A 168,461-nucleotide genomic window follows, 5' to 3' on the forward strand; every position below is an offset into this window, starting at 1 on the left:
TTCCAGAATAGTGCCGGGATGCTCGGAATGAACATGAATAAAGATGGTCTTAAAGCGGCGTTCCACCACCACAAAGTTACCAATCTCCTGAAGCTCCTTCTCAATAAGAGGCACTGACAGCTTGGGATTTGCCACCAAAAAGCTGACACAATAAGGACGGGCCTTGTCATGGATAGGGCTTACTATTCCCCGGGCCTCATACATTTTCTTTCCCACATCAATCGGTGGTAAGTTTAAATCTCCCTGGAGTCCCTTTAAGCAGCCCTCCAAAAATACCTGCAAAATCTGCTCACCACAATCCTTATGGGTAGAGTTATTTTCGCTGCTGGCCTTAATGGCCGCCAAAAGAATATCGCTGATATGCTTCCCGGATTTCACCGCATCATGGGCACCCTTGGCCACCACCTTTGAGGCCACAATTATAGGACGATTCTTTTCCTCGGGCACAGCCTTTTGGGCGTAGAGAATACCATACTGGAACGCCTTGCCAAACTCCTGGGAGGTGGCAGTGTATTTTCCTATAAGCCCCTTGGCAAGCCCCCTCAAAATTTGGGAAACAATAACCCCCGCATTTCCACGGGCACCCAAAACGGACGCGTCTGCAACGCGCCTGGCCAAGCCACCAATACTCTCATTTACCGCCTCGGTCAAAGGAATCACCGCCGCCCCCATAGTACGCAAAACATCGGAGCCCGGCTTACCGGAGTAGAAAAATGCAGAGGATTCTTTTACGACATTTATATTTTCAAACTCGTTGAGAAACTCCCCATAAGCACCCAAAACCATGCGCTTATAGTCACTTCCCGTTATCATTTCTCCTGTATTATCGTTATCAATCGTGTCTGCCATTTTTAGCTAATGCCTCCATAAAAAGCATAGTGACTTTATTCACTCATAAAAATCATATATAATGTAATTATATTTTGCAAATTAAAAAGGAATCTACTGTGTTATTCGCGAAATATTCGGATAAACCTTTTTTATCGAGATTAAATTTTGAATAAATGAGGACAATACAATGGCAAAATCAGTCACTAAAGAGACTACCAAAGACACAAAAGAGCTTGAAGAAACCAAGGTAACCACCAAAACCAGAGCTGGCAGGACTTCCCAAAAAGCTTCAGCAACCCAAGCTGTTGAGGTGCCAGAGCCTGTTGAAGCTATGGAACCAGTTGAGGAAATCGAAATCATTTCCCAGGTGGAAGAAACAGCAGAAGCTGATGATACCGAGGCTGCAGAGGTAACAAAGAAAACCAGAAAAACTACCCGTGGCAAAGCCACCAAAAAACGTAGTGCCAAAAAGAAAACTGCCGAGCCGAGGAAGGAACGGAAGGAGCGTATCTTTGCTCTGGATATTGGTACCAGAAGCGTTATTGGTATCGTAGCCGAAAAGGAAGCCAACGGTCTTAAAATCGTGGCCACCGAGCGTCAGGAGCATAAAACCCGTGCCATGCTGGACGGACAGATTCACGATGTTCCCCAGGTAGCCGAAATCATTGATAATGTAAAAAAGGCTCTGGTTAAGCGGACTGGTCCGCTTAAGAGTGCTGCCGTGGCTGCTGCCGGCCGTGCCCTTTACACCATGACTGCGGATGCTGACATGGAAATCAATGGCATTATTACCCCGGAGCAGGAAAGAGCACTGGATTTTGCTGGTGTGCAGGCTGCCCAGGCTAAACTGGCGGCTTCCAAGACAATTGATGATCCCACCAAGTATTACTGTGTTGGTTACAGCACCATAAAATATGATTTGGATGGTACCCAGTTAAAGACTCTGGTAGGACAGCGCGGACGTATAGCCAATGCTACAGTTATTGCCACCTTCCTGCCTCGTCAAGTTATTGACTCCATGCACTCAGCTCTCCAGGCTACTAAGCTGGATATGCGGGCACTTACCTTGGAGCCAATTGCTGCCATCAACGTACTGATTCCTCCTACCATGCGCCACCTGAATCTGGTGCTGGTGGATGTGGGAGCGGGCACCTCAGACGTGGCCATTACCAAAAACGGCTCTGTTATCGCCTATGGCATGGTACCACAGGCCGGTGATGAGGTCACTGAAGCCATTTCCCAGCGTTTCCTTCTGGACTTTAATGTTGCCGAGCAATTAAAGCGGGATGCTGCCCATGGCAAGGATGTTCATTTTACGGATATTTTGGGAGCAGAATATGATCTTTCCGCCAAGGATGTGCTGGATCCAGTTCTGCCAAACATCAAAAATCTGGCAGATGCTATTGCCAAGCAGATTATGGAGCTGAATGGCAGCGACCAGCCACAGGCCGTTATTATGGTGGGTGGTGGTTCCCTTACTCCACACCTTGCTGATTATGTGGGAGAAATATTAGGGCTGGCTCCTGGCCGTGTGGCAGTGCGCCATCCTGAGAAGATTGACGGAATCAATGAAATTCCAGATGAGCTGAAGCTGCCAGATGCAGTTACTCCATTGGGCATTTTGAAGGTAGCCGCCCTTACTTCCCTGCATTTCCTAAAAATATTCGTAAATAATGACGAGTACAGCCTCTTTAATTTCCGTGAGCTCACCGTTTCCGATGCCCTCTTAAATGCGGGTATTCAGCTGAAAAAAATGAACGGCCGTCCTGGCCTTGGTGTTATGCTCACCGTGAATGGAGAAAATAAATTCATTCCTGGCACCATGGGTACCATGGCCCAGCTTAATCTTGATGGTCGTCCTGCTACTTTGGACACTGTGGTTAAGGAAGACAGCCACATTGAGATTATCCAGGGAAAGGATGGCACTCAGCCAGAGGTAACTATCAACGATGTACTGGAAATTCCGCCTTCCTACACTGTTTATATAAATGGTGAGGAACGCCATATTGACGCCCAGTTCACCATTAACGGCCAGCCTGCAGAACCAGGCCAGCTCCTTAAGGATGGGGATATTATTACCAGCAAGGACACCCGCCTGTTAGGTGAGGTGCTTAATTCCCTGAATATGCCACCTATGGGCCGTAAGATAAAATACACCCTTAACGGCAAGGAGTCCCAGTTCACTGTGTCCCCTACAATTTTGCTGAATGATAATCCTGCTACTCTGTCCACAGAGGTGCATGAAAAGGATTATATTGAATACATTGAGTCCGAGGAGCCAAAGCTGGGCAATGTGCTGAACGTGTCCGAGCTGGATGCAACGCTGGTTATCTACTACGAGGGACAGGAGCATAAGATTCCTTCCGCCACTGTTTCTCTGGAGGTAAATGGACATCCTGCCAGCACTGGGACCATTATTGATGACGGTGCTGAGGTAAGGTACATGAAGTCCCTCAGGGCAACCACTACCATCAGTGATGCATTACTGGCTGTAGGCTTCCAGCCACCTGCTGCTTCCTCCAGAAAGACCTTTACTATTCTGGTAAACAACCAGCCGGTGAACTTTACCGATCCTATTAAGAACGGTGATACTCTGGAGGTTATTATTTCCGATATAGAATCCCATCACAGCTCTGCAGCAGGAAATGCTGAAAAGGATGCTTCCGCTGCAGCTGAGGCCCCTGCAAAGCCACAGCTGGATGCCAATGGTATGCCTGTATCCCCAACGGAGGGCAGCTTTACAGCACCGCCAATGACTGAGGCAGCCAAGCGTGATCAGGAAAGACTGGCGGACAAGATTAACAGCATCCCTGGACTCAGCGCAGCTCTAAACAGCTCCAGAAACAGCACCAAGAGTCCCTTCCTGGATGATTAATATTTAGAATTTTTCCATTTTTGATGGAAAAAAATGAACAAATGCGTTATAATAAGGAATTGAGCGCGGGCGTAGTTCATCGGTAGAATGGAAGCTTCCCAAGCTTTAGAGGGGGGTTCGATTCCCCTCGCCCGCTCCAGAAAAAATTGAGGCCCTATGACAGAAAATGTCATAGGGCCTTTTGTGTGCCAGACATAAGCAAAAATTTCAAAATCTACTCTGAGCAGGAGAATGAGAGCGAAAAAGAAAAATGTAGCTGATATTATCAAAAATAATGTATAATAAGTTGAAGTTAATTTCATTGAAAACATTTTCAACTAAAATCTGATGGGCAGGTGAATACAATGAAAGAATTTATTGGTCGTCAGCGTGAACTTGATGCTCTTGATGGTATTTGCAAAAAGGAAGGCTTCCAAATGATGGTGCTTTATGGTCGGCGCCGGGTTGGTAAGTCTACATTGCTACAGAAATTCATTGAAGGAAAGAAATCTATATTTTATACAGCTGTTAGAAGCAGCAGTCAAAGGAACCTTAAACTTTTGAGTGATTATGTTGTTGCGGCTTTGGCACCAGAAATGCAGGGCATTAGCTTTGATTCATACGAGCAATTATTTCATTGGATAGGTGAAAAGGCCAAAAATGAACGAATCATATTTATAATTGATGAGTTCCCTTATATGGCTGAGCAGGATAAATCGCTGCTTTCAGTGCTGCAGAAGTATATCGACAGAGAATGGATCACAGGAAATATATTCTTTATCCTGAGCGGTTCTTCAATCAGTTTCATGGAAGATGAAGTATTAAGCGAAAAGAGTCCTCTGTTCGGCCGCAGGACATCACAATTAAAATTAAAAGCCTTCAACTATCGGGAAGCAGCAGAATTTGTACCAAAATACAGTTTTGAAGATAAGGCTGTTGTATATGGTGTTACTGGTGGTATAGCCAAGTATCTGGCTATGTTTGACGATGGATTATCATTGGATGATAACCTTAAGAATCTGTTTTTCTCCGACACAGGATATTTGTACGAGGAGCCTAATAATCTTCTGACACAGGAGTTTAAAAATGTGTCTCTTTATAATGCCATCATTGAAGCTGTAGCATCCGGCAGAAACAGAATTGTCACCATTGCTGACCTTACACACATGGAAAAGACCCAGGTTTCTCACGCAGTAGCGAATTTGGTTAGTACAGGAATACTCAGTAAAGACTATGCCATTACTGATGAGAGCAATAAGCGTAAAGTCCAGTATGTATTAGCTGACAATATGTTCAGGTTTTGGTATCAGTTTGTTTCTCCGGGCGTTAGCATGATTGACTATGGACGTGGAGATGTATATTACGAAAATGTGGTAAAAAATAACATTGCCCACTATATGGGGAGTGTTTTTGAGGATATGTGCCGTTACTTTACCATGGATGCAGGTTGTACTGGTGAATTGGCTTGTATGGTAATGAAGGTCGGAAAATGGTGGGGCACTAACCCAGCCAAAAAAGAAGAAACTGATATTGATGTAGTAGGTATTGATACTATTGGAAAACAGGCTGTTATTGGTGAATGTAAATACAAGAATGAATTATTGGATAAGAGCGTCTTTGAACAACTGGAAGAAAGAAAGGATTTGCTTAATAAAAAATATCAAGTAGTCCAATTCCTGCTTTTCTCCAAGAGTGGTTTCTCTGACTGGATTAAAACTAATGCACAAACTAAAAATATATTTATGGTGGATTTGCCACGACTTTACAAATAAATTGCAAAAATCCCTGCTATGGACTGTGACCATACAGCCTTAGCGGAGATTTTCGTCTTTATTCTTTATCTCCGTTATTGTCTTCTTTAGAGGCAGTGTCGCCTGTAGCTTGAAGCTCTTGTTTAGCATTATCACCCTCAGGATTTTTCTTTCTCTTTACAAGATAATAACCTATTCCACATACTGCCAAAACATCCGGCAAATATGGACAGTTCTGGTCCATCCATGTTAGCGGATAAGCTATAACACCTACAATGATCATTGAAAACAACCCTGCACCAATAAGTGTGCCGTACCAGCTTTTCCATACAGCACCATCACCGCCATATATATAGACGAATTTATTTCGCCACCACAATGTAATAGCAATAGTAAGAGCAATCCAAACTATAAATGTCCCACCTAGCAGTAACTTAATAAGCATTTTTACATATCCCCCTTCTGTTTCTTAGGCACTTAATATAAAACATAGACCCTTATAACATACAAAATAGCACATTTCGCATTTTTATAGGTTCCCTCGGGGGACACAAATTATCAAAAATACCTTGTAAATATATACTGTAAAATCAATCAAAATATCTTTATGGCATGAATGTAATTTACTTAAAACATGACCTGCAATTCAAAATTCATTTTAATATTTTTAATAATCTCATATATGACTCTTTATTTTTTATGGATTTTTATTTATAATATAAGTAAAATATAGCATTCCACCTAAACAATATCCCCTACGGTATTTTATACCCTAACAAACTTTTTCATGTTATAATTTATTTGTCGCAAAGGAGATTTCCTCAATGCCTGAAATAACACGTTTTTATGGTATTGTCATAAAAATGTTCTTCAAGCCGAAAGAACACGAACCAAGCCACATACATGCTTTGTATGGTGAATACATGGGAGAATTTAACATTTCTACCTTGGAGATGATTCAAGGAGACCTTCCTCCGAAGGCACAGGAACTGGTAAAAGAATGGCTACAGTTATATAAAGATGATCTACAGGACATGTGGGACAAGCAATTCATATATAAATTGCCACCATTACAATAGGGAGGTGCCAAAAATGATTCCTCGCATAAAACACATCGAGCCTCGTGATAATTTCACCCTATATATTGTCTTTGATGATAATAAAAGCGTTATTTATGATGTAAAGGATGACATTAATACTATCCCATCATATCATAACCTCATGACAGTACATGGATTATTTAAAAATGTCCAGCTAGACGAAAGCCGCACCTGTGTGTTTTGGAACGATGAAATTGACCTTCCTAGTGATATCTTATATGAATACGGTACGCCGTACTAAACACCTATCACCAAACAATAGTAAATGGAGGAACTTGCCATGAGTGGCGCTACTATAAAAAAAGCCGTTAATGACACTGACATCTTCATGATGGATTTTGAAGAACGGCTCAAATATATCAACCGCCAGATGGCCATTATGGACTACCACACCGATATGCGTGTATCCCGCGAAGAAGGACATAAAGCCGGCCTCGAAGAGGGTCATAAGGCTGGCCGCGTCGAGGGCGAAAAAAACGCTGACCGCCGCACTGCCATGAACATGCTAAAGGCTAAGGAGCCTATCGAAAAAATCACCCAGTACACCAGCCTAACCGAGGCGGAAATCCATGAACTATCTAAAGAAATTTAATCGCCATCAAAAAATTACCCCGCTAGGGACTGTAACCATACAGCCTTAGCGGGGATTTTATCACTTATCTTGTCGCTCGATGCCATTTTTCTCAGGACGTGCAGGCTTATGCTCTGATTCTTCCTTAAGTTTTTCCAGGTACTTCGACATATATCTGTTAATCCCAGATGTTTCTGCAGTCAAACCATAGCCATCACAGGCTATATCCCTAATATCAATACCTCTCGTAAACATACATCTCAACTCCTTTTAAGCAGTATTACACTGGTCTTACAGCCGTTCTGGTGGTACCATCAAGCAGTTACATTTTGATAATGTTTTCCTTCACCCCTTCAGACTTGGAATTATCCAAATCCTTAAGTAGTTTTTCCAAAGTGCTTCTGTACTTGGTCACCGGATCAGAGCCACCCAAATCATCATCTTCATCCTCTTTAGTTTTAGCCTTGAGGTCAGTGATAATCTTATCCCCGCTTCTCTCCAAAGCAGTCTGAAGCTTCTGGATAGAGGATTTTACCTCTTCATAAACCTTGCCCCGCTGTTCGTCAGTTGTACACTCATCCATGGCCCACTGGGCTTCATCACGAATCTTATCCATAAGTGCCTCAATGCTCTCCGCAGTGGTTGGCTCCCGTCTTGGCACTCTTGATGCTCCGAAAGGATCATTTTCAGACTCCAACCACGCTGCAATAGCCAATCCTGCAATACCGCCTGCACCCAACAATAAACCGTTTTTCCACCAACTCATAATTAATTCCTCCTTTGATTTTTCTGTAAATGAGTTTCTTTAGGATGATTTAATTATAGAATGGGAAAAAAGCGAAAAGGTTGCCGCCTGGGCAACCTCTAAATTTTTTTATAAACCACATTTGTTGGTGAGAGGATCAAATCCATAATCTATCAATTTCCCATTAAGGTCGTTTACATTATAGGTTTTGGATTCAATATAACACCGTACTATAAGGTCTCTTTTTATACTGCTGGACAAGGCATAACCAGCCCGGCCTATAAGGTCTTGCGTTTCTTCCAAGCTAAGGTGCAGTGCTATTGCAAAAGCAAGCGCCGTTCCCTTGGTTGGGTGATAATTTTTATCACTCTTAATCTTGGAAAAAAGTGCCTTGTCAATTTCTGCCTTTTTGTATATATCAGCTGGCTTCTTGCCTTTTTCCTTAATTAGTTCAATAAGCTTTTCAGAAAAGCTTAACTCTACTTTATTTCTGATTTTGTCCAGCAAATATTGTAATGTATCACCGGTAACATTAGTTCCAGCAAAATTTCTCCTGCCAGGAAGATATTTTCTGGGTCCCTTTAAAATTTCAAAAAAATCTTTATCGTCAGCGCCAGCATCAGGCTCATAATGCAGCCTGATATATTCATCAATTTCCTTTTTGCTTAAAACGTTTTCAGCCATGGCAATACCCTTAGTCTTCGTCCAGCTTTTCCAGAGCCTTCGCACCAAATATATCCTTTATTTTCCCTTTGGCCTGAGCCTTAATATCATCATTGATATACATCTGAGCCAAAAGCAGGGCAATACCAATGGCCGCAGCATCATCAGTATAACCAACTATTGGTGTAATATCTGGAATAAAGTCAAATGGGGAAATCAAATACCCCAAGGCGCCGTAAATTCCAGCCTTGACCTTCATAGGACACGTTGGCGACTGGGCCACATAATAAAGCTGCAAGGCCTTGTAAATCAAGCCGATACCTATGGATGTAACATTTTCCTTTATCTTTTTCCAAAGCCCTTCCTCGGAATATTCATCTGTATACTTTTCCACTTCAATCTCGCTGAAATCTGCATCAATAATTTTATCCTTCATGATTAGTCCTCCCTCGTTAGCTACATTTCTACAACATAATATAACTTTCCTGCTTAATAAACAGTATACAGGAGCCAGAAGCAAAAAGGTTGCCCGCCAGGCAACCTAAAACTATTTACAATGACATATGCCTTTCTCGCGGTTAGGACATCGCCACGTGATATTCAAAGCGCCGGATTCATCCAGATAACCTTTTTGAAATGGATTATCATCTATTCCATAAGCCGAGTAGTCTATTGGCACCTTACATTCATCTAACCGCCATGGAACAGCGAATTGCAAATATTTCTTCGGATATTCAGGGTTGATAAGCCCCTCATAAGGTTCTTTTTTCTCAAACCATTCCCAATAATCACTGTCATAGACAAATTTAATATATACAATATCTTGGGCTGCAATATTTCGCTCAAAAAGTGTAAGGACATACTCTTTCGTTTTTGCATTATAAACATCCGAATGCCCTATACTAAATCTATCCCACTCATCAGCATCAGGAGATATTCTTATGGTTGTGCCTGCCCAGACACTACATTTTAACACATTTTCCTGTTCAGAATTGCTCTGAACGCCTTTTAATTCCTCTTCAATCTTCCATTTTGGATGGTGTAGTTCAATGGATAATATATCTTCTGGATAATAGTTTTGAGTCATATAATTTTCAGTGACAAAAATTATGGCTGACAAATCTTCCATTGGATTCTTTATCTTGGAAATAATTTCTTCTTTATCAACAAAACCGTTGATTGCGCCATCACAATTTGGCCAAACAACTCTATCAATAGCTGTATCAGGATGCCAAATGATGTCCATTCTCCATTCCTCCCGTACACTTTATCAATAGCATTTCAGCTTCTCTTTCAAGGCACAGGTGGCGCACAAATACTCAAAATGTCCATGCCCAGTAATATTGGAAACATAAACCTTCTCCACGTCTTTCTTAGAGCCACATTTGGAACATTTCTTTTCAGTGGACAGTACATTCTTCAATTTTTCCAGCATAAACTCACCACCAGTTTAATCACGATTTTATCAAACCTTTTATAATTCCAATATCATCATCTAAGGCCATCTTTATCCCCAACTCACGGATTACTTCCATTACTGCCAAATTAATTTCACTCTTTAAATTGGTAAATTTATCAAATTCGTGATAATGTATAAAATCTGTATAGCACATTACTTTGATATCCTGGCTAAGCACCGTCACTTTATCCAAATATGTAAATATATCTTTACCAGTTCTTCTAATATCCTCGTTTTCCTTTAACGCAGAATCGATTCTTTTTATCAGCTCTCTAACCTGTTCAGCAGTCGTCTCCGGTGATATATTATATGTCATTTCTATACGGCGAAATGTACAATTACTTTTGTTAATTATCTTGTCATTAGCTAGTTTTGCACTTGGCACCGATACCCGTTCACCTGTTAAAGTTCTAATACAGGTACTTCGCATTGTAATTTTCTCGACTATCCCTTCAACTCCGTCTGCAACAATCCATTCGTTCTCCTTGAATGGCTCATCAAATAAAATCACAAAACTTCCAAAGAAATTTGTAAAAATATCCTTTGCTGCAAAGGCGATAAGTGCTGTTCCGATGCTTAACTGAGTTATACCAGCCCCAATATCAAAACCTGCAAAATGCAGTATAACGAGAATTATCGCCAGAATAATCGCCAATCTAAAGAATGCAGATAATATGTTAGATATAGCATCAGCGTGAGCTACTGGTCTATTGGCCAGCAAATAATGAATAATACTGCCATTATCATAATTTTTATAGGAAAATAATCGAAAAAATCCCCAACCTAAACACATTATGCCTAATACAATTATGATTGTTAATACAAATGGAGGGATCTCCACTGGAGCAATGTTAATTGCTATCCCAAGGCCAAAAAATCTTACAATATATTTTATTGGTGTTTGGAATGCTGTAAAAATATAATCATCTATCAAGGTGTCTGTACTTTTCACGATCTTTTTTAAATAAAGTCCAGAGTATCTGCCCCACATTATATCAAATATTGATGTCATTAACACAACGCATACTGGCGGCATCCAAGCCTGCACCCATGAATAATTCATTTCTTCACCTTAAATATAATTTATTATTCCCAACATTTTCTTTTACACTCTCTTTTTTATAAATCTGTTTTCCATTATATACCTTATTAATCCCTTGGAATCAGCAATAACACTTGCGCAATTTCATCAAGATATGGTACAGGATCTGGAATAAAACAGTTTATAACAAATATCACCAACTTCAAAATTCTAGGGCAACGTATATACACTAACATAACAATGCACAAAACAAAAAAACCTATCAGGAAAGCCACTGTCAAACACCTCAAACCTATCTACAAAAATATCGCCCCATCACCAGAGCAAACAAATAATCAGCTGAGTTATTCGCCATACGCAATAACTCAGCTAATTAGATTAACTTTATTTCACTTATTAATAATAGTACTTTTTAGTTTTTCACATACTACATAGTTTGTATTGTAATATGTATCTCTGTCTATTTTACCTTTTAAATTAGCTTCATAATACATATCCACATTACAGATAATAGGCCGTTCATCATATATTGAACACAACTTTTGCTGCGCGTCATAATATTTACACACCCCATCACCTCTATCCAACGACTTATATATTTCATTGGCCGAAAGGGATTGACAACACAAACCACATTTGTCGCAACGAAAAATAAAAATCCCTCCAGATGGTTATAGCGTCTGCACTAATGGCAAGGATAATACATTCTCCGATTCCTTGGATAAAGAACCATCATCATGCAGTAATGAGGTATCCAAAATCACCTTTAACGTTTTTGCTGTCATAGCAACCCCTGCGATGATTCTCTTATCCTGATCAGAGTATGAGTTCCAATCCGTACCCTCATTTTCAATAATGCTCACCATATTCTTATTGCCATTAACCAACATTTTGTCCAATTTTACTAATACATCTTTAATTTGCTCTGCACGTTCTGTTACAGCCTTACATAAGGAGCAGACATTTTCACATTCTGCCTCAAACTGTTTTGCCTTTGCCCGATACGACTTGGCTTTATTCAAAGCTTCATCAGCCTTGGCATAAGCCACAAAGGAACCAATTAGCAAAGCTGGCCCTAATACTGCACCGCCTAAAACAGCCATGCCGCCAGCCACTCCAAATCCCCCAGCGGCTAAGCTGCCACCACCTAGCCATGCCAATGTTGCATTGGTAGCTACAACACCCGATAATGTTGAAATAGCTGTGCCTGTAGAAGCAGTTGCCAATAAGCCGACTGCGCCATAGGCACCTAAGGCTGCAACACTGCCTCCCGCTAAACCAGTAAACATACTTCCACCGATTTGAGCAGCAGAAAAAGAAGCACGTTGTAGCTCTCCTAAGGAACTACTATCAGGAGTAAAATCTTTCAACTCTTCCAAGCCCACACTATCATGGAAATTCACATTTTTGAGTTTCTTAAAATTATCCACAAAAACATTGATACTATTGCCTAAAATATCTAATTTCTTTTCCCCTAAGGTATTAATCGCTTTGTCCGCTTTTTCCCTGGCGCTGTCCCGCTTTTCTTCCGCATTTTTTACAATATACTTACCATCATTAGCAACCTCTTCGGCTTCATCCATAGTTTCTTTAGCTACAACGGCTCCTACTGCACCTACTCCCCCAGCAAGTAGAGCTGCTCCTGCAATTAAAAATGGAATTGGCATATCTATTTCCCCCTTACATTTCGAATGATACATCATCATCTTGCATCATCGAACCAAATTCTTCCATACTATGATATTGAATATCTTTGTTAAATGCATTGGCAATGGTATCTAATCCCATAAACAATGTATCAGCATCATCTTCCAGCGAAGCATTACAGATTAAATCAAAGCCCTCATTTATTGCTTCTGCACGTTCGTCGAACAATTTGCGGGTTGCTTGTTCAAAAGTAGTTCGCTCTTGTTCCAGTCTTGCTATAGCCTCATCAGTAAGCCGTTTTATTTCTTCATACTCTCTTTCAGAACGTTCCCAAGAGTCAATAGCACCCTTCAAATCTTTCCATAATCCACCAGCCATTGCAGCACCCACCATCGCGCCCACGGCTGCACCGACAAATGGTATTGGGATAACTGCTTGACCAACTGCCATGGCATACCCCGTTGTCACGGTACTTATTCCTGTCTGACCTAGTTCTTTGATACAATCTTTAGTATCTATTTCACCTTTGCAAAACTTCATCAAAGTCCCGCCAGTAGCCATCACTGCAGAAACGACTTGCCCAGGAACATTTGATTTAACCAGTGATTTCACAAAAGGTGAATTGGCTCCTGATAATGTACGAGCTACCACAGCGGTAGTACCTGTTACGCCAAAGGCTGTAACAGCCGATGTTGCCGTATCTTTGGCAACATTTTTCAGAGCTTCTTCTGGTGTCACCTCTCCTTTTATGACTGCCACTATATTGTTCATTGATGACATTGCAGCCGTCATAGTACCAGCACTTTTAGCCCCCTGCCAACCTGAAGATACAAATTCGGTACCAACATTTTTTATTTTCCTACAAAGTATCTTTTTTTCAATAATCTCCTCTGCTTTTTTGCCATCTTCAATAGCCTTTTGGCGTCCCTTTTTAGAAACTTCTACACCTTTTGATTTACGATAATCTTTGCCTTCATCACCATAAAACTCCTCATTGGTCTTGGCACGTTTAGCATTATTTTGTTTACGGCTAACCACTTTTAGATTATCGCTGCTATTGGTTATCTCTTTAATATCATCATTGCTTATCCAGACATCATCTTTATGAGCCTGATGCACTTTCTTAATAGGCACCACATGGTCTGACTCGGCTAAATGTTCCTGCCACTTATCACCATATTTTAACTTTGCTTCCTGTTTACGAAGCAAAAGTTCCTCACCGGTATATGGGTCTTTTACGGCTTTTCCATCAGCAAAAAGCTCTTTTTTAGCATTAGCTTTTGCCTGACCGCTATCATATAGTTTACGATTGCCGGTATAATTTTCTGGTTTAGCATAATCCTCATTCAGCCTGGTAACCTCCTGATTTATCTGCGCCCCAACGACCATACCATTGGCAACTTGGCTATTTTTTTCTTGTTCATTCTTTTCTTTTTCATCCATATTACATCAGCCCAAAACATACCTTGTCATTTCTTTTTGAAGGTCTATATATCGTGTAAGCATATCTCCAACTTCTGTTATATCAAAATAATATTTATTATTTTCCAAACGAGTAAGCGCATCTGCCTTAAATTCAAAAGCTTCACGGGCGTCATTAATCAATTTGTTTTCGCTTTCGGAAAAAGTTTTATCCGCATAAGCCAAGCCCAATAGTTCAAACAGAAATATCTTCCTTTCTTGCATATCACTATTGTCCTTAACTTCCTCTATAATGCTTCTAAAGCGATATGCCAACTGAAAGTCTTTTTCACCTGCCTGACGGTGAGTTTCTTCCTCTGTTTCAATTTTTTCAATAATAGATGCACCGTCTTCTCTCTCAAATTCAGCTGCATAAAGGCGCATCATTTGACGTTCTGGCTCAGAGTATGTTCCATCAGCATGACATAATATGCAGGCAAGCTGCAAAAAATTCTCCTGATTCTCTGGCTTTAATTTTTTTAAAAACATAACAATCCCTCCATTTTATTCTACTTATAAATTATATTATCAAGCATGCGTACATAAATAAACCTTCGTAAACATAGGTAATGAATGAAGTAGCCATTTTTGATGAATTACACTTAAATCTTAAATAAAGTTCGACACATTAAAGATCTATTTTACAATTTTTAGCATATTATAATAACCTACCAAGCAGTTTTCTTGCAATATCATTATTAGGGTTTATTTGAATTGCCTGCTGTAAACATTCAATCCCTTGTTGATGGTTACCTAATTTAACATAGGCATATCCAAGGTGGGTCAAAGCAACATGATCATTTGGATTTATCAGAATTGCTCTCTGGCAACACTCTAACATCTTTTCATAGTTACCTAAGTCACTATAGGCAAGGCCAAGGTTTGTCCAAGCCTTATAATTATTACGATCTAACTGAGTAACTCTTTCATAACACTCCGCCATCTTTTGAGGATCACCTAATTTAGCATACACATCGCCAAATATACTCCAAGCGTAAGGAAATGTGGAATCAATTTGAATAGCTCTTTGGCAACACTCTATAGCCTTTTGATGGCTACCCAATTCAACATAGGCACTACTGAGAATTAGCCAAGCGCGGTTATTGTTAGGATTAATCTGCAGTGCTCTTTGGCTACACTCTATTGCTTTTTCATTGTTGCTTAAGACACTATAGTGAGAACTAAGCATTACCCAAACAAAATCATAATCAGGTTTTATTTGGATTACTTTCTCATAAGATTCTATAGCTTTTTGATGATTATCCAATCTACCATAGACATCGCCAAGTGTACACCAAGCCAAGTCGTTATTATCATTCAGCTGAATAGCTCTTTGACTACACTCTATTGCCTTTTGATGGTTACCTAAGTTTGCATAAACAAGACCGAGGTTCGTCCAAGGTTTATCAAAATTTGGCTCTACCTGAATTGCCCTCTCATAACACTCTATAGCCTTTTTACTGTCACATAATCGTTCATAGGCATCGCCAAGTTCATACCAGGGGGCATCAAAAATAGGATTTATTTGTATTACTCTTTTATAACATTCCACCGCCTCCTTACAATGACCAATTTTAACGAGGACAGCAATAAGATTATACCAAGCATCACTATAATTATGATTCATCTTAATTGCTCTCATATAGAAATCTGAAGCCTTCTTATAATCACCTAATCTTTTATAAGAATTTCCTTTTTCAAAGCATTCTTCCGCCATAAAATTATTCTCGTTTTCATTCATTTCTCTAATCTCCTTTCGCCTAAAATTGTTATAGCTACTGTTCTACACCTTGAATAATATTGATTCTAAATTTGTTATTCTTTAAGCTAGTACATTGGCATAATGATATTTTGACTGACAGCACCATATATACCATCATCATCGTCGCTGTTGTCGTCAGTCGACATAGCTACCACTATGACTCCTCCACCTAGCATACGATGGCATCTCTGGTGTCGTTTATAGTTCAAAAATCGCTATATTAATACACTAATTGGAAAATAAGTATTATGGCGCCTTCTATTTCCTTCCTCGAACAATAAAAAGATTCCTTTCTGGTGAAATCACATATTTACCAAAAAAGCCAGAGGTATTACTCTGGCTCATTTACTATCCACATATCCCGCTCAGGCACACTAAAACGGAGCAGCACGGTAAAATCTATTTCTAACGCGTCTGCTATGTCAATAATATGGCTGAGGCTGATATTTTCGTTATAATTACCACATTCCAGTTTAGAAATGGTCGTTTTTGAAAATCCTGTTGTCTTGGCTAAGTCAGCCTGGGTAAAACCTTTTATTGTTCGCCAATATGCTATTTTTGCACCCACCTGACGCAGTACCATATTCTTATCGACACTCACAGACCTTTCACCACCATTCACTGTTTATATAATAAATTTTATCATAAACAGTATTTATGTATAGTGATTTATAGTGCAATTATCGGCATATATAATATGTTTATATGCAATATATAGCATAATCATCACGATATCACAGTGCACGTATACGTGTACCTCCCTTGAACAATTACCAATAATTGCATCCAGATAAACCAACTTATTTATCCAATTAAAATTGGCGCTATAAATGTTATCCGTTAATCCTTCTATTCTTCCTCCACCTTCTCCCACATAGCTTTTTCATACCCGTTAAACTCCAGCAGCAGGGCCAAATCCATCTCCAACGCGTCGGCTATTTCCGTCAGCATTGCTATGCTCAGGTTATCGTTATAGCTGCCGTTCTCCACTTTGGAAATAGTTGATTGAGTGGTTTTTATCCTGTCGGCCAGATCCTTCTGGCTGATTCCTGCCAGTGTTCTAAAATAAGCAATCTTAGCACCTATCTGCCTGAGGACCATTTTCGTATCTGTACTCATTTCATACCTCAAATTTTAAAAAGTCTTCTCCCTGTAAGTATTCTACATTTACTGCGTTTTGCCTATTAAAACAGTATGCTTTATATGATATATATTGTCATAAATATGAATATCTTCTAAAAGCAGACAAAAAAATAGCTTTCTACTACTATAAAAAGTAGCATGAAAGCTATTTCTTGTGGTTCCCTGTTGGGGCACATTTCTCATTTACGTCATATTTTCCAACTGTCTTTAGCCCTTATCATTCAAAAAGTCCAATTCGATTTGTTGTGCCCAGCCACCAAATTTAGTATTTTCAGGCCAACGTGGCTGTATATGTATCTTGGGGCCGTAATAATTGCGCACATTGTCTATTTTCATTCCGCCCAAATTAATTCTGAGAGTTTCACTGCCACCAGGAGGTATATCAGACAGCTCCCGCACCTCACGGCTTACTATATTATTTCCGTCCCAATCTCTTCGGGTATAGGTAATGTCAAAGGTGGGGTGGTTCCAAGGTCCATTCCATTCACTATTTTTAATTTCCACATCAATATACCAGTCGTCCGGCAAATACACGCTATATGCCCCGGTTAGCTTATCCTGATTTTCTCGTGACCAATACCTATATACATCAGGGGAAACATAATAAACGCCAGCAGTTCCACCGGATAAACCATTTCCATGACCTACTGTTTCCATGCTAATACCATTACCCTGAAATTCCTTGCCAGCCTTTACCGTGTCGTTATCAGTATTATCTGACGGCAGCCCTTCAGATGATCGAGGGGATTCTGTCTGGTTCTGATGATTAAGCATTTGAGGCGATTCCACATTTTCCGGTGAATCGGGCAACGACGGCAGTTCTATCAGCTCCTCCAGCTGCTTTATGGGATTTCCAACAGAATCAGGTGTTTTGGAGCCAGAAATAAGCCAAATTACTGTCAATGCCATCAATAGCAATATGGCCACCGCCACGGGCATTGCTATTTTAAATCCCCGTCTTATCTTTATTGCCCGAATAACCTCTTCCGCACTTTGATACCTCATAGCTGGATCCAAAGCACGGCATTTTCTGATAACTGGCCTCAAATATCCCTTGTATTCCTCCCCCAGCAGCTCCTCTATCGTCACCCCCAGGGAATAAATATCACTCCGCCTGTCCGTCTGGCTATAGCCATACTGCTCCGGTGGTGCATATCCCCTAGTGCCCAGCAATACTGTATCCTTATCCTCCACCTTGGTATTACGTAGCCTTGCCACATCAAAATCAATCAGCTTAAAGCCGCCACTTGATTGGCGTATTATATTGCTTGGTTTAATGTCCCTATGTACTATTTCCAGCTTGTGTAAATGGCTTAATCCATAGCAAAAATCCAGCAAAAATTTCTGTGCCTCAGCTTCCGACAAATGCCCGCCATTTTGGAGGTATTCCTGCATGGATTGACCACCAATATACTCCTCCACTATAATAGTACGCTGCTGAGCTTCATCCTCTGCAAAATAAAGTATACGTGGCCACAGTGTATGTGGATTGTCACGAAGGAGATTGCCAGGAACTCCCAGATGATTAATGATGCGCATAACAGCAGGAGCATCATCTGCCTGAGTAACCAGCCACACCTCACCCTTGCTGGAGCTTCTGAGTAATTTTATTTTTTTATATTGTTCCTGCAAAAAATCCATAGTGAGTTTGTGCAAGGATGGTACACCTACCTTGTTAAATACTCTTACCCCATAATATAATATGATATAATCGTCGAAATATACAAGCTATCAATGGGAAAGGAATCCATTATGAAAGAAATCGATACCAGGGAATTGGAAAATCAAATATCTGCCTCCAATGATATTGAATCCGTTAATAATATTTCAAATATAATCCCGGAGCTTTCAGTAAGTCAATATCTGGAAGAATTGCTCAAAATTCACAAAATGGAAGCCAAGGATGTAATCAAAGCAGCAAATCTGGAGCGTACCTACGGCTATAAAATATTCTCAGGAGACAAAAATCCTGGACGCCCAAAGCTACTGGCCATTGCACTAGCTATGCAGCTTTCCCACGAAGAAGTACAACGCTTATTATATTATGCCAAAGAGGAAAAGCTCTACGTAAAGAATTCCTGGGACAGGGTTATATGGTACGGGCTGGAAAAGCATCTTGGTGTTTCTGATATAAATATAATACTCCATGATTTTGGACTTGTACCATTACTTAAATAAAAGAAATTAATTAAGAATTTATATCTATAATTATTAGTTATTTATATTTTAACGTCAATTGTTATACTAAATATTCTAAACAAGTATAGTTTTTCCTGATTATTTTCTCAAATCCTCTTGAATTACGGGACAATAGTGCTATAATAATCATCGTGATAAATTTATTTATCATACAAGTTTTATTTTTAAGGAGGATGGGTGAATATGAGAAGAAAAAGTTCTGTTGTTCCTCAGGAGCAGCAACTACATATAGACCCCGGCCTGAAGGCCCACATGTATGTAAGTATCGAAAATTCACAGGAGGAGAAACTGTTTTTGGATTATTTCCTTAAGGACAACATTGTGCAGAATTGCTACAGCAATTATAGCTCAGGCTATGATTATATGTTGTCCCTTAATCCCCAAAACACGAATACCCTGGATAGCTTCTTTAAGCAAATGAAGCTGATGTTGCCTAGTCTTAAGGCCACTACCATGATTTACGGGGGAAATCAGTTAAAGTAAAGATTTTATTATTAAATTTATAGGGGATTTATAAAAGAAAACAAACGACAGCAGAAGGGGATCTCTGCTGTCGTTTTTATTTTCGTGTTATTTCGATTATTTACTACTTTTTCCATCATCCCTGGTCTGCTGTACAGTCACAATAGGGAATGGAATTTCGATGCCCTCCTCCCGGAACCGTTTGGTCAGGGCCTTGATAAATTCGTGCTTCATGCGGTACTGATGAGTGAAGTCCTTACAGTTAAGAGTTACACTAAATTCTATGGCACTGTCACCAAAGGTATGAAAGAATATTCCCGGGTCGGCTGTTGTCACTGATTCATCCTCTGCAATCTTACCTTTGGATACCAGAATATCCTTGGTTACATCATCCTGAATTTTCTGGGCCACCTCCAGCACCACCTGCTCCACCTTATCCAGATCACTGTCATAGGCCACGCCGCACTGCAGCTTAACCTTGATGTCCTGAGCTGGAACACTGTAATTTGTGAGTATGGCAGAAGCAATTTGCTTATTTGGAACCACAATAGTATTTCCCTCAAGGTTTTCAATGGTGGTATACCGCCAGGCGATATCCACAATGCGTCCCTCCTGTCCACTACTGAGACGGACAAAATCATTGTTGCGAATCTGGGGAGCAAAAATCATGGTAAAGCCGGCAAAAACACTGGCAAGGGTTTCCTGCATACCAAGGGCCACAGCCATACCGCCAACACCCATGGCAGTAATAAAAGGTGTAATTGAAATGTCACATTCTGCCAAGATGATGATAAACCCCATAAAATAAATACTCCAGCTTACCATATCTGTAAGCAATGAAGTTTCAGAGAGGTTTTCATGTCTGGCAACTATTATATTGTTGAGAATGGCAGTGGCGGTGCGAGATATAACCTGCATCACCGTAATTATTAGAATAACGAAGAAAACATAGGTCAGCAGATGTTCTACCGGTTCTGGCATACTCATCATTTTGGTAACGAAGCTCAGATACAGTGAAACCACTATAAGTATCGGGGCCCCCTTCAACCCACGAACCAAAGCGGTCTTCCAGGTCATCTTCTGCAATATAGGATGGGAGTCTATTTGATTGCTCACATATCTATTACAACACCAGCCCACAAATATGGCAATCACAAGACCTATCACCGGGGGCAAAAATGAAAATAATATTTCCTGGGGATTAAGTGACTCCACATAATCCCAGAATAAATGTATATCAAAGTCTGTAAAATCAAACATATATTACCTCCTACCCAGGTCACATCGTTCATTTTCTTTCAATAACATTTTCTCCAATACTTTATTTGAAGCTGTAGTCTTATCCATAAATTATAACCCAATTATCGGAAATTTTCCTGTAAAAAGAGAAAATTGCAGGTTACGGCGGAAAAATGTAGAATTAAAATAGGATAAAGATTATTTTTCGAATGGGGGTTTTAATATGATATTCAAGCGAATATTTCTCATAGTATTGGACAGCTTTGGCATTGGTGCTGAGCCTGATGCCAACGAATTTGGTGATGCAGACACCGTAAATACCTTAAAGAGCGTTACGACCTCAGATAAATTAAACATTCCCAATATGAAAAGGCTGGGACTTTTCAACATTGATGGGGTGGAAGATGGAGAAAAGGAGCCTAATCCTGATGCGTCCTTCGCAAGGCTGCAGGAGGCATCAAAGGGCAAGGATACCACTATTGGTCACTGGGAAATTGCCGGTATTGTTTCCGATACACCTCTACCTACCTATCCTGAGGGCTTCCCTAAGGATGTCATTGAAAAGCTGGAGGCTACCTTTGGGCGCAAGGTTATCTGCAACAAGCCATATTCCGGTACCCAGGTGATTCAAGATTACGGCAAGGAGCACATGGAAACCGGGGCCCTCATAGTATACACCTCAGCAGACAGCGTATTGCAAATCGCCGCCCACGAAGCTGTAGTGCCTGTGGAGCAGCTTTATGAATATTGCAAGGAAGCGCGGAAAATAATGAGCGGTGAACATTCCGTAGGCCGTATTATTGCCCGCCCGTTTATCGGGGAGTTCCCTAATTTTGAGCGTACCCCTAGACGCCATGACTATTCCATGGAGCCACCGGGAGATACCATTCTGGACCTTTTGAAGGTGGCAGGAAATTCCGTGGTAAGTATTGGTAAAATCAATGATATATTTGCAGGACGGGGTATCAGCCGTCATGTGGCCATTACCAGCAATGAGGATGGCATGGAAAAGGCCATTGCGGAGCTTGACAGAAATTATTATGGTCTTTGCTTCGTAAATCTGGTGGATTTTGACATGAAATACGGTCACCGCAGAGATGTGGACGGCTATGCTGCTGCCCTCACCCGTTTCGATGAACAGCTGGGAGAATTCCTTCCTAAGATGAAGCGGGGAGACGTGCTGATTATTACTGCCGATCATGGCTGTGACCCTAGAGGTGCCGGCACAGATCACACCAGAGAATATGTACCAATGATGATTTACGGTGAGGGAATAAAGAAGGGTGTTGATTTGGGAACAAGACACAGCTTTGCTGATATTGCCGCCACCGTTTCCAAGATTATGCGTATTCCGTATGCTACCAAGGGGCAAAGCTTCTGGAACGAGGTAAAAGAGTAATGCCCATACCTTTTTATACTCTTTCAACATATTAAAGTTTTTCACTTACTAACTTATCCCCAAAATTTCATATACATGTGTTGTATATACAATAAGAAGGCCGACTTTTATTAGCGGTCTTCTTTCATTTTCTGCATATTTATGCAATATACTCAAATATACTAATATACTGTTGTGGATAAGACAAACCACAAGATGTAGTGTTTCAGTTTGACACCAGACACTATATATAGTAAAATCGTTTGTAGATTATAGAGGGGGGACAGGTAAGTTTACATGGCAAGTTATATACAGAATATACGAAAACGCAATGGGGACATTGTCCCATTTATTGCGCAAAAGATTACGGATGCCATCAGAAAGGCTAATTTGGAATCCATTGATGATACCTTTACAGCAAAGGAACTGGAACGCCTTACCAACGAGGTAACAGAGGCCATCTCCGCCCAGGATATTCCTACTGTGGAATTTATTCAGGACACTGTGGAAAAGGTACTGATCCGCAACAATTTTGCCAGCACCGCCAAGGCGTATATTATCTATAGGGCAGAGCACACCAAGATTCGTGAGGCTCAAGGGAACCTTATGGATATATATAACGAGCTGACCTTTAAAAAGTCAGCCGATGCCGATATTAAGCGGGAAAATGCCAATATTGACGCGGACACTGCCATGGGAACCATGCTGAAATATGGTTCCGAGGGATCCAAATATTATATTGATAACTACATCCTGCCAAAGGATATTGCCGCTGCCCATATTGACGGCGACATTCATATCCATGACAAGGATTTTTACATGCTCACCGAGACCTGCTGCCAGATTGACCTGCTTAAATTATTTAAGGATGGTTTTTCCACAGGCCACGGCTATCTGAGGGAGCCAAACGGCATTCGTTCCTACGCGGCTCTTGGCTGTATTGCCATTCAGGCTAATCAAAATGAAATGCACGGTGGACAGTCTATTCCAAACTTTGATTATTCTATGGCACCTGGTGTGGCCAAAACCTTTGCCAAGGAGTATTTCAAGGCTCTGGCTGCTTTCTTTATAGCAGTTCTCAGCATGAATTCCAATGATGCAAAGCTCTTGTCCAAGGAAATCCGGCGTTGTATCCCTATGGATATCCGCCTTGGTAATACCGATGAGTACCTACATCATCTGGTTGACTTTTTGCCATATCATCAGCAGAGTCATAATTATCAGGCCATTTCACCAAATCAGACAGAGCGTGCCCATAATTACGCAGTGGCTACTGCGGTGGATGCCACTGAGGATGCCACTTATCAGGCTATGGAGGCATTTATCCATAACCTCAACACCATGAATTCCCGTGCTGGTGCCCAAGTGCCTTTCAGCTCCATTAACTATGGTACTGACACTTCCCCTGAGGCCCGCATGGTTATCAGAAATCTTTTAAAGGCCACCACTGCAGGGTTGGGCAATGGTGAAACCCCTATATTCCCGGTTCAGATTTTCAAGGTTAAGGAAGGTATTAACTACAACAAGCATGATCCTAACTTCGACTTGTTCCAGCAGGCCATCCGCACCTCTGCCAAGAGGCTGTTTCCTAATTTCTCCTTCCTGGATGCCCCATTTAATCTCCAGTTCTACAAGGAGGGGGATTACAATTCCGAGGTGGCCTACATGGGCTGCCGTACCAGAGTAATGGGAAATGTCCACGACAAGAACCGCCAGGTGACCTGTGGGCGTGGTAACCTCAGCTTTACCAGCATCAATTTGCCTCGTCTGGCTCTTAAGTCCAAGGGCAATAAGAAGATTTTCTTCAATGAGCTGGACAGCATTATTGAACTGGTATTCCGCCAGCTTCTCCACCGCTTCAAGATTCAGTGCAGCAAGACAGTCCGCAATTATCCTTTCCTCATGGGACAGGGTGTGTGGATTGACAGCGAGAAGCTGAAAACGGATGACAGCGTGGCCGAGGTATTAAAACACGGTACCCTGTCCATGGGCTTTATCGGTCTGGCAGAGACACTTATCGCCCTTACCGGAAAGCATCACGGTGAATCCGAGGAGGCTCAGCAGCTGGGTCTTGAAATAGTAGAACACATGCGCAAGCGAATGGATGAAAAATCCCAGCAAACAGGTCTAAACTTCACCCTGCTGGCTACTCCTGCCGAGGGACTCAGCGGCCGCTTTGTGCGTCTTGACCGCAAAGAATATGGTGAAATCCCGGGAGTTACCGACAAGGATTATTACACCAACAGCTTCCATGTTCCGGTTTATCACAAGATTGCCGCTGCCAAGAAGCTGGAGCTGGAGGGGCCATATCACGCTCTCACCAATGCCGGCCATATCTCCTATGTGGAAATGGACGGTGATCCCTCAAAGAATCTCAAGGCCTTTGAGGCCATCATTCGCTGTATGCACGATAATGGCATTGGCTATGGCTCAGTAAACCATCCTGTTGACCGGGATCCGGTTTGCGGCTACAACGGTATAATATATGATGTTTGCCCTCAGTGCGGACGCAGTGAAGCAGCTCACAAGATGCGCCGGATTGTACGCAGACCACAATATGACAGTAATACACGGGTGTAATTATCAGGTGTGATTTTATTATGAAAGGAAAGTGCAAAAAAATGGTAGTAAATGGAATTGATGTAACAGTAAAGGGACTGAATGATGTCAGTGAGCAGGAAATCATGAGCTACATCGACATGCTGGAGGAAGAAAACGATGAGAATCTCAGCAGCCTTACCATTTCTCCTGCAGAGGATGGCTCCGTAGCCCTTGATTATGTGTTACAGCCTGCAAAGTTTGAGCGTATCCGTCGCATCACCGGTTATCTGGTTGGTACTATTGATCGCTGGAACAATGCCAAGCGTTCCGAGGAGCATGATCGCGTAAAGCATGGCCTCAATTAAGATTGCCGGTACTGTCGATGATTCAGTTGTAGACGGTGAAGGGTACCGTTTTACCATCTTCACCCAGGGGTGTCCCCACAACTGCATTGGCTGCCACAATCCCCAGACCCATGATTTTGACGGAGGTCATGTGGAGGATACGGATAATATACTGGGGACTATTTTGGATAATCCGCTGCTGCAGGGCGTAACCTTCAGTGGAGGCGAACCCTTCTGCCAGCCTGTACCATTGGCTGATTTGGCTCGCAAGATTCATCAGCATGGTCTGGATGTCTGGTGTTACACCGGCTATACCATAGAACAGCTCTTAAAGGGAACCCCACAGCAGGTGGAACTGCTGAAGGAGCTTGATGTTCTGGTGGATGGCCCCTATCAGGAATGGAAGCGTGACATTTCCCTCAGCTTCCGGGGAAGCAGCAATCAACGGGTTATTGATGTACAAAAAACATTAAAAGGAAACGACATCGTATTGTATGATGTATAGTAGTGATTTGGCGGGGAGCCTTTTCCCCGCTTTTTTGTTTTCACTTTTTCCCAGTGTCCTTCTTCCCCTTTTTCTTGCAACTTTTTGTTGTCTGCGTTGACACCCTTTTTTCCAGATGCTACACTTTAAGACAAATCACGTAATTATGCAAGGAGAAACATACATGGCAGAAGAAGTAAAAGTAACTACCGTAGAGGAAATACTGGAAAATACCACCATTGCTGACGTTTATAAGGCTGCAAAGCAGCTTGATGGTGTGGCAAAGAAAACAAAGCTCATTGAAAGCCTTTTTTTCTCTGATCTTTGTGGCAACAACGTTTATCTGAAGCCGGAGAACCTGCAGAATACCGGTTCTTTCAAGCTTCGTGGGGCCTACAACAAAATCAGTCAGCTCAGCGATGAGGAAAAAAAGATTGGTGTAATTACTGCTTCTGCCGGTAACCATGCTCAGGGAGTGGCCTTTGCGGCACAGAGGTTAGGAGTAAATGCAGTTATCTGTATGCCTGCCACCACCCCTCTTTTAAAGGTGGAGGCCACCAAGGCCATGGGGGCTGAAGTTGTGCTGCATGGTGACAGCTTCGATGATGCCTATGCAAAATCCCTGGAGCTGCAGAAGAAAAAGGGATATGTGTACATCCACCCATTTAATGACAAGCAGGTTCTATTGGGTCAGGGTACTACTGCCCTGGAGATTATTGACCAGCTGAAGGATGTGGATGCCATTCTGGTACCAATCGGCGGTGGTGGCTTTGCCAGTGGCGTAGCACTGGCCACCAAGGCGGTAAATCCTCACGTGAAGGTAATTGGCGTTGAGCCTGAGGGAGCCGCCTGCATGGAAAATTCCTTTGCCCGCGGACAGGTTTCCAGCCTTTCCTTTGTGGAAACTGTGGCTGACGGCTGTGCTGTAAAAACCCCTGGTGACCTTACCTACGCCTTCTGTAAAAAGTATCTGGACCAGATTATTACTGTTTCCGAAATGGAAATAATGTCTGCCCTCCTTTCCCTTATTGAAAAGCATAAGCTCATTGCGGAGGGTGCCGGTGTACTTAGCCTTGCGGCCCTTAACAAGCTGCCATTCAAAGGCAAGAAGGTGGCAGCCATTATCAGTGGCGGCAACATTGATATCTCCACAATTTCAGCCCTTATCAACAAGGCACTTATTGCCAGAGGCCGTGTATTCTGCTTCTCCGTGCTTCTGCCGGACAAGCCTGGCCAGCTGGTAAATGTGGCCAAGATTATAGCAGACAACAATGCCAATGTTATTAAGCTGGATCACAACCAATCCAAGGTTACTGACAGCTTCAAGAAGGTAGAGCTGGAGATTACCGTGGAAACCAACAACCACGACCACATTCAGAAACTCACCAAGGCCTTAAATGATGCGGGTTACGATGTTGTTAAGGTTTTCTAAAGATTTTCTAATCTGATTTTAATCTGGATGTTCTATATAATTATTGTCAAGTATTTTTTAGTAGTTTATCCACATTTTTTCGCAAAAGTGGATAACAATGTGGATAACTTGTGTTTTTAGTTGAATAAACTGTGACTTATCCACAGAATTCTGTTGTTAAACAAGTTACTTTTAGAAAAGTGGTGATTGCTCCATGATAACAAACTGGTTATCCCTAAAAAGGAAGGCACTGACTGCAGGCGTAGCACTGGCAACGGTATTTACCCTTAATTCCGGCATAGCTATGGCCCAAACCCTTACCATGAATTCCTCCGGACCGGAGGTGGTGGCAGTACAGCAAAAGCTGAAGGACCTGGGCTACAACATCAAGAAGGTTTCCGGTGTTTACGACAACAGCACCAAACGGGCGGTTCTGGCCTTTCAGCGGGACAATAAAATTAAGCTCAGTGGCAATGTGGACGAAAAAACCATGAAGGCCATTAACACTCTCAGACCAGGGGCTGTGAAAGCTGAAAGCCCAAAGCCTGCAGTAAAACCATCCACTGATACAAATAGCAAAACCGATAAACCGGCTGCCGCTACAAAGCCAAAATATGTTCCGGAAAGTCAGCCATTTTTGCCAAAGAGCAAGGTAAATGGAATTATCGCCACGGCAAAGAAATATATTGGCGTAAAATACGTTTCCGGTGGCACCACCCCAAAGGGCTTTGACTGCTCCGGCTATGTCCAGTATGTTTTTAAGCAGAACGGCTTTACTGTACCACGTACTGCAGATGTGCAGTATAAGCTGGGAAAATACGCTCCTGTCAGCAAGCTGGAACCAGGCGACCTGGTATTCTTCCACACCGACAGTTCTGCCGGTGTCAGCCATTGCGGCATCTATTTAGGTAACGGCAAATTCATCCATGCTTCCTCCAGTAAGGGTATCCGCATAGACGAGCTTTCCAATGAATATTGGAAGAAGGCCTTTACCGCAGGAAAACACATCGTAAAATAATAAAACAGCACTTATTGTTTTTATTTTTCCACACTAAAATCCCCATCAACGGATACACATCCATTGATGGGGATAACTTTTTATGCTATGAAAGATTATTATGATTTACTGCTATTTGCCAAAGAAACCAGCTGGGATGCAGTCTCAGAAAGGGAAGTGAGCTCCTGGGCCACATCAGAAATGGCAGCGGACTGCTGACCAACGATATCGGAGGTAGCTTCACCCTTGGCAACGGTTTCCTGAACGGACTCACCAATGCGGTCAGTGAATTCCTGAATCTTGTCTACAGTCTCACGGGAGCTGTCAGCCAGCTTACCGATTTCCTCGGATACAACGGCAAAGCCTGCACCTGCAGTACCTGCACGGGCTGCCTCGATGGAAGCATTAAGACCAAGGAGACGGGTCTGCTTGGCGATATCGCGGATAAGAGAGGTAAACTCGTTAATCTTACCAGAAATATCGGATACGTTCTGAATTTCAACATTCAGACCCTTCTGGTTATCATTTACATCATTGGCAGAAGCTGCAAGCTCCTCCATTGCTGCGGAGCAATGAAGAACGGCGTCATTAATGGAGCTGGCCAAGGTCTTAAGGCGATACTCCATATAGCCAATATTGGAAAGAGTAGTAGCCATAAGGAAAAGGCAATCAGCAGCCTGCTCCAAGCGAGCCTTTGGAACAATCTGAATCTTGCGAACAGCCTCAACGTACTTTTCCGGGTCCACATTAATCTCCCGTGCATAATTGCGGAACTTTTCCTCATCTGGTGGAGCAGTTAAAACCTGACCGCCCAAAATGGAACCAATCTGCTTGCCATTGAGAAGAATAGGAGCACCGAAATCCATGAGGCCAGCATGGCACTCATATACAGATGGACGACCGGTTCTGGCTGCGGTCTCACCACCACGCTTGTCGCATTCCTCACAACGGCGACAGCCTTCTCTGGAATCACGGGTGTACTTCATACAAAAATCGGACCAGTCAGTAGGTCTGGTAATTGGTTTACCATCTGCATCAACAGTTACTGCTGTCATGCCTACTGCACGAGCGAATGTATCCTGGAATTTCTGTAAGAAGTCCATGTCAAAAATATCCTGCACGCGAATATTCTCTAAATCTGCCATAAATAAGCACCTCTCCCTGTGAAGTTTGTTTTTAACACACGATAAATTGATCTCTCAAATTTCGTCAAAAGATGGATAATACCATTATACCTTTAATAATTAGTTTAGACAACTAAATTATATATGGAAAGTTTCAACTCCCTGGCCTGTCCACTTGGGAATGAATTCTTCCCTTGCCGCTCCGGATTCCTGTACAAAGCATCTGGTAAATCCCAAATCCAGTGCAAAATCCACCACAGAATCATATTCAAAGGTGGTCAAAGGCCGTTTTAGCTTTGGATGGGCAAGGGCCTTATAGGCTGGAGTATACTGATTCATTATGCTCACCATAATGCTGTCACCAAACTCTTCCCACAACCATTTCAACAAAACCATACTGTCCTTTCGGGCTCCAGGCAAAACCATATGCCGTACCAGCACCCCCTTTTGGAGTATACCGCCCCTTTCCACAGCAGCTCCTGTCAGCTGAACCATTTTTCTAATGGCCCTGCTGGCCACCCGAAAGTAATCCGGTGCTTTGGAATACTCACCGGCCAAATCTTCCGAATAATACTTTAAATCCGGCAAAAACACGTCCACTATATCTCCAAGTAAATCCAAAGTGGAGATATTTTCATATCCACTTGAATTATACACCACGGGCAGTGAAAAACCCTTCTTTTTTGCGAAAAATAATCCTCTAATTATTTGGGGAACGTAATGGGTAGGCGTAACCAAATCAAGAGTTGATGCGCCCCGCAGCTGCTGCTCATAGAAAATTTCCCCCAAGCGCTCATCAGATACCTCAATGCCCTTATGGCCGTGACTAATCTCATGATTCTGACAAAACATACAGCGAAGGCTACAGCCGGAAAAGAAAACCGTTCCAGCTCCCTTTTCTCCGGCAATTACCGGCTCCTCCCATGGGTGAAGGCTCACCAAAGCCACCTTGGCCTTAAGGCCCCCTCCACAAAATCCTGTTCCCTTTACGCGATCAGCGTGGCAAAGGCGGGGGCATATGGAACAGTCTGCCAATAAATCCCCTACACCATTATCTAAAATGCCGCTCATTTCTTTGCCTCCATCAGACTCTCATCCAATATATTGCCATATTTTGGCAACCACCAGGAAATAGAGCGAACTGTATCACAATATATCTGCATTTCCAACACATCCATTGGCTCTGCTCCCCCGTTGGCATCAATAGGAATTGGCTGGATAGGATAAATATCCGCCTCACCGTAATAATCCCTTGTGAACCACACGGCATAATTAACCCCCATGGTATTCTGGCGGGTAAGGCTGGAGCCTATGGACATATACTTAAAGCCCTTAGGGGCTATCATTTCCAAAATAGTTGGAGCAATATCTATCTGGCTTCCCGCTGCCTTTGGAATCATAAGCTTTTGGGTTACCCCCTTGCCAGTAATGATAAGAGGCACACCATAGCGCTCATAAATGTTAGGTGTCTTATCGATGTTATATCGCTCAGCATGATCACCCACCACCAAAACCAAACTGTCAGGATACTTTTCCTTGATGGCTTTGATAAATTTTGCCATTTCACGATCCGCATACCAAAAATGTCCTAGCTGATTAATCAGCTCAGCATCTCCCTTGGCCTCCTCAGGCAGTCCGTCAATAACCTGCTGGGAATCAAAGCCCTTCGATTTCAGATCCACATTAAATGGTGAATGGTTTGAAACATTAAGAATCACGTTAAAGCTGTCCTTTTCAGGGTCAACACCCTCCAGCACCGCCTGATAAAGGTATTCGTCATCAACCCCCCATACACTGCCGGTGGCCTCCTGAGGCATACTGCCCTTGCCCCGAAAATGGTCAAAGCCCTGGGCCAATACAAATGGCTCTATCCTCTCCCAGGTGGAAGGCCCCGCGTACCACATGGTGGTATCATAGCCCAGCTCCTTCATCTGTGGGGCAATGGAGGTTGGATACGGAGCCGCAAAGGACTCGGGCATGGTGGTAAGATACAGATTGGCATCCGCCAGCCCAGTTACAATGCCAGTTACAGCAGAAACGGTACTGCCCCCATTAGGCAAAAATGCCGGACAATAGGCTGTATCCTGTTCCTTGATAACAGACCTCATACCATCGGCGATATGAAGATTTTTGTATTTATCCAGCAGAGGCCAGTTGGCGTAGCTTTCAGAAACCATTAAAAAGATATGCTTTGGCTTCTCAATCTGGGGACCCTGGGCGCTTCTGGTGATATAATCCTCCAGATTATTGCTGTCCGGGTTCTTGCCCACCATGTGAGCTGCCAGCTCCTGAATCTGCTGAGGAGTAAAATCCAACCCTTCAGAGGACAGCAACCGCCCGTTCATGCGATAGCCACGATAAATGGCCTGATAATCGTCCAAAATAGCCTCATTCAAAAAGGCGTCCTTGGTAATACCCGCATTTTCCCAGCTGACAGAATTTTCCCAGCTAAGGCTGCCACCGAAGAATACAAGGCGGGCCACCAAATAAAAGACGGCAATTACCAATATTTTCTCTGCCCAAACACCGGCCTTTCCCCATGACTCCAGCTTCCCTTTTATCCCCAAATGCTCCGTAAACTGAAGCTCAATAAATTTATTAAGGAGCCACCACACCATAAAAGCCACCAGCAAAGCCCCCGCCAGTCTTAGTGGCAAATTAAATTCCTGCACAAGAGATACGAAAAGGGCATAAACATCATCGTTGGCAGTATTAAACAGCATCTGATGAAATCTTGAATGGAATTGATGGTAATAGGGTATACTGGCAAAGAACAATATCATGGTAACAGCCGCCGTTGCAGCGCTTAATGCCTTAAAGATTATTTTGCCACCTTTTCTGCTGAAAACAGCAGCCACAGCTGATGGCAATCCCACCACCATAGTCATAAGACCAGCCGTCTGTATACTTAAACGGGTCCCTCCGAAAAGGGCCAGCCAAATATCGGCAGAGGCTGCATCAGCACCCATGTAATCCCGAAGGAGGCCGATAAATATCACACGGCAAAGAGAAAGGACTGAGAGATAAAAAAGAAATACCTTCAGCCCCTTGATTATAAGATTATAATAATTATTCCAGTCCTTGAACTGGTTCTTATTACTATTTGTCATATTACTTCCTTGATTAAAATCTTATGGTACAATAATGTCCACGCCGTAGTCAGCAGCCGCCTTGCGGATTTTTTCATCTGGCAGGGCGTCAGTAATTAGACCGGACAGGGTGTCCAGGGTGGCATAATTATAGTTGCCGTCGGTGCTGAGCTTCTTTGCCTCAGCCACAACATAGGCCCGCTTGCTAACCCGGATAATACGGGACTTATTGATACCATCCTCAATATCGTAGGTGGATACGCTGTTTTCCATTACATCCACACCTACAGCCCCTACAAAGGCAATATCCGGCTTCAAATGGGAGATGAAATCCATGGTCATGCCGCCCCAGAAGCCATCTCGGCTCTTATTAATCTTGCCACCGGCAAAGATAACGCGAATTCTGGGATGACGGGCCAAAATAATCAGAATATCAATCATATTGGTAACAATGGTAAGCTCCCGCTGGTCCTTTATCAAGAGCTCCGCAATGGCCAGATTGCTGGTGGAAATATCCAAAAAAACCATATCGTGCTCGTGAATGAGCTTAACTGCCGCCTGAGCAATGCGACGCTTGGCATCCACATCGGAGCCCTTGTGCTTGCTGACCTCGATGGCGTGAATATTCTCTCTGATAGCCACTGCACCGCCATAGGTTCTCTTAAGGCGGCCCTGTTTTTCCAGGGACCCTAGATCTTTACGAATACAGTCGTCTGTAACATTAAACTTGGCACTAAGCTCCTTAACCCGAACCTTACCCTCGGTATTAAGCAAATTCATTATGCTTTCCTGGCGCTCTTCCAAAAACATCTATCCCACGTCCTTACACTCAAAATAATACACTATTGCGTATGAAAATCCTAAATGGGTCTCAATTTTCCAGTTATTACTTTATCATATTTCATATTCTTTTGCACGAAATTTCAAAAAATACTACAACTGAAAAAATTTATTTTTTAACGCTTCGGGGTAGATTCCTTTTCTATCATTTCTTTTAAAATGGAAATATCAGTATCATTAGTTAACAAATACACAAAATCCCCTGCATAAAGTCGGGCATCATCCATTGGGTTTATGCGCTGCAGCCCCCTTTTTATGTCCACAACAACAGTTTGCTCAGGCCATTTTATATCTTTAATAAGGACCTTATCCACCACACTTCCGGAGCTCACCACCAGCTCCAGGGCAATGCGTCGTCCAGAGGAGCTGGCACCTATTCCGTGAGCCTTTTCCTTCAGTCTGATGGCACGATTTAAAAGCTCCTCATATACAGGCTTCCCCCCCCGTAAGGTCCGCCACCAGATAGGCTGTCATGGATACGCATATAAGGGCCAGCAAATGATGGAAGGAGCCTGTCATTTCCATAATAAGGACACTGCCAGTAATCGGAGATTTTACCACCGCCGCAAAATACGCCGCCATACCGAAAACGATAATATCCCCTACATATATATAAGGCAATACTCCGAAGCTGGCCAGTACACTACCAAATACTGCACCTCCAGCAGCCCCCAGCACCAGCATAGGCAGGAATATGCCACCCGGTACTCCGGAACCAAAGCACACCATGGTAAAGAGGAACTTACCCACAAATAGTATTATGAGAAAATAAAGGGGATACCAATTATGGGAAAGGGCATCCACCAACCGATTGCCGCCCCCTAAAATATCCGGCAATATAAAGCCCAGAGCCGCCGCCAGCAAAAGAGGCAGCAGAGGACGCTTAATACCGCTTAGTCCTAAACGGTCATAGGTATTCATAGAAAAGAGCAGGGAGGGGTTAAAAATGCGCCCCAACAGGCCAATGAAAGCACCTAATAAAATGAGGATACCAAACATATTTAAGGGAAAAATAGCCAGATCCCCAATGTGAAATACGGGCCCCGCCCCAAAAATCACCTGAGTTACGGTGGTGGCGGTCACTGCCGCCGTAATGGAAGCCATAAGTAGCACCGGAGAAAAGCTCTTGTGAAGCTCCTCCAAACCGAAAATCACCCCCGCCAAAGGTGCATTAAAGGCAGCCGCCAAGCCGGCTCCGGAACCGGCAGTCATCAGAATACGTTCCTCATAACGGGTTCTGATAAATCTGCGGCTCACGCCCTGTCCCACACAGGCCCCCAACTGAACACTAGGACCCTCACGGCCAAGGGACAAACCGGCGCCAATGGCCAGCACACCACCAATAAGCTTGGACACCAACACGGACAGCCATCGCATATTCATGCGCCCCATTAGAATTCCCTTTATCTGGGGAATACCACTGCCGGTACACATGGGCTCATTTTGAACTATCTTCATAAGCAGCCAGCCAATTATTACAAAGGTGGCGATGTACAGCAGGGGCAATGAATAATCACCGGCCTGAAAGCTCTCCGCCACCATATTATAAATAAGAGGCCGCAGGATTTCCGAAGCCCCCAACAGGTATCTGAACAGAGCGATGACACAGCCTGCAAAAATACCTACAATAATTCCTTCTATAAATAAACGGAAATGAAAGCGCCGTTCCCGTGTTATATCCTTAATTAATCTTTCTGTGGTTGCCATAAAAACCTCTCAAAAAGGGAACATAATAAAAAGAGGCATCACCAAAGTGACACCTCCTTATCATTTTATTACTCAGCAGTAAATGGCAACAAAGCGATGTTACGTGCGCGCTTAATAGCTACGGTAACCTGACGCTGATGCTTTGCGCAGTTGCCAGAAATACGACGAGGTAAAATCTTACCACGCTCGGTGATATAACGACGGAGCTTAGCAACGTCCTTATAGTCGATAACTTCTACTTTATCTACGCAGAAACTGCAAACCTTCTTACGAGGTCTTCTGCTTCTATCACGCTTAATCAAGTATATTCCCTCCTATCAAAATGGAATATCGTCATCCGGTACTGGGCTGCCACCAAAGCCGCCCATAGGAGCTGCTTCAGCTGGTGCTGCAGCAGGAGATGGCGCAAATCCACCACCATTAGCATTAGGGTCACGCTGCTGCTTGGATCCCATAAACTCAATCTCGTTCGCAACTACCTCAGTAACGTATCTCTTGGATCCGTCCTGGGCCTCGTAGGATCTCACCTGCATACGGCCTTCTACCAATACCTGACTTCCTTTTATGAGGTTATTACCACAAATTTCAGCTAATTTTTCCCAAGCGATAATCGGAATAAAATCCGCAGTCTGCTGCTGATCTCCGGCATTACGGCCAAAACGGCGATTTACTGCCAAAGAAAATGATGCAACTGCCTTACCAGAAGTGGTATAACGCATTTCTGGATCACGGGCTAATCTGCCTGCCAGTATAACCTTGTTCATGGTTTACCTCCCGAAACTATTACTCTTCTACACGTACAACCATGTGCTTGAGAAGATCATCAGTAATCTTCATAACACGGTCAACTTCAGCTACGCAAGCAGGCTCTGCAGTTACGTTAAGCAGAACATAGTAGCCTTCGGTACAATCCTTGATCTCATAAGCAAGACGCTTCTTGCCCCAACGATCCTCGGAATCAACAGTACCGCCATTAGCAGCAATCAGCTTAGTGAACTTCTCAACTACAGCGTTAGTTGCCTCTTCTTCCATTGGTTTAACAATGAATATGACTTCGTACTTTCTCACGAAATCACCTCCCTCTTTGGTCTTTGGCTCCTTATTACATAAGGAGCAGAGAAAGTTATCAAACGAAAATTTGAAACTATCTTTGTCCTTGTGACTTGAAAATTATATCACTCTGAAAGATTCGATGCAAGAAATATTTTTTATTACCTCATCCAACGTCTCAAAAGACTGGGACAATTCCCCTTCCCCATAGGGTAAGGCATAAAAAAAAGACTGCAACGCAGTCTCTTAAAGTTAAATGGCAGGGGTAGCAGGACTCGAACCTACGAATGCTGGATTCAGAATCCAGTGCCTTACCAACTTGGCGATACCCCTATGAATCTTTCAGACAACGAGAATTATATCTAAAAGGGGGCAGCTTGTCAACAATTATTTTTTTATATTTAATTTATGGGCAAATGACTAGTGGCTTGAACATTTAGTCACTGTGCGTTAAGAAACTTTTTGTTGCTATACCTTAATCATAGTGGGAAAAATCATCTGTTTGAGCGAAGCGAGTTATGATTTTTGCCGCTATATAAAAGCAAGAAAAAGTTTTAGCACAGGGACGGCGTGAAAGCCATTAGTCATTTGCCCAATAAAATCTAATGTATATTTGGCAGCTGCCAGTTAATAGGCTCCTGGCCTGTTGACTTCAAAAATTCATTGGCTCTGGAAAATGGCCGACTGCCAAAAAAGCCCCGATAAGCCGAAAGAGGACTTGGATGGGGCGACTCAATTATAAGATGAGCCTTATTGGTAATCATGGCCTTTTTCCGTCTTGCCGGTGCCCCCCACAAAATAAACACCATAGGCTTTTCCCGCTCATTAAGAATGGAAATTATCCTGTCAGTAAAAATTTCCCAGCCCTTGCCCTGGTGGGAATTGGCATTATGGGCCTGCACCGTCAAAACAGTATTTAGCAATAATACTCCCTGCCTTGCCCATGGCTCCAGACAGCCATTATCCGGCACGCTGCAGCCCAAATCCGTTTCCAGCTCCTTAAAAATATTCTGCAAGGAGGGGGGGCGGTGGCACATTTGGCAATACAGAAAAACTCAAACCATGGGCCTGCCCCGGCTCATGATATGGGTCCTGGCCAAAGATAACCACCTTGGTATCCGCCAGGCTGGTATAGTGCAGGGCATTGAATATGGAATACATATCCGGAAAGATTTGCCGGGTACGATATTCATTTATAAGAAATTGGCGAAGCTCTTTATAATATGGCTTCTCCATTTCAGGAAGCAGATATTGCTCCCAATCATTTGTAAAAATTCTCACAGCCATCACCTAACAAGAAGTATACCACAGCAAAGGAAAATAGAAAAAGGGACCACAAAAGCAGTCCCATTTTTTTAGATTTTGCTATGGAGATACTCACGAATTTCTGCACCTGTTTCCATGGTCATAACCCTTTCAAGATGGGCCTTGGCCTCATCCATGGATACAGAGCGAATCTGTTCCTTTACCTTTGGAATGGAAGGAGCACTCATGCTAAGCTCCGTAATGCCCATAGCCATAAGAATAACAGCTGCATAAGGGTCACTGGCCATTTCACCGCACATGCCTACCCATTTTCCATTATCCACACCAGATTTTATGGTGCGGTAAATCAGCTGCAGCACAGCAGGATTAAAGTGATCATAAAGCTTGCTGATCTGTGGATTTACACGGTCCACTGCCAAAGTATACTGTACCAGATCGTTGGTACCAATGCTGAAGAAATCCACATATTTTGCCAGTACCGGAGTCATTACTGCTGCCGCCGGTGTTTCCACCATAATACCAAGCTCAACGTCCTTGGAGTATTCTTTACCCTCTGCCTCCAGCTCCGCCATAGCCTTGTTTACAGCCTCACGGACAGCCTTTATCTCATCCACATTGATAACCATCGGACACATAATTGCAGCCTTGCCATATACACCGGCTCGTAAAATGCCCTTCAGCTGTGGCATGAATAGAGCAGGGCGCTCCAGACTTATGCGGATAGCCCGATAACCCAGGAATGGATTATCCTCGTGAGGAATATTTAAATATGCCAGAGGCTTGTCACCGCCAATATCCATGGTACGAATGACACAGGTCTCCCCCTTGCAGGCCACAATGGCCCGTTTATAAGCCTCAAATTGTAAATCCTCATCTGGGATATTCTCACGGCCCATGAAAAGGAACTCACTTCTGAACAGGCCAACACCTTGATTGCCAAACTTGGCTGCAGCCTCTGCATCCTCTGGAAGTCCAATGTTGGCAGCCAGCTGCACCTTCACCCCATCAGTGGTTTCAGCTGGCAGATCCTTCAGAGCATCCAGACGCTTCTGCTCCTCCTGCTGGGCCTTAATTTTTGCCTCGTAGGCTACCAGCTCATCCGCAGACGGATTTACCAGCACAAGACCTTCGTTGCCGTCCAGGAGTACCTTGACTCCCTCCGGAATATCCTCCACCCGATTTTCCAGGCCCACCACTGTGGTAATGGCACGGGATTTGGCAATAATAACTGCATGACAGGTGGTACTGCCCTGGCCCATAATAACGCCGGCAATTTTATCGTCGGGGATATTGGCAATGGCAGATGGCTCCACCTCAAAGCCGCAGAGCACCACCGGTTCCTCACCGATTTCCGGTTCCTTAACACCCAACAAATGGCGGGCAATACGACGGCCAATGTCTTTTACGTCAGCAGAACGCTCCCGCATATATTCGTCATCCATACCCGCCAGCATTTCAGCGCACTCCTGGGCAGCCTCCAAAACAGCCTTTGGAGCATGGCCCATTTCACGGGTCTTATCATTCATACCATCAGTAAGCATTGGATCCATCAGCAAAAAGGAATGGGCCTCCATAATTTCAGCCTGCTCATCCTGTCCTGCTGCCCTCATGGCCTCAACACTTTCATCAATGGCTGCAGATATTGTATCAATAGCCTCCTCCAGCTTGGAGAGTTCCTCCTCTGCACTGCCTGGCGTATAGGCTGCCATATATCCATCAAGGGACTGGCCCACCTTCATGATTTTTCCGATTGCTATTCCCGGGATGGCAATATTACCCTGGATTTTCTCTGACATAAACAAATCCTCCCCCCTCCACGGATTGGTATTTAATTACAGTTCATCAGGGAAGCCAAAACCGTTGGCGAACATTTCAGTTACAGCCTTTGCCACATCAGCCTCATCAGGACCCTCAATGGTAACGGTAACCTCAGCATCCTGCTTGGCACCCAAAGCCATAACAGCCATCATGCTCTTAATATTGGCACTTTTTCCATTGAACTTAATTACCACATCAGACTCAATTCCCTTGTTGAATTTTACCAGCTCCTTGGCTGGACGCGCATGTAATCCTGGCTTGTTTAATACCTTCAAATTTAATTCCTGCATAAAAATACCTCTTTCCTACTATGCTTATTTAAATTGTTATGATAAAATTAAACTTGTAATGCAAAGCTGTATATTCGACACAATGGGAAAATCCCCTGCAAGGAAATGCAGTTTTTTATTGTTCCTATGCTTATTTTAAAGGATTCCCCTGTGGTTTGTCGAATATATTTTTATTGTGGGGAATAATATCTACAAGTTATAACCACAAACTATACTTACAATTCTATAGTGGTGATTTTATTTGATGTTCTTTATTATGACGGCTATCATTATGACAGTGGCCATTTTGGTCGTATATAAGGTAGCCCGTGCCCTGGACTGGGCCTTGAGCCTTCCGGCCCTGGTGGGTTGTGGTGTTTGCGCACTGCTTATAAATTTCCTGTCAATTCCAGTGGCACCATTTCTTACGGAATACCGTTTCACCGTTTTGGGCGCCATGGTTCTCGTTGCGGCTATAGTTATAACCAGTATTAATCATTTCTTTATCCGCAAACGACGAAAGCAGCTGGAAGCTGCTGATGGCGAAAACAGCCAGCTGAAGCAGGAAGCTGTTCCAGCTAAGGATGAACTGGTTCCAGTGGTCAATTCAGCCATCCTTTCCGATGAAGAGGTCGAGGCTTTAATTGCCAAGGACAAGGAGCCGGAACCAGAGCCTATTGTTCAAGCTGAGCCAAAGATGGAGGAAGTAATTCCAGAGCCAGAGCCTGTAATTGAGACTAGGCAAGAGGCGGAGGAAGATATTTCAGAGCCAGAGCCTATGATTGAGGCTGTTGTCGAGGAAGTTGCTCCTGAGGAAACAGAAGCTGAGGCTGTAATTGAGGAGAAAGCTCCTGAAGAAACAGAAACCGAGGCTGTAGCTGAGGATGAAGCTGAAATAGAGCTTGAAGAAGCTTCTGAACCAGAGCCAGAAGAAGAAATTTCGGAGCCAGAGCCTATAATGGAGGCTGTAGCCGAAGAAATTGCTCCTGAGGAAGCAGAAGACGAAGCTGTAATCGAGGAGGAAGCTCCTGAGGCTGAGGCTGAAGCTGAAATGGAACCTGAAGAAGCTTCCGAACCAGAGCCAGAAGAAGAAATTTCTGAGCCAGAGCCTGTGATTGAGGCTGAGCCAGAACCTTCCGTGGAGGAAAAGCTGGCCGGCACTGCTACATTGGACGATGTTCTGGATTATGCCTTTGAATTAAAGGGCTCTTCTGATTGGAGCAGTGCTCTGAAGGCTTACAATTATGCCCTGGAGCAGTATCGTGACGATGCCTACGCCCCATTCCTTGTACTGGAAATTGTCAATATCCACAAGGATCACGGACGTTATGACGAAGCAATTCAGTGCTTCTATGATGCACTTGAAATACCAGCAGTTGCGGACAGTCCTGACATGCTGGCGGAGTTTGAGGACAGTATGATTTATCTTGAGGCCACCAAAGAGGTGCTGATAGCAGAAAATCAGCCTGATACCCCATTCTTCGATATTCCAAAGGACTATATGTCAAAAATCGAGTCTATCTACAATGAGAGAAAGGCTCGCTCTATTTGATAAATCATTAGGGAGGATTTTTCCATGAAAAAGAGTGTAGAAATTATCGGTTTGCCAGTCATCAGTATCACTGAGGGCCGTGAACTGGGCATGAGCAAGGGCCTGCTGGTTGATGCCAAGAATGGTGCCATTGCTGCCATTATTATTGAGGACGAGGATTGGTACAGAGGCGTAAAGCTTCTCCCATATTCTTCTGTAGTAGCTATCGGTGAAGACGCTGTAACCGTTGTTAACAGCGAAACCATTCTCACCCTTGAGAATGCCGGTGACTATGAGACCATGATGGACGAAAACGTAAAGGTTATCGGCACCAAGGCCATCACCAAGTCCGGTACTATCCAGGGTAATGTAGTTGAGATTTATGTCGGCGAAGGCGGCAAAATCGAAAAGTGCGAAATCGAAGCATCAGATGGCAGCCTGTCTGAAATCACCTCTGACCAGATTTCCATTTTTGGTAAGCAGGTAACCATCATCGACTCGGAAAAAAAAACTGATGAATTAAGTGCAGCTCCTGCTGAATCCACTGAAGTTGCTGTGGAAGCTCCTGTAGTTGAAGAACCAGCAGCAGAGGCACCAGTAATTGAGGAACCAGCTGAAGAGGCTCCTGCGGAAGCTCCTGCAGAAGAGACTCAGTCAGAGGAAGAGCCAGCAGCTGAGGAACCAGCTGAAGAGGCTCCCGTGGAAGAAGCTCCTGCAGAGGAGGCTCAGCCAGAGGAAGAGCCAGCAGCTGAAGAGGTTAAGGAAGAAGAACCTGCACCTGAACCAGTTGCAGCCCATGATTCCATGCATCAGGCGGCAAACAACACTACCATTGACAGACAGCGCAAGTTTATCCTTGGTAAAACTGCCCGCCGTACCCTTACTTCCCCAACTGGTGTCGTTATCGTAAATGAGGGCGACCCTATCACCGAGGAAGTTATCCAGAGAGCACAGCTCTCCAACATGTTCGTTCCTCTTACACTGAACGTGCAGTAAAATTTAAACTAAAATTTTAAAGGGCATTGGCTTCGGCCAGTGCCTTTTTTTATACATTTTCTCCATTATTAGAATTTTTTTCTTCTTTTAGAAGAAAAAATTGAGCAATGGCGTTATAATTATTTCATATTGATAAAAAGGGGTTTTGTATATGAACAATGCTTATTCCATTAACACCAGATGTGTTCAGGCCGGCTACACTCCCGGCAACGGAGAACCACGTCAGATACCAATAATCCAGTCCACAACCTTTAAATACGATACCAGCGAGGATATGGGAAAGCTCTTTGACCTGGAGGCCACTGGCTATTTCTATTCCCGCCTGCAGAATCCAACATGCGATACTGTAGCAGCCAAGATTTGCAATTTAGAGGGAGGCAGTGCAGCCATGCTCACCTCCTCCGGTCAGGCAGCCAACTTCTTCGCCCTATTCAATATATGTGAGGCAGGAGACCATATTGTGGCATCATCCTCCATTTACGGCGGAACCTTTAACCTTATTGCAGTAACCATGGCAAAAATGGGCATTGAAGCCACCTTCGTTTCCCCTGATGCCTCCGAGGAGGAGCTGTCCGCTGCCTTTAAAGAAAATACCAGAGCCATGTTTGGCGAAACCATTGCCAACCCTGCTCTTACTGTTCTTGATATTGAAAAATTTGCCAAGGTGGCCCATGCCCACGGAGTACCGCTTATCGTGGACAACACCTTCCCTACCCCTGTAAACTGCCGACCAATAGAGTGGGGTGCAGATATTGTTACCCACTCCACCACTAAATATATGGATGGCCACGGCGCAGCTGTAGGCGGTGCCATTATCGATTCCGGAAAATTCGACTGGATAGCCCACAAGGACAAGTTCCCAGGGCTTACTGCCCCTGATGAGTCCTATCACGGCCTTATTTATGCAGAAAAATTCGGCAAGGAGGGAGCCTTTATTACCAAGGCCGTTGTTCAGCTTATGCGTGATCTGGGCTGCGTTCAGTCCCCTCAGAGTGCCTTTATGCTGAATCTCGGTCTGGAATCCCTCCATGTGCGTATGGCCCGCCATGTGGAAAATGGCCAGGCTGTAGCTGAATTCCTTGAGAGCCAGCCACAGGTTGTTTCCGTAAATTATCCTGGACTTAAGAGCAACAAGTATAACAGCCTCGCCCAGAAGTATCTGCCAAAGGGTGGCTGTGGCGTGGTTTCCTTTGAATTAAAGGGTGGCCGTAAGGCAGCAGAAACCTTTATGAAGAATTTGAAGCTGGCAGCTATTGAAACCCATGTGGCAGATGCCAGAACCTGTTGTCTGAATCCTGCCACCTCCACCCATCGTCAGCTTACAGAGGAACAGCTTACGGAGGCTGGAATTCCAGCAGGACTGGTGCGCATGTCCTGCGGTCTTGAGGACAAAAAGGACCTTATCAATGACCTGAAGCAGGCTTTAGAGGCTATTTAAACTACATATTCCACGATAAAAGGCTGCCCACTGAATTCAGTGGCGCAGCCTTCTTTGATTTTGTTTTAAAAGGAATACCTAAAGGATCATCTACTGCATCTGCATTTCTTTCATCCAGTTTTTATAATGCTGGTTCAGGAACATTATAACCATATCAAGGCCTCTGTAGATTTCATTGCCCAGGGTGGAAAAATCCTCCTGTGGCTGGCCATTGACCGCCCAGCAAAGTTCCATAATCAAGGCACCATCACCGTCAAAATACATCTTGAAGGGCCTAAAATCACGGTTCTGCCCATTAACAAAATACATAGACTTCAGTTCATTATCCATAGTAAGAGCATTTTGTAAAATCATGACCCTTATTGTGATAAAGGGCGACTCGTTCAACAGCACCCATGAGGGAAGCCGCTGATTTTCAACCACTATATTGGTACAAAAAACTGCTGTATTCTGCTCATCATCAGACAGTTCCTTCACCTGAAAATCTTTAATATCATTTTTATTTAAAAAACTGCCAAAAGCATCGGCCTTGAGATTCATAATCAAACTCCATTTATTTAGAAATTAAACTTTAATCCCATACCGCCAAAGATCCCCTGCTTCTTACCAGCAAAACCAACGAGATTAAAGTCCAAAGTAAGTGGTATATCCTCATTTGGTATTACGGTAGCACCCAGTTCTGCCCGGAAGCTGCCACCACTGGTATCTACACCACGGATAGCCATGCCGTCAGCCCAGCCGCCTCCTTTTCCGTCCAGCTCATGCTCATAGGCCAGTCCGCCGTAGTAATTCCATTTATCCCGCTTAACAGTATATCGGGCTCCTACGCGGATAATCTGGCTGGTAATAGCATCCAGCTCATAATGTCCACCAGCATCAAAGGATGTACTGTTACGGTGGTTATAGAAGTATTTGGCAAATAGATCAAGTGTATTGCCGCCTTTCATAGGAATCTTCTTACCCACCCCAAGATGAAAACCATAGTAAGGTGTATCTACATTGTAGCTGTATGGAACACCGTTTACATCCCGCAGCAGATTATGACCGTCATCATTGATAGAACCGCCCCTCAGGCTTCCTTCCACATAGAGGCCACTTGGAGCTGTCCATTTTGCCATCAAGCCACCGCCTACATAACGGCTGGAGCCGTCGCCCCGCTCATCTCCGTTATAGGTGGTGTAATTACCAGTACCATACTCCACAAATGCTCCATATTCAAAGGTATTCCGAGGCTTTTTGTTCTGATGACCTAAAGCCACAATAGCGTTCCATGTACGGGTATTAACATGGCTGCCCGTTTCCTGCCGCAGAGAACCGCCACCGATATGGGCAAAGGAAGCAATGCCGTCCCTACCTACATTGGCACTGAGGAACATATCATCCATGGTTCTGTTAATAAATTCATTACCCTGGGCCAGAGAAGTCATGCTGGCCGAAGCCCCCATAAGTGTGTTATGGGTCTGCTCCTGCACCTGCATCTTTTCCGCCGTAGTATCTGCGGTGAAAATCAAATTATCTCCATCCATGGAAGCCTTGCCCTCACCCTGAAGGGTGGAGCCTACCTTGTATTTTGAACCGGTTATAGTACCAGGAGTACCACCAAAATTGGACACAAGGGTCATCTGTTTGTTGGCTTCCAGCTCCTGGATATTGGTAAAGTTAATGTTGGAAGTATCCACACTGGCCCCATCAAAGTTAACCTTGGTCAGAGTTGTGCTGTGATCAATAAGGGCACCTGTATCCTTCCACTCCACATTGCCAAAGGTCAGCTTTTGAGCGTTGTTGGCCGTAGCACTGTAGGTCATGGCGCTGTTAGTGTTGGAATAGCTGCCCGTTATTTGGCCATTAAGAGTGACACCTGTTACTGGAGTTGTAGAATAAGAAACAGTCTTATCGGTTGGAGAACCAGAAGGTGTCAGGCTGCTGTTTGCCGAGGTAAACAGGGTGACATTATCACCATTGCCAATATTTTCAGGATTCTCAAAGGAAAGTCCGCTGTCATCTACGGTTGTTACCCCAGCAAAGTTGTACTCATTGCCAAATTCCGCTGCCGGATTGGTAATCTTGCCCAAAGTTATTTTGTTTACGCTGTTTTGTATTCCCGTATAGGTCAGCTTAGTAGCACCTTCTTCTGTTTTTACACCGCCGCTGGTGCTGCCCTCCAGTGTCACACCTCCTTTGGATGGACCCTTAAATGGTTCATTTTCCTTATAGCTCCCCGTTCCCGCAACATTACCGAAAGTGGTGCCAGTAGGAGCGGTAAAAATATCTACGGTTGTCCCCGGATTCACCGTTGTTGGTGGTGTAAAAGTACCTGTATCTACAGCTATTACGCCGCCTTCAGGTGCTTCCCAGCTTGTATCTACAGATGTCGTTATTCCGTTCCAGCTTGACAGATCCACTTTGTTCAAGGTCTTTTCTGTTACAGTATAATCCACTTGCCCTGCAGATGTGGAAACAGCTCCTGTCAGAGTTCCGGACAGCTTAATACCCGTGGCATCCGTAGCGCTGATGTTCTGGCTTTTCGGTGTGCCTGTTACCGTTTTGTCTGCTTCAAGACCTGTGGCGCTCTTAAGAAGTGCCATGGTGTCGGTTTTCTTTATGGTGTTGGCATCCGTACCATTAAAGGTAAAATTCAGATTGGATACATTTATTTCCGATACATTGGAGAAGTTATTATTGGACTCTGCTGTGCGCCCGTCATTCCATGTCATATTGCCAAAGACAATTTTCTGGGTGTTTTTCGTCTCGGCAAAGTATGTCAACTTCTTGTTGTCATCAGATTTTTTGATACCGCCGGACTCGGTTCCAGAGAAGGTTACACCCTTTTTAGTATCTCCGCTGAAAGCCGTTCCTTCTTTGTATACTTTGTCGCCGGTTACATCGCCGAATACAAATCCCCCTAGTGTCGGCAGGGTAAAGATATCTACATTTCCCCCTGTGGTAGGTGTAGCGAATGTTCCTGTATCTACATCAATTCCGCCGCCTGTACCCGGTGTCCAGCTTGCATCTATAGCCAGCCCGCCTGTGCCGTTCCAGCCGTTGAGGCTGATATTCTCAAGAGTTTTACTTGTGACTGTATAGTCCACCTCATTTGCTACAGTTGACACATTGCCTGTCAAAGTACCAGAAAGAGTCACACTATTACTGTCTGTATAGCTGATACCCTGGCTGTGGGATGTGCCTGAAGCGTATGTCGCAGGAAGATCTGCTGCCAAGTTCGTCGCAGACTTAAGGATTTCCGTGGTATCAGTGGCCTTTATGGTGTTTGCTTTATCCCCCGTAAAGGAGAATTTCAGCTTCGAGGCGTCTATGCTCTCCACGCCGCTGAAGTCATAGTTGGTTGCTGCTGTACGCCCGTCGTCCCATGTCATATCCCCAAGGGAAATGGTTTTGGCTTGTCTCTGCTCAGCTTCATAAATAAGAGCTGACTTTGCGTCATTCGTCTTGACGCCGCCTGACTTTGTACCCGAAAGAGTTACGCCTTTATCCGTATCTCCCGAGAAAGTACCACTGGCAGAATATGCTTTATCTCCAGTTATATCACCAAAGAATCCATCCGTTGCCGTGATGATAGTTCCGCTGACAGGGGTAGCTGTGAAGCTCCCTGTTTCTACGGAAACGCCGCCATCTTTCGCAGTCCAGCCCGACAAGCTTACATCACCTATGCCATTCCAACCGTTAAGATTAATAGTATTCAAAGTACCGCTGCTTAGGGTGTAATTCACATCGGTTCCAGAAACATCCAGCGTACCGTTTACAGAACCTTCATATGCAATACCGTTATGTGTAAATGACGCACTAGTGCTGGAAGGCTGTGTCGGAGTAATATGATTCCCCGTAATGCCCGAGGCATTGGAGAGCAGGGTCATTGTTTTATTTGTATCACTCAGTGCATTTACCAACCCCGAACCCGTGAAGGACAGATTAGAAGCACTGATAGTGGTATCTCCATCAAAGGTATACCCTGTGCCCGACCGTGCCGCAGCACTTGTATTCCATGTAATATCCCCAAAGGAAACATCCTTTGCATTTGTCACTACACTGTAATCTACCCCCTTTTTATCACTCGTCAGAAGAACCTTGTGCGCACCCTTGTAGGTTAAGGTTACATTATTATCCGTGCTTGTCTGGGCATTCTCATCTTCCGTTATGGTAATACCTGATGTGCCAATAGTCTGTCCAGTTCCACCCCACCAATCAAGCTTCAGATTGCTGAAATCAGTAGCTCCTCCGCCGGAAAGAAGATGCATCGTGCCGGAGGTGGCAGCCAAGAACTTATCCTTGTTCGCTGTGATGTCCAGAGTCTGGAGACCAAATGAACTCGAACTGGTATCAATCAGCCCGGTCGCTGAAAGCACAGTACCACCATTCGCGAAATCTATAAGATGCGTGCCTGTACCTGTTTTAGTATCCTTGTAGCCAATGGTAATTTTCTGAGTGTAACCAACTGTTTCTGTAGTTATGCCTTTTACGCCAAGGTTTAGAGTGTTGCCTGTACTGGTGACTCCAGTGCCACTACCAACCTGACCAACATAAATATTCTTGACTGTTACTGCCGCATTAATATTTATGGCATTGTCTTTATTTGTTTTTCCTCCATAACCGCCATAAAGATCAACTGTACCCAACTTTCCTGTGAAGCTTTTTATGGTTAGAATATTATTTTCAACTGTAGCACTATTATCATTTGAAAGATATGCAGCTCCCATCTTCCACGGTAATAATCCGCCATTGAAAATCAGCTTATTATTTTTCACATCTCCACAAGTTCCTGATAATTGATAGGCACTATAAATACCATATGGGTTGCTTTTAGTGACAGTTGTCGTGTTATTTTGTAAAGTATTCCCCGTAGTATTATTATTTACAAATCCGCAGGAAATAAACCAAGAATTAAAATCCGTACCATCGAAATTGATAGTAAGGGTGTCTGTGCTGGATCCTCCTGCGTTTCCATAGAGAACGCTATTAGTTTCATCCTTTTGCATTCCAGAAGCCGTGGCATCATTGACTTCATAAGCCGTTGCCTCTGCCACAGGAGCAAACAGCAACCCATTCCCCAGCATCAGGGCACAGGCAATATATCTGGCCAGCTTCATATTCTGTTCCTTTTCTTTTTTCGTCATATTATCTTCTCCTTCCATGGTTGACTTTGCTTAAATAAACGCAAAAAGCCTCCCCTCAGGCCGCAGAGTAGCCCCAATGGCTCACCTGCCCCCTGAGAGAAGGCTTATTTACATTATTATTCACTTGTGTATAAGTATCTACTTTTAGCGGACAGTTGCCCCCCCCCGAGGACAGGGCTAGGCACAAAAAAAGCAGGGGTTGCTGACTCACTATTCATCAGCCCAAATAGTCTCAACCCTCTCATGGCCCAGCCCTCCTTTCCGTGGTAGGAAACATTACCAAATTCGCTACATAAAATACTTGACACCTACTATTTGTTACTTCTACATACAGTCCAAATATCCTGCTAAAAAATATTTTTTGGGTATTTTTTCTTACCAAACCCATTTTAAGTTATATCGAAGTAAATGATATGGGGACTTAAATAAAGCAAGATGAAAACATACTGGTTTTCATCAGCCCTTACACGAAATCTAAAGCTCATCTTCATCTTTCAGATTTGATTCGCTAAGATTTCCTAGTAAAAACTGCCACACTAATGTGTAGCAGCTGGAATTTGTCTTGATAGAACATATATTTTGTATTATAATACGAGCTGAGAGACAGTTGATGTGTCGGTTTCCTCCTCCAGGGAGGTGGTGCCTATGAGTCTTTACGAGAAGCTATCTTTACTGATAGCATTTCTAACACTTGTAGTTGCCGTGTTTAATCTTTTGAAGTAATTCTTCAGATAAAGACAAAACCGACCATTCGCCGTGGTCGGTTTCTAAAGAATACTCCGAGGAAGCTGACTAACGCCATCAGCTGTCTCTTTTCTTACGCTGATTATATCATTAATCAATTTTAATATCAACATAGATATATTTCTATTATAACGGGTGGCATGGGATAAGGCTCCCCCTATCCCATGCCAGGCCCCGCCAAATATGCATAAAAAATCCCGCTGACCAGTCAAATGCCCCCAGCAGGATATCTCATACATATATAATATTCATTGCGCCATAACTAGATTAACGCATTCTTTTCCCCTATTTCAACAACCTGCTCAACAGTGAGCTTAGTAACACGGGCTATCATATCAACAGAAAGATTTTCTTTAAGCATACCAATGGCAGTTTCAACTTTTTCCGCAGACCTGCCCGTTTCAATTCCTTTTTTTATTCCACGTCTTTCAACGCCTTCACTCAAATTACACATTTTCTTTACACCCCTTTAAAGTTTGGTGTTGTTTTTATTTTCTTATTTGCTCCGCCAGTTCCTGAATACGCTTAAGGGGCAAACGTGAATATTTGAGAATCTTCTCTATTGGCTCATCATCCTGAAGCATATCCATTGCCATATCTGTAGCCATCTGCTCTCTGCCCTCAGCAAGTCCAAGTGCCATTCCCTTTTTTATACCACGTCTTTCTACGCCTTCACTCAAATTACACATTTTCTTTACACCCCTTTCCAGTCTTGGTGTCATTTTTATGGAAAATTCCTCAGTCAGTTTGTTCTTCTTTTCCTGGGGACTAAGGTCATTATCAACTAACACAAGATTCAACAGCTTCAAAAGGCCTTCCAGCTCGGTATATTGCTTTTCCCCTAGGCAAATCATCACAACCGACAACAGATCATAATGAGCAGTTTTGGCCTTCGCATTACCTATTATATTTTCTTCTATTATACCATATCGGGCAATATTATATTCCCATTCTTTGCTGGAATTGGTGCAGACCCAGATAGAATAAACCTTCTTGATTTTCTCATAATGGGATTTGGTGAATACTATTCCATATTGGCTGGAAATCATACGGCTGCAATAGTAGATGCCCCGCTTTAATATTGGATAGCCCGGATTATAATCATTTTGGGCCTCAATATTTATTATCAGCTCAATAAAGTCTCCCGTCCCCGGTGCCAATGCAGTGAATCGTACATCAAAAAATACCGTGCCTTCTTTTTCTTGTGAATCTTCAGTCTGCTGGCTTTCTATACGATAAATCTCATCCTCTGGCTGAACGGGAATCTTTTCTACCTCCGGTGTGCCCTGAATGTACTTATGTACAATATCATCAACTGAAACATTCTCAAATTCCTTTACGCATGTTTTAAGGATATGCCCTATAATCCCTTTCTCCGACAAAACCTTCTTACATGCATTATCATATAACCGCTTCCGCCGCTTATCAGATTTACCCATACTCCCCGTTCTCCTTGATAAATCACATATATTATTATTAATTATATTAGCATTTTAACATAATTCTACTAATAATTCTATGTATTATTGTTGTTTATATTATTTTTTAGAGGGGACTGGTGGTGTGGGGCAAGGAATTAATACGGGGAAACTTTTTCGTCTGGAAGAACGTAGTCCGTGCGCCGCAGGCTCAGCATGGGCACTTATTTGATATTCGGCACGATGTAAGTGCGACTATGTCGCCTTCGAAGAAGTCGATTTTTATAGTACATGCTGATTCGGACGAAGTGATGAAGCCGAAAAGTTTTCCCGTTGCTCAACAAGATAATCCTTCCGTGCCAGGCCCCGCCAAATATACATAAAAAATCCTGCTGACCAGTCAAATGACCAACCAGCAGGATATCTCATATATAGTTAATTATGATATTAAATTAAGCTCTTCTTTGCATAGTCCGTGGACTCAAGATTAAGATTAACCTTTTCGCCCCTCTTCTCCCGAACTGCTACCCGCTCCTCATAATCGAAGCATTCCCGGGCCACATCCTTGCTGAGCCACAGGAGACAGATAAGATTCGGAATAGCCATCAGACCATTGGCCGTGTCAGAGAAATCCCATACCATATCCAGGGCCTGAGTGGCACCAATATAGGTTACAAAAGCATAAATCGTTCTGTACATTACAGTAATATCGTGGTTATCCCACAGGTATTCCAGCGCCTTTTCGCCGTAATACTCCCAACCAAGAATGGTAGAGAAGGCAAAGAGGGCCAAGGAACAGGAAATAATTACTCTGGCATGCTCACCAAAAACAGTTGAAAAGGCCAAAATAGTCAGATGAGCGCCGGATACAGCCTTACCTGTTTCCGGATCAATGGTACCTAAAGCACCGGAAGAGGCGATTACCAGGCCGGTAAGTACGCAGATAATCATGGTATCAAAGAAGGTACCAGTCATATTTACGTAGCCCTGACGGGATGGGTGGTCTGTACGGGCTGCAGCCGCCGCAATAGGGGCAGAACCAAGGCCCGCCTCATTGGAGAAAACACCACGGGCAACACCCCAACGCATGGCAGACATCATAGTAGCCACAATGGAACCGCCCACACCACCGGCCATAGCCTCAGGGGCAAATGCCATAGTGAAAATTTCAGCAACACCAGCTGGAAGATTTGCGGCATTGGCAATAATAACCACTACGGTTACTAACATATAAAAAGCAGCCATAACAGGCACTACAATACTGGATACAGCACCAATGGAGCGAACCCCCTTAAAAAGTACCACCATGGTGAGAATAACCAGAATAGCACCTACAAAGGCCGGATCCACATGGAAGCTGGAATTAAAGGCAGCGGCAATGGAGTTGGCCTGAGTCATATTGCCAATACCAAAGGAAGCGCATACGGCAAATGCCGCAAACAGGGTTGCCATGGTCTTGCCTACAAAGCCACCAATGCCATTTTTCATGGCATACATTGGGCCACCGGCCATTTCTCCCCTATTATTGTTTTCACGATACTTAACAGCCAAAACAGATTCAGCATATTTGGTGGAAAGACCAAAGGCGGCGGAAATCCACATCCACACCAAAGCACCCGGTCCACCTAAAACCATAGCAGTAGCCACACCCACGATATTACCGGTTCCCACTGTAGCAGAAAGGGCAATCATAAGTGACTGGAAGGGAGTAACATCACCCTCTGACGAATCCTTCTTGGCCAAAATCATTTTGAGAGCGTATGGCAAATTAAGCCAAGGCTTAAACTTCAGCCGCACCGTGAGAAAAATACCGGTACCCACCAGCAATGCCAGCATAACAGGTCCCCACACAAAGTCATTGATCTGTTTTATTATAAGTCCATAATCCATAACCTATCCCCCCATAAAAAAAGATGCAAAACAAAAATGGACTGTATCTGCAGCCCATTTTTCAGTGAGCATCACTAAATTCAATCATCGCTAGTAGCTCGATTTCATCAAGTGTTGCGGGCAAAATACCGCAACTCCAGCAAACACTGGGGCTACGGGCTTCATTGCCCAAACTATACAAAATGTATATTAAAGAGTATATTACGAAACCTTATTTTTGTAAAGTCTAGGTCTAATTATATTCTGAAATACGAATAATATAAGGAATATTTTTAGTTATTCTTTCTTTTTATTAACAGGAGCTAATTTTATGTAGAAAAGAATTGGCTGGTTTACAGCTAATCTGTACAATTCATCTTATCCCTATCAGATTTCATTTTTGAGTCTATATAATTGTTTTGTATTGACTTATGATTTTATTGTTTCGAATTGTCTGACAAATTTTTTGCAAAAAGAAAAAGGCGGTATTTAAATCCGCCTTCGCTTAGGTCTGTGACGTACGCCGTAATCTCCCTATGTAAAACGACGAGGCCACCTCTCCTGACCTTGTGTATACATTATACGGCTCTCCAATACCCATGTCAAGCAATAAAAACAATATTTTTCCAAAAAAATAGGACTTTGTACTACCCTAAAGTTTAAAAATAGTTACTTTTGTTTACTATTAGTCAATACAAAAGAATCCCCCAACTGTCCATCAGGGAGAAAACATTGTACTGTTATGTCCTCATTGCTGGCCTTAATTGTCAGATAATTATCCGTTTCCGGCTGAGGCAACATAATTTTATCAAACCTCTTAGTACGAGGTACACTGTAGCGACAATTTCCCGCCACCCCAGTATCAATGTACACCGGGCCCTCATCAGAGGGCTCAAAATTATATATATGACCGTGACGCCTGTAGGTATGCTGATGGGCTGTAAAAACCAGATGTATTCCCAGCTCATCAAAATATGGCATAAACCGCTTTCCCACTTCATCTATATCTGCCAGAGGCTCACTGCTGCCAAGATTATCATAATTAATAATATCCTTGTGCATCAGCACCACCTTCCACGGTTTATCTGAAGCCGCCACATCCTGACGGAGCCATTGAAACTGCTCTTCCATCATCCCCGGCTTTATAGGGTCCAGCTCCTCAAACTGGGTATTCAGCACAATAAAATGCACCGGGCCACAATCAAAGGAATAATAGTAACGCTGAAAGGCTGCACTGCCATTGTCCGGCACCGCAAAAAAATTCAAAAAAGCATGGGGTATACGGCACTTCCAGTTAAGATTATAAGTCTCGTGGTTTCCCATAAGGGGTACAAATATTTTTGATGGCATATAGGTACTTATAGCGTAAAACCATTGGCGCCACTGATAGGCAGCCTCACCATTATCCACCAAATCTCCCATATTAATAAACATATTTATATCACGATGAGAATCGAAGGCCCCGGCTGCCACCCTTCTCCATGTTTCGTAGCCATCTGAGCATTGGGAATCAGGAAAAATCAATGCCTCCACGGTATCACTGCCACCTGTTTCCAGGGGATACCACGGGGTAGTCGCTCCATCCTGCACAATCTGATATGTATAATGGCTTTTGGGCTGGAGTCGGTTTATCAAAACCTTGTTAATATAAAAGCTCTCCCCATCATCCTGAAATAGACCGCCGCCTCCCATATAGGATGTAACATTACCCCCATTGTCCCTTACATTAACCCGCAAAGAATTATGGGGATTTCGGGAATGCCACATAATGGTTCTGGAATGGGTGCTGTCCTTTGTTATAATCTGACGTGGTAAATAAATATCACTACCTGCCGTTGCTGCAGAGGATTTATTGAATTTCCCCATTACCGCAGAAACTATTCCCGAAAAAATGACCTTTAAAAATGACCGTCTGTTTATTTTTGAAGTCATATCTTTCTCTCCCATTTCATGGAAAAATGAAAATCATTGCAATTCGCTTAAGCTATTTATCATCTGCACTGACGGATATGGGGCAAATTCTTCTCCTTTGGTGTTGCCCGTAAGTACAGCGGCAAAATCCACCCCGGCATTTTTCGCCGCCCCGGCATCATAAAGGCTGTCCCCCACATAAAGCACTTCCTTTGTGTCTGCCCCGGTGCGCTTAAGCGCCATGTTGATGCCCTGAGGATCCGGTTTGCTGGCAGTGGTGTCCTCGCTGCCAATAATAAAATCAATAAGATGAGTTTGGCCATCCTGCTGAAATTTTTCTTCTATGCGATGACGGGTTTTAGTGGAAATAATAGCCACCGTACAGCCTGCTGCCTTCAGCTTTTTCAAGGTGGCAATGGCGTCTGGGAAGAAATGGGTATTGGGAGTCATTAATTCCGCCGCATATTTTTTATATGCCAAAAGGAACTGATATTTCTTCCCCTCATCCGTCAGCCCCGTAACCTTGGTAATGGCATCCATCATGGGCATACCGATGGTCAGCTTAATTTCATCCCAGGGCTTTGCAGGTATATTAAATTCCTCCAAGGTCCGCAAAAAGCATTCCACAATACCCTTTTCAGAATTTACCAGGGTATAATCAAAATCAAAAAAATAATACTTATACTTCATCTACTTTTTCCTTTTCCAGCCAGTTGGCGTATAATTAGTTCATGAGATGTATAATTAATCTATAATATGTAATTATACCATAGATGACATAAGAAAAATTTAGCGAGGTATTAAAATGACAGACAGTATTGTAAACCGACTAACCAAGCATCTGCGACTTTTTTACAAGGAAAATCCTTATGTGGAGCTGTTACACATTTGGGTGGACAATGTGGAGGAGGGCTCCGTTACCCTGGAAATGAAAATTGACCGCAAGCACACCAATTTCTATGAAATGTCCCACGGTGGTGCCTTAATGGGGCTGGCGGATACTGCCATGGGTGCTGCCTGCCTTTCCCACAATAAAAAGGTAGTAACCCTGTCCTTTAACATGAGCTTTATAAAGGGCGTGCCTTTGGGGGAAAAGCTCATTGCCACGGGTCATGTGGTACACAACGGCTCACGCACCATGATGTGCGAGTGCGAGCTGAAAAATGAGGCTGGAAAGCTGTTTTGCAAGGCCAGCGGCAGCTTTTTCGTTATCGGAAAGCTGCTGGCAGAAAGCAAATAATAACACAGTTACTTCTGTAACAATCAATAAACAAAAGGCGAGGGCAGTTGCTAATAGCGAAAAGAAACGAGGGCAATGTCTATTACCGATAACGAAAATAAGCGAGGGTATGTCTATAGCACGAACCCATCACTAAAACTTTTTCTTGTACTTATATAGTGGAAAAAATTACAACTCGCGTCGCTCAAACAAGTAATTTTTCCCACTAATACATAGGTAATACAAGAAAAAGTTTTTTTACGCTCTGGTTTCTATTGCTATAGACATTACCCTCGCTATTTATATACCTGTCAACGACCAACTAATTAATGCTTTCCCTCAACCTCTTTAAAGGCCTCCTCCAATGTATGCCAGGAAAGCACCGCACATTTCACCCTGGCGGGCATATTGGAGATATTCTTCAATGCGAAGGCTTCATCCAGCTCCTCCTCCTCGTCCTCTGTCAGCTCCTCCCGCTTAATCATCCGCAGAAAGAGATTGGCCAAATGTCTGGCCTTAGCCACGGATTCACCCTTTATAAGGTCAATCATAATGGAGGTAGAGGCCTGGGAAATTGCACAACCAATTCCCACAAAGGATGCATCCTTTATATAACCATCCTCCACCTGCAGCTCCAGGGTTATTTCGTCACCGCAGCTGGGGTTTCTGCCCTTTAAAGACATATTAGGACATTCCAAATGATGTTTATGCTCTGTGGAGCGACTATGCTCCGAAATCAGCTCTGTATAAATGCTATCAAGCTCCAAGGCCCAGCACTCCTCTCACCTTTGATAATGCTTCAATAAATTTATCCACATCTTCCTTGCTGTTGTAGAAATAGAAGGAAGCCCTGCAGGTGGCGTTCTGCTTCAAGTAAATCATCAGAGGCTGGGCACAATGATGGCCTGCCCTGATAGCCACTCCATGAGCATCCATAATGGTGGATACATCATGGGGATGTACATCCTTAACATTAAAGGTAACAATACCTGTTTTATTATCCCGGGAACTGTCACAGCCATAAAGCTCAATGTAATCCATTTCCTTCATGCGGCTGATGGCGTATTTCGTAAGCTCCTTTTCCTGCTTTTCGATATACTCAAAGCCCACCCGATTAAGGTAATCAATGGCAGCAGAAAGACCAGCTGCCCCACCAACATTCTGTGTCCCCGCCTCAAATTTAGCAGGCAGGGGAGCGTAATCCGTATGCTGCTCCTCCACGTAATCTATCATGTCCCCTCCCATCAGGAAAGGCGGCATATCATTCAGCAGCGCCTCTTTGCCGTAGAGGACGCCAATTCCCATAGGAGACAGCATTTTGTGGCCGGAAAATACGAAGAAATCCGCGTCCATATCCTGTACATCCACTGCCATATGAGGCACGCTCTGGGAGCCGTCAACAACCACTACAGCTCCTGCCTTATGGGCCCTTTCAACGATTTCCTTCACGGGATTAATGAGCCCCAGCACATTGGAAACCTGGGCCACGGCCACTACCTTAGTTTTTTCGGTAATCTTTTCCTCAATATCCCTTTGGGAAAGATTATGATCCTCCTCAAGATAAATATATTTTAAGGTGGCTCCCTTCATTTGGCACACATACTGCCATGGAACTAGATTACTGTGATGCTCGGAAATGGCAATAAGCACCTCATCTCCTGCACCAACATGGGAAAGGCCGTAGCTGTAGGCCACCAAATTTAAGGATTCTGTGGCATTTTTGGTAAAAATAATCTCATGGGAGTATTTGGCATTAATGAATTGTTGGGTCTTGATACGGGCATTTTCATAGATGTCCGTGGCCTTAATGCTCAGCTCATAGGCCCCCCGGTGAGGATTGGCATTAAAGCTGTCATAATACTCCGTAATAGCCTTGATTACCTCCCCTGGCTTCTGGGTGGTAGCACCATTGTCAAGATATACCAGAGGATTATTTCCCATTGGCTTGCCTAATAAAGGAAAGTCTGCTTTAAATTTTACGGTATTATTCATTTTCAAGACGCTCCTTTATATAAGAATCAATTTCCTGCCGCAGTACTTCATCCTCAATTAATTCCAGCACCGGATTAAAGGCAGCCTCCAGCACCAGCTTACGGGCCTCTGCGGGACTTAATCCACGGCTCATAAGGTAGTGGAGCTTGTCCTCGTTAATCTTGCCGGAGGATACTGCATGGTTGCCCACCACATCATCCTCTCCGGAAAGCATAATTGGCACAGAGCGGTTTCGCACGCCCTTGGAGAGCACCACCACATTTTCCTTTTCATAGCCCTTGGCCTGCTTGGAGCCCTGTTTAAAATCCAAGGTCCCCCTAAAAATCTTTTGGCTCTCACCCATGAGGCCGCCGTAAACCTCCAGATTCCCCACGGTTTTTCTCCCCTGGAAATCCAGTACATAATTCATATCCAGACTGCGATCTCCGTCACCGAAATACAGTACTGACACATCCGCCTGGGATTTATCACCCTTGAGAATAATGTTAACCTTGGAGGCAAAGGACTTAGCACCGGTTTCCACAGCCACCAGCTGGAGCCTGGCCTTCTTTTCCAGAACAATATTTACTTCATTTGCATGATTCCGTTCCTCCGGCATAAGCTGGAGCTGGGTCAGCTTCAAGGAAGCATTTTCACCTATACTTATATTTACGATACCATAGGATTCCTTACGGTATTCCACCACCATTTTTTCGTGATGGTCAGCCTCAATATCTATATCCAGCTTCTGGGATTCCACCAGCAGGTCCTTATCCACCGTAGCTTCATTGACCCCCAGCCAGTTCCAGGTCCGCATAGGAATCTCACTAAAAATTTCTTTATTCATTCCAAACGCCTCCCTTAACCCATGGTGCCTTCCAGCTCAATATTAACCAGATTGTTCATTTCCACCGCATATTCCAGTGGCAGCTCCTTGGCAATAGGCTCCACAAAGCCTCTTACTATCATGGAGCGGGCCTCATCCTCGCTGATACCACGGCTCATAAGATAGAAAATTGCCTCATCACTGATGCGTCCAATGGTGGCCTCATGGCCGATATCCGCCTCGTCCCCCTCAATATCCATGGTTGGCAGGGTATCGGAGCGGGAAATATCATCCAGCATCAATGACTCACAATTTACGGAGCACTTGGCATAAGGAGCATTTTTCGTAACCTTCACTGCACTTCTGTAGGTGGCCTTGCCCCCAGCCTTGGAAATGGTACGGGTACTGATATTGGCCGAGGTATGAGGTGCACAGTGAATAACGCTGGCTCCTGTATCCAGATTCTGACCCTTGGAAGCAAAGGTAACGCCAGTAAATTCACACTTGGCATTTTCACCCTTCAGCACACTGCATGGATACAGCATGGACACATGGGAACCGAAGGAACCGGAAACCCATTCAATAACACCGTCCTTGCCTACCACAGCCCGCTTGGTATTAAGGTTCATCATATTTCTGGACCAGTTTTCAATGGTGGAATAGCGAAGTCTTGCCCCGTCATTTACGAACAGTTCCACACAGCCAGCGTGCAAATTGGTTACATTATATTTAGGTGCACTGCAACCCTCTATAAAGTGAAGGCTGGCATTCTTTTCCACAATAATAAGAGTATGCTCAAACTGGCCTGCTCCCGCCGCATTCAAGCGGAAATATGACTGAAGGGGGATTTCCACATGTACTCCCTCCGGCACATACACAAAGGAACCGCCAGACCATACAGCACCATGAAGGGCCGCAAATTTATGATCCTTTGGAGGTACCAGCTTCATAAAATGGTCCCTTACGATTTCCTCGTGCTCATGAAGGGCAGTTTCCATATCTGTATAGATAACTCCCTGCTTTACCAGATCCTCCTGAATGCTATGGTAAACCACCTCAGAATCATACTGGGCACCCACTCCCGCCAAGGAGGTCTGCTCTGCCTCCGGAATACCAAGGCGGTCAAAGGTGTCCTTTATATCTTCTGGCACCTCGTCCCAGCTGCCGGTCATTTTGGCATCTGGCTGCACATAGGTGACGATTTCATCCATGTTCAGCTCTGAAAGGTCAGGACCCCAATTTGGCAGGGATAACTGATTGTATACCTCCAGAGATTTTAAACGAAACTCCAGCATCCACTCCGGGTCATTTTTTCTGGCGGAAATATCTCTGATAATATCCTCCGTGAGTCCGGACTGGGATTTATATTTTGATTTGTCTACATTCTTTATATCATAGAGGGTACGCTCAATATCCTCTATATAAGTCTTTTCCTGTGCCATATTTATTCAGCTCCCTGCAAAAAACCAAAGCCCTCTTTGTCGATTTTCTCAATAAGCTCAGGGCCACCCTCAGCCACAATTTTTCCCTGCATCAGCACATGAACCTTGTCCACATTCAGCTGCTTCAATATGCGTGTGTTGTGGGTAATGATGAGGCAGGCGTTGTCCTCATTGTGAAACTTCTTCACCCCGTTGGACACAATTTGAATTGCATCCACATCCAGTCCGGAATCAGTTTCATCCAGAAGAGCCAGCTTTGGCTGAAGCATCAGCATTTGCAAAATCTCGTTACGCTTCTTCTCTCCGCCGGAAAATCCCACATTCATATAACGCTGGGCATAGGATTCATCCATCTGCAGCTCCTTCATGGCGGCCTTCAATTCCCTGCGGAACTTGACCACCTTTATGTTTTCACCGGTTACTGCCTGCTTGGCAGTGCGAATCATATTCTCCACTGTAATGCCGGGAATTTCCTCCGGAGTCTGAAAGGACAGGAAAATTCCCTTACGGGCACGTTCAAAGGTCTTAAGCTCAGTAAGATCCTCTCCCTCAAATTCCAGACTTCCCCCGGCAATCTCATACTTTGGATGACCCATAATGGCATTCATAAGGGTTGACTTGCCAGAGCCGTTTGGCCCCAGTACAACGTGAATCTCACCTTTATTTACCTGCAGATCTATGCCCTTAAGGATTTCCTTGCTGGCATCCTCGGCTTCATTATCAGCCACAGTTACCTGCAAATTCTTGATATTAAGCAATTTTTCCATGGTAGTCTCTCCTCATATAACACACATATTTATGAACACATTTTATTCTTAGTAATTCACTCAGAATTAATTCACGCTTTTATAATAGGGTGTTTTTTTCACAATGTCAATAATTCCTACCAATTTTGTCGGAAATAAAAAAGATTTCACGTCATAGAAAAATCCCGCCTTCAAAATAAAGACGGGATCAAGGATGTAAATCCTAGTTATTTACTTTTTTAAATAAGCCCTTAAGTCATCTACAGCCTGCTGAGCAATTTCATTATCAGGATCAAGATTCAGCACCATAGCCAGATCCTCCATAGCCTCATTGTAGTGCCCCTCATCAGCCAGAAGACAACCATGATTATAAAGAGCCACCGTATCCCCTGGATTTCGATTCAGCAGGGCATCATAATCTGCCAAGGCCTTTCGGTTCTCCTGAATGGACGCATACAGATATGCCCTGCCGGACAAGGCAGCATAATTGTATTCATCCAGAGAAAGGACTGTATTATAATCTGCCAGAGCTTTATCATTATAGCCCCACTCCCGATAAATATTGGCCCGCTTAACATAAGCATCAATATTTTTCTTATCCAGTTTAATGATATGGTCTATGCTTAAAATAGCCATCTCATAGTTTCCATCACCGTAGGCCAAACTATAAACCCTTTCCCAGGCTTCCACATTATTCGGCTGGCGATGGGCTACGTCCAGTGCCTTATTTAAATCATTTTCCCCCTCATGAAATTGCCTTGCCTCCCGCCACAGTCTTAATATGTCCTGACCATAGGTGGTTCCCGGCACAGCCCAACGGCCGTTTAAATCCGGCCAATACTTGGCGGCTCCTCTATAATGGGGGTATTTTTCCACCAAAACGCTGAACCGTGGATCCACCAGATCCTTCTTTGGCATTTCGGTGGTGGCATAGGCCAATAAATGCTGGATATGGGCCCGAACTCCCCGCTGGGGAGAATAAAAAGTATAACCCGGTACCTTGTTGCCAAGGGCCCCCAAGCCACAATAATTATTCTGCATAGGCTTTACATCATTTCCATAATTGAAAAAACCGGTTTCCTTCAAGGCCTGACAAAGGGCCACATCAGGGCGGACCCCTTCAGAGCCGGCCTCCTCATAATAATAGGCCACCAATTCTTCCAATGTACAGTTCAGCTTCGGATTGGGATTACGGGAGAGAATATATTGGACCATCTGCTCCTGATTAACGACAGCTGGTCCCAAAATGGTAACCTTATCCTTGTCCGCCACCTTTTCCCAACTGCTTACAGGCCTGTAGTGGGTAATGCAATGATGAATTTCCTGCCCCTCCTGGGCCTTACAGCCATTGGTAAAGCCAGCCAGCCCCAAAAGAAATGCCGCACATAACATAAGCCTGCCCATATACTGCAAATAATTCAGATGTTTCATAACCAGCCTCCATTTATCCTCTTACTTTACTAAAAAGGGACCGCTATTGCAGTCCCTTTCTGTATTATCTTAAGAATCCGCCGATGATCTGCTCCTCTGCCTCTTTCTCAGTAAGGCCCAAGGACATGAGCTTAATGAGCTGCTCTCCGGCGATTTTGCCGATGGCTGCCTCGTGAATAAGGGCAGCATCCACATTTCTGGCATCCAGCTTTGGCACTGCCACCACATGGGCATTGTCCATAATAATTGCATCACATTCCGCATGGCCGTTGCAGACGGTGTTACCAATGATAGCCGCCTCGAAGATCTGCTCAGAATTATCCTTGGCCACGGAACGGGAAATAACATCCGTACTGGAGCCTTCACCGTTAAGCTCCACCTCGTAAACGCTGGTGGCCTTCTGCTCACCATGGGTCATGAGACGCTCATGAACAATCATGGTTGCTCCCTCAGCCAGCTCTGCCTTGGTAACGCGGTGAGTGCTGTCAACACCCTTAATCTGCACCATTTCCATATCCACAAAGCTGTTTTCCTTCTGATAAACCTCAGTTACGGGATTTAAAATGCGCTTGCCGCTGCCATCACCTTCACCATAATGCTTTTCCACATAACGGATTTTGGAATTCTTTCCTACGAAGAAGCGATGAACGCCGTCGTGTTCGGAATCATGAGTACCGCAGTTACTGATACCACAGCCGGCAACAATTACCACATCGCAGTCCTCGCCAATATAGAAATCATTATATACAGTTTCCTTGATACCACTCTCACTGAGAACGACAGGGATATGAACGCTCTCGTTTTTGGTACCGTCCTTGATGATTATATCAATACCAGGCTTGTCATCCTTGGTAACAATATCAATATTTTCCGTAGTATTACGGGCAGCCTTCTCACCGTTGGCACGGATATTGTAAGCCCCCTTCGGCATCTTATAAAGGTCAGCCACTTCCTTCAGCAGCTGCTTCTGAATATTATCTAACATCTAAAATGCCTCCTTAACTCATCTTGCTGCAGGCTCTGTTAACCGCATCAGCAGTGCCCAAAAGCTCTGGCAGAATCTCATCCTTCGGACCGTGCTTCTTCACCTTGCCGTTCTCAATAACAATGATTTCGTCAGCAATATTAAGTATTCTCTCCTGATGGGAAATAATAAGCACAGTTCCCTTGACGGTCTTTCTGATATTTTCAAAAACCTGAATAAGGTTCTGGAAGCTCCAAATATCAATGCCCGCCTCCGGTTCATCGAAGATGGAGAACTTGGTGCCACGGGCCAATACAGTAGCAATTTCAATACGCTTCAGCTCACCGCCGGAAAGGGAGGAATTAACCTCACGGTCAATATACTCCTTGGCACAGAGACCCACCTTGGAAAGGTATTCGCAGGCGGTATTCACGGAAATATTTTTGCCAGTGGCCAGACGAAGCAAGTCCAGTACCTTGATACCCTTAAAATGAACTGGCTGTTGAAAGGCAAAGCTTATTCCCTTACGGGCACGGTCAGTAATGGAGCACTCGGTAATATCCTCCCCGTCAAAAATCATCTGGCCGGAGGTAAGCTCCTTAACACCCATAATCAGCTTGGCAAGGGTAGACTTGCCACCACCATTAGGGCCGGTAATAACAATGAACTTTCCATCATCTATGGTAAGATCGAGATGATCAATAATAGTTAAAGTCTCATTATTTTCTTCAACCTGATAGGTTAAATCCTTTAGCTCAAGCATAGTGCAACTCTCCTTGAAAAAAATGTGCCCACGGCACAAAAAACAACACACTTTTTATTATACCATAAAGCAAGATGAAAGCATAAGGGCTTTCATCAGCCCTTACACGAAATCTAAGTTCATCTTCATCTTTCAGATTCGATTCTCTAAGATTTCATAGCAAAAAAACTGGACTGCATTTCCAGTCCAGCTCCTATGTGTATACATTAGAAAAACGTAGGAAGATGTCCTCATGTGGACCTCTTCCTACTGTATTTTTGTCTTATTTGAACAAATCATCAGCGATGATAATGGTCTGATCACGGTTAGGACCAACAGAAACGATGCCCAGCTTAATACCAGTAACCTCAGCCATACGCTCCAGATAAATGCGGGCCTTTTCTGGAAGATCCTCATACTTTCTGATGCCGCTGATATCAGTCTGCCAGCCCTCGAAGGTCTCGTAAACAGGCTCAACCTCGGCCAGCACCTTAAGGGAGGCCGGAATCTCGTTAAGCAGCTCCCCCTTGTACTTATAGCCTACGCACATCTTGATTTCTGGCATAATATCCAAAATATCCAGACGGGTAATGGCCATATAGTCAATTCCGGAAAGCATACCGGCGTAGCGGACTACGCAGGCATCCAACCAGCCTGTACGGCGTGGACGGCCGGTAACTGTACCATACTCATGGCCTGCATCACGGATTTTATCGCCGATTTCGTTAAGCTGCTCTGTAGGGAAGGGGCCTTCACCAACGCGGGTACAATAGGCCTTTACCACACCCACAACCTTGTCAATATCCCGTGGAGCCACACCAGCACCAACGCAGACACCACCTGAAACAGGGTGGGAGGAGGTTACATAAGGGTAAGTACCATAGTCAATATCCAGCATGGTAGCCTGGGCACCCTCGAAGAGAATCTTTTTTCCAGCCCTGATTTCATCGTGGAGAAGAGCAATAGTATCACATACATAAGGACGCAGACGGTCAGCGTAGCCCTCGTATTCCTTAAGGATAGCCTCGTAGTCAAATGGCTCCTTGCCAAAAACGCCCGCCATCAGCTTATTCTTAATGGCCAGATTTTCCTTTAAGCGTTTGGCAAATTCTTCCTTGTCGATGAAGTCACAAACACGAATACCAATACGGTTATCACGGTCCACATAGCATGGACCGATACCATTCTTGGTGGTACCAACCTTGTTGGCCCCCTTCATTTCCTCAAGGCAGACATCCATTTCACAATGGTATGGCATTACCACATGGGCACGGTTACTGATACGGATACCGCTTACATCAATACCCTTTTCAATCATGCCATCCATTTCCTGAAGCATAACCTTTGGGTTAAAGGCAACGCCGTTACCCACCACATTTAAGGTACCCTTGAACAGAATACCGGATGGCATAAGGCGGAGCTTGTATTCAACACCATCAACAGCTACGGTGTGACCTGCATTACTGCCGCCCTGGGAGCGGACAACCACCTCTGCCTGCTGTGCCAAATAATCAACGATCTTTCCCTTGCCTTCGTCACCCCACTGGGTTCCAAGGATTACTACTGAAGCCATAAAGGTCTCTCCCCTCAAAAATATAGGGCCGCTTAGGCGGCCCCTTTATTAACAAATTCAAAAATCAATTTATTACAGTCCGAAGCGAGCCATAATCATGTCAACGTGACGGAGGAAATAATCTACCTTGAAGCACTCATCAATCTCATCCTGAGACAGGTACTTAACTACATCCTCATCCTTGCTGATATTGGTCTTAAAGTCTTCCTTCTCCAGCCATCTCTTCATGGCATTACGCTGTACCCACTTGTAAGCATCCTCGCGAAGAACGCCCTTGGATACCAGGGCAATAAGAATTCGCTGGGAGAAAATCAGACCGCCGGTCTTATTTAAGTTCTCCATCATAGCATCTGGATATACCAGCAGCTTGTCAATGATGTTGGTAAACTTCTTTATGCAGTAATCTACATTAATAGTAGAATCTGGCAGGATAACACGTTCTACGGAGGAGTGGGAAATATCTCTCTCATGCCAGAGAGCAATATTTTCCATGGATGCCAGAGCATTACCGCGAACCAGACGGGCCATACCAGCAATACGCTCACAGGTAATAGGATTACGCTTATGAGGCATAGCAGAAGAACCCTTCTGACCTGGGCTGAAATATTCCTCAGCCTCACGGATATCGGTGCGCTGGAGGTTACGAATCTCAGTAGCGAACTTTTCAAAGGAGCTTGCTACAATAGCGAGAGTAGTCATGTACTCGGCATGACGGTCACGCTGAATAACCTGAGTAGCCAAAGGTGCAGGGGTGATACCCAGCTTCTGACAAACCAGCTCTTCAATCTTTGGATTAATGTTGGAATAAGTACCAACAGCACCGGAGAGCTTACCAACGGAAACAATCTTCTTGGCATGCTCCACACGCTCAATGTCACGGTCAATCTCATTCATCCAGAGAGCCAGCTTCAAGCCAAAGGTCATTGGCTCTGCGTGGATACCATGGGTACGGCCGATGCAAACTGTGTGCTTGAACTCAGCTGCGCGGCGCTTCAGTACCTCACGGAATTTTTTCAAATCATCAATAATCAGCTCGGCGGATTTCTTCATCATAATGCCAAGGGCAGTATCCTTAACATCACTGGAAGTCAATCCCTTGTGAATATACTTGGAATCATCGCCTACATACTCAGCCACATTGGTCAGGAAAGCAATAATATCATGGTTGGTTTCCTTCTCAATTTCCTTTACTCGATCCAGCTCGAAATGGGCCTTTTCACGAATGTTCCTGGCAGCCTCCTTTGGAATCTCCCCCAACTCTGCCATAGCTTCGCAAGCGGCGATTTCCACATCCAGCATAACCTCAAACTCATGCTGCAGAGTCCAGATATTACCCATTTCAGGGTTGGTATACCGTTCGATCATTGATGCAATTCCTCCTTAAAAAAGAAAACAGCTTATTGCCCGAATTTACGGGCGGGGAGAATAATTATTCACCCCATTGTTATCCGCATACATCATAGCATTAGACAGAAGGCACTGTCAACCGCTACGCCATGTATACAAGGCCTTAATACATCACGCTGTCATCAAGATGAACGAAGCCTGATACCAGCTCCTTGGCAATATTTGTGAGCTTATCACAATCACCGGCGTGCTTGCCCTCGATATTCATTGGCATATTTGGATCATGGAGGGACAGGCGAAGAAGAATCCAACCCTCGTTAGGGAATACAAGACGAACGCCCTCGTAGGATGGGGAAGCCACCTGAATTCCACGGGCCTCAGCCAGCTCCTTGAACTCCTCAAGAACACCTCTGCCGTAGGTCTTATAATCCTCCAGGCCACGGATGTATAAACGATACTCTCTGGCCTCTGCAGGGTAACCCAGCTCCTCAATAAGACTGGCAAGAGTCTTGTCCTCGCGTTTAGCCTTGGCAGCGGCTATAATCAGCTTAACAGCCAAATATGCCCCATCATCCAAATAATAGTTTTCCTGCAGGGCACCATGGCCAGAGGTCTCAATGGCCAATGGGGATACAATACCTTCCTCGTTGAGGCGGATACATTCATTGATGACATTCTTATAGCCTCTCTTGAAGCGATGATGCTTCAAATGAAGGCTTCCCTCCAAAAATTCGGTGAGCTCATCGGAGGTTACAGAATCCGTAACAATGGTACTGCCCGGATAATCAGGAGCCAGAATAGACGCCATCATGGCTATAAGGGCATTACGGCTTATAGTCTTCCCATCTGGCAGCACTGCTCCCATACGGTCCACATCAGTATCAAAAATAAGTCCCAAATCTGCATTGGAATCATTAACAATTTTTTTAATAGAAGCCATGGCCTCCTTGTTCTCAGGGTTAGGAACGTGATTAGGGAACCGTCCGTCAGGATCAAGATACTTACTGCCGGTAGTATCTGCCCCCAATGGCTTTAATACCTTGTCCGCAAAGAAACCCCCGGCTCCATTGCCTGCATCCACCACAATTTTCATGCCGGAGAGAGGCTGCATGTAGTTCTCCTCCAGATTGGCACCCACTCTGATTTTTTCACACAAATATTCGGAGTAAAGATCGATAAGCTCCAAGGTCTCCACGTCACTGATATCATATTCCGCAGGCTCCAGCTTGGCTGCTCCCTTGAGAATGGCCTTAATATCAGCCTTCTCCAAACCGCCTTCAGCCGTAAAGAATTTCAAACCATTACGGTTATATGGCAAATGACTGGCGGTAATCATGATGGCACCGTCCATCTGGGTGTCTTCAAAAACAATAGACATAAACATGGCAGGGGTGGAGGAAAGACCGCAGTCAAAAACCCGTGCCCCCAAATTCATAGCCCCCTGTATTGCAGCTTCCTTCAGGCTCTCAGCACTCAGACGGGAGTCATGGCCAACGGCAATCTTCAGCTTATTGGCGGGCTTACCAATTTTCTCTGCCAAAAAATTAACAAAGGCGGCACCAATAACATTGGCAACGTCATGAGTAAGGGTGACATCCTCGCCTTCAACACCTTCCATGGCAACACCGCGTATATCGCTGCCATTTTGCAGCTTTAACAACATTTTTTCGTCCATATTGAACACCTCCAGGGTATTTTTTTCTATATTTGATATTATAACTCAATTGGACACTTAGTACCACTAACAGTACACAGGTGGCATGTTTTTTTATAAAATGATATAATGATGAATTAATGCGGGGTAGTCTCCATCTCGCGTTACTATTTAAGGAGATTGAAAGCATGGCAGATATAAAAATAAAATCTATGACGGAAAGCAGCCTATTGGTGGCTATCACTGTTATAGTGGCCTTAGTGGGAGTCTATATCCCCCTGTTGGGTGAAGTAGCTATTTTAATTTGGCCTTTGCCCATTCTGATTCTGGAGGTACGGCACGGTCTAAAGTGGGCCCTGCTGAGTGTATTGGCCGCCGGAATTATTATGGCCATACTGATTGAACCCATGTCGGCTATCAGACTGGTATTGGGCTTTGCCCCACCGGCTATTGCCCTTGGATATGGCTTCCGAAGGGCTCTACCCGCTGGTCAGAACCTGCTCATATCCCTGGTAACCGCTGTAATATCCATGCTGTTGGCCTTGGGACTGTTTTTGGCCATTACAGGTATTAATCCCTTCAACATGGAGCTGGAGATGATGGAGGACACCTTCAATTCTTCTATTTCAGCTTATGAGGCCATGGGGGTACCGGCCGACAAGGTTGCCGAGATGAAAGACAACTTTGGCCAGGCCTTTAAGCTAGTGGGGATGCTAATGCCGCTGATAATAATCTGCTCCGGCCTTATTACCACCCTCATTAACTATGTTATGGGACGTAAGGTGCTGACCCATTTGGGCTATAATCTTCCAAAGCTGCCACCCCTTGACCAGTGGCGTTTGCCTGTAGCCCTATTTTACCTCTTTGGTTTTTCTCTGGTGGGAATTTACTGGGGGGAATCACGCAATATCTCATTATTGACTCAGATTTCCTACAATGCATTTTTCCTCACTACCTGTACTGGTTTTGTTCAAGGAGTGGCCATACTGAGCAGCCTGCTTAGAAACAAAATCTCCAGATGGATGTTCTGGATTATCATTGGCTTCATATTTATTAACGGACTGTTGGCTCAGCTGTTAGCCTTTGTGGGCCTGTTTGATATGATTTTTGATTATCGCAAGCGTTTTTCTGCAAGACGCAATTAATTAGAAACAGAGGTTTATTAAAATGCCTAGAAATCTAAATGCCTGGATTGATATTGCCATTATACATTTGGCCGCCCTTTTGTTGGTGGTTGTACTGTTTTTATACAACTGGTATATCGGTGCAGCATCACTGATGGTATGGTGCGCCACCTTGTTCTTCGGCTATGAACGGTGTCGCTATCGAAGTGAGGAATTTGCCCACTATTGCCATACTGTAATCAGCAATGTTAATGATGCTTCCAACTACGCCCTGGATAATCTGCCACAGATGATTGTCATCACAGATAAAAGCGGACGACTCCAGTGGTTTAACAAGGAGCTGGAAAAGCACATCAGGGTTATTCCGGAATATGGTATGTCCATCAGCAAGGGCGATGATGCCTTTTGGCCGGAGCTGGATTTGAATTCTATCTGGGGTAAAAACGGGGAAACTGTATTTATCCATGAAAATGTCCATTACAAGGTAAAATATGTGCCTATCGCCACCAAGGATGACTCCTGTGGACTTATGGCCCTTTATGTTATTGATGACACTCCTTTTCAGCTGCTGAAGCGTATTCACGCCAACAGCCGCTCAGTCCTCATGTACATTCAGATTGATAACTACAATGACGTACTGAAGGGCCTGAATGATGCGGAGAAAAACAGTCTCATATTTGAGGCCAACAAGATGATTGATGAATGGACCACACACCTTGAGGGCTATACCCGTCGTATCAGCAACGATATGTATATTGCGGTTATTGAGCGCCGCAATCTGGATATGGCCATAGGTGAAAAGTTTGATATTTTAGACAAGATTCACAATCTCTTTAACACCACCAGCAAGCTGCCAATTACCCTTAGTATGGGTATTTCCGTGGCTGACCGTCAGACCTACATTGAGCTGGGCCAGCAAGCCCAGGCTATGCTGGATCTGGCACTGAGCCGTGGTGGTGACCAGGCAGCTATTATGATGAACGGCCAGACCAGCTTCTTTGGTGGAAAAACCAAAGCACTGGAAAAGCAGAACCGGGTTAAGGCCAGAGTTATGGCCTCCAACATTAAAGCCCTCATGCAAACTGCCGATGAGATATTTATCATGGGCCATCACAACGAGGACTTCGATGCTCTTGGTGCTGCCATGGGTGTGGCCCGCATGGCCAAAATCCTTGAAAAGCCAGTTCACATTATCCTCAGCGACATGAACGAGGGCATTGATAAGATTATCGATTTGCTGTCCTCCCGTGAGGAATATGCAGGACTCTTTATTCCTAACGACAAGGTGGTAAACATTACTGCCCAGAATCCTGTACTCTTCGTGGTGGATACCTTTATTCCTCATCTCACTGCCGCCCCGGAAATGCTAGAGCGCATTGAGCAGGTGGTAGTAATCGACCACCATAGACGCAGTGAGAACTGCATCAAAAATACAAAAATTGCCTACACTGAAACTGCCACCAGCTCTACCAGTGAGCTGGTTACAGAGCTGCTTATGTACTTTGGTGATGAGCTAAAAATCAGCCGCATAGAGGCCATTGCCTTGTACTGCGGTATTTTGGTGGATACAAAGAACTTTGCTGTTCAGGTGGGTGTGCGCACCTTTGAAGCGGCAGCATATCTTCGCCGTTGGGGTGCTGATCTGGTGGCTGTCCGCCAGCTCTTTAGAACTGACTTTGCCACTGAGGTGGCAGAGGCCAAGGCCAAGGCCACAGCCAATATGCTGCCAAATGGCCTTATTATTACAAAATGTCCTGAAGTCATGCCTAATATTCAGGTGGTAGCAGCTCAGGTGGCGGACTCCATGCTGAGAATCGAAGGGGTCCGGGTCAGCATAGTGGTATTCCAGCTGACTCAGAATACTGTAGGTGTCAGTGCCCGCTCCGCAGGGGATATAAATGTTCAGCTTATCATGGAAAACTTTGGTGGCGGCGGCCATCAGAATGTGGCTGGAACCCAGCTGAAGGATGGCACTGTGGATGATGTTTATAACCAAGTATTGGAATATACAAATAGCTTTATAGAGGAGTTTGATAGCAATGAAAGTAATACTGCAGAAGGACGTTAAGAACGTAGGTAAAAAAGGTGATATCGTAGAGGTTTCCGACGGCTACGGCCGCAATTTTCTGCTGCCAAAGAAGGTGGCTGTGGAAGCAACCTCCAACAATATAAATGTTGCCAAGGCCCAGGCTGGCTCCGCTGCCCGCAAGAAGGCCCAGGACACTGATGAGGCCAAGCTCATGGCTGCCCAGCTTTCCCAGGTCAGCGTTACCATTCCTGTAAAAATCGGTGAAAACGGCCGTCTTTTTGGCTCCGTTGGTGGCAAGGACATTGCCGAGGTATTGAAGAAAAAGCACAACATTGATATTGATAAGCGTAAGATTTCCCTTAAGACTGAAATTTCCGGCGTAGGCACCTATGAGGCAATCATTAAGGTGCACCCAGAAATCACCTCCACTATTAAGGTAGAAGTAGTACAGGGTTAATAGGTTTTATTCATGAAGAATTTCTTTTCTAAATTGTTAAATCTCAAAACCCAGGACCGTGATGCCAATCTGGATTCTGCCAAGGCAGCTCTGGAGGCTGAAATGGGTCCCCGTGATGAGGTGGACAGAAAAATAGATGCCCTGTTTAATCTGCTTGTGGACTATTACGGCTCCGACAAGCTGGTTATCAAGGCAGGCAAAATGGACGCTTTACAGTACGTGCGCTCACCTAAAAGAGGTGAGCGTGTACTTGCTTTACAGAGAATTATTAACGAAAATCCCACCATCAAGGAGGTACCCAAGGATGATGAGCTGCTAAACATATTGGAGCAGCTTACGGAGCAGTTCTCCGATATTCTGGCCCGCCGCTCGGTGGAGGATGATTTGGAGAAGAAGGTGGCAGAGCGCCTTGAGGAAAATCATCAGGATTACGTTAAGGACATAAAAATGCAGATTCTCAAAGAGGAGAAAAAGAATGTGGAATCTCCTCTGGAGCAGAAGAAGCGGGAGCATTTGGAGGATCTGGAGAAGGTTAGTCTGACCCAGTCTGTTATGGAGCTTTTACGACCATCCTCCACAGATGAAATTGTAGGCCAGAAAAGGGCTGTGGACTCCTTGCTGGCCAAGCTCAGTTCCCCATATCCACAGCATCTTATCCTGTACGGGCCACCGGGAGTGGGCAAAACCACTGCCGCCCGCCTTGTGCTGGAAGAGGCTAAAAAGCGGAAGCTATCTCCCTTTACTGATGATGCACCTTTCATTGAAACAGATGGTACAACCTTACGCTGGGATCCCCGGGACATGACCAACCCGTTGCTGGGCTCTGTCCATGACCCTATTTACCAAGGAGCCCGTAGGGATCTGGCTGATACTGGTATTCCGGAGCCAAAGCCCGGACTGGTTACCGATGCCCATGGTGGTATTCTCTTTATTGACGAAATCGGCGAAATGGATGTTATGCTCCAAAACAAGCTCCTTAAGGTTCTTGAGGATAAGCGGGCTTTCTTTGAATCCGCCTATTATGATCCGGCTGACGAGAAGATTCCTCCTTATATCAAAAAATTATTTGAAGAGGGGGCTCCGGCTGACTTCGTACTCATTGGTGCCACTACCAGAGAAGCATCACACATCAATCCGGCTCTCCGTTCCAGATGTGCGGAAATATATTTCGAGCCACTGACTCCTGCCAATATTCAGGAAATCGTACGAAATGCCGCCAAAAAGCTCTCCGCAGATTTAGGGGATGGAGTGGCAGAGCTTATAAGTGAATATACCATCGAAGGCCGTAAAGCCATAAACATTTTGGCAGATGCCTACAGTCTTGCTTTAGAACGTAATGCCCAGCAGGAGTTGGACCAAGAGGCTGACGTCACAGTTTCCATTGAAAAGGCGGACATTTACAGGGTGGCCCAGGTGAGCCGTCTAAGTCCTTATGTGACCCAAAAGGCGTCAGATCGTCTGGAGGTAGGCCATATTTTCGGTTTGGGAGTGGCAGGCTTTTTGGGCTCCGTTATTGAAATCGAGGCCATTGCCTTTGAAGCCCGTGAAAAGGGCAAGGGGACAGTGCGCTTTAATGAAACCGCCGGCAGTATGGCCAAGGACTCCGTATTTAACGCGGCCTCCGTGGTGCGTATGATTACGGGTAAGGATATTCACGATTACGACATTCACATTAACGTTATTGGTGGAGGCAATATTGACGGTCCAAGTGCCGGAACCGCCATTCTTACCGCTATTTTATCCGCCATCACCAAGCGTCCTATCCGTCAGGATGTGGCAGTGACAGGAGAAATTTCTCTTCAGGGGCGCGTCCGTCCCGTGGGTGGCGTCTTCGAAAAGGCTTATGGCGCCAAACAGGCGGGTATAAAGACCCTGATTATTCCAAAGGAAAACAGCAAGGATATTCCAAAGCAGCATCTGGGACTGGATATTCACCCCGTTTCCACTGCCAAGGAAGCATTTGATTTACTTCTGGCTCCGGAGCCAGAAAAATCGGAGGATTAGCAGATGCCAATGATTGATAGAGTTCCACCTCAAAACATAGATGCTGAACAGGCTGTTTTGGGAGCCATGCTAATAAAAAAAGAGGCCATCGCCGAAGTTTCCCAGATTTTACGACCTGAGGATTTCTACCGTGATGCACACAAAATCGTATATGAAGCCATGCTGGCTCTCTTTAACAAAAACGAGCCGGCGGACATCGTCACCGTTTCCGATTATCTCAACAATGAGAATCTTATGGAAAAGGTGGGTGGTGTTACCTTTATTACTGCCTTGGCCAATACTGTTCCAACAGCAGCCAATGTTACCTACCATGCCAAGATAGTGCGTGAAAAGTCTGATTTGAGACACCTGATAAATACCGCCACAGACATTGCGGGCATGGCCTACGAGTCCTCCGACGATGTGGCTGACGTTATTGATAAGTCGGAAAAGATGATTATGGAGGTGGCCAACCGCCAGAATGTCAGTGCCTTTACCCCAATGCGGGACATCGTAATGGAGACCTTTGACAAAATCAATGTGCTCTACGAAAGCAAGGGGGGACTTACTGGTATTCCCTGCGGCTTTACGGATTTGGACAAGCTCACCTCCGGCCTTCAGGCCTCTGACCTTATTTTGGTGGCTGCCCGCCCAAGTATGGGTAAGACCGCCTTCACTCTTAACATAGGTGCCCATGTGGCCCTGAAGGAACACAAGAACGTGGCCTTCTTCTCCCTGGAAATGTCCAAGCAGCAGCTGGTTCAGCGTATGCTGTGCTCCGAGGGTGGTATTGACTCCCAAAAGCTCCGTAAAGGAGAACTAGACAAAACTGACTGGAGTAAGCTGGTAAACGTGGCCAACAAAGTAGCAGAGGCGCCTTTATATATTGATGATACCGCTGGTATCACCGTAATGGAGCTACGGTCCAAGGCCCGCCGTCTGAAAGCAGAAAAGGGACTGGATCTGATTATCATCGACTACCTCCAGCTGATGCAGGGACGCACCGGCAAGGGGGCCACAGATAACCGTCAGCAGGAAATATCCGAGATTTCCCGTTCACTGAAGGCGGTGGCCCGTGAGCTGAATGTTCCCGTCATTGCCCTTTCCCAGCTTTCCCGAAGCGTGGAAAGCCGCCAGATAAAGCGTCCTATGCTCAGTGACCTCCGTGAATCCGGTTCCCTGGAGCAGGATGCGGATATCGTAATGTTCCTCTACCGCGAGGATTACTACGATCCGGAAACGGTAAATAAAAATATTACCGAGGTTATTGTGGCCAAGCATCGTAATGGTCCTGTGGATACGGTGAAGATGTTCTTCAAGAAGGAATTTACCCGTTTCAACGACTTGTCCAAGATGCAGTAATGACATAGTTTATCGTTCAAATTTAAAGCCTGATTTATCCATATCATTTATCTCCATGGATAATCGGGCTTTTTTGTGTCCAAAAATTTTTTAAAAATAATAAAAAGCCTATTGACAACCAAAATGGTAGGTATTAAAATACAAACATACTAAACATATATGTTTTCACCAACGAACTAATACATAATATTTTAGGAGGCGTTTATTATGGCTAGAATCTACAACAGTGTTACTGAACTTATCGGTGGTACCCCTCTTTTAAAGGCAAACAATTTCGCCAAGGCCAATAACCTTGAGGCTAATATTCTTGTGAAGCTGGAGTATTTCAATCCAGCAGGCAGTGTTAAGGACCGCATCGCCAAGGCTATGATTGAGCAGGCCGAGGCAGAGGGCAAGCTCACCCCTGACTCCGTTATCATCGAGCCTACCAGTGGCAACACCGGAATCGGCTTGGCCAGCTTCGCTGCAGCCCGTGGCTACAAGGCCATCCTCACCATGCCGGAGACCATGAGCGTGGAGCGCCGCAATCTCTTAAAGGCCTATGGTGCAGAGATTGTCCTTACCGATGGTGCCAAGGGTATGAAGGGTGCTATTGAAAAGGCCGAGGAACTGGCAAAGAACACCCCACATTCCTTTATCCCATCCCAGTTCACCAACCCTACCAACCCTGAAGCCCATAAAAAAACCACCGGCCCAGAAATCTGGAATGATACCGATGGCAATGTGGATATATTTATTGCCGGCGTAGGCACTGGTGGTACTCTTACCGGTGTTGGGGAATATCTGAAGTCCCAAAAGGCCGATGTGAAGGTAGTAGCTGTGGAGCCTGCCACTTCCCCTGTTCTAAGCAAGGGCACTGCCGGTCCTCACAAGATTCAGGGCATTGGTGCCGGATTTGTTCCAGATACCCTGAATACCAAGATTTACGATGAAATTGCCCCTATTGAAAACGATGATGCCTTTAAGTATGGCCGCCAGTTCTCCCAGAGTGAGGGTATTCTCATCGGCATTTCTTCTGGCGCAGCTCTTGCAGCAGCTGTTCAGCAGGCCAAAAAGCCTGAGAACAAGGGCAAGAACATCGTGGTCCTCCTGCCAGATACCGGTGACCGTTATCTGTCCACCCCTCTCTTTTCTTAAAGCAGACTAATAAGCACTCGACAAATAATCAGTTAAGTGTCAACAAAAACAATATCATGCCAGTGATGGCAAAATAGGGTCCGTAGGGATAATATTCCCTGCGGCCTCTTTTTTTTGTAATTAACAGCAGCAGGGCCACAATTCCTCCAAGAATTGAGCCCACTATCACAGTGGTAAGAAGAAGATCCGAACCAAGCCACAGCCCCATGGCACCTATGAGCTTCACATCACCGCCGCCAAAACCTCCTCGGGTGATAACCGCAAGAAGGAAAAATCCAATGAAGCCAATAGCGGCAGCCATCAATCCATCTGCCAGACCATCACCTGTTACCAGCAATCTGCTGATTCCCAAAATGGCAAACAGGGCCAGCTGTTTATCAAAAATCACCTGCCACAAAAAATCAGTTAAAGAAAATTGCACCATAAAAAGGGAAACAGCAAATACATATAGAATAATAGGGTACTGAATCCCATATAAGTGATAAGCTATGGCAACACATATCAAAGGCACTATGGCTGCTATGAGCATAAGCCATTTATTTTCTGCTACTGGCCTTGTGACGGGAATGAAGGTATCCAATTCGCTCTCGTATTCCCGGCTGAGATATTCGGACCAGGCCAGGAGCCCACGTCCCAAAAAATAGCCTAAGAGCCCCAACAGGGCAATGATTAAAACTTTATTTATAAAGATGTCTCCCAACAATTTAATCACCTGCTTTAAAGATATCTACACAAAACATAAAAATATTATCTTTTGCTAATAATTTATAAAGAAAAATCTAAACAATTGCAGTATAATATATCCATAAACATATTTTAGGATATTAAATGCAATAAAACAATTTTTAAATAAGGACAGGCAAAAAATGAAACCAGAATTTACAAAACAATTTTCTGAAATGGCTGAAAAAATCAGCTACAAATATTGGATAGTTTTCGCCGCCATTGCCAGCCTACTGTTTGGCATCCTGTTGTTTATTTATTTGGAGCAAAAACCGGAAACACCGGTACCCGCCTATAACGGGGAAAAGGCCACAGTTATAGTGGCGGCCACGGATATTGCTCCCCGAACCCTTATTCAATCAAATATGCTCACTACAAAGGAAATTCCCGTGGAATTTGTGCCAGATGATGCCATTACCGATGTAAAGGATATTGTAGGCAAGCCTGCTAAATTCCAGATAATGCGCGATGATATCGTTACCGACAGAAAGGTATTGATGGATATAAAGATGGCTGGCTTCACCGGCACTATTCCACCGGATTGTCGGGCCATATCCATAGGCATCAACGATGTTACCGGTATTTCCGGCTTCGCCAAGCCTGGAGATTATGTGGATGTGTTGGTGGTATCAGGTAGTGGTAATGATAGCCGCATTACCTCCAACATTATTTTGCAAAATATTCTGCTTTTGGCCATAAACAAAACACCGATGTACAGTCAGCGAAATGTTGTGGTAAATACACCAGCCAATGAGGATGGTGACAAAAATAATAATAGTAATAACAATAGCAACGTTCAGGGCAACAGCCAGCCTGCACCTAGCAATACCGCTTCTTCAGGCGTGGCCACCGCCACTTTGGCAGTATCACCAAGGGATGCCATGGAGCTTATCGCAGCAGCCCAGTCCGGCACCGTATATCTTGTACTGAGACCTTATAAGCCTAGAGATACATTTACTACTAACACGGAATATTCCAAGGTAACTAATAAGGGGGCTACACCACAGGGAGGACAGCCTATGCCGGCAGGTGGCGGTCAGCCTGTATCCAACGGGGCAGCAGCACCGGCACCAGCCCAATCCTATGGTTCAGTTGAAGTTATTCGCGGTACCAAAGTTACCAGAGAGGGAGCCTAAAAATGAAAAATACTATACATAATTGGCAACTTCATATAGCCACCATGCTGACCGCATTAATGCTGTTTCTGTCCACCTCTGTGGCAGCAGCCTACGTTCAGCCTCTCTATCTGGAGATAAATCAATCTACCCTTTTTAATGCCTCCAGCTATGCTGACATTATCAGGGTAGCCATTGCAAATCCCGCCATTGCGGATGTAAATGTTATCAACAACAGAACCCTTAATATTATCGGCGTATCTCCCGGTTCCACCAGCCTTACAGTATGGACCGATGATGGTATGCAGCAGGATTTTATAGTAAATGTTTCCAACAAGGACTCCGGCACCTCAAATGCCATCAAGCAGGCCATAAACATTCCCGGAATCACTGTGGAAAAGGTGGGGGACAGAATTCTCCTAAAGGGAAAGGTTAAAAACCAATATGAAAAGCAGCAGGCCCACAGCGTGGCCGTTATGTTCGTAAGTAATCCTGAAAACGTCATCAATATGCTGGAAATGGATAACCCTACCCAGATTAATCTGGCAGCCATGGTAATTGATATTTCCAATGCTGATGCCAAGGATCTGGGCATTATGACAGGCTCCAGCGGTACTGTCAGGACTGAAGCCGGGGATTTCAGTGGAATATCCTTTGGCAGCTTCTATGGTGGTCAGGATTTCAAGCAGTTTGGCCCCCATGTTTACAACAACATTAATTTTAAACTTAACCTTCTTATAAAACAGGGAAAGGCCAGAATTCTTTCCAGACCAAATGTTACCACCATGAGCGGTGAGGAAGCCGAAATTCTCATAGGTGGCGAGATTCCACTGCCTACTTCCAACAAAAACGGTGATGTTTCCATAACCTGGCGTGAATACGGCATTAAGCTCCATATCAAGCCTACTGCCACCCCGGACAACAATATCACTACGGGGGTAAATGCAGAAATCAGTTCCCTGGATAACAGTAATGCTGTAACCACCAGCGCGGGCACAATTCCTGCCCTCCTTTCCCGTAAGGCTTCCACCGTTATTACCATTCCGGATGGTGAAACCATGTCCATTGGCGGTCTTATGAACAACAGTGAAAGCAAGAATGTAAGCAAGATTCCGCTTCTCAGTTCCATTCCTATCATTGGTGAATTCTTCAAATACACTAGCACATCCAGAGATCGTCATGAGCTGGTTATCCTTATCACACCTACCATCGTAAACAGCGATGATCCGTTAAAGGTATCCCAGCCATTTGCCAATGCAGTGGAGCAGGCTAAGCAGGAGTATGGCGACATGAAGGAAGTAAGTCCAAATGATTTGGATATCGTAAAGAACAACTATGAAGAAAAATAATTCTGATGCAGTTTTTTCGGAGATGAGCGTATGGCTGAAGAACAAATTAACGGTGTCATTATAACCTTTTTTAGTACAGCCTCGGCTGTGGGAAAAACCCTTATAAGTATAAATATGGCCTCAGAGCTGGCCAGAGAGGGCTATAGTGTGTGCCTGGCAGATTTTGATCTGCAATTTGGGGACATCAGAAATTATCTGCGCCTTAACCCCGAATATACCATTACTGACCTTTGTGACCGTATAAAGGCGGATTCGGGCAGCTCTCTGATGCCTATGCTCACCACCTATGCCTACGAAGGGGTGGCTTTTCAGGTGATTCCAAATCCAAACAAGCTGGAGGAGGCCTACAATCTAAGTCCTGAAGCCATCATTGATGTGCTGAAGAATCTGCGGATGCAATATGACTATATTATCGTGGACACCACATCCATGTTCAGCGTACTGAATCTGGCCCTTTTGGATATCAGTACCATCGTTACCTTTCTGGGAATTGTGGATTTCATACCAACCATAAAAAATATGAAAATAGGTAATGAAACCCTCCGTACCTTGAACTACGATTCCAACAAGATTCGTCTGGTGCTGAACCGCAGTGATTCCAAGACCCATATTCAGCTGAAGGACGTGGTAAGCATATTGGGTGAGGATTTCTATCACATTCTCCACAATGATTTCATTTCCGCCAGTGAATCCATTGCCAGTGGAATTCCCCTGGTATTAAACGGTCAGGATAGCGAGCTCACCCAGGAGCTCCGTGCTTTGGTGGCAAGATATACCAATAAGGGCTACCAGACCACAGGAACTCAAAAGAAGAACTCGTGGCTGTCCAAGATATTTAGTTAGGAGGTGCCTTCTCAATGATTAACAACAACGTCATGCTGGTGGAGGGCAACCGCCTTTATTTGGAGCAGCTTTCCAACATAATTCGGGAAACTGAAACCGTCACCCTGGTGGCCCGTTTCAGGGATGCCAAGGATGCCCTGGGCCAGGGCATGGTATTTACCCCCAATATTATTCTGCTGGATGCAGATAATCCTAATATTATGAGTCTGTTGGAGGAATTTCATCGGGTGTATCCCCATGCGGATATCATATGCACCGGTGAAAAATGGTCCGCTGAAAGCTCCAGTCTCTATGTAAATGCAGGAGCCAAGTGCTTCTTGGTAAAGCCTTTTTCCTCTGAGGAGCTGCTGGATGCCATCTTTGCCTTTAGCAAACCGGCAGCGGGAGGGAAGGAAGCCAAGGTTATGACCTTCTTCAGCCCTAAGGGAAAAAGTGGCAAGACCACCCTTATTGCCAATTTGGCCATGGCCATCTCCAGAAAAACCAATGCCAGTGTGGGCATTATTGACGCCGACCTACAATTTGGAGATATGGCCTTCTTTTTCAACCTAAAGCCACAAAGCACCATTGTGGAGGCCGCCAGAGATACGGATTTCCTTTCTCCGGTGTCCCTTAATTCCTACTTTGTGCCCGTGGCCAAGAACGTGTCCATTCTTTGTGGTACCAAGGAGCCAAGCCTTATTGACAAGGTGAGCATACATTCTTTGGAAACTATTATTAATATGGCCAGAACCATGTTCCAGTACGTGCTTATTGATGTTCCGGCAGGCTTTAATCCCACCTCCATTGCAGCAGCGGAAATGTCTGATACCACCTACATTGTTACCATGCTGAATGGCAGTGGGTTCGAGGTGCAGCATATTCAGCGTTCTATGGATATTTTTACCACCTGGCCTGATTACAAGAAAAGGGTGAAGATTATTCTTACTCGTGTAGAGCCTTGTACTATTACTGCCAAGCAACAAATGGAGGAATTAATCGGCTATCCGGTGGTTGGTATTATTCCTAATGCCTATCTGGATGTGGCCACCGCCGCCGATGACGGCCGTATGGCTCTTGATTTAAAGCCAAACAGCCCTCTCAGTCAGCGAATTAACTATCTGGCGGGGAGAATCACCAAGGAAAAGCAGGATAACGACGATGATTTTTAAGCTAATGATGGCCCTTCTTGCTGCCCTTATAGTTTTTAGTGTATTTATGTTTTTTCTGGGCCGCAAGAACAGTGAAAAACAAAATATCAAGAAGCGTATCGCCTATTTTGCCGACTACCAGGCAGGTCATACAGCTTCTGGCAGGAAAAAAACTCTGGGGGATTTTATAAAGTACCTGCTTCACCGTGGAGGTGAAATGCTGGAGCCCTTTAAGAGGAGCAATTCCCTTGAGCTTAAGATGCAGCAGGCTGACTGGCCCATTACAGGACCAGAATTTCAGCTTATTCTGACCAGCTTGGGCATATTTGGTGCTCTGGCCTTCTTCGCCTATACCCATCAAATAATCAGCATGCTTTTGGGCTTTATTTTCGGAGCCCTGCTGGGATGGGCTGTACTTAATTTTCACATCCAGAGGCGACAGGCTGCCTTTACCAACCAGCTCAGCGATATGCTGAAGATGATTGCAGATGCCATGCGGGCTGGCTTTAGCTTTATGCAGGCCATGGAGCATGTGGCCAGAGAAATGGATGCCCCTGCCAGCAGGGAGGTAGAGAAGCTCATGCGGGAAACCAATCTCAGAGTACCTCTGGAAACCGCTCTGGAAAATATGAGCGCAAGGGTCAAAAGCAAGGACTTTGATCTGGTAATAACTGCAGTGCTGATTCAGCGCCAGGTGGGAGGCAATTTGTCCCAGATATTGGACAGCATCAGTAATACCATTAATGCCCGGCTAAGAATGCGCCAGGAAGTGAAAACCCTTACATCCCAGGGAAGAATGTCTGGAATTATCCTTGCGCTGTTACCAATTGCCCTGGCAGTGTTTATTAATACCATTAATCCCAGCTATTTAAAGCCTTTATTTGAAGAGGAAATCGGCCACATTGCCATAGGAATTGCAGTTTTTTTAGAAATTATTGGTTTTATAGTTATTAAACGGATCGTAAATATCGATACATAGGTAAATAATAATTCATTTTCCCCGTGACTTTTTTAGGGAAAAAGTGTATTATTATTTCGTAGCTATTATTTGTTAATTATTTTAGGACAATTGTAGCAACATTGTTTTGTCTTGAAGGGAGGAACTTATTATGAAGGTTATGCGTTATTTGGAACAGAAGGGTCAGGGTATTGTGGAATATGCTCTGATTCTTGCATTTGTAGTTGCCATTGCGGCAGGTCTTACCAATGCTGGTGGTATTAAAGACAAGGTTTCAGCCATTTTTACTCAGGTAGGAAATACCCTTGATACTGCAAAGAATAATTCAACTACAACTACAAATCCATAATTCCTCTGGATGTATTTAGAAGCTGCATCAGCGGAGGAACGCTAGTTGCAGTGACTACATTCGGAAATCTTTAAAAGAAAAATTAAAACTGAGGAGGCAGAATTATGAGATTCCAAAAAGCACAAGCCATTGTGGAATTTGCATTTGTTCTGCCTCTTTTTCTTTTGCTCATGGTGGGATTATTTTACTTTGGTTTTGCCTTTGCGGACTATCTGATGCTGAGCAATACCACCAGAAGCATTGCCCATGAGGCCTCTTTGGCCCAGGATACTGCCGCTCGCCAGACCATTGTAAAGAACAATATCAAGGATGTTAAGCTCATCAGTGATATCTTTAAATGGGAGCCGGACAGGGAATCCGGGGGAAATAATCAATATCTGGAAGTAAAAAATGAAAATAATGATGTGGTGGTAACAACCAACGCACCTTATAATACAAATTCCTATTTTGGCCGACTTATGAGAAATTTTGGCTCAAGTAGTGCCCTTAAGGGGATTAATATAAAATACACCATGTACCGCCCTAATTCCGGCAGCTCCAGTGGGGGCAGTTAGGCGGTTATTTTGGTGCTTTGAAGTGGAGTGAAGTTACCTTGTCACTTTTGGAAAGATTAGGCCGCCCCAATCAGCGGAATGTACAGGTGAGAATCTTTGCCTCCCTTTCCGTGGATCAGGTGGACAATTCCTTTCAGGAAATTAAATTAAAAATACATCATCGCATAGTGGAGGAAATGACTCCGGAGGAGCAGCGGATTTTATCCACTAAAAATCAGGATGTGCTGGAAATTGAGCATATCATAGATTCCTATGTCCAAAAGGTACTGGATGAAAATCCCTTTGCCATTCCTAGGGGTGAGCGGAGCAGAGTTATCAGTGACCTTAGGGATGAAATGCTGGGACTGGGGCCTATTGAGGGCCTCTTAAAGGATGATTCCATTACAGAGGTAATGGTAAACGGTCCCAAGAAAATTTTTGTGGAGCGTATGGGAAAGCTTATGCTGACAGATATTACCTTCCACAATGATGAGCACCTGATGAATATAATTGAGCGGATTATTTCCCCACTGGGACGCCGCATTGATGAGGCCTCCCCATTGGTGGATGCCCGTCTTAGTGATGGTTCCCGTGTCAATATTATTATCCCTCCACTTTCCTTGGTGGGTCCGGTGGTAACCATCCGTAAGTTTTCCAAAAAGCCGTTGACCTTTGATAATCTCATTAATTTTGGTACCTTGGACCGCAGGATGGCCAAGTTCCTGCAGGCCTGTGTGGCAGCTAAAATTAATATACTGGTAACAGGTGGTACCGGCTCTGGTAAAACCACCACCCTAAATGCCCTGTCTTCCTTTATCCCAAGCAATGAACGCATCGTCACCATTGAGGATGCGGCAGAGCTACGGTTACAGCAGCCCCATGTGGTAATTCTGGAATCCCGCCCTGCCAATATCGAAGGCAAGGGTCAGATTACCATTCGCGATCTTGTAAGAAACGCCCTGCGTATGCGCCCTGACCGCATTGTAGTGGGGGAAGTGCGCTCCGGTGAGGCTCTTGATATGCTGCAGGCCATGAATACGGGCCATGATGGTTCCCTTACCACCGCCCATGCCAACAGCCCAAGAGATGCCCTCAGCCGTTTGGAAACCATGGTGCTCATGTCTGGCTTTGATTTGCCGGTAAAGGCCATCAGAGAGCAGATTTCCTCTGCCATTGACCTAATACTCCATCAGTCCCGCATAAAGGATGGCAGCCGCAAGATTACCCATATAACTGAGGTTCAGCATTTAGAGGGTGATACCATTACCACCCAGGATCTTTTCTATTATCAGATGACGGGTATGGACGAAACTGGCAAAGCCATGGGACGCTTTGTGGCTACAGGACTGCTGCCGGGCTTTTTGGACAAATTCCAAACCAACGGCGTTGAGCTGCCTGATGAAATGTTCCAGAATATGGGAGATGAGGGGGGAATGTATTGATGCTTTTAGCCCTTCTTTTTTCCATGTCTGTGGCTTTATTAATATTTTTACTTTGCTTTGGGTTCATCCAAAAATATGTGGTGCCACAATCCACATATCAAAAGCGTCTTAACTCCATTAATGAACTGAACACAGTGGATGCCACCCGCTTAATGAACAATATGGCAATAAACCGAGAGCAGGAAAAGGAAGACCTTTCCTTTTACAACAGGGTAATAAAACCCCTGACGGACAAGCTGGAAAATAATTTCTTTGAGCTGACCCCAGCTTCACTTACGGATACAATCCAACACAAGCTGACTGTGGCCGGTCTTAAGCAAAAGCTGTCTGTAGGTGGCTTTTCCATTATTTGGGCCCTCTTTGTATGCTTTGCCCTCTACTTTGCCTACAGATATGCCAGCTATCACAGTCTGCCTCTTATGCAGACTGCCCTTTGGCTTGGATTGGGTTTTATTGTTGGTGGTTCGTTACCATTGATGATACTTAATTCACTAATTACCAAGCGACAGGCCAAAATAGTAAAACAGCTGCCGGAGGTCTTGGATTTAATGTGTGTCAGCGTACAGGCAGGTCTCACCTTTGATGCAGCCGTAAAAAAAATCGTCCAGCGCACCCATGGACCTCTCATTGACGAATTAAGGGAAGCCCTGGACGATATGAGCATGGGCGTAGCCAGACGTATGGCCCTCAAGAGTATGTCCAACCGCTGTGAGGTACCAGAGCTGTCCTTATTTGTATCCTCCATAGTACAGGCGGAGCGCCTTGGTACCAGTATCAGCAACACCCTTACTATTCAGGCCGACAATATGAGGGAACGGCGGCGGCAGTCCATCAAGGAGGAAGCCCTGAAGGCTCCCATAAAGATACTCTTTCCGTTACTATTATTTATATTCCCGGCCCTGTTCGTGGTAGTATTGGTGCCAGTTATTCTTAATCTAATTAAGCAATTCTGATACCGGAGGACTGTGAAATGATGATTTTAACCATAAACTGCCATCCTGAGGAAAAATTTAGGCTTACGGTGGCAGATAACTTTTTAAAAAGATTTTTGGGGCTTATGGGGCGATTCAGGCTAGAGCCTAATACGGGACTATTGCTGGCCCCATGCAACAGCATTCACATGATGTTTATGCGCTTTCCCATTGACGTAATCTTTTACGATGAGGAATATAATGTGGTGAAGGTAGCCACAAACCTAAAGCCCTGGACGGGAATATGTGTTGCTCCGGGGGCCAAGGGAGCCATCGAGCTTCCTGCAGGAACCTTAAGCCGTCTTACCCCTGAGGCACTTACCAACATAAAAATAGAACCGGAATCTTCGTGATATATTAAGTATCCGAAGAAACCGGTTCTTTTTTGTTTTTATCTAGAGCACTTCACTTATATTTACAAGATTTACTCTGTAGCTGACAGAGCCAACTCCAGTTCCAGAACCTCCGGCCCCGGAGCCGGAACCGCTGCCCCCACTGCCTGTAGCAGTGTAGTTCCTTTGAATATAATATCCCTGGCTTTGTAGCTGTATCTTGTTACCTGCCACAATACTGCCATAGAAAAGGTGATGATTATCATTAATATGGACAGAACCAAAGGGTGCGTAAATATCCCCCATAAAGGTACCACCGTTACAATTCATCCAAAAATCACCTGACCCATTATATATAAGCACTATCGGCCTACCTCCGGTCATATCGGCAGAGGTATTAAAATTGTTAATGTTATCGCAAATAATATACAGCGGTTTAGTTGTATCACCACTAATAGCCTTGGTGAGATTTACATTCAAGTTTGGAATATTATAGTAAATCACATCCACCCCTTGGCTGCTTAGCTGATCTAAAAAACTACTGTCCAGATTTTGCTGGCTTTGATCCGTAATCTTATAGGTGGAATCCGCAGTCATCAGCTGCTGCACTGTGTCACGATAATAATCTGTTACCTCCAGACTGCCATTATATTCCGGAATATTGATGTACCCCTGTCTTGTAGCTTCATTTACGGTAGTTTGACTATTACCGTCGGTACCAAAGGCCTCTGGCTGCAAATAGACATTCTTTGAAGCCTCATTAAAGGCACCCTCGTCACCAATAACAATTGTTCCATGATAGGTAGAGCAATTATTTTTATTTTGGGAAATATCATAGTTATCAGGATTTTGAACGGAATTAACCGAATCAAAGCCCTGCTTGGCAGTAAACAGATTATCAAACAGGACAAAGCCACCGCTGTTATTTCCCGAAGCAGCCCGTTGAACAGAAATCTGGGCGCAGGCAGCGGCACTTATTTCCGTATCGGACCCTATTTGAGGAAAATAACGCAAAAAATACAGAGGAACTCTTTCCTTGAGAATAACCACATAATAGAATTTTCTGTTCTTCTCTTCTATTTTAGGCGATGATTTAAAGGATGCCTTTGGATCGTTTTGGGTCACATAATTCTGGGCAAATGCATTTGCTCTATCCAGATCGCCACCACTTTCCGCATAAGCACTTCCTCCAGCCAGAGCCGCAGAATCCGCTGCATGTTGAAGCTTGGAATAGTGGGCATATAAATTGCCCAAATCCACCACTAAACCGGCGAAGCACATCAAAAAGGGAATCAGCACTGCAAAGAGAATTATTACAGCACCCCGCTGTTCCTTTATCATAGCCTCACCCCTTTCATTACCAATAAGTAATCAGTTTTATGTCTACTTTATATTATACAGCACTTTTCCATATTATGGCTAACATTTATTTTCATATTAACACATAACTTTTTGTCATAATCCATAATGATGGTTTTTTTTGTCAAAATAGAGTATGATATAGCTTGAAATATTGTTAGATTTTATAGGAGGTTCCATCGTGCGAATCGTTGTAGTTGGCGCGGGAAAGCTGGGCTATTCCATTGCTGAACGCCTTTCCCAGGAAGAATATGACGTAATTGTGGTGGATAACAATGCATCCCGCCTGCAAAATGTTCAGGCCAGTCTGGATGTTCTGGCCATTGAGGCCAACGGCTCCAGCCCTATTACCATGAATAATGATGACATTCGTGGTGCTGACGTCCTTATAGCCGTTACTGCCACCGATGAGGTAAATATGGTGTCCTGCATTCTGGCCAAAAAGCATGGCATTAAGCGTACCATTGCCCGTATAAGGGATATGCAGTTCATTTCCGAAGCCAAGGAATACCTTAAATCCAACTTTGATATAGACCTTATGCTGAACCCTGAGCTGATTATGGCCATGGAAATAAATCGTATTCTCATGGTACCGGCAGCCCTTAACATTGAGGACTTCGCCGATGGTCAGGTCCGTCTTTTTGAAACCAAGATCAAGAAAAAATCCCCTTTGGCCAATATAAAAATGAAGGATTTGGATATGCCGACCACCATTATGGCTGCCATGATTTTCCGTGGTCAGCGCATGATTCTGCCTCATGGTGATGATTCCTTCCAGCCTGGAGATAATGCCTACTTTATTGGTTTAACCCAAGATATTGATAATTTCAGTAAAAATCTGGTGGAGCGCAACAACTCCAAGCTGAACAAGGTCACCATCGTAGGTGCAGGCCGTATGGGACGCTTTGTGGCCACCATGCTTGACAAGCAGCATGTAAAGGTAAAAATTTTCGATACCAAAAAGGAACGTTGCCGTCTGGTAGCCTCCATGTTTAAATACCACGGTAAAGCCATTTGGGCTGATGCAGCGGATATCAACAAAATGCTGGAGGAGGGCATCAACGAGGCTGACGCCCTTATCTGCCTTACAGATGATGATAAGCTTAATTTCCTGTTGGCCCTTTTGGGCAAGCATCACGGAGTCAAAAAGACCATTATCCGCCAGGCTAAAACCGACTATAAATCAATTTTGGCAGAGCTGGGTGTGGATATTTCCCTTTCCTCCAGAGTGCTGGCCACCAATGAGGTGCTGGCCTTCGTCCGGGGCAATTCCGCAGTGTCCCTATTACAGGACGCCAGAGCTGAGGTTACGGAGGTGACCATCCAGGATGGCTGCAGCGTCTGCAATAAAAAGCTCATGAATGCCAAGCTGCCAAAGTCCTGTCTGGTATGTGCCTTTGTAAAGGACGATGTGGTGGAGATTCCAAATGGTAATACTGTGCTGGCTGCCGGTGGCAGAGCCATTATCATTACTGAAAAGCAGGAAACCACCAAGGTCTTAAAATATTTTTACAACTAAGGATAAACGATGGATAAACTGATTCCTTATCTTATGGGCAGGGCATTGCTCCTTTGCTCAGCCTGTATGGCCATTCCCTTTGCCTACAGCATATATCTCCATCATAACTTTATGACGGGAGTATTTGGACAATCTATATGTATTACCCTGCTGATAGCAATATTGCTGATAAAAAAATCCACTAATCCGCCGGAATCACTGTCTGTGTACGGCGGTGCTATCTTTTTGTGCGCCATTTGGGTCACCATAGGCTTTTTCGGCGGTCTTCCCTATTATTTCAGCCATTATTTGGGACCAATAGACGCCTTCGTGGAAAGCGTATCCGGCTTTACCACCACCGGCTATACCAATATTCTGTCCCTTCAGGATCCTGCCCTTATTCTGTGGCGCAGCATGACCCAATGGATGGGTGGTGGCATGATTCTCATGTTTATTGCCACTGTACTGCCTGCCATTACGGGAATGTTTGGTATTAGCTTTGCCATGCCAGTGGCCCTGAAAACCGGCGTAGTAACCATCAACAGACTGCGGAAAAACACCCGCCGTCTCTCCATTCTCTATGCCCTATTAACCATTATCGGCGTAGTCTTCTTCAGCGTTGCAGGGCTTGGCACCTACGATGCCATTAATTTTGCCATGGTCACCATTTCCACCGGTGGCTGTTATTTTTCTGATGCCTACTTATACAATAATGTCTGGTTTGCCTCAGCTGCCATAGTAGGCCTTATAGCCTCAGGAGGCAATGTAATTATTTATTGGCAGGCCATTAAACGCCGCCAGTATTCCATGCTGAAAAAAACTATCCACAATACGGAGTTTCATATCTTCGTGCTGATTATTCTGGTAATCGGTCTGATTTGCGGCTTACATTTATATCACAATAATTACTACAATCTGTCTGACAGTCTACTTTATGGCTTTTTCTCCGTGGCCCTGTATGCCGGCACCACCGGAGCCCCGCCCTTTGAGGTACTGACATGGACAGACTTCGACAAAATGCTGCTTATCGTAGTGGCTTCCATCGGTGGCTGTATTGGTTCCCTGGCAGGAGGCTTTAAGATTCTCAGACTTATGATTCTCTTTAAATCCTGTGCCAACGAAATGACCAGAACCATTCACCCCGATATTATTATGACCATGAAAATCGATGGGGAAATCGTACCTTCAAAGGTAATAAACAGAATTTTGGGCTTTTTCTTTATCGTATTTATTACCATTGCCATTTCCATTCTGGTAATTTCCGCAGCGGGACTGGATATGCAGCAATCCATGGATATTGCCATAGCCTGCATCACCAGTACAGGACCCATTATGCTGTTTCATACCAGCCACAGTGAAATATTGGCACTGCCGGTTATCGTAAAGCTGTTTTGCTGCTTTTTGATGGTTCTGGGCAAGCTGGATATTTTTGCCTTTTTAATTCTTATTTTTGGCAGCCGCCAGCAGCTGCTGCATAAACACTGGTAGGGGGGTGCAACATGAATTATCCGGTGATATATTATATGCTTAGCCGCCTGATGGTTGCCATGTCTGTCACCCTGCTGATTCCATTTTTTATGGCAATACAGCTTAATGAAAATAATGAGCTGGATTTTTTGGCTGCCATATTATGCAGTCTCTCCTTGGCGGTATTTTTCAGTAACCGTGGAAAGATAACCACCAATGACATCAGTATCCGTGAAGGCATTGCCATTACTGGCCTTAGCTGGCTCTTTGCCTCCATAATTGCCTCTCTGCCCTTTTTGACTGGGCACTATATGCCCCTGGTGGATTGTCTTTTTGAAGGCGTATCGGGAATTACCGGCAGCGGAGCCTCGGTGGTAAAGGACATTCCGGGTCTGCCCACCAGTATTATGCTGTGGCGCAGTCTTACTCACTGGCTGGGTGGCTTGGGAATCATCGTAATATTTATTGCCATCGTTCCTCAGACAGGCACCAAGAGCCTGAAAATGTTTGAGGTGGAAACCACAGGGCCAACGGAAAACAGACCCTTGCCAAGGTTTAAGGACACGGCTCATGCCCTGTTAATCGTGTATATTTTCCTCACCTTTATTATTATTGCTCTGCTGCTTTTATGCGGCTTCAGCTTTTCTGACGCCGTAAATAATGCCATGTCAGCCATTGCCACCGGTGGTTTTTCCACCAGAAATGAAAGCATCGGTTACTTTGACAATTTGCCGGCAGAGGTGGTGCTTACCATTGCCATGCTGCTGGGAGGAGGCAACTTCTCCCTTTATCTGATTGCCTGGAAGCAGGGCTATCACAAGATTTTAAAGGACGGGGAATTCATCGCCTATATGGCCCTCTTTGGCTTCTTATCCCTGGCTATTACCACCAATCTCTTTGCTGCCATGGATATGAATCTTTTTGAAGCCTTTCGTTATGCTTCCTTCCAGACTGCGGCCACCATCAGCACCACGGGCTTTTCCAACAGCGATTTTGACTCATGGCCTGCTTTTTCCAAATACTGCCTGCTGATAGTAATGATTACGGGAGGCTGTGCCGGATCCACCTCCGGGGGAATGAAGGTAGCCAGATTCCTGCTGCTGTTTAAGATGATTCATTATATTATTCAGGAGAAGCTTCACCCAAATCAGATAATTCACATGAAGTATGATACTGTAGAACGGCTGGATATTGTGGTTAACAGAGTGGGACGCTTCTTCTTCCTATACGTTTTTCTGGCTCTCATGGGTGCCCTGATTTTCACCATTGAGGGACTGCCTATTATGGATGCCATTGTATTGGGCTTTTCCGCCATAGGAAATGCTGGAGTGGCTTTTGGTGCTGCCAACGACTTCAGCACCTTGAATGATTTGACAAAATACATCTGTTGCGGCCTTATGGTTGTAGGGCGACTGGAAATATTCCTGTTTTTGGTAATGCTTAAGCCATCCTTCTGGCAGACAGGCGCCAGCTGGTAATCTTAAACTTTATATCAAGAAATAAAATAATCCCCTGCTCTGGAGCTGGATCCTTGGCAAAGCCAGGACATAATACCCAAAGCAGGGGCTTTTTTGCATGTACTTTTTTATACTGCTAAATGGTCTTTTACTCTATTAATCATCTGTGGATTAATGTTTTTCTTCGGAGAATAATTCATAATGAAGGACACAACCTCTCTATCAGAGTCAAAACATCCAGAAGGCTTGTTTACTAAATCTGAATCCGCGTTAGAGAAGAATACACAACCATCAATCCAAATATTAATACCATTGTCTTTAAGATACTTAGCCAATGTATGTATTTGCCATTTTAGTTGGTTTAATGGATTTCCCATGGATGAAGTATAACTACCACCTTGTCTGCCCGTCTTGTCTATTGTCCAGCGCTTTTCATATTCATCACAATGGACTACGCCTTTTACGCTTCTGTCTAATACAATGAATACACCATTATTTCCAACCACAACATGGTCCATTTTTGCCTCACCGATACATACATTATTATAAACAGTATAGTATTCAGGCAATCCAGACAAAAACCTTGCTTGTTACTTTATAGCTATGCTCTATCATAGAGCTTCTATTGAATAAATTCAGTTGCTGATTTGCAATGGCGCCCACTCCCATGACTACACCAAGAGCTATAAGCGTTCTGATGGAAAAACCTGTACTGAAGAAGTTTGGAGCTAAAAGATAGAAGAATGCAGCAAAGAATAATACCCCACACGCAATCCCCGCTAAGAGATGTGCCCATTTACTGCCATTTATAGATGATGTTTCTTTTAAATCATTAATTTGAGCCAAAATCAAAAACTTCCTTTCTATTACCAACTATAACCTAAGTATATCAGATTTCATAATTAAAATAGTATTAAATGTTGATAAAATTAATATTTAACCACCTTAAGAGTTGCATAAAAAATGAATTGGCATAGTACCTATGTCTTGCTGGTGGGGGACATAGGTGCTATACTTGTGAACATGGAAAAGTGTAATACATGGAGGTATTAAAATGAACGACCAGGTGATAGTTTGATGCTGTTACCTGTTCGGTGTCTAAGGAGGATGGATAATGAAATTACGAAAAATTTTGGCGGTACTGTGGGCAGTTCTGCTACTGTTAGTTGGCACCTGTTATGCCGAGAATACGGAAGATCCCATTATTGCCTATATAGATTATGGGTATTACAGATTGAATATGCCTAGCGTCAAAAAAGTTGAGTACTATGGTTATTCTTTTATCGAATGCTCATATACCAGACATCTTGAGCAGATGCTTCCCTATGGCATTCCCTATGTAACTCAGAGTGGACCATATTATGCCTGGTTTGACCCACTAAACAACAAAATGCTGTATTTGGACGAAAGCCAGCCGAATGCAGATAAAAACTGGTATGACATGAGTTATTTAAAGGACATAGGAGGCGAGTCTCAATATGCCTATAATGCCATAAGAGATTCCTTCCCTAATCTTTGTGAGGAAGTGCTCACTGACAACCAATTAGCCAGTGAAAAATACGGTAATGAAATTTCCAAGGCCATTGCAGCCCAAAAGGATGAGGATTGGAAAACAGAGTACAATTCCTTGAAGCAAGCCTACGATAAGGGTTGCCAGTCTCAGGGAATACTGCGTGATTTGGCAGAGTCTGCCTGGAAATCAGGCGACTATGATACAGCTATTGAATGGGCTGGCAAACGAATTGAGATGAACCCTTCAGGCGATGCTTATAATACGCGGGCATGGTGGTATTATCTGTTAGGACAAAATGATAAAGCACTGGAGGATGCTGAATGGGCGGTATTTAAGGATAAAAATTATGCTTATATACTGGATACCCGTGGCAGTATTTATTATGAATTAGGCCAATATGACAAGGCGATTGCTGATTTTAATGCGGCTATAAAGCTCGATGACAAATTTGCCCATGCGTACTTCTACCGCAGCAAGTGTTATGAAGCTCTGGGAAATAAAGATAAAAGCAATGCTGATTATAAACAAGCCAAGAAATATGATAATGAAATAATTGATGACAAAACAGTATTTGCGAACCAGCAAAGTCAGATGGTTGCAAAGAATCAGTTGGCACATCAGCAGAAGCTGAACAAGTACAAAGACACTTTAAAGAAGCTCAACGATGCTGTATATGTATGTAATAATGCATCCCAGTTCCCAAAGCGGACAGTATTTGACTCTGCAAACGCCATTATCATCGATACTGAAAAAATCAAATACGATGAAGGTGAGGAGTTCTACCAGGAGGTAATTCCTCAGGAAGTTCGTAATAATTATGAAAATGGTGTGTACCAGCAGCAGTATGAACAGCTGAAGGCAGAAGTAGAGGCTGAAGAGGCTGCCGCAGCAGCTGCTGTTGCTGTAAATGAGCCTCAGATAGCGGCTGCACCAGTGCGTAGAACTACCTATGCCTGCAACAGCGAGTGTGATGCCATTGCGCAGAATCCTTCATCACGTCACAATCTCCGTGATGAGCTTTGGGAATCATTACATCCTGACCGCTTCCAACATTCTAAAACTGTTGCAGATGCAGCAGCATATTGGAGCAATAATGTTATTTATTATTGTTCGTATAAAGAGTGGAAACTTGAAATGCCAGAAAACATAAATTATACACGTAACCAACTGCAAAGAAACAATGTGACCGATTATGGGACATACGTAATAGTTACTGAAAGTCCGACGGAGAAATATCATTATATTTGCTTCGACTTTAATTTTGACACAAATACTTTTTACATATATGACAACAAAACAAAGAAGCATGACTATTCTTTAATATTTGTTAAGGATCCGTCTAATGGACGGCCACTGGCTCATCTTGTGAATATTTCTGGCCAAAAAGGAAATTTTGGTGATGGTTTTGTAGACTGGACAGAAAGGGATTATTCCGATAATGTCGAGGCATTCTTTGCGAGAAATGTTGTAGACTTTGTTCCAACACTTCAAACAGATGGTTTCCGTCTTTTCCTCCAATACAGTGGAGTCTTGTTTTAAGATATAGCAAAATATAGCAAACACGCCCTTATTCATGGTTATTTTCCATGAATAGGGGCGTATTTTTTATGCTGTAAATTAATTTAAAAAGAATTCATTTTCCACTGCCATACACAAAGCGTGGTAAACCGGCAAATGAAGCTCCTGAATCTTGTAGGTCTCCATTTCAGGAACGCAGATAGAAATATCACACAGTTCCTTCAGCTTGCATTCACGGCCACCAAGGAGGCCGATGGTCTTTATGCCCTTCACCTTGGCCATTTGCACCGCGTAAATCACATTAGTGGAATTGCCGGAGGTACTGATGCCAATAAGGATATCCTCCTTAGTTCCCAGTCCCAACACCTGCTGTGCCATGGCCAAATCAGGAGCCTGGTCGTTGGCAAAGGCACTGTTCAGGGCCACTGCATTCATAAGGGAAATGGCTGGCAAAGCCCCCTGGAGATTATCCCGTAAATAATCCGCCTCGTTTGGACATACTTCCTTCATCTTGCCATATAGCTCATCATCAATTGGGCGCTTCAAAATAAATCCCTTCATGAGCTCACCCACAATATGCTCAGCATCAGAGGCGCTTCCACCATTACCACAGGCAATCACCTTGCCACCATTGCTATAGGAAGCGCATATAGCCTCCACAGCCTCCTGAATGGAGCTGCGGCACACCGCCAATGCAGGATAGCGTTTAACTAAATCATCAATCATATTTAAAGTAGTGTTTTTCATATTTCTCACCTCGTAACAATTTCTAAATTATATGTATGAAATGGCTGGGGAAGATATATACGGACATATTTTACCTTGGTACTTAGTGAATTCAAGCCAACGGCGCCGAATGAGCTTAGTACCACTAGGTAAACTAGAGAGCGCGAGCGTTCCGTATATACTTTTCCAGCTATTTCCGGATATTCCCAGCCCTATTTACTATTATTAATGAGCTTCTGAAGCTCCCGCACCTGGTGCAGATGAGTCTCATAATCCAGATCATTGGCATCGTACTGCATACGCTTCTTCAATTCGTCTATACGCTTCTGGAGCTTTTCCTTAACTTCCTGACTAAGAGCCATGGATTCTACCACCTTTTATTTTTATCTAACACATTATAACTTGTTGTACAAAAAAATAAAAGAGTGCCGTCAAAAGACGACACTCTAAAATATCTCCTAGCTTATTGAACTTATTCCTCACGGAAACGATCAACGATACATGCGCAGGCTGCATCACCGGTAATATTAACGGCGGTACGGAGCATATCGAAGATACGGTCTACACCAAAGAGGATTGGCAAAGCCTCGATTGGAATACCGGCTGCTACCAATACAGCAACTACCAGCAGGGTAGGACCAGGCACACCGGCCTGACCAACAGCACCCAAGGTGGAAGTAACGATAATGGCAATATACTGGCCAAAGCTCAGCTCCATGCCAAACATCTGAGCAATAAAGGTGGCTGCCATTGCATAGTATGCCGCATTACCATTCATATTAATGGTAGCACCCAGTGGCAGAGCAAAGGAAACGGTACCTTTATCAAGGCCAAATTCCTCCTCGTTGGTCTTCATGTTCAATGGCAAGGTAGCCATGGAAGAAGCAGTGGAGAATGCAAATACCTGGCACTTCCACATGCTCTTGAAGAACTGAACATAACCAACCTTCTTGGAGAAGAGGGCTACAGAACCACCAATCATTACATAGGTAACGATGGCCAGTACAATCACATAAAGAACAATCAGATTGATAATCTTAACCAATACGTCATAGCCGAAGGTACCGGTGGCATCAGCCATCAGGGCAAATACACCGATAGGAGCTACACACATAATAGCGGTCATAATCTTAATGAAAATCTCGGTAAAGTAATTGAAGATGTTCATCATGAACTGCTTCTTATCCTCATCCAGCATAGCCAAGGCAAAGCCTACAAACAGGGCAAATACGATGGTCTGGAGGATGTTACCCTGAACCAGGGCAGCAAATGGATTAGTTGGAACGAAGCCGATTACAGTTTCCCAGAAGCCTGGAATCTGACCGCTCTGGGACATATCAATATCGATAGCTGCCTCAGAAATAGCTGCCATATTGATACCAGCACCTGGCTTGAACATCTCACTGAAGAACAATCCCAATGCTACTGCTACGGCAGTGGTTACACCGTAATAAATAAATGTTATAAGACCGATTTTACCTGCACCTTTGGAATTTCCCAATGAAGCAGCTCCTCCTACTAATGAGAAGAAAACCATAGGCACAACTACCATTTTGATGAGTGACATAAACAAATCACCCACTGGAGCAAACATGTGGGCTGGTGGCCCCATTACCAGACCTACGACAGCACCCAGGATTGTGGCAATAATAATCCACTTGCCCAGACTGTCAAGAATAGATTTCTTACCTTCTTCTTCTGACATTTTTCATCCCTCCATTAATAATAAAAATAATTAGATAAATGATATAAATTCGCTGAAAATTCACACTATTCTCAGCTTTACACATTTTTATTATAGCAATTATTTTTTGTTTTGTATACTCCATACATACTTTTTTTAATATGTCTATCTAAAAAAGACGGGTTGTCTGATAAATTTTAAGATAATTTGTTAATTCACCTCATAAATTGTATAATTTGTTTTGTGAATACCGGCAAGGAGGGCCAACTATGGAATTGTCTTATTTTGAGCAGCTACGACGGGAATCCCAGGCGACTATAGAAGAATATAAACGGAAAAGCCAGCTTTTTACCACCAAGCGCACCCTGTCCTTTTTGGCACTTTTGGTGACGGTGGCAGTGGCATACGATATGAATTCACCCTGGCCCCTGTTGGCAGGAATATTGATTTTTGCCTATTTCTTCTATTTAATAAGAGGCCACAGCCGCCTCCACGATGACCTTAATTACGAGATAAACCGGGAAGCCGTCATCAATGATTATATTAGCCGTTTTACAGGTGACTGGAAAAAATTTGAGGACAAGGGAGAGGATTTCCTTGATAGAAACCTTACCCAGGACATTGACCTTAATATATTAGGAGATGCGTCTATTTTCCAATTCCTTAATATAGCCCGTACACTGGAGGGCCGCCGCCTTCTGGCCAGTCGTCTTGTGCCTTATCCAATTAACACCCATGAACTGAAGCTGCGTCAGGAGGAAACTGACTTCTTTAATAACAGGGTGGAGGAATCCATCAAGCTGCAGGCCATCAGCCGTCAGATTCCCTTCAAGCACAGTGTCCAAACCCTTTTGGACTACCTTAAGGACAGACAGCATGACCCTGGTTCCTTCATTAATAAATTGATATTTATTCTGCCTGTAGTTGCCCTTATACTTCTTGGAGCTGGCCTGATGAATCTGATTCCCATGGAAGCGTCCATAGTAATATTTATCATACAACTTGGAATTGCCTTGGTATCCCTGGGAAAAAATGCTGTTCATATAACCCCCCTTTATAAGCTTAACAAAGAATTAATTACCTATTGCCAGCTGCTATATACCATGAAATCCATGCTGCCTGAAAAAAGGGGACGACTTGATCCCTCAGAAATTGATGAGGCACTAAAGCCAATCAGCAGTCTGGGAAAGCTGTGTGCCATGGCAGAGGTGCGCCACAATTTTATTTTGCTGTTTGCACTGAACGCCCTGTTTTTATGGGATTTTCATGTGGTAAGAATGTTTATTGGCTGGCAAAAGGAATATGGCCATAAGCTGGAAAAGTGGCTGAACATTTGGTATGAAGCAGAAGCTGCCATAAGCCTGTCCGTTATCGGTCATATCAGGCCGGATGCAATTATGCCGGAGCTGTTGGCTGATAACCCTAGCATTCCCCATATAGAGGCAGATAAGCTGAGCCATCTTCTCATTCCTTATGTAGAGAATGTACCAAATTCTCTTACCTTAAAGCCTTCTCTAAATATCATTACCGGCTCCAATATGTCAGGCAAAACCACGTGGCTGCGGACTCTGGCCAGCTCCTGTATTCTGGCCTACGCAGGTGCACCGGTATGTGGCAAGGGCTTTAAGCTGACTCCTGTACATGTTCTCACCTCCATAAGGGTTAATGATGATCTTGGCAGTGGCATATCCACCTTCTATGCTGAGCTTATACGCATAAAAAATATGATTGAAGTTGCAGATAAGGGTATCCCGATTCTTGCAGTTATCGACGAAATTTTTAAGGGTACCAACTCCGCTGACAGAATCGTAGGGGCAGAGGCCGCACTGAAGCATCTCAGCCGCACTAATCTCATTACCCTGGTTTCCACCCATGATTTTGAGCTGTGCAATATTAAATCAGACCAGGTGCCTGTAAACAATTACCATTTTGAGGAGCATTTCCATGAGGATAAGCTTCTCTTTGATTACACTATGAAGGATGGCCCGTGTAAAACCACCAACGCTCAGTTCCTGCTCAAGCTGGTGGGCATAAACTAAAACTCTCCCCGTGAGCTGTGTCGCCATTGACACCTCGGGAAGAGTTTTTTTCTTCTCACATATTCAGTTGTTAATCCTTCAGCAGCTCCTTGGCAGTAAACTGATCCGTTATGAACACATTGGCATAATGACCCTTTAAAGCTGCCCTGATGGCAGGCACCTTTGCCTCACCACCGGCAATCATAATGCTGTGCTCCTTGTTCCTAAGCTCATCAAGGGTGATACCCACAGTACGGGCATCCAGCTCCTTATTACAGATACGTCCATCTGCATCAAAGAAACGGGAACAAATATCCCCCACAGCTATCTGCTGAATTCTTGTCTGTTCCTCCTGGTCAGTATAGCCCAGACGGAAGAACAAGGCATTTGGACGAACCGTACCAACGCCAAAAACGGCAATATTGGCATGGGAACCCATTTCCAGAACCCTCTTGATATGACGGTCCTGATCCACCATTTCCTTTACCTCACGACTGCCAAACACTACCGGCAACGGCAGATATTGGGCAATGGTGCTGTAGTTATTGGAAAAATTCTCCAAAATGTCCTTGGCGTAGTTGCGCCACTTGGAATGGGTGACACCACCCTCCAGCTGCACAATCTGTGAGCCCTTCAGGGCCTTTGGCAACAATGAACAGGACATTTCATAAAGGGTGGTCCCCCAACCAACACCTATCATATCCCCGTCCTGCACTATGGAATCAAGATACTCGGCTGCCTTGATACCGATGTACTTCTTGATTTCATTTTCATCATTGATGGTGGAAGAAGCTATACGCACCTCATGGAGATTATACTTTTCCACAAGCATCTGCTCCATGTTGGACATATCCTCCACCGGATCCATAATCTGGATTTTAACGTAGCCCTTATCCTTGGCATATTGCAGCAGCCTCGACACCGACGGCCTTGATATGCCCAGCTCCTCCGCTATCCGTTGCTGACTGTATTCCGAGCGGTAATACAGCTTGGCCACATTTATGGATAGCTTGTCCCTGTCACGAGTCATACCCCTTTTCCCCCTAAATACTCTATTATGCCAGAAAAATCGTTCGCATAATTGTAAACACAATTTCATTATCTATGTTACAAATGTAAAAATCAAGTAATAATTAAAATTTACTGAAACTTTTTTCAAAAAGTGAATTTCTATTATTAGCTACTATATTAAAGATTACTTGTGCCATCTATATTCTTGTGATTTAATAAATATTAGAGGTGAAAAAATATGAGTGAAACCCAAAATGAGCATATAGAAAACAGAGATATAGAACCGAAAATAATTGACAAAATTTCAGATAAAGCAGATGCCCCAAAATCACCTGCACCAGAGATTTCTACCCAGAGGGAAATGGACGAAAACGCACCCCTCAAGGAAGAAGCTTCACCAAGAATTGATTTGCAAATGAAAAAGGAATTTGTGCGAAAAAGAAAAACTCTTGGTAGCTATGTTAAGAAATTCTTCATACTGTGCTTTGGTGCCTTTCTCTACGCCGTGGGCCTGGAAACCTTCCTTATTCCTAACAATATCATTGATGGTGGTGTGGTAGGCATATCCATTATGGCTGCGTCCCTTACCCCAATCAGCTTCAGTGTGTACCTGGTAGTCATTAATATTCCCTTCCTATATTTGGGATATAAACACATCGGCAAAACCTTTTCCATATCCACTATAGTTTCTATTTTGTTGTTATCTCTGTGGACTGAATATTTTAAGCCGGTACCCCAGGTGACGGATGACTTCTTTTTAGCCGCCATCTTCGGTGGTATTGTGGCCGGTATTGGTGTGGGACTGATAATCCGAAACAGCGGCTCCCTGGATGGTACGGAAATCGTGGCCATTATCATGGACAAGCGTACCACCTTCTCCGTTGGAGAAGTAGTGCTGTTCTTCAACATCTTTATTCTTGGTGCCGCCGGCTTCGTATTTGGCTGGGACAAGGCCATGTATTCACTAGTGGCATACTTCATTATTTCCAAGATGATTGATGTGGTAATCAAGGGTCTGGACGAATCCTACGCCGTAATGATTGTATCCGAGGAAAGCGATGAAATAGCCGATGCCCTTATGCACCGCCTGGGCCGTGGTGTTACCTTTATAAAGGGCATGGGAGCCTACACCGGAGATCCCAAAAAGGTTATTTATTGCGTAGTAACCCGCCTGGAGGTGGACAAGCTGAAGGATATTACCATCGACAAGGATGAAAACGCCTTCATTACCATAAACCCTGTTCACGACATAGTAGGCGGCCGCTTCAAGAAAAAATCCATACATTAAACCAAAACTGGAAAAATGTTTACATTTTTCCAGTTTTTTTGTGCCCAAAATTTCCTCCAACGAAAAAGTTAATAACTTTTCCACATTTTTTAAAAAAAAAGCAGGAATGTCCCCCCCGTGGAATTATATCCATATATTGAATACATTGTTGCGGGACCTTTGGATAACTAAAAAAACGAGGGGGGATGAATAGTGCCAAGTGCAGATAATCGCGTTGGGATAGTACAGGACTTGTTTCGGGGAAAATATGAAAACGATACTAACTCTGATTTCATCAATAGTGCTACAACAAAAGAATTAATAAAGGTACTGTTGAAAAATAATAATATTGAAAAAATCCTTTTATCATGTATAGCTGGGTCGCCCCCTTTATTGGCTGTAATTGGTGATGTAAATAAATTTCTCAATAAAAACAAATCAGATCAAGATATTTTTGATAGGGATGGGAAAATAAGGGATTCTTGGAAGCAAAATGTTGGCAAGTTAGTTGGTTCTATTGCCTATTTTATGGGTTATACCAGAAATAAAGAAATTAATTTTGAGGGATTCTCTAGTTATTTTACTAATGCTTCAAATTTTAAAAGAGAAACATCTTGAAGGGAGAGAAAAGGACAATGAAAAAATCATTATTTATCACATTATGTATACTGGCCATATTAGCAGTTTCCCTACTTATAGGGGGATGTGGCAGTAAAAATGATGAAAATATGGATGCCAGTTATTATCGTAAAATATTAATGCTTCCTGATGGTCAGTTACTTTGCTCCTTGGAGGTTGAGGCGGATAAGGTAAATACCGCAGGTGCTGTTTGCAAAGTTGAGAAAAAGGATGGCAAGATTAGGAGAATTACAGCACTATATGATGGACAAAAACCAGATCAAGGCTTTTGGACAGGTTATAGTGGTGTACTATCAGTTCTTGATAAAGCAGATTTATTATCCACTAATGGTTATGAGTATAAACTATATTTTCATATACTGGAAATATCAGAAGATGGGGATGATTTGCTCTATACCGAGACTGGCACAAAACAAACAAAGGAAATACGACGTTTTATAGATGGTGTCAAGGGAAAACCAACCAGTATAAAAAGTGAAGGAAAATTGCAATATGATGCCCAAGGAAGATGTACGGCTATAACTTCCAGTAGTAAAAGAACAGAATTTGGTTATACCGGAGATTCTGTATTGCCAACCAGCATTGTAGCATATAATTCCGACGGAAAAAAATTAGCCTTAGAAATCCCTTTAATGACTTGGGACGAACATAATCGTATAACTAAAGTTGTTATTAAGGGCGATTGGGCATATGATGAAAAATTACGGAATAAAGAAAAATTTGCAGGTGACGAAGCTGTTGGTTCACTAGGATGGGTAAAATTTGATATGGCAGAAATGACCCAGGCTTTCTATGAGGGGGACAATCCTAATCCAATAAGTGTACGAGCCTATAAAGCATCTGGTACTCCAACTCGAAGTAGGAAAACCGGTGTTCACGAGTATGCCTACCGCTATGATGATAAATACAATATGATTAGCGTGGAGGCATTAGTTGGTAAAAATGTAAAAGAACCAGTTATGGCTATTCCATTGGGTGAATCCAAAGATAAAAAGCAAAAATTTTATTGTGCCACTTGTAGGTTTGCCTATGACGAAAAAGGGCGTCGGGTAGCATGGGCAACCTATGGAAAAGATGGTCGACCAGTAAATGGTGCCAGTGGCTATGCTGAAGAAGACAAATTTTATGGTGATGATGGTTCTTTTTCACTAGGACAAGTATATTTTGGAACTTTAGGACAACCAATAAATAGGAATAGCGGCGAAAAAGATGTACCTAATTATCATATAAGCATTTTTATTGATATGGGAGATGGCAAGAGTGAAACCCATTACTTTAATATGGCAGGAGAATGGTTAGGAGTTAATCAGTTCGAAGCAAAGGAAAAAAATGAATTTACTACCTCCCGATTTAACAAAGACAGCGACCTAGAAAAGTTAGCTAAAAAACAGGCTCAACCGATTATTCTGGGCAAGATGGGCTTAATGCAGTTTGTCCATGAGGAAAAGGATATACCAGAAGCAACGCCAAAGCAGACAGATACTGCCTCTACAAATACTACAGTCATGCTTAATAGTCCACTAAAGGCAAAGGATTTAACCTTGGGCAAGCTCTCCATTGGTGACAACACTTCCACTATAAGATCCTCCATGGGGAAACCGATTGAAGTTGTCACGGAAAACGGCCAGCTCCATTGGAAATACCATGAAATTGATATAACACTTGTCAATGACACGATCAGCACATTGATATCCAATAGTCCAGGAGTATTCACCCCACGGGGAATACATGAAGATTCATCTATAGATGATGTATTTAAAAATTATGGTAAAGACTATCGTTATGAAGAATACAATAATATCCAGCTTTATGAATACCCGATAACCTCCAAGGATGGTGCGCCTTGCCTTCTGCGTTTTGCCGTCAAAAAAGGCGAAAATAAGGTGTATTACATAAGTATGAGAAAAATATAGTAATGAAGTCCATTACTATAGATAAATGGGGGTGAGTGTATGTCAAAAATTTGCACAAAATGTGGAAAATCATTTGCTGATTCCTTTAATTTTTGTGAGTCCTGTGGCTCACCACTAGTGGAGCTGATTGATAACCCACCGCCTAGTGAAAATCAATCATCCTTACAATCGGTTTCCCCTGAAGCTGTTGAACAGGATGTTAGGAATCCAATGGTTGTACTTTTTGTTATTGGATTTTTAATTTACTGGGGAGGATATAGCCTTAGTCATTATATTGGAGGTAGCATTGCTAGCATAGTATTTGCTATCTTAATGTTTATACTTTTGGGTGTTCCAATTTTTTCTGGTATGAAGACATTTTTACAACCTAAAATAGGTAAGTTTTCGGCATTTGGAATAAGCCTGACTATAATATATGTTTTCCTCTGGAAAGAATATCCTTGGCTAATCGTTTTCGAAATGCTGGAAAAATTCATCTATCCGACAAAATTTATCATATCAGAAATTATTAGAATGTTGTGCTTTGTGCCAACAGCCTTATTGTGGGCATTCTGCGTAAATATATCAATGCAAAATGCCAAAAATAGTCAATATTAAAAAACAGGGTATGGGAACTGCAACTGATATGCTTCCCATACCCTGCTTTTCATTACAATTAACCATAAAGCTGTATTTTTGAATAGATATTCTATCCTACAAATTATCAAACCCGCTAAATACCAATTTTTTTAGGAGTAAAACTAATATTTAATACCATCCCCATCCCATCAGCTAATCTCTGTAATAACTTGATGGACGGATTGCGAGAACCGTTTTCTATGCGACTTATTTCTGTCTGAGCAATTCCGGTACGCTCAGACAACTCCTTTTGAGTTAGATTGCTTAAGGTTCTGGCATCTATTAAAGCTCGGATAATCTTAAACTCAGGCTGCATTTCTTCATAAGCCTTGGCAAACTCAGGGTCTTTCATACATTCGGCCTTATATTCTTTTAATGTCTTCATGCCTATCACCTTTCCTTGTAATGTAGTCCTGACGACGCTTTATAGCCATTTCAATTTCAGAATCTGGAGTTTTATCTTTTTTCTTTACAAATCCATTAGTAATAATTATTTTTCCACCAGTATAGAAAAAGAACAATGCTCGTGTTATATTATTTCCGAAGTTACACCTTAACTCGAAAATATCATCTCGTAAATATTTGGTATATGGAGCACGAAGTGAAGTACCTTTTTCTTCTAGTAATTCCATCATACCAACCATCTTAGCCCGCATTTTTGGATCCAAATCCCCCAAGAAATCATCTACAGGTGTTTTACCATCAACCGCTTCGTAAAATTCAACCTCAAAGTTCATAGATATTGCCTTTCCTAAAGTATATGAGATATATATCATAAAGTCAATATTAGCATTTTTAATATTATAAATTATTATATAATATTTACATAATTATTTTATAATTTATTATAAATATACTTATAATATTTGTCTATTATTTTTATAATTATATTAATTTGAGGTTAAAATGATGACTAAAAAAAGCTATAGCCGGGTATTGATATGCAATCAATCCAGCCATAGCCTTTTTTTATTCAAATATTAATTTAAAATAGCTGCTTATTCCAGCTCATCAAATACACTGAAATGGGATTCATAGCGTCCCTTAACATGGTTGATACCCATATACTTAACAAATGGTGCCAGCTCCTCCAGCTTCATTACGCGGATATCACCATCCAGATTTGCCATAACAACCTCCGGAATATCGAATTCCGCCATAACCTGCAGACAGCCACCGCATGGCACAAATGGATTCTCCGTATCTGCCACCACGGCAACCGCATCAAACTCCTGCTTGCCATCGGAAATAGCCTTATAAACCGCAGCCCTTTCAGCGCATACGGACAAGCTGCTGGAACCGTTTTCCACATTGCAAGCTCCATACAAAGTGCCGTCAGATGCTAAAATGCAAGCACCAACTTTAATGTTAGAATAAGGGCTGTAGGCTTTCTGGCGGGCATCCTTGGCCATCTTAACCATAGTGTCGCAAATATCTTCATTTAACATATTTCATGGCTCCTTTGCTTAATATTTTACAAATGTAATAATACCGATACTACTTAGGTATATTTTATTCGATAAGGATAATTTTATCAATTCATTTTTTCCAAAGCCCAAAAGCCCTGTTTATACACAATTTCCACAGGTTATCCACAGTTATTAACATATATCCACACAATATGTGTTCTATTTCTGTGGATAAAGTGGATAACTTTGTGAATAACTCAATATATAGTGGCTTTTTTCATCCAAAGCACAATATATAGGTTCATTTTTTCAAAAATATCCAACTAAACTTGTGGATATTTTACATCTCCTTTTCATTTTTGAAAATTATACTTGAAATAATGAAAATATTATCCACAATTAGTTGCATAAGTTATTTGAAAATAATATACTAGTTGGGCAGTTTAAATTTAAAAATAGAATTCTTTCATAAAAAAATAAAAGGAAGCGAAGATATTGCCAAATAATAAATATAACCAAGAACCACCCATATATCGCTCTAAGCGACGCCGGAAAAAGAAAAGCAACTTCTGGCCAATGTTCTTGCTGCTATGTGCCTTTGTAATCGCTGCAGTGGCAGGAGCCCTGTTTGCCTCATCTGTTCTCTTCGAAAAGCCTGCCAAGCCTGAAAAGGCAAATCTTATGACGGCCAAGGACAAAATAATCGTCATGATTATGGGTGTGGATGAACGAGAAGGGGATGTGGGCCGCTCGGATACCCTGATGGTGGCCACACTGGACCCTAAGAAGAAAAAGGCAGCTCTCCTGTCTATTCCTCGTGATACCCGTGTAAAAATCAAGGGATATGGCTTTGATAAAATCAATGCAGCCTATGCCTATGGAGGCCACGAGCTGACCCGGGACACCGTGGAGGATCTAATTGGTGTTCACATGGAGCACCATATCCTGATTAATATAAAATCCTTCAAGAAAATTATTGATGCCATCGGAGGCGTGGACATAAACGTAGAGAAGCGAATGTACTACGAGGATGTATGGGATGACGATGGGGGCCTTCTCATCGACCTTCAGCCAGGGCTGCAGCACATGGACGGCGATACTGCCATTACCTATGTACGTTACCGTGATGAGGAGGGTGATATTGGCCGTATCAGACGCCAGCAAAAATTCATGCAGGCCGTAATGGATAAGGTAACATCCCCGGCTATTATTCCACGTATTCCGTCTATTATCAAGGAAGTGGTGGGCTCGGTACAGACAGACCTTTCTGTAAAGCAGCTTATTGAATTTGCCACCTCCCTTAAGGATGCCCAAAAATCAGGGCTGCAGGCAGAAATGCTGCCTGGAAAGCCAATGTATATAGATGGTGTAAGCTACTGGATTCCTGATCTGGGTAAGCTGAGAACCACTGTTGCCAATACCCTTGATACTACCCTGGATAAGAATCTCAGAGATGATCTGGCAGAGGATACCCGTGAATATGAGGAATCCATTCCAAACAATGCCCGGGAGCTCAATGCTGAGGAGGCAAGGGAAATATATCGTCATGAGAACACTGAGGATATAGAAAGAGCAAAGCAAATTACCAAGAGGGAGTCCACTGATGAAAAGCTGAGAAAGGACCCTTACGAAATAGAGGAGTCATCAGTGAAGCAGGAGCCTGTGGTGCAGGAAACCAAGCCAAAAACCAAGGGGCCGACTCCATCTCCTACAGTACCTAGTGCCGGAAAAACCGCAAATTAAACTTTAAAAATCATATGGACGATTGCCTAGTGCAGTCGCCCATATTTTTTTGCACCAAAAAAGAGGACGTCGTCACTAATTTCTCTCAGTGCGACATCCCCTAATTTAATTAAATGTTAGTCATTTTTCTGCAACAGAGTTGCCATGGAGGAAACCTTATCTCCCTCACTTGGCTTCATAATGATAACACCCTGGGTGTTGCGGCCAATCTGGCTGATACCGCTGATGGAGGTTCTCAGAACCACACCGCCCTCAGTAATGAGAAGCAGCTCATGATCCTCCTGAACCACTGCCATGCCAATTACCTTACCGGTCTTTTCAGTAACCTTAAGGTTAATCAGGCCCTTGCCTCCGCGGTGCTGAACGGTGTACTGGTCAATGGTGGTACGCTTGCCCAGACCACATTCAGTAACAGTAAGCACGTCAGCATCTTCCTTCAGGCTGTCCATAGCCACCACCTCATCACCAGGGGTAAGTCTGATACCCTTTACGCCTCTGGCTACGCGGCCCATAACGCGAACCTGGTCCTCCTCAAAGGCAATGGCCATACCATTTTTGGTACCCAGCATAATCTTCTGCTGACCATTGGTAATCTTAACACCGATGAGCTCATCATCCTCCTGAAGGCTGATGGCAATAACGCCAATCTTACGGGAGGTATTGAAGTCAGACAGGCTTACACGCTTAACTACACCCATCTTGGTGGCCATAAAGAGGTACTTGTCAGGATCATAATCCCTTACCTGAATAACAGCACTAACCTTCTCGTCCTTATCCAGCTTCAGCAGATTAATAAGAGCTGTACCCTTGGCGGTGCGGCTAGCCTCTGCAATCTGATAAGCCTTGAGATAATATACGCGGCCTTTGTTTGTATAGAACAGGATGGTATGATGGTTGGTGGTGATCAGGAGATTTTCAACGAAATCGTCCTCCTTGGTAGGCATACCATTTACACCAGTTCCTCCACGATTCTGTCTTCTATATGTATCCAGCTTAATGCGCTTGATATAATTTCTGTGGGTAATGGAAATAACCACATCATCATCAGCAATCATATCCTCAATATCAATCTCACTCATATCGTGGGTAATATTGGTACGACGCTCATCACCGAACTTGCGCTTAACCTCGGTGAGCTCCTCCTTGATGATTTCCATGATTTTCCACTCATCAGCCAATACAGACTTCAACCATTCAATCCTCTTTAAGATTTCCTGGTATTCTTCCTCGATCTTCTCACGCTCCAGACCTGTGAGGCGCTGAAGTCTGAGATCAAGGATAGCCTGTGCCTGCTTTTCACTGAGGCTGAAGCCTTCCATAAGGGCAGTACGGGCAATATCAGCAGTACGGGACTCACGGATGGTGGTAATTACCGCATCAATGTGGTCCAGAGCAATATTCAAGCCCTCTAAAATATGGGCTCTTGCCTCGGCCTTGGCCAGCTCGTAACGAGTACGTCTGGTAATAACATCCTCCTGATGCTTAATGTAGTAGTGAAGAACCTGCTTCAGGGTCAGCACCTTTGGCTGATTTTCCACCAAAGCCAGCATAATAACACCAAATGTTTCCTGCATCTGGGTATGCTTATAGAGCTGATTAAGCATAATATCAGGATTTATATCCTTGCGAAGCTCCATAACGATACGCATACCGCTGCGGTCAGATTCATCTCTAAGGTCAGTAATGCCTTCGATCTGCTTATCACGAACCAGCTCAGCAATCTTTTCAATAAGACGTGCCTTATTCACCTGATATGGAAGCTCAGTAACGATAATACGAGGCTTGCCATTGGACATGGTCTCAATATTGGCCTTGGCACGCATCTTTATCTGACCACGGCCGGTGGAATAAGCACTCTTAATGCCAGCAGTACCCATAATAAGACCGCCAGTAGGGAAATCAGGTCCCTTAATAACGGTCATAAGCTCCTCAGCCGTAGCATCAGGATTATCAATAAGCATCAGCACACCATCAATAACCTCATTCATGTTATGAGGAGGAATGTTGGTGGCCATACCTACAGCTATACCGGATGTACCGTTTACCAAAAGCTCAGGGAACTTTGATGGCAGTACAGTTGGTTCCTTTAAGGATTCATCATAGTTAGGCGTAAAATCAACGGTTTCCTTATCAATATCCTGAAGCATAAGCTCAGAAATTCTTGACATACGAACCTCAGTATAACGCATTGCTGCAGCAGGGTCGCCATCCACGGAACCAAAGTTACCATGACCATCTGCCAGCATATAGCGCATGGAAAAGTCCTGAGCCATACGAACAATAGCATCATATACTGAGCTATCACCATGTGGGTGATATTTACCCAATACTTCGCCTACAATACGTGCGGATTTTTTATATGGTTTTCCAGGAGTCATGCCGGCTTCCTGCATAGCGTAAAGAATACGTCTGTGTACAGGCTTCAGACCATCACGAACATCTGGTATTGCTCTGGAAACAATAACACTCATGGCGTAATCAATATAAGAATTACGCATCTCCTGTTCCAGATTTACCGGTAAAATCTTACCTTCGCCGAATTCCACTATCTCACCTCAAAAAGTTTAATACAAAATCAATTAGCTCCTTATTATACCATATTTTGCCCAATATATAAAGATTAAATCCCTGTAATCCTTTGATAAATAGGCATTTATGGCTAATAAGGAGCTTCATTTTGTCATTTTATAAACAAATTATCATTTTATGATTTCCGAATAGATAAAGCCCTCCCGAACCCCTGAATCGCTGTAAATAACCTTTTCAGCGGCAAACCTTTTGGCAATCACATCCGCAATAACCATACCGGAAATAATGGTATGTATTCTGTCAGGAATATTTTTCATGAGAATAACTGACTCGGCCTGCGTCAGCTTTCCCGTGGATCCAAAACGTCTTATCATGTCAGACAATTTGGCCGTATCTATCTCCTTATTTCTCCTGTCCGTACTGTAAAGGGCATTATAAAGTGCTCTGGTTCCCTTAAAGGTCCCCCCAATGCCACAGATTACCTTTGATTTAATATCCTTAAAATCACTGGCGCTGTCTATTATTTCCTGGGCTCTGGCATACATTTTTTCAACTTCGTCACTATTTGGCATAAATGAAGTACAGCATTCCTTTTTCAATCCCAAGGAGCCAATATGCAGACTTATTTTATGAGTAATCTGGTTATTTTCATAATAAACCAGCTCCGTACTGCCACCGCCAATATCCACCAGAAGCCCCTCACTCATATCAATATTTCTGGTGGCACCTACAAAATCATATTCAGCTTCCTTGTCTCCCGATATAACCACGATATTAATACCAGTGCGTTGGATTATTTCCGACACCACCTGCTGGCTGTTTTTGCAATTTCTTAGAGCAGCAGTGGTAAAGGCCATAACATCGTTTATGCTGAATACATCCAGAAATTCCTTATATTCATCCAGAACCTGACAGACCTTGTCCACACCCTCCTGACTCATAATATTGTCATTAAGATAGGCTGCCAGTCCCACCATATGCTTTTTCTTTAAAATAAGTTCCATGGCACCATTCTCAATTTCATAAATTGCCATGCGAACAGTATTTGAACCAATATCTATAATCCCCTGAATCATTTTTTTCGCCCCTTATAAAAAATTCAAAACTTTTATTTAATAATATCATAGAATAATTGAATTTCGTATGAAATTATGTTATTATCATTTTGGGTGAACACTGTGGGGACAGTGTTTTGGTGGAAATAGGTAGATGGCATGAAACGGGTAGCGTTCGGTAGCTGCCCGTTTTGTGTTTTCGTTAATATTTTTTTGAAATTAATTTGATTTGCCTCTACTTATTTGTTTTTTTTGTGATAAAATGAATATATAGTATCATAAGAAGTATCGTTTTTTACAGAATGAATTGATGGTGATGTATATGACCTCGAAAATTTATGCATTAATAGGCCCTCATGCCAGTGGTAAATCAACACTCATATCCAGATTGGTTGAGATGGGAGTTCACTACATTCCTGTTTATACCACCAGGGCACCTATGGAATTCGACAAAAATCGTACTACAACCAAGTTTCTGAGCCAGAGTGACTTTCTCAAACAGGATTGGATAGTGAAGGTCACTTACAAGGGCGATTATTACGGCCTTTTAAAAAATGATGTGCTTGATGCTCTAAAAACTGAAAAGATTTCTGTTACCATGCTTACCATTAATGGTGTAAAGCAGGTCAGCAAGCTGTTGACCAATAATCTGGAAACAGTATTTATCATGGTTGACTATGTTACTCTTATTGATCGTATGCTCAAGATGGGACACAACAATGTGGACATGAAGTATCATCTTGAATATGCAGAAAATAATGGTGAGTTTGATAACTGGAAAAACACTGATTTTGTTATCAAAAATATTAAGGACCCAGAAAAATCCCTTGATCAGCTTATGGCAATCATGGGACTCATAGGTAAAACCCAGGTCACCAAAATCAATTCATAATATAGCATTAAAAAAAATAAAAGACTGCTCACATCAAAGAGCAGTCTTTTTTATTGCTTTTTTAGTTTATTTTCCCATGTTTAGTTTATTTTCCCATGGCAGCTGCCTGCTGACGGAGAAGCTGAATTCTCTCGCTGGTAGCAGGATGAGTGCTGAAAAGTGTGGACAGCTTCATATTTGAGCCAGCCAAAGGATTAATTATAAACATGTGGGAAGTGGCCGGAGTAGCCTGTTCCATTGGTCTTGCATGCATTGAATAATATTCAATCTTCTGCAGGGCATCAGCCAAATAATTTGGATTGCCGCAAATTTCTCCCCCTGACTTATCCGCCTCATACTCACGGGAGCGGGAAATAGCCATCTGAATCAGTGCTGCAGCCAACGGAGCCAATATAATGGTGGCCAAAAGACCAACAATATTACCATTATCGTCATCATCAGAGCTGCTGCCAAAAATCATGGACCATTGGGCAATATTGGCAATCATGGAAATAACACCGGCAATAGCTGCCGCCACAGTGGAAATCAGAGTATCACGATGCTTAATATGAGAAAGCTCATGGGCAAGAACACCACTTAACTCCTGCGGAGATAGGGCATTCATAATTCCCGTGGTTACAGCCACAGCTGCATGGGAAGGATTACGGCCAGTGGCAAAGGCATTAGGAATAGCACTATTTACAATGCAAACCTTCGGCATTGGAAGCTGTGCATTGGCAGCCAAACCGGCAACCATATTAAACAGCTGTGGAGCCTCCTCCTGGGATATCTCCCTGGCACCATACATTTTCAATACCATGGTATCACTGAACCAATAAGTAAAGAAGTTCATACCCAGGGAAATCAGCAGCATAAGCATAGCTCCATGACGTCCTCCAAAGGCACTGCCGATGGCTATCATAATACCCATAAGCAGGGCCATTAATACTGTTGTTTTTAATGTATTCATAGTCAATATTCACCTCTTTATGGAGAGTATATATCACAATTCTGAAAAATAAATTAAAAAATGTCAAAAAATCAAATATCCAGATTTCTTACATATTTGGCGTGCTCCTCAATAAACTGACGACGAGGCTCAACCTTGTCACCCATAAGGATATTAAAGAGCTCATCTGCCTCCTGGGCATCCTCCATATCAACGCGGAGCATTGTTCTGGTCTCAGGATCCATGGTGGTTTCCCAAAGCTGCTCAGGATTCATCTCACCAAGACCCTTATAACGCTGAACATTTACGCCATCACGGCCCACCTCATTCAGCTTTGCCTCCAGCTCCTCATCACTGAAGGTATACCAGTGCTTCTTGCCCTTGCGAATCTGATAAAGAGGTGGCTGAGCAATATATACATGGCCACGTTCAATCAAAGGCTTCATATAACGATAGAAGAAGGTGAGAAGGAGAGTACGGATATGGGCACCATCAACATCCGCATCTGTCATAATGATAATTTTGCCGTAGCGGCGCTTGGAAATATCGAATTCATCACCGATACCACTACCAAAGGCTGTAATCATGGTACGAATTTCTGCATTGCTGTAAATCTTGTCAAGACGGGCCTTCTCAACATTGAGAATCTTACCGCGAAGTGGCAAAATAGCCTGGAAACGACGGTCACGGCCCTGCTTGGCACTGCCACCTGCAGAGTCACCCTCTACGATATAGATTTCAGCCTTTTCAGGATCCTTAACAGAGCAGTCAGCCAGCTTGCCAGGAAGGGAATTTACCTCCAGGGCATTCTTTCTTCTGGTGAGCTCACGGGCCTTTCTGGCAGCCTCACGGGCACGGGAAGCCATAACAGCCTTATCAAGTACACGCTTGGTAATAGCAGGATTTTCCTCAAAGTATTCGTTAAGCCCCTCTGATACGATGGAGTCCACAATACCTCTGACCTCAGAGTTACCCAGCTTTGTCTTGGTCTGACCCTCAAACTGAGGCTCACGTATCTTTAAGCTGATAACACAGGTAAGACCCTCACGCACATCCTCACCGGAAAGATTTTGCTGATTTCCCTTGATAATATTATTCTTCTTGGCAAAATCATTGGCAGCACGAGTCAGGGCAATCTTGAAACCAGCCAGATGGGTACCGCCCTCTTCAGTGTTTATATTATTTACAAAGCTATAGATATTCTCCTGATAAGTATCGTTGTACTGCATGGCAATTTCCACAACGATATCATCCTTGGTACCGTTAAAGTAAATAGGAGTCTCGTTAATCTTGGTTTTTTTGCGATTCAGATGCTCCACAAAGGAACGGATACCACCCTCAAAATGGAAGGATTCACGATTACCGCTGCGCTCATCGCTGAGATTAATGGTAATGCCACGGTTCAGAAAAGCCAGCTCCCTAAGTCTGTGCTTAAGGGTATCAAAATTATATTCAGTGACACTGAAAATTTCCTTATCTGGCATGAAATGAACTCTGGTACCGGTTTCCTCAGTTTCTCCGGTAATAGTCATTGGCGAAGTGGTAACACCACGTTTGAAGGCAATTTCGTGAATCTTGCCATCACGCTTTACCTGAACATCCATATATTCACTAAGTGCATTAACTACAGATACACCTACGCCATGAAGACCACCGGATACCTTGTAGCCATCACCACCAAATTTACCTCCGGCATGAAGCACAGTAAGAACAACCTCCACAGCTGGTTTGCCGGTTTCATGGAGGTCAACTGGAATACCACGGCCATTATCAACAACAGTGATACTGTTGTCATTATGAATAGTTACGTCAATATCAGTACAGTAACCAGCCAGTGCCTCATCAATGGAGTTATCAACTACCTCATATACCAGATGGTGAAGACCACGCTCGGAGGTGCTGCCGATATACATACCAGGACGCTTTCTTACTGCCTCCAGACCCTCAAGAACCTGAATCTGATCGGCACCATAATCACCATCAACGGCGGATACCTCGGTACCTATTTCCTCAACGTGTATCTGTACTTCTTCATCATTAATCAAAGCTTCATTTTCAGTGGCCATGAATTAATTCTCCTCCAAATCAAACATTCTTATGCTTTATGTTCTTATGGTATTTTTTGCCATTTTTCATGGCAAAGCTGTCCATAAAATCATATTTAAATTTTTCTATAGTTTTCTGTCTCAACTCCGGAGTCAGCTTATCCGGAGAAACAGATTTATAAAGCATGGTAAGTATGGTAGCCTCCATGCAATCAGTATTTGTTGAGCTTATCTTTGATGCCAGTATCTGCATCAGTATAATCCGCTGCTCATTTACTTCCTCTGCAGTACAGGGAATAGTTTTTACAATATCGCAAAACCTTGCCCATGGTACATCCATAAGGTATCGTCTTATGCTTTTCAGCCTGTCTATATTGGCATTCCGCTTACAGCTGTCACAAAGCTGATCCTCTGGCGGACACAGGGTATTGCATTTGCTGCAGGGATGCCAATTGGTATTTTTGCGGTATTTTTTTAATTTTTCATCGTTAATCTGGACCTTCATAAGAATTTTTCTAAGGTCATCATCCTTTACTCCCTCAAGGTCACGGGATATTTCACTGACATTTTCATCAGAAATATCCATCCTCTGAATTTCCCGGCCCATATCAACTTCATTGCCGTTATCATCAACATCAATTTTTTCTGGCTTTATGTTGGTAAATACCAGATCTTCCACCAGATATTCACCCATAAAGCTGTTTATTTTATTTTTTATTTCATCCTTCATGTATGAAAGCTGGGTAGACCAAATAGGATGAGATGTATAAAGAAACAGCTTCTTAAATTCCAGCTTCACAGGTGATACATTATCAGAAATATGCTTTCCCACAATTTTCGGCCAATAAAACATCATCATGTGGGAAGAAAATTCCTCGCCAATTACCATGGATTTCACAATCTGGGGAAGTATAATATTCATTTTCTCCAGCTTGCCTTTTCTGGGAGCTGACATGGTATCACATCCTGTCACTTACCTCAACGGTTCCCCCGGACACCTTATAAAAAACACTATTAGCATCCTCAGGGAAATAAGCCTTATCAGTGGCGGTAATAATGGTCTGTATATGTTCCTTTTTGATAAACTCCAAAAGCTGCTGCCGCCGGTTCATATCCAGCTCGCTCATAACATCATCCAGAAGCAAAATTGGATATTCGCCCTTTTCTGAACGGATAAATTCCAGCTCTGACAGCTTCATGGACAATACACCTGTACGCTGCTGGCCCTGGGAACCGAAGGCCTTCAAATCTATGCCATTTACATAAATCTGAATATCATCACGGTGAGGACCTATACTGGTGGAACCACGATATATATCCTCACGTGTTACTTCACGCAACGTCTCATTATACCATAAAATCATTTTTTCATCTATCTTATCCACAACTCCTGTGTATCCCTTGACACAGTAAGAAAGAGACAGATTTTCCTCGTTGGTGGAAATTCGCCTCTGCATAAGATTTGCCAGCATATTTAGCTTTTTTACCGTTTCCAGACGCTTGCCAATTATTTTAATTCCACTGTCCACCAGCTGACTGTCCCACATTTCCAGCATTGATGCCTGGGCCTTTCCATCCCTGATGCTCTTTAGAAGGGTATTTCGCTGCTGCAATAATCGGTTATATTTTATTAACTCACCATAATAGGCAGGACTGGCCTGGGATATTTCCATATCAAGAAATCTTCTGCGCTCAGAAGGAGCCCCCTTTATAAGGGTAAGATCCTCAGGAGAAAACAACACCACATTAATGATTCCAATAAGCTCCTTGGCCTTTATTTTACTGCCGTTATGAATAATCTGACGCCTTTTTTCCCGCTGAAAAATAAATTCCAACTTATTGTCCACACCCATACGCTGAAAATCTATAGATACTAAGCTCCCGAGATGATTCCACATAATAAGGTCGTTATCAGTATTTGTCCTAAAGGAGCTTCCCATGGAGGCATAGCAAACAGACTCAAGGATATTAGTCTTTCCTTGAGCATTTCTGCCGATAAATATATTCGTTCCATCAGATAAATCCAGGGACAGTTCCTCGTAGTTCCTGTATCCCACCAGCTTCAGGTGCTTCAGCTTCATGACCTGTTATTCTCCCTTGAAAACAACCTGCCATGAGCCCATTTCCTTGATTTCTACCACATCACCTTCATGGAGCTTTTTACGGCGGGCCGTTTCCACTTTTCCATTTACCAGAATCATCTCATCTTCTATCATGAGCTTCACCTGACCACCGGATTCCAAAACACCGGCCCACTTTAAAAACTGGTCCAGCTGTATCGTTTCAGTATTTACTTCTATTTTTTCAATATTAGCCATAGCTTACCTCTTTGATTACTGGCCCGGAGTACGAACTGGTGTGATGATATAAGTAAAGGATTCGTCATCCAGCATACGAATAGCTGCAGGGCTCAATGAATTATTAAGTGACATATAGAATTCCTTGGTGTTTATAATCTTCAATACATCAGAAACAAAGTCTGCATTGAAGGAAATAACAATATCATCGCCATCAATTTCTGCGGCAATAGATTCATCTGAATTACCGATTTCCGGATTGTCAGAGGTAATGCGAACCATGCCATTGGCAAATTCCATTGTAGCCACATTGTAATCATTGGTACGGGAAATAAGAGCAGTTCTGTCCACAACGGAACGGAACTCCTCGGTATTCAGCTTTATTCTGGTACCAAAATCATTTGGCACTACCCTGTGATAATCAGGGAACTGACCGTCAATAAGACGAGACGAAATATAGGTATTATCAAATTCAAAGCTAATCTGGTTGGAATTGAAGCTGATATTTACAGGGCGTGGCATATCAGAGGACAGCAGCTTATGAATTTCATTCAAAATCTTTGAAGGAATAATCATCTTGCTCTGGCCCTCAAAGTCCTCCAGAACCTTTGACTGAATAGCCAATCTCTTGGTATCAGTGGAAACCATGACTACAGAAGCATAGTTGAGTTCCAGTAAACAGCCTGTAAATACAGGTCTTGCTTCCTCATTGGAGCAGGCAAAGGTGGTTCTCCCAATAAGCTCCTGAAGCACATTATCCATTATAGTAAAGCTCTTATTTGCCTCTAATTTCTTAATAATAGGAAAATCGTCGGCAGACATGCTGAGCAAAGTGAAATGGGAACGATTGGAGCGAATATGGGAGATTTTCTCCTGACGGTCATATTCAAATTCTACAGTAACCCCAGGAAGCTTTCTGATAACCTCCTGAATATATCTGCCAGACAATACAATATTTCCCGGTTCTGAAACCTCAGCTTCTATCTTGGAGATAATGCCAATTTCATAATCTGTGGCCTGAAGCTCCAAGGTATTATTCTCTGCTTTTATATATATTCCCGAAAGAATTGGATTCTGAGGCTTTGAGGAAACTGCCTTTGATACGGTTTGAATTGCCTGGAGTAAATCGTTTTTTTGGCATATAAATTTCATGTTATGCACCCCTTATGTATTTATGATGATTATATATATAAAAAATAGTAGTCGTAATAGTAGGGCCTGTGGAAAAGTGGATAAGTGGATGGAGTCTTTGAAAAAAAAGAAAGTCCACATGTTTATAAAAAGTTGATAAAACAGGGAAGGATATCCACAATAATCACAGAATAATCCTTCCCTTAATTTTATCTACATTTCTTCTACAGGGAATATACATAGTTATTCACAGAAAATGTGGAATAATTGATTAAAGTCTTTCAATGCGTTTGGTAAGTTCCTGTAGAGTATTATCAAGTTTTATATTCTCGCCCTTTTCCTCACTGATCTTGGTGTGGGCATGGAGAACCGTGGTATGGTCTCTGCCACCAAAGAATTCACCAATTTGTGGCAGTGAAGAATTGGTCAGCTCGCGGCAAAGATACATGGCAATCTGTCTTGGATAAGCCAGTGCCTTGGTGCGCTTACTGCTGTTAAGGTCTTCTACCTTAAGGTTGAAGTGGGTTGCCACAACCTCCTGAATAACATCCATGGTGATTTCCTTATTGTGATTTTCAGGATATACATCCTTTAAGGTATCTGCCACAAGATCGGTTGTGATCTTTTCACCAATAAGCTCGGAGTAGGCAACTACTCTTGTGAGAGCACCCTCCAGCTCACGGATGTTGTTATCAATGCGGCTGGCTATGTAAACAAGGGCTTCGTTTGGCACATCAATGTGCTCTGCTTCAGTTTTCTTTTTCAGAATGGCAATTCTTGTTTCCAAATCAGGAGGCTGAATATCTGTCAGCATACCGCCGGCAAAGCGGGAACTAAGACGCTCCTCCAGAGTTTTGATTTCATGTGGAGGTCTATCTGAGGACAGTACAATCTGCTTGTTGGCCTGATGGAGGGCATTAAAGGTATGGAAGAATTCCTCCTGGGTTCTCTCTTTTTTGGAAAGGAACTGAATATCGTCAACCATTAATAGGTCAATATTTCTGTATTTCTGTCTGAAAGCCTCAGTGGTATTATCACGAATGGAGTTAATAAGCTCGTTGGTGAACTTCTCAGAAGTGATATAGAGAACTCTCTTTTCAGGATTATTTTTTAATACCTCATGTCCAATGGCATGCATGAGATGGGTTTTGCCAAGGCCCACACCGCCGTACATGAACAGCGGATTGTAGTTTTTACCAGGATTCTTGGCAACAGCCTGAGCAGCGGCATAGGCTATGCGGTTGAAGCTGCCGGCAACAAAGGTATCGAAAATATAACGTGGATTCAGTGATGAAGCATCGCCAGGTGCAATCTGACCAGGGGTGTCATAGGCTGCCACAAAGGACGCCTTGCCATCATTGTCATTGAAAAGATTTTCCACTGGTTCTTCTGGTTCAGGAGCTGCCTTTTCAACAACCTTTATTTCAAAAGAAACATCAGATTTGTTAAGGGTGTTTTTGCAGGCGTCCACAATAATCGTCATGTAGCGCTCGTCAATGAATTTTTTAACAATATCATTTGGAGCACTTAAAACAATCACATTATTGTCATAATCCATAGGGCTCAGCATTGATAACCAGTTTTCAATTACCTGTGGTGCCAATGTATTCTGAAGCTCAGTGATTATTCTGTCCCAAATTTCATTAAGCTGGTCTTGATTCATCTCTAAAATTCTCCTCGAAAAAATAATCAACAGATAAATAAATTTATCCACATTTGTTAATAAGTATGTGGATAAATCAAGTGTTTGGGTATTTTATGTATTATATTTTTATGATTTTCTTCTATATATAATATATCCGAAAAATATAGCTCGGACTCTGTTGATAAGTATATGTGAAATACCTTCATAATAATAGCAGAATATTTTGGAGTTATCAACAAAAAATGGTGTATATGTAATTCAAAAGAAGGATTTATCCACAAAAATATTGACTTATACCCAGTCTGCCTAGTAAAATTTCTTGACACTATAATAAACGGTGGTCTATAATCTTGTTAGTTAAAATCCAAGGACTATGTGTAATTGCGGTTTGACCGAGTATTTTGCTCGTAATAATATAAGGAGGTGCCAACATTGAAGCAGACTTATCAGCCTAACAATCATTGGAAGAAGAAGACTCATGGTTTCCGTGAGCGTATGAAGACTAAGGGTGGCCGTCAGGTTTTAGCAAGAAGACGTGCTAGAGGCAGAAAGAAGATTTCAGCTTAATAATATGGTCACTTCGGTGGCCTATTTTTCTCTATAGAACCAGTTATACTCTTTATTTTTATGAGTTATGTACCTGGTTCTATGTTCTATTTGCTGAAATGAGGATTTTGCCATGTACAAGTTACCTAAAAGTCGGATCCTGCGTCTTAGGAACGATTTTCAAAAGGTCCACCGTTTTGGGAAATCCTATGCAAACAGGTACTTAGTATTGTATGTCTTCACAGCAAGCGGGCTGGAGGACAAGGTTGGCTTTGCTGCCGGAAAAAAACTGGGCAATGCAGTAGCGCGTAATAGAGTCAAGCGTCTTATGCGTGAGTGTTACCGGTTGCACCAGCAGGATATAAAGAAGGATGTTTGTATCCTTTTGGTTGGCAGAAAACCAGCTGTGGAAGTTAAATACAATGTTATCGAAAAGGCTTTTCTCAACTTGGGCAGAAAGGCCGAAATTTTTGGGAGATGAGAATAATTGGTGAAGAAATTCATGTTATTCATGATCGAGTTTTATCGCTCTTATATTTCACCACTTAAGCCGCCTTCCTGTCGCTATGTTCCCACCTGTTCGGAATATGCGATGATTGCTATTGAAAAATACGGACCCGTGAAGGGTGGATATCTGGCAATAAAGAGAATTCTTCGTTGTCATCCATTTCATAAAGGTGGATATGATCCGGTTCCGTAAAATAGGATTTTATTTTTTTGACAGTTTTTATACTGTAGAAATTAGGATGTGTTAAATTGGATTTTTTAGCATCGGCATTTGAGCCTGTTGTAAATCTTTTCCGCCTTGTCATGGACGGTTTTTACAACATTACTGTTGCGGCCGGCTTTCCAAACTATGGAGTTGCCATCATTCTCATGACTATCTGTGTAAAGCTTTGTCTTTATCCTTTAAATGCAAAGCAGATTAAGTCCATGAAGGCAATGCAGGAGATTCAGCCAAAATTAAAGAAAATCCAGAAGGATTATAAGAATAACCCACAGCTTATGCAGCAGAAGATGGGTGAGCTTTATCAGGAGTCCGGAGTAAATCCTTTGGCAGGCTGTCTGCCACTTCTGGTACAGATGCCAATTCTCATGGGTGTTTATTATTCTCTGTACGGATTGGAGTATTCCGGTGATCCAACCTTCTTATGGTTGTCCAGCCTGTCTGATTCTGACCCTACCTATATTTTGCCTCTTCTTTCTGCTTTGACTACTTATCTGGCTCAGCGTCAGTCCATGGCAATGAATGGTCAGGAAAATCAGCAGATGAAGATGATGATGTACATTATGCCAATATTTATTGGTTACATCTCCATTAATTTCCCAGCAGGTCTGGTACTGTACTGGGTAGTAATGAATATATGTCAGATGGCTCAGCAGTGGTATATGTTCAGAAAAGAAGACCAGAAGGAGGCTGCTTGATTTAATGTCTTTAGAAGTTGAGAAGACTGGTAAAACAGTTGATGAAGCAAAGCAGGCTGCCTTGAGTGAGCTTGGTGTTGACCCTGCTTTAGTTGAATTTGTAGAGGTTGTGGAGCCAACTAAGGGGTTCCTGGGTTTGCTTGGTGGCAAGCCTGCAAGGGTTAAGGCCGTAGTTCGTGAACTCTCACCTATTGAGAAGGCAGAAAAATTCCTTAGTGATATCTTTAAGGCTATGAAGCTGGATATAGAGATTGAAAAGAGCGAGTCTGAGGATGGTACTATTTTCAATCTTATTGGCGATAATTTGGGCATTTTGATTGGTAAGCATGGTCAGACCCTTGATTCTTTGCAGTACCTTTCAAATCTGGCTGCTAATCGCGGTCTCACTGATAATAAGGTTCGCGTTATTATCGATATTGAGAACTACAGAAGCCGTCGTGAGGATACCCTGCGCCGTCTGGCTATGAGATTGGCTGACAAGGTAAGAAGAACTGGAGAACGCATTGTTCTGGAGCCAATGAATCGTCATGAAAGAAAGATTATTCACATGGCATTGCAGGATAATTATCGCGTATCTACCTATAGCTCTGGTGATGAGCCTTATCGTAAGGTTGTAATTGAACTGAAGCGTGGTGGCCGTCGCGATTATCATGAGCGTAAGGACAGAGAAGATTAATTCTTTCCAGGAAATATGATTTATAGAGGCTGTCTCACCTTTGGGGACAGCCTTTTCTATATTTTGTGAAATATGAATTTGGAGGATTTATGCAGGAAAAAAAATTGATGGATGAAACCATCAGTGCCATTGCCACAGCTCCCGGAGAAGGTGGTATTGGTATTATTAGAATCAGCGGCGAAAAAGCCATTTCCATTGCCAATAAGATTTTCAGACCCTTTGCTGCAAAGTCCATTGAGGAATATGGCTACAGAATGGCGATTTATGGTAAGGTCCAGGATGAACAGGGCAAGATCATTGATGAGGCTATTTGTATTGTGATGAATGCTCCAAATTCATATACCTGCGAGGACGTGGTGGAAATTCAGTGTCACGGTGGCAGTATTGTTATGCGGGAAATATTATCCCTTACATATCGCATGGGGGCAAGAGCTGCTGAGCCGGGAGAATTTACCAAGCGGGCCTTTTTAAATGGCAGACTTGACTTAAGTCAGGCCCAGGCCGTAATGGATGTAATAAATGCCAAGACTAAGGCTTCACTGCAAATGGCCATGAGTCATCTTTCCGGTGGCTTTTCCGATAAAATAAAGGCTTTTCGTAATGATATTTTGAGTATCATTGCCCATCTTGAGGCCTCCATTGATTTTCCAGAGGATGATATTGAGGGAATGGACTTTGAGGATACCCGTGAAAAGGTTAAGCTATTGCAGGATAAAATAAGAAAAATTCTGGAATCAGCCAGTACAGGGATTATTCTTAGGGATGGACTTAAAACCGCTATTATTGGTAAGCCTAATGCGGGAAAATCAAGCATTATGAATCTTCTTTTGGGACAGGAGCGGGCTATTGTTACTGATGTTCCCGGTACTACCCGTGACAGTATTGAGGAGTATGTGAATATTGGTGGTATTCCTTTACGTCTGATTGATACTGCAGGGATTCGCAATACCGATGATATCGTGGAAAAAATTGGTGTGGAAAAGGCTTATTCATACGCCAATGACGCAGAGCTTGTGCTGGCAGTTTTTGACAGCAATGAGGAGCTGAATTCAGAGGATGAGGAGATAATTCAGCTTATGGATAATTGTCCGGGAAATGTCATTGTTATAATGAATAAAATGGACTTGTCAGCTGATACAAATAACGATATTATTAGTGAAAAAATAAAGAATTGCCACAATGCAAGGATTCGTGGCATTGTTCCTATGTCCGCCAAGAGCGGTGAAGGAAAGGATACCCTTGAGAACCTTCTTAAGGATATAGTTTATGGCGGACATACTGATATTGTGGAGAGTCAGGTTCTTTGTGATGCCCGGCAGGGGGAAATTCTCCGTCAGACAGCGAATCTTTTGGATGACACCATAAATACAATTGACATGGGGATGAGTGAGGACTTTATTGTTATTGACCTTCGCAGTGCCTGGGAAAAGCTGGGGGAAATAACCGGCGAAACTATTGAGGATGATATTGTAGATCAGATATTCTCAAATTTCTGTATAGGTAAATAAAGGGTTCCATTGGAGGAATTAAAATTGAGTGACAAGCTGTTTATAGCTGGAAAATATGATGTAATTGTAATTGGTGCCGGTCATGCGGGAGTGGAGGCTGCTTTGGCTTCTGCCCGTATGGGCTGTAGCACATTGTTGGCTACTCTCAGTATGGATAATATTGCCCTTATGCCATGCAATCCTTCTGTTGGGGGACCTGCCAAGGGACATTTAGTAAGGGAGCTGGATGCTCTTGGTGGCCAGATGGGTATTAATGCAGATGAGACATGTATTCAGTTTAGGATGCTGAATACCGGAAAGGGTCCTGCTGTTCATGCCATACGTGCCCAGGCTGATAAAAAGCATTATCAGTTCCGCATGAAGGAAGTATGCGAAAATACTGAAAACCTTGATGTTAAGCAGCTGATGATTGATAAGCTCATTATTGAAGATAATGAGATAAAGGGTATTATCACCGAAAATATGGAGCAGTATCTTTGTGATGCGGCTATTTTGGCAACGGGAACATATTTAAAGGGCCAGATTATTATCGGTCTTCATACATATTCTGGTGGGCCTAGCGGTCAGCGTTCAGCGGAAAAGCTGTCCCAGTCCCTATTGGATGCAGGCATTAAGCTGATGCGTTTTAAGACTGGTACTCCTGCCAGAGTAGATGCCAGAACTCTTGATTATGATAAGATGGAGATTCAGCCTGGTAATGATGAGGCCCGTAATTTCTCCTTTATGAGTGATATTACCACAAGGGAGCAGACTCCATGCTGGCTTACTTATACTAATGCCCAAACCCATAAAATTATTATGGATAATATAGATAGGGCGCCAATGGCCAATGGTATTATTAAGGGCATCGGACCAAGATATTGTCCTTCCATTGAAACCAAGCTCATAAGATTTCCGGATAAGGAAAGACATCAGCTGTTTCTTGAGCCGGAGGGACTGCATACCAATGAGGTTTATGTACAGGGAATGTCAACCTCTTTGCCAATGGATGTACAGATCGATTTTCTTCACACCATTCCTGGTCTGGAGCATGCCAAGGTCATGCGTGCGGGCTATGCTATTGAGTATGACTGCCTTGATCCATTGCAGCTGAAGCCAACCCTGGAGCTTAAGAAAATATCAGGGCTATTTTCCGCAGGACAGGCCAACGGTACCTCTGGCTATGAGGAGGCTGCTGCCCAGGGAATTATTGCGGGCATAAATGCTGCATTGAAGGTGCAGAACAAGGAGCCATTGATTTTAAAGCGTTCTGATGCCTATATTGGTGTGCTTATTGATGATTTGGTTACCAAGGGTACCAGTGAGCCATATAGAATTATGACTTCCAGAGCAGAGTACCGTCTGATTTTACGTCAGGATAATGCAGACCAACGCTTGACTCCATTGGGCCGAAAGGTTGGCCTTGTAAAGGATGACCGCTGGGAGAGATTTACCAGAAAGATGGCAGTTATTAATGAAACTGTTGATTTATTAAAGGAAAGAAAGCTGAATCCAAATCAGGAGACCTTGAAGCTTCTGGCAGATAATGGAATTGAGGAAATCCGCAATACCATCAGTCTTTACGATTTGCTGAAGCGTCCTGATATTAATTATGATAAATTGAAGGAAATATTCGGCTTGCCAGAGATTAATGAGGAAGCAAAGCAGCAGGTGGAAATTTCCATCACCTATGAGGGCTATATAAAGAAGCAGCTGGAACAGGTGGAGAAGATGAAGAAGCTGGAAGAGAAGCTGATTCCGGAATCCATCGATTATGCTCTTGTGGCTAATCTTAGAGATGAGGCCAGAGAAAAGCTGGCTGATATAAGGCCTATTTCCATTGGTCAGGCCGCCAGAATTTCCGGTGTATCCCCAGCTGATATTTCCGTGCTGATGATATATCTGGAACAGCAAAAAAGGATAGAGGAGACAAAAAATGAGCTTTAAGGAGAACTTGAAGGATGCAGCAGATAAATATGGTATTTCCTTAAATGAAGTTCAGATAGATCAGTTTGATAAATATTTTCAGCTTCTTATTGAATGGAATGAAAAAATAAATCTTACTGCCATTACTGAGCCAAAGGAAGTGGCCATAAAGCACATGATAGATTCTCTGACCTGCTGGGACGATGGGAGGTTTATGGGGGATATCAGCGTAATAGATGTGGGTACCGGAGCAGGATTTCCCGGTATTCCCTTGAAAATTTTTAAGCCTGGTATAAAGCTCACCCTTTTGGATTCTCTAAATAAAAGAATTAATTTTCTCCAGACTGTGGTGGACGAATTGGGACTTCAAAATGTGGAGTGCATTCATGCCAGAGCTGAGGAGGGTGCCAGAAATAAAAAGCTGAGAGAGAGCTTTGATTTGGTGGTGTCCCGTGCTGTGGCCAGACTTCCTGTATTGGCAGAATATTGTCTGCCCTTTGTAAAGAAAAACGGCACCTTTGCTGCCCTAAAGGGAATGAAATTTGCAGAGGAGGCTGAAGCTGCCAAAAAGGCCCTGTCCATATTGGGTGGTGGCAAGGCAGAATGTGTGGAGGTTAAGCTGCCATACCTTGAAGATAAGCGGGCTGTAATTTATATAAAAAAGGAAAAAAACACTCCAAAGGTTTATCCACGAAAGGCGGGAACTCCTGATAAAAATCCTCTTTGATTCTAAAGGATTATTGGATTTTTTATAGAAGTGTTATATGATATGTTATATAGATTACACAGACAGGATGTGATTATGGTGAAGAAAAGTATCATACTGCTTTTTACTGTTTTATCCATATTATGCAGCTTTAGTATTGTAAGTGCCGATGGCGTTCAACAGCCACCTGGTAGCTCAGACAGCTCTTCTGAGGATACTGCTGAAAAGGCACCAAGCAGATTTATAAGGTTTGCCGAGGATGAGTCCTATGTTTATTATTTAGACAAAAAGGATTCCGGATGGGTACGAAGACCATATACCATGGATAAATACGTTATTGAAGCCTGGGTTAAGATGGTGCCTTATGAATACGCAACCTATGAAATGTATAGTCCTGAGGCGGATGATTCCAGATATTTCCTGGAGCATTATCTGGTGGATCCCCAGAACAAGAAAATTCAATTTCTGTGTGAGATAGAGGTTGAAGGGGGCAGACCTCAGAACAATATAAAGCAGAGGAAATACGATCACAAGCATTGGGAGCCTTTGATTCCTGAAAGCGTGGAGGATACCGTATATCATGCAGTTGTTGATAAATATGGTAAGTCTAATGAGGATAACACCTGGAAGACTATTGATGAAATTATTGACGGTCTCTTTAGTGTAAGGGTATTGAAGGAAGTTATAAAGATGGGCAAGATTTAATTATTCACAGAAATATTGAATTGTCCACAAAAAAATCGAACATATTTGTGAATATGTGAATAAGATTGTGGATAACTTATTAAAAAGTCTACCACAGGGAAACAAAAAATCCTGTAGAACCTTGATATTACAAGGGTCTACAGGATTTTAAATTTAATAGTAAGCTGTTATTAACTTGTGAATAATTGTTCAAAAGACTAGTCTATGTTTCAGTAACTAAATCATCAATTGAGCTGTTTTGCCAAACGTATAAACTCATCGTTCATGTGCTTTTTATTTGTAATGGCATCGTGAAGATCAATAGCAACAACCTTACCCTGGTTAAAGCCAAATACCACGTCGGACTGGCCAGCGATTAATGCCAGGGCTGCCTTCTCTCCAAGCTGACTTGCTTTTACGCGGTCGCGCACAGAAGGGGAACCTCCACGCTGAATGTGACCAAGTACGGATACACGCACGTCCATATTTGTCTTTTCTTCAATGTATTTGCCAATATCAAGGGAGCTACCCACACCCTCGGCAACTACGATAAGGGAATACCGTCTGCCCTGTTCGTAGGATTTGATTATACCGCTACAGATGTCATCAAGGTTATACTCTTCCTCAGGGACAAGAATAAACTCTGCACCACCGGCAATACCGGCCAGCATGGCCAGCCAGCCACAGTGGCGTCCCATTACCTCAACTACAGCAATGCGGTTATGTGAGGAAGCAGTATCACGGAGCTTGTTAATGGCATCAATAATGGTATTGGCCGCTGTATCGCAACCAATGGTATAATCGGTGCCCCATACATCGTTATCAATAGTTCCAGGAAGTCCCACAATAGGAACTCCGGTTTCCAGGCTGAGCTGGGTAGCACCACGGAGACTGCCGTCGCCACCGATAATTACAAGACCTTCAATACCGCGTTTTTTCATGTTTTCATAGGCCTGCATACGGCCCTCTTCAGTCATGAAGCGCTTGCAGCGGGCTGTACCAAGAATTGTTCCACCACGCTGAATAATATCACTTACGCTGCGGGAGGTCATTTCTTCCATTTCCTCATCCAAAAGACCACGGTAGCCATTGTAAATACCCCAAACCTTTACCCCTTCAAAGAGAGCAGTACGGACAACTGCACGGAGTGCTGCATTCATTCCAGGACTGTCGCCACCGCTGGTTAAAACGCCAATGCTTTTTAACATATTCTATACCCCCTGTAAATATTTTTAAGTATCACTTATCACTAGTTAATCCCACACTAATGAATTGACAAAAAAACATACTGATGTTACAGTAAAATCGTGGCTGTAATGATTGTCGTATTTATTACGCTTTTGCAATTATTATAACCCAGTTTATCAATTAAATAAAGGAGTAAAAAGATGCAAGAATTAGAATTGAAGTACGGTTGTAATCCTAATCAGAAACCTGCCCGGGTATTTGTAAAGAATGGGGACATTCCTTTTACAGTATTAAACGGCAAGCCAGGCTATATTAATTTGCTGGATGCCATGAACAGCTGGCAGCTGGTTCAGGAGCTGAAACAGGCCACCGGTCTTCCAGCAGCCGCATCCTTTAAGCATGTTAGTCCTGCTGGAGCTGCCGTTGCCACTCCATTACCGGAAATTCTTCAAAAGGTTTACTTCGTAGAAGGCATTGAGCTTTCACCTATTGCCACTGCTTATATAAGAGCAAGAGGTGCTGATCGTATGTCTTCCTATGGTGATTTCGTGGCCCTTTCTGATGAATGCGATGCCCAGACTGCTTCATTTCTGGCAAGAGAGGTTTCTGACGGCATCATTGCACCATCCTATTCTGCTGAAGCCCTGGAAATTTTAAAAACCAAGCGTAAGAGCACATATCTGGTACTTCAGATGGATACAAGCTTTAAGCCAGCTGAGCTGGAGCAGAAGGAAGTATTCGGCATTACCTTTGAACAGAAGCGCAATGATGTGAAAATTACTGAGGAATGTCTGAAGGAAATTCCTACCAAGTCAAAATCCTTCACTGAAGCAGCAAAGCGTGATCTTCTTATTGCATTAATTACTCTAAAGTATACCCAGTCAAATTCTGTTTGTTATGCCAAGGATGGACAGGCCATCGGCATTGGTGCCGGGCAGCAGTCCCGTGTTCATTGTACCCGTTTGGCTGGTAACAAGGCTGATGTGTGGCATCTTCGTCAGCATCCAAAGGTTTTGGCGCTGCCATTTAAGGATGAGGTTCGTCGTCCAGACCGTGATAATGCTATTGATGTATATATCGGTGAGGAGTGGGAAGACCTGCTGGAAACTGATGACTGGAAGCGGGTATTCACTGAAAAGCCAGAGCCTCTTACCAGAGAGGAAAAGAAAGCATATTTAAAGACCATCAGTGGTGTAGCCCTTGGTTCTGATGCATTCTTCCCATTTGGTGATAATGTGGAGCGTGCACATAAGAGTGGTGTAGAGTTCATCGCCCAGGCAGGTGGTTCTATCCGTGATGATAATGTAATTGAAACTGCAGATAAATATGGAATGACTATGGCATTTACTCATATTCGCTTGTTCCATCATTAATTAGTAATTAAATATACTATATCAAAATACCCTGCTCGCTATGAGCAGGGTATTTGTGTGTATGAAATTGTTTCACGTGAAACATTTTCATATAATTTTATTCGGGTCCTGTCCTGGGATAGGCCATTCATTTGCTTCGCAGTGCCACATCAATTTTATTTATATACTTAAATTAGTATGGACGGGCTTCGCGGACGTCCGCCACTTCATTTTGGCTTAAATAGATTACGAGCTGATGTGTCATTTTGAGCTAAGCATGCTTCATGTCCTTATCCCATGCCACCCGTTACTTTATGATTTTGCGGGGGAATTTTTTCGTCTGCAAGATCGGAGTCCTTATGCCGTAGGCTCATCATGGATACTAAATACATATACACATCGATGTATGTGCGACTGTGTCGCCTTCGAAGAAGACTAAACACTTAGTACATGATGATTTGGACGGAGGGATGAAGCCGAAAAAGTTTCACCGCTAAAAATTTACTTAGAAATTATATCATTTGCAATATTTAGTGCGATTACTGCATCCTGGGCATAGTAGTCTGCCCCGGCTTCATCTGCATAATCCTGGGTCAGTGCAGCACCACCAACAATAACCTTTGAAGTATTTCCACTTTCCTTTAACTGGCGAATTACTTCATCAATTTCCGTCATGGTGGTGGTCATTAATGCGCACAGGCCCACAATATCCGCATCATTTTTTATGGCAGTGGCCACAATTTCCTCTGCAGGTACATCCTTACCTAGATCAATAAGGTTGAAGCCACTGTTTTCCAACAAAGCACCAACAATATTTTTACCAAGATCATGGACATCACCCTTTACAGTGGCCAGGACTACTGTGCCCTTGCCTTCTCCTTCCTTGGCAGGGTATTTTTCCTTTATGATATTAAATGCACTGCGCATTGCCTCTGCAGAAAGCAAAACCTGTGGCAGGAATACTCGTCCGGCCCCAAAGTCAACGCCTATTTCATTCATGGCAGCAGTGAGGGCTTTTTCTGTAAGTTCATTTGGATCAATATTGTCAGCAAATGCTTTTTCAAGAAGCTCCGGCATGGCGTCTGCATTTCCTTCAATAACAGCCTGTTTTATAGCCTCCAGCGGAGTTAAATCCTCCTGCTTTGCCACGGCAGCTTTTTTAGGAACAGAGAGATTTTTTTCATTGGTGCTGAAATCCTTGCCGTTAGGGTCCTTGCCTAAAAGTGCCATGCTGGCCATAAGAGCATTTTGCATCTGCTCATCATAAGGGTTCATAATTGGCGCATCCAGGCCAGCAGCCAGACACATGGCAAAGAAGGTGCTGTTTATTAGGGGTCTGTTAGGCAGACCAAAGGAAATATTACTTAATCCCATGGTGGCAGGATAACCGTATTTTTCCCGGTACAGTCTAAGGGTATTAAGTACATGAGCACAGGCATATTGGTCAGCAGCCACAGTCATTACCAGACCATCCAAAAGAAAATCTCCGTCCTTTAAGCCTGCCTTTTTGGCTTCACTAATAATAATATCCATAACCTTGAGGCGTTCCTCAGCAGTTTTGGGAATACCATCATCAGTTAATGGCAGACAGAGTATAGCTGCACCATATTTTATTGCCAATGGGATAAAGGTGCGAAGTCTTTCTTTTTCAGCGCTGACAGAGTTTATTAATGCTCTGCCGGGATAAGCCCTTAAGCCAGCCTCTAAAACATCTGGGTCACTGGTGTCGATTACCAATGGTGCATCAGTTAGCTGGGATATTTCCGTTATGGCCTTCTTCATGGCTTTGGCCTGGTCTATACCGCCAACTCCCATATTTACATCAAGAAGTTTGGCACCAGCCTTCACCTGGTCCATTGCTTCTTTCTTTACGGAAAGGAAGGAACCATCCTTGATTTCAGCTGCCAGCTTTTTACGGCCAGTGGGATTGATTCGTTCCCCAATTAATACTGTTGGCAGCTCCTTATCAACAACTACAGTTTTACTGCGGCTGGATAGCATAAGGCGACGGCGCAGAGGCTTAAAGGTTGGTTCTGGGAAATCCTTTAGGGCATCCTTTATGGCTGCTATATGAGCCGGGGATGTACCACAGCAGCCACCAATATAGGTAGCACCAGACTGCACCAGCTTAGGGGCCCAATTACCAAAATCCTCAGGTCCCATAGGGAAGGTGGTTTTTCCGTTAACCAGCTGTGGAAGTCCCGCATTTGGTTGTACACTAATAGGCTTTTCTGTATTTTCTGAAAGGATCTTTACAATGGGCACAAGCTGCTCAGGACCAAGGGAGCAATTTATACCAATAATATCTGCCCCCATTGCATCTAAGGTAATGGCCGCTGTTTGTGGGTCAGTACCAGTAACAGTTCTGCCATCTTCGCTATAGGAAAGCTGACAAATAACTGGAAGTTTGGTAACTTCCTTGGCAGCCAGTAAAGCTGCACGCATTTCCTGCAGGTCAATGGAGGTTTCTATAAGAATATAATCGGCGCCACCTTCTGCTAAGGCAGCAGCCTGTACCTTATAGTTTTCATAGGCATCCTCGAAATCCAAATCACCTAATGGCTTTATGAATTTTCCTGTTGGTCCCATGCTGCCGGCAATTTTTATCTTATCGCCTGCTGCAGCTCTGGCAGCTTTAACAGCCGCTATATTAATTTCTCTGGCCCGTTCACTGAGATTATAATGAGCCAGCTTTAATGGTGAGGCACCAAAGGTATTTGTTTCTATTATGGTGGATCCGGCATCAATATACTGTTGATGAACAGCAGTAATTTCCTCTGGCTTATCAACATTCAGAAGCTCCGGACAATAGCCTGGGGCCAGCAGTCCTTTCTGCTGTAAAATTGTGCCCATGGCACCGTCAAATATATGAATCATAAAATCATTCCTTAAATATGTGTAAATGTAGTATGTTTAGTGTTGTCATGGAGGTGTTCCATTCATGCACTTCTCTAGTGTCACATCAATAGATATACGTCTTCTATTATGTATTGACGGGCTTCGCAGCCGTCAGCCACTACATATATACTTCTATTATTGTTGTGCTGATGTGACATTTTATAGCTACGTTTATTCATGGAATCACCTCCATGCCTCATTCATGGGGTGTTATTTTTTGCATTGTTGTTGCATACTAGAAAGTATATAGGTTTCCAGCTTCACACGCAAGCTATTTCCTAGCTAAACAGTCGGTTTTATCACAGGCTGCACAATTATGCTTTTGTTCTACGTTTGTACATTTTTCTTCCATTAAATATAACCCTATAATTGCAGTAATGGATTTCCTTGGTTCCAGCATCATGGATTCAGTGAGGTGGACTCCTATTATATCAGCCTTTGAAGTGCGTATCATCTCAGGCTGCTGCTCTATTGGCCAGTCTCCATAGCCGGGACTAAAACGCCATTTCATTTTATATCCCTGACGGGATACTTTCTCAAAGATAGCTTTCTCCATTAAATCAGCATTCTGTTCCACTGCTGATGTAGCTGCTGCATCAAGAATTAGTGACAGGGCATACTTTCCTTCCTTAAATAAGGAAGTTATTTTGTCCTCAATTTCCTGTCCTACAGTGGCAGATAGCATTACCACCTTGTCACAACCCTTGAGATGCTTTTTGATGGATTCTCCTTGGATATGAAATGGGGGAGTAGATAAAATAGTTTGGGTTTTATCATCATAATTGTATATTTCCCAGTTACCGGTGGGGTGAATAATTAAACGTGCCAGTTCACAGGCTTCTTCAATTATTTTCTCATCGAATTCTGATTGTCTGAGACCGGCATATCTTTTTGTTTCTGATTTGTCTATTTCAAAAAAAGGCGAGTTAAAGATTGCCATAGTATTACCTCGTATTCAAATTGTTTCACGTGAAACATTTTGTAAATAATCTCACTCTATTTTGCCATGAAGAAAAATAAAAAACAATTACTTTTCATATCGAAAAAAATTCCTATTAATGGTACAATGTATAAGTACGAAAAATTAAACTATGTATAGTAAGGTCGGTGACTAAATGGGCAAGGTAATTGCTGTTGCAAATCAGAAAGGCGGCGTAGGCAAGACCACAACCTCCGTCAGCCTAAGTGCTGCTTTGGCAGAAAAGGGAAAAAAGGTATTGCTGGTGGACTGTGATCCTCAGGGAAACGCAACAAGTGGCTTTGGCATCAACAAGCAGGAGCTGGAGCTCAGTATATACGATATTATAATCGATGAATGGGAAATTTCCGATATTATATTACCGACTGAATACAAGATAGATATTGCTCCATCCCAGATTGGTCTGGCTGGTGCAGAAATTGAGCTGGCTTCTCTGGAGGACAGAGAGTATAGACTGCAAAAGGCAATTAGCAAGGTGAAGGATAACTATGATTATATAATTATTGATTGTCCACCATCCCTTGGCTTTTTGACTCTTAATTCCTTAGCTGCGGCAGATTCTGTTCTTATTCCACTGCAGTGCGAGTTCTATGCTTTGGAGGGACTTTCCCAGCTTCTCAATACTATTGAAATGATTAAGTCCAAAATTAATGTAAATCTTTACATTGAGGGCGTTGTCCTCACCATGTATGATTCCCGTACCAACCTTTCACAGCAGGTTGAGGCAGAGGTTCGCAATCATATTGGTGACAGAGTATATAATACTACTATTCCACGAAACGTAAGGCTTAGTGAGGCACCTTCCTATGGCTGCCCAATTTTTGCCTATGACCCTTCTTCCAAGGGAGCACAGGCATATATGGACCTTGCACAGGAGGTTATAAATAATGGTTAAGAAAAAAGGTGGCCTCGGCCGTGGCCTTGGTGCTTTAGGTCTTGGTGGCGCAACAGTAAATAAGCCTGCAAAGTCACAGGAAAACAAAAAGGAACAGCTCCATGCTGTAAAGAGTAATGACGGCAAATCTGAGGTATCAGCGGTAACAGCTTCACCACAGGAGATAGAAGTAAGTAAAATTAAGGTAAATCCAAATCAGCCACGTACTGAATTTGATGAGGAAGCCTTAAATGCCCTTCAGGATTCCATAAAGGAATATGGAGTTCTTCAGCCAGTAATTGTCAGAAAGACTGCCAAGGGATATGAGCTTATAGCCGGTGAAAGAAGACTTCGGGCTTCAAAGCTTGCTGGAAAGCAAACAATTCCTGCCATTATAAAGGAATTCAACGATGCCCAGATGACAGAAATTGCCCTCATTGAGAATATTCAGCGTGAAAACCTGAATCCTGTTGAAGAGGCCCATGCTTACCATCATCTTTTATCTGATTATGGTCTAACCCAGGATATGCTTTCCAAGAAGGTGGGCCGCAGCCGTTCACATATTGCCAATTTTCTTCGCCTTTTGAAGCTGTCTGAGAAGATTCAGGCTATGCTGGTGGAAGGCAAAATTTCCATGGGACAGGCAAAGCCTCTTTTGGCCATTGAGGATATCGACTTGCAAGAAAAGGCTGCAAACTTTATAATAGACAATGATTTGTCTGTGCGTAAGGTTGAAGCATTGGTAAAACAGCTGTTAAAGCATCCTGATTACTTTGATGAAAAGCCGGTGGATACCAAGGGTGTGGATACAGATCCTGCCCAGCTGTTTATTTTGGATGCAGAGGATAAGTTAAAAATGGTTCTCGGCACGTCGGTTCGTATAAAGGGTACAGGCAAGAAGAAAAAGCTGGAAATTGATTTTACTTCCCAGGATGATTTGGAGAGAATCATTGATTTGCTTACAGAAAAGGTAAGGGCAAATGATAATGCTGAAAAGCTGAAAAAGCTAAGAGAATTTTCCACTACAGGAAAGTTTAACGTTTAATATGAAATGGAGTTTACAGTAAATGGATAATACCGAAATAATGAAGTTCGTCGTTAATAATCTCAGCTATATGGTGGCTGCACTGGGCGTGTTGATGATTATCATGTATCTGATGATGATAAACGTAATATATAATATCAATTATATGAAGAAGCGTTACAAGAAAATGATGACTGGTGTAGATGGTGCCAATCTTGAACGCCTTATAATTGGCTGTGTGGATGACGCTAAGGCTGTGTCTGAGGAAAATCAGGAAATAAAGCGCAACATTGAGGATATAAAAGCCCTTCTTCAGCAGGCCATTACAAAGGTGGCTGTTGTCCGCTTCCGTGCCTTTGAGGATATGGGTAGTGATCTTAGCTATGCTGTAGCTATGCTTGACTCAGATAATAACGGCGTTGTAATGTCCAGTATTTTTGGCCGTGAGGATTCCCGCAGTTATGTAAAGCCTATTACTGCAGGAAAATCCACTTATCAGATGACCAGCGAAGAGGAAGATGCCCTGAGACAGGCCATGGCTCAGCGATAATTAATAAAAAGATAAATAATTTCTACTATTTGAAAATTAATGGACTCTATGGTATAATGTTTCAGCTATAGAGTCTATTTTATTGTGATGAATTGTTTGGAGGATTTTATTTGGACAAGAAAGGAAATACTGTGGATAATCGCGAGTATACTATCAAGATTATCCCTCATCAGGGATCTGATGTACGAAGTGTGCATTTGCCAATGCAATGGATTAAGTACGCACTGTTCTCTGTTGCAGCAGTGGTTATATTGTTGGCTGGTGCCTTCAGCTACTCCGTGTACAGCAGTTATTCCCTGAGAAATGAAGCCTCACAGATTGAGAAACTTAAGGAAGCAAACAGCCTTCAACAGGAACAGCTCCTGGAATTGTCAAAAAAGGCAACAAACCTTCAGGATGAAGTAGAGCAGCTCGGTCAGATAGAAAAAGAGCTTCGTCAGCTTTCCGGTGTTCCAGGTGATGAAACTGGTGATGCCAACAGCAATGCTGGAGATGGCACCCATAATGGTCAGGGTGGACCATACAAGCAGTTGGATCTGAAGGATGTAAGTAATGCTCTTGATAATGTGGAAAAGCGAGTTGCTCAGCGCAGAGCAAGTCTTACCAGATTGAGAGAAATCTTAAATGAACAGCATCGTCAGATTCAGCAGCAGGAGAGTGTAAATGCGTCTACTCCTTCTATTTGGCCATCCACTGGTGATGTCAGCTCACCATTTGGTATGAGATGGGGTGGCAGTGATTTTCACCCAGGCATTGATATTGCTGATGATTATGGCACTCCTATCGTGGCTACTGCTGATGGTATCGTTACTGTGGCTGGCTGGAATTCCGGCGGTTATGGCAACATGGTAGATATTGATCATGGCAACGGCTTCATGACCAGATATGGACATGCCCAGCAGGTTGTAGTTAGCGCTGGTGATCATGTTAAGCGTGGTCAGGTTATTGCATATATGGGAAGCACAGGCTTTAGCACTGGCCCTCATGTTCATTATGAGGTTAGGGTTAATGGTCAAGTTGTAAATCCGGCAGGATATATTAGGTAAGATCGTTTTATAAGGAGAAGATCAATGTTTGGTAGCATGAAGAAGCAGTTGGAAGGTACTAACAGAAATGATATAGAGACCGTTATTGGTGCGAACACCATTATTAAAGGAGAGATTAATGGTAGCAGCAATCTTCGTGTTGATGGTACCGTTGAAGGTTCTATAACAGTTTCTGGCAACGTTCTTATTGGTGAAAACGGCCGCATTAAGGGCGATATTGTAGCTCCAGAGCTGATGGTTTCCGGTCAGGTTGAGGGCAATGCAACTATTGAAAATGGCTTGTCCATCTATTCTACTGGCTCCCTTGTTGGTGATGTTAAGGTTGGTAGCCTGAAGATTGAGGATGGTGGCGTATTCAAGGGCCACAGTGAAATGACCTTCAAAGCTGCAGAGCCAGTATTTGCAGATTAAATAGTAATAAAGCTGTGATGAAATGATTTCATTTCGTCACAGCTTTTCTTTTATTTTAAGTATTACAAGCGAGAGAGGTGTTTTGTAATGGATTTTGTTAAGGAAGAAATTAAAGTGGGATTGAAAAACACCGTAACAGAAGGGGTTACGGCGGAAAATACTGCCAAGGAAATGGGCAGTGGCAGTCTGGAGGTCTACGCCACCCCGGCCATGACATGTCTCATGGAAAAGGCAGCCACAGAGGCCCTGGAACCACTTTTGGCAGATGGCTGGACCACAGTAGGCATTTCTTTAAATGTCCAGCATAAGGCAGCAACTCCCCTTGGACTGAATGTAAGAGCCGAAGCCCTGGTAACTGCTGTGGATGGCAGAAAGATAACCTTTGAGGTGAAGGCCTTTGATGACAAGGAGGAAATCGGCTCCGGCACCCATGAGCGCTTCGCTGTAATGAAGGAGAAATTCATGGCCAAAGCTCTGGGGAAGGCGCAATAAAATATTTAACAGTTACTTTCAGACGCAAAAACAGACGCAAAAATTTACGTTTGCTTTTGCGTCTGTTTTTGTTTGGAAAATGCCATATTGTTACTCTTTCATGACAGAATATTTAGCTTGTATACCGAAAAACAATACAAAACATACATAATATGATATATTGTAATAATTAGGTCGAACTAGACAGGACAAGGGTTCACTGGTATTGTATACAATATTTTTTTTATATTCCTGTATAACAGAGAATAAAATATGTATAAATATACACTAAAGAGTTATTCGAAAAACATATAAATACAATAAAAATAAGGATATTATTGTAATAATATATGAATAATTATATTGACAGTTAGAATAATGATACATATAATTATATTTGTTACTCAAACGGGATGTATTACAGAAAAACAAATGTCTTTGCTGAGTATTTTAAAAATTAACTTAGTTGTCTTTTTTAACTAAAAATCTGATTAAGGTGTATTGGAGGAGTGTTACGATGTGTAGAATTGGTTCAATAAAAAGTAAGGTGCCTGTTCATCCATCTAAAGCCTTACATTTGATGCTTCCTCAGCAGGAGGGGCATGATAATTCAGGCTTCGCCATGGTAATGCAGGATTTATATGGTACTTTTGCCAACTATAAAGACAAACCCCTCCTTTCCATGGCCTGTACCCAGAAGGGCAACCAGATGGTAGAGGAATACATGGATGCCCATAACTTTGTGCAGCTGGCTGAGTGGATTCCTATTCCAGATAAGCGTCCAGGACTTGATATACAGGCTATGCCGTATTATGTTTTCAGAAATTACGATTTTCCGGAGCATTACAATGAGCTGTCCGAGGAGGAGAAGCAGAATCTTTTGCTTGATACCCGTCTGGCCCTTCGCAAGATGCTGGAGGAGGCAGGGGAAGGCTTTGTTTATTCCTTCTGGCCGGATGTGCTTACTTTAAAGGAAATAGGAGATCCCCGCGATATTGCCACCTATTTCCATCTCTGGGATGATCATGGCGGACTCATGGCGAAAAATATCGTGGTTCAGTGCCGTCAGAATACTAATTATGATATTGTTCGCTATGCGGCTCACCCTTTCTTTTTGCAGGGCTATACCCTCTGTGCCAATGGCGAGAATACCTTCTATACGAAAAATAAGGAGTTTCAGAAGTCCCTCCATCGTGGCTACATCGGTTTTGAATCCGATTCCCAGTGCTTCCTGTATACCCTTCATTATGTCCTTCACGAGCTGAAGTGGCCTATTAATTATTTCAAGCACGTTATTACTCCACTGCCATTTGAGGAAATCGAGGAGCGTGAGGATAAAGAGGTGCTTAAGGCAATTCGTCAGTCTCTGGCCCATCTCGAAATCAATGGCCCAAATACAATTATTGCCACCCTGCCAGATAATCGAATGATTACCTGCTGTGATTCCAAGAAGCTCCGTCCGGTCGTTCTTGGCCAGGATGAAAATATGATAGCCATTTCCTCTGAGGTCTGCGGTCTTAATGAAATAATGCCGGACCGTGACAGGGAAAAGGATATCTATCCTAATGAGCGTGAAGTAATTGTTATCGATAATGAACTGGAGGTACAGAGATGGAAGCAGTAAAAACACAGGATGTGTCTGTAAATGACCTTTCTTGGAAAATCGAATATCATGCTGACCGCTGTACCATGTGCGGCAGCTGCGTGGCCACCTGTTCCTTCAAGGCTATTGAGGTAAAGACCCAGGCCCAGTCCATCGTGGTATCTACGGATAGCCAGCCAAATCCGGAGCATCGTCATATTGCCCGTCCTATTATTACCCAGAAGGCAAGTCTTACTGACTATTGTCGTGGTTGTGGCATGTGCGAAAAGGTGTGCCCTAACAACGCCATTCGTCCTGTACGCAATGTGGACACTCGCCAGGTGCTCCTTTCCAAGGACAGCGGTCCAATTAAGCGTGGTGGCCGTACAAATCTTAATGCTCAGCGTACATTGGACAGCATTGTGGTTGGCCGTATTTCTCAGATGACAGACCCTTCCCTGGATTCTGCCCGCCATACCTTTGATATTCGTTCCCCGTTGGGACGTGTTCTTTCACCAAAGGAGCTGCCCTTCAGACTGGAAAATGGCAAGATGGTTATGGACCACAAGGCTCCACCTGTAAACTGGATTTATCCTCTTATCTTTTCTGATATGTCCATCGGTGCTCTGTCCACTCGTGCCTGGGAGGCTGTGGCCTTGGCCTGTGCCTATCTCAACGAAAAGTGCGGTCTGCCAGTTCGTATGAGCTCCGGTGAGGGCGGTATGCCGGTTAAATTAATGGAATCAGATTATCTAAAATATTTTATCTTGCAGATTGCCTCCGGTCATTTTGGCTGGAACCGTATTATAAAGGCAATTCCCCACATGGTAACGGATCCTGCCGGTGTACTTATTAAAATTGGACAGGGTGCAAAGCCAGGTGATGGCGGTCTTTTGCCGGCAGCCAAGGTTGCAGAGCATGTACAGGCCATTCGTGGTGTTCCAAAGGCAACCCTTTCCTCACCACCAAATCATCAGGGCCTATATTCAATAGAAGAATCTGTGCAGAAGATGCACTTATCACTGAATGCCGCTTTTGGCTTCAGAGTACCTGTTGCCATTAAATGCGCGGCTTCTGCCACTTCCGTATCCGTATATAACAATTTGCTCCGTGATCCCTATAAGATTTGCGGTGGCTTCTTCCTGGATGGTATTCAGGGCGGTACTGGTGCTGCCAATGAGGTTTCCCTTGATCATACCGGTCATCCTGTGGTTTCCAAGATTCGCGATTGCTACAATGCGGCCGTTAAGCAGGGTCTTCAGGGTCAGATCCCTCTTTATGGCGGCGGTGGTATTGGTCTTACGGGCAATGCGGCAGCCGATGCCTTTAAGATGATCTGCCTTGGTGCCAACGGCGTATTTGTGGGCAAGGTGCTTATACAGCTTTTAGGCTGTGTGGGCAATGAACACGGTCGCTGTAATTCCTGTAATACTGGTAAGTGTCCAATGGGTATCTGTACTCAGGACCCACGTCTGGTTAAGCGTCTTGATGTGGATAAGGGTGCCCAGAAAATTGTGGATTATGTTCTGGCCTTTGATGCCGAGCTGAGAAAGCTGATGGCTCCTATTGGCAACAGCTCATTGCCTGTGGGACGCAGTGATGCCCTCGTTTCTACTGACAAGGCCATTGCGGACAAGCTGGGAATTCAGTATGTATGCTAAGGAAGGAGCGGTAAGATATGTTTAAAATTGATACAATGAAGGGACATGAGCGTATGTCCACCCAAGACCTGCTCCTTCAAATTGAAGAGGCTGTACGGTCTGGAGAAACTGAGTTTGAAATTGCGGCATCTGGTCAGCATGATATAGGTGGCCCTTTATGGAACAGTGACGGAAAAAAGCTTACCTTCCACGTTACAAATGCAGGTCAGCGTGTGGGCTCCATGTGTCTGCCAAATACGGAGATCGTGGTGGAGGGCTCCACCTCCGCTGATGTGGGCTGGCTTAATGCTGGTGGCGTTATCACCGTAAAGGGTGACGCTGGCGATACTGCAGGCCATTGCTCCGCTGGTGGTAAGATTTTCATCGGTGGCCGTGCTGGTACCCGCAGTGGTTCTCTGATGAAGCATGACCCACTTTACGAAGAGCCGGAGCTTTGGATTTTGAAAAATACAGGTTCCTTCTCCTTTGAGTTTATGGGAGGGGGCCGGGCCATCGTTTGTGGCTACGATTCAGAACAATTTGAGTCTGTTCTCGGCGAACGGGCCTGTGTAGGAATGGTAGGTGGCGTGGTTTACGTCCGTGGTCCTGTATCCACCTATCCAAAGGACATTAAATGTCTGGAGCTGGAGCAGGAGGATATTGATTTCCTCAACTCCGGCATGGATGAATTCCTTGGCAAAATAGAGCGTCAGGAGTTAAAGGGTGAGCTTTCCCAGTGGAGTCAGTGGAAAAAGCTCCGTCCTCTTACCTTTGAGGAAAAGAGTGCCACTCCATTAAAGAAAATGACTATGAAGGAGTTCCGCACCCAGGAATGGGTAAAGGGAGGTATTTTCTCTGACGTTGCCATGGATGATTTTGCGGTTCATAACACCATTTCCAATGGCCTTTATCGTTTACGAGTTCCAAGCTGGGATAATGCTAAGTATGCGGCTCCTTGTGAGTTCAGCTGTCCTACTGGCATCCCGACTCAGCTTCGCTATAATTTGATTCGCCAGGGCAGACTTCAGGAGGCCATCGAGCTGGAGCTCCAGTATACACCGTTTCCAGGCTCTGTATGTGGCAGTGTTTGTCCAAATCCGTGTATGGATGGCTGTACCCGTGGCACCATTGATGAGGCAATTCAGATTGGTCCATTGGGCTATCTCTCTGCCTTTACCAAGGTTAAGAAGCCAGCTGTATCCACCGGCAAAAAGGTGGGCATTGTGGGCGGTGGTGTAGCCGGCCTTTCGGCGGCCTGGCAGCTGGCCCGTAAGGGACATGAGGTATTCGTTTTTGATGATGCAGAGAAAATGGGTGGTAAGCTGGAGCAGGTTATTCCTAGAGGCAGACTATCCCATGACCTTTTGGAAGCAGAATTAAAACGCATAGAAGAAATGGGTGTAAAATTTGTTCCAAATTGTAAGGTGGACAAGGATAGCTTTAAGCATTTCCAGGATACCTATGACGCAGTAATCATTGCCAATGGCGGGCATGAATCCCGTTACTTTAACTGGGAGGGCAAGGAGCTGCTTACTATGGGTCTGGATTTCCTTAAGAAGGTAAATCGTGGTGAAAATCCAAAGGTTGGCAAGCGTGTTGTGGTAATCGGTTGCGGTAACTCCGGTATGGACACCTGCCGTGCGGCCTTTGATATGGGGGCTGAATCCGTGGTGGCTGTGGATGTGCAGAAGCCGGCGGCCTTTGCTGATGAAATTCAGTATGTGGAAGGCCGGGGCGGCAAGCTGGTATGGCCATTTTTCACGGAGAAGATTACCAAGGATGGAGTTTATGCCAATGATGGACGCTTTATACCAGCAGATGAGGTAATTGTATCCATAGGTGAGGCACCAATTTTGGATTTTCTGCCAGAGGATGATTCCATCAAGAAGTTCCGGGACAGCTGGCTGATTACCAATAAGGATAAATCAATTTTGCCGGGAGTCTTTGCTGCCGGTGATGTTATTAAGCCTGGTCGTTTAACCGATGCCATTGGTGATGGTATCAAGGCCGCTTACTATGCTGATCTGTATGTAATGGGAAAGGAATATGTTCCGTTCCCAGAAAAGGAAAAGATTCCGGCAGAGCGTCTTTCCAAGGCTTATTTTGAAAAGTGCCATCATTGCCAGCTGGGGGACCCGGCAGATGATCATACCCGTTGCGTAAGCTGCGGTACTTGCCGTGACTGCAAGATGTGTCTGGAATCCTGTCCGGAAAAGGCCATCAGCCGCATAGAAAATGAGGATGGCTCCTGGACCTATGTATCAGATCCAAATAAATGTATTGGGTGTGGTATTTGTGCTGGTGTATGCCCATGTGGCGTATGGAGCATAAATGACAATCCTGAACCAATAAATATGTATCGCACATATAACAAGTAATATTTATATGGCGGGGACCATCTGAAGGACATTTTTCGCCATATTATTGTAATACATCAATAAAAAGCGACCTACAGATTAATATCTGAAGGCCGCATTTTTTTGTTATCATTTAGTCATCACACACGATAACTTCTATATTATGTTCTGCGAAGAATTCCTTATAACGGGCTGGCAGCTCCTTATCTACTACGATGCAGTCAATTTCGTCCAGATTGCAGAAGGAAATAAGGGATGCGGAATCAATTTTTGTGCTGTCCACCATGAGAATTTTCTTACCGGTTTTGTCCACCAGATAACGCTTGATATCACATTCCAGTGGAGAAGCAGTGGTAAGTCCGTTTTCTATGGATATACCCGTACTGGAAATGAAAATCTTGGAAATGTTGTACTGCTTCAGACAGTTCAGCACGCTTGGTCCCACAAAGGCCTTGGTAGGGGCGTAGATGGTGCCACCGGTGGCAATAATGTTGAATTTTGCAGATGCCGCCGCAATGTTTATAACGTGAATGCTGGCAGTGACAATGGTAATGTTGTGCTTATCCTCAAGATAAGGCATCATGTGCATGGTAGTGGTACCGGAATCTATGCAAATAACATCGTCATCCTGCACCAGACTGGCTGCCATACGGGCAATTTTTTGCTTGTGAATCTTGTCACTGTTATCTTCTGCTGTCACGACCGGAGCTTTGGTCTGAGGAGCTTCCTGCTCCTGAAGCACGATGCCACCATATACCTTGTTGATGGTGCCTCGCTTTTCCAGCTCGGCAATATCACGGCGTATGGTATTTTTGGATACATCAAAGGTGGTACATAGATCATTAATAGAAATGCTTTTTTTCTCTTCAAGCAATTCCTGAATTTTACGGAGACGATTGATTTTCATTCATTCACCTGTATTCTAACGAAAAATAAATTATTAAATACCCGTGTACAAAATCATCATAAAAAGTTGATAATGTTATGGGTATATTTGTGTTAATTATATCGTAATGCACAAGTTAATACAAGATAATTTATAAAAAAATACCAACAGTATATCATTTTTATAATTGTTAGAATATTCACTCATATTAATGCAAAATCGAAAGAGATAACCGCCATCATAGCAGCTTTTTACTTTATGGAAAATTTTAAACAAATGGGTTATAACACACAATGACGCTTTGGGTGTGTTGAAACGCTTGGTATGTATATTTTGCTTATGGCAAAATTTGAACAACTGCGTTATAATGAATCCACGAACAATTATTTTATATGTATATCTTAGGGGAAGCTGATCAGGGATTGGCTTCTTTTTCTTTAAATTCAGGAGGTAGTTTAATGAGTAAACCAAAGAGCTCTTTTTGGCTGGTTATATTTTTGGGAATAATGTCTGCCATGGCACCATTGGCTACAGATATGTATTTGCCAGCCCTGCCGGTGATGCAGGAGGATTATGCCATCAGCACTTCAATTGCACAGATGACCTTGACTATGACCATGCTGGGGATGTCCATCGGTCAGATATTTGCAGGACCTATTAGCGATATGAAGGGGCGAAAGCTGCCACTTTTATTGGGAATGCTGGTATTTATGGCAGTGTCTGTAGCTTGTGCTGTGGCAACCAATATATGGGTTTTTCTGGCAGCCCGTTTTATCCAGGGCTTTGCCGGTGCCTGTGGAATTGTAATATCCAGAGCAATTGCCCGTGATATGTGTAAGGGTGCTGAGCTAACAAAATTCTTTTCCATATTAATGATGGTAAATGGTCTGGCTCCTATTTTGGCTCCGGTTTTGGGCGGTCAGATACTGGCCTTTGGCAGCTGGCGCCATGTTTTTATGGTATTGGCAATTATCGGTCTTGTTATGGCCGGGGCAACGGTAATCTTCAAGGAAAGTCTGCCTGTGGAGCGTAGACTGAAAAATATCAACAGAACTCTCTTGACCTTTCCTATACTTATGAGAAATAAGTATTTTATGGGCCATTGCTTTGTACAAATGTTTGAATTTGCTGCATTTTTTACATATATAGGCTGCTCATCCTTTGTATTACAGGGTGTTTATGAGGTTTCCCCTCAGGTGTATAGTTATATTTTTGGCGGCATTGGTGCTTCCCTTTTGTTTACGGGGGGTATACCCAGCAAGTTAGCTGGCAGGGTACGGGACGAGATTATGCTGAAATATTCTCTATGTATTCAGGCGGTAATGTCGGCACTTCTGATAGGGGCCTTTTTCTTAAATGCTCCCTTTGCAGTGATTGTAGCATTGCTTTTGTTTGCTGTAGCACCTTTATCTGTTGTGGGTGCCGCCAGCTTTTCCCTGGCCCTTTCATCCCAGGGCAGAAATGCGGGTAGTGCCTCTGCTATGCTGGGATGCTCCTCCATGATATTAGGAGCAGTAATGATGCCGATTGTGGGTATTTTTGGCACTGACAGTGGTGTTCCCATGGCAGTAATGATGCTTATAGGCTTTGTGCTGGCTATAATAACCTGTCAGTGGTATATTATTCCTGTACACAGTAATGAATAAGGGGCTTAATCTGAAATTTGAATAGGAGACTATATTGGAGGTAGGAATATGTACGGCGATATAATAGATTTATTGAAATTTATTAAGAAATCTCCCTCTCCCTGGCATACAGCCAGTGCTGCCTCAGAGCAGCTTTTGAATGCAGGCTTTCAGGAGCTGGACTGGACTGAGGGCTGGGAGCTTCAAAGATATGGAAGGTATTTCACCAAGGTTTATGGCTCGTCTATTTTTGCCTTTACCTTGGGAAATGGTGATCTTACAGCCAAGAACAGTCTGAAGCTGGCAGCAGCCCATACGGATTTCCCCGGCTTTCGCATTAAGCCGGAGGCCGGTGTTATTAAGGATGGCTATGGTCTGTTGAATACTGAGGGATATGGTGGGGCTATATTATATTCCTGGCTGGATAGGCCGCTGTCTATTGCGGGGAAGGTGGTATTGGCGGGAAAGGATGCCATGAATCCCGTGACTGAGCTTATAGATTTCGCCCGTCCATTGATCACCATTCCGTCCTTGGCCATCCACATGAACAAGAAAATCAATGAGGGTGTGGCTCTTAATAAACAAAAGGATATGCTGCCATTGGCGGCAGTATTTGGTAAAGAAAATGGGAAGGATACAGCCAAGGCCTTTTTGGATGATCTGCTGGTAAGTGAGCTGGCTGTGTCCAAGGAGGATATTCTTTCATACGAGCTAAACATTTACCCTTACGAAGCCGGCTGTCAGTTGGGAGTGGCAGGAGAACTGGTTTCCTCACCACGCCTTGACAATATTACCTCTGTGGTAGCTTGTCTAAAGGGTATAACTGAAACACTGGGGGCAGGACTAAATATAATAGCCCTTTTTGATAATGAGGAAATCGGCAGTCGTACCAAGCAGGGAGCAGCCTCGGCCAACCTTATGCAGCTTCTTGAGCGTATATATACCTGTATGGGTTATAGTCGGGAGCAGATGTGGCAGGGGATCAATGGTGGCTTTATGCTGTCTGTGGACGTTGCCCATGGTCTCCATCCAAATTATCCTGATAAGACTGATCCTACCAATCGTCCTTTGTTGAACGAGGGCTTTGTTATTAAGCAGGCCTCCTCTCAAAGCTACGCCTGTGATGCGGAGGCTGTAGCCATGGTAAAGGGCCTGTGCCGTCAGGGGAACGATATACCTTGTCAGCACTATGTTAATCGTTCTGATATGCCCGGAGGTGCTACTTTAGGTTCTATTGCATCTGCCCTGGTTCCTGTACGGACTGTGGATATAGGAGTACCTATTTTGGCTATGCACTCTGCCAGAGAGACTATGGGGGCAGCTGATCAAATATCATTGTGCCGGGTTATTAGGGAATTATTCCGGTATTAAGATTTCAGAAGCCAAGCATTATCCACAGTTATCCACATTTTTTATGTGAATAACTGTTCATAAGTGTGGATAACTAGGGGAAAAATGGCGTAGGATTGTGTAAAAATAGTATTTTGCTTGTTGATAAAGTGGTACTTTTGGATAATATACCCAAAAATGTGCCACTTTTTTATTGGGTAAAATAGCCATATTGAATCACCTGCAGCTTATATAGATAGGTGTACAAAATATAACCATTAATAGCATAACAGTATATAGATAAAGGCTTTATAGGGAGTATTATGTTTGGATTCAAAGGTAATGGTGGGAATGTTATGGAATAGTTTGAGTGCCTTATATATGCACATTTTGGAAGATGTTCCAAGAATTTTTAAAAAAAATCAAAAAAAATCCAAAAAGTTCCTTGACATACTCATAAGATAATCATATAATAAGACATGTCAAAGGGAAAGCCAAGGACAACATCTGATCCCCAGATAAAATCCTTTTTCTCCTGCTTGAACTTTGATATACCCCTTATATGCGACATTCCCCTGTGTCGCATATAAACCCCTCTCTTTTATTTACCCACTTTCATTATATAAATGAATGGAAGAAAAAGGCTGTAAAAACGAACGCCTATCGTTTTTACAGCTTTTTTCGTGTCTAAAAATATATGGTTATCCATGTAGGCATTATTTTTTTATATGGAAGAATAGTAGGATTTAATCCTCCTCTTGTTGAATATAAGAAGTGAATTTGCTAGAATTGAAGCTGTAAATGTTGAAATAATCAACTTCTTTTTACTATGAAATCTTAGTGAATCGAATCTAAAGGATGAAGATGAACTTTAGATTTCGTGTAAGGGCTGATGAAAGCCCGTATGCTTTCATCTTGCTTAATATATATTTCGGAGGCAAATTAATGGATTATTATAACGCATCAGTTAATTTTGGCATTATCAGGAGACGGGTTCAGTCTTTGGTGGTGGAAGCAACTATGGAATTGGGACTGACCTATTCAGAATTTTCCTTGATGTTAATGTTGTATGACAAGGAAGGCTGCAGTCAGGATGATATGACTGCATTTCTGCATGTGGATAAGGCTGCCATAACCCGCGTTATCAAAATCCTTGAAAAAAAGGGAATGCTTTATCGCAAACGGGATGAGGTGGATCGTAGATTGAAGAGGCTATTTCTTACCGAGGAAGGGAAGAAAATGGAGCCCATAATAAAGGATATAGTAAAGAAAATCATGGACTATGTGGCTGGTGGTTTTTCTGAAGCCGAGGGCGAGTTTTTGATTAAAGGAATAAATATCATGGCTACACGATTGGGTGTGGCAGATTTTGAGGCGGTGTTTGGCAAGAAGGGGCGTGGTGTAAAGTGAAAAAGCTAATAGCTATTTTGCTGTCCGTATTGTTGATGGTCTCATTGGTGTCCGGCTGTGGCAAAAGCAGTGAGGACGGACAAAGGCCTCAGATGGTAAGGACTCAACAGGTGGGACAGCAGGCGTTGAATGCGGAAGGTACTTATACCGGTACTGTAAGAGGACGTTATGAAACCAATGTGTCTTTTCAGGTTGGGGGACGAATTATCAATCGTAATGTTCAGGTTGGAGATCATGTAAATTCCGGGGATATTCTTATGTCCATTGATCCGCGTGATGTGGTACAGCAGTCAAATCAGGGAGATGCCCAGGTGGCAGCTGCCAAAGCACAGCTTGATTTGGCTCAGTCCAATTTAAGCCGTTATCAGCAGCTCTATGCCCAAGAAGCAGTTCCTGCTATGGTTCTTGACCAATACCAGACAGCCTATGATTCAGCCTTGGCTCAATACAATCAGGCAGTAGCAGGTGCAGCAACAGGACATAATGCCTTGGGATATACGGCATTAGTATCCTCTGCGTCCGGAGTAATTTCATCCGTTTCGGCTGAAGTTGGACAGGTGGTTGGTGCCGGTCAGACAGTATTGACTTTGGTACAGACCAACGAGCTGGAGGTGGAAATCAATATTCCGGAGAACCATCTTAATGATGTAGAGCTGGGTAAAAGCGTTCAAATTTCTTTCTGGGCACTGAAGGGCGTTAGTGTAAATGGTACTGTAAGGGAGATTTCCCCAATGGCTGAGTCTGTTTCCCGTACATATAAGGTGAGAATTTCTGTACCAAATCCGCCAAAAGGGATGCAGCTTGGTATGACTGCCAGCGTAAAGTGCCAGGAAAGTTCTGGGACTAATAATGATGGAATGGTACTGCCGTTGTCTGCCATTTATCAGATTGATGATAATCCACAGGTATGGGTAGTGGATAAAGGCTCAGATACTGTCAGTCTAAAAAATATTACTTTTGAAAAAATTGGCAACAACTCCGTACGGGTAATGGGCCTTAATGTAGGCGATATTGTTGTAACAGCAGGAGTACATAAGCTGCGCCAGGGCCAAAAGGTAAGACTTGCGGAGGGTAATGAAGATGATTAATCTTACAGAAGTTTCCCTAAAAAACCGGGCCTTGGTATGGTATTTCATTATTGTTCTTGTGGTGGGTGGCATCTTTTCCTACATAAAATTAGGACGCATGGAAGACCCTAACTTTACCATAAGGGAAATGATAGTCACTGCCGCCTGGCCAGGTGCTACTGCTGAGCAGATGGAACAGCAGGTCACAGACAAGCTGGAATCTAAAATAAATGATTTGCCGGGTATTGATTATGTCAAGAGTACTACCCGTGACGGCACAACGGTTATTCACGTACTGTTAAAGGACGATTACAAAGGTGATGTACGTTCTTCATGGCGTGATGTAAGAAATTTCTGCCATGATATAGAGAATGATTTGCCTGAAGGGGTTTATGGCCCATATTTTAATGACCGCTTTGACGATGTATATGGTTCCTTGTATGCAGTAACCGGCGATGGCTTTACATACGAAGAAATGCGTCAGCAGGCCGAAAAAATTCGTCGCATGATTCTGGCAAATGTGAAAAGTGTCCAGAAGGTTGAGCTGGTGGGTGTTCAGAGTGAAAAGGTCTATGTGGAAATAGAAAATGCCAAGTTGGCTGAGCTGGGCATAAGCCCTACGGCTCTGTCTGATGCCCTGAAGGGACAGAATCAGATGACTCCCGCCGGCATGATCGAGACCAGTACTGATAATGTATATTTGAGGTATTCCGGTACCTTCGAAAATATTGATGATATAAAGAATGCTCCTATTAATGCGGGGGGCCGTGTGGTTCGTCTTGGAGACATTGCCAAGGTTGAAATGCGTTATGCAGAGCCGGCGGATCCGAAGATGTTCTTCAACGGTGAGCCTGCTGTAGGAATTGCTGTTTCCATGGAACCTGGGCAGAACATTATAACCTTGGGCGAGGGCTTGGGCAGTCTCATGAAGTCTGTCAACGAGGATTTGCCGGTGGGGCTTGAGATACATCAGGTTTCAGACCAGCCAAAGGTGGTTGAGGATTCCATTGAAGAATTTATCAGCACACTTAGAGAAGCTATTATCATAGTGTTGGCAGTTAGCTTTTTGAGTTTGGGCGTCAGAACCGGTATGGTTGTAGCCTTCTGTATTCCTTTGGTGCTGGCGGCTGTTTTCTGCGGCATGTATATATTGGGCATCGACCTTCAAAAGGTGTCCCTGGGTGCTTTGATTATCTCTTTAGGCTTATTGGTGGATGATGCTATAATAGCCGTAGAGATGATGAGCGTAAAGCTGGAAGCGGGCTTGGACCGTTTTGAGGCGGCCTGTTATGCTTTTAAGGCTACGGCAAAGCCAATGCTTACGGGTACTCTTATTACCTGTGCCGGTTTTATTCCCGTGGGATTTTCCGCAGGCTTGGCAGCAGAATTCTGTAGTGCCCTGTTTCCTGTTATTTCTATGGCCCTGCTCATTTCATGGGTAGTATCTGTTATGGTGGCTCCTCTATATGGCTACCATCTTATTAAGGTTGAGGTTAAGCATAATGAGGAAGGGGATACTGTTCAGTATCAGAGCAAATTTTATACAATATTCCGCAATATTCTGACCTGGTTCCTGACCCACAGAAAGCTGGTACTCGTAGCCACCGCGGGATTGTTTGCTCTTTCTATTTTGGGAATGAAGCTGGTGCGCGATGAATTCTTCCCGCCTTCCACCAGACCTGAGATTATTGTATCCATGCGCCTCAATGATGGGGCTTCACTGAAAAATACGGAGGAGGTATCAAAGCGATTTGCTGATTTCCTTAATCAGCACGCCGATGAAATAGAAAACTACAGCTGCTATGTGGGAGAAGGGGCCCCAAGATTTGTGCTTCCTTTCACCCCGGAGCCTCCTGTCGATAATTATTCCCAGTTTATTGTGGTATCAAATGATGCTGAACACAGAGAGGAACTGAGCAGAAAAATCAGGGAGGAACTGGAAAATGAATTCCCTGAGGTTCGTCATGACATAAAATTTCTTCAGACTGGCCCCCCTGCAGATTATCCTATTATGCTGAAGGTTTACGGTACTGATAAGGATAAGGTTAGGGAAATCGGCGAGCAGGTGGCTGACCGCGTGGCACAGGATGAAAATAACACTGAGGTGCATCTGAATTGGCATGAAAAGAGCAAGGTAATCCATTTGGAATATGATCAAAATAAGCTGAAGGCCATGGGGTTGACAGCGCAGGCTGTTTCCAAAATGGTATATACTGAGCTTACGGGAGCTACAGCAGCACAGTTCTATAAGGGTGACCGTACTGTGGATATAGTTCTGGAAATGGCTGAGGTAGACCGCACAGATTTGTCCACGATAAAGGAATTGCCAATATATACAGGTAGGGGTTATGTCCCACTGGAGCAGCTGGCGGATATTTCTCTCAGAACTGAAAATGGTGTTATTGGCCGCGAGAGATTAGGCCCATGCGTAACCGTTCAGGGTAATATCCTTTCCGGCACTGCAAATGATGCTACTGAAAAGGCATTGGAGGCTGTTAAGGATATTGCAGACAATTTGCCTGCCGGTTATAAAATTGAAGCAGCCGGTGCCCTGCATGACAGCAAAAAAGCCATGGGAAATATTACGAAGCCTGTACCGGCCATGATATTTTGTATCATAACTTTGTTGATGTTCCAGTTGAAAAATGGCAAGCTGATGCTTCTTACTGTTCTTACTGCACCATTGGGACTTATAGGTGTGGCAGCCGGAATGCTGATTTTTGACCAGGCCATGGGCTTTGTGGCAATCCTTGGTGTACTGGCTCTCAGTGGTATGATTATACGAAATTCGGTAATTCTGATAGACCAGATTCAAAAGCATTTGGAAGAGGGAGAAACTCCTTGGGATGCCATAATGGATTCAGCAGTTATGCGTTTTAGACCGATTATGCTTACAGCGGCAGCTGCAATTCTCGGTATGATACCGTTGATGTTCAGTACCTTCTGGGGGCCAATGGCAGTAGCCATTGCCAGTGGCCTTTTGGTGGCAACAGTGCTGACACTTTTGGTATTGCCAACCATGTATGCGACAGTGTATAAGGTGGAAAAAGAATAAGATATAACTAGCTTTAAGATATCCCCTTCCTCTTTAGGGGGTAGAAACAAACTAAAAGAGCCGCCGGCTCAAAGTGTGAAAACACATTTTGAGTCAGCAGCTCTTTTAATTTGCGTAGATTGCCTAATTTCTTAGAATGCGGCTACTACAGCACCGTTGTACTTTTCAGCGATGAACTTCTTAACCTTTTCGGACTTCAGGGCCTTCATGAGAGCCTGAATCTCAGGACGGTTTTCGTCACCGGTACGAACAGCAACGATGTTAACATAAGGAGAAGTGGAATCCTCGATGAAGATGTTGTCCTTAACTGGGTTCAGCTGAACCTGCATTGCAAAGTTGCTGTTGATAACAGCTGCATCAACATCATCCAAGGTACGAGGAACCTGTGCTGGCTCCAGCTCCTGGAACTTAATGTTCTTAGGATTGGAAGTAATATCCTGAATAGTAGCAGTTACACCTACGCCATCCTTAAGGGTGATAACACCAGCCTTGGCAAGGAGGGCTAAGGCACGGCCACCATTGGTAGGATCGTTAGGAATAGAAATGGAGGCACCATCCTTGAGCTCCTTAAGGTTCTTTACCTTCTTGGAGTATACTCCCATTGGCTCGATGTGGATACCGCCGGCACTAACCAGCTTAACCTCAGGGTGCTGCTTTACAAAATCCTCAAGATAAGGCATGTGCTGGAAGTAGTTTGCATCCAGTTCCTTGTCGTTAAGATTCAGATTTGGCTGTACATAATCACTGTACTCAACGATTTCCAGCTTAATGCCATCCTTGGCCAAATCGTCTTTAATCTGCTCAAGAATTTCAGCATGTGGAACAGAAGTTGCACCAACCTTCAGTGTTTTACTGTCGTTGGATGCCTGCTTGTTGTCAGCCCCGCAGCCAGCCAGGGCCACAATGGCAAATACAAGTGCTGATAAAATAAGTAATACCTTTTTCATTAAAAGACCTCCTTAAAGATAGTGTATATATTTCTCTCATTATGTATAGAGAGCCACACCCGTTTTAGCGCTTATCCAGATGCTTGGCCAGCTTATTGCCGGCAAACTGCACTATCTGAACCATAATAATAAGGACGATTACGGTGGCAATCATAATATCAGGACGGAAACGCTGATAACCGTAGCGGATTGCCAAATCACCCAGGCCACCTCCGCCTATGGCTCCGGCCATGGCAGATTCACCTATGAGACTGATGATAACGGTGGTAAGCTGGGCCACAATATTTGGCATAGCCTCTGGCAGGAAAACCTTGCGTATAATCTGTAGTGGAGTAGCACCCATGGACTGGGCGGCTTCCACAATACCGTATGGTATTTCCCGAAGAGAGGTTTCAACCTGACGGCCAATAAAAGGTACAGAGGCCAGTACCAATGGTACCATAGCGGCTGTTGTACCAATAGCACTGCCCACAATCAGGCGGGTCAGCGGAATAATTGCTACCATTAATATAATGAAAGGAATGGAGCGAATGGCGTTTACAATAGCGCCTACAACTCTATTAATAGGAAGACATTCCAAAATTTGTCCCTTGGAGGTAGTATGAAGCAGTACCCCTAAAGGAATTCCCAGCAGGGAGGAAATAATCATGGAAACAGCCACCATGTAAACTGTTTCTCCCAATGCCTTAGTGATGAGAGGAAGCATGTCTGCTGACATAGCCAATCACCTCCATCTTAACCTTTTGTTCGCGAAGATAATCCATGGCAGAGTGAATGTCATCCTGACTGCCATCAAGACCAATGATAAGCCTGCCAAAAGGAGCTCCTTTTATGTCATCCAGACTCCCAAAGAATAAATCTGCACTGACATCATATTTTTTCACCAAGGACGAAATAATAGGATCATTGGCAGTTTCTCCAATAAAGGTAAGCCTCATAAGAAGAATGCTGTCTTCAAATGGCTCGTCCTTAATCTCAATATTTCTAAAGTCAACAGGCAGCTCGTTGCTGAGCAGTACGCTGATAAAATCCTTGGTTATCGGCTGTTGAGGGGTTATAAATACATCCAGCACATCCCCCTGTTCGGCAATCACACCTTTGTCAATTACTGCAACCTTGTCACAGATTTCTTTGATAACCTGCATTTCATGCGTAATTACCACCACGGTAAGCTTTAATTTTCTATTTATATCCTTAATCAGCTGAAGGATAGATTTTGTGGTTTGCGGGTCAAGGGCAGAGGTGGCTTCATCACAGAGGAGAATATGCGGATTGCTGGCCAGGGCCCTGGCAATACCAACGCGTTGCTTTTGACCACCGGAAAGCTGGGATGGATATTGATCAGCCTTGTCGGAAAGGCCCACCATATCCAGCAATTCGGTTACACGGCTATTTATTGCATCCTTTGGGGTATTGGATAACTGTAATGGAAATGCTATGTTATCAAATACTGTGGAGGTTGACAGCAAATTGAAATGCTGAAATATCATACCAATACCTTTGCGTGCTTCTCTAAGCTCACTGTTGTTCATGGCAGTGATATTTTTTCCTTCTATTGTAACTGTTCCCTTGGTAGGACGCTCCAAAAGATTAATGCAACGAACCAGGGTAGACTTGCCGGCACCACTTAAGCCGATAATGCCATAAATCTCGCCTTTATTTATATGAAGGCTTATATCCTTTAGGGCATGAACTGGACCAGCGGCACTGTCATAGATTTTCTCAATATGAGATAAATCAATCACCTTACTCACATCCTGTCATTATTGTATGGATAAAAATATATATCATATTCAACCCATGTGTATAGTTGTAAATCTAATAATACACTAAAATATTATACCTGTTTTCATTGTAAATGCAAAGTACAGATAATATTAAGCCAGATATGTGATTAATGTAGTGCGTGGATAATATACAAATATATTTTATAGTTATGAATTATACTTTATTATACCTACTAAAGCAATAGGTATTTGAAAAAATATGGAAAACATATATAATTAATATGAGTTTTACGGAGGAGTAAATTACGTAATTTTGCATACTATTATAGGAAGGATGATGATTATATGCGTATTTCTGCAAAGGGTCGTTATGGTCTTGCTGCTATGTCATATTTGGCGGCCAATTATAAAAACGGAATGGCAATTACCGTGCTGCATATTTCGGAAACCATGGGCATTTCAAAAATATATCTTGAGCAGGTTTTTTCCTTGTTGAAGCGAGCGGGACTTGTTATATCAATTAAGGGTTCCCAGGGAGGATATTTTCTAAATCGGGAGCCAAATAGTATAACTGCTTATGATGTGTTGACTGCTATTGAAATCGCCATGGTTGAAAAAACAGACTCTACAGTAGAAGAAAAACAACCTTTATTGGACAAGGCCATGCAGGAAATAGTTTTCTCACGGCTTGATGATGCTGTAAAATCCTGCTTGGAAGAAATTACTTTGGAAGATATTTTAAATAATGTAGAAAAACAAAAAGAACCGGATAACCTTATGTATTTTATTTAAAACTATTTAGCATAAGCAAGATTTATCAAATTCAAGGCTAATCATTACTATTTTTAAGGGGAATTTGGTCTGACAAATACTTTCTTTTCGTTACAACTATTATTTATTGCTATCTTATAATGTCCTTTTTTTATTGACAAAATCAAGGACTATGGTATAAACTGTACGAGGCAATTGAAATTTTGTGACTATTACACTTGAATCGATGTGCAATTGTACAAAAATTCAATGGTTCGGGGGTGTCCGAATCTTATATGTGTATTAATGAAAATGGGGGATTGTTATGGTAAAGGACAAAGCTACGGTTGTCGTTGTAGGCGGCGGAGCTACAGGCGTTGGTATCCTGCGTGACCTCTCTATGCGTGGCATTGATGCCCTGCTGATTGAGAAGCTTGATATGGTTAATGGTGCCAGCTCCCGCTATCATGGCCTTCTGCACAGTGGTGCCCGCTATGCAGTAAGAGACCAGGAAGCTGCAAAAGAGTGTATCGAGGAAAACACCATTCTGCGTCGTATCGGTAAGTCTTGCGTAGAGGCTATTTCCGGTATGTTCGTACAGGTGGAGGGCGATGATCCAGATTTCGTAGATCCTTGGGTAAAGGGTTGTGCTGAAAGTGGTATCAAGACCCGTGAGCTGAGCAAGGAAGAGGCTTGGAGCTTGGAGCCAAATCTTTCTCGCAAGCTGGTTCGCGCTTTTGAGGTTCCAGATGGTGCCATCGATGGTTTCCGTATGTCCTGGCAGAATGTACAGTCTGCTGTACGTTATGGTGGCCGTTACAAGACTTATACTGAACTTATAAAGATAAATATTGAGAGCGGTGCTGTTAAGAGCATTACCGTTCGCGACAATGTAACCAAAGAAGAATATGATATTGAGTGCGAGATTCTGGTAAACGCTGCTGGTCCTTGGGCTGGTAAGGTTGCACAGATGGCTGGTCTGGACTGCTCCGTAAGTCCTTCCAAGGGTACTCTGATTGCATTCAACCAGAGAATTTCCAACCGCGTTGTAAACCGTTTGCGTAAGCCATCCAATGGTGATATTTTCGTACCACATGGTTCCATTACCATTCTTGGTACTTCTTCTATTACTATTCCAGATCCTGAAGATACTTCCACTTCCTGGGAGGAGGTTGAGGAGCTCATGAAGACCGGTGAGGGCGTATTCGAGCATCTGCGTGACTACCGTATCCTCCGTGTATTCGCTGGTTCCCGTCCTCTGTATGTTCCTAAGGGAGCTGACGGTGGCCGTAATGCTTCCCGTGGCTTCGTAACTCTCGACCACGAGAAGGAAGATGGCCTGAAGGGTATGATGACCATTTGCGGTGGTAAGTTTACTACCTACCGTCTCATGGCTGAGAAGTTCTGCGATGTTTTGGCTCCAAAGCTTGGCAACACTGCTAAGTGCCGTACTGCAGAAGAGGATCTCGTTCCAGCTGTTTCCGAGGCTGACAAGAAGGCTGCACGTCAGTACTTCCCATCCTACGGCGTAAATCTGGCTGCTACCCGTCTGGGTACTGAGAAGTTCCCTGAGGTTGTTAAGACCTTGAAGGAGAACCCAGAAACCCGTGAAGTTCTCTGCGAGTGCGAGAACGTAACTATGGCAGAGGTTATGCGTATTGCTCAGGAGCCTACCAGCCATAGTGTAGCAGATGTTAGAAGAAGAACCCGTCTTGGCATGGGTACTTGCCAGGGTAACTACTGCGCAATCCGCAGTGCTGCAATTGCAAACAAGCTGTTTAAGGACAAGCTTGAGGGTTGCGGTGATTCCCTCAGCGATATGAAGAACTTCCTGCAGGCTAGATGGAAGGGTATTACTCCTGTAATGGCAGGTAAGACTCTCCGCGAGGCTGAAATGACCAGAGGCATGTATGAAGTATTGTTCAATGTAAATGGGGGTAGACGTTAATGAGCAAGTCAGATGTAGTTGTTATCGGTAATGGTTTTGCTGGCCTGATGTCCGCTCTTGTTAGCGCAGACCAGGGCAAAAAGGTAACACTGCTGTCCTATGGTGCGGGTACTTTCCCTCTTAACAGTGGCGTTATCGACGTATTAGGTTATGATGACTCCGGCAAGGCTGTAGCTAACCCTGCTCAGGCTGTTAGCGCAGTTGCTGATGAGCATCCATATAAAAAGATTGGCACCCAGGCTCTGGAAGAGTCCGTAAAGTTCTTCCAGGATGTGGTTGCAGCTGAGGGCTTCCCTTATGTAGGTTCCCTCAATGAGCAGCAGTGGCTGGTTACTGGTGTGGGTACTTTAAAGCCATCCTGCCTGGTTCCAGAGTCCATGCAGGGCTCCAAGTGCTTTGAGGCTTCCGAGATTGTTCTTGTAGGCATTAAGGGCTTGAAGGATTATTATGTAGACATGGTTGCAGAGAACCTTGCCAAGGAGCTTGGTAACGACAAGAAATACACTGTTGTTACTGTAGATCCTCATTATCAGGGCGCTCGTGACTTAACCACCAAGGACGTTGCTGCTTGGATGGATACTGAAGCTGGTTATGCTGATTTCGTTTCCCAGGTTAAGGGCAACGCCGGTGCTGGCAAGGTAATTCTTGTTCCTCAGATTCTCGGTCTGAAGGGCAATGTAGTTTATAAGAAAATTGTTGCAGAGTTGGGTTGCCCAGTAGTTGAGACTACCGCAATGCCACCTTCTGTAAATGGTCTCCGTCTCCGTGATGTACTCCTGAGTGCATTAAAGAAGAAGGGTATCACTGTTATTGAGAATGCCAAGGCTGAAGAAGCTGTTATCGAAGGCAGCAAGGCTGTAGCTATTAAGGCTGGTGGCGAGGTTCGTCTCCAGACTTACAATGCTGATAAGTTCATTGTTGCTACCGGTGGTTTCTACAGCGGCGGTATCACCATGCGTGATTTTGGTGAGGCTAAGGAAGTTGTGTTCGGTCTTCCTGTTGAGTGCGACTGCGTCGAGGAGCGTTGGGTTAACAAGCAGCTCTTCTCCGACAAGAAGCAGACCTTCGCAAAGACTGGCGTAAGAGTAGATGCAACTCTCCGCGGTGTTAATGAGTCCGGCAATGTAGTTCTTGAGAACGTTTATGTTGCAGGCCGTAACCTCAGTGGCTATGATTTCTGCTTTGAGCATTCCGGCAATGGTGTGGCTTTAGCTTCTGCTTATAAGGCAGCCAAGGCTTGATTGAAAGGGGTATTATATTATGGAGTTAGAAGAAAGAGCAAGAGATTCAGCCGATAATTGTATTGCCTGCACATCTTGTGTTGCAGTGTGCCCGGTTACCAAGGCTAATCCAGACTATAGAGGACCAAAACTCGTAGGTCCTGCTCATAACCGTATGCACTTCTCTGATGAGAGCGATTATGAGGATTCTTTAAAGTTATGTTCCAACTGTAAGAACTGCGACATTACTTGCCCTAACGGCGTATCTGTTGCAACTCTTAACATGCTGGAGCGTGCCAAGTATTACAAGGCTCATCCTGAGAAGCATACTCAGGCTGACCAGATGCTGAGCCATAACTTTCAGATGGCTGATATGCTTAAGAGCATTCCATTTGGTAGAACCTGTGCAAACATCGGTATGTCCATTGGTGAAGCTATGGGTATGATGGGTGCCATGGGTATTGCTCCTCAGCGCAAATCTCCAAGATTTGCTACCAAGTATTTCCGTGAGATGTACAAAGAAATCAAGCAGCCTGAGGGTCTTACCAAGGAAGTTCTGTTCTTCCCTGGCTGCTTTATCGATGTAAATGATCCAGAGGTTGGCGTTGCTTTCGTTAAGGTTATGAATGCTAACGGCTACAAGGTATTGATGGATGACCGCTTCAAGTGCTGCGGTTCCCCACTGGTTGTAGGCGGTTATCTGGATGAAGCAAGAAGCCATGCAGACAATAATGTTGCAATTATCAATGAGTATGCTGCAAAGAATATTCCAGTAATTGCATGCTGCACTTCCTGCTCCTTGATGCTGAAGGCCGAGTATACTGAGCTCTTTGCTCAGGAGGAAATGGCTCAGGCTGCAAAGAACGTTTACGATGCATTTGAGTTCCTTACTATTCTTGCTGAGAAGGGTGAGCTGAAGAAGGTTCACGTTTCCTCCGACAAGAAGTTCATCTATCATGCACCATGTCATCTGCGTGCGCAGGGTATGGGCATGCCAGCTGTTGATCTCTTAAAGGAGATTGGAGTAAATATCGACAGTGCTGATGCAGGTTGCTGCGGTATGTCCGGTTCTTATGGTTTCCATAAGGAAAACTATGAGACTTCCATGAAGATTGGTTCTGAGCTGTTTGACAAGATTAATGCAAGTGGTGCTCATAAGGTTGTCTGCGATTGCGGTACTTGCCGTGAGCAGATCAAGCATGGCACAAATGCCAAGACAACTCACCCAATTCAGGTACTGGCAAAGGCTTACGAGCAGTAAGTCACTAAATTTGGTGAAAAGATTTGGGCAGTTATTATTTAGGGAGATAATAATAGGGGATTCTTTTGAATCCCCTTGCCGCCTGAATCATTTCATATATGGATCATGAGGTTTGAGAGAGGCCTCATTGGATCTAGCAATAGTTTTATATTTTTAAGGGGGATTTTTAAAATGGCAAAGAAGTATGTAATGGCGTTAGACGCAGGTACTACTAGTAACAGAGCTATCATCTTTGATGAAAACTCCAAGATTGTAGGCGTTTCCCAGAAGGAATTCACTCAGATTTTCCCACAGCCAGGTTGGGTTGAGCATGATGCTGATGAAATCTGGAGCACAATGACTACCGTTATGAAGGAAGCTCTGGAAGAGAGTGGCCTTTCCGCTAACGACATTTCTGCCATTGGTATCACTAATCAGCGTGAGACCACTGTTGTATGGGACAAGAACACTGGCCGTCCTGTATACAATGCAATTGTTTGGCAGTCCCGTCAGACCGCCAGCATCGCTGAGGATCTGAAGAAGAAGGGCCTGACTGAGGAATTCAAGAACAAGACTGGCTTGACCATTGATGCTTACTTCTCTGGTACCAAGATTACTTGGATTCTCGAACATGTTGAGGGCACTCGTGCTCGCGCAGAAGCAGGCGACTTACTCTTCGGTACTATTGACACTTGGTTAATTTGGAAGTTGACTGGTGGCAAAGTACATGTTACTGACTATTCCAACGCTTCCCGTACTTTGATGTACAACATCAAAGAGCTGAAGTGGGATGAGCAGCTCTTGTCTTACCTCAAGGTTCCAGCTAAGATGCTGCCAGAGGTTAAGCCTTCCTCTTGCCGTTATGGCTTCACTGAGCCATCCATCCTTGGTGCTTCCGTTCCTGTATCCGGTGCAGCAGGTGACCAGCAGTCCGCACTGTTCGGCCAGAACTGCTTCGAGCCAGGTATGGCTAAGAACACCTATGGTACTGGCTGCTTCATGCTTATGAACACTGGTACTGATATCTATGATTCCAAGAACGGTCTGGTTACTACCATCGCTTGGGGTCTTGATGGCAAGGTTGAGTATGCTCTTGAGGGCTCCATCTTCGTAGCAGGTTCCGCTATTCAGTGGCTCCGTGATGGTGTTCGCATGGTTGATTCCGCTCCAGATTCTGAGTGGGTTGCCAAGAAGGTTCGTGACACTGCTGGTGTATATCTCGTTCCTGCATTTGTAGGTCTTGGTGCTCCATACTGGGATCAGAATGCTCGTGGTATGATTATCGGTATTACCCGTGGTACTACCAAGGCTCATATCGTTCGTGCAACTCTTGAGTCCCTGGCTTATCAGACTAAGGATGTACTGGGTGCTATGGAAGCTGATTCCAACATTAAGTTGGCTTCCCTGAAGGTTGATGGCGGTGCTGTTGCCAACAATCTGATGATGCAGTTCCAGGCTGATATCCTTGGTGTTCCTGTTGATCGTCCTCAGATCATCGAGACTACTGCACTTGGTGCAGCTTATCTTGCTGGTCTTGCTGAAGGCGTATGGGCAAACAAGGAAGACCTGAAGTCCGCTTGGAAGCTTGATGTTCGCTTCGAGCCTGTAATGGACAAGGCTGAGGCTGACAAGCTCTACAAGGGCTGGCAGAAGGCTGTTAAGCACTCCATGCATTGGCTGGATGAGGAGTAATATTTACTCCAAAGTATCAGCGTAATTGCTGATTAAGTGAGGATTCATTATCTGGCACCGGCTCATAAGGGGTGCCGGTGTCAGATATGGATTATAGTATTCATTCATATTTATTTTAATGAAAGAGGGATGTAAAAATGGATAATTTATTAGGCGAGTTCGTCGGTACTATGGTACTGATGGTATTTGGTTGCGGTGTTAATGCAAACATGACTTTGGCTAAGTCTTATGGTCGCGGTGGCGGCTGGATCTGCACAACTACTGGATGGTGTTTCGCAGTAGTAATGGGTGTTTACACTTCCGTTGCTCTCGGTGCTCCTCAGGCAGATATCAACCCTTCCGTTACTATCGCTAAGACTTTGGCTGGTGTTTACACTTGGGATCAGTTCGCTGCTACTTCCATCGTTCAGATTCTCGGTGGTATCCTCGGTGCAATCATTGTTTACCTGGCATATCTCCCACATTGGGCAGAGACTGAAGGCAGCAAGCTTGGTGTATTCTCCACTGCAAATGCTTGCGGTAACCAGATGACTGGTTTCCTCGGCGAGTTTATCGCTACCTTCTTCCTGATGTTTGGTATCTGGTGCATCTTCTCCAAGGGTGTTCAGGGCTCCATCGGCCTTGCTCCTGGCTTTGGTCCTTATCTCGTAGGTTGCTTGATCTGGGCTCTTGGTCTTTCCCTTGGCGGCTGCACTGGTTATGCAATGAACGCTGCTCGTGACCTTGGTCCAAGAATTGCTCATGCAATTCTTCCAATCCCTGACAAGGGTGACGGTAACTGGGGTTATGCTTGGGTTCCAGTAGTTGCTCCACTCTGCGGTGGTGTTGCTGCCTATGTAGTATCCAGCGCTCTCGGTATCATCTGATAATCCGATAACAGGATAATTATCTAAAAAGTTTTACCCCTGCCTCCCTTGGGCAGGGGTATTTCTTTAATATGAATCCTAATAGATATATACTTAATGGGTTGATAGTGGTATAATCAAGGAAGCATATATTAGGAGGAATCCAAATGGATAAAAAGGCATACACAAAATTAGGCATTGCACTTGTTATTATTGTACTTTTATTGATTGGGGGATATAAGCTTTATTCAGATTCCCTGGAAAATGATTTTAATAACATTTCTACGGTTGAGATTGAAAGAGTGGCAGAGTCTTATACCGGCGTATACCATCGTCCAGGCTGCCCAAAGGTAAAGACAATTTTACAGCCAATAATCTTTGATGAAGGAAAGACAGCTGAGGAAAACAACAAGCAGGCAAAGGCTGAAGGCTATACTCCTTGCAAGCGTTGTCATCCTGAACAGGTGAAATAATTATGGAAGGCCCTTGATGGTATAGTCAAAGGCCTTCTCTTATTTTGAAAGGAAATGCAATGGCCATAAAAGCACCCACAGCTCCAACGCCACCTACACCACCAGTTTCTCCTAAGAGTCAGGACAATGGCGATGTAGGGCATAATAATGATTCAAATGCAGGAGTGGAAACAACTGGCAAGGATTTTGGGATTCATATTAATATTTCCTCTCCCGAGGACAAGACTGGTAAAAATCAGAACCAAAATCAACAACAAAATACCAATAATTCTGGAGACGGTAAGGTGCAAAAGGAAGTGACTACAAAGGAAAGGGATCAGCTTCCGGAGCCTCAAGCTGTACTTACAGGCGATATGCCCTCAGATAAGATCCTCCAAACAGAAACTAAGGATCCCGGCAACGATGCCTTGCATATAAACAATGATTCCAGCTTTGGTGGGATAAGTATATGGCCCTTTGTGTTGGTATTTGTGACGGCATTTATTGGTTTTACCATGCTTAACTATTTGAAGAAGAAAGAACATGAACCTGTGACACCAACAAATATTAAGGAAGCTAATAAAGAAAAAGATAAAGCTGAAAGTAGCAAGAGAGGGTCCCAGGGTGAAAATATAGGTAAATCATCTGTCAATAAAAACGATGATGACACTCATAAACATTTTGAAATAAGAATTTAAACTTCTTTTACAAAGCTATTAATTTATAGTAGAATTAATGGGATGAGATAAATCATGGGAGTTCGCTCCCTATACATATTTTGGATATAATGGAGGTCATTAAGGTGTTAGATATCAAATTTGTCAGAGAGAATCTGGAAGCTGTTAAGGAGATGCTGAAAAAGAGAAATAATAGTTTGTCTTTGGATGGATTCACTGACCTGGAGAAGACCCGTCGTGAGATCCTGGCTGAGGTAGAAACCCTTAAGGCAAAGCGTAACACTGTATCCAAGCAGATTGGTGCCATGAAGAAGGCAGGAGAAAATACAGATTCCATAGTAGCAGAAATGCAGTCTGTTGGTGAAGAAATCTCAAAGCTGGATGCCCAGTTGAAAACTGTGGAGGAAAGCCTTAAGGATATTATGCTGCATATTCCTAATATGCCAAAGGATGATGTTCCTTATGGTGTTGACGATACCGATAACCCTGAAGTAAGAAAATTCATGGAGCCTACTAAGTTTGATTTTGAACCAAAGGCTCACTGGGATTTGGGTGCTGATCTGGATATTATTGATGCTGAACGCGCTGCGAAGGTTACAGGTGCTCGTTTTACCTTCTATAAGGGATTGGGTGCCCGTTTGGAGCGCGCTCTTATAAACTTTATGATGGACCTGCATGCTAACAAGCATGGTTATAAGGAGATGCTGGCTCCATGTATTGTAAATACAGATAGCATGATTGGTACTGGCCAGCTTCCTAAGTTTGCTGAGGATATGTTTAAGCTGGAGGGGCTGGACTATTACATGGTTCCAACTGCAGAGGTTCCAACTACGAACTATCATCGTGAGGAAATCCTTGATGGTTCCACCCTTACTGAGAAATACTGTGCATATACCGCTTGCTATAGAGCCGAGGCTGGCAGTGCCGGACGTGATACCCGTGGTCTTATCAGACAGCATCAGTTCAACAAGGTTGAGCTTATTAAATTCTGTAAGCCAGAGGACTCTTGGGATGAGTTAGAGAAGATGACTGATGATGCTGAGGATGTGCTGCGCATTCTTGAGCTTCCATATCATGTGGTTCTCCTTTGCACTGGTGATATGGGCTTTACTTCTGCCAAGACCTACGACTTGGAAGTTTGGATGCCAGCTCAGAATTGTTATCGTGAAATATCTTCATGCTCCAACTGTCTTGATTTCCAGGCCCGTCGTGCCAACATTAAATTCCGTCGTGACGCCAAGAGCAAGCCAGAGTTTGTTCATACCCTGAATGGCTCCGGCCTTGCAGTGGGACGTACCTTTGCAGCTATATTGGAGAATTATCAGAATGAGGATGGTTCTGTCCGTATACCAAAGGCATTGATTCCTTATATGGGTGGCATAGAGGTTATTAAGAAGGAAGAACTGTAATTTTATTCATCACTATATAGCCTGCCCTTGTTGGTGGGCTATATTTTTTTGAGGGGGATGAAACATGCCAATGAGAGCAGTATGGGCTGAAGTAGATTTAAATGCCCTGGAGTCTAATATAAAGAATATAAAATCATGTATTAATGGTAATACTAAGTGGTGTGCTGTAGTGAAGGCTGATGCTTATGGACATGGGGCGTTGGCAGTAGCGAGAAAATGTGTGGAAATGGGAGCTTCCTATTTGGCAGTGGCAGTTCTAAGCGAAGCTGTTGCGTTGCGAAAGGCAGGTTTTACTACGCCTATCATTATTCTTGGTGCCTCTCCGATTGATACATCGGGAATGTTGGTAGATTATGATATAACCCAGGCCGTTTTTGAATTTGAGCAGGCTGAAGCAATTTCCCGGCAGGCTGTATTAAGAAACAAGACAGCCAAGATACATCTGAAAATTGATACTGGAATGCATCGTATTGGTATAAAGCCGGATGAAGCAGGAGAAATGGCAAAAAAAATAGCAGATTTGCCCGGTATAAAGCTGGAGGGGATGTTCTCTCATTTTGCTTTGGCAGATGATGAAGACAAAACCTATTCCTATAAGCAGCTTGATAGCTTTAAAAGGGCTATTGAGCAGGTAGAAGCAGCAGGAATTAACATCGAATTGAAGCATATTGCCAATTCTGCAGCCCTTTTGGAGATGCCGGAAACCCATTTTGATATGGTTCGTGCCGGAATTATTTTATATGGTCTATGGCCCTCTGAGGAAGTAAATAGAAGTATTGAATTAAAGCCATTGATGAAACTTTGTGCCAAGGTGGCTTTTTTGAAGGAGCTTGAAGTGGGTGATTCCGTAAGCTATGGCTGTACCTGGATAGCAGAACGTAAAAGCTTAATTGGAACATTGCCTATAGGATATGCTGATGGGTATACCAGAATGCTTAGTGGCAAGGCAGAGATTGATTATAATGGCAGGCGGGCCCCAATCGCAGGAAGAATCTGTATGGACCAGTGTATGGTAGATTTTACGGGAATAAAGGGGATTAAGGAAGGGGATACAGTTGTATTGTATGGATCTGATGCCCTTGCCATGGATGAAGTAGCAAGTTGGCTTGGAACCATTAATTACGAGCTTCCATGTATGCTCAGCCCAAGAGTGCCACGAGTGTATAAGGGCTAGAATGCTGTTGTAAAAAATTAATATTTTATGTTGACAATATGGTGAAATGGTAGTAACATTATCAACGTTGTCACTGCAATTCATTTTTTAGTATGAAATATGGCAACAAAGCAAGATGAAAACATACGGGTTTTCATCAGCCCTTACACGAAATCTAAAGTTCATCTTCATCTTTCAGATTTGATTTACTAAGATTTCGTAGTAAAAAAATTCAAAAAGATGCTTGACATAATAGCTTCTTTGAGATATTATATAGAAGCTGACTCACGAAGCAAATGCTTCTGAGACAACTTGAACACGAAGTAATTTTTGGTCGTAGCGAGGCGCGACGCAGCAAAACGACGAAGACGTACATAAACTGGTACGTCGAGGAATTTTGCAAGGAGCAACAAAGCTACGGACGAAAAGAACGAGTGTGGTGTTCTTTGAAAACTAAACAATGCAACAAGAATCATGCACACATGATTCAAGCCAGATGATGGTATTACTTCTTCGGAAGTAATAAGCATACATAGTTTGTTGGAGCAATATCCAAGAGCGATAGCGATTGGTTAATATTGCCCACGTCAAAACATCCCAAGAAACAAGTCGCTTGCGACGCAGTTGATTGGTTGATGTTGACGACGGACCAAACTAAAATTCCTTTATTAAAAGGTAATTCTAGAAACTTTAAGAGCCATTCAGGTTCTTCAAAATATTTTTTTGGAGAGTTTGATCCTGGCTCAGGACGAACGCTGGCGGCGTGCTTAACACATGCAAGTCGAACGGGAAGACATTTCTAACACCGAG

At 43.6% G+C, this 168,461-nt stretch carries 152 protein-coding genes, 2 tRNA genes, 1 rRNA gene and 1 pseudogene (1 of these 156 only partly in view); 80 read left to right on the top strand and 76 right to left on the bottom strand.

Annotated elements, in window-relative coordinates; genetic code table 11:
• Positions 1–849, bottom strand: the 5' portion of a protein-coding gene (locus B6K08_RS00290) for a DAK2 domain-containing protein (RefSeq protein WP_080325160.1). 480 nt of this gene lie to the left of the window's left edge; only the first 849 of its 1,329 coding nucleotides appear in the window; its start codon is at positions 847–849; the stop codon falls past the left edge of the window.
• A 169-nt stretch (positions 850–1,018) separates the two neighbouring features.
• Here B6K08_RS00290 and B6K08_RS00295 point away from each other — a divergent pair, with 169 nt between their 5' ends.
• The 3 genes from B6K08_RS00295 (at position 1,019) to B6K08_RS00305 (ending at position 5,457) form a co-directional block, all read left to right on the top strand.
• Entirely contained in the window at positions 1,019–3,706 is a 2,688-nt protein-coding gene (locus B6K08_RS00295) for a cell division FtsA domain-containing protein (protein WP_143254794.1), read from the top strand.
• A gap of 65 nt (positions 3,707–3,771) precedes the next feature.
• Positions 3,772–3,845: transfer RNA gene (locus B6K08_RS00300), tRNA-Gly, on the top strand.
• Between the two features lie 205 nt (positions 3,846–4,050).
• Complete coding sequence (locus tag B6K08_RS00305; RefSeq protein ID WP_080325161.1) at positions 4,051–5,457, top strand: ATP-binding protein; 1,407 nt, start codon at positions 4,051–4,053, stop codon at positions 5,455–5,457.
• Between the two features lie 58 nt (positions 5,458–5,515).
• On the opposite strand, the gene B6K08_RS00310 is transcribed toward B6K08_RS00305, so the two are convergent.
• A complete protein-coding gene (locus B6K08_RS00310; RefSeq protein ID WP_039206666.1) occupies positions 5,516–5,881 on the bottom strand; it encodes a hypothetical protein in 366 nt (121 codons plus the stop codon).
• A gap of 379 nt (positions 5,882–6,260) precedes the next feature.
• Here B6K08_RS00310 and B6K08_RS00315 point away from each other — a divergent pair, with 379 nt between their 5' ends.
• From B6K08_RS00315 to B6K08_RS00325, 3 genes are read left to right on the top strand one after another with little or no spacing between them, the layout of a single operon-like run.
• Positions 6,261–6,515 carry a DUF4160 domain-containing protein gene (locus tag B6K08_RS00315; RefSeq protein WP_039206664.1) on the top strand — a complete coding sequence of 85 codons (255 nt, stop codon included), beginning with the start codon at positions 6,261–6,263 and terminating at the stop codon, positions 6,513–6,515.
• Positions 6,516–6,528: 13 nt separating this feature from the next.
• On the top strand, positions 6,529–6,777 hold the full coding sequence (locus B6K08_RS00320) for a DUF2442 domain-containing protein (protein ID WP_039206662.1): 249 nt from the start codon (positions 6,529–6,531) through the stop codon (positions 6,775–6,777).
• A 39-nt stretch (positions 6,778–6,816) separates the two neighbouring features.
• Positions 6,817–7,128, top strand: a complete 312-nt coding sequence (locus B6K08_RS00325; RefSeq protein WP_052211895.1) for a hypothetical protein — start codon at positions 6,817–6,819, stop codon at positions 7,126–7,128.
• Positions 7,129–7,188: 60 nt separating this feature from the next.
• Here B6K08_RS00325 and B6K08_RS13655 read toward each other — a convergent pair whose 3' ends face one another.
• The 15 genes from B6K08_RS13655 to B6K08_RS00385 all read right to left on the bottom strand — a co-directional run bounded on the left by B6K08_RS13655 (position 7,189) and on the right by B6K08_RS00385 (position 18,670).
• Positions 7,189–7,362, bottom strand: a complete 174-nt coding sequence (locus B6K08_RS13655; RefSeq protein ID WP_159446658.1) for a hypothetical protein — start codon at positions 7,360–7,362, stop codon at positions 7,189–7,191.
• A gap of 67 nt (positions 7,363–7,429) precedes the next feature.
• Positions 7,430–7,873 carry a hypothetical protein gene (locus B6K08_RS00330; RefSeq protein ID WP_039206659.1) on the bottom strand — a complete coding sequence of 148 codons (444 nt, stop codon included), beginning with the start codon at positions 7,871–7,873 and terminating at the stop codon, positions 7,430–7,432.
• A 108-nt stretch (positions 7,874–7,981) separates the two neighbouring features.
• Positions 7,982–8,536 (bottom strand): hypothetical protein, encoded by a 555-nt coding sequence (locus tag B6K08_RS00335; protein WP_080325162.1) that lies wholly within the window; start codon positions 8,534–8,536, stop codon positions 7,982–7,984.
• A gap of 10 nt (positions 8,537–8,546) precedes the next feature.
• Positions 8,547–8,951 carry a YkvA family protein gene (locus B6K08_RS00340; RefSeq protein ID WP_039206007.1) on the bottom strand — a complete coding sequence of 135 codons (405 nt, stop codon included), beginning with the start codon at positions 8,949–8,951 and terminating at the stop codon, positions 8,547–8,549.
• Between the two features lie 111 nt (positions 8,952–9,062).
• Entirely contained in the window at positions 9,063–9,761 is a 699-nt protein-coding gene (locus tag B6K08_RS00345; protein ID WP_080325163.1) for a hypothetical protein, read from the bottom strand.
• Between the two features lie 24 nt (positions 9,762–9,785).
• Entirely contained in the window at positions 9,786–9,950 is a 165-nt protein-coding gene (locus B6K08_RS13660; RefSeq protein WP_159446659.1) for a hypothetical protein, read from the bottom strand.
• Between the two features lie 19 nt (positions 9,951–9,969).
• A complete protein-coding gene (locus B6K08_RS00350) occupies positions 9,970–11,037 on the bottom strand; it encodes a mechanosensitive ion channel family protein (protein ID WP_080325164.1) in 1,068 nt (355 codons plus the stop codon).
• 368 nt (positions 11,038–11,405) lie between these two features.
• On the bottom strand, positions 11,406–11,675 hold the full coding sequence (locus B6K08_RS14290; RefSeq protein WP_143254799.1) for a YkgJ family cysteine cluster protein: 270 nt from the start codon (positions 11,673–11,675) through the stop codon (positions 11,406–11,408).
• Between the two features lie 12 nt (positions 11,676–11,687).
• On the bottom strand, positions 11,688–12,683 hold the full coding sequence (locus B6K08_RS00355; RefSeq protein ID WP_080325165.1) for a hypothetical protein: 996 nt from the start codon (positions 12,681–12,683) through the stop codon (positions 11,688–11,690).
• Positions 12,684–12,696: 13 nt separating this feature from the next.
• On the bottom strand, positions 12,697–14,106 hold the full coding sequence (locus tag B6K08_RS00360) for a hypothetical protein (protein WP_080325166.1): 1,410 nt from the start codon (positions 14,104–14,106) through the stop codon (positions 12,697–12,699).
• A gap of 6 nt (positions 14,107–14,112) precedes the next feature.
• Positions 14,113–14,613 (bottom strand): TerB family tellurite resistance protein, encoded by a 501-nt coding sequence (locus B6K08_RS00365; RefSeq protein WP_080325167.1) that lies wholly within the window; start codon positions 14,611–14,613, stop codon positions 14,113–14,115.
• A 169-nt stretch (positions 14,614–14,782) separates the two neighbouring features.
• Entirely contained in the window at positions 14,783–15,865 is a 1,083-nt protein-coding gene (locus tag B6K08_RS00370) for a tetratricopeptide repeat protein (RefSeq protein ID WP_080325168.1), read from the bottom strand.
• A gap of 352 nt (positions 15,866–16,217) precedes the next feature.
• A complete protein-coding gene (locus tag B6K08_RS00375) occupies positions 16,218–16,508 on the bottom strand; it encodes a helix-turn-helix domain-containing protein (RefSeq protein WP_159446660.1) in 291 nt (96 codons plus the stop codon).
• A gap of 227 nt (positions 16,509–16,735) precedes the next feature.
• The gene (locus tag B6K08_RS00380) at positions 16,736–17,005 is read right to left on the bottom strand and encodes a helix-turn-helix domain-containing protein (RefSeq protein WP_080325170.1); all 270 of its coding nucleotides are present in this window, start codon (positions 17,003–17,005) and stop codon (positions 16,736–16,738) included.
• A gap of 231 nt (positions 17,006–17,236) precedes the next feature.
• Positions 17,237–18,670: a serine/threonine protein kinase gene (locus B6K08_RS00385; protein ID WP_159446661.1), complete on the bottom strand. Its 1,434-nt coding sequence runs from the start codon at positions 18,668–18,670 to the stop codon at positions 17,237–17,239.
• Between the two features lie 111 nt (positions 18,671–18,781).
• Here B6K08_RS00385 and B6K08_RS00390 point away from each other — a divergent pair, with 111 nt between their 5' ends.
• Together B6K08_RS00390 and B6K08_RS00395 are read left to right on the top strand one after the other, a co-directional pair.
• Positions 18,782–19,207 (top strand): hypothetical protein, encoded by a 426-nt coding sequence (locus B6K08_RS00390; protein ID WP_039210333.1) that lies wholly within the window; start codon positions 18,782–18,784, stop codon positions 19,205–19,207.
• A gap of 204 nt (positions 19,208–19,411) precedes the next feature.
• Positions 19,412–19,711 (top strand): hypothetical protein, encoded by a 300-nt coding sequence (locus tag B6K08_RS00395; protein ID WP_039210331.1) that lies wholly within the window; start codon positions 19,412–19,414, stop codon positions 19,709–19,711.
• Positions 19,712–19,807: 96 nt separating this feature from the next.
• On the opposite strand, the gene B6K08_RS00400 is transcribed toward B6K08_RS00395, so the two are convergent.
• A complete protein-coding gene (locus B6K08_RS00400) occupies positions 19,808–20,950 on the bottom strand; it encodes a mechanosensitive ion channel family protein (protein ID WP_052212395.1) in 1,143 nt (380 codons plus the stop codon).
• Positions 20,951–21,152: 202 nt separating this feature from the next.
• On the opposite strand from B6K08_RS00400, the gene B6K08_RS00405 reads away from it, so the two are divergent.
• From B6K08_RS00405 to B6K08_RS00430, 6 genes are all read left to right on the top strand, one after another.
• Positions 21,153–22,328 carry a phosphopentomutase gene (locus B6K08_RS00405; protein ID WP_039210329.1) on the top strand — a complete coding sequence of 392 codons (1,176 nt, stop codon included), beginning with the start codon at positions 21,153–21,155 and terminating at the stop codon, positions 22,326–22,328.
• A 276-nt stretch (positions 22,329–22,604) separates the two neighbouring features.
• Complete coding sequence (locus tag B6K08_RS00410) at positions 22,605–24,887, top strand: anaerobic ribonucleoside triphosphate reductase (protein WP_039210327.1); 2,283 nt, start codon at positions 22,605–22,607, stop codon at positions 24,885–24,887.
• Positions 24,888–24,928: 41 nt separating this feature from the next.
• On the top strand, positions 24,929–25,213 hold the full coding sequence (gene nrdD, locus B6K08_RS00415) for an anaerobic ribonucleoside-triphosphate reductase (protein WP_039210347.1): 285 nt from the start codon (positions 24,929–24,931) through the stop codon (positions 25,211–25,213).
• A complete protein-coding gene (gene nrdG, locus B6K08_RS00420; RefSeq protein WP_039210326.1) occupies positions 25,200–25,697 on the top strand; it encodes an anaerobic ribonucleoside-triphosphate reductase activating protein in 498 nt (165 codons plus the stop codon). Before nrdD ends, nrdG begins: the two co-directional genes overlap by 14 nt.
• A 163-nt stretch (positions 25,698–25,860) precedes the next feature.
• Positions 25,861–27,108, top strand: a complete 1,248-nt coding sequence (gene ilvA / locus B6K08_RS00425) for a threonine ammonia-lyase (protein WP_080325172.1) — start codon at positions 25,861–25,863, stop codon at positions 27,106–27,108.
• 193 nt (positions 27,109–27,301) lie between these two features.
• On the top strand, positions 27,302–28,105 hold the full coding sequence (locus B6K08_RS00430) for a C40 family peptidase (protein ID WP_052212393.1): 804 nt from the start codon (positions 27,302–27,304) through the stop codon (positions 28,103–28,105).
• A gap of 98 nt (positions 28,106–28,203) precedes the next feature.
• Here B6K08_RS00430 and B6K08_RS00435 read toward each other — a convergent pair whose 3' ends face one another.
• From B6K08_RS00435 to B6K08_RS00490, 13 genes and pseudogenes are all read right to left on the bottom strand, one after another.
• Positions 28,204–29,229 carry a PocR ligand-binding domain-containing protein gene (locus B6K08_RS00435; protein WP_039210320.1) on the bottom strand — a complete coding sequence of 342 codons (1,026 nt, stop codon included), beginning with the start codon at positions 29,227–29,229 and terminating at the stop codon, positions 28,204–28,206.
• Positions 29,230–29,346: 117 nt separating this feature from the next.
• Positions 29,347–30,279 (bottom strand): radical SAM protein, encoded by a 933-nt coding sequence (locus B6K08_RS00440; protein ID WP_039210316.1) that lies wholly within the window; start codon positions 30,277–30,279, stop codon positions 29,347–29,349.
• On the bottom strand, positions 30,276–32,318 hold the full coding sequence (locus B6K08_RS00445; RefSeq protein ID WP_080325173.1) for an LTA synthase family protein: 2,043 nt from the start codon (positions 32,316–32,318) through the stop codon (positions 30,276–30,278). The genes B6K08_RS00440 and B6K08_RS00445 overlap by 4 nt, the downstream gene beginning before the upstream one ends.
• A 21-nt stretch (positions 32,319–32,339) precedes the next feature.
• A complete protein-coding gene (locus tag B6K08_RS00450; RefSeq protein WP_039206800.1) occupies positions 32,340–33,107 on the bottom strand; it encodes a DeoR/GlpR family DNA-binding transcription regulator in 768 nt (255 codons plus the stop codon).
• Positions 33,108–33,253: 146 nt separating this feature from the next.
• Positions 33,254–33,469, bottom strand: a complete 216-nt coding sequence (locus B6K08_RS14020; protein WP_234985125.1) for a TrkA C-terminal domain-containing protein — start codon at positions 33,467–33,469, stop codon at positions 33,254–33,256.
• Between the two features lie 91 nt (positions 33,470–33,560).
• Complete coding sequence (locus tag B6K08_RS00455; protein ID WP_234985126.1) at positions 33,561–34,844, bottom strand: ClC family H(+)/Cl(-) exchange transporter; 1,284 nt, start codon at positions 34,842–34,844, stop codon at positions 33,561–33,563.
• A 68-nt stretch (positions 34,845–34,912) separates the two neighbouring features.
• Complete coding sequence (gene rpsR, locus B6K08_RS00460) at positions 34,913–35,146, bottom strand: 30S ribosomal protein S18 (protein WP_027396783.1); 234 nt, start codon at positions 35,144–35,146, stop codon at positions 34,913–34,915.
• A gap of 15 nt (positions 35,147–35,161) precedes the next feature.
• Positions 35,162–35,608, bottom strand: coding sequence for a single-stranded DNA-binding protein (locus B6K08_RS00465; protein WP_039206804.1), 447 nt, complete (start codon positions 35,606–35,608; stop codon positions 35,162–35,164).
• A gap of 19 nt (positions 35,609–35,627) precedes the next feature.
• Positions 35,628–35,912 carry a 30S ribosomal protein S6 gene (gene rpsF, locus B6K08_RS00470; protein WP_039206807.1) on the bottom strand — a complete coding sequence of 95 codons (285 nt, stop codon included), beginning with the start codon at positions 35,910–35,912 and terminating at the stop codon, positions 35,628–35,630.
• A gap of 239 nt (positions 35,913–36,151) precedes the next feature.
• Positions 36,152–36,227 (bottom strand) — tRNA-Gln (locus B6K08_RS00475).
• A gap of 269 nt (positions 36,228–36,496) precedes the next feature.
• A pseudogene (locus B6K08_RS00480) lies at positions 36,497–37,181 on the bottom strand (uracil-DNA glycosylase).
• 68 nt (positions 37,182–37,249) lie between these two features.
• Complete coding sequence (gene ptsP, locus B6K08_RS00485) at positions 37,250–38,956, bottom strand: phosphoenolpyruvate--protein phosphotransferase (protein ID WP_039206812.1); 1,707 nt, start codon at positions 38,954–38,956, stop codon at positions 37,250–37,252.
• Positions 38,957–38,992: 36 nt separating this feature from the next.
• Complete coding sequence (locus B6K08_RS00490; protein ID WP_039206815.1) at positions 38,993–39,268, bottom strand: HPr family phosphocarrier protein; 276 nt, start codon at positions 39,266–39,268, stop codon at positions 38,993–38,995.
• Between the two features lie 241 nt (positions 39,269–39,509).
• Here B6K08_RS00490 and B6K08_RS00495 point away from each other — a divergent pair, with 241 nt between their 5' ends.
• From B6K08_RS00495 to B6K08_RS00505, 3 genes are all read left to right on the top strand, one after another.
• Positions 39,510–40,799 carry a hypothetical protein gene (locus B6K08_RS00495; protein WP_143254795.1) on the top strand — a complete coding sequence of 430 codons (1,290 nt, stop codon included), beginning with the start codon at positions 39,510–39,512 and terminating at the stop codon, positions 40,797–40,799.
• A 24-nt stretch (positions 40,800–40,823) separates the two neighbouring features.
• Positions 40,824–41,774: a PRC-barrel domain-containing protein gene (locus B6K08_RS00500; protein ID WP_080325175.1), complete on the top strand. Its 951-nt coding sequence runs from the start codon at positions 40,824–40,826 to the stop codon at positions 41,772–41,774.
• A gap of 151 nt (positions 41,775–41,925) precedes the next feature.
• Entirely contained in the window at positions 41,926–43,212 is a 1,287-nt protein-coding gene (locus tag B6K08_RS00505) for an O-acetylhomoserine aminocarboxypropyltransferase/cysteine synthase family protein (protein ID WP_039206818.1), read from the top strand.
• A gap of 90 nt (positions 43,213–43,302) precedes the next feature.
• Here B6K08_RS00505 and B6K08_RS00510 read toward each other — a convergent pair whose 3' ends face one another.
• From B6K08_RS00510 to B6K08_RS00550, 7 genes are all read right to left on the bottom strand, one after another.
• Entirely contained in the window at positions 43,303–43,752 is a 450-nt protein-coding gene (locus B6K08_RS00510; protein WP_039206821.1) for a hypothetical protein, read from the bottom strand.
• A 17-nt stretch (positions 43,753–43,769) separates the two neighbouring features.
• Complete coding sequence (locus tag B6K08_RS00515) at positions 43,770–48,341, bottom strand: autotransporter outer membrane beta-barrel domain-containing protein (RefSeq protein WP_039206824.1); 4,572 nt, start codon at positions 48,339–48,341, stop codon at positions 43,770–43,772.
• Between the two features lie 1,006 nt (positions 48,342–49,347).
• Positions 49,348–49,539 (bottom strand): hypothetical protein, encoded by a 192-nt coding sequence (locus B6K08_RS00525; protein ID WP_080325176.1) that lies wholly within the window; start codon positions 49,537–49,539, stop codon positions 49,348–49,350.
• 34 nt (positions 49,540–49,573) lie between these two features.
• Positions 49,574–50,524 (bottom strand): hypothetical protein, encoded by a 951-nt coding sequence (locus B6K08_RS00530; protein WP_039206831.1) that lies wholly within the window; start codon positions 50,522–50,524, stop codon positions 49,574–49,576.
• A gap of 426 nt (positions 50,525–50,950) precedes the next feature.
• The gene (locus tag B6K08_RS00540; protein ID WP_072033449.1) at positions 50,951–52,393 is read right to left on the bottom strand and encodes an alanine/glycine:cation symporter family protein; all 1,443 of its coding nucleotides are present in this window, start codon (positions 52,391–52,393) and stop codon (positions 50,951–50,953) included.
• 648 nt (positions 52,394–53,041) lie between these two features.
• Complete coding sequence (locus B6K08_RS00545) at positions 53,042–54,304, bottom strand: purple acid phosphatase family protein (protein ID WP_039206835.1); 1,263 nt, start codon at positions 54,302–54,304, stop codon at positions 53,042–53,044.
• A gap of 33 nt (positions 54,305–54,337) precedes the next feature.
• Complete coding sequence (locus B6K08_RS00550) at positions 54,338–54,973, bottom strand: HAD family hydrolase (RefSeq protein WP_039206837.1); 636 nt, start codon at positions 54,971–54,973, stop codon at positions 54,338–54,340.
• A gap of 115 nt (positions 54,974–55,088) precedes the next feature.
• On the opposite strand from B6K08_RS00550, the gene B6K08_RS00555 reads away from it, so the two are divergent.
• Positions 55,089–55,523, top strand: a complete 435-nt coding sequence (locus B6K08_RS00555; RefSeq protein ID WP_039206839.1) for a PaaI family thioesterase — start codon at positions 55,089–55,091, stop codon at positions 55,521–55,523.
• A gap of 305 nt (positions 55,524–55,828) precedes the next feature.
• Here B6K08_RS00555 and sufU read toward each other — a convergent pair whose 3' ends face one another.
• From sufU to B6K08_RS00610, 11 genes are all read right to left on the bottom strand, one after another.
• Positions 55,829–56,269 (bottom strand): Fe-S cluster assembly sulfur transfer protein SufU, encoded by a 441-nt coding sequence (sufU, locus tag B6K08_RS00560; RefSeq protein ID WP_039206842.1) that lies wholly within the window; start codon positions 56,267–56,269, stop codon positions 55,829–55,831.
• The gene (locus B6K08_RS00565; RefSeq protein ID WP_039206844.1) at positions 56,259–57,494 is read right to left on the bottom strand and encodes a cysteine desulfurase; all 1,236 of its coding nucleotides are present in this window, start codon (positions 57,492–57,494) and stop codon (positions 56,259–56,261) included. The genes sufU and B6K08_RS00565 overlap by 11 nt, the downstream gene beginning before the upstream one ends.
• Entirely contained in the window at positions 57,487–58,320 is an 834-nt protein-coding gene (locus tag B6K08_RS00570; RefSeq protein ID WP_080325177.1) for a SufB/SufD family protein, read from the bottom strand. The genes B6K08_RS00565 and B6K08_RS00570 overlap by 8 nt, the downstream gene beginning before the upstream one ends.
• Positions 58,321–58,334: 14 nt before the next feature.
• Positions 58,335–59,741: a Fe-S cluster assembly protein SufB gene (gene sufB, locus B6K08_RS00575; protein WP_080325178.1), complete on the bottom strand. Its 1,407-nt coding sequence runs from the start codon at positions 59,739–59,741 to the stop codon at positions 58,335–58,337.
• Positions 59,742–59,743: 2 nt separating this feature from the next.
• Positions 59,744–60,508: a Fe-S cluster assembly ATPase SufC gene (sufC, locus tag B6K08_RS00580; protein WP_080325179.1), complete on the bottom strand. Its 765-nt coding sequence runs from the start codon at positions 60,506–60,508 to the stop codon at positions 59,744–59,746.
• A 210-nt stretch (positions 60,509–60,718) separates the two neighbouring features.
• Positions 60,719–61,918, bottom strand: a complete 1,200-nt coding sequence (locus B6K08_RS00585) for a glucosaminidase domain-containing protein (protein ID WP_080325180.1) — start codon at positions 61,916–61,918, stop codon at positions 60,719–60,721.
• Between the two features lie 64 nt (positions 61,919–61,982).
• Positions 61,983–62,903, bottom strand: a complete 921-nt coding sequence (locus B6K08_RS00590; protein WP_039206848.1) for a SufB/SufD family protein — start codon at positions 62,901–62,903, stop codon at positions 61,983–61,985.
• A 13-nt stretch (positions 62,904–62,916) separates the two neighbouring features.
• A complete protein-coding gene (locus tag B6K08_RS00595) occupies positions 62,917–63,645 on the bottom strand; it encodes an ABC transporter ATP-binding protein (RefSeq protein ID WP_039206849.1) in 729 nt (242 codons plus the stop codon).
• Positions 63,646–63,907: 262 nt separating this feature from the next.
• Positions 63,908–65,197 carry an adenylosuccinate synthase gene (locus tag B6K08_RS00600; protein WP_039206850.1) on the bottom strand — a complete coding sequence of 430 codons (1,290 nt, stop codon included), beginning with the start codon at positions 65,195–65,197 and terminating at the stop codon, positions 63,908–63,910.
• Between the two features lie 72 nt (positions 65,198–65,269).
• Positions 65,270–66,562, bottom strand: coding sequence for an adenylosuccinate lyase (gene purB, locus B6K08_RS00605; RefSeq protein WP_039206852.1), 1,293 nt, complete (start codon positions 66,560–66,562; stop codon positions 65,270–65,272).
• 145 nt (positions 66,563–66,707) lie between these two features.
• Positions 66,708–68,219 carry a phosphohexomutase domain-containing protein gene (locus B6K08_RS00610; protein WP_039206854.1) on the bottom strand — a complete coding sequence of 504 codons (1,512 nt, stop codon included), beginning with the start codon at positions 68,217–68,219 and terminating at the stop codon, positions 66,708–66,710.
• 167 nt (positions 68,220–68,386) lie between these two features.
• Between B6K08_RS00610 and B6K08_RS00615 the strand changes: the two genes are divergently transcribed.
• The 6 genes from B6K08_RS00615 (at position 68,387) to cysK (ending at position 76,290) form a co-directional block, all read left to right on the top strand.
• Positions 68,387–69,343: a YybS family protein gene (locus tag B6K08_RS00615; RefSeq protein ID WP_039206856.1), complete on the top strand. Its 957-nt coding sequence runs from the start codon at positions 68,387–68,389 to the stop codon at positions 69,341–69,343.
• A gap of 22 nt (positions 69,344–69,365) precedes the next feature.
• Positions 69,366–71,390, top strand: a complete 2,025-nt coding sequence (locus B6K08_RS00620) for a DHH family phosphoesterase (protein ID WP_039206859.1) — start codon at positions 69,366–69,368, stop codon at positions 71,388–71,390.
• The gene (rplI, locus tag B6K08_RS00625) at positions 71,362–71,808 is read left to right on the top strand and encodes a 50S ribosomal protein L9 (protein ID WP_027396758.1); all 447 of its coding nucleotides are present in this window, start codon (positions 71,362–71,364) and stop codon (positions 71,806–71,808) included. Before B6K08_RS00620 ends, rplI begins: the two co-directional genes overlap by 29 nt.
• A gap of 12 nt (positions 71,809–71,820) precedes the next feature.
• Positions 71,821–73,812, top strand: coding sequence for a Lon family ATP-dependent protease (gene lonC, locus B6K08_RS00630; RefSeq protein WP_039206861.1), 1,992 nt, complete (start codon positions 71,821–71,823; stop codon positions 73,810–73,812).
• A 9-nt stretch (positions 73,813–73,821) separates the two neighbouring features.
• The gene (dnaB, locus tag B6K08_RS00635) at positions 73,822–75,153 is read left to right on the top strand and encodes a replicative DNA helicase (protein ID WP_039206876.1); all 1,332 of its coding nucleotides are present in this window, start codon (positions 73,822–73,824) and stop codon (positions 75,151–75,153) included.
• A 207-nt stretch (positions 75,154–75,360) separates the two neighbouring features.
• Positions 75,361–76,290 (top strand): cysteine synthase A, encoded by a 930-nt coding sequence (gene cysK / locus B6K08_RS00640; RefSeq protein ID WP_039206864.1) that lies wholly within the window; start codon positions 75,361–75,363, stop codon positions 76,288–76,290.
• 28 nt (positions 76,291–76,318) lie between these two features.
• On the opposite strand, the gene B6K08_RS00645 is transcribed toward cysK, so the two are convergent.
• A complete protein-coding gene (locus B6K08_RS00645; RefSeq protein ID WP_052211942.1) occupies positions 76,319–76,993 on the bottom strand; it encodes a prepilin peptidase in 675 nt (224 codons plus the stop codon).
• Between the two features lie 196 nt (positions 76,994–77,189).
• Between B6K08_RS00645 and cpaB the strand changes: the two genes are divergently transcribed.
• From cpaB to B6K08_RS00695, 10 genes are all read left to right on the top strand, one after another.
• Positions 77,190–78,149, top strand: a complete 960-nt coding sequence (gene cpaB / locus B6K08_RS00650; RefSeq protein ID WP_159446662.1) for a Flp pilus assembly protein CpaB — start codon at positions 77,190–77,192, stop codon at positions 78,147–78,149.
• A 2-nt stretch (positions 78,150–78,151) separates the two neighbouring features.
• Positions 78,152–79,477 (top strand): type II and III secretion system protein family protein, encoded by a 1,326-nt coding sequence (locus tag B6K08_RS00655; RefSeq protein WP_052211947.1) that lies wholly within the window; start codon positions 78,152–78,154, stop codon positions 79,475–79,477.
• A 30-nt stretch (positions 79,478–79,507) separates the two neighbouring features.
• The gene (locus tag B6K08_RS00660; protein WP_080325183.1) at positions 79,508–80,320 is read left to right on the top strand and encodes a CpaE/TadZ family protein; all 813 of its coding nucleotides are present in this window, start codon (positions 79,508–79,510) and stop codon (positions 80,318–80,320) included.
• Positions 80,321–80,334: 14 nt separating this feature from the next.
• The gene (locus tag B6K08_RS00665; protein WP_052211876.1) at positions 80,335–81,471 is read left to right on the top strand and encodes a CpaE/TadZ family protein; all 1,137 of its coding nucleotides are present in this window, start codon (positions 80,335–80,337) and stop codon (positions 81,469–81,471) included.
• Positions 81,461–82,429 (top strand): type II secretion system F family protein, encoded by a 969-nt coding sequence (locus tag B6K08_RS00670; protein ID WP_039206580.1) that lies wholly within the window; start codon positions 81,461–81,463, stop codon positions 82,427–82,429. The genes B6K08_RS00665 and B6K08_RS00670 overlap by 11 nt, the downstream gene beginning before the upstream one ends.
• A 130-nt stretch (positions 82,430–82,559) precedes the next feature.
• Positions 82,560–82,757 (top strand): Flp family type IVb pilin, encoded by a 198-nt coding sequence (locus tag B6K08_RS00675; RefSeq protein ID WP_039206581.1) that lies wholly within the window; start codon positions 82,560–82,562, stop codon positions 82,755–82,757.
• A 104-nt stretch (positions 82,758–82,861) separates the two neighbouring features.
• Positions 82,862–83,311, top strand: a complete 450-nt coding sequence (locus B6K08_RS00680; RefSeq protein ID WP_039206582.1) for a TadE/TadG family type IV pilus assembly protein — start codon at positions 82,862–82,864, stop codon at positions 83,309–83,311.
• A gap of 38 nt (positions 83,312–83,349) precedes the next feature.
• Positions 83,350–84,732 (top strand): TadA family conjugal transfer-associated ATPase, encoded by a 1,383-nt coding sequence (locus B6K08_RS00685; RefSeq protein ID WP_080325184.1) that lies wholly within the window; start codon positions 83,350–83,352, stop codon positions 84,730–84,732.
• The gene (locus B6K08_RS00690) at positions 84,732–85,685 is read left to right on the top strand and encodes a type II secretion system F family protein (RefSeq protein WP_039212119.1); all 954 of its coding nucleotides are present in this window, start codon (positions 84,732–84,734) and stop codon (positions 85,683–85,685) included. Before B6K08_RS00685 ends, B6K08_RS00690 begins: the two co-directional genes overlap by 1 nt.
• A gap of 17 nt (positions 85,686–85,702) precedes the next feature.
• Positions 85,703–86,056 (top strand): DUF192 domain-containing protein, encoded by a 354-nt coding sequence (locus B6K08_RS00695; protein WP_052212600.1) that lies wholly within the window; start codon positions 85,703–85,705, stop codon positions 86,054–86,056.
• A 42-nt stretch (positions 86,057–86,098) separates the two neighbouring features.
• Here the strand turns inward: B6K08_RS00695 and B6K08_RS00700 are convergent, their stop codons facing one another.
• Positions 86,099–87,376 carry a pilus assembly protein TadG-related protein gene (locus tag B6K08_RS00700; RefSeq protein WP_039212122.1) on the bottom strand — a complete coding sequence of 426 codons (1,278 nt, stop codon included), beginning with the start codon at positions 87,374–87,376 and terminating at the stop codon, positions 86,099–86,101.
• A gap of 199 nt (positions 87,377–87,575) precedes the next feature.
• Here B6K08_RS00700 and trkA point away from each other — a divergent pair, with 199 nt between their 5' ends.
• From trkA to B6K08_RS00715, 3 genes are read left to right on the top strand one after another with little or no spacing between them, the layout of a single operon-like run.
• Complete coding sequence (gene trkA, locus B6K08_RS00705; protein WP_039212125.1) at positions 87,576–88,913, top strand: Trk system potassium transporter TrkA; 1,338 nt, start codon at positions 87,576–87,578, stop codon at positions 88,911–88,913.
• Positions 88,914–88,922: 9 nt separating this feature from the next.
• Positions 88,923–90,380: a TrkH family potassium uptake protein gene (locus tag B6K08_RS00710; protein WP_039212130.1), complete on the top strand. Its 1,458-nt coding sequence runs from the start codon at positions 88,923–88,925 to the stop codon at positions 90,378–90,380.
• An 11-nt stretch (positions 90,381–90,391) separates the two neighbouring features.
• Positions 90,392–91,837 (top strand): TrkH family potassium uptake protein, encoded by a 1,446-nt coding sequence (locus B6K08_RS00715; RefSeq protein WP_039212133.1) that lies wholly within the window; start codon positions 90,392–90,394, stop codon positions 91,835–91,837.
• A 107-nt stretch (positions 91,838–91,944) separates the two neighbouring features.
• On the opposite strand, the gene B6K08_RS00720 is transcribed toward B6K08_RS00715, so the two are convergent.
• Positions 91,945–92,385 (bottom strand): nuclease-related domain-containing protein, encoded by a 441-nt coding sequence (locus tag B6K08_RS00720; RefSeq protein ID WP_072033514.1) that lies wholly within the window; start codon positions 92,383–92,385, stop codon positions 91,945–91,947.
• The gene (locus tag B6K08_RS00725) at positions 92,378–92,662 is read right to left on the bottom strand and encodes a hypothetical protein (RefSeq protein ID WP_039212136.1); all 285 of its coding nucleotides are present in this window, start codon (positions 92,660–92,662) and stop codon (positions 92,378–92,380) included. Before B6K08_RS00725 ends, B6K08_RS00720 begins: the two co-directional genes overlap by 8 nt.
• Before the next feature lie 268 nt (positions 92,663–92,930).
• Between B6K08_RS00725 and B6K08_RS00730 the strand changes: the two genes are divergently transcribed.
• Entirely contained in the window at positions 92,931–94,868 is a 1,938-nt protein-coding gene (locus B6K08_RS00730; protein ID WP_039212139.1) for a tetratricopeptide repeat protein, read from the top strand.
• 78 nt (positions 94,869–94,946) lie between these two features.
• Here B6K08_RS00730 and B6K08_RS00735 read toward each other — a convergent pair whose 3' ends face one another.
• The 3 genes from B6K08_RS00735 to B6K08_RS00745 all read right to left on the bottom strand — a co-directional run bounded on the left by B6K08_RS00735 (position 94,947) and on the right by B6K08_RS00745 (position 97,278).
• Positions 94,947–95,594: a D-sedoheptulose-7-phosphate isomerase gene (locus tag B6K08_RS00735; protein ID WP_039212142.1), complete on the bottom strand. Its 648-nt coding sequence runs from the start codon at positions 95,592–95,594 to the stop codon at positions 94,947–94,949.
• A gap of 191 nt (positions 95,595–95,785) precedes the next feature.
• A complete protein-coding gene (locus B6K08_RS00740; RefSeq protein ID WP_027396745.1) occupies positions 95,786–95,935 on the bottom strand; it encodes a hypothetical protein in 150 nt (49 codons plus the stop codon).
• A gap of 110 nt (positions 95,936–96,045) precedes the next feature.
• Entirely contained in the window at positions 96,046–97,278 is a 1,233-nt protein-coding gene (locus B6K08_RS00745) for a dicarboxylate/amino acid:cation symporter (RefSeq protein WP_039212145.1), read from the bottom strand.
• Between the two features lie 248 nt (positions 97,279–97,526).
• Between B6K08_RS00745 and B6K08_RS00750 the strand changes: the two genes are divergently transcribed.
• Positions 97,527–99,296 (top strand): MutS-related protein, encoded by a 1,770-nt coding sequence (locus B6K08_RS00750; protein ID WP_039212148.1) that lies wholly within the window; start codon positions 97,527–97,529, stop codon positions 99,294–99,296.
• A 70-nt stretch (positions 99,297–99,366) separates the two neighbouring features.
• Here the strand turns inward: B6K08_RS00750 and B6K08_RS00755 are convergent, their stop codons facing one another.
• Positions 99,367–100,305 (bottom strand): sugar-binding transcriptional regulator, encoded by a 939-nt coding sequence (locus tag B6K08_RS00755; RefSeq protein WP_039212151.1) that lies wholly within the window; start codon positions 100,303–100,305, stop codon positions 99,367–99,369.
• Positions 100,306–100,701: 396 nt separating this feature from the next.
• Here B6K08_RS00755 and B6K08_RS00760 point away from each other — a divergent pair, with 396 nt between their 5' ends.
• The 4 genes from B6K08_RS00760 (at position 100,702) to B6K08_RS00775 (ending at position 104,702) form a co-directional block, all read left to right on the top strand.
• Positions 100,702–101,574: a YitT family protein gene (locus B6K08_RS00760; protein ID WP_039212183.1), complete on the top strand. Its 873-nt coding sequence runs from the start codon at positions 100,702–100,704 to the stop codon at positions 101,572–101,574.
• A 192-nt stretch (positions 101,575–101,766) separates the two neighbouring features.
• Positions 101,767–102,171, top strand: a complete 405-nt coding sequence (locus B6K08_RS00765; protein WP_039212153.1) for a hypothetical protein — start codon at positions 101,767–101,769, stop codon at positions 102,169–102,171.
• Positions 102,172–102,188: 17 nt separating this feature from the next.
• Positions 102,189–104,105: a hypothetical protein gene (locus B6K08_RS00770; protein WP_039212157.1), complete on the top strand. Its 1,917-nt coding sequence runs from the start codon at positions 102,189–102,191 to the stop codon at positions 104,103–104,105.
• 39 nt (positions 104,106–104,144) lie between these two features.
• Positions 104,145–104,702, top strand: a complete 558-nt coding sequence (locus tag B6K08_RS00775) for a zinc ribbon domain-containing protein (RefSeq protein WP_039212160.1) — start codon at positions 104,145–104,147, stop codon at positions 104,700–104,702.
• A gap of 115 nt (positions 104,703–104,817) precedes the next feature.
• Here the strand turns inward: B6K08_RS00775 and B6K08_RS00780 are convergent, their stop codons facing one another.
• The 3 genes from B6K08_RS00780 to cdd all read right to left on the bottom strand — a co-directional run bounded on the left by B6K08_RS00780 (position 104,818) and on the right by cdd (position 106,171).
• Entirely contained in the window at positions 104,818–105,108 is a 291-nt protein-coding gene (locus B6K08_RS00780; protein WP_039212162.1) for a helix-turn-helix domain-containing protein, read from the bottom strand.
• On the bottom strand, positions 105,086–105,460 hold the full coding sequence (locus tag B6K08_RS00785; RefSeq protein WP_039212164.1) for a type II toxin-antitoxin system RelE/ParE family toxin: 375 nt from the start codon (positions 105,458–105,460) through the stop codon (positions 105,086–105,088). Before B6K08_RS00785 ends, B6K08_RS00780 begins: the two co-directional genes overlap by 23 nt.
• Before the next feature lie 261 nt (positions 105,461–105,721).
• Positions 105,722–106,171, bottom strand: coding sequence for a cytidine deaminase (gene cdd / locus B6K08_RS00790; protein WP_051555374.1), 450 nt, complete (start codon positions 106,169–106,171; stop codon positions 105,722–105,724).
• A gap of 537 nt (positions 106,172–106,708) precedes the next feature.
• Here cdd and B6K08_RS00795 point away from each other — a divergent pair.
• Entirely contained in the window at positions 106,709–107,875 is a 1,167-nt protein-coding gene (locus tag B6K08_RS00795) for an LCP family protein (protein WP_052212605.1), read from the top strand.
• Positions 107,876–107,991: 116 nt separating this feature from the next.
• Here B6K08_RS00795 and gyrA read toward each other — a convergent pair whose 3' ends face one another.
• A complete protein-coding gene (gene gyrA / locus B6K08_RS00800) occupies positions 107,992–110,421 on the bottom strand; it encodes a DNA gyrase subunit A (RefSeq protein WP_039212167.1) in 2,430 nt (809 codons plus the stop codon).
• Between the two features lie 153 nt (positions 110,422–110,574).
• Positions 110,575–111,480 (bottom strand): Ppx/GppA phosphatase family protein, encoded by a 906-nt coding sequence (locus tag B6K08_RS00805; RefSeq protein WP_039212170.1) that lies wholly within the window; start codon positions 111,478–111,480, stop codon positions 110,575–110,577.
• 301 nt (positions 111,481–111,781) lie between these two features.
• Here B6K08_RS00805 and B6K08_RS00810 point away from each other — a divergent pair, with 301 nt between their 5' ends.
• A complete protein-coding gene (locus B6K08_RS00810; protein WP_039212173.1) occupies positions 111,782–112,351 on the top strand; it encodes a nucleoside/nucleotide kinase family protein in 570 nt (189 codons plus the stop codon).
• Positions 112,352–112,436: 85 nt separating this feature from the next.
• Here B6K08_RS00810 and htpX read toward each other — a convergent pair whose 3' ends face one another.
• The 7 genes from htpX to dnaA all read right to left on the bottom strand — a co-directional run bounded on the left by htpX (position 112,437) and on the right by dnaA (position 120,415).
• The gene (htpX, locus tag B6K08_RS00815; RefSeq protein ID WP_027396734.1) at positions 112,437–113,300 is read right to left on the bottom strand and encodes a zinc metalloprotease HtpX; all 864 of its coding nucleotides are present in this window, start codon (positions 113,298–113,300) and stop codon (positions 112,437–112,439) included.
• 71 nt (positions 113,301–113,371) lie between these two features.
• The gene (gyrB, locus tag B6K08_RS00820; RefSeq protein WP_080325186.1) at positions 113,372–115,345 is read right to left on the bottom strand and encodes a DNA topoisomerase (ATP-hydrolyzing) subunit B; all 1,974 of its coding nucleotides are present in this window, start codon (positions 115,343–115,345) and stop codon (positions 113,372–113,374) included.
• 19 nt (positions 115,346–115,364) lie between these two features.
• The gene (locus tag B6K08_RS00825; protein WP_039208961.1) at positions 115,365–116,279 is read right to left on the bottom strand and encodes a DciA family protein; all 915 of its coding nucleotides are present in this window, start codon (positions 116,277–116,279) and stop codon (positions 115,365–115,367) included.
• A gap of 4 nt (positions 116,280–116,283) precedes the next feature.
• A complete protein-coding gene (gene recF, locus B6K08_RS00830; protein ID WP_039208963.1) occupies positions 116,284–117,405 on the bottom strand; it encodes a DNA replication/repair protein RecF in 1,122 nt (373 codons plus the stop codon).
• 6 nt (positions 117,406–117,411) lie between these two features.
• Positions 117,412–117,633: an RNA-binding S4 domain-containing protein gene (locus tag B6K08_RS00835; protein WP_039209015.1), complete on the bottom strand. Its 222-nt coding sequence runs from the start codon at positions 117,631–117,633 to the stop codon at positions 117,412–117,414.
• Between the two features lie 24 nt (positions 117,634–117,657).
• Positions 117,658–118,773 carry a DNA polymerase III subunit beta gene (gene dnaN, locus B6K08_RS00840; protein ID WP_039208965.1) on the bottom strand — a complete coding sequence of 372 codons (1,116 nt, stop codon included), beginning with the start codon at positions 118,771–118,773 and terminating at the stop codon, positions 117,658–117,660.
• A gap of 250 nt (positions 118,774–119,023) precedes the next feature.
• Positions 119,024–120,415, bottom strand: coding sequence for a chromosomal replication initiator protein DnaA (gene dnaA / locus B6K08_RS00845; protein ID WP_039208969.1), 1,392 nt, complete (start codon positions 120,413–120,415; stop codon positions 119,024–119,026).
• Between the two features lie 414 nt (positions 120,416–120,829).
• Between dnaA and rpmH the strand changes: the two genes are divergently transcribed.
• The 9 genes from rpmH to B6K08_RS00890 all read left to right on the top strand — a co-directional run bounded on the left by rpmH (position 120,830) and on the right by B6K08_RS00890 (position 127,868).
• The gene (rpmH, locus tag B6K08_RS00850) at positions 120,830–120,964 is read left to right on the top strand and encodes a 50S ribosomal protein L34 (RefSeq protein ID WP_027396727.1); all 135 of its coding nucleotides are present in this window, start codon (positions 120,830–120,832) and stop codon (positions 120,962–120,964) included.
• Between the two features lie 112 nt (positions 120,965–121,076).
• The gene (gene rnpA / locus B6K08_RS00855; protein ID WP_039208972.1) at positions 121,077–121,424 is read left to right on the top strand and encodes a ribonuclease P protein component; all 348 of its coding nucleotides are present in this window, start codon (positions 121,077–121,079) and stop codon (positions 121,422–121,424) included.
• A 21-nt stretch (positions 121,425–121,445) separates the two neighbouring features.
• Positions 121,446–121,643 carry a membrane protein insertion efficiency factor YidD gene (yidD, locus tag B6K08_RS00860; RefSeq protein ID WP_407397026.1) on the top strand — a complete coding sequence of 66 codons (198 nt, stop codon included), beginning with the start codon at positions 121,446–121,448 and terminating at the stop codon, positions 121,641–121,643.
• Positions 121,644–121,699: 56 nt separating this feature from the next.
• Complete coding sequence (locus B6K08_RS00865) at positions 121,700–122,368, top strand: YidC/Oxa1 family membrane protein insertase (RefSeq protein ID WP_039208976.1); 669 nt, start codon at positions 121,700–121,702, stop codon at positions 122,366–122,368.
• A gap of 4 nt (positions 122,369–122,372) precedes the next feature.
• Complete coding sequence (gene jag / locus B6K08_RS00870) at positions 122,373–123,044, top strand: RNA-binding cell elongation regulator Jag/EloR (protein ID WP_027396724.1); 672 nt, start codon at positions 122,373–122,375, stop codon at positions 123,042–123,044.
• Between the two features lie 89 nt (positions 123,045–123,133).
• Positions 123,134–124,552, top strand: coding sequence for a tRNA uridine-5-carboxymethylaminomethyl(34) synthesis GTPase MnmE (gene mnmE, locus B6K08_RS00875; protein WP_039208979.1), 1,419 nt, complete (start codon positions 123,134–123,136; stop codon positions 124,550–124,552).
• A gap of 36 nt (positions 124,553–124,588) precedes the next feature.
• Positions 124,589–126,478 (top strand): tRNA uridine-5-carboxymethylaminomethyl(34) synthesis enzyme MnmG, encoded by a 1,890-nt coding sequence (gene mnmG, locus B6K08_RS00880; protein WP_039209018.1) that lies wholly within the window; start codon positions 124,589–124,591, stop codon positions 126,476–126,478.
• Positions 126,468–127,184, top strand: coding sequence for a 16S rRNA (guanine(527)-N(7))-methyltransferase RsmG (gene rsmG / locus B6K08_RS00885; protein ID WP_027396721.1), 717 nt, complete (start codon positions 126,468–126,470; stop codon positions 127,182–127,184). The genes mnmG and rsmG overlap by 11 nt, the downstream gene beginning before the upstream one ends.
• 75 nt (positions 127,185–127,259) lie before the next feature.
• Positions 127,260–127,868, top strand: coding sequence for a hypothetical protein (locus B6K08_RS00890; RefSeq protein WP_051555373.1), 609 nt, complete (start codon positions 127,260–127,262; stop codon positions 127,866–127,868).
• A gap of 224 nt (positions 127,869–128,092) precedes the next feature.
• Here the strand turns inward: B6K08_RS00890 and pfkA are convergent, their stop codons facing one another.
• The gene (pfkA, locus tag B6K08_RS00895) at positions 128,093–129,055 is read right to left on the bottom strand and encodes a 6-phosphofructokinase (RefSeq protein ID WP_039208983.1); all 963 of its coding nucleotides are present in this window, start codon (positions 129,053–129,055) and stop codon (positions 128,093–128,095) included.
• A gap of 180 nt (positions 129,056–129,235) precedes the next feature.
• Here pfkA and B6K08_RS00900 point away from each other — a divergent pair, with 180 nt between their 5' ends.
• Positions 129,236–130,408, top strand: a complete 1,173-nt coding sequence (locus B6K08_RS00900) for a phosphoribosylaminoimidazolecarboxamide formyltransferase (protein WP_039208988.1) — start codon at positions 129,236–129,238, stop codon at positions 130,406–130,408.
• A gap of 480 nt (positions 130,409–130,888) precedes the next feature.
• Here B6K08_RS00900 and B6K08_RS00905 read toward each other — a convergent pair whose 3' ends face one another.
• Positions 130,889–133,264 carry a homocysteine S-methyltransferase family protein gene (locus B6K08_RS00905; RefSeq protein WP_039208991.1) on the bottom strand — a complete coding sequence of 792 codons (2,376 nt, stop codon included), beginning with the start codon at positions 133,262–133,264 and terminating at the stop codon, positions 130,889–130,891.
• 292 nt (positions 133,265–133,556) lie between these two features.
• Positions 133,557–134,225: a methionine synthase gene (locus B6K08_RS00910; protein WP_039208994.1), complete on the bottom strand. Its 669-nt coding sequence runs from the start codon at positions 134,223–134,225 to the stop codon at positions 133,557–133,559.
• Between the two features lie 175 nt (positions 134,226–134,400).
• On the opposite strand from B6K08_RS00910, the gene B6K08_RS00915 reads away from it, so the two are divergent.
• The 9 genes from B6K08_RS00915 to B6K08_RS00955 all read left to right on the top strand — a co-directional run bounded on the left by B6K08_RS00915 (position 134,401) and on the right by B6K08_RS00955 (position 144,240).
• A complete protein-coding gene (locus B6K08_RS00915) occupies positions 134,401–135,159 on the top strand; it encodes a ParA family protein (RefSeq protein WP_039208996.1) in 759 nt (252 codons plus the stop codon).
• The gene (locus B6K08_RS00920; protein WP_039208999.1) at positions 135,152–136,183 is read left to right on the top strand and encodes a ParB/RepB/Spo0J family partition protein; all 1,032 of its coding nucleotides are present in this window, start codon (positions 135,152–135,154) and stop codon (positions 136,181–136,183) included. Before B6K08_RS00915 ends, B6K08_RS00920 begins: the two co-directional genes overlap by 8 nt.
• 22 nt (positions 136,184–136,205) lie before the next feature.
• Positions 136,206–136,712 (top strand): DUF4446 family protein, encoded by a 507-nt coding sequence (locus B6K08_RS00925; RefSeq protein ID WP_039209003.1) that lies wholly within the window; start codon positions 136,206–136,208, stop codon positions 136,710–136,712.
• A 110-nt stretch (positions 136,713–136,822) separates the two neighbouring features.
• On the top strand, positions 136,823–137,758 hold the full coding sequence (locus B6K08_RS00930; protein ID WP_052212234.1) for a M23 family metallopeptidase: 936 nt from the start codon (positions 136,823–136,825) through the stop codon (positions 137,756–137,758).
• A gap of 24 nt (positions 137,759–137,782) precedes the next feature.
• Complete coding sequence (locus B6K08_RS00935) at positions 137,783–138,169, top strand: bactofilin family protein (protein ID WP_039209006.1); 387 nt, start codon at positions 137,783–137,785, stop codon at positions 138,167–138,169.
• An 87-nt stretch (positions 138,170–138,256) separates the two neighbouring features.
• The gene (locus tag B6K08_RS00940; RefSeq protein WP_039209009.1) at positions 138,257–138,661 is read left to right on the top strand and encodes a thioesterase family protein; all 405 of its coding nucleotides are present in this window, start codon (positions 138,257–138,259) and stop codon (positions 138,659–138,661) included.
• A 496-nt stretch (positions 138,662–139,157) separates the two neighbouring features.
• Positions 139,158–140,264: a class II glutamine amidotransferase domain-containing protein gene (locus tag B6K08_RS00945; protein WP_027396710.1), complete on the top strand. Its 1,107-nt coding sequence runs from the start codon at positions 139,158–139,160 to the stop codon at positions 140,262–140,264.
• Positions 140,252–141,883, top strand: a complete 1,632-nt coding sequence (locus tag B6K08_RS00950; RefSeq protein ID WP_027396709.1) for a glutamate synthase-related protein — start codon at positions 140,252–140,254, stop codon at positions 141,881–141,883. Before B6K08_RS00945 ends, B6K08_RS00950 begins: the two co-directional genes overlap by 13 nt.
• Positions 141,884–141,900: 17 nt before the next feature.
• Positions 141,901–144,240, top strand: coding sequence for an FAD-dependent oxidoreductase (locus B6K08_RS00955; protein ID WP_039211330.1), 2,340 nt, complete (start codon positions 141,901–141,903; stop codon positions 144,238–144,240).
• Positions 144,241–144,352: 112 nt separating this feature from the next.
• Here the strand turns inward: B6K08_RS00955 and B6K08_RS00960 are convergent, their stop codons facing one another.
• A complete protein-coding gene (locus tag B6K08_RS00960; protein ID WP_080325187.1) occupies positions 144,353–145,126 on the bottom strand; it encodes a DeoR/GlpR family DNA-binding transcription regulator in 774 nt (257 codons plus the stop codon).
• 437 nt (positions 145,127–145,563) lie between these two features.
• On the opposite strand from B6K08_RS00960, the gene B6K08_RS00965 reads away from it, so the two are divergent.
• From B6K08_RS00965 to B6K08_RS00985, 5 genes are all read left to right on the top strand, one after another.
• Entirely contained in the window at positions 145,564–146,751 is a 1,188-nt protein-coding gene (locus B6K08_RS00965; protein WP_039211327.1) for a multidrug effflux MFS transporter, read from the top strand.
• A gap of 48 nt (positions 146,752–146,799) precedes the next feature.
• Positions 146,800–148,101: a M18 family aminopeptidase gene (locus B6K08_RS00970; protein ID WP_080325188.1), complete on the top strand. Its 1,302-nt coding sequence runs from the start codon at positions 146,800–146,802 to the stop codon at positions 148,099–148,101.
• A gap of 903 nt (positions 148,102–149,004) precedes the next feature.
• Entirely contained in the window at positions 149,005–149,469 is a 465-nt protein-coding gene (locus B6K08_RS00975) for a MarR family winged helix-turn-helix transcriptional regulator (protein WP_039208641.1), read from the top strand.
• The gene (locus tag B6K08_RS00980) at positions 149,466–150,557 is read left to right on the top strand and encodes an efflux RND transporter periplasmic adaptor subunit (protein ID WP_234985127.1); all 1,092 of its coding nucleotides are present in this window, start codon (positions 149,466–149,468) and stop codon (positions 150,555–150,557) included. The genes B6K08_RS00975 and B6K08_RS00980 overlap by 4 nt, the downstream gene beginning before the upstream one ends.
• Positions 150,550–153,591 carry an efflux RND transporter permease subunit gene (locus tag B6K08_RS00985; RefSeq protein ID WP_080325190.1) on the top strand — a complete coding sequence of 1,014 codons (3,042 nt, stop codon included), beginning with the start codon at positions 150,550–150,552 and terminating at the stop codon, positions 153,589–153,591. Before B6K08_RS00980 ends, B6K08_RS00985 begins: the two co-directional genes overlap by 8 nt.
• A gap of 131 nt (positions 153,592–153,722) precedes the next feature.
• Here the strand turns inward: B6K08_RS00985 and B6K08_RS00990 are convergent, their stop codons facing one another.
• From B6K08_RS00990 to B6K08_RS01000, 3 genes are all read right to left on the bottom strand, one after another.
• Positions 153,723–154,538: a MetQ/NlpA family ABC transporter substrate-binding protein gene (locus tag B6K08_RS00990; RefSeq protein WP_039208648.1), complete on the bottom strand. Its 816-nt coding sequence runs from the start codon at positions 154,536–154,538 to the stop codon at positions 153,723–153,725.
• Between the two features lie 64 nt (positions 154,539–154,602).
• A complete protein-coding gene (locus tag B6K08_RS00995) occupies positions 154,603–155,256 on the bottom strand; it encodes a methionine ABC transporter permease (RefSeq protein WP_039208651.1) in 654 nt (217 codons plus the stop codon).
• Positions 155,225–156,283, bottom strand: a complete 1,059-nt coding sequence (locus tag B6K08_RS01000) for a methionine ABC transporter ATP-binding protein (RefSeq protein ID WP_039208654.1) — start codon at positions 156,281–156,283, stop codon at positions 155,225–155,227. The genes B6K08_RS00995 and B6K08_RS01000 overlap by 32 nt, the downstream gene beginning before the upstream one ends.
• A gap of 327 nt (positions 156,284–156,610) precedes the next feature.
• On the opposite strand from B6K08_RS01000, the gene B6K08_RS01005 reads away from it, so the two are divergent.
• The 11 genes from B6K08_RS01005 to B6K08_RS01055 all read left to right on the top strand — a co-directional run.
• The gene (locus B6K08_RS01005) at positions 156,611–157,057 is read left to right on the top strand and encodes an RrF2 family transcriptional regulator (protein ID WP_039208657.1); all 447 of its coding nucleotides are present in this window, start codon (positions 156,611–156,613) and stop codon (positions 157,055–157,057) included.
• A gap of 283 nt (positions 157,058–157,340) precedes the next feature.
• On the top strand, positions 157,341–158,963 hold the full coding sequence (gene glpA / locus B6K08_RS01010; protein ID WP_039208660.1) for an anaerobic glycerol-3-phosphate dehydrogenase subunit GlpA: 1,623 nt from the start codon (positions 157,341–157,343) through the stop codon (positions 158,961–158,963).
• On the top strand, positions 158,963–160,204 hold the full coding sequence (gene glpB / locus B6K08_RS01015; RefSeq protein WP_039208663.1) for an anaerobic glycerol-3-phosphate dehydrogenase subunit GlpB: 1,242 nt from the start codon (positions 158,963–158,965) through the stop codon (positions 160,202–160,204). The genes glpA and glpB overlap by 1 nt, the downstream gene beginning before the upstream one ends.
• A 19-nt stretch (positions 160,205–160,223) precedes the next feature.
• A complete protein-coding gene (locus B6K08_RS01020; RefSeq protein ID WP_039208666.1) occupies positions 160,224–161,444 on the top strand; it encodes an anaerobic glycerol-3-phosphate dehydrogenase subunit C in 1,221 nt (406 codons plus the stop codon).
• 171 nt (positions 161,445–161,615) lie between these two features.
• Positions 161,616–163,115: a glycerol kinase GlpK gene (gene glpK, locus B6K08_RS01025; RefSeq protein WP_027396693.1), complete on the top strand. Its 1,500-nt coding sequence runs from the start codon at positions 161,616–161,618 to the stop codon at positions 163,113–163,115.
• A gap of 137 nt (positions 163,116–163,252) precedes the next feature.
• Positions 163,253–163,981, top strand: a complete 729-nt coding sequence (locus tag B6K08_RS01030; RefSeq protein WP_039212363.1) for an MIP/aquaporin family protein — start codon at positions 163,253–163,255, stop codon at positions 163,979–163,981.
• A gap of 146 nt (positions 163,982–164,127) precedes the next feature.
• On the top strand, positions 164,128–164,433 hold the full coding sequence (locus B6K08_RS01035; protein WP_027396691.1) for an Ada metal-binding domain-containing protein: 306 nt from the start codon (positions 164,128–164,130) through the stop codon (positions 164,431–164,433).
• Positions 164,434–164,477: 44 nt separating this feature from the next.
• A complete protein-coding gene (locus B6K08_RS01040; protein WP_159446663.1) occupies positions 164,478–165,110 on the top strand; it encodes a hypothetical protein in 633 nt (210 codons plus the stop codon).
• Between the two features lie 104 nt (positions 165,111–165,214).
• Positions 165,215–166,498, top strand: coding sequence for a serine--tRNA ligase (serS, locus tag B6K08_RS01045; RefSeq protein WP_039212370.1), 1,284 nt, complete (start codon positions 165,215–165,217; stop codon positions 166,496–166,498).
• A 64-nt stretch (positions 166,499–166,562) separates the two neighbouring features.
• The gene (gene alr, locus B6K08_RS01050) at positions 166,563–167,672 is read left to right on the top strand and encodes an alanine racemase (RefSeq protein ID WP_039212374.1); all 1,110 of its coding nucleotides are present in this window, start codon (positions 166,563–166,565) and stop codon (positions 167,670–167,672) included.
• Positions 167,673–168,371: 699 nt separating this feature from the next.
• Positions 168,372–168,461: ribosomal RNA gene (locus B6K08_RS01055) — 16S ribosomal RNA — on the top strand; the annotation flags it as partial.

This window comes from Anaerovibrio lipolyticus DSM 3074, from assembly GCF_900141865.1.
GTDB classification, from domain to species: Bacteria; Bacillota; Negativicutes; order Selenomonadales; family Selenomonadaceae; genus Anaerovibrio; species Anaerovibrio lipolyticus.

Coding starts and splice junctions, on each gene's coding strand:
- B6K08_RS00390 (WP_039210333.1), top strand. CDS start 18,782: ATGAAAGAAATCGATACCAGGGAATTGGAAAATCAAATATCTGCCTCC.
- B6K08_RS00620 (WP_039206859.1), top strand. CDS start 69,366: ATGCCTAGAAATCTAAATGCCTGGATTGATATTGCCATTATACATTTG.
- B6K08_RS00795 (WP_052212605.1), top strand. CDS start 106,709: ATGTTCTTGCTGCTATGTGCCTTTGTAATCGCTGCAGTGGCAGGAGCC.
- B6K08_RS01005 (WP_039208657.1), top strand. CDS start 156,611: ATGCGTATTTCTGCAAAGGGTCGTTATGGTCTTGCTGCTATGTCATAT.
- ilvA (WP_080325172.1), top strand. CDS start 25,861: ATGGCAGAAGAAGTAAAAGTAACTACCGTAGAGGAAATACTGGAAAAT.
- B6K08_RS00975 (WP_039208641.1), top strand. CDS start 149,005: ATGGATTATTATAACGCATCAGTTAATTTTGGCATTATCAGGAGACGG.
- B6K08_RS00545 (WP_039206835.1), bottom strand. CDS start 54,304: ATGACTTCAAAAATAAACAGACGGTCATTTTTAAAGGTCATTTTTTCG.
- B6K08_RS00490 (WP_039206815.1), bottom strand. CDS start 39,268: ATGCAGGAATTAAATTTGAAGGTATTAAACAAGCCAGGATTACATGCG.
- B6K08_RS00505 (WP_039206818.1), top strand. CDS start 41,926: ATGAACAATGCTTATTCCATTAACACCAGATGTGTTCAGGCCGGCTAC.
- B6K08_RS00945 (WP_027396710.1), top strand. CDS start 139,158: ATGTGTAGAATTGGTTCAATAAAAAGTAAGGTGCCTGTTCATCCATCT.
- B6K08_RS00380 (WP_080325170.1), bottom strand. CDS start 17,005: ATGAGTACAGATACGAAAATGGTCCTCAGGCAGATAGGTGCTAAGATT.
- B6K08_RS00355 (WP_080325165.1), bottom strand. CDS start 12,683: ATGCCAATTCCATTTTTAATTGCAGGAGCAGCTCTACTTGCTGGGGGA.
- B6K08_RS00410 (WP_039210327.1), top strand. CDS start 22,605: ATGGCAAGTTATATACAGAATATACGAAAACGCAATGGGGACATTGTC.
- glpK (WP_027396693.1), top strand. CDS start 161,616: ATGGCAAAGAAGTATGTAATGGCGTTAGACGCAGGTACTACTAGTAAC.
- B6K08_RS00590 (WP_039206848.1), bottom strand. CDS start 62,903: ATGTTAGATAATATTCAGAAGCAGCTGCTGAAGGAAGTGGCTGACCTT.
- lonC (WP_039206861.1), top strand. CDS start 71,821: ATGAAGAATTTCTTTTCTAAATTGTTAAATCTCAAAACCCAGGACCGT.
- B6K08_RS13660 (WP_159446659.1), bottom strand. CDS start 9,950: ATGCTGGAAAAATTGAAGAATGTACTGTCCACTGAAAAGAAATGTTCC.
- B6K08_RS00925 (WP_039209003.1), top strand. CDS start 136,206: ATGGATAATACCGAAATAATGAAGTTCGTCGTTAATAATCTCAGCTAT.
- B6K08_RS00555 (WP_039206839.1), top strand. CDS start 55,089: ATGACAGACAGTATTGTAAACCGACTAACCAAGCATCTGCGACTTTTT.
- B6K08_RS00760 (WP_039212183.1), top strand. CDS start 100,702: ATGAAAAAGGAATTTGTGCGAAAAAGAAAAACTCTTGGTAGCTATGTT.
- B6K08_RS00960 (WP_080325187.1), bottom strand. CDS start 145,126: ATGAAAATCAATCGTCTCCGTAAAATTCAGGAATTGCTTGAAGAGAAA.
- B6K08_RS00370 (WP_080325168.1), bottom strand. CDS start 15,865: ATGAATGAAAACGAGAATAATTTTATGGCGGAAGAATGCTTTGAAAAA.
- B6K08_RS00675 (WP_039206581.1), top strand. CDS start 82,560: ATGAAGGTTATGCGTTATTTGGAACAGAAGGGTCAGGGTATTGTGGAA.
- B6K08_RS01020 (WP_039208666.1), top strand. CDS start 160,224: ATGGAGTTAGAAGAAAGAGCAAGAGATTCAGCCGATAATTGTATTGCC.
- dnaA (WP_039208969.1), bottom strand. CDS start 120,415: ATGAATCAAGACCAGCTTAATGAAATTTGGGACAGAATAATCACTGAG.
- B6K08_RS00780 (WP_039212162.1), bottom strand. CDS start 105,108: ATGAAGACATTAAAAGAATATAAGGCCGAATGTATGAAAGACCCTGAG.
- B6K08_RS00670 (WP_039206580.1), top strand. CDS start 81,461: ATGATTTTTAAGCTAATGATGGCCCTTCTTGCTGCCCTTATAGTTTTT.
- B6K08_RS00315 (WP_039206664.1), top strand. CDS start 6,261: ATGCCTGAAATAACACGTTTTTATGGTATTGTCATAAAAATGTTCTTC.
- B6K08_RS00550 (WP_039206837.1), bottom strand. CDS start 54,973: ATGAAGTATAAGTATTATTTTTTTGATTTTGATTATACCCTGGTAAAT.
- rplI (WP_027396758.1), top strand. CDS start 71,362: ATGAAAGTAATACTGCAGAAGGACGTTAAGAACGTAGGTAAAAAAGGT.
- B6K08_RS00430 (WP_052212393.1), top strand. CDS start 27,302: ATGATAACAAACTGGTTATCCCTAAAAAGGAAGGCACTGACTGCAGGC.
- B6K08_RS00710 (WP_039212130.1), top strand. CDS start 88,923: ATGGATAAACTGATTCCTTATCTTATGGGCAGGGCATTGCTCCTTTGC.
- B6K08_RS00700 (WP_039212122.1), bottom strand. CDS start 87,376: ATGATAAAGGAACAGCGGGGTGCTGTAATAATTCTCTTTGCAGTGCTG.
- B6K08_RS00985 (WP_080325190.1), top strand. CDS start 150,550: ATGATTAATCTTACAGAAGTTTCCCTAAAAAACCGGGCCTTGGTATGG.
- B6K08_RS00955 (WP_039211330.1), top strand. CDS start 141,901: ATGTTTAAAATTGATACAATGAAGGGACATGAGCGTATGTCCACCCAA.
- B6K08_RS00510 (WP_039206821.1), bottom strand. CDS start 43,752: ATGAATCTCAAGGCCGATGCTTTTGGCAGTTTTTTAAATAAAAATGAT.
- B6K08_RS00465 (WP_039206804.1), bottom strand. CDS start 35,608: ATGAACAAGGTTATACTGGCAGGCAGATTAGCCCGTGATCCAGAAATG.
- B6K08_RS00365 (WP_080325167.1), bottom strand. CDS start 14,613: ATGTTTTTAAAAAAATTAAAGCCAGAGAATCAGGAGAATTTTTTGCAG.
- B6K08_RS00525 (WP_080325176.1), bottom strand. CDS start 49,539: ATGTGTAATTTGAGTGAAGGCGTTGAAAGACGTGGAATAAAAAAAGGA.
- nrdD (WP_039210347.1), top strand. CDS start 24,929: ATGGTAGTAAATGGAATTGATGTAACAGTAAAGGGACTGAATGATGTC.
- B6K08_RS00400 (WP_052212395.1), bottom strand. CDS start 20,950: ATGTTTGATTTTACAGACTTTGATATACATTTATTCTGGGATTATGTG.
- B6K08_RS00770 (WP_039212157.1), top strand. CDS start 102,189: ATGAAAAAATCATTATTTATCACATTATGTATACTGGCCATATTAGCA.
- B6K08_RS00385 (WP_159446661.1), bottom strand. CDS start 18,670: ATGGATTTTTTGCAGGAACAATATAAAAAAATAAAATTACTCAGAAGC.
- B6K08_RS00900 (WP_039208988.1), top strand. CDS start 129,236: ATGCAAGAATTAGAATTGAAGTACGGTTGTAATCCTAATCAGAAACCT.
- alr (WP_039212374.1), top strand. CDS start 166,563: ATGCCAATGAGAGCAGTATGGGCTGAAGTAGATTTAAATGCCCTGGAG.
- B6K08_RS00990 (WP_039208648.1), bottom strand. CDS start 154,538: ATGAAAAAGGTATTACTTATTTTATCAGCACTTGTATTTGCCATTGTG.
- nrdG (WP_039210326.1), top strand. CDS start 25,200: ATGGCCTCAATTAAGATTGCCGGTACTGTCGATGATTCAGTTGTAGAC.
- B6K08_RS00970 (WP_080325188.1), top strand. CDS start 146,800: ATGTACGGCGATATAATAGATTTATTGAAATTTATTAAGAAATCTCCC.
- B6K08_RS00910 (WP_039208994.1), bottom strand. CDS start 134,225: ATGGCAATCTTTAACTCGCCTTTTTTTGAAATAGACAAATCAGAAACA.
- purB (WP_039206852.1), bottom strand. CDS start 66,562: ATGATCGAACGGTATACCAACCCTGAAATGGGTAATATCTGGACTCTG.
- cpaB (WP_159446662.1), top strand. CDS start 77,190: ATGGCTGAAAAAATCAGCTACAAATATTGGATAGTTTTCGCCGCCATT.
- B6K08_RS00950 (WP_027396709.1), top strand. CDS start 140,252: ATGGAAGCAGTAAAAACACAGGATGTGTCTGTAAATGACCTTTCTTGG.
- B6K08_RS00310 (WP_039206666.1), bottom strand. CDS start 5,881: ATGCTTATTAAGTTACTGCTAGGTGGGACATTTATAGTTTGGATTGCT.
- B6K08_RS00325 (WP_052211895.1), top strand. CDS start 6,817: ATGAGTGGCGCTACTATAAAAAAAGCCGTTAATGACACTGACATCTTC.
- B6K08_RS00810 (WP_039212173.1), top strand. CDS start 111,782: ATGACCTCGAAAATTTATGCATTAATAGGCCCTCATGCCAGTGGTAAA.
- B6K08_RS01030 (WP_039212363.1), top strand. CDS start 163,253: ATGGATAATTTATTAGGCGAGTTCGTCGGTACTATGGTACTGATGGTA.
- B6K08_RS00890 (WP_051555373.1), top strand. CDS start 127,260: ATGGTGAAGAAAAGTATCATACTGCTTTTTACTGTTTTATCCATATTA.
- B6K08_RS00445 (WP_080325173.1), bottom strand. CDS start 32,318: ATGACAAATAGTAATAAGAACCAGTTCAAGGACTGGAATAATTATTAT.
- B6K08_RS00450 (WP_039206800.1), bottom strand. CDS start 33,107: ATGTTTTTGGAAGAGCGCCAGGAAAGCATAATGAATTTGCTTAATACC.
- B6K08_RS00500 (WP_080325175.1), top strand. CDS start 40,824: ATGAAAAAGAGTGTAGAAATTATCGGTTTGCCAGTCATCAGTATCACT.
- B6K08_RS13655 (WP_159446658.1), bottom strand. CDS start 7,362: ATGTTTACGAGAGGTATTGATATTAGGGATATAGCCTGTGATGGCTAT.
- B6K08_RS00350 (WP_080325164.1), bottom strand. CDS start 11,037: ATGAATTATTCATGGGTGCAGGCTTGGATGCCGCCAGTATGCGTTGTG.
- B6K08_RS00530 (WP_039206831.1), bottom strand. CDS start 50,524: ATGGGTAAATCTGATAAGCGGCGGAAGCGGTTATATGATAATGCATGT.
- B6K08_RS00750 (WP_039212148.1), top strand. CDS start 97,527: ATGGAATTGTCTTATTTTGAGCAGCTACGACGGGAATCCCAGGCGACT.
- rsmG (WP_027396721.1), top strand. CDS start 126,468: ATGAGCTTTAAGGAGAACTTGAAGGATGCAGCAGATAAATATGGTATT.
- recF (WP_039208963.1), bottom strand. CDS start 117,405: ATGAAGCTGAAGCACCTGAAGCTGGTGGGATACAGGAACTACGAGGAA.
- yidD (WP_407397026.1), top strand. CDS start 121,446: ATGTTATTCATGATCGAGTTTTATCGCTCTTATATTTCACCACTTAAG.
- cdd (WP_051555374.1), bottom strand. CDS start 106,171: ATGTTAAATGAAGATATTTGCGACACTATGGTTAAGATGGCCAAGGAT.
- pfkA (WP_039208983.1), bottom strand. CDS start 129,055: ATGTTAAAAAGCATTGGCGTTTTAACCAGCGGTGGCGACAGTCCTGGA.
- B6K08_RS00345 (WP_080325163.1), bottom strand. CDS start 9,761: ATGGACATCATTTGGCATCCTGATACAGCTATTGATAGAGTTGTTTGG.
- jag (WP_027396724.1), top strand. CDS start 122,373: ATGTCTTTAGAAGTTGAGAAGACTGGTAAAACAGTTGATGAAGCAAAG.
- B6K08_RS00330 (WP_039206659.1), bottom strand. CDS start 7,873: ATGAGTTGGTGGAAAAACGGTTTATTGTTGGGTGCAGGCGGTATTGCA.
- B6K08_RS00610 (WP_039206854.1), bottom strand. CDS start 68,219: ATGGACGAAAAAATGTTGTTAAAGCTGCAAAATGGCAGCGATATACGC.
- gyrB (WP_080325186.1), bottom strand. CDS start 115,345: ATGGCCACTGAAAATGAAGCTTTGATTAATGATGAAGAAGTACAGATA.
- B6K08_RS00585 (WP_080325180.1), bottom strand. CDS start 61,918: ATGAAACATCTGAATTATTTGCAGTATATGGGCAGGCTTATGTTATGT.
- B6K08_RS00805 (WP_039212170.1), bottom strand. CDS start 111,480: ATGATTCAGGGGATTATAGATATTGGTTCAAATACTGTTCGCATGGCA.
- B6K08_RS00825 (WP_039208961.1), bottom strand. CDS start 116,279: ATGTCAGCTCCCAGAAAAGGCAAGCTGGAGAAAATGAATATTATACTT.
- dnaN (WP_039208965.1), bottom strand. CDS start 118,773: ATGAAATTTATATGCCAAAAAAACGATTTACTCCAGGCAATTCAAACC.
- B6K08_RS00775 (WP_039212160.1), top strand. CDS start 104,145: ATGTCAAAAATTTGCACAAAATGTGGAAAATCATTTGCTGATTCCTTT.
- ptsP (WP_039206812.1), bottom strand. CDS start 38,956: ATGTCAGAGAAAATCCAGGGTAATATTGCCATCCCGGGAATAGCAATC.
- glpA (WP_039208660.1), top strand. CDS start 157,341: ATGGTAAAGGACAAAGCTACGGTTGTCGTTGTAGGCGGCGGAGCTACA.
- B6K08_RS00905 (WP_039208991.1), bottom strand. CDS start 133,264: ATGATTCATATATTTGACGGTGCCATGGGCACAATTTTACAGCAGAAA.
- B6K08_RS00395 (WP_039210331.1), top strand. CDS start 19,412: ATGAGAAGAAAAAGTTCTGTTGTTCCTCAGGAGCAGCAACTACATATA.
- dnaB (WP_039206876.1), top strand. CDS start 73,822: ATGATTGATAGAGTTCCACCTCAAAACATAGATGCTGAACAGGCTGTT.
- B6K08_RS00715 (WP_039212133.1), top strand. CDS start 90,392: ATGAATTATCCGGTGATATATTATATGCTTAGCCGCCTGATGGTTGCC.
- B6K08_RS00515 (WP_039206824.1), bottom strand. CDS start 48,341: ATGACGAAAAAAGAAAAGGAACAGAATATGAAGCTGGCCAGATATATT.
- B6K08_RS00920 (WP_039208999.1), top strand. CDS start 135,152: ATGGTTAAGAAAAAAGGTGGCCTCGGCCGTGGCCTTGGTGCTTTAGGT.
- B6K08_RS00735 (WP_039212142.1), bottom strand. CDS start 95,594: ATGAAAAACACTACTTTAAATATGATTGATGATTTAGTTAAACGCTAT.
- B6K08_RS00940 (WP_039209009.1), top strand. CDS start 138,257: ATGGATTTTGTTAAGGAAGAAATTAAAGTGGGATTGAAAAACACCGTA.
- B6K08_RS00915 (WP_039208996.1), top strand. CDS start 134,401: ATGGGCAAGGTAATTGCTGTTGCAAATCAGAAAGGCGGCGTAGGCAAG.
- B6K08_RS01035 (WP_027396691.1), top strand. CDS start 164,128: ATGGATAAAAAGGCATACACAAAATTAGGCATTGCACTTGTTATTATT.
- B6K08_RS00745 (WP_039212145.1), bottom strand. CDS start 97,278: ATGTCAGAAGAAGAAGGTAAGAAATCTATTCTTGACAGTCTGGGCAAG.
- B6K08_RS00965 (WP_039211327.1), top strand. CDS start 145,564: ATGAGTAAACCAAAGAGCTCTTTTTGGCTGGTTATATTTTTGGGAATA.
- B6K08_RS00785 (WP_039212164.1), bottom strand. CDS start 105,460: ATGAACTTTGAGGTTGAATTTTACGAAGCGGTTGATGGTAAAACACCT.
- B6K08_RS00405 (WP_039210329.1), top strand. CDS start 21,153: ATGATATTCAAGCGAATATTTCTCATAGTATTGGACAGCTTTGGCATT.
- B6K08_RS00655 (WP_052211947.1), top strand. CDS start 78,152: ATGAAAAATACTATACATAATTGGCAACTTCATATAGCCACCATGCTG.
- B6K08_RS00665 (WP_052211876.1), top strand. CDS start 80,335: ATGATTAACAACAACGTCATGCTGGTGGAGGGCAACCGCCTTTATTTG.
- B6K08_RS00360 (WP_080325166.1), bottom strand. CDS start 14,106: ATGGATGAAAAAGAAAAGAATGAACAAGAAAAAAATAGCCAAGTTGCC.
- B6K08_RS00690 (WP_039212119.1), top strand. CDS start 84,732: ATGCTTTTAGCCCTTCTTTTTTCCATGTCTGTGGCTTTATTAATATTT.
- B6K08_RS00295 (WP_143254794.1), top strand. CDS start 1,019: ATGGCAAAATCAGTCACTAAAGAGACTACCAAAGACACAAAAGAGCTT.
- B6K08_RS00335 (WP_080325162.1), bottom strand. CDS start 8,536: ATGGCTGAAAACGTTTTAAGCAAAAAGGAAATTGATGAATATATCAGG.
- B6K08_RS00435 (WP_039210320.1), bottom strand. CDS start 29,229: ATGGCAGATTTAGAGAATATTCGCGTGCAGGATATTTTTGACATGGAC.
- B6K08_RS00565 (WP_039206844.1), bottom strand. CDS start 57,494: ATGAATAATACCGTAAAATTTAAAGCAGACTTTCCTTTATTAGGCAAG.
- B6K08_RS00935 (WP_039209006.1), top strand. CDS start 137,783: ATGTTTGGTAGCATGAAGAAGCAGTTGGAAGGTACTAACAGAAATGAT.
- mnmE (WP_039208979.1), top strand. CDS start 123,134: ATGCAGGAAAAAAAATTGATGGATGAAACCATCAGTGCCATTGCCACA.
- B6K08_RS00540 (WP_072033449.1), bottom strand. CDS start 52,393: ATGGATTATGGACTTATAATAAAACAGATCAATGACTTTGTGTGGGGA.
- B6K08_RS00680 (WP_039206582.1), top strand. CDS start 82,862: ATGAGATTCCAAAAAGCACAAGCCATTGTGGAATTTGCATTTGTTCTG.
- B6K08_RS00695 (WP_052212600.1), top strand. CDS start 85,703: ATGATGATTTTAACCATAAACTGCCATCCTGAGGAAAAATTTAGGCTT.
- B6K08_RS00305 (WP_080325161.1), top strand. CDS start 4,051: ATGAAAGAATTTATTGGTCGTCAGCGTGAACTTGATGCTCTTGATGGT.
- B6K08_RS00995 (WP_039208651.1), bottom strand. CDS start 155,256: ATGTCAGCAGACATGCTTCCTCTCATCACTAAGGCATTGGGAGAAACA.
- B6K08_RS00455 (WP_234985126.1), bottom strand. CDS start 34,844: ATGGCAACCACAGAAAGATTAATTAAGGATATAACACGGGAACGGCGC.
- cysK (WP_039206864.1), top strand. CDS start 75,361: ATGGCTAGAATCTACAACAGTGTTACTGAACTTATCGGTGGTACCCCT.
- B6K08_RS00595 (WP_039206849.1), bottom strand. CDS start 63,645: ATGCTTGAGCTAAAGGATTTAACCTATCAGGTTGAAGAAAATAATGAG.
- B6K08_RS00755 (WP_039212151.1), bottom strand. CDS start 100,305: ATGACTCGTGACAGGGACAAGCTATCCATAAATGTGGCCAAGCTGTAT.
- htpX (WP_027396734.1), bottom strand. CDS start 113,300: ATGAATACATTAAAAACAACAGTATTAATGGCCCTGCTTATGGGTATT.
- rnpA (WP_039208972.1), top strand. CDS start 121,077: ATGTACAAGTTACCTAAAAGTCGGATCCTGCGTCTTAGGAACGATTTT.
- B6K08_RS00660 (WP_080325183.1), top strand. CDS start 79,508: ATGGCTGAAGAACAAATTAACGGTGTCATTATAACCTTTTTTAGTACA.
- B6K08_RS00570 (WP_080325177.1), bottom strand. CDS start 58,320: ATGAATAAAGAAATTTTTAGTGAGATTCCTATGCGGACCTGGAACTGG.
- B6K08_RS00340 (WP_039206007.1), bottom strand. CDS start 8,951: ATGAAGGATAAAATTATTGATGCAGATTTCAGCGAGATTGAAGTGGAA.
- glpB (WP_039208663.1), top strand. CDS start 158,963: ATGAGCAAGTCAGATGTAGTTGTTATCGGTAATGGTTTTGCTGGCCTG.
- B6K08_RS00615 (WP_039206856.1), top strand. CDS start 68,387: ATGGCAGATATAAAAATAAAATCTATGACGGAAAGCAGCCTATTGGTG.
- B6K08_RS00320 (WP_039206662.1), top strand. CDS start 6,529: ATGATTCCTCGCATAAAACACATCGAGCCTCGTGATAATTTCACCCTA.
- sufC (WP_080325179.1), bottom strand. CDS start 60,508: ATGGAAAAATTGCTTAATATCAAGAATTTGCAGGTAACTGTGGCTGAT.
- B6K08_RS00740 (WP_027396745.1), bottom strand. CDS start 95,935: ATGGCTCTTAGTCAGGAAGTTAAGGAAAAGCTCCAGAAGCGTATAGAC.
- B6K08_RS00730 (WP_039212139.1), top strand. CDS start 92,931: ATGAAATTACGAAAAATTTTGGCGGTACTGTGGGCAGTTCTGCTACTG.
- B6K08_RS00600 (WP_039206850.1), bottom strand. CDS start 65,197: ATGGCTTCAGTAGTAATCCTTGGAACCCAGTGGGGTGACGAAGGCAAG.
- sufB (WP_080325178.1), bottom strand. CDS start 59,741: ATGGCACAGGAAAAGACTTATATAGAGGATATTGAGCGTACCCTCTAT.
- B6K08_RS00440 (WP_039210316.1), bottom strand. CDS start 30,279: ATGAGCGGCATTTTAGATAATGGTGTAGGGGATTTATTGGCAGACTGT.